The organism is Pontibacter burrus, from assembly GCF_010686685.1.
GTDB lineage: Bacteria > Bacteroidota > Bacteroidia > Cytophagales > Hymenobacteraceae > Pontibacter > Pontibacter burrus.
In genome coordinates this window covers 57,438-288,123 of record NZ_JAAGWD010000006.1, presented here as the reverse complement: position 1 = coordinate 288,123, position 230,686 = coordinate 57,438, and the positions used below count along the sequence as shown (strand labels likewise).

Genomic DNA, 230,686 nt, shown 5'->3' with positions numbered 1-230,686 from the left:
TTACAAAACTTACATCTAAGGTTCTCCTGTTCAGGTGGTCTGTCAGGCGGCCGGGTGTAGCAACCAGTAGCTGTGGCGGGTGCGCCAGCGAAGCACGTTCCTGCGAGAAAGAGTGTCCGCCGTAAAATGCGCTGATCTTCAGGTTAGTAATGCCTTTGGCGTATTGCTTCAGTTCCTGCCTTACCTGCACAGCCAGCTCGCGGGTTGGTACCAGAATCAGTGCCTGCACTTGTTGTAGCTCCGGTTTTATAGTTTGGAGCAACGGCAAGCCAAAAGCTGCTGTTTTTCCGCTTCCGGTTTCGGCATGACCTGCCACATCCTGCCCCTGCAACAGCAGCGGAATAGCGCTTTCCTGAATAGGAGTAGGAGTACTATAGTTTAGTTTCTGCAGGTTTTGCAGTAAGATCGGGGTCAGGTTAAGAGCCTTGAAAGTGGTTGCCATATAGGTAGTAAAAGCTATAAAGGTACGAAGCTGTTAACGGGAATGCTAACAGACGGGATAATCATGCCTAAAAGAAATGTGCTGACTTTTGTTGGTAAGGTAAAATGCGGTTATACTTAACTATAGTTTAATCTTTAGAGCGTGGTAGGTGCAGTGGGCGCTGTAGCTCGCCTGCCAGACAACAGGTAAGCCTGACGAAGCGAAAAGAAGTGCAGCATAAAAGCGAGTGGTACCAGCACTAGCGGCAGAAAAGAAACCGGAAATACTGTTACCAGGGTGTTGGCAGGCTCGTTCATGAAGGTGCGAAACGGAACAGGTGCCGACAGCAAAGCAATGGTAACGATGTTAATGAGCAATGCCAGCCCCAGCAGGTTCCAGGCTGTAGCTATGCCACGCAGGTTGAGGGCCTGCCCGAAGCAGATGTAGGCAACTATAGGCGCTGTTATGCCGGTCAGTACATCCCAGTTGCGGCCTTCAAAGGTCATTTGCACCGGCGTGAGCCCATCCAGGAATTGTAACCACAGAAAGATCTCTACCGGTACCCGGAAAACCTGCAAATAAAGGAGCCACGACGGAGGAATGGCAGCTATAAAGTTTCTGGTGCGGGAGCTGAACGTAAGCCATACGATGGTGAGGAGCGGTATCGGTAGAAAGAGCATCAGTTTAGGTGGCATAGAGGAGAAATCAGCCAGAAAGCCCGTTAGCGAGACAATACAAACCAGGCACAACCAACACAGCAAAGCAAGCGCAATAAAGCCAGTACGCTTGTTGGCAACAGCGGCAGGTGTGCCCAATCGTGCAAATGTTTTGCGTGTGCCCAACAGCACAAGTGCCATACAAAGTAAGGTAAGCACAATGTAGCCGGCTTGCACGAAAGGAAGGTAATTAGTTTCCATAGTTGTATCGGTAATGGTTTGATGAAGATGCTGCCCGCCAGTACTATATATCGTTTATCGCCAGCTTTAAACTGTTATAGTCTGGTAACTATTCTTCCAGTATAACTTTATAGTTCAGCCTTGTGCACCATCTTTGTGTAGAACTATTATTATACTGTTTTATACTGTAGTAAGTTGATTGACAGGCTTTGGTCGTACCACTTTTGCTAAAACTATAGTTGATTAGTAAGTACAAACAAATGCGTACATTCGCTTTCCTGCACAGATAATGAAAAAGCAAGCCGACAATACCTTACCTATACAAGACCTTTTATATCAAGGTCACATAGCTGTAATGCCGCTTGAAACGTTTATAAGCGAATTGTCTAATGTGCCGCATCGCCATGATGCTTACCAGCTGATTTTTGTACAGGAATCCAAAGGAGGCGACAACCAGATTGATTTCCGGCGCTATGAAATGATGGAGGGCAGGGTTTTCCTGATCGGGCCGGGACAGGCGCATCAGCGGCAATCGCGGCAGGAGCGGGGCGTACTGGTCTTCTTTTCGGAAGCGTTTTTGCAGACTACAGGCATTACGGCCCACGATGCGCTGGTGCTGTTCGGTGCTGTGTACCAGCATCCGTACCTCGACCTGAAACCGGAACTACAGCAAATTTTTCTGCAGCTTGCTTCGCTTATTTCGTTAGAGCTTCAGCAACCGGTGCCAAGCCATGCCATTCTTTCGCGTTACCTGTTCATTTTGCTGAACTACCTGCTGCGCGAGTGCCATGTACAGATCGCTAAGTTAACGCCTGCACGCCACAGCGAACGCCTCTTCAGGCTCAGCAGTTTGATAGAGGAGTATTACCTGGAGCATAAACCGGTTTCTTTTTACGCCGAATCCCTCGACATCACGCCAAAACACCTGAACAGCCTGTGCCGCCAGTACCTGCACACCACTGTAGCCGATATGCAGAATGCCCGCTTACTGCTCGAGAGCAAACGCCTGCTATACTTCAGCAGCCTCTCAGTGAAAGAGATCGCTTACCAGTTAGGGTTTGAAGATGATTCCTATTTTGTGCGGTTCTTCAGGCGCCTGACAGGTACTACACCACTTCAGTTCAGGGCGAGTGGTTCCAAAAGTACCATAGCTGAAGTTTAATGTACCGTGAATTTCGCCTGCCGCAACTATACCTTTGCAGGGTATAAAATGTATTGTTATGCAGGCAAATCAGAAAATAAAAGCGATTGGGATCGGGGTGCTGGCATCAGTTTTCTTTTGCTCTACTTACGTCATGAACAGCTTTATATCGGCAAGCAATGGCCACTGGGCCTGGACGGTTTCGCTTCGGTCCATTTTTATGCTTCTGATTCTGCTGGTCATTCTGCATTTCAAACAACAGCTTAAGCCTTTACTGTATATCCTGAAAAATCAGCCTGGTGTGTGGTTGTTCTGGGGAAGTATCTGGTTTGGGGTGGTGTATGTGTTGCTTACAGCTGCAGCAGAGCTTGGGCCGGGCTGGCTTATTGCCGGTGTGTTCCAGTTTACTATAGTTGCCGGCATTCTGTTGTCTCCCTTTCTGTATAAAGATGGCCGGGCAAAGATCCCGGTTCGCGCACTTCTGTTATCCATCCTGATTTTGGTCGGAATTGCACTGATGCAGTGGAGCCAGCGAAACGGTTCTTACACCGATGCTCAGCTCATAACCTGTATCGTACTTGTATTGCTTGCTGCTATCATTTGGCCGCTGGCAAACCGTAAGCTGATGCTTTTTATTGAAGATCATGATTACGACATAACTGCCATGCAACGGGTAGCAGGTACAGCAATCGGAGCGCTGCCTGCACTGCTTTTACTGATGGGCTATGGATATACAGAAGCCGGAATGCCCGGTGAACAGCAGTTGCTGGGTACCATTACCATCGCAGTCTGTTCGGGTGTAATTGGTTGCGTCCTGTTCTTCAAGGCCACCGACATGGTGCGCTCTGATAGCGCTGCGCTGGCTGCCGTAGAGGCAACACAATCCGTTGAGATCCTGTCTACCGTTGTGGGTGAAGTGCTGTTGCTTGGTATTGCCTGGCCAAATCTTTATGGTAACATCGGTATGCTCCTGATCATGGGCGGACTGATTTTGTATAGTATACCGGCACGGAAAAAAGTACTGAGCGCGGCCCGCTAAACTATACGTTGTTCTTTTCCCGGATCATGTTCAGGAAGCTTTCGCGGTAGGTTTCGCCAATCGGAATGGCCTTATCGCCGATATAAACGGTATTGCCATCCACCATGCTCACTTTGTCGATGGAGATAATGTAGGAGCGGTGCACGCGGTAAAAAGGCGGCTGCGGCAGTTGCCCGTTCAGTTCAGTGAGCGACTGATAAGTAACCAGGCGCTGGCCCGGCAGGTACATCGAGATATAGTTCTTCAGTCCTTCTACATACAGGATGTCGTTGTAGGCTACTTTCAGGAACTTGTTTTTGCTCTCACCTTTCACAAATATATAGTCCGGGGCTGGTGCGCCCGTTTGAACTATAAGCTCGGGGGCGGCTGGCATTACCACCGATTCCTGTTGTAAGATGCTTTTCGCTTTGGTAACCGCTTTCAGGAAACGGTCGAAGGGGATGGGTTTAAGCAGATAATCCACTACATCATGCTCATAGCCTTCCAGGGCAAATTCCGGGTAAGCTGTAGTTAGAATTACTTTGCATTTGCTGCCGCATATCTTCAGAAACTGGATGCCTGTAAGCTCCGGCATCTGGATATCCAGGAAAGCCAGGTCCGCTTTGCCATCCTGCACCCAGTTAATGGCTTCAATCGGGCTGGTTGTTTTGCCTGCCAGTTCTAGGAAAGGCACTTTGCTTATGTAATCAGCGATGATATTGGTAGCGTAGGCTTCGTCGTCAACAGCTATGCAGCGGATCATATTAAGTTTGTGAGTTTGGGGAGTTAGAAAGTTTGTAAGTTAGAAAGTTAAAAAGTTTTAACAAGGATTTACAATGTTTTTGGGTTGGCAGGATACAGTATGTGAAAATTATATCAGACTAAGTTTTCGATTTACTTGAGATATTAAAAATTTTACCTACCCCTAGCCCCTCCAGGGAGGGGAATTTAACTCACTTGTTGCTTGCGCGGATCTGTGATCCGTGACATGTTTCTAAAGTCGGATTTGCAATCGCACTGAGCGGGACGCCCAACTATAGTTCGACAGAATTTATATTTACAATTGCGATGATTCCCCTCCTCGGAGGGGTTATGGGTGGGTTTTCAGCATCAGAAGCAATCCTTTGGTCCTGCAAAGCCTGTGTCAAATCTGGTGCAGCTTCATTTTGGTTGTATAATGATGTGCATCTTCCTCTATTTTCAGGGAATACTGGTTGGGGTAAAGCAGCTCCAGGCGGCGGCGGATGTTTGGTAAACCTACGCCTGTTGTCTGGTCTTTCTGATTATGACTGATGCGGTTACTTACCTCGAATTGTACCTGCTGGTCCTGCACTTTTAAACAGATGTTTATGGGTGATGCGGGATCATCTACCACGCCATGCTTCAGGGCATTCTCTACAAACGGAATCAGTACAAGCGAAGGCACGCGCTGCCCGTTTACATGCCCCTGTATTTCAAAGTTCACATAAAACTTCTCATCAAACCGGAGGCGATAGATGTCGATGTAGTTCTGCAGGTAATCGATCTCTTTCTGTAACTCTATTTTGCCGTCCTGGCTTTCGTGCAGCATATAACGCATCAGGTCCGATAGTTTGATAATTGCATTCCCCAGTTTTTCGGACACAGGATAGGCCAGCGAGTAAATATAGTTGAGCGTGTTATATAAAAAGTGCGGGTTTACCTGCGTTTTCAGGAAGGCCAGTTCCGCCTGTGTTTTCTCCTGGCGCAGGCTGCGGTTTTCGCGTTCTTTCTGCAATGTAGATTCGAAAGCCCATACCACACCGCCCATAAAGATGCCGGGTAGCGACCAGTAGATGTTATCAAAGAAGTAGTAGCTGAAAGCTGTGCCATAGCTATAGTTGCTGAATCCGAAAACGATATCGTACAGGACTTCCTCTACCAGGTAGCGCAAACAGATATAAAGTATCATCACACCAATTATGCCCGGTGTTAAAACCAGCCAGTGGCGGTAGCGCATCCAGAGCGGAAACAACAGCAAATAACATACATAGAACTGCACCATGTACAGGAACAGCTGCGAAAGGGTTAGTAGGAGCACTTTGTAGTCCCACTGGTAAATAAAGTACCCCGACAGTGCATAGCCTATAAAGAGTGACCAGCCCAGCAGGTGCCACCCCATCTTTTTGTATTGCGGATTCATGTTTTAAAGCTATACATAAACAGGAACATTTTACACTTCTTTTATCCTAACCACCCGGTTTATAGTTCGAACTATAGCTTTCCTTATGCTAACCCAGTTTTGGCTGCCCTTCGGGATTAAGATAATGTTTGGAGGGGTTGGGATAGTTTAATTTATAAGGCGCAGTGCATGCTGCATCTTTGGTTCAACATTAACGCAAAACACCGAACCATGAAAAACTTTACCGCTCACGTTCTCTTCGCACTACTGTTTGCCGGATTAAACTTTATAGTTCTGAATGCACGCGCACAATCCGGGGTAACTATAAAAGGGTTGGTTACAAACGCATCAACCCAGGAACCACAAGGTTATAGTACAGTCGTGTTACTACAATTACCTGATTCAACCACAACAGGTACTAACATGACAGACGAAGCCGGTGCCTATAGTTTCGGAAATGTGAAGCCGGGAAAGTACATCGTAAAAGCGCTGATGGTTGGTTTTGCTCCGGCACAAAGTGCCGCCTTTGAGGTAAAGCAGCAAACAATTCAGGTACCAACTATACCAATGCTGGAGAAAGCCAATGCGTTGCAGGAAGTAGTGGTAAAAGGGCAGCGGCCAGCGCTGGAGCAGCTTGCAGACCGCCTGGTTCTGAATGTAGAGCAACTGAATACTACCGGAGATAATTCGCTGGAAGTGCTGAAGAAAGCGCCCGGTGTGCGCCTGGATAAGGACGACAACATTATTTTCAGGGGAAGCAGCAGCGTGAACGTGATGATCAATGGCAAAATGACTTACATGAGCGGAAGCGAGCTGCAGAGCTACCTGAAATCATTGCCAGCCTCGGCAGTGAGCAAAGTGGAGCTGATAGCAAATCCGCCAGCCTCTTTCGATGCTGCGGGCACAGCCGGTACCATCAACATTCAGCTTAAAAGAGACGAGACTTTGGGGATGAACGTAACGGCCAATATTGGTCTGGGCTATGGCAGATACGAGAAAGTGAATGGCGGTGTGAACCTGAACTATAACACCGGAAAGGTAAGCCTTTTCACCCGCTTCAGCACCGGCCACTATAATTCCTTTAACCTACTGACGCTTAAGCGCAACATCAACGACAGCCTGTATGTGCAGGAAAACTACTGGCACCCGGTAACCAAAACCTACAACCTGGCAGCCGGTGCCGATTACTTCATCAACAAAAAGCATACAGTAGGCATTATGGCAAAAGGCTATAGTTCCCCAGAAAACACGCTTACCACCAGCAATTCTGTAAACTATGACACCCAGGGCAAAGCATTTGGCAGCCTGGATATGCACAACCCGAAAGAGTCCGGCTCAGACAACTATAGCCTGAACCTGAACTATAAGTTTGATATAAGTGCAGGCCGCTCGCTGAGTTTTGATGCCGATTATGTACGCTTCAGCAGAGATGCGGATGAAAACTTTACCAACAACTTTTACAATGCAGCAGGTGAAGCAATTCAGGCCCCAACACAACTGCGCAGCTATACAGGCGCCGAGGCCAACATTAAATCCCTTAAAACAGATTATGTGCATTCGTTTGGAGAAGGCTACAAGGCAGAAGCAGGTTTAAAAGCGAGCTGGGTGCGCAACGACAGCGATATTAAGTTCGAGGAACAGCAGGAGCAGGGCTGGGTAGTGAATGAGAAGCGTACCAACAGCTTTGTGTACAACGAAACGATACAGGCAGCTTACCTGAGCCTGAGCAAAAAGTTCAGCGATAAACTGAGCATGAAAGCCGGCATCAGGGCGGAACGAACTACAGCAGACGGTTATTCATTAACAGCCAAAGTAGTAGACCAGGATTACGTGCAGTTCTTTCCAAGCCTGTTTGTAAGCTATAGTGCGAACGACAATAACCGGTTTTCTGCATCTTACAGTCGTCGCATCAGCCGTCCGTCTTATAGCAGCCTGAACCCATTCACATTTTTCTCAGACCCTTACACAGCCCTGGAAGGTAATCCGTTTCTGGAGGCCTCTTACTCTAACTCACTACAAGCCAGCTATACTTACAAAAATTTCCAGCTGCTGAGCATTAGCTACCTGGAGTCGAACAACTTTGTAACCAGTGTGATCGAGCAGAACGATGAGACAAAAGTAAGCATCAGCAGACCTGAAAACCTTAGCAAAGCTACCAACCTGAGCCTGAGCAGTGGCGGTTCGTTTCCCGTTACCAATTGGTGGAGTTCTGATCTGCAGCTGTCAGGTTCTTTTAACAGCGTGAAGACTCCGGTAAAAGGCAATGCTTATAACCAGGAGCAGTTTAGCTGGTCGGCCAGCACGGAGCAACATTTTACGCTGCCAAAGGCTTACAAAGTGCAGTTCTCAGGTTACTATAGTTCACCATCTGTACAGGGCTTGTACAACACGCAGGCTAACTACCAGTTCGACCTGGGTGTGAAGAAGTCGATCTGGAAAGACAAGGCAACTATAAGTTTAAAGCTGAGCGATATCTTAGACAGCAGCCGTTCCAGAGCAACGCTTAAATACAACAACGTGGATATGTACTGGCAAAATCAGTGGGAGAGCCGCCGCCTTAACCTGACTTTCAACTATAAATTCGGAAGCTCTAAAGTAAAAGCAGCCCGTAACCGCAGAACCGGAACAGCAGAGGAGGAGGGAAGACTTTAACAAAACGCTTTAGCTAAATTATCTATTGTATGCTATAGTTCGGCACGAGCAGCTTCGCTTGTGCCAAACTATAGTTGGTTTGTACAACTGGCAAGGTTAAACAGCCTTTCAACTATAGTTCATGTACCAGCCACAATATGCACAGAAAAGCAGCAACTGTTGGGCAAGCAAACTATAGCTCAGGTTCGGATAATATTTCCGGGGTTTGGTATAATTTTATTCTGTAGCTGAAAGTAAAGAAGCACCTTTGGTATATAAAAAAACAGAACCCAAACCGCTACTACTTATGATAACTACTTCTACACGCACTAGCTTACTAAGCAGACTTTCTATAGTTGCTCTCCTGAGCTTTTTAACCGCTTTCAATGTAAAAGCACAGCAAATTGAGATTCTTATAGTTGGCTCGGCACACGGTAATACCAATCCCGATGATTTTTACCGCCCGGTTATCGACAAACTGAAGAACTATAAACCTGACATGGTTTTCGGGGAATACCTGTCTCCTGAAGACCAAAGAGCAGCAATAGCAGCCGGTCATCTGTCATCCAAATCAATCAACAAGAAGATGGATTTTCTTCAAGGGCGTGATCCGAAGGGGGCAGCCAAGAAGGTAAATACAGCTAAGGCTTACGAAGCGCTAAATAAATTTGCCTATCATCATAAAACAAGAATGGAGCTGGCCCGCAGCCTTTACCTGAACCATGACCGCGGCAATGCAGAATACCAGTTCTGGGTGCTGGAGCAGCAAATGCAGAACAAGTTTGAAAAAAGCGAGCAGGCCTACTTCGAGAAGCTGTTTGGCGGCGCAGACACGCTGCGTAAAGTTGGGTTGATCCGGAAGAACAGCGAGTACCAGCGCATTTTCTTTCCGTTGGTATATGAGCTTGGCCACGACAGAATTTATGCAGCCGACTGCCAGAAATATGAAGCTGCCTGGAACGAGGCCACTAATAAAGCAATAGCTAAAAGAGACGCTATGAATGCTGCTGCCAAAGCTGATTCCACTTCAAAAGAAGCAGCCGCAGTAAAGGCCATCAATAAATACGTAGCCGAAGCATCTGAGCGCATGAAAGGGATAGATTACACCGACTATGTTTTCCTGAATTCAGCGCTTTATGCAGAATTAGATGAGCACGTGAATTTTCTGGGTGGTCCGCGTTTCTTTGCTGAGCCTGGGTTTATTACCGAAGAAGTAAAGCAGATGCTGTACTGGTGGGAGAAGCGAAATCAAGGTATCTGCGAGAACATCATTCGGCAGGCAAAAGAAAAAGGAGCGAGCAAAGTTATAGTTGCCGTTGGCTCATCGCACCGTAAAGGCATGGAAGAGATCTTCGCTAAAATGCCAGACGTAAAACTGGTAAATTATAATGATCTGCCATAGCAACTAGAGAACTATAGTTTGTAGCATGGCCGGAAGGTTCCCTTCCGGCCTTGTTGCTTTTCAGAGCCTCGCCTAACTATAGTTTTCACTCGCTGCTGCTTAACGCTGGAAAGATTACAGAATCTATAGTTGAATCTAAAGAGCAGCCTGACTATAAACTATAGTTGTCCAGCGTCTGATTTGCTATAACTCCCTTAAGGTATAAAAGCAAAAAAGCCTGCAGTAAGTACTGCAGGCTTTTCTATATTACTAGCTCTAATATGCTTAATTACGACCGCGCATTCCTGGTCCCCACTGACCGCGGTTGTTATTCTCTTCCGGTGCAGAGCCGCTCAGGAATTTGCGGATGTTATAAGAGAACGAAACCATAAAGAAGCGCTGCAGCACTGTTGACTGCATATCCTCGATGTAGTCAGTAGCTACGTTACGTTGCACGCTCACGTTCTGGCCCAACACGTCATTTACGCTGAAGCTGATCTCACCTTGCTGGTTCTTGAACAGCTTTTTGCTAAGGCTCATGTTCCAAAGTGTAAAGTTGTTGTCTACGCTGTTGTTAAGTCCGGAAGTAAACTGGTGTCTCAGCTCAGTACGGTAAACAAATCCTTTCCACATAGTCCAGTTATAACGCAGGTTCGTGTTCTGGGTGTAGTAGTTGTTATTGCTTTGCGCCAGCAGTGTATTCTGAACAATGTTGTAGTTGGAGTTGGTAGATACTGAGAAGTCAACTTTTTCGCTGATGTTGCTGCTCAGGTTCAGGCCCACACCCATGTTGGTTGTGTTGGCATAGTTTACTTCTTCATCCAGCTTACCAGGTCTGCGTTCATAACCCACCGAACCAAACACGTTGAAGTTCGAGCTTATGAAGTTGAGCGGCTGACCATAGTTTACGAACGAGCGCACGTTCCAGTAGCCATCCATGTTCTCGGGGCGCGACAAACGGGCACCTGGCTGTGGATCATATCCTTCAATAAAATCAGCCGGTATGTTACGGGTATACACACTGTTAGCTACATAGTTCTGCGTCATCGTTCCGAACATGCCAACAAAGAACACCTGGTTGGTTTCTGCATTAAAGTTACGGTAACGGATGTTGATGCGATTCTGATAATCCTGGTCCAGGTTAGGGTTACCAACGCGCAGTTGCAGCGGTCTTGAGATATCCAGTACATCCTGCAGGTCGGCCACAGAAGGCACATTGGTATTTGAACGGAAGTTGATGTTCAGGTTACGGGACTCAGTAAACTTGTATTCCAATTCTGCCGAAGGAAGTACAGAGTTAAAGTTACGCTTGATCGGGTAAACTTCCGGATATACGATGTTGCTGTTCAGGCTGGCGATCTGGTAACGCATGTTTGCCTGAAAACGGGTCTTGTCAGAACGGAACTGGTAGCTCGGACCAAATGTCTGCGACAGGTAATCGCTGCTGAACGTGTTGCTCAGCGGTGCGTTGGCAGCATCGGAATAGCGACCGGTTTCTTCTAGAAAGTCGTAAGTTCTTCTGTCAGAATCGTTGGTCTGGTTCGAGATGTTGTACTCCAGCTGCAGGCGTGAATTCTCGCCCAAGCGCTGTGAGTAATCCACGTTACCTTCCCATGTAAAGTTCTCCCGGTCCAGTTTTATAAACTGATCACGATTAATGTTTTCGTTCGGGTCAGCAAAGTTTTCGGTGTTCTCCAGCTGGTAAGTTTTATCGTTGCTGGTGGTATAGTTGGTCGTGAAGTTAGTCGTTAAAATACGACCGGTATTACCAAAACGGTGCGAATACAGGATGTTGTTTCTGAAGTTGATATTCTGACCCTTGTTTTGGTTGCTGGTAAGTGACTCTGTCAGGTTTTCAGCTCCGGCAGAACCGGCGTTATCAACTGTAAAGGCATTTATGTTTGTCAGCGCATCTGTGTTCTGAACCGAGATAGTTGGCGTTACCAACAGGCGGTTGTTCTCGTTTATGTTGTACTGCAGGCGCAGGTTAAAACGATGGCTGTCGTTAATGTCGTTGTCGGTGCTGTTCTCTACGTAAGCGGTATCCGTGTTAATGAAGTCACGGAAACGGTAGTAGCTGTTGTTCACATCGCGGTTAGAATACGTATAGTTACCGCTTACCTCTACTTTTTTGCCCAGCATATCGTTGAAGTTGATGCTGAACATGTTGGTGTTGCTGATACCGCTAGGGGAGCCGCCAAACGGACCTCTGCGGCCACGCATGCTGCCACCCGGCGTTTCACCAACCGAGAAATCGAACATGTTGATGTTGTTGCTAAGGCCTGTTACCGTTACGCGGCGGTCGCCATTATAGTAGTTTACACTGGCGCCCAGCATGTAGCGGTCGTCGGAGCCATATCCGGCAGTTACCTTACCTACATAGCCATGGCGGCGATCTCTTCTGGTTGTAAAGTTCAGTGTTTTTAAGCGGTTACCATCGTCAAATCCGCTGAAAGCAGCGCGGTCGCTCTGTCCGTCGAAAACCTGTACACTCTCGATCATATCGGCAGAAATGTTACGGATAGCGGTGTTCACGTCTTCGCCGGTGTAGCGCTTTCCGTCAATCATGATCTGTCTTACTTCTTCGCCTTGTGCCTGTATTTTACCATCCTGCACGGTTATGCCGGGCATTTTAGTTACCAGTTCTTCAGCGCTGGCATCAGGTGCGGTTTTAAAAGCTTTTGCATTAAACTGGGCGGTGTCGCCTTTCTGCTCGCCAAGTGGCGCACGACCAATTACCTGAATTTCGCCTATAGTAGCAGTAGCTTCTTCCAGCACAACCATACCCAGGGCAATGGACTTGCCTTCCATTTTAATTGGTCTGGAGTAAGGTTTAAAACCAAGGTAATTAACCCGAAGGGTGTAATCGCCAGCGGCAACGCGCTCGAAACGGAAGCGGCCTTCGGTATCGGTAATGGATGCAACGGTAGTAGAGGTTGCATTATTTACCAGCAGTACGCTGGCTCCTGGCAAAGCAGTTTTGTCCAGGTTGCTCTGGATAGATCCAGTAATAGATGCACTTTGAGCAAATGCTCCCACGATGGTAAACAAAAGGACCATCGTTAGTAAAACCTTTTTCATTCAGATGAGTTGGTAACGTGTTAGTGTGGGTTTTAGACACAACATTACCTCAATGGTTTAGTGCCTCCTGAAAAATAATTAGGAGTTCTATACAAATTGAAGTTACACCACTTGCTAAAAGGCAGGATTGACTTAATTTTAACAATTATTTAACGAATTGTTAAGGTTACTTTTTACGTGTAAGCGTATAAACCAGCGTAATTTAGTACCGCAGATTGCATCAGCATACGCTTCTGAAACAGCCGTACTGGTATTCCTTTTTAATTTTCCTATAGTTTTAACCGGCAGCCGCGCTGCATTTATCTTGAAAGAGTTTTTCAGACGCAGAATTATACAACCCATGCTTAACTTGCTGAAGCAGGGAATGTCGCCGCAAAAGCTGGCGGCAACGGTGGCTGTTGGCTCTGTGGTGGGTGTAATTCCGATGCTTGGCGCTACAACAGTTTTAGGTACCGCCATTGCCGCACGTTTCCGGTTAAATATTGCTGCTACCGTGCTGGTTAGCTACCTGATGCAGCCTTTCCAGATCCTGCTTGCATTGCCCTTCATAAAGCTGGGTATCAGTTGGTTCGGGTTGGATGAGCTGCAACTCACTTTCGATGAAATGACCGCCATGTTCCGCTCCGACTGGCTGAATGCTTTAAATAAATTATGGCAGGCAAACCTGGCTGGCATTTCGGCCTGGGCAATACTTGCTCTCCCAAGCGGCCTGGTTCTTTACTTTATTTTTCTGCCGGTTTTCAAAAGATTTCTACCACAAACAGTTGTAGCTGAAGCAAAAGGGTAGGGGGGATCTCACCCCAGCCCTCTCCTAAAAATAGGAGAGGGAGTTTTTGCTACTGCTATAGTTTAAGCTATAGTTCTATAGTTACAGTGATCCAACCACCCCCAACCCCTCCTTGTCTAAGGCGGGGAATTTCTACGGCCTTTGCTATAGTTTGGGCTATAGTTCTATTGTAGGAGTTTAAACACTCCTATAGTCCCCTCAAGGGGACACTTTCTGCTTTTACTATAGTTTTACTTATAGTTCTATAGTTTCATACCGAGCAGGCAGGCGTAGCCTGACCCGCGGAACTACTACCACGGAAAGGCAACAGAAATATAGCTGCTCAAACTAACTATAGTTTTAGCTATCGAGTGATCACAGTCTTTGGGTTGAGCGCCTTGTAGATTTCTGGTGCCGTCAGGCATTACGAGGCAGGAGCAAAAGAAATGTACACCGCGCGATGCCCGAAGACGGGGCCCCACGGCCGTGAGCGCACCAAAGCAACTATGGCAACAGTAGGCTGGTAGAGCTCCCAGGATAAGAAGCAGCTATGAAAGAGACTGCTTGTGGCAAGTGGCAACTATAGCCAGCTATAGGACAAATAAGATGTCTCGACTATCGCTCGACATGACAAAAGAGAACTATAGTTTGAGATAGATTTCTCACGTTATTCGAAAAGACAGGAGAGAAGCTATAGTGCAGTTAAATTTCTTAGCTTGGTTCGGGATGACCAATAAGTAAAGCCTGCTATAGTTTATTCTGTTAATGAACAAATAATTAGATCACAGTTATAAAGCAAAACGGTCAGTTTACTAGTAAACTGACCGTTTTGCTTTATAATATTCCTTCCTCTTAAGCACTCTCCAGAATCTGGAACAGCTCATCAAGCTTAGGAGTGAGAATAATCTCAGTACGACGGTTTTTCTGACGGGCCTCTTTCGTTTTAGCTTTATCTAATGGCACATAAAGCGAGCGGCCTGATGGCGTTACACGCTCAGGAGATACCCCTGCATCAGTAATAATACGGGTAATTTCAGTAGCGCGAAGCACACTCAGGTCCCAGTTATCCTGCATACCAACGGTACCACGGGCAATCGGAACATCGTCGGTGTGGCCTTCAACTACCACGTTTACATCCTGCTGCTCTTTCAGCACCTGTGCCAGTTTTTTCAGGGCATCTACACCTTTAGGGTCTACTTTAGTTGAGCCGGAGTTAAACAGCAACTGCTCTGCCAGCGATACATAAACTTTACCGTTGCGCACCTGCACAGTCAGGTCTTTGTCGTTGAAGCCGAGCAGGGCGTTGCTTACACGCGAGCGCAATTCACGCACCGCACGCTCTTTTTCATCCAGAATGCGCTGCAGTTCTGCCAGTTTCTGTTCACGGGCTTTCAGGTCGGCGTTCAGCTTATCGATCTGCGATTTGCTCATGTTCAGGTTCTCGCCCAGCGTTTTGCCCTCTTTCAGGGCCTGCTGCAAGCTGGCCTGGTACTCCGCTTTCTGGCGCTCCAGTTCGGCACGTTCCTGTTCCAGTTGCGCTTTTTGTTCTTCCAGCGATGCTTTCTGCTCTTCAAGCGTCATTTTATCTTTCTCAAGCGACGCTTTATCTACCTCAAGGGCATTCTTGCGGGCCATCAGGTCATCGTATTTCTTTTTTGAAACCACGCACGACGATAGCGACATACTGGCTGCCAATACAAATATGGAAGCACGAACAAAATTCTTTTTCATATATTCAAACTATAAATTGCCATAAGGTTGGTGAACAAATATAGTAAATTATAGATAGGATGAAGCGCCTGATCAGGCATTTACAAGGATTAAGTACATAAAAAAAGCACCGGTTGCCGGTGCTTTTTCATATTATTAGGTATAGTTTAATTATTCTGATTGCTCTTCAGCCTGTTCTTTCTGATTAAAGAAGCCTTTCGGGTCCGGCATCTTCTCAATCAGCTGCATCAGGTAAGTATAATCCATTGCCGTGATGTTAAGCTCACGTCCTTTGTGCAGCCAGGTCCAGGCTTCGGCGTACTTTTTATTATGGTACTCTACCTGCGACATGGCAAAGCAGGCAAAAGCGTTCTGCGCATCAGCAGCAAGCGCCTGTTGTGTGTAAGCAGTTGCCTGTTTTAGGGTTTTCTTTTTAGGGTTCTGATTGTAGATGGCCAGGTAGCAGTTTGCCAGGTCTGATAGCAACAGTGCGTTTTTAGGCTCGTAGCTGAGCGCTTTCTGGTAATATTCCACAGCCTCGGCAGGGTTGCCGCGCGCTACAGTAACCAGACCAAATGCCCAGTAGGTTTCGCTGTTATCCGGGTTAAGGAGCCAGGCCAGGTTAAAGCGGTGCATGGCCGTATCGATCTGGCCTTCGTTCAGGTATTGCCAGCCGCGCTCCATAAAGAACTTGCTCGCCTCGGGGCGGGTCGAGAAGCTGGCATCGCTACTTTTCAGGAATTTCTCATCGCTTTTCTGCTGTGCTTCTGTTTTAGCTATTTTGCCAAACATCGGAAGTACTTTTGCCGGGAGCGGGGTTGCCTCCTGCGCAAATGTAAATGCGACAGCAGTTAAGCAGACAACTATAGTTGCTAATATTCTTTTCATAAATCGGTTAGGTAATGTTGGAGCCACTTGCAACTCCTGCACTAAAGTAAAAATTTGCCGTCGGTTTAACAAAGAAATCCTTTTATCAGACTATAGTTTACTGCGGCAGATTCGGGTAAGTAAAATAATGTACGACAATTGACGGTATATTTGTGACAAGTTTCGTATATTTGAGTAAACTATAAATTATATGGCACACGCACTAACTTCGTTAAACTATAGCCTGATCGATGATCGGGATATTTTTATGCTCATCAGCACGGTGCGCGAAGGCATTAAGTATAGTTCTTTCCAGACTATAGCCGATAAGAGCCCGTTCAGCCTGAGCGAGTGGTCTAATTTTCTGCACCTGTCTGAGCGTACTTTTCAGCGCTACAAAAAGGAGAAACGCACTTTCGACCCGCTGCACTCTGAAAAAATACTGGAGATTACGCTGGTATATAATAAAGGAGTGGAAGTGTTTGGCGACCAAGCAAATTTTGATGCCTGGCTCGAAGCTAAGAATGTGGCCTTAGGAGGCATTAAACCTAAGGAATTGCTGGACAGCACATTTGGCATTGCGATGCTGCGAGATGAACTAACCCGAATAGAGCACGGCGTACTGGCATGATCGTTTACAGGCTGAGCCGTAGCAGGTTTGCGAAAGACTTATCGGGGAAAGGAGCGGAGCTGGCTGGTGGGCGCTGGAACAGCAAGGGAACTGCTATGCTTTACACTTCCGACTCTATTGCGCTTTGCACAGTAGAAGTTGCCGTGCACATGCCACTTGGTATTGTGCCGCTTGATTATCAGTTGATACAGCTTGAGCTGCCTGATGAAATCCCAATAGCAGAATTACCTGAATCAGAACTACCAGAAGACTGGCAGACTTTTCCGCATAGTAATGCTACACAGCTAATAGGAGATGCTTTTATACAGGAGCAGGAAACAATGGTCCTGAAAGTGCCATCGGCAGCGGTGCAGGGTACCTACAATTACCTGATCAACCCACGGCATCCGCAGTTTTCAAAACTAACTATAGTTGCAGTCACGCCTTTTGAGTTCGATAAGCGCTTGTTTGTGAAGTAGATGAAAATTGTAACTGGAGAAAGCTCCGGTCATCGAATTGGCTATAGTTTATAGTTAGTCAAAGCTAAAACCTAAAATGAAAACAGCACTGCTTTTATTCATGTTCCTCATCGCTAGTGGGCATGCTTATTCACAGAAAAGAGCTTACCTTGATGTGGACAGCGTTGTAACAGTTCAGGCCCAAGAACTTATTGAAAGTAAGAAAGCAATGCACGTTATTGTATACCAGAGTGGTTGTGTAGGCTGTGAGGTTTTAAGGGAAGTTGATTGTAATTGTGATGATGATGCAACCGCATACTTGATCTGGAAAGAAGATAGTGCGTATTTTAAGAAAAAAGTTGGCTGTTGCGTTAAAGATGAAATACTCCCTTTTGGCAATGCAGCTTTATATGAAAACTTAGTTAAAGACAGCACTTCTGTGTTCTCTTCCAAGTTTAAGTCCGACTATGTAGAAATTCATCACTCCTATAGGAAAATCATGCTCTTTTCTACGGGTGAAGAAAGAGAAGTCTACATGGAAGAGTTTTTATTTGCCAAGGACAACAAGTACAAGCAACTCAATCTAAAACAGGCCGCTAAAGCTTATTCAGATAAGCTCGAAAGCGAACTGTTTAAAAAGTAAGTAGGAGATGTGACGGGACTGAATGTTATAATCACGTTGTGTTACTTACTAAATAAGTTACTTCACAGATAATACGTAGTCCCCATCTCTGCTATAGTCACCGGCCACTTAAATTTGTCTTTTATTTTCATTCGCAGCGCTTCGCTGGCCTGTGCCTCACCATGGTTCAGGAATACCTGCATCGGGGCTTTTTTAAATCCTTCGAGCCACCACAGCAGATCGGCCTGATCGCCGTGCGCCGACATGGAACTGATCTGCTGTACTTCTGCATGCACCTTATAGTAGTTACCGTGAATCTTGATTTCATCGGCCCCGCTACGAAGCAGGCTGCCTCGCGTGCCAGGCGCCTGGAAACCAACCAGCAAAACCGTATTACGGGCATCACCCAGCAATCGCTCTAAATAATACAGTACCCTACCGCCGGTTACCATGCCGCTGCCTGCAATTACAATCTTAGGGCCATGCGTATCTAGCACGTGCTGTGTGTGCTCAAAATCACGGATAATATGCACATTCCGCATCATGGTTTCGGTTTCGGCGCGCGTAAGATTATGCCATTTGTGGTATGTCAGGTACAGGTCTGTCACGTCGATGCCCATGGGTGTATCCAGGTAAATGGGCAGGGCCGGAATGCTTTTCTCTTCTCGCAGGGTGTTCAATATCAAAAGTAATTCCTGGGCGCGCTCCACAGCAAAACTTGGTATTACCAGTGTTCCGCCTTTTGCATACGTATGTTCTACTACTTCCTGTAGCTGCTGGTATGGCGAAAGATCGGGGTGCAGGCGGTCTCCGTATGTTGACTCCATGATCACATAATCTGCTTCGCGCAGGCGCAGGGGAGGATCCATGAGCAAAGGCTGGCGCTGCCCGATATCTCCGGAAAAAACGAATGTGCGGCCCTGGCACTTCAGCTCAACTACAGCAGAGCCCAGTATATGTCCGCTGTTTCGGAAGCAGAATTTAAAATCTTCGTTCAGGATCACCCATTCGCCATAGTTGTGTGTCTCGAAAAGGGGCATTGTACGGGCTACATCATCTAAATTATACAAAGGCTTAGCCGGATGGTGAACAGAATAACCGCCGCGGTTTGCTTCAGCAGCATCTTCCATCTGGATGCGCGCGCTATCGTTAAGGATAATGTTGGTAATGTCGCGGGTGGGGTGAGTGCTGTGTATAGGTCCGGTGTAACCATTTTTTACAAATACAGGCAGGTAGCCGCAATGGTCCAGGTGGCCGTGCGTGAGTAGGATGGCATCGAGCTCATCAGGGTTTAGGGGTAATTTCTGCCAGTTAAGCAGACGGAGCTGTTTTAGCCCCTGAAACATACCACAATCGATGAGAACCTGGTGCCGGGCTGTTTTAAGTAGGATTTTAGAGCCTGTAACGGTACCGGCGCCTCCTAAAAAAGTTAGCTGAACAGGAGATGGTTCTGAAGTCATAAGCTGCGTTTTATAATGAAAGGCACACCTGCCGCCGCACATCCATTTCCCGCTGTGGCCATTGTACTACACAATATACTATAAATTAAAGGAAAATTGCTTTGGGAAGGCAGTATAATGAAAGATCATCTGTTACCTAAGTGGAAACAGATGATCTTTATAGGGCTCACTAAATATTAAAAGCTTTTGCCGCTGCCTGGTAAGTAGATCTGCAAGCCTATACTTAAGGATAGGCCGGTTGAGGAATCGTTGCTGACATCGATGTTGGCATTGCTGCGAATCAGGTTGAGCATACCTTCCAGGGCTACGTTTGATGCCACAAAGTGCGCATAGCCTGCACTCACACCATAAACAGCCGAGAAAATAGCATCGCCTTCGGCATCCTCGAAGGAACTGCCGGCAAAGCCAACCACAGCCTCACCAAACCAACGGTGCGTAGGCGCTGCGCCTTCCGGAAAATAATAACGCACAAAAGGAGTCAGGCCGTAACGGAAATCTTCGCCGCCATCGTAGGCAATAAAGCCTAACTGTACCTGAGCGCCAATTGCAGCATTATCAGAAATAAAGTAAGCAGCACGTGGGTTAACATCGAATGTAAAGGTTTCGGATTTAAAATTGTGTCCGATGTTAGCAATGCTGGCTCCAACAAGCCAGTTACCTTTTGCTACTGCTTCGCCGGCAACAGCTGCAGTAGTTTGCGGCCTAGTGATCATATCATCCTGGGCGGTGGCAAAAAAGGTAATAAAACAAAGCAGAAGTGTAAATAATAATTTCATAGTTTATGGTTTAAAGTAGTTCAAATTACGAGGGAGTTAGAGGCATGAATACCTTTATTATAAACGCCTGGCAGTAATCAGAGTTTAAACCTTAACTATGTTTACAGGTAGCTAACCTAAATATTGGTGCAATTTGGGTGACAGCTATAGTTTGCCTGCCCAAACTATAGCTGTTGAATAGGGTAGATCTATAGTTCCGTTGTTCTAGAGATCTATCGCGCGCAAATGCCTTTGTACGGGCACCACTGGCATACTTCCAGGTCCTTAGTCTTCCGGATTGGCTCATTTGGGTTCAGCATATTTTTAATAATGCCGGTCAGCAACTCCTCAGAAGCAACTATAAAGTCCTTTGGCTGGCCATCTTCGCTTACAAAATTAAACTCCGACGACAGCACATTCTCATCAATATTCCGGAACGAAATAATGCCTGACTTGGCCGCTATAGTTGCCGGATCTAGTTGTAGCTGGCTGCCAACTATAGTTTGCGGTGCATCGCGGAGCTGGCGCTGCAGGATGTACTGGTACAGCCATAGTTGGCGCGGCTTGTCAAAATCTTTTGTTTTGGATGAGGGAGCCCGCAGGTCGTCGGTTTTTACGCGTAGTTTGTTCTGCTCTACTTTTCCGGTTTTATAGTCTATCACGCGCACTTCATGGCCTGTCAGGTCAATACGGTCGGCTTTACCGGCTATAGTTACTTCCAGCAGTTCGTCGTCAATTTGAACCTGTAGTTTAGCTGTCAGTGAGTCTTCCAGGCGCAAAATATAAAGAGGCAGTTCATCTGAGTTCTTAAGTGTGTTCAGGTATTTCTGCAGCACTTCAATAGCAACCTGCAGCAACAGGTAATTCATGCCGCGCTCGGTGGTAGCGCCACGCGTGGTCTGGTCGAATGCCATTTTTACCTGCTTTGGCAGTTCCAGCAGCATCTGGTCGATGCTTTCGGCAACTATAGGCTGACCACTTTGTTCATAGGGTTTAAAGAAATCTTCCAGCACCTGGTGCACCACCGTACCAAACTGCGCCGAATCCACCTGTTCTTCCACTTCGTCCACTTCCTGCATTTTAGCTATGCGACTGAAGTAATATTTGAGCGAGCAGTTGATATAGGTGTTGAGGCTGGATGGGTAGAGGCCGCGCTGTAAATCACGCTTTATCTGCTCCAGCGTAGCCGTATCTTTTTCTATAACAATGTCTTCGTCATACGCCTTGGTATCTTTCTGCTCCACTACGGCCGTCAGGTCGCGGAACCTAATGTTGCGGTTGCGCAGCGCCAGGTCGTTTTGCAGCTGTAAGATAAAGCGGCTTTTCTCGCCAGAGCCATAGGTATCAGAAGGCAACACATACAGCAGGTTTACACGTTTGGCGCGTTGCAGTAAGCGGTAAAAATTATACGCCATTGCACCTTCGGTTTCGGCATAAGTTGGCAATCCAAACTCCTTCAATACATCGTAAGGCATCAGCGAATTATGCTTTTTAGGCGCTGGCAACGTGTTTTCATTTACAGACAGGATGATCAGGTTCTCAAAGTCCAGCGCACGCGTTTCCAGCATACCCATGATCTGCACATCCGAGATCGGCTCACCACTAAAAGGCAAGCGTTGCTGCGTAATCAGCTCGTACAAAAACTTCCGGAAGCTTCGCACCGATATCTTCTGCTCACGGCAATCGAAAATCGTGTCCAGTCTCTTAACTATAGTATAGAAGGTGTAGAGATATTCAGTTTCGATGGTGTTGTGACCGTGCGTGTACACCTGGCGTAGCAGCTCGATCAGGTCGTACATGGCCACTATAATGTCGTCGCAGTCGCGCCAGGTGCGGAACAGCGTCTCGAAGAGCGGGTGATGTTTGCCCAACTCCAGCAGTTCCTGCGCGGTTATCAGTACCTTGTTTTCCGAAACTATAGTATCCAGCACCTGCTGTATCAGCCCATGAAATTCAGCCTGGTCGGGTTGCTCGTTCAGGTATAGTTCGTAGCGACGGATGAACGGATGTGTGAGCAGTTTGCTAACCGACAAATGGTGGTACTGATATACTTTGTAGCCGGTGTCCTGTAGTTGCGTTACGCCAGTCAGGTGCACATCAAAAAGCAAATCTACGAGGTTGAACAGGGGAGTGCCCTTAAAGCTCAAACCCATGGTTACGTTATAGTTCGGCACATCATCCGGAATAGAATGCAGCACCGGCAGCAGCAGCGTTTCGTCAGGCATCACAATAGCCACTTGTGCGTGCTTGTCCTGCTCCCGGATTTCCTGCAACAGTTGCCCGGCCAGTTTGCCCTGCATGCTGGCGTTGGCCACACCTATCACGTTTATCTCTTTCTCATTCGTCAACAGCATGTTCTGTTGCCAGCGCCACTCGGGTAGTTTCCAGCCGTTTTTATACTTGCGCAAAAAGCTGCCAGCTCGGTTAGCGGTGTTCTCTTCCATGTAAAAATCATCGCTGTCGAACAGTACTTCGGCTTTGTTGTGGCGCAGCAGTGCTTTGATGATCTTCTCTTCGGATTTGGTCAGCGCATTCAGGCCGATAAAGATGAACTGGTGGCAGGTAGATTCCTGAGCTATAGAGTCGATTTCATTAGCTACTTTCCGGAAAGCCATGCCTGTATACGCCTGCTTGTTTTGGTGCAGGTGCTTCTGCAGGTTATGGTAGGTCTTTTCGATGTTCTCCCACAAGCTAAAATACTTGCGCATTGCCGGCGACATGGTCCAGCCCAGGTTGCGGGGCTCCCAGCGCTCCAGCGCCTTTGCTTCGCTCAGGTAGTCGAACAGTTTTCGGGTGTCTACTAAGTTCTGGTCTATCCTGCTGAAGTCGTCCAGCAAAGTGCCTGCCCAGGTTACAAACTGGTCAAAGTCCAGTTTCGGGTCCTGTTCGCGCATCAGGTCATATAGTTCGAGCTGCAGGTTAATCGGCTCCACTACATCCACCTTCGCCATTTTGCAGATAAAATCTTCCATCGACGACACTTCCGGCGACCAGATAGGCTCCGTAGCTGCCTGTGCCAGCGCATTTTTAAAGAAAAAACTCGCCCTGCGCGATGGCAGCACAATGCACAGCTCGCTGATGTGCTCTTTATACTTTTCGTAAATGTATTTCGCGGTTAGCTCCAGGAAAGTCTGCACTTGGTTTAATTTTGAATGACTGAATAATTGAATGCGTGAATGCTTAAGCAGTTTTCTCCGATTTAAAAATCAGGAAAGTAGCTGTGAACAAAGTGGTTCCTGCAAGTATGAGCAATAATATTGAACTTCGGTTAATGTCCTTTTCAAGCTTGTCAATTGATTTGTATTGGATGTCTTTCTGCTCTTTAGTTAAGCTTTTATTAGTTTCTACAAACCATCTACCATCTTTAACTTCGTATTTGTAGCTAACCTGAAGGTTAAACCAAAAGAATATAAATACAGGCACTAAAAGGTATAACCCAAATACAACGAAAGGCCTTCTTTTTACTTTCATCTAATGGGTCAGTGTATGCTTTCTGTATTTCCGCTTGCATCCAGCGGCATAAATGGGTTGTAGGCGATCTCCCATAGGTTATCATCCGGATCGGCAATGTAGCTGCTGTAGCCGCCCCAGAATACTTTTTCGGGTTGCTTGAGTACACGCACACCTTTGGCTTCCAGAGCTGCTACCAACTCATCGACTTCTTTTTCTGACCGGACATTATGCGCCAGTGAGAAGCCTCTGAAGCCTTTACCATCTGCAGATACGCCGGCATCATCTGCCAGCGATTCCTGCGGGAAAAGCGCCAGTTGTATGCCGTTCAACTGAAAGAAAAGAATACTCTCATTACTCGTTTCCTGTGGCTTCCAGCCAAAGGTATTAATGTAGAAGTCTTTTGACCGCTGCAGGTTTTTTACTCCTAAGGTTATGAGTGTAATGCGTTGTTCCATGATTTTACCTTCCCCTAACCCCTTCCTAAAAACAGGAAGGGGGACTGGTGCTATATTTTATAGTTGTACTTTCAGTTTGTTAATCTTTTAATTCTCCTTCTCCTGTTTTTAGGAGAGAGCTGGGGAGAGGTCAAAATGCCAACCCCAATTGAGCGGCTGGCTTATCGCCGTATTGCCATTCCTTTACTTCCTGCGTCTCGAAATAATAAAGCACGCACCTTACTTTTTTGTAGCCTAACTGCCGGAAACGCACAGCATAGTGATCCAGGCGGTTGCGGTGTTCGGGTTCTGGTTCTGGTTCTGGTGGAGGAGTCTTGAACTCTATTATAGTTACCGCTTCGCCATCAAATACAATACGGTCTGGTTTGTACAGGTAAGCACGGGCATCCAGCACTTCTTTCTCCTGCTCTATCGCTACTTTTTCTGAGAAATAAGGCGCTATTTTCGGGTGATTAACAACTTCGGTTAGCAGGCGTTGCAGTTCAGGTTTGTCGCGCTCGCTGATGATGCCTTCGTAGCCCATCTGGCGCAGTACCTGGTTTACTTCTGGAGCAAACGTGATACGGGACAACGCATAATGCAGCTTGCGGTTTACTTGGCGCTGACGTTGCTGCGTGGCAAAATCGAAAACGTTATTAGCGTGCTGTTTTATCTTCAGGCGCTGTTCCCAGTCGGTCGTTACCAGGTGCTTTAGCTCAAATGTATCTTCTTCTGAACTATAGTTGGTAGCTATGGCCGCTTTGCCTTTTGCTAGCTGATAGCAGAATTTGCCCGGCTCCCATAGTTCTTTTTCCCTCAGGTACTGGTACAGCAAATGGCTCACATTCTTTACCTGCCCATCCAGCTTCGGCATTTTATCTTCTATCAGCAGGTCTTTAGCGTTACCAATCAGGTATAGCCTGTCGATAGGGCGGGTGAGGGCCACGTAGAGCATGTTCAGGTTTTCGATAAAGGTCTTCTCTATCTCAGTTTTGTATTGCTCACCCAGCACGGTACTCTCCAGTTTAGAACCCACATTTACAGCCACGCTTCTCAGCTTCCCGGTATAAGTAACTTCTTCAGGCAGCTGACTCCACAGCAACGAACCACGCTTAGGCTCGGTGCTCCAGTCGGCATACGGAATGATGACGATAGGATAGGCCAGGCCTTTGGATTTGTGAATACTGGTAATGGTGATGGCATTTCGGTTTTTAGGCGTGTTGATGCTCAGCTTTTCCTTCTGCACATCCCAGTAAGCCAGGAAGTTGTTCAGGTTGTTGCTGTACTTCAAACTATACTCCAGCACCAAATCCAGGAAGCGGAAAATGTACTCACACTCGTTGTTATGGCCCAGCAAGTTAAAGATGCGTATCAGGCGCTCGGTCAGTTCATAAATTGATAAGTTACCAGTCGTCTTCTCATCCAAATCAAAGCCAAGCTCGCGAATGTAACTATAGAATACAGTTGCATCTGTATTGTTAGCTATTTCAGCAATCTGCTGCGTTACTTTCACATCCGGCACTTTCTCCAGCGCCACCAGGTGTATCAGGTACAGCGCTTCGGATTTCGCCAGCGCATCATTCGGTCGGTTGAATACACGGAACAGCGCAATTACCAGATTCACCACTTCGGCAAACTGTAGTGACAGCGAATCCTGGGAGATGATGTCGTAACGGAGCTCTTTCAGGAAGTTAGCGATGCGCTTGCTGTTCTGATTAGTGCGGCAAAGGATTGCCATGTCGCGGAGTTGGTAACCATCGGCTAAAGCATTCTCTACCAGGTGCTGCACCAGATTCAGCATGCTTTCGTCGTAGCTTATTCCCTGCTCGTGCGTGTACTTTGGGTACAGTTCGTTGGTGCGGCTGCAGGTGTCCAGCTTATACTTTGTATTGCTGTCGCCTTCGTAGGTAAACAGTACCTGTATGTGCCCGCCGGTGTTGTTCGGGTCCGGGATCTCCTGTGTAAAATCTTCGTCGTAAATAGACGTGAACATGCCGAAGCTGCCGTGGGCTTTACTTGCAAACGTGAAGATGTCGTTATTGAAGTTAATGATCTCGGCGCGGCTTCTATAGTTCTTTTTCAGGTTGGCCGGATGCAGCACTTCGTTGTTCAGCGTTTCGTAGCGTTCTTTTATAAGTTTGCCATGGCGGCGCTTTTCGTATAGTTTGGCTGTGTCTTTTTTATAAAGATGCAAAATCTGCTCCATCTCACCGCCGCGCCATCTATAGATCGCCTGCTTCGCATCGCCTACCACCATGCTAAAATGCCCCGAAGCCAGCGCATTTTCTACTAGTGGCAGCAGGTTGTTCCATTGCAGCACCGAGGTATCCTGAAACTCATCGATAAGGATGTGGTTATACTTTTCACCCAGTCGCTCATAAATAAACGGCACCGGCTCCTTGAGCACAATATCGACGATGCGCTTATTGAACTCCGAGATATGAACCGTGTTCTTATCACGTTTGATCTCCTGCAGGCATTTCTCCAGCTCGTTCAGCACCGATAGTTTGTACAGATGCGGAACAATAGCATTGAGTAAGGTATAGATGCCAGCATACTTTTCTTTGCGGTCTTCCAGTTCCAGGTAATATTCCGAAAGCTGATTTTTGATGCTGTCAATTTGATTAACTGTAAAGCTGTTCTTTTTAGCAGAGGCACTATACCAGCTATCGTTCTCCACGGTTTTGCGGGCGTTGCTGTTGCTATAGTTTAAATCTATAGTTTTAAGCCAGCGGTAGAAGTACCCATAAATGCCATTCTTGCCATAGGAGAGATCAGCCGCATCAATATTAGCCTGTTCTATAAGTGCCACGGCCTGGCTGGCAGGTTCAACTATAGCTTCTTCAATCTGCTTTTTTGTTTCGCGGAGCTCGCGCTGTACATCCCTGAAATCCTCTAAAGTTAGTTGTTGCAGGTCGGTAATAGCTTCATAAACCTGTTCGTTCAGCAAGTTGCGGGCAAAATCAGCAAGTTCTTCGGTTAGTTTGCTCCAACTGCGGCCTTCGCTGGCTTTTTCCAATATAAATTGCTCCAGCGTTTCGGTCAGCAAGTCGCCTTTCTCATTCTTTACCTTGTCCAGCAGCAGCGATACAGCTGTATTCAGCAGGGTGTTCGAATCCAGGTCTACTTCGAAGTTGTGGGGGATGTTCAGCTCGCGGGCAAAAGCCTGCACGATCTTGTTTACAAAACTGTCAATCGTACTTACACTGAAATCGGCATAGTTGTACAGTACCTGACGGAAAACCAAAGCAGCCCTTCTTCTTACTTCTTCCTTATCCAGCGTTGGGTCAGGGTAGTCCTGCTGTAGTTCCGCAGTTATCTCTTCCAGCAGATTTTCACTTTTAGCTTTTGCCTTCTCAGCTATAGTGTCGTCGTTAAAACCTCGCAAAGCACCTAAAATACGCTCCTTCATTTCGGCAGCGGCATCGTTGGTAAAGGTAATGGCCAGTATGCTTCTATAGTAGTCCGGGTTAGGGGAGTGCAGCGCCAGTTTCAGGTATTCTTTGGTAAGCGCATAGGTTTTGCCCGAGCCAGCAGAAGAAGAGTATATTTTAAAGACAGATGCCATCAGGTAAGGAATATAGCCAGCTTTAAAGTTACACATTTGCCGGTCTGTATGCCAGTGTTTGCAAGCTTGTAAATTGCTTAATGAGTTATCCTGCTGAAACTAAAAGGTATAAAACAAAACAGGCTACCCGAGCAGCAGGTAGCCTGTTTATATTTTTGGTTAAAGTAAATGTCTATGCAAATACAGGTTCTTCTATACGTTCTTCTACCGTTTTTGCAGGTATGGCGCTGCTGGCACATACATGGAACATAATGCGGGCCATAGATAGAACGTAATCTGTCATCAGGCAATGCTGCTGCTCCATGCTCATCAGCACTTTGCCGCCACCCAGGTTCAGCTTGCTCAGCTCCAGCACTTCGTCAAAGTTCTGGCGTAACATCTTAAGGGCTTTAAAAGAAAGTTCGTTGTAATACATTGGTATTACCTGGCAAACAGCATAGCTGCCTTTAGCACGCTCTGCTTTAATCATTTGGCACAGCGACTCAGTATCGATTCTGTCTAGGTCAGAAATGATTACGAAGAATACGCTTTTTTTGTCAGAAGTGGCTTTACGGGCCGGTACGCTGCCAACCAGCATGTTGCGGTTAACGGAGGTGCTGGTTGTAAAAGACTCGTCTTTTAGGATTTTGTTGTGGATTTTGAATGCCAGTGCACCAGAAGCAATCAGGTTAAAATCTCTGCCTTGAGTTGAAATTTTTGTAAAATGTAACATAAAATTGAGGGACTAAAGGGTTTAAGGTTTAGTTAATGATTTTCTTAATAAGTGTAGCGGCTGTAAAGCCGTAATAAACTCATTAGCTTCTGTTCAATAAGGCGGTAGGTACTGGTAGCGGTGGTAAATTCTATATAGAGCGGAGTAAGTATTTCTGTTCTACATAAGGGCGATTTATAGTTTTGGATCTCTTAAGTTTTGTATACTACGGGCAAGCGTTTAAAAATTTTAATGTTATAGTTAAATTACTGGTAAACAGACCCTGTTTTTGGGTGAATTGACCCTAATAACGGGTACAGGATTAAAAGGTTGTCGTAGTATTGTTTAAAAAGGTATAAAAAATAGTTAAATGTTTATATGTATACTGATAGTGTTTATTTCATGTTACACCATCAAGTATAGTATAATATCTATATGTTGATATAAACTATAGTTTAGTTGCTAAGTGCATGTTTTCAGGCTATTAGTATTTACGGTTAATTACTCGTACCTTTGCAGCCGTTTTGGAATCAGTCTGATTTACTGTTTAACTGGCACGGCTTCTATATTTGGTTAGGCTCACCTGGTTTATTTTAGTTTTCGACGCGTATAGGGATTAGTAAATTCCGGGCTGCATCCAGAAAAGGATAAAATCAGTAAACTAAAAGATGAACAAAATCAGATTTGACGAGCTTCCGCTTTCGCCGGAAGTACAAAAAGCTATTGCAGACATGGGCTTCGAAGAAGCCTCTCCAATCCAAACCGAAGCAATTCCTGTAATTTTAGAAGGCCGCGACATTATTGGTCAGGCGCAGACAGGTACAGGTAAAACCGCAGCTTTCGGTATACCAACAATTGAAAGCCTTGATGAAAACGACCGCAGTGTGCAGGCGTTGATTCTTTGCCCAACCCGCGAACTGGCTATTCAGGTAGCTGGTGAGATCCAGAAGTTAATAAAGTATAAGCCTAACCTTAGTCTTGTGCCCATATATGGCGGCCAGGCTTACGACCGCCAGCTGCGTGCGTTAAAGCAGGGCGTACAGATCGTGATCGGTACACCGGGCCGTGTAATGGACCACGTAGAGCGCGGTACTTTGAAGCTTGACAAGATTAAGAAGATTATTCTGGATGAAGCAGATGAGATGCTGGACATGGGTTTCCGTGATGACATCGAGTTTGTACTTAGCAAAATGCCGGAAGAACGCCAGACGATCTTCTTCTCGGCAACTATGTCTAAGCCTATCATGGACCTTACCAAGCGTTACCAGAACGATCCGGTAATCGTTAAAGTGGTTCATAAGGAGCTAACCGTTACCAACATTGACCAGGTATACTTTGAGGTGCGTAACAGCATGAAGCAGGAAGTGCTTTCGCGTGTGCTGGATATGTTTAACATGAAATCAGTAGTGATTTTCTGTAATACCAAGCGCATGGTAGACGAGCTGGTAACGAGCCTGCAAAGCCGTGGTTATTTAGCCGATGCCCTGCACGGTGACCTTAACCAGAACCAGCGCTCTAATGTGATGGGCAAGTTCCGTAATGCACAGCTTGAGATATTGGTAGCTACTGACGTAGCAGCACGTGGCCTGGACGTGGAGAACGTAGAGGCCGTATTTAACTACGATCTGCCGCAGGACGAAGAAGCTTACGTACACCGTATTGGCCGTACTGGTCGTGCAGGCAAGTCCGGTAAAGCCTTCTCGTTTGTATCAGGCCGTTCTGATATGTACAAGCTGAAGGATATTATGCGCTATACAAAAGCCAACATCCAACTTCAGCAGGTGCCAACTTATGAGGACGTGAACGAGCGCCGCTCTAACATGTTCCTTGAAAAAGTGCGCGAAGTACTGGAAAAAGGAAACCTGACTAAGCAGATTACGCTGATTGAGAGACTTGTAAACGAAGATTATACTTCGCTGGAAGTAGCTGCAGCGTTGCTTAAAATGACTCTGAAAGAAGCTAAAGTTAAAGAAGCTGGTAAAGAAGCTGAAAAGGGACTTGGTTTCTCGAAGGAAGGTTTCGACCGCCTGTTTATTACGATCGGTAAGAAAGACCGCGTACATCCGAAAGATCTGATCGACCTACTGGCAGCTAATGCAGATATTCCAGCCTCTAAAGTTGGTGATATCGACCTGTATGATAAGTTCAGCTTTGTGGAAGTCCCTTCTGAATATACAGCCAACATACTTGAGAAAGTAGGCCGTATTGAGGTGGATGGCCGCATGGTTGTAGTAGAGAAGTCTGATAAGAAAGGCACTAAAGAAGGTGAAGACCGCGGAGGCAGAAGCCGCTTCGGTGGTGGCGATCGCGACAGGGGCGGAGATCGTGGTGGCAGCCGTTTTGGTGGCCCACGTGGCGGCGACAGAGACCGTGACCGTGGTGGCGAAAGAAGAAGCTTTGGCGACCGCGATAGAGGCGGCGACCGTGGCAGCCGTTTCGGTGGCGACCGCGACCGTGGAGGTGAGAACCGTGGCTTCCGCAGAAAAAGATTCTAAACTATAGTAACCTTCGCCTATAACGGGCGTATATATACCCATACAGCTTTAGAAGCTTAAAAAACTTCATTAACTGTTTAGAATAAGCCGACTTGAAACGTCGGCTTATTTGTTTTATAGCCTGCCCGAAAAAGATTCAGATTATTTTCCGCAAACTATAACCTAACTGCAAACCCCGGCGTAAAAGGAGTATCATAAAAAGGTTGGAAGATTAACTAACTGTTTACGCAGTTAGATATGACAAAGGTGATATCAGACGGATATCACCTTTGTTGTTTTTATGCCTGTCTTGTTCCTCCTTCTAATTCCTCTCTTTTTTATTATATTAGTGTTATGCTATAGTGGCTTTGTAAATACTATGATAGTATATAACTCCGCATATAGTGCAGATAAGCGTATTTTGTGGTTTATACTATAGTTATGTCGCATTATAATTTATTAAATGAGCCAACTAAATTTCTTCTTCAGTAAAAAAGACATTCAGGAAAAGGTATTATCTATAATTGCCTCGCAAGAAGCTGAAGTATTTAAGGGTTATTTCTTCGATACAGAATTACCAGTACCAATTAGAAGTATAGAAGAACTTGGCGAATTTGATAGATTGGTACTTTGGTTGAGAAATGATTTCAAAGAGCCAAGGTGTTCAGTAAAAGGAAGGGGTGAAATAGAAGGCAAATATCTCTTTGACTATTTATACGACCCAATCATTGAAATTGACAACATTACAGTCTCTAACAATCTTATGGCACCTGGTCGCATATTTTATAAATCAGGCTGGATTAAGAATGAAGAGTTAAGAAAGAAACACAAAGATTGGGCTAATAAGATTTATAGACTCTTCGACAAAAGCACATTGAAGGTGAATAAAACTTGGAGAGTTTCAAAATCTGTTGAAGAATGGATAGATAAAGGGGGCGAAATCGAGTTAGGAAGGGGTGGAATGGTGCTTAATAAAGAAAAAAAAAGTGACATAACCACGTGTATACAATATGCTTCGGCTGATAGCCTTGCACAGAATATACACAAGTCCGTTATGTGGAATAAGGAATAAACTGAAATAAGGAATGAAAAAAGTATATAGCATACAGCATGGCAAAAGTGTAATATTCATGCCTCTACTGTTTCTTCTTATCTTACCTTTCATTCTCGGCTACTCAGCTTATGCTTATCCAGGTAATTTAGGGACAACATTGATCTTTAGTGGAATGCTGATGTTGCCCTATATACTACCCGAACTTTATCTTAACTATCAGTACTGGAAGAACGACTATAATCAAGTACTTACGATTGACCTATCAAAGAGGGAGGTAGAAATAACAAAAGGAGATACAACAGCACGATTTTCAGTAGAAGAAGTAGTGTCCTGTGATTTTATAAATGTTAGACCTGGGACGAGGATTTATAGAGACCACGCCTATTTAAGAATTAAAACTCTAGATGAAAATTATATTATTACACACCTGACAGTTCGCCCAGAGGTACTATTAGGTGAACTTAGGCTTTCCTTCAACGATTATGATGTTTTCTTTCCAAACTTGGACTACGAAAAGATTAGCTCTAAGCAAAAGGCAAAGAATCAAGCTTACTTTGAGGGAAAGAAACATGAGTTTCTAAAAAGGTATGACGCCCTTCAAGAAAGTGAGTTGGAAGAAATACTTAAAGACCGTGGAAGGTATGCAGATTATGCAGTAGAAGCAGCCTTTGAGATACTAAATAAGAGGAGAGTTAATTCAATTATCAAGGTGTAGCAGTAAAGCTCGCTGATGCTTTGCCTCTGCTACACGATGCTGTAGCAAAGATTCTATAAACAGAATAAACTTCATTATGAAAATGAGCTTTGTACTTTGCTTAATTTTTTTGGCAACATCTTGTCAGTCTGATATAACTGAAAAACAAAGTCTGGAAGCCTACAAAAAAGGAATAGAAGTACTTCAGCAAGCAAGAGGTAATCAAAAGGAAGTAACAGATAGGGCCTTAGTACACTTTAATAATGCTGTCACTATTGACCCTACAAACATGGAAGCTGCCCTTTGGAAGTCACAGATGGAATTTAAACTGGGAAAGTTTGAAAAAGCTCTTCTGACAGCAAACTCAGCTATTGAAAAATTGGAAGATGAGAGTCATCGATTGTTACCTAACTTCTATATGACGGCTGGCATGGCAGAAATCATGAACGGTAACCAGAGTTTAAGTCATGAGTATCTACAGAAGGCGTCTGAGATTTATGAACAAAGGATTGAGAAAGATAGAAATGATGTTGATGCTATTGGAAATAAATCGACTGCCTTATGCTACATGGGAAAGAAGAATGAAGCATTAGCTTTTTTAAACTCACTCTCTCTAAGTAAAGAAAATCAGGTGTTGTTAGAACAATTGAAAGCTGGTGTTGCTGAATTTGAAACAGGCAAAGCACTAAAAATGCTCGTTGTAAAAGAAGAGTAACCTCTGCTAATCCAGTTCAATCTTAACCCTCGTTACGCTTTGTGCTTCGGCTGCTAGAACCCTTTAGGCAGAATCAAATGAAAAACATTTTAATAATCGCCCTTCTAATAATTCAGACTTCTTGCGTTATGCAAGTTTTGGGTGAGAAATGGGATTACCGTAAATATCTTACCAAAGAAGAAAAGAACACTTTGAATAATGGGAATACCTTATTTAAAACTCACATTTCCTACAGGCCAAACGGACAAATTTACTGGACTGGACCATTAAAAGTTGAAAAAATTAATAAAGATTACAAATTCACTCATCAAGGAAATTGGAAACAATTTTATGACGATGGGGCGCTACTTGCAACAATTGAATATGATGATAAAGGACTAAATCAAGGAGCAAAAATCTATGAAATGGATGGTCAAATAGCTGTTGTAATCACGGAAAGAAAAGATAGTATACAAAATTCTCCTTATAGGTTTAGATGCATTAAGAATGGCTTCTATAATAATGGTCAGGTAATGCAAATTGAAAAATGGATTATTTTAAATAATAAGTCTTTGAAACATGGTCAATGGTTATATTTTGATGAGGATGGAAGCATTAGCAAGTCAATTAACTATGAAAGAGGCAAAGAAATAAAATAATGCCATTGCCTAACAGGCACAAAAATTAACTTTCAGCTGCGGCTTGGTCATTTTATGTACTAATCGTTAGCTGGTAATAAATCAAGTTTAAAAGTCATATCAGCAATATGCCTTATCAGATTATTTACTGTGTCACTACAATTCTTTTACTCATTTTACTCCAAGTGCAAGGAGCGCTTTAACCAAAACATTACAAAAAAAGGAGCCTTTCAGCTCCTTTCTATTTTTTTATAGTTTTACTACCATTACGCTTCGCCGCGAGCCTTGTCACGAAGGGCGCGGATGTGGTCGTGTGCGTGTTTTACATCTGTGTACTGCTGCTCTACGATCTGCTTCAGGTTACCTGGCAGCTCTTTTTCGCGAGCTTCTTCAAATGCTTTCACAGCGTAATCTTCGCCGCGCTCGCACTCTTCCAGAATACGTTTTCTGTCCTTAGAGCTTATTGCAGATTTAATATCAATCCAGATGCGGTGTACAGTGCCTTCCAGTGAGCTCGACTCATCGTCTGTGTGCCCCATTTTATGAAGCTCGGCCTGAAGCTCCGTGATCATGCTGTCGCGCTGTACGGCGTACTTCATGAATAGCTCTTTCAGGTCTTTGTCTTCCACATCCTGTGCGGCAGTTTTATATCCCTTTGCACCGTCCTTGCAACGTTCTATCAGGTGGTGTACAGTTGAGAATACTTCCTTGTTAATTTCCATAGTTTTAAAGTTTAGTTACTATATGCGGTATTACTCATATTGATAACTAAATGTTACTATGGTACAACTATAGTTTAACTGGCCATTGCCCTGCCAGCCAGGTAGCCAGTAGTCCAAGCAGCCTGGAAGTTGAAACCGCCGGTTATGCCATCTATATCCAGTACTTCGCCGGCAAAGTACAGTCCGGGATGCAAGCGGCTTTCCATTGTTTTCATGTTTACCTGTTGCAGGCCTATGCCGCCGCAGGTAACAAATTCCTCTTTAAAAGTGGTTTTGCCTTTCACATCAACCTGCATCCTGAGAAGTGCTTCCAGCAGCTTATTCGTGTTTTTGCCGGGCAGCTCAGCCCATTTCACGTCCGGGCTGATTTCGGCTAGTGTGGTCAGGGCTTTCCAGAGGCGTTGCGGCAGGCTGAAGAGCGGATTTGTAACAACTACTTTTTTGGGATGAGCCTGTCTATAGTTCTGTAGTTCAGCCCGCAGGCTTTCTTCGTTAAATTCCGGGACCCAGTTTAGGAGGGCAGTAAAACTATAGTTCAGGTCATGAAAAATACGGGCGCCCCAGGCCGATAACTTTAAAACGGCCGGACCACTATAGCCCCAGTGTGTTATAAGCAACGGGCCTTCGTATTCCAGTTTCTGGCCGGCAATGCGCACCTTTGCGTGTGGCACCGATACGCCCATCAGTTCTTTTAAAGGATTGCCCGGAACGTTAAACGTAAACAGCGAAGGCACCGGCTCCAGGATCGGGTGGCCCAGTTCGCGCAGCCAATCGTAGCCGCTGGCCTTAGGGTTACCGCCCGTGCACACCAGCACCCTGTCAGCCTGTAGCTGATTGCCATTAATCAGGTAAACTATAAAGTGAGCTATAGTTTGTGTAGGAGGAGCGATGCGGGTAACACCAACACCGGTTTTTATAGTTACGCCTGCTTTGCGGGCCTGCTGTAACAAACAATCAGCTATAGTTTGTGAACTGTCGGTGACCGGAAACATGCGGCCATCGGCTTCGGTTTTAAGTTTTACGCCGCGCTGCTCAAACCAGGTAACTGTTTCCTGGGAGCCAAAGCTTTTAAAGGCCTCCTTCAGCTGTTTGGCACCACGCGGGTAATGCTGTGAGAGCGGCCCTGGTGCAAAACAATGATGCGTTACATTGCAGCGTCCGCCACCCGATACCAGTACTTTTGACAGCAGTTTGGTTGTTTTTTCCAACAAAACCACTTCGGCATCTGGGTTGGCTTCAGCACATGTTATCGCCCCGAAAAAGCCGGCCGCACCACCGCCTATTACTGCAATTTTCATCTAGAATGGTTAAATTGTTAAATGGCTGAATTGTTGAGTTAAATGTTTGAGTTGTAAATACACCAACAATTTAACAATGCAACCATTTAACCATTTAAACACAAAGATACTAAAAGAACAGCATTGGGTCGGGGTGCTTGAATACGTAGGATAGTTCGTCCTTCAGTTTCTGGTTGCTGATGATCTTGAAGTGCGTTTCTTCCATTTCTTTGAATGTGGGAGGCTGCAGGCCCAGGGCAATTGCTGCGGCAGGGTAGAAGTCCTTTCGCATCGGGTGCTCATCGGAGCAGGCATTGTAAATGGTGCCCCATTTTTCCTGTTCCAGTATACGGTTCAGTATCGTGATGCAATCGTTGCGGTGGATCAGGTTTACAGGCGCATCGCCGTTGGGCACATCCTGCTTGCCTGCCATAAAACGGCCGGGGCTGCGGTCTTCGCCTACCAGTCCGGCAAAGCGAACTATAGTTGTAAGCCACTCCTCGCGCTCCATAAACATACGCTCTGCCTGCAGCAAACTATAGCCCGGATCTGTATCTTTTGTCAGCTGATCGTCTTCTTCAGTCACAATTTTGTTCAGATCGTTATACACTGATGTAGAGGAGGCAAACAAGACTTTGCGCACCGGCGTATCGAGCATCGCCTTTCGTAGCCTTTGCAGCTGATTCAGGTAAGAGCTGCCGCCATCGGAGCGCAGACGGGGCGGAATATTGATCAGCAGGACATCGGTTTCCAGGAAGTCGGAGAGGGTAGCTTCATCCAGCTCGTCGGACTGCAGATCTATAAGGTAAGGTTTTATGCCCTTTTGTGCCAGTAACCCCAGTTTTTGGGGAGAGGTGGTAGAGCCATTAACTTTCTTCCCCATACTCACCAATACTTCTGCTACCGGCAAACCCAGCCACCCGCAGCCTATGATGCTAATATTCGCTTTTTCGTGCATGTTTGATCATTTACAACCATAACAATATTACCGGCCTTCTGTTACTTTATCCGGCAGGCAAAGTTACACGCAAATGCACTACGATGTTCTTTTAATTGGTTCTGGTTTCGGTTCGCTTACTGCTGCCGCTCTGTTAAGTAAGCGTGGGCTAAAAGTTGGCGTGCTGGAGCAGGCGAAATACCCTGGCGGAAGTGCCACATCCTATAAACGCAAAGGCTATTGGTTCGAGACTGGTGCCACCACGCTGGTAGGTTTAGATGAGCATATGCCGCTGCGTTATCTTTTGGAAGAAACAGGAATACAACTGCCTGGTTTGCGAAAACTGGAGGTGCCTATGCAGGTGTATTTGCCAAACGGAACTATAGTTACGCGCTACCAGCACCTGGAGCAGTGGATTGCGGAAGCAGAGCGGATATTTGGCAAGCAAAGCCAGCGGGAGTTCTGGGACTATTGCTATCGAATCAGTAAGCAAGTATGGCAGGTGTCGTTGCAGCAGCGTAGTTTTCCTTTTTCTACAGCCAGCGATCTGTTACAGGCAGCACGGGCATTCCGGCCGGGACAGTTAATGCTTATTCCGGGTGCTTTTAAAACGATGGAAGACCTGTTGCGCCACTATAACCTGCACGATAATAAACTATTTATAGATTTTGTGAACGAGCAGCTGCTGATAACGGCGCAAAGCTACATGCAGGAGGTAAACGTGTTGTTTGGAGCAACCGCGCTCTGCTATACCCTGTACAGCAATTACTACCTGGATGGTGGACTGATAAACTTGGTGCAGCCAGTGATAGATTACTGCAAAAATAATGGCGCAACCATACACTATGGCCAGGAAGTGACAGGCATCTTACCTTCTGCCGATGGCTATGAAGTAACTACCAGTAAGGGCAGCTATAGTTGCCGGTTTATAGTTAGCGGCATACCACTGAACAATACGATTGCGCTTTACAAAGATGAAAAGCTCCACAACCGCCTGCAGAAATACATTTTCCCATCAGAGCAGTTAAACGGAGCGTTTACCATGAGCCTGGTCCTGAAAAAGCAAGCCCGCAACATATTGCACCACCAATTGCACCTGCCTGATGGCCTGCCCGTGATCAACAGCAAGAGCATCTTTATAAGCTTTAGCCATGATGCTGATAATAGCAGGGCACCGGAAGGAGAACAAGTAGCTAGCATCAGCACTCATATACCAGATCCTGCAGGTACTTATATTCATCAAAAGGAAAAAATAGAGCAGGCTATAGTTGCTGCCCTTGCTGAAGCGGACCTGGTACTTCCGCAGCAGATAATCAGTTGTCAATCTGCTACCCCGGGGGCCTGGCAGTTCTGGACCAAACGGGCATATGGGGCTGTGGGAGGTTACCCGCAGTACCGGCACATTAAACCCTGGCAAATGAAGGACGCCCGCCTGGACCACAAAGGCGCTTACCTGTGCGGCGACACCGTGTACCCAGGCCAGGGTATTGTTGGCGTCTGCCTGAGTGGTATCATTGCTGCAGAAAAGCTTATCCGGGATCAAAGGCTGTAACCTGATGTTATTTTAATATCTGGCTAAAGTTATAGTTTCATGCTGCTTTAAGGAATCAGAAGCTTACCTGTAAATTAAGTGTTGCACCATCGGTATGGAAACTCTAGTTTAATGTTATAACAGTGTTTTGCCTTGGTTATCAATTAACTAAAGTTTGTGGTGTTTAAAATGTAGACTATGGTATAAAAGAATGAATATCTTTCTATATACTAAAAATTTGATATTGGGTATAGCTTTATTTTATACAATTATCTTCAATTTTATAAGATTAATCAACCCTATATTAAACTACATGAAAAAATCTTTACACCGTTTACTGTATCTGGCGTTTGCAGGCCTGATGCTGGTGTCCTGTTCGAAGGACGAGATGCAACCCGAAGCCGGTTTGAAAGAACTGGAAGCTGTTTCCAGAGTAGCCAACGCCACAGCTACCAAAGATGGTAACCTGGCCATGGGCAACCCAAGCGGAGCCGGCACCAGCTACTCTAATTACCTGATCAACAAGGCACAGTACTCCATGTCCTACAACAGCTACCGGGGCACACCCAACTGGGTAAGCTGGCATCTAAGCGCTGCATGGCTGGGCAGCACCCCGCGGCAGGACGACTTTAGAGCAGACAACTCATTACCAACCGCTTTTTACCGCGTAACGCCCGCTGACTACACCGGCAGTGGTTTCGACCGTGGTCACAACACGCCATCAGCAGACCGTACGCTTACTGTAACTGATAATTCGGCTACCTTCCTGATGAGCAACATGATTCCGCAGGCGCCAACCAACAACCAGCAGACATGGGCTAACCTGGAGAACTATTGCCGTACGCTAGTAAACCAGGGCAACGAGCTGTACATTATCATGGGCCAGTACGGCATAGGTGGTACCGGCAGCGCAGGTTACAAAGAGACCCTGGCAGGTGGTAAACTAACGGTGCCAAACCGCATCTGGAAAGTGATCGTGGTATTGCCGGTTGGTACCGGCGATGTATCGAGAGTTACTTCCAGCACGCGCGTTATTGCCATTGATACACCAAACTCAACCTCTATCAGCAGCAGCTGGGGTACTTACCGCACTACCGTTGATGCCATCGAAGCGAAGACAGGTTACAATCTGCTTTCCAATGTGTCGAGCTCAGTACAAAGCGTTATAGAAGCCCGAGTGGATAACGGCCCGACCCAATAAACTATAACCTAAACCAGTTACAAGTAAAACAGCCCGGGTTATCCGGGCTGTTTTTATTTCAGGTTTCTACTACTACCGTGCGCAGACCGGCAATGTCGCCGTTGGGGAGCTGGCCCAGCAGGTAGGCCGTGATGCTTATTTCGTCGGCTTTGTAGACCTGCACATGTTGTAACAGGGCCTGCAACCTCTCCTGCAATTTTTTGTACCGTTCCGCTTCCTGTTTGCGGTCTTCGCCGTCTTCAGGGTACAGGCGAACCATGTTTCGGAAAAAGTGATCGAGCGGCTCCGTTTTTATCTCACTTCCGTTCGACTTTCCGGTCAGCTTGGCTACGGTGTCGGCGTTCAGGGGTAGGCCCTGCGTGTTTTCGAAGTAGTAGAACTCAAACGGGCTGTCTGTTTCGCTTCGCATCAGCAGGCCGTCGTATAGCGGCTTTAGCTCGTTCTGTAGTTGTTCCTGGTTCATAAGCAGGTTAAGGTTTAATTTGTCGTAACTATAAGCATTTGCCGTGATGGTTGCTTATATTTAGCAAACATCTACGTAGCAGCTAGTATACGAAGCTAATCTCACTTTAAACAAATAAAAGTATGAAGGCAGAACCAATGCTGAAAGAAGGTGCCCTGCAGGGCAAAACAATTATAGTTACAGGCGGTGGCACCGGGTTGGGTCGCTCCATGGTAAAATATTTTCTGGAGCTGGGCGCGAACATCGTGATCTGCAGCCGGAAGCTGGATGTGCTGGAGAAAACGGCGCAGGAATTGATGCAGGAAACCGGCGGTCAGGTACTCCCTATAGCCTGCGACGTGCGCAAATACAACGAGATAGAAGCCATGCTGCAGGCCACGCTGGAAAAGTTTGGCCGAGTAGATGTGCTGGTAAATAATGCAGCCGGTAACTTTGTGAGCCCAACAGAGCGCCTGAGCCATAAAGCATTTGATGTGATTACCGATATTGTATTGAAAGGAAGCTATAACTGTACGCTTGCGTTAGGCAAACACTGGATAGAGCAGAAGCAGCAGGCCACTATACTAAACATTGTAACTACCTATGCCTGGACCGGCTCTGGTTATGTGGTTCCTTCGGCCTGCGCTAAGGCTGGTGTACTGGCCATGACGCGCTCACTGGCATCGGAATGGGCAAAATATGGTATCCGGTCAAATGCCATTGCACCGGGGCCATTCCCGACAGAAGGTGCCTGGACACGCCTTTTCCCGAAACAACTGGCCGATAAACTGGACCCTGTAAAGCGTATCCCGGTAGGGCGATTTGGCGAGCACCAGGAACTGGCAAACCTGGCCGCTTACCTTGTATCGGATTACGCTTCGTTTGTGAACGGCGAAGTGGTAACTATAGATGGTGGCGAATGGCTGTACGGCGCCGGCGAGTTTAATGCTTTTGATATGATTCCGCAGGAAATGTGGGATGCCATGGAAAAGCAGATGCGCGGCAAAGGCCAGTAAGTAAACCATAACATAAAAGCAGTGGCTCCAAACCACTGCTTTTTTTGTTGCTGTCAAACTATAGCTATACTGTTTTAGTGTTCTGGTTAATGTCTTGAACAAGGTTCCTAACTTAATTTCACGCTTGCTGAGCAACTCCGGTATTAGCCCGTATCTTTGCAGTATATTTTAAACTATAGTTCAGGAGCATGACTTTTTTGTCGTTTGGTTTATCACAGGGGTTAGTAAAAGGTACGGAAGCAGCCGGGTTTACCACTCCGTTTCCTATTCAGGAGCAGGCTATTCCTGCTGTTCTGAAAGGTCAGGATGTGCTGGGTATTGCCCAGACCGGCTCCGGGAAAACGGCTGCATTTGCGTTGCCTGTTCTGGAGTTACTGCTCCGTAAAACCACAAGTCGTAACCGGTATGTGGCTGCACTGGTGCTGGTACCCACACGTGAGCTGGCCGTGCAGGTAGAAGAGACATTTCGTGCCCTCAGCGCTTATCTGCCACAGAAGCTAAAGACAATGGCCGTTTATGGCGGGGTATCCATAAACCCGCAAATGATGAAACTGAGCGGAACGGATGTACTTATTGCGACGCCTGGCAGGTTGCTTGATCTGGTAAACCATAATGCGGTAAAACTTTCGGAAGTTAAAATACTGGTGCTGGACGAGGCCGATAAGATGCTGAACCTGGGCTTTAAAGAAGAGATGGACCAGTTGTTTGCCCTGCTGCCCAAAAAGCGCCAGAATCTGTTGTTCTCAGCAACGCTTGGCGGCGATGTGGCAACTATAGTTGAAACGCAGCTGCACAATCCTGTAACCATACAGGTAGAAGCACAGGAAACCGTACCTGAAATGATTGAACAGGTGGCGTACCTGATTAGTCCGGAGAAGAAAGGTCCCTTTTTACGTTACCTGATAAAGCAGGAGAACATGCAGCAGGTGCTGGTTTTTGCATCGTCCATCCGGACGGCAGATAATATAGTAGGTAAGCTAAAGAAAAACGGAATAGAAGCTGCTGCTTTGCACGGAGACAAAAGCCAGGGCGCGCGTACCGAAGCCCTGAAACAATTTAAGGCCGGTAAACTGCGGGTTCTGGTAGCTACTGACCTGGCTTCGCGAGGCATCGATATACAGTTTTTGCCCTACGTTATAAACTATGAATTGCCACGCTCGCCGAAAGATTACATACACCGCATAGGCCGTACGGGCAGGGCAGAGGCTTCAGGCAAAGCTATCTCGCTTATAACACCCGAAGACCAGCATCACTTTAGAATTATCCAGAAGAAAATGGGCAGACAGGTAACTATAGTTCCGGCCGATGAGGTTGAACTAAAGGGAATGTAACTTACCAGGCTATTGCTCTATATTGATATACAAAAAAGCCCCACCTAAACTATAGGCGGGGCTTTTTTGTAACTATAAACTATAGTTTAGTTTACTTCTGCTGCTTCTTTTTCCTTCTTTTTGGCAGCTTTCTTGGCTGCTTTTTCAGCTTTGCGCTGCTCTTTTTTAGAAAGATTGGTAGCACCTGCTTTGCTGCGGCTATCTACCTGCGGAAGGCCAGATGTATCGTCTGTCACCAGTGTCATTTCCTGCACCAGGTGGCCGGCGCCGGCAAATTTATCAACTATAAACAGCATGTAACGGGCATCAACAGCAATGTTACGCACCTGATCCGGGTTATATGCGATGTCGCTCATAGTGCCTTCCCAGTTACGGTCGAAGTTAATACCGATCAGCTGACCATTGGCATTGATAACCGGCGAGCCTGAGTTACCACCCGTTGTATGGTTAGATGAAACAAAGCCTACCGGCATTTTGCCATTTACTCCGTAGCGTCCGTAATCCTTGTTTCTGTACAGCTCACGCAGTTTTTCAGGAATCACATAATCCTCTACTTCCGTCATGGCGGCTTTTTCCATTACACCTTCCAGGGTTGTAAAGTAGTCGTAAGAAACACCATCTACAGGTTTGTAAGGTTCTACTTTGCCATAAGCCACACGAAGCGTAGAGTTAGCATCCGGGTAGAACTTTTTGTCCTGTTGCATGGCACGCAGACCGTTCATGTACGATCTGTACAGCAGGTTCAGGTTATCGTTTACTGCATTATAAGTTGGCAGCACCTGCGTACGGTAATGCGTATCAATTGCGTTGGCAAGCACAAAGGCAGGATCTTTTTTCAGCGCATCTGTTTTACCTGCTTTTACATCGGCCAGCATCTTTTTAACACCTGCTTCAGATGCAAGGTTAGTTTTGCTGTAGATGTCGCTTGCCAGTTTCGTGAAATCGCCTTTGTTTTTATCGCCGGCAGTTTTTACCGCTTCCGGAAGCAGCTTTTTGTCCAGGTCGTTATAGTATAAGCCCATTAAAGCAACAAACACTTTCTGGTCGGTAGGGGCGTTGTAGTTTTTAAAGTAAACCGCAGCAGCACGCTCCAACTTGTCAGCCTCGGCATTTATCTCATTCTGCGATGCTTTGCTGTCGATCAGTTGCTGTAGTTTGGCAAAACCGGTTGCATAACGGATCAGCTCCACGCCGTTCGCCGCTTCCATAATATAATCGCGGGAAATGGTGATGCCATCCAGCGCTTTGTAGTTCTTTCCGAACTCTGCCATTAAGTTGCCATACTGCTGCTTACGTGCTGCATCGGCATTAACCCAGGTTATAAACTGGCGCTCCAGTTCTTTTTTCTTCTGTATGGTATTGGCTTTGCGCAGACCACGGTTCTCGCCCTGCCATTTTTTCCAGGCGTTGGCTATGCTGGCGTGTTTGGCTGCATACTGTATACGCACCGCATCCGAAGCTTTCATGTCCTCATCCAGCACGTTCAGCTTTGTAGTGCGAATTTTGATCTTCGCCGGGTTCGATACATTGTAGATTTCCTCGATGGCGTGTGAGGTCAGGTACTCGTTAGTACGGCCCGGGAAACCAAACACCATCGTAAAGTCATTCTCCTTTACACCGCTCAATGAGATTGGCAGGTGATGCTTCGGCTTATAAGGCTTGTTGTTAGGAGAGTACTCTGCCGGCTCGTTGTTAGGGCCGGCGTAAATACGGAATAAGGCAAAGTCTCCGGTATGGCGTGGCCACATCCAGTTATCTGTATCGCCACCAAACTTACCAATTGCTGATGGCGGTGCACCTACCAGGCGGATGTCCTTGAAGGTTTCGGTAACATACATGTAATACTCGTTGCCATAGAAAAACGGACGGATTACGGCGTCGTAATGCGAGCCGGCAGTAGTTTCCTGGCGTACTTTGGCAATATTTTTCTGGATGATGGCTTCGCGCTGAGCTTCGGTTTTAGCGTTCTCAGTTCCGGCTAAAATCTGCTTGGTCACATCTTCCATGCGCACGATAAAAGTGGCAGTCAGGCCCGGGTTAGGCAATTCCTGGCTTTTATCCATGGCCCAGAAGCCTTTGGTCAGGTAATCGTTTTCTACGGAGCTGTGCTGCTGTATCTGCCCGTAACCGCAGTGGTGGTTGGTCAGCAACAAGCCTTCCGGAGATATCATTTCGCCGGTACAGAACCCGCCAAAAGACACGATGGCATCTTTTAAGCTGGACTGGTTTACACTATAAATGTCGTCGGCAGTGAGCTTCATGCCCTTTTTCTGCATGTCAGACTCGTTTAGCTGTTTAAGGAGCATAGGCAGCCACATGCCTTCGTCGGGGCGGGCAGAGCTGATTCCGATACTCAGCATAGCAGCTGCTATAAAAGCATAAATGCGTTTACTGATCATGGATGAAAGTATAGTTGTTAAAATTTGACTGGCTGAAATTACTCTAAAATGCCTAAGGATGCAAAAGAGTTAGAGAGTTGAGGAGTTTGTGAGTTAGTGAGTTTGGGAGTTTGGGAGGGAGCATTGTCTGAATCAAGATTTACAGGATTTAAGGATTTTCATGATTAACAGCTATTGTTTATCCTTTTGCTGGCGCGGGTTTGTAACCCGTGTCTAACTATAGTGTTGAATCTCTTGACTCAACTGGCCCGGCAGGGACAGGTAAAAATAAAGTCGCTGGCTCTATTTCTATAGTTAGCAATTAACCCACCCTGCCCCTCCCAAGAGGGGAATCCTGCCTTTGCTATAGTTTTTTTAGAGTTCTATAGTTCCAGACCATGAACAGGCAGGCACAGCCTGCCCTTTGTAACTATAACTACGAAAAAGCCACAGAGCTATAGCTGTTAAGCTAAACTATAGTTTAGCTATCGAATTGATTTCAGTCTTTGGGTTGAGCGCCTCGAGAGGTTCCGGTGCCGTCAGGCATGGCGAGGCACGAGCCAAGTAAGCGAAAGCAGCGCGAAACGCAAAGACGAGGCCTCGCGGCCATGAGCCCACCAAAGCAACTATAAAGCAGTAGGTTGGTAGAGCTCCCAGGATAAACGGGAACTATGAAAGAAACTGCTTGTGTCGAGTTGTAACTATAGTCAACTATAGGGCAAATAAGATCCTTCACAGCTACGCTGGCTCTCTTCGACTCGCGTCTCAAGAATGCTCAGAATGACAAAACAGAACTATAGTTTGCGATAGATTTCTCATTGCATTCTTCGCTATGACAAAATACCTGTTACAAAACCCCCATATTCGGCTGTGGACTTCGATGCATCTCCCATTCTCTGAAATTCGTGATCTCTTTCTGAAAAGCATTTACAAACCAAGCCATCAAACTGATATCATCCAGTAAACCCAGCACCGGTATAAAATCCGGGATAACATCGATAGGTGTTACAAGATAAAGCAACACTCCTATACCAAGGAGAAGCGACCTGTTGGAAACCGAGCGGTAACTGCCGTTAGCATAAGCTTTAACCAGTCGTATAAACGTTTGCATCACGTCCTTTATCTGTGCAAAGCCGCTTTGTGTGCTGTTTGTATCTATCAGTTTATCGTAAGCAGAGGTAAGTAAGATGGCTAGTTTGGCTGGCCTGGCTAGTACTCCACCGGCCTTACCTACAAACTTCCGGAAGATGGCGTGTTGCGATAATCGAAGGCCTTTTTGTATTAAATCCTGTAACATAGTGTCAGAGTTATACTTGTAAATGCTATACCTTACGAATAATATGTTGTTTTAGCTGTTTAAATGCACTTTTAAAACACTTTTACCGATACTAAAATATTACCTCGCTGCCTATTGTTTTGCACCTCTTACTTGCCTTAAATTAGAGATAAATATCGGCTTATTGTATTAAGATAAAACCGTTTCTTTTTCTGCTAATTTTATGAAGCTTCTGCTCAAGATCTGTGCTGTATTGCTGGCCATACTGGCTGTTGGTGTGATCGGGGTCTCATACAAACTGCCCCGTGAAGCGGTAGTAAAGCAAAGTATTGTTATTAATGCTGCTCCTGAGAAAATATTTCCACTGCTGAATAACCCTACAGAATGGAAACGCTGGAGCGCATGGAACACTACCTACGACCCGACGCTGATCTATATGTATGGTGGACCATTGAGCGGGGAAGGGGCAAGGCAAAGCTGGAGTGGCGATAAAACAGGTACCTGGCAAATGGTTTTTACAACCAGCACAGCCCCCGACAGCCTGAGCTATGACCTCAAGCAGCAGGGACAAACTATAGTTACCAAAGGCGCTTTTACCCTACAAAAATATGAAAACGGCACAACGCTGGTTACCTGGCTACAGAAAACACCGCTGGAAGACAATATACTGGCGCTTTACAAAGGCGTGTGGTTTAATTATAAGACGCAGAACGAAGTGCAACAAGGCTTAAGTAACCTGAACGCGCTTATTACCGATACAAAACATAACACCGCTAAGAAATAGAACTATGGCACTCATCATTGAAAGACCGCAACAAACTGAATATCCGGAGTATTACCATACTTATATGCGGCAATTACCGGAACAGGGAGATCTTTTTTACCTGCTTGAACAGCAGGCGCTGGATCTGCGCTCTATGCTATTGCCCGTAACGGAGGAGCAGGCCCAGGTAGGGTATGCCGAAGGTAAATGGTCAATAAAAGAGCTTTTACAGCACATGATAGACTCTGAGCGGATATTTGCATACAGAGCTTTATGCATTGCGCGCGGCGAAGAGGCTCCACTACCGGGTTTCGATGAGAATACTTATGCTTATAACTCGATGGCAAACATTCGCTTGCTGAGGGATATGCTGGAGGAATATGAACTGGTGCGGAAATCAAACATCTACCTGTTTCGAAGTTTCACTGCTGATATGTTGAGTTATACCGGTAATGCAAATGGAAAGCCAATAACCGTACGTGCGCTCATACACATTGTAGCTGCTCACGAACGTCACCATATGGGCATTCTGAAAGAACGTTACCTGAAGCTGAAGGCTTAAATATGCTGGGACCACAAACTATAAAGCCGCTGTCAAAATTCAACAGCGGCTTTATAGTTTATAAAAGATAATTTCAGATTTCTGAATGCAATAGAGTATAAGCTAAATTCAAGTAGGATTGAGAGTCTACATCTCCCAAACTCCAAAACTCTCTAACTCCAAAACTATAGCAGTTCATTTGCCAGGTTGGCGAGCTCAGATCTTTCTCCTTTTAGTAATGTGATGTGCGCGTAAAGTGGGTGGTTCTTAGCACGATCTATCAGGTAAGATAAACCATTACTTTGAGAGTCGAGGTATGGCGTGTCGATCTGGTAGATATCTCCGGTAAAGATGATCTTGGTGTTTTCGCCGGCCCGTGAAATGATCGTTTTCACTTCGTGCGGAGTCAGGTTCTGTGCTTCGTCAACTATAAAAATAATATTCGAAAGGCTTCTGCCGCGAATGTAAGCCAGCGGTGTGATCATCAGTTTTTCCTGCTCCACCATGTCCTTTATTTTCTGATACTCCTTACTGGTCTCCGGGTATTGGTTCTGAATGTACTTCAGGTTATCCCAAAGCGGCTCCATATACGGGTTCAATTTCGACTTAATATCGCCGGGCAGATAACCGATGTCTTTATTACTGAGCGGAACAATTGGCCTTGCCAGGTAGATCTGTTTATAGTTGCGACGCTGCTCCAAAGCACTCGCCAGTGCCAGTAAGGTTTTACCAGTGCCAGCCACGCCCTGCACCGATACCAGTTTTATGTTCGGGTTCAGCAAGGCATGCAGGGCAAAAGCCTGTTCGGCATTGCGTGGCTTAACTCCGAAAGCGTTATGTTTATCAACGCGCTCCAGTACTTTATCAGCTGAATTATAGAACGATAAAACGGAGTTCTTAAAGCTTTTCAGTATGAAGAAGTGATTGTCCAGCGGGGGAGTAGGCAATATATTATCTGCCTCACAGACTCCTTTTTCATACAGTTCATTTATCAAATTGGCCGGTACATCTTCCAAAGTGTCGCTTCCGGTATAAAGACCAGCTACGTCCTGTATCTTTCCGGTTTCATAATCTTCCGAGATCAGGTTCAGGGCACGGGCTTTCAGGCGCAGGTTAATGTCTTTTGTTACCAGCACCACCTTGCGGTCCGGCTGTTCCTGTTGTATCTGGATGGCAGAATTCAGGATATGATGGTCGTTCTTATCCCCGAATACTTTAACAGCATCCAGGCTCACGCTCTGGTTCATCACTACCCTGAAACTGCCTTTGGTCTTGCCGTTCAATGGAATCCATTCCTGCAGTTTGTGCTCAGCTGACAGTTTATCGATAAAGCGGATAAACTCACGGGCCTCAAAGTTCTTGATATCGTTGCCTTTCTTGAAGTTATCAAGCTCTTCAAGCACAGTTATGGGTATGGCTACATCATGCTCCTGAAAGTTCTGGATGGCACTATGATCGTAGAGTATAACCGATGTATCGAGCACAAATACCTTACGCTCCGTGGCGCTTAGTGTTTTGCTACTGGCTTTTGGTGCACGTACGTGGCTGGTTTTAGAAGCAGGAGCGGTTTTAGCTGATTTCTCTTTTGCTGTTGATGCGTTTGCTTTTGGCATAAAAACTTGGTTAAGGGTGGAAACCAATTCTGCCTGTATTAGTGGCAGTATGCATAAGTTCAGGTTTAGAAATGGGAGGCGAACTTATAGTTTAGTGTACGTGAAAGCATGGCTGGCGGGGGTGTTTTTATAGGCTTTTTGCTATAGTTTGAAACTATAGTTTATGAAGTGTTACAGCACACATTTGCAGGTGCTTCAGAATGAAGAAGTTATTTATAACTAAATTCTTAGTTATACAGTAAAATAATTGTAATTTGTTCCGGCATCCTGTCACCTTAACCACTATATCTATGAACCGAATCTTATTTTTATCGCTATTTCTTGCAACGCTGCCCATGGCAGTTCAGGCGCAGATCGAGTCTATTACAGACTCTTCCAAACCAGTTAGAATTAAAAAGTGGTACCAGCCTTTCCGGACAAATGCTTTTGACAAGGAAGGTAATTATCATGGGCGCTGGAAAATCTATATCAACAACGACCAAGATCTGATCCGGAACGGGCGTTTCAGGCATGGCAAAGAAGCTGGTAAATGGCGTTACTATTACCCTGAGGGTGGTTTATACATGGTTGAGAAGTACAAGCGAGGCTCAGACAACATCCAGGTAAGGAAATACCATCAGAACGGGAAACTGGCTAAAGTAGGCACTGCCAAAATGATCAGCAATTCTGAAATGGCGCACTATTATTGGGAAGGAGAATGGCAGGTGTACGACGAGCAAGGCAACTATAGCCATACCGAAACCTACCTGAAAGGAAACCTGCTTGGCCGGAAAGATTAACCTGCAGTTCTAGCTAAGAGTATAGTAGTCTTCCTTTTCCTTGTCGTGCAGGCGCAGGTAGCCGTGTATTACCAGTTTAACCAGTATGCGGTATGCCCGGCGCTCTGACAGGTTAGCGGCCTTCATGTACTGTTTAAGGGTGATGCGCGGTTGCTTTTGCAGCATCTCCAGGGCTGCATTCTCGTGGCGGTCCAGTTGTAAGCTCTCGAACTGCGGTGCTTCGTGTTCCAGCACTTTGTTTACCATTTTACTGGTTTGCACGCTGGTGTCTTTTACACGCACATAACCGCGCCATTCGTCTTCTTTTATTTTGGCAAAATGCGGTTTGGTGGAGCTCTCAGCTATAGTTACCTTCAGCACAATGCGCCTTTCGGCTTCCAGTTCTTCAAAAGTCAGTGTTACCGGTGGGTTGCAGTAAAAATCTGCAGCCAATTGCAGCGTGTGCTTCTCTTCTTCGGGGTCTATACCCGTAACGGTGCCGTTGTCTTTTACACCGATCAGGATGGTGCCGCCGCGCGTGTTGGCAAACGATACCATGGTTCGGGCAATTTTCTCGGGCTGTGTTACGCGTTGCTTAAAATCTACCTGGTCGTTTTCGCCCTGCCAGATCAGGCGCTGGAGTTCGTCCATAGTTTCAACAAGAGTTAAAGGGCAGATGGGCAAAGTGTACTATACTTTACGCGAAAGGTTTGCCTTGGTAGCCATAAAAAAAGCGGACTTTAAGGCCCGCTTTTCTGTTTATATTACTTCTGCGCTTAGAAAGGCAGGTCATTATCAGCATCAGATGAATAGAACGTAGGAGCCTGAGCCGGAGCGGCTGCAGGGGCGTTACCAAAATTACCGCCGGCGTTTGCTGGTTCCAGTCTCCAGGCCTGCAGGTTGGTAAAGTAAAGCGTCTCACCGTTTTTCACGAAAGGCTTACCCGACAAGTTGAATGTAACTTTTACTTCCTGGCCTTTCTGGAACTGGTCTAGCAGGTTGCACTTGTCCTGAGTCAACTGGAACTTAGCGTACTGAGTATAAGAGCCATCCGGAATTTCAAGCACGAACTCGCGCTTTCTGAATTTATCACTTACCTGGTTTTCCGCGAAGATCTCGTGCAGTTTTCCTTGGATATCAAACGACATAATTTCTGTATTTTTATTAAATTAACTTAATTACAAAGATACGAAATTAGGGCATATCAAATGTGTTTTTATGCAGAACAAATGCACTTTTTTTGCAAACTGCAGCCACTCCCTGACCGTGCCCGTAAAGAACATTAAATTAATTACTATTACTTATACATGGCTCATTTTTCGATTGCAATACATGGTGGTGCCGGTACCATTACCCCGGCATCTATGACACCCGAACTGGAAGTAAAGTATAAAACTGCGCTGCGCGAAGCACTGGAAGTAGGGGCTGCCATACTAGCGCAGGGCGGATCTGCCCTGGATGCCGTGCAACACACGGTAGTTGCTCTGGAAGACACACCATTGTTTAATGCCGGAAGAGGATCTGTTTTTACCAAGCATGGCAAGCACGAAATGGATGCCGCTATTATGTGCGGAAAAACACTGCAGGCTGGTGCAGTTGCAGGTGTTTATAGTATCAAAAACCCCGTGAACCTCGCACGCGCCATTATCGAGAACTCAGACCATGTGTTTATGAGTGGCTATGGAGCCGAAGAGTTTGCCCGCAGGCAGAATATAGCTTTTGCCCCGGAAGAGTATTTTTTTGACGCTTTGCGCTACAAACAGTGGGGCGAGGTACGTGACTCAGATGTATTTATGCTGGACCATACTGCAGGAGATGAAAAATTTGGTACAGTAGGGGCGGTGGCCATGGACCTGCAGGGAAACCTTGCATCTGCAACCTCTACGGGCGGCATGACCAACAAGAACTATAACCGAATAGGTGACACGCCAGTGATAGGAGCGGGTACTTATGCAAACAACCATACCTGTGCTGTATCGTGCACGGGCCACGGCGAATATTTTTTAAGGGCGGTGGTTGCTTATGATGTTTCCTGCTTAATGGAATACAAGGGCCTGAGTCTGCAGGATGCCTGCGACACAGTAGTAAAAAAGAAGCTGGTACAACTCGGTGGCGAAGGTGGCCTTATAGCTGTAGACAACGAAGGCAACATTGCCATGCCCTTTAACTCAGAGGGTATGTACCGGGGCTGCATGAACAGCAGGTCGGAACCTTATATTGCTATTTACAAGGACAAGATGCCTGATAGTATGAGCAGCAAACTACAGCAGAAAGTTTAACGCTGCGTAACCTGCATCATCATTTGTTTCTGGGTTGCTTCGTCTTTAAAGAACTCTCTGGTGTCCATGTTGTAAACATTGCCTTTGGCAAGTACATGCATCATTACGTTTTCAATAGAGATGGGGCGTCCTACCGGTACATCGTGTACGTTGGTGTAGCCCACGCTATGGCCATCAACTATAACTACTAAGTTCGAGCCTATCGTTTCAATCAGGTCGCCTTCGGTAATCAGTACGCCGGTATCTTCGCCCAGGCCTATGCCTATCGTTTTTGGGTGTGTAACTACAGCTTCTATCAGCCTTCCAAAACGGCCACGCACAACAAAATGCGAGTCGATTATAACACCGTCTATCAAACCTAAGCCATGCGACATTTTTACAGAGCCGCGCAACAACGATTCGGGCGCGCTGCCTCCTTTGATCATGATCTGGGACATGGCCATAGCACCTGCACTGGTGCCGGCAATCACAAACTCCTCTTCCTGGTAACGTCTTTTCATTATATCCAGGAACTCTGTGCCGCCAAATATCTGGGTTAACCGCGACTGGTTGCCTCCACTCATCATAATGCCATCAGCGTTCCGCAGGCGTTCCACATACTCCGGCTTTAGCGCATCTTCTTCATTTTTTATGTGCATCAGCCGAACGTTCTCAGTACCCAGAATACTGAATGCGCTCAGGTAACGCTCGCCAACTTCTTCAGGAATAAGTGATGCAGTAGTAATAACTTCGATCTGAGGCTGCCTGGCCGGTATCTCCTGTAAAAATCTCTTTAAGATGCCCAACTCAAAAAAATCGAGGTAATATTTCTTTTTAGACTTTGGGTTAGGGTAAGTTCCTTTGTCTTCGTTTCCGCCAACTGCTATCAGCTTTCCTTTTGGTTTCTTCACAGGTAAAAGTTTATTCGGTTTATGGTACTTTAAATGACTAATTCTGCAGTCAGCAAGCTTGCCTGCTGCAGGTAACTATAAATCTAACAGTTTCTGAAATTTTTCGTTGCAAAACAGCTGCTAAATGTGCGCCTTTTCATAAAAGGAGACTATCCGGTATAAGATTCTTGAAAATTAGTATAATTATATATTTAGCCTTTTGTATGCTTTTAAAGCAGTGTTTTGTTTAAGAAAATTACAAATATAGCTTAACCCTTGCCTTGAGGGCACGTATAGTAAGTCCACAAGCCCGCTGTCGGGCAATGTAAGACGCTAAACCTTTCCAAGCTATGAAATTAAACAACTTAGAGGATCTGATGATCCATGAACTGAAGGACATTTACAGTGCCGAACACCAGATCACAAAGGCTTTGCCTAAAATGATCAAGGCCGCATCCTCAAACCAGCTGAAGGCTGCTTTTGAGGAACACCTGAAAGTGACCGAGCAGCAGATTAAACGTCTGGATGATGTATTTAAGATGTTAGGTAAGAAAGCCACCTCAGAGCACTGCAAAGCAATGGAAGGCATTATTAAGGAGTGCGAGTCGATGATGAGCGAACGTGCCGATGAAAGTGTAATGGATGCTGCCCTTATTGCCTGCGCACAGCGTGTAGAACATTATGAGATTGCAGCTTATGGCACAGTTTGTACGTATGCCAAGCAACTCGGCCTGAATGATGTAGTGAAGCAACTGGGTATAACACTGGATGAAGAAAAACAGACAGACCAGAAACTTTCCATGATTGCAGAGCAGGCTGTAAACCTGAAAGCTGAGCGCTAAAAAGTTTAAAAGCACAAACTCTGTCGTTTCGCCTGGCTCCCCAAGCAGGTAAGAAAGCTACAGAGTACACATAAAGAAGCCCAACCAATACGGTTGGGCTTCTCTTTTTATAGTTATAATTGCTATAGTTTATAGTTTCTATTTCAGCATTTCATCCAGCGTTACAGTAGAAACAGCGTGGTAATTCGGTCTTGCTTTGGCATAAATGGCCAGCGCTTTCTTTTTGCCTTCTGGTGTGGCAGCCAGCGCTTTGTAAATTGGTACCAGGAACTTACGACGGCCTACATTGGTCAGGAATGTTTCTAAAGCCTTGTCTGCCGTGGTATAGTTGTTCCGGATGGTATGGATGAACCAGGCAGCCAGCACTTCAGAGTTACCTGAGTTGGTCAGGTTAAAGGCTTTGTCCAGGTCCTGCAACTGCTGTTGGCTCATTTGCTCAGGCAACATGCGTATAAAGTGCAGCCACTCGTGGCTCGACCAATCCTTTGTGTTGAGTTGTGCGGCGGGTTTGCCATTTTTCCAGGCCTGGTAGCTTTCTTCTACTTTCGTAAAGCGCTCTGAGGTTGGTACTACATGATCCTGTGGCAAACCTGGCGAAAATACCCAACCTTCGATGTTTATCTTCTCAGCCAGTGCTTCGTCGCCTTTTATCAGCTCTGTTCTCAAAAACTCTAGAAACTTGTCTGTGTTGGTAGTCTGGAAGGCAAAAGTATTAAAGTACTTGTTCAGGAACGCATCAAACTTCTGACGACCAACGGCCTGCTCAATGTTCTGTAAAAAGAAATTGCCTTTCTCGTAAGCTATATCGGTTAGACCTTCATCCGGGTCACGGCCTTCCAGGTCAAGCTTCAGGCGGGTGTCCTCGCTTGTCTCGCCCAGTTCTTTCAGGGTATTCTGCAGATCCTGGTAGCCCAGCACATTCAGCATATCAGCATACGATTTGCCGTATAGTTCTTCCATAATGCGGCGCTCGAAGTATACGGTAAAGCCTTCGTTCAGCCAGAAATCATCCCAGGTAGCGTTGGTTACCAGGTTACCACTCCAGCTGTGCGCCAGTTCGTGCGCAATCAGGCTGGTAAGCGATCGGTCTTTAGCCAGCACAGTAGGCGTTACGAAAGTAAGGCGTGGGTTCTCCATGCCGCCAAACGGGAACGAAGGCGGAAGCACGAGCAGGTCGTAGCGGTCCCAACGGTATTTGCCGTATAGTTTCTCGGCGGCCACCAGCATTTTGTCCATCTCGGCAAACTCGTAAGCAGCAGCTTTTATAGTTGCCGGTTCAGCGTAGATACCCGTTTGCGCCCCAACTTTACTAAATACCAGGTCGCCAACCGAAAGCGCCATCAGGTAAGAGGGGATCGGTTGTTTCATTTCAAAGCTATAGTTGCCAGTAGCATTCTTCTCTATCGGGTTTTCAGCGCTCATAACGGCAAGCAACTCTTTAGGTACCTGTACTTTGGCGCTGTATGTGATGCGTATGCCCGGGCTGTCCTGAATCGGAATCCAGGTGCGGGCCAGGATAGCCTGCGACTGCGTGAACAGGAACGGGTGCTTTTTGCCGGCTGTCTGCTGTGGGTTCAGCCATTGCAGAGCCGCCGCATCCGGAGACGTTTTATAAACTATAGTTACACGCTTTGTTTCCGGTTTTATAGTTATGTGCAGGGGCTGGCCCAGGTATTTATCGCTCTCGCCCAGGCGGAAAGTGGTTTCTTCCTGTTTGTCGCCCAGGTATACTTTTTCAATCTGCAGGCCGCGTGTGTCAAAAATGATTTCGTTGCCTTTAGCCAGGTTCTCAATATCGTAGCTCGCGGTGCCGCTTAAGGTTTTTGTATCAAAATTAACAGCGATATCCAGGTCAAGGTGGCGGGCTACTGCTTTGGTAGGTTCGGCATAGCTGTGCACATCCTCTGAAATCTGGTTTTGTGCCTGTTGTGCTGTGGTCATAGTTTCGGTGTTGGTGTTGGTTTGTGTTGTGCATGCGGGCAGGCAAAGGCTTCCGGCCAATCCTAAACCCAATAAATACTGCTGATAAGGCTTCATACGTAAAGGTTAGATTCCTGTGTAAGTTAGTCATTTCCGGCTAACCTGAAAAACTGCCTTGAAACCCATCCTTGCCCTGCAAACCCATTCTATATCCAGCATTTTAACTCTGGTGCAAACTATAGTTTAGGCAATAACTTTTTAATTAAAGTTGGAGTACATAAAGCTAAATCATCTTATAACATGCAAATGCAGTGTTTTAAATTGTATTATAACATGATAGTTGTTGAACTATAGTTTAGAAACACTATAACGTTGCACCTAATCAAAGACACATGAACCCTTGTATTTATAAAAGAACAATTCTTAGCCTGGCTGCTTTGTTTATGCTGCTTGCCTTTACAGGCTGCAACAAGAACAAAAAAGACGATGGAGATAAAAAAATAGGTGATATACTTGGCATAAGTGCCCTTCCGCAAACCACAACCGATAGCCTTTTCATCAGAAACTATATCAGTGATAAAGCAGCCTTTAAGCAACATGCTGATCTGATGTACCTTTTCTATGGCGACCGAGACTATGAGCTCGCCTGGTTCCGGGACAATAAGATCGTACCCGAAGCTGAAAAGTTTCTGACAACTATAGACGACTCAAAGCGCGAGGGGCTCGATCCAAAGAAATACCAAATTGTGGATCTGAAAAACATGATCAAACGCTATGACGATATGCGTGGTCGTGATTCTGCCCGTTTAAAGCTGCAGGAAGAGATTGATGTGGCCTTAACAGCATCTTACTTTAACTATGCTTCAGACTTCTACCGCGGGCGGGTAAATCCGGCAGAGGTTGGCTCTATTGACTGGAACGTTAAGCGCAACAAAATAAAGCTTAATAAGGCCCTGCAAACAATACTACAGGAGCGGGAAAGCACTTATCCTTACTACGAATTTGAGGCTCTGCACAAAGGTTACACAGACCTGCGCGATGTGTTGCAAAGGTACCGTAAACTACAGGATGCAGGTGGCTGGCATAAAATAGAGCTTGCAAATAAGAAAATGCTGCAGAAAGGCGACACAGGCCAGGTTGTAATACAGCTGCGCAAACGCCTGAACCCGGAACAACCGCTCAACTTAAAGGATGCTAAAATGCGTGTTTTTGATGATGGGCTGGTGGCTCAGGTTAAAAAGTTTCAGTTGCTGCACGGTCTGGACCAAGACGGTAAAGTAGGAGGGAATACCCTGCGCATGATGAACGTATCAGTAGACGATCGCATTCAGCAGATCATGATGAACATGGAGCGCTGGCGCTGGATACCGAAGCGCCTGGTGCCTAAAAGCCTTGATCAGAAATATATCTGGGTAAATATCCCGGAATATAAACTATACATCTACGAGGACCCGGACAACGATCCGGAAGCTGAAAGAGAGTACAAAAAGGTGTACGAAATGCGCGTGATAGTTGGGAAAGAGCTGAACTCGACCCCTATTTTTAGCGATAAGATGGAATACGTGGTGCTAGCGCCTTACTGGAACGTGCCGAACAGCATTGTAGAAGGCGAAATTAAACCGGCCATGCTTCGGGATCCAGGCTACCTCGATCGTAATAACATGGAGATCGTGACTAAAGAGCGCAATCCAAAGCCAATTTCTGCTTCCGATATTGACTGGGCAAGCGTTACGCAGAAGAATTTCCAATACATGGTGCGCCAGCGACCGGGGGCAAAAAACTCGCTTGGCGATGTTAAATTCCTGTTCCCGAACGAGTATAATGTATACCTGCACGATACTCCTGCCGATGCTCTTTTCAGCCAGACAGAGCGAGGGTTCAGCCACGGCTGTGTTCGCCTTGAAAAACCCCTTGACCTTGCAAAATACGTACTTAAAGATATGCCGGAGTGGACGGATCAGCGCATAAATGAGACAATTGCTGGCGGCGAAGAAACCTGGATAACGCTACCTAAAAAGATACAGGTATACCTGGTGTATTTTACCAGCTGGGTGGATGACGAGGGAAATGTTCACTTCCGCGACGATATCTATGGGCACGACAAGAAACTGGCAAATGAGTTCTTCGGGTAAAATAGGTGCTGTATGAAACTATCCGGATTGATAGCGCTATTTGTTTCTGTCTTGGGTCTGACTTCCTGCAACACAGGTACACCCGATTCTGAGCCGCTAACTGAGCAAGCTATGACAGATACAGCAGCAACTATAGCAGTTGAGGCCGATACAACCTTACAGCCGGTAGTTGAGCTAACGCTGCGCGCTATTGGCAATAACCAGGAAGAAATACACTACGACCAGGATACACTGGTAGTTCCGGCGGATGCACTTGTTTCGTTAACGCTGATAAACGAAGGTACGGAACTGACCATGATTCATAACTTTGTGGTTACGGTAAAAGATAAGTATAAGGAAGTAGCCTTAGCAGGAGCAGAGGTAGCATCTCCGGGCAATTACATCCCAGACAGTGAACTTGTACTTACTGGAACACCGCTCGCTTTACCAGGGCAAACAGTACACCACGAGTTTAAAGCGCCGCCGCCAGGGGAGTATAGTTTCGTGTGCACGTATCCCGACCACTGGAAAAAGATGCGGGGTGTACTCATTGTGAAAGAAACAAGGTAAGCATTTAACATCAGAGCGAACGCCGCTACTCTTTATTGAGTAGCGGCGTTTTGCTTTTATGAGTGTCTGCGCCTTATCTTGATAAAATTATAGTCGATGTTTAGTTGGTTGAGTGTATAAGGTATTTGGTTGATATATGGAGCTTTTATTACATCTGTGGGTGTATACTTGGCAGTGAAGTATAGATGCGATAAACGTAGTTAAGCTATTACAAATTAGCTTTTTACCGATTTGTGGATAACTCGGTTTATCCACATAGGGGCATTTTCAGTGTGTCATTATGACATGGTGTGTAAATTTCTAATAAATATTGAGCATCACATAGTTAGCTTCTCCACCTGAACTATAATCTAGTTACTCTAAGTCAAATCATAACATTTGATACCCATAACCATTGAATTTACAAATGTATATACAAATGTAAATTACATAGTATTGATAAGGTTATCGACGATGTAACTGGTTGTAGATTAGGTATTAGTGGTGTTGTGTTTAAAGCGTTTTTATGTCGTTTATTACTGCTGTTTACTTCTCGAAGTTTGGTTAATTGGTATGGTTTATTACATTTGTAACTATAACAAACCCGCTAATATGGTAGACAGGATCAGGGAACTTATGGAGCATTTGGGGCAATCAAGCTCACAGTTTGCTGATAGAATTGAAGTGCCGCGTGCTGTACTCAGTCACATACTTAGTGGCCGAAACAAGCCCAGTCTGGATGTGATAATCAAGATATTAGCAAATAATGAAAAGGTAAGCCCTGATTGGCTGCTGCATGGAAAAGGCGAAATGCTAATTTCAGTAGCACCAAAACCGACCTGCGAGACAGAACCTATGGTTCCACGAAAATCCATCTCAGAAAAGCCGTCAGAAACTTTGGTTTCAGAGCTTGATGCAGAAAAAGTGCAAATAAATAATGCTTCTGATACGCCATTAAAAAACACAGCAGTATCGGAAAAGAAACTAAAGCAGGTGATTTTGGTTTACTCAGATAACACCTTTTCAGTATTATCGCCGGAAGCCGGAATAATTACCTGACAACTATAGTTTAGCCCGCTATTTTGTGATGGTAGGACATAGATGGCTTCCAGAGTTAAAATGAAATAAAGCGTGTTTCTGTGATTAATTAGTTGTGAATGTTATACATTTACAGCACTATTCAGAATTTATGATCAAGTTTTCAGCACCAGACTGTCAGAGCTGTCCGACCCGCAAGTACTCATTGCTTGGCACTTGCAAGGGCCATGAGTTAGAAGATGTAAGTGCCAGTAAGTCTTGCTTTACATTCAAAAAAGGGCAAGTGATTTTTCATGAAGGCACCCGCCCCTCCGGCTTGCATTGTGTGAGTTCCGGTAAGGTAAAGGTGTCTAAAATGGGTAGCGATGGCAAAGAGCAGATCGTACGTTTAGCTAAGCCAGGTGATGTGGTAGGGTATCGCGCCCTGATGGCAGACAGCAACTACTCTGCTTCGGCGATAGCCCTAGATGATGCCGTGGTGTGCTTTATACCAAAATCGCAGTTCCTGGAGCTGATCGCAACAAACAACGACTTTTCTAGTGGGCTAATGAGGCTGTTTTCTCGTGCGTTGGGGGAGGCGGAAGAGCGCGTTGTGCAGATGGCGTATAAACCGGTTCGTGAACGTCTGGCCGAAGCGCTATTGCTATTGCAGAAAACTTACCAGCAGCAAGATGGAGAGGATAAGTTTACAATCTCTATTTCCCGCGAAGACCTTGCATCTATAGTTGGTACGGCCAAAGAAACCACGATTCGCCTGCTGTCGGAGTTTAAAGATGAGCAGATTATCATGACCAAAGGCAGCAGCATCACGATCCTTGATTCGGATAAGTTATTTAAGATCTGTCACCTGTACGATTAAAGTACAGCTGAACTATAGTTTAAAACAAAAGGCAGGCCCAAGAGAGCCTGCCTTTTTTTGTTGTAGTATGTACAACATACCACTAAACACCTAATACTAAACTTATAAACTAAACACCTTTCACTTTTAAACTATAACTATAGCTGCATTTATAGTTGCCGAACTATAGTTGCGCCAGCTCTTTTTCTGCTGATCTACATTACAAATGTCTGCCATTTATAAACTATAGGCACTGACATCTATCAGCTTCAAAAATGACTGTTATCATCCTTTAGGGCTTGCGGCCCATCTACCTTTGCATCAAACCATAAAAAGGAAAATTGAGATGGAAGCCGCACTCCAAACCAATGTTCAGACCTGCTACCATTGCGGTGACTCCTGCGAGGACGAACCGATTGTAGCACATGATAAGTCGTTCTGCTGCGATGGCTGCAAAACGGTTTATGAGCTCTTAGAAGAGAATAATCTTTGCAATTACTATAACCTGGAAGAGAACCCGGGAATTACAGGCAAGAAGCCTGTGGCCGAAGCCCGATTCGCTTATCTGGACGACGCCGGCGTAGAAGCACAGCTGATCAGCTTCAAGAGCGATAACATCGCCAAGATCACGTTCTACATACCGCAAATGCACTGTAGCTCATGTATCTGGCTGCTTGAGAACCTATTCAAAATTAATCCTGGAATTTCTGAGTCTACAGTTAATTTCCTGCGAAAGGAAGTATCATTAACTTATTTCCCTCAGAAAACTACCTTGCGCGACGTGGTAACGCTGCTGGCACGCATTGGCTATGAGCCGGAAATTACTTTGGCTAACACCGATGGCAAGAAGACCAGCAAACCTAGCCGTACCATCATCTATAAACTGGGTATTGCGGGCTTTGCATTTGGTAACGTCATGTTGCTGGCCTTCCCGGATTACGTGGACTTTACACAGGGCTTGCAGCGCACGTTCGGCTCTTTCTTTGGTTACCTGAGCATTCTGTTGTCTATACCTGTATTCTTTTATAGTGCCCGTGGCTTTTTCACATCTGCCTGGGAGGGCATCAAGCAGCGCATGGTCAACATCGACCTGCCTATCTCTACGGGGTTACTGGCGCTCTTCTTTGTTTCCATCTTTGATATTTTAACAGGTCGCGGACCTGGCTATCTCGACTCGTTTACGGGGCTGGTATTTTTCATGCTAATTGGCAAGTATTTTCAGCAGCGCACCTTCGATAGTTTGTCTTTTGACCGCGACTATACCTCTTATTTTCCGGTTTCTATAACGGTGCTGAAAGAAGATGGCGAAGAGTCGTCAACAGCTGTACGAAACCTTAAAGTAGGTGATCGTATCCGTATTCGTAATCAGGAACTTATCCCAGCTGATGCGATGCTGATGCACGGCCGCGCTTTGATAGACTATAGTTTCGTTTCAGGTGAATCGGAGCCGGTTGAAAAAGTAGTAGGTGAGGTGATCTATGCTGGTGGCCGGCAGGTAGGCGAGAGCATCGAGCTGGAAGTGGTGAAGGAAGTATCGCAAGGTTACCTGACCCAACTATGGAACGATACGGTGTTCAACAAAAATGAGGAGCAGTACCTGCATACTTACTCAAACATTGCCGGTAAATGGTTTATTATAGTTACCATGATGGTGGCAGCCGGAGCCCTTATTTACTGGGTGCCGCGCGACATGGATATGGCCATGAGAGCCTTTACTTCTGTTCTGATCATCGCTTGCCCATGTGCGCTGTCGCTGGCTACACCATTTGTGCATGGGCATACCATGCGGGTATTTGGACGCAATAAGTTCTACCTCAAAAATACAGGCGTTGTAGAGCGCCTTGCCAAAATAGATACGGTTGTTTTTGACAAAACAGGTACACTCACCGAGCCAAGTGAGGCAGAGCTTACCTATACTGGTAAAGAACTTACCTCAGCCCAGAAACAAGCTGTATTGTCTGTGTTGCGCCACTCTACACACCCGCTCAGCCAGCGCATCAGCCTGGGCTTAAGTGGTAGCGCCTTACCAGTTACCGATTTTCAGGAGTTTACCGGAAAAGGGCTGGTAGGCGAAGTAAATGGCATGTTGGTTCGGGTTGGATCTGCATCATACCTGGGTGTTCCTGCCGAAAAGCAAAAGGATACACTCAAAACTACCGTGTATGTCTCAATTGATGGTGTGGTGTTGGGTTACTATACTTTCTACAACGTTTACCGCGATGGGCTACAGCAAGTGTTACAGGGGCTGGGAGATAAGAAAATAGCCGTTTTGTCTGGCGACAACGACCATGAGGAAGCACGCCTGAGAGAGCTGCTCGGCAAAGAAGCGGAGCTCAACTTCAATCAATCGCCGGTGCAGAAGCTGGAATACATACAACAGCTGAAAGCCCGGGAAAACCGCCAGGTGCTGATGGTAGGCGATGGCCTGAACGATGCAGGTGCCCTGAAGCAAAGTGATGCAGGTATTGCCCTGAGCAACAGCGTAACCAACTTCTCACCATCCTGCGACGCCATACTGGATGCAAGCGCTTTCGACAGGCTGAGCAACTTTCTCAACTTCTCCAAAACAACGATGACGCTGATCCTGATGACCTTTGCTGTGTCGCTGGTTTACAACGTGATTGGCTTAACGATGGCTGTAATGGGGCTGTTCACACCAATCGTGTCTGCTATCCTGATGCCGATCAGTACGCTTAGCGTGATGACATTCGCCACACTATCCGTGAAGTACGCCGCCAGAAAAGCCGGATTGTAATGTCTAATAATGAATGATGAATGAGTAGTGAATGATGTATAGTGGACGAATAAGGCTAAATGAAACAGGTTAGTCATTAATCATTACCTGCTATTCATTAAAGTCACTCTCTAACTTCTAAACTTTCTAACTGATATGTATATCATCTTTTTAATGATCGCAGTGAGTGTAACGGTAGCAGCAGCTTTCCTGGGAGCTTTCCTGTGGGCTGTGCGCTCCGGCCAGTACGACGACGACTATACGCCTGCGGTAAGAATGCTCTTCGATAACGAGGTACCTGCAAAAGATAATAAAAGCCCGAAAGAGGAAATAGCCACATAAGCGTCAGTGTGACATTTTAATGATGCTGATTATGAGAAGGATAAGAGCTGTTAAGCAGGGTTCTGAACTATAGTTTTGTTCACTCCTAAACACCTAAACGCATCCTTCTCTAACTCGCCTGGCTGATATCTATCATTTCCGGAACTGACTTAGGTCATCTTTTTCTGGCCTGCGCCTGCGGAAATTTGTACCCATAGTTCAAGGACTAAAAACAAATCAAACACATACAACACTTAAACCATCGGAGGACACCGCACATGTCAACTAATGTAGCTGAAGTCTTAGAAAATGCGCCCGATAGGATTGTGCCGAAAGGTACGGACCGGGGCGTGACCGACACGTTCTTTTATGACAATAAGATCGTTCGGGATTTTGGTATAGCCACTGTTTTCTGGGGCGTAGCCGGTATGCTGATAGGCGTAATTATCGCTTTTCAGTTGGCTAACCCTGACGTAAACATGGGCAACCAGTACACAACATTTGGTCGGGTAAGACCATTACACACCAATGCCGTGATTTTCGCGTTTGTGGGCAACGCCATTTTTATGGGTGTTTACTATTCGCTTCAGCGTCTTTGTAAGTCGCGCATGTTCTCTGACAAGCTCAGCAAGATACACTTCTGGGGCTGGCAGCTGATAATCGTAGCAGCAGTTATCACGCTTCCGCTGGGGATGACTTCATCTAAAGAATATGCTGAACTGGAGTGGCCTATCGATATAGCTATCACGCTGATATGGGTTGTGTTCGGATGGAATATGTTCGGAACTATAGCACGTCGTCGCGAGAAGCACATGTATGTAGCTATCTGGTTCTACATCGCTACTTTCCTTACAGTAGCAGTACTGCACATCGTAAACTCTTATGCATTGCCGGTTAACTTCTTCAAGAGCTACTCTGGTTATGCAGGTGTGCAGGATGCGCTGGTGCAGTGGTGGTATGGCCACAACGCGGTTGCGTTCTTCTTAACAACACCGTTCCTGGGCCTGATGTATTACTTCCTGCCAAAGGCTGCTAACCGTCCGGTTTATTCTTACCGCTTATCTATCATTCACTTCTGGTCCCTGATCTTTATTTACATCTGGGCTGGTCCGCACCACTTGCTTTACACTTCCTTACCTGACTGGGCTCAGTCGCTGGGTGTGGTATTCTCGGTAATGCTGATCGCTCCAAGCTGGGGTGGTATGATCAACGGTCTTTTAACACTGCGTGGTGCCTGGGATAAGGTTCGCGTTGAGCCGGTATTGAAGTTCATGGTGGTAGCTATTACAGCTTATGGTATGGCTACGTTCGAAGGCCCGATGCTGTCGCTTAAAAACGTAAACGCTATTGCCCACTTTACTGACTGGATCGTAGCACACGTGCACGTAGGTGCCTTAGGCTGGAACGGCTTCCTGACTTTTGCGATGCTTTACTGGTTGTTCCCACGTATCTATAAAACAGAACTATACTCTAAAAAGCTTGCTAATACGCACTTCTGGTTAGGTACACTGGGCATCCTTTTCTATGCTATCCCAATGTACTGGGCTGGCTTTACACAAGGCCTGATGTGGAAACAGTTCACTGCAGAAGGTACACTACAGTATTCTAACTTCCTGGAGACAGTGCTACAGATTGTGCCAATGTACTACCTGCGTGGTATCGGTGGTATACTTTACCTTGGTGGCGTGTTCCTGATGGTTTACAACCTGTATAAGACAGCGAAAGCTGGCAGCCTGGTTGCTAACGAGCGCACCGAAGCACCAGTGATTGTACCAACACAGAGCATGAACGCCGGTCACTGGCACTCATGGATCGAGAAACGCCCTACTCAAATGGCTATCTGGGCTACAGTAGCGATTCTGATAGGTGGTCTGGTAGAGTTCATCCCTGCTTTCGTGATCAAATCTAACGTGCCAACTATAGAAAGTGTGAAGCCTTATACATCGCTGGAGCTGCAGGGCCGTGACCTGTACATAAAAGAAGGTTGCGTTAACTGTCACACGCAGATGGTTCGGCCATTCAGGTCTGAGACAGAGCGCTACGGCGAGTACTCAAAAGCAGGTGAGTTTGTGTATGACCACAACTTCCTGTGGGGTTCTAAGCGTACCGGTCCGGATCTGCACAGAGTGGGAGGTAAGTACCCGCACAGCTGGCACTATCACCACATGCTTGATCCAACGTCAATGTCACCAGGCTCTATTATGCCGGCTTATCCATGGTTGTTTGAGCAGGAAATTGACCTGAGAACAACGCAGGCGAAACTGGAAACCCTGAAAAAACTGGGTGTTCCTTACGAAGATGAGTACATCGCCAATGCCAACGAAGAGCTGATGAAGCAGGCCAATGAAATTACCGGCCAGCTGGCTAAGGAAGGCATTGAGGTTAAACCAGAAGCTGAGATTGTGGCTCTGATTGCCTACCTGCAGCGCCTGGGTACTGATATTAAAGTGAAAGAAACACAGGAATAACCTGACATAAGACAGAGTGACAAAAGACGAAGGAGATAATACTCAGGTCTTTTGTCCTTTGTCCCAAAGTCAAAAAAATTCTAAGACAATGTATAAGAACGTTTTGCAAGCCATAGATGGCATCGAAATATATCCGCTGATCTCGTTTGGTATCTTCTTCCTGTTTTTCCTGGGCCTGATCGTGTATGTGGTCCTGATGGACAAAAAGTATGTATCCGCAATGAGCAGCTTCGCATGCGAAGAGGAAACAGAAGACACCACCTTTGAAAGAGCAATACAATGATCTCTCTGAAAAAAATATTCGGTAAAAGCAGTCTGGCGCTGGCGGCTGGTCTGCTGCTGATGGGAACACCGACTGTGCAGGCACAGGATGCTGTTGCCGGTAAAGTAATATTTGATGCAAACTGTGCTGTTTGCCATAGCATAGATGCTGATGTAGTTGGTCCTGCCCTGAAAAATGTGCACGAACGCCGCGGAGACGAGTGGCTGATGAAGTTTATTCAAAACTCACAGGAGCTTGTTCAATCCGGCGATAAAGATGCGATAGAAGTGTTCGAGAAGTTTAATAAAATGCCAATGCCGGCTTTTAAAACTTTGCTATCTGAAGACGATATAAAAAATGTAATCGCCTTTATTAAAGACGAAAGCACCAAGGCATCTGTAGCAGCAGTTGAAGTACCTGCTACCGACCAGGCTGCTGTGGCTGAAGCTGCTGCACCCGCTGAAGTAGCGTTCCTGGATCTGCCACCAGCCTTGCTATTTACTTTTGGTCTGGCAGCAGTAATTATATTGCTTACTCTCCTGGTACTGGTGCTGATGTTCCGCCTGTTCATCCCGATGCTGGGCGACTCGATCTATGATGAAGATTTCAGAACGTCTTTTGCGGGGCGTGTGCTGTTTCTGCTGCGTGGCGATGCTACTGTGGTAACAGGTAAAGCAAAAGACCACATCCATTCTAATCATGATTTCGATGGTATTCAGGAGTATGACAACGACCTGCCACCATGGTGGAAAGCGCTGTTCTATGTAACTATAGTTTTTGCGGTTGCTTATATGTTGCACTACCACGTGTTCGGAACTGGAGCATTACAGACAGAAGAATATGAACTGGAGATGCAGGAAGCTGCGCTGCTTGCTGCCAAAAATGCAGATGATCCGAATGCTGTAACTAACTACGAAGTCTTAACAGACGCTGCGGCATTGGAATCAGGAAAGTCTGTTTACCTCACAAACTGTGCGGCCTGCCACGGAGCAGAAGGCCAAGGAACAGTAGGACCTAACCTGACGGATGAGTACTGGCTGCATGGCGGCGATGTGAATGCAATCTTCAAGACGGTTAAATATGGTGTACCTTCAAAAGGGATGGTGCCTTGGCAAGGTAAGCTTACCAAAGACCAGATGCTGGAAGTATCAAGCTACATCCTGAGCCTGCAGGGTACAAATCCTGCTGATGCAAAAGAGCCTCAAGGCGAAAAGATGTAAGTAGAACACAACCTGTTATGATAAACCTGAATGAGCTGCCGGTACTGAACTATAGTACTGGTGGCTCTTTCTGTTTTAATGGCTCTTACCTATAGTTGATGACAATCACCTGAATACATGACCCAGGTCATCTTTTTAAAGCTGTTGATTGAGGAATTTTGCAACAGATAATTTGAATGATCGGTGAAGTTTCTGCTATTCATGCATTACAAATTCACTCATTCAAAATTCAGTTATTCATAATTAAATCAGGCAGGAATAATATCCGCACAAATTACCACTGCCATGGCAACAAAATCAAAACCAACCGATGAATTTCGGGACCACATCTCGACTGTAGATGCCGAGGGTAAACGCGTTTGGGTATACCCGAAAAAGCCGAAAGGCAAATTATATAACTACCGCAAATATGTAAGCTACCTGCTTTTAGCGCTTCTGTTTGCGGGGCCGTTTATTAAGATCAATGGTTTGCCGCTACTCATGCTGAATGTAGTTGAGCGCAAGTTCGTGATCTTTGGTGTGCTGTTCTGGCCACAGGATTTTTTTATTCTGGTGCTGGCTTTTCTGGCGCTGGTCATTTTTATTATTCTTTTTACAGTTGTTTACGGCCGTGTTTTCTGTGGTTGGATTTGCCCGCAAACCATCTTCCTGGAAATGGTTTTCCGGCGCATAGAATATGCTATAGAAGGCGATTACACAAAACAGCGCGCACTGGATAAGATGCCCTGGAATACCGAGAAGATCCTGAAGAAAGGTTCTAAAATCACCATTTTCCTCCTCATCTCTTTCCTTATCTCAAACCTGTTCCTGGCTTATGTGATCGGGGTTGATGAGTTGCAGAAGGTGATCACGGATGGACCACTGGAACATACAGCAGGCTTTGGTGCATTGCTTGTGTTTACAGGCGTCTTTTTCTGGGTATTTGCCTGGTTCCGGGAGCAGGTATGTACTATAGTTTGCCCATACGGACGACTGCAAGGTGTAATGCAGGATAAGAAAACGGTAGTGGTAGCCTACGACTATACGCGTGGGGAACCACGCGGCAAGCTTCGCAAGAATCAGGAGCGCACCGAAGGAGACTGTATTGATTGTAACCAGTGTGTGCAGGTTTGCCCAACCGGCATCGATATCCGAAACGGCGCACAGCAGCTGGAATGCATTAACTGTACCGCCTGTATTGATGCCTGCAACGACATCATGCGCATGATCGGTAAACCGGAAGGCCTGATTCGCTATGAATCGGAAGAGGCGCTCGAGACCAGTAAGAAATGGACCTTTTTTACACCTCGCGTGATGGGCTATACCGCAGTTTTGTTCCTGGTACTTATGGCACTGACAGCACTGCTCTTAACACGCGACGAAGCTGAAGCAACTATACTTCGCACACCAGGCCAGTTGTACCAGAAAAGTGAGAACGGGCATATCAAAAACCTGTATAACATCTCGGTCATTAATAAAACAAACCACGAAATGCCACTTACCCTTAAGCTAGTTGATAAAGAGGGAACTATAAAAGTAGTGGGCAAGGAGCTTACTCTTCCGGCACAGGGCATTGTAGAGGGCGTGTTCTTTACCGAGATTGCTCAGAAAGACCTGGATGGTATGAATTCCGAGATTGAGATTGGGGTGTATCATGGCGACGAACTGATTACGACAACAGATACCAAGTTTTTAGGCCCAGGAAAATAAGCCTCAGACTTAATAAAAAATATAAATAAAGAATTGACATGAAAACCGCACAAAAAAATAAATCATTTACGCTTTGGCCATATGCTATAGTTTTCTGTATGGTATGCTTTATGGCTTACATTGCCATGTTCGTGTACAAGGCCATGAACCAGGATGTAGACCTGGTAAGCAAGGACTATTATGAGCAGGAGATTAAGTATCAGGATCAGATTGAGCGCGTGCGCCGCACGCAGGCACTCGGAGATGTGATGCTAAACTATAGAGCAGAAGAAAAATCTATCTTACTGCAACTGCCTGCTACTTATCAAGGCATGAATGTTACAGGTACCGTAACACTGTTCCGTCCGTCTGACGACAAACTGGATAAGCAGATACCGCTACAGTTGGGCCGTGACCAAAGCCAGTTACTGGAAGTAGGAGACCTGGAGAGCGGCCTTTGGAAGGTGCGTGTTAAGTTTAGCGCAAACAACGAAGATTATTACACTGAGAAAACCATACAACTGAAGTAAGCATGATCTGGGCTGGTTTTCTTTTCGGGCTTTTAGGTAGTTTCCATTGTGTCGGGATGTGCGGCCCAATCGCGATGTCACTACCCTTTGTCGGGAGTTCCGGCTGGCAATATTATGCCGGCCGGCTCCTGTACAATGTTGGCAGAATTGTAACATACGCACTGCTTGGGGCACTGGCTGGCGCTTTTGGTGAGTCACTTCAACTGGCTGGATTGCAGCAGACAGTATCGATTATCTCTGGTGTGCTGATTCTGCTTTTACTTGTATTGCCTGCTGCTATAAAAGGTAAGTCGGCCAGTTTACTTGGTACCGATAAATTGATGACCTGGGTTAGAAAGAAACTGGGTTACTATTTTCAGAAAAACTCAACTGGCTCCCTGTTTATGGTTGGAGTACTGAACGGCTTGCTCCCTTGCGGCTTTGTATACATCGCCCTGGCCGGAGCTATCAGCGCGCCGGGTATAGAGGGTGCCATGCTGTACATGACACTTTTCGGGCTGGGCACTTTCCCGCTTATGTTCCTGGTTTCGCTATCAGGTAAGCTGATCAGCCTGAAAATGCGCAGTATGTTTAACAGAGCTGTACCTTATGTTGGAATGGTATTGGCTATGCTTTTTATAGTTCGAGGATTAGGCTTAGGTATCCCGTATCTAAGTCCAAAAGTCGTAGAAACTGCCAGTCACAAAACTGAAATGAGCTGTTGTACCAAGCCTGGCACGGTGGCAACTGCAGAATAGACTTCTTTTTTTATTAAGCAGCACTCAAAAGCTATAGTTGCACAACTATAGCTTTTGGCGTTTCTAAACTGACATAAGTCACCGGATCCGGTGACAGCGCTCAGTGTACACAAGCTTTACCCTATCTACATTTACATCATTCGAAAGGCATTGCTCAACTATAGTTATCTATAAGTTTGAGTTAGCTATAGTTTGGCTTCCATTGGTCTTAACAATAGTTACATTCTGTACGGAACTATAGTTAGCAGCATGCTAAACTTTACTATTATCATAAACCGGAAATCCCTTATAGTTTTAGCATAGTTTTAAACCGATCTTAATATGTTACTCCGAAGCATGATTGAAAATGGCCAGATACGAGGAGAGCTTCTGGATATAGCACCCGAAGCTTCCCTTTTTAAACCCGGCGAACCGAATAAAGGATTTTATTTTCTGGTCAAAGGAACTGCATCGGTAGTAAAGCAGGGGATGCCGGAACAACAGGTAGAGCCCGGTAAGCTACTCGGATTGCCCGACCTGATGCAGGAACATTATCATTATAAAGTATATTTTAAAGAAGCTGCTAAGGTTATTTTTATACAGAAAGATGAGATGTTGCAAGCTCTCCAGCTACATGCAGCCCTTAGGTTTTACCTGATGCAGCAGCTAAGCCAATATGCTACTGCTAAAATCGACGCTTACGAATAAGCTACTTATCACTAATGAAACAAAGAGCCACCTTTTAAGTGGCTCTCTTATTTTGTGCAGGAAAACTATAGTTCTATTTTATTTCCTTAGCAATCTCTTTGATTACAAGCTGTATGTGCTCATCTATGTAGTATACAAGGCTCTGAATTCCATCCGTATTTACCAGGTTTTTAGCATCTGATTCCACCTGACGCACTACCTGTTTTAACTGCTCTATTTTTAGTGTATCTATAGTTGACTTAAGCTTATGCGCTGTACTGCTTACCATTTGCCAGTCCTGTTGCTGAACTGCCTCTTGCAGCTCAGCTATAGTTTGCGGGGCTGTACTTATAAATAACTCGACTGTGCGGTTAATAAATGCCTGGTTCCCGCGAGACATTTTATGCAGCATCTCCAGGTTGTATAGGGGATCGGTTAGCTTTACTTCAACTGGTTTCACTTGTCTTGGACCTGATAGCGCCTTTAACTTATGAGGCAACAGGGTCATAAGCTTCTGATACAGTAACTCTTCATCAAAAGGTTTGGAAATATAGTCGTTCATGCCGGCGCTCAGGTATTTATCTGCATCGCCTTTCAGGGCATTGGCAGTAAGCGCTATAATCGGGATTGCCCCTTTCTGCGCATCCGGATTAGCACGGATTAGTTGTGTAGCATCAATTCCGCTCAGCTCCGGCATCTGTATATCCATCAGGATGATGTCATAAGTATTATCTAAGGCCATTTCTACAGCTTCGCGGCCATTACGAGCAACATCAACCTTGAATTTCCAGCCTTCCAGTATAGCCTGAGCCAGGAATATGTTGATCTCGTTATCTTCAGCAATTAACACGCGCAGCTTGTCCAGTGCCTCATAGTCTATAGTTGAGCCATTTGCATCCGGTAGTTCCTGCTCAGCAGCTTTCAAGTAGGTTATTGAGAAGCCGAAAGTGCTGCCTGTGCCAAGCTCACTTGTAACCCAGATGTTGCCATGCTGCATTTCAATCAGGCTTTTGCAGATGCTCAGGCCAAGGCCGCTTCCGCCATATTTGCGCGTAATGCTGGAGTAAGCCTGGGTAAAGCCATCAAAGATAAGGTTCAGCTTGTCTTGCGGAATTCCGATGCCGGTATCGGTAACGGTAATTTCTATAGTTAGCTCTTCTGCTGTTTCTTTTTTTACAATACAGCGGAGTGTAACACCACCCTCGTCTGTAAACTTAATAGCATTGTTAAGCAGGTTCAGTAATACTTGGTGCAGGCGGTAGGGGTCACCAACAAGAATCGGATGCGCCAGCTTAAGCGGTTCCAGTGTATAGGCAATCTCCTTTTCTTCAGCCTTATAGGTAAGAGTCTGGTATGCAGTTCGGATGATCTCTTCCAGGTTAAACGGTATCTGTTCCACCTCCATTTTGCCTGCTTCAATTTTAGCAATATCCAGAATATCATTTATCACAACAAGCAGGTTCTCAGCCGACTGACGAATGATTTTTAGGTAATTGCTCTGTGTGTCATTCAAGTCCGTTTTAAACAGCAGGCCAGCCATGCCTAGAATGCCGTTCATTGGTGTACGGATCTCATGGCTCATGTTAGCCAGGAAATTTTCTTTTACCCGGGCCGATTCTTCGGCTGCCTCTTTTGCTTTTTTCAGCTCCTTTTCAGCGTTCATCCGGTCTGTTATATCCTGTGCAATGCATATGATATAAGGTGCCATGCCCGGCTCCACTACTTTGGAATTCTGATAGTACAGGTAACGCTCTTCCTTATCTTTATCCAGGATACATAGTACACCATCCACAAGATTAGCATACTCAAACCGGGCAATGTATTTATGAAAGTTTCGTCGGTAAATAGGAGAGAAGAAGGTTTGCAGCTTTCTGCCTACAATTTGTTCCTCCGGATAGCCAAGCAAATTCATCAGGTACGGGTTAACAGAAAGCACTTCTCCGACCATTGTATGTGTACAGATAAAGGCCTGGCTATAGTTTATCAGGTCGCGGTATTTCTTCTCACTGTTTCTGAGCGCTTCTGCGTTTTTACGGCGTGTACTAATATCACGGGCCGATGACTGGATTCTGATCACATTTCCGTCTGCATCCAGTACAGGTTTTAGTTGTGTTTCTACCCACACAAAGCCTCCGTTCTTGTGGAGCACCCTGTGTTCTATAGTTACATATTTGGCACCTTGCTTAACCTGCTCCAAGGCATTGTAAAGCTTATGAATGTCCTCAGGATAGATGATGGCCTGTGGTAAGTTACCTACTACCTCGTCTGTGGTATAGCCCAGCATATCTTCCACACTTTTCGAGATATACTTGTAGCGGCCGTCCAACTCGTGCAGGCATATCACATCCTTTGAGTTTTCAGACAACAGGCGGTGCATTTCTTCGCTTTCTTCCAGCATTTTGCTGGCCTGTCGCTGGGCAGTTATGTCTGTTGAGATACCCAAAACATGTACTTCGCCATTACTGGTTATAAGCGGACGTTTTGTTGTTCTAAACCATACAACAGTGCCATCTGATTTTGTATATTTCTCTTCGGCGGTTATTTCACGCCTTTCTGTTATTACCTGCCTGTCTATAGTTGAAAAGTAAGTCGACTCAGCTGCATGTGGTATCAGCTCACTCTGGCAGCGATTCAGGATTTCAGTTTCAGACTTGCCCATAAGCTTTGCCAACTCCTGGTTAGCCAGCTTAAAATTACCTTTACCGTCTTTAACATAAATAAGGCTTGGGCTAAGGTCCATCACCTGCTTTATAAACTCGTTTTTCTCTTTAGCTTCCAAACTGGCATTGCGCTCCTCTGTTGTATCGCGGATAATGGCCAGTACTTCGTTGCTGTTATATTTAATAATACGGCCCTCGTAATACCGGATACCGGCTTCCAGCTCAAGGTTGTATTCTATACGCTCCGGCTGGCCATTCTGTATTACGTTAACTATAAGCTCTGAAATAGGCTGGCTTACCTCAGGCGGCATAATTTCGCAGATATGTTTCCCGATCACCTGGTTTTTAGGGATCAATAAATGCTCCTGCTCTACATTCATCATATCCAGGTAAATACCTTCTTTATTGATGATAAACATCAGGTCTGGAATAGCTGCCAATATAGCCCGGTTCTTACTTTCGCTCTGCGAAATTTCTTCCTGCGCTTTTTTGAGTTCAGTAATGTTCAGTCCATGCCCGATAATCATTTTCAGGTTACCATTCTGGTCCAGTACAGGATTTAGCTTGCGCAGAAAATACTTTTCTCCTCCTTCCGGAGATGTCAGTTTTTCTTCGAACTGAACAGGCCTCTTGCCAACTTTGGCTAGCTCAAGGTTCATTTCGCGGTTCATCAACCGCTCATGTGGCACGTTGCGGTAACGGGCGTATTCTATATTTGTTTTGCCGATAATGAACTTACGATGTTCAGGATCTGCGACAGCGACTGGGTTCACAAACGTATAGCGCAGATCAGCATCATAAACGGCAATATCGGAAGGCAGATTATTGAAAATAGATTCGTAAAAATCCTTCTGGGCTTTGAGTTCGTTAGCTTTGCTACGTAACTGGGTAACATCTTCTGCTGAGCCAATTACCTGTAAAACCTGGCCGTTATCTTTTCGCTTAAACACACTCTCGCGGCAGAGCAGGTTTTTCAGTTGTCCGTTCTTGTCTTTAACCAGGTACTCGACCTCTCTTATCTCGCCATCGGTTGCCTGAATAATATCATAGATATGGTGGTACATTTTAGGCAGCTCTTCCGGCACAATCAGCGACATCAACACGTGGCCACCCATTGCGGCTACATCAGACTCAGAATAGCCTAAAACAGTATTCAGGTGATCGTTAACATAAATGCAACGGTCCAGGTCAAGGTCGTAGATATAGATGATGTTTGGAATAGTACGGGCAATATTGCGTACAAAATTGCGACTTTCTCTCAGGGCCAGTTCTGCTTCACGACGTTCGGTAATGTTGCTGAAGTATATATTGGCGTAGCCCTTTGCCTCAAAAGGTACTATAAACAAGGTGTAGTGTTTACCAAGTATATTACTCTTCAGGCTTTGCGGTGTGCCAAACCTGCGGGTTCGTTCAGTTTTCTTTAAAAGCAGTTTGCTTAACAACCACCTGCGTTTTTTAGGTATAAGGTCCAGCAACTGTTCTCCGGAAGCATTGATGAAAAGTATATTACCTTCAAAATCCAGTCTAAAGATAGGATCGGGGAATTCCTGCTGAAATTCAGCAGCACTTACGCCTGCTGGGGTTGACTCCTGTAGATGATCCGCATGCTGTTTGAGTAGGTTCAGTTCCTGAGTTACTTCCTTTAGCTGCTTTTCAGCGGCATTACGGGCTTCCTTCTCTTGCTTCAGCTGCTGCTGCAGTAAAACCAACTCATCTACTGATTCCATTCGCACTAACTTTGATTGCAATAATGTGTATTATAAAAACTGAACTATAGGCTTTACAGATATAAAGCCTTGAAAAACAGAAGCAGAAAGTTTGTTTTATAGTTTGATAGGAGCGTGTAGAACTATAGTTTAAAGCTTCGTCTGAGCGCTTCGCATTATAAACTATAGTTACCAGCACCGTCCATTGTTCAGAACAGTATGTCTGTGAATAGGTTCAGCGGCAAAGATATTAATTTGTTCCGGCGAAAGCAGAAGAAGGATTATTTTATACGAAGCTCGTTGTTCTGGATCATACGGTAGATGGTGGATTTTCCAATATCAAGTTTATCAGCTACCAGCAGCACGTTATGATCATATTTGTCAAGAAAATACTGGATGATTTTAGTCGTATATGCCTTAAGCGAAAGTTCTTTTGCCAGCAGGTCTTTGTCGTTATTCGTTATAGAAAAGTTAATGTCGTGTTCCTGTACAACATCCTCGTCAGCCAGCACGATAGCTAGTTCCACTAATGCGCGCAATTCGCGTACGTTTCCCGGGAAGGAGTAGGATAGAAGCTTTTCCTGAGCAGCTGGTGATAAACTCTTGCGGGGCATACCGTTTTCTTTTGCAAAAGCATCCATAAAATGACGCGCCAGCACCAGAATGTCGCTACCACGTTCGCGGAGAGGTGGCAGGTTAATAGGCAAGCCAAGTAACCTATAGTACAGGTCTTCTCTAAAAGTACCTTTTCTAACTTCTTCAGCCAGGTTCTTATGTGTAGCAACTATAATCCGAACATCTACAGACACAACTGTATTGCCCCCAACACGGGTTATTTCTCTTTCCTGCAGCACACGTAACAACTTTGCCTGCAGGCTTATATCCAGTTCACCAATCTCGTCCAAGAAAATAGTGCCTTTATTGGCTTCCTCAAACTTACCTATGCGGCGTGCTGTGGCGCCGGTAAAAGCGCCTTTTTCGTGTCCAAAAAGTTCACTCTCGATTAGTTCGCGTGGTATGGCGGCAACGTTTACAGCTACGTAGGGCTGTTTTTTTCGAAGGCTGTTATAATGTATTGCCTTCGCAACCAGTTCCTTACCTGTGCCAGTTTCGCCGTTTATCGATACAGTAATGTTGTTTTTAACACCTTTGCCCATCAGACTGAATACCTTCTTAATGGCTGGGCTGTTACCGATTATAATATTACTGAAATCGTACTTCTGACTGATCTCTTCGCGCAGATAGTTGATCTCTTCACGAAGTGAGGCAGTTTCCCGTATTTTATTGATGGTGTTCCAGAGGCGTTCAGGCGTATCCTCATCTTTCACGATGTAGTCGTAAGCGCCTTGTTTGAGCAAGTTTACGGCTGTGGCAATATCCTCCTGACCGGAAATTATAATCACCTGCGTTTCAGGGGCACGCTCCTTTAGCATTTTGAGCACTTCGCCTCCGTTTTTATCAGGTAGAGAGTAGTCTACTGTAACGACATCGGGTTGCTCGTGCAGGTGAGCAAAAAAGTCTTTAGCAGAATGAAACTTCTTAAGTTCGTAGTCAGGGTTCAGAGACAGGTGGTACTCCAGCAACTCGCTGTACCAAACATCATCATCCAGAATGAAGATCTTAAAAGGGCTGTTCTTCATGTATCGCGCTCAAACGGGTAACTAACAATTTCAAAGTTACTACTAAAAAAGGTCAGCTGAAAATCCGAAATAGGGGCATTGCTATAGTTTAGGAATCAAAACTTACGGGTTAAAACTATAATAATAAAACAAGCTAGAACTATAGCCTAGCCTGTTTTATTAATTTTTAAAATACATCAATGTTTTCGTGGCGGGCCCGCATAAACATGAATACGCCATAACACACTAACCCTAAGGCGACTGCGCCTAATAAATAAGAGCCATAGGATGTGCCTTCTAAAAAAGCGAAAGCGCTTCCTGTTCCACCGGCCTCACCAGGATCAGACTGCAGGGCCGCCTGCAGAAAGAAATAACCAATAATGAGCCATACAAATCCCCTGGCTACATACCCAATTTTACCTGCCCTAATCATGGTATTCTCGACGTCATGTTTTAGGCTGGCGTTTTGTACGCGTTTCTTATACTTATCGGATAAGGCCAGGTAAATCTGGTAAAAGCCGGCTATAGCTGTACCTACTGCCAATATCCCGACAAGCCACTGGCCGAATGGTTGTTGCAGCAACTCGCGTGCTACAGTCTGGCGTGTGTCTCCGTTTCCGCTGCTTCCATTGCCAAGTACAAGGTTGGCTGCATAGTAGGCCAGTGCTGCATAAACAAGCCCGCTAAATGCATAGCGTAGTCTTTTGCCGATACCTTTGGCAGATTGGCTGGGATCTTTCAGCGCCTGTATGATTCTCCAGAGTGTGTAGCAAAACAATCCTAAGGCAATTAATGCGAGTAACACTTTGCCATAAGACTGCTCCAATATAAATTGAAAGACACCGGTCTTATCAGAGCGTTGCGCCGAGCTGCTCCCTAGTTCAAATGCAGCCATAAAGGCCAATATACCTACCAGGCAATAAACTATACCTTTGGCAGTAAGTCCGAATTTGGCCATCCGCCGAAGCCACTGCGACGGGGGTGCTGGTACATGTTGTGCTATATCCACGTGTTTCGAATAGTTGTTTTACACACCTACACGAATAAACAGCGGTTATAGTTATACTCTAATTTTATAAGCTTTTAAATCGTTTGAAAGCTTCTTCAGACAATCGCTCCCGGTGATCCGGGTGGGCAATCTCGATCAGAGCCTTTGCCCTCTGACGCAGGTTTTTGCCATACAGGTATGCTACACCATATTCAGTAACAACATAATGTACGTGTGCACGGGTAGTTACCACACCACCGCCTGGGTTAAGGAATGGCGTAATCCGTGAGATTCCCTTATTGGTAACAGAAGGAAGCGCAATGATCGGTTTGCCTTTTTCAGATAGAGCTGCTCCCCGCATAAAGTCCATCTGGCCGCCCACACCCGAAAACTGGTATGTGCCTATAGAATCTGATACTACCTGACCGGTAAGGTCAATTTCGATAGCGCTGTTAATGGCTGTAACTCTTGGGTTGGATTTGATGATTGTAACGTCGTTAACAAAGTCAGTTCCATACATCGTGATCAGTGGGTTATCATCAATGTAATCGTATAGCGCACGGTTTCCGGCTATAAAAGCGGTCGCAATCCGGCCTCGGTGTATTTTCTTATGCTCATTTGTGATCACGCCACGCTCAATTAAAGGCAAAACACCATTTGAGAACATTTCAGTATGAATTCCGAGTTCTTTGTGGTTGGTCAGGCTTCTGAGTACGGCGTCTGGAATAGCGCCAATACCCATTTGTATTGTGGCTTTATCTTCAATCAGTTCAGCTACATTTCTTCCGATTCTATCTTCAGTCTCGGTTATGCGCAAACTATAGTCTACTTCCGGAAGCGGCTCATTAACTTCCACCAGGGCATGAAAACGGCGGATATGGATCAGGGCATCGCCATGCGTACGCGGCATTTGCGGGTTAACCTGAGCAATAACATACTCTGCGCTTTCTACAGCCTGTCTGGCAATATCAACCGATACGCCCAGCGAGCAGTAGCCATGCCGGTCGGGTGGCGAAACGTGTACAATAGCTACGTTCAGCGGCATAATGCCTAACCTGAAAAGCTGCGGAATCTCACTTAAGAAAATAGGAACATAGTCGCCACGGCCGCTGTTTACTGCCTCTCTTACATTGGCAGAAACGAAAAGTGAGTTTATGTAAAAAGACTCTGCATAGCGAGCCTCAGCACATGGCATTTCGCCAAAAGTACTGATGCTAACCAGTTCTACATTACGAAGTTCATCGGCACGCTCAGCAAGCTTGCGGATCATGTACTGAGGGGTTGCAGCGCTGCCATGTATAAAAACTCTGTCGTTTGATTTAATAATGGATAATGCATCTTCTGCGGTAGTGTAAACTGGCTTATTATCTTTCATGAGTCTTCTATTTTTGAACAAACTATACTTTGATTTTCGGATGTATGTTTAGATTTGGTTGATACTGGCTTCCGATCGTTAACTAACCATGGCTTTTAATTACTGGTGCAAACAAACGGCTACTTCATAAATTTAAAAATGATAAGCATCATATAAAGGACAATATTAACTTTGGCCCATCTTTGCGAAGGCTCATAACTTATAAAGTGATTATATGCGTATGAGATTTAAATTGTAACTATGAGAAAGACTGTATCATTTTTATACCCCTACCTGATTCTGTTACTTTTAGTGTCAGGTGGCTGTGTCACCAGTTCGGTACCATCAGGGCCTAGAGCAGTTTTGGCTACGGGCGCCTTAACCGAAAACCTAAAGACATATGCCTGGTTTCAGGAGCAGCCTGTTGCGCCGGTGGCATTTGATGAGGGGTATCATTCATCGCTTGATCAGCATATCAGAACTGCCATTGAAACAGAACTCAATGAGAAAGGTTTTACGAGAGCAACTAACGGTAATCCTGATGTACTGCTCGCTTATGACGTAAGTGTATCGGTACCACTTGAGAAAGATGTGGCACAAAATTACCTGGAGGGGTTCGGCTATAGTTATGCTTATATGGCAGGCTACAGGTATGGCTATTTGCACAATAGGTTGCCGGGTTACCGCGCCGTAGACCTGTATAAAAGCGGAACCCTCATTATCGACCTGATTGATCCAAGTTCAAAAGAACTTATCTGGCGTGGCTGGACTGAAGGTGCAATAAGTAATTTTAAGGCAAACTATAAAACCGTGCACAAGGAAGTGGAAGCTGTGCTTGCTCCAGTCAGGGGGAGGTAATTTGCTGGGCTATAGTGTTAAGTACTGTTATAGTTTAAGCTAACCTTTAGCGTTCTCCTTGCCATTCAGCATAAAATTGCTCTAGGTATAATTCCATGTAACGATGGCGCTGTTCGGCTAACTGTTTAGCAGTCTGGGTATGCATACGGTCTTTTAGAAGCAGTAACTTCTCATAAAAGTGATTGATAGTGGGAGCAGTGCTTTTTTTATAAGCCTCAAACGAATTATGTAGTTCAGGACTGATTTCCGGATTATAAATTTCACGATTTTTATGTCCGCCATAGGCAAAAGTGCGCGCTATACCGATGGCCCCAATGGCATCCAGGCGGTCCGCATCCTGTACAATGCAACCTTCAATAGAACTCATTCTAGAAGATGTGCCGGCTCCCTTAAATGACAGTTCTTTTATTATAGTAGTGACATGCTCAATTATATCAGGATTCACCTGCAATTTAGTTAACCAGTCTTCTGCCATGCGGGGCCCGACAGTCTCATCACCGTTATGAAATTTATGGTCGCCCACATCGTGCAACAATGCAGCTAACTCAACTTTAAAAAGATCTGCTTGTTCGTTTAAAGCTATAGTTCGGGCGTTGTTCCATACTCTAAGGATGTGCCACCAATCATGACCGGAGCCTTCGCCGGTGAGCAAATTTTTAACGTAAGCTTCTGTTTTAGCTAGTATTACCTGTTGTGTAAGCATCTGCCAAAGCTCTAAAAATATTGCCTGAGCTACAAATTACATTTGGCAAAATCTGATTTATGCAGTAGACTTGAAGTATGAGCAATGAAAGTGACAACAGTATTCCAAAGACAATTATAGATCGTAATTATAGTTTACAGTTTGTAAAATATATTATAAAGTTTAGCCTGGTTGTAGGTATTGTGATGTCTACATCATTAACAGCGAATGCCCAGATACTCAACATTGAGCGCGCAAGGGTAGAACGCGATTCAGCAAATTATTTTACAGGCAAAGCAGGGTTTAACTTTTCGATGTTCAACCGTAATGCCGGAAAAGATAACCCGAATAATTTCCTTCAACTTACTTTTAACAGCGATTTAGCCTACATATCTGAAAAACATAGTTATCTGTTGCTTAACTACTATAACTACCTGCTTATTAACTACGATAATAAAGAACAGCGAAATACCGTAGCAAGTAACGGACATATTCATTTCAGAGCAAACCTTTTACGTCAGCGCCGGCTGTCTTACGAGCTGTTCACGCAGTTCCAGACCGATAAGGCACGTGGACTGGATTTAAGAACATTGGCAGGAGCAGGAGTGAGACTCGCCGTTTTCAGGCATGAGAATACCAGTTTATATTTTGGATCTGGTTTAATGCACGAACATGAGACATGGCAATCTCCTGAAACTGGAAACCAGATCAAATCCGACCTCGCTAAGCTGACAAACTATGTGAGTACCAGAGCTGTGTTGAATAGCAATGTAACTATAGAAGGTATAGTTTATTACCAGACTGGATATGACAGCGGCATAGAAGCTTTCCGGAATAGAGTGAGCGGCGACACAAACTTACTTTTTAAATTAAATAACGTACTTTCGTTCAGAACTGGTTTTAGCTGTACTTTCGAAGATAAGCCTATAGTTCCCGTAACCCGTTTTGTATATGCCATAACAAATGGCGTGCAGCTCAACTTTTAATACTTGTGCAATTTTTCATTTGATTTAATATAATTGAAAGAGAAATTATTCTTAATTTCACAAACAGATTTTGCCGAAGTGTGTTGTATCACTTCTACGAACCTTAACCAACTAGTGTAGAAGCACTTAAAATGCGAAACACCCTTTCTATAGTTTGTGTGCTGCTGGGCGTGCTGTTTTTTGCATCCTGTGTGCCACAAAAGAGATTATTACTTTTGCAGGACAAACCAGATGCGGAAGATCGGGCTGATGCTGATGCCTTATTAAAATCATTTGATTTACAGCGTCCTGTTTACACTTTAAAGCCCGGTGATGTACTCTCGTTAAAAGTACAGACCACTACGCCTGCTGAATATAATTTTCTAGGTGATGCTACTACGGCAACCACTACTACAGATCCTGTGCTGCAAGGCTATACACTGGATGCAGAGGGGAATATGCTAATTCCAATAGTTGGAAAAGTAAATCTGAACGGTTTAACCATGGCAGAGGCCCGAGTTAAAATAACAGAGGCGCTTACGCAATACCTAGCTGATCCGACAGTGAATTTAAGGCTGCTTACATTCCGTTATACAGTGTTGGGTGAAGTAGGCGGGCAAGGTCAGTTTACAACTTATCAGGATGATATTAATGTAATGGAAGCTATTGCTACAGCTGGTGGTTTTTCTCCTTATGCCAATCGTGGCAAAATAAAATTATTACGTTACGAAGCTGCTAAGGCAAAGCTTTATACATTTAGCCTGTTAGACGACAACACGATTGCACAGGCAAATTTCTACTTGCAGCCTAATGATATGATCGTGGTAGACCCGCTTCCGGCAAAGAATGTAAGGGAGAATTTACTGACCAATGTGAGTTTAACGCTGTCGGTTGTTTCTGCACTTACTTTAATTCTGACCCGTTTTTTATAAATCTGTAACTCTATTTTAACAAGAGTGAATCCTAACTCTATTCATCAACAGGACAGTCTCATAGATATTCAGTTCATACTGCAAAAACTAAGGCAGTACTGGTATTTATTTGTAATTTCTGTTCCGTTTGCTTTATTTATTGCATTCCTTGTAACAAGATATACAGCACCAGTTTATGAAGTTTCAGCAGCTGTGTTGGTAAAGGATCCTACAGATCTTTCAAATGCGCCTCTAAGTCTTCTTTACGGGGAGGAACCGTTTTCAAACACAAAAAATCTGAACAACGAATCTATTTTACTTAAATCTAAGGATCTTGTTAAGAAGACCCTTGAAAACTTAGAATTCGGGGTTTCCTATTTTGCAGAGGGCGACATCCGTTTTACGGAGGTATATAACTGGAGCCCGGTAAAGGTAGTTATAGACACCGCATCATCCAACCTGCCTTACGGCGTTCTGATTAAGTGTAATTTACTTGCGGGGAATAAAATTGAACTGAGTACTGATAACCCGGCCATCAATGCTTACTTCCAGGGCAAAACCTTTCAGTCCGGGCAGGCGATAGCTGGGGATGGGTTTAGGTTCTCTGTTACCCGCAAACAATCAGCAGAATCTTTCCCTTACGATCTCTTTTTTAGATTCAATAAAACTGAAGATCTTGTTAATCAGTATCGACGGAGTTTAAATATTACCCCTGTTAAAGAGACTTCCATTTTAGAGGTAGCTACCAGTAGCGAAGAACCTGCCAAAGCAGCCGACTTCCTGAACCAGCATGTTCAGACGTATATTCAGAACAGCTTACAGGAAAAGAATACAACTGCAATCAATACCATTAATTTTATCGATGCACAGCTCCAGGAAATCTCTGACTCTCTGTTCTTAGTTGAGAACAGGCTCGAACAGTTTAAAAAAGGTAATCCCGGTGTATCATTAAGTGTAGAGGGTTCCCAAGCCAGCGAACGAATCCAGGAACTGGAAAAGGAAAAAGCTGCGCTGTTGATCAACGCAAAATATTTTGATTACTTAAGGCAATATATCGCCGCAGGCGATGTGACAGAACGTATCGTTACACCTTCATCTTTTGGTGTAGGCGATCCTGTTTTGAATAATTTAATTGCACAATTAGTTGAGGTTCAACTCGAGCTGTCAGCTTTAAGCGATCAGAAAGGACAAAACCCTATCGTTACTACACAGATACAAGCAGCCCAAACACGGGCCAACGAATTGCTTCGTAGCATAGCCGAGAACTTGCGTAATCTCCAACGCGCTAATCAGATAGCGCAAACCGATATCAATAACCGTATTACACGGTTAGCAGGCAGCCTTCAACGATTACCTTCTGCAGAAAGACAGTTCATCAACCTGAACAGGATGTATGAGCTGAGTGAAGGACTTTATGTGTTTTTAATGCAGAAACGGGCAGAGGCCGGTATTTCTACGGCTGCTGCCACGGCCGATGCCAAGATGGTGAATGAGGCTGAAGTAAAAGGCGTAATTACCCCTAAACCAAGCCAAAATTACCTGATAGGCCTTTTTGCAGGGCTTCTATTACCGGTAGCATTCATTTTTCTGAAAGAGATTCTGAACACCAAAGTCACCTCTGTAGATGATATCCATAAATTAACCATGCTACCCATACTTGGTATGGTAGGCCATAATAAAAAAGGTACATCCAGCCTGATTGATCAGAGCCCGAAATCTGCGCTGGCCGAAGCTTTCCGTACAGTGCGTTCCAATCTACGCTTTATGATAAGCGGTGAAAGTGATAAGGGAAAGGTGTTTGTAATTACCTCATCTATCAGTGGGGAGGGCAAAACTTTTTCAGCAAAGAACCTAGCCTATATTTTCTCTATTTCCGGGGAGCGAACCCTGCTTATTAATGCGGACATGCGTAAACCGAATAATAATACGGACTATGGCGTGACTAGCAGGGTCGGGCTAAGTAATTATCTGGCCGGGTACGCCAGGGCGGAAGATGTTATTCACCAGACCATCCAGGAACATCTTTTCATTCTTCCATCCGGTGATATCCCTCCCAACCCTTCGGAACTGTTGCTTAATAAACGCATGGAGGAACTTTTAGGTAATTTACGGCAGGAGTACGATTATATCATTATCGATACCCCCCCAGTTGGTATATTATCAGATGGCCTTGAACTAATGCAGATCTCGGATGTTAACATTTTTATGGTGCGCCAGGACTATACCATGAAATCTTTCCTGAACAGTATTCAACAGCAATTTGAGACCGGAAAAATACAGAACACAGCCATCCTGTTTAACGATGTGGATTACCGTAAATTAAACTATGGGTACGGCTATGGCTATGGCTATGGGTATTACTCCGACGACCTGGAACAGCAGCCCTGGTATAAGCGTTTTAAGTTTTAAACAGCTTTTTCACCTATACCCTAATTCTGCGATATTCGTAATGGAGGTTGATTCTTGTTCAACCGGAACACAATTCTAATTATTAAACTATGATCACATCACCCTTTACTATGCACAAAGATTCTAAAATATATGTAGCCGGGCACCGCGGAATGGTTGGCTCTGCTATTTGCCGGAAGCTACAGGCCAACGGGTTCAACAACATTATTGCACGCACATCAGCTGAATTGGACCTGCGTAATCAGCAGGCTGTACTTGATTTCTTTGCTGCTGAAAAGCCGGATTACGTTTTCCTGGCTGCAGCTAGAGTAGGCGGCATACATGCCAACAACACCTACCGGGCAGACTTCCTGTACGATAACCTGATGATCGAAGCAAACATTATTCATGCAGCTTACCTGCAACAGGTTACCAAGTTGATGTTCCTGGGCTCGTCCTGTATCTACCCTAAGATGGCCCCGCAGCCTTTGAAAGAAGAGTATCTCTTAGCCGGCCCATTGGAGCCTACAAATGAACCCTATGCGATAGCGAAGATAGCTGGTATTAAATTGTGTGAAGCTTACCGCGACCAGTACGGCTGCAACTTTATCAGTGTAATGCCTACGAACCTGTATGGCTATAACGACAACTATGATCTGAACAACTCACACGTGTTGCCTGCCCTGATCCGCAAATTTCATGAGGCAAAGGAGAACGGAGCAGCAGAGGTAGTGGTTTGGGGTACCGGAAGCCCGAAGCGTGAGTTCCTGTTTGCAGACGACCTGGCAGACGCCTGCCTGTACCTGATGGAGCATTATAATGAGCGCGAACTGGTAAATATTGGAACAGGCGAGGATATCTCGATACGGGAACTGGCTCTGCTCGTAAAAGAAGTGACCGGTTTTAAAGGGGAACTGGTGTTTGACACCACCAAACCTGACGGCACTCCTCGCAAATTGATGGACGTGAGTAAGTTGCATAATACAGGCTACCGGCACAAAATAGAACTGCATGAGGGCATTGCCTTAGCGTATGCTGATTTTAAAGAGAAACATACCGCTAAGGCTCTTTCTTAAGCATAGAAAGTATAAGAAAACTAAAACTAAACTATAAAGTATAAGTATAGAGCATCTGAAATATAATTACCCCTATTTATAAAACAGCAAATAATGAAGACAGCCCTTATTACCGGAGTAACTGGCCAGGATGGCGCCTATTTAGCAGAATTACTTTTAAGCAAAGGCTATAAAGTACATGGCGTAAAGCGTAGAAGCTCTATGCTTAACACAGACCGTATAGACCACCTGTACCAAGACCCGCACGAGAAAAATATTAATTTTAAATTACACTACGGCGACCTGACGGACTCTACTAACATCATCCGTATCATCCAGGAAACGCAGCCCGATGAGATTTATAACCTGGCAGCCATGAGCCACGTGAAGGTAAGCTTTGATACGCCGGAATACACAGCCAATGCAGATGGATTGGGTACATTACGTATTCTGGAAGCAATCCGTATTCTTGGTTTGACGGAGAAAACAAAGATTTATCAGGCTTCTACTTCTGAGCTATATGGCTTGGTGCAGGCTGTGCCACAATCAGAGACTACACCATTCTACCCTCGTTCACCTTATGCCGTAGCAAAACTATATGCTTACTGGATCACGGTAAACTATAGAGAAGCTTATAACATGTTTGCCTGCAACGGTATCCTGTTCAACCATGAGTCTCCGCTGCGAGGAGAGACCTTTGTAACCCGTAAAATAACACGAGCTGCAGCTCGCATTGCCTTAGGCTTGCAGGATAAATTATACTTAGGTAACATGGATGCTAAACGTGACTGGGGACATGCCAAAGACTATGTAGAAGCTATGTGGCGCATTCTACAACAAGATACTCCAGAAGATTTTGTTATTGCCACCGGCGTAACTACTACTGTACGCGATTTCGTAAAAATGTCGTTTGCTGAAGTAGGTATAGAGATTGCTTTTAAAGGTGAAGGTGTGGAAGAAAAAGGTTATGTAGCAGCGTGCACTAACCCAGATTATCAGCTAGAGATAGGTAAAGAAATCGTGTGTGTAGATCCAAATTATTTCCGTCCTACCGAAGTTGAATTACTTATCGGGGATGCTACCAAGTCTAAAACAAAGCTTGGTTGGGAACCCAAGTACGATCTGTCTGCTCTTGTCAAAGATATGATGCAAGCTGACTTAGAACTCTTTAAGCGAGATACATATTTGCTAGAAGGTGGCCACAGAGTACTTAATTATCATGAATAAGGAGGATTTCATTATTTTATTTAATTAATTCTTAATTGAGATCGCTTATACCTCAAAAGGATTCACTAATTTTATAGTGCCTTTTGAGGTTTTTTTAATGAAACATCTTACTTACAATTCTTTAATGAAAGAAAAAGAAGAAGACTGGACCCTGGTCATTAAGCCCAGTTCCGGTCTTTTTGATTTGCAGCTTAGGGAAGTATGGCGCTACAGGGATCTGCTGCAAATGTTCGTGCGACGGGATTTTGTAGCTGTGTACAAACAAACTATACTCGGCCCGATCTGGTTCTTCCTGCAGCCGCTCTTTACTACTATTACCTTTACCATCGTGTTCGGTAATATAGCCGGCATCTCAACCGATGGGGTGCCACCGCTGCTGTTCTATATGGCCGGTATAGTAGGATGGAATTATTTTTCAGAATGCCTGACCACCACCTCGAATACTTTTATACAGAATGCTAACATTTTCGGGAAGGTGTACTTCCCGAGACTGATTATGCCGCTTTCAATAGTTGTCTCAAACTTGCTGAAGTTTGGCGTACAGTTTGTGCTGTTTCTGGTTTTGCTGGCCTATTATGTATTTGCTGGTTCCGGTGTACAACCTAACTGGGCAGTAGTGTTGGTGCCGTTTTTAGTGCTGTTGATGGCGGCTTTAGGGTTGGGTTTCGGGATGCTGATCTCGGCCATGACCACCAAGTACCGCGACATGAAGTTCCTGATTACATTCGGGGTGCAACTGGCAATGTATGCTTCTCCAGTGATTTACCCGATTTCCACGCTACCTGAGAAATATAAGCTTTACATTCTCGCAAACCCGATGTCAAGCATTATTGAGACTTTCCGGTATGCGTTTTTAGGAGAAGGTACGTTTAATTGGATGTATTTAGGCTATTCAACCCTGTTTGCAGCTGTTATACTTGTTCTGGGTATAGTAGTGTTTAATAAGGTGGAGAAGTCATTTATGGACACGGTGTAAGATGAGTGATGTAGTTATTAAGGTTGAGAATCTCTCAAAGCAGTATCGTTTAGGCGAGTTGGGTACGGGTACCCTGTCGCATGACCTGAACCGCTGGTGGCACAGAATACGTGGCAAGGAAGACCCTTACCTGAAGATTGGGGAAACTAACGACCGTAGCACCAAAGGAAACAGTGATTATGTATGGGCGCTTCGCGATATTAACTTTGAAGTGAAGCAGGGTGAGGTGTTGGGCATTATCGGGAAGAATGGTGCCGGTAAATCTACTTTACTGAAGCTACTCTCTCGCGTTACGGCTCCAACTACAGGGAGCATTAAGGCCAAAGGTCGCATAGCTTCGCTTCTTGAGGTCGGTACAGGTTTTCATGAGGAGCTTACTGGTCGTGAAAATATCTTCCTGAATGGCGCTATTCTGGGTATGACCAAGGCCGAAATTCGTGCTAAATTCGATGAAATAGTAGCTTTCTCAGGTACAGAGCGGTATATTGATACACCTGTTAAGCGGTACTCTTCTGGTATGCGGGTGCGTTTAGCCTTTGCTGTAGCGGCACATCTCGACCCTGAAATTCTGATCGTGGATGAGGTACTGGCTGTGGGAGATGCTGAATTTCAGAAGAAGGCGATCGGGAAGATGCAGGATATTAGTAAAGAGCAAGGCAGAACAGTATTATTCGTGAGCCATAATATGGCTACAATATCTAAACTATGCAAGTACGGACTAGTGCTAAAGAATGGTACAATTGATGTTGTGGGCCATGTCAATGATTGTGTTGAGAAATATTACTCATCGACTGGGGAGGTAAATTTGAAGGGAGAGTTGATCGTAAATAGGTCTGGTAATGGCAGGGTAAAGCTTAGAGCTATTAAAGTATATTCGAGTATTAGCGAACATATAGTTAGCATTGGTTCTGACTTAATAATAGAGTTAATTTTCGATAGCCTTATTAAGTATAACACAAATGATATTCGAATTGATTTAAGAATTGACAACCACATAGGTGTCAGAGTTGCCTGGTTAAGTACAGAACTTATGCCAATAACTATAAATTCAAATAGAATTAACTTTATTGTACCTAGCTGCCCACTCAACTTTGGCTTGTATTATATTACTACTTGTATATACATATTAGGAGATGTATCAGATTGGATACAAAACGCATATCAGTTTTCAGTTGCAGAAGGAAACTTTTATAGCTCGCTAAAACTACCTCCTAAAGAGCAGTCTGATTCTTTAGTAAATTTCAGAATAGAAAATAAATGAAAAATTATATCAAAGAGAAGTTGAAAACTATCTCTGGTTACAACTCTCTGGTGAACTATATATTAGCTATTTTAAGAGAACAAACACGGAATAAAGAAATTCTTGCTTTAGAGGCAATAAGGAATTTAAGCCCTAAAAATATTTATGCCCCAACCACTACTTGGAGTATGACAGCAGGTGCAATAAACCTGCTTTTAAATGATGTGGTCATTAATAATAGGAAGATGGTGGTTGAGTTTGGGCCAGGGATATCTACTTTCTATATAGCTAAATTAATAAAGAAGAATAATTTAGAAACAAAGTATATTTCAGTAGAATCTAATTATGAATGGTATAGGTTAATGCTGCGACAATTAGAGTTGGAGGAGATATCTAACTACGTATCTTTGGAGTATGTACCTCTTCTGGAGAGTCCATTTCAATTTAAAGAGCATAATACTTGGTACAATACTGAAATATTACATAAGCTAATTTTATCAGAAATTGATTTGGTTATTGTTGACGCTCCTCCAGGAATCAATAAGTATTCTAGATTCGGAGCAATACCTTTTATCAAGGATATGTTAGCAGACGATTACACTATTTTACTTGATGATACAAATAGAATAGAGGAAATGGAAATTGTGTTAGAATGGAAATCTTTACTCAAATGTCAGGTTCAACATTTTGATTATTTTTCTGTATTAAGATCAGGAGGCAACTTTGATGTAACCCCCTTTTCTCTGAGACACTTTTCAAAATAGAAGCCATTGTTAGAGTTTGATGTCTGAAAATAATCTTCCCCTTTTTTCTGTTCTTATAGCCAACTATAACAACGAAAAGTATCTTTTAGAAGCAGTTGAGTCTGTAAAGAAGCAAACATATAAAAAATGGGAAATCATTATTGTTGATGATGCTTCCACGGACAACTCATGCCAAATCTATGATCATCTCAAGAATAATGGCAAAATTAAAGTCTTTATTAATCATAAAAATAAAGGCTGCGGCTATACTAAGCATAGGTGTATAGTTGAAGCTAATGGTGAATTATGTGGATTTTTAGATCCAGATGATGTGCTTGACATACAAGCACTTGAAATAATGGTTCAGAATCACTATAAACAGCCGTTACATAGCATAATATACTCTACATATTATGAATGGAGTAGTGATATAGCAGATTTGAAATTATCTAAATCCGTTGGGTCAATTCCATCAAGTATGTCTCAATTGACATACTCGGGCCCCAGGATCTCGCATTTTGCTACTTTTAAAAGAAAGCTTTACTTTGAGACAAGTGGAATTCATACAAAGTTTAAGAGAGCAGTAGATCAAGACTTGTACTTGAAGTTAGAAGAGCTAGGCCCAACCTTATTTATCAATAAGGCGCTTTATTACTATAGACAACATGCCAATGGCATTTCGCAGGGTAAAAATATACAATTAGCGAGACAATATCACTTAATGGCCAAGTTTGATGCTTTTCACCGCAGAAAAAAGACGAACTTTAATAATCTTACTGTCTATGAGTACTTAAACTATAAAATTGAATATTTTAATTTAGATGCCAAACTAGGACAAAGCAGATTTAGAAGGGTAATTAGCTATTTGAGAGCCTTAATAACAAGAGTAGTAGCCAAGAACTATAGATGGATAAGCCATTTTTCTCAGTGATAATCCCTACGCATAATAGACCAACAGAGCTATTAAGAGCAGTAGGAACTGTAATTAATCAGACATATAAAAGCTTTGAAATTATTATAGTTAATGATGGTTCAACTGTAGATTACAGTGAGATAGAAGATCAGGTACAGAAGCACAGTTCTATAAAATACATCAAGCAGGAAAATAAGTATTTAGCGGGAGCAAGAAATACGGGGATAGAAAATGCCAATGGCAATTTCATATGTTTCCTTGATGATGATGACATTTACTACGAGCATCATTTAGCTGTATTATATAACTCAATTAAAAGAAACTTTTTTAAAGATGCCTTCTATCATACTCGCTGTTACTTAAACAGAAATGGTGTTAGAAGTAAATCATTACCCCGTACATATATAAATGGAAGTTCACTAAGTCACATACTTGATGATCCATTTCCTGTACATACTGTTTGTCTTCCTTCAAGCATATTGAAGTTCAATAAATTTAATGAAGATTTGAGGTATATGGAGGATCGCGACTTATGGATAAGATTATCTAAATTATTACCAGTAATCAAGATTAATAAATATACTGTAGAATATATTTTCCATGAGAATAATATGGTATCATGGAATCTAAAAAGTCAAATGGAGAAACTGAGAACCTTCAATTATTTTAATAAAACTTATAAAACATACCTGCCATCTAAATATCTGTTGACATCGCTTATAGATCTAAATTTAGCAGTTGCTGATTTATCAGTTCCAATCAATAAAAGAGCAGGTATAAAGTATATAATAGAAGCTATAAAATTGTCACCTGTTAGTGTGCTAAAGCGAAAATATTTTTATGCGATAATTAGAAGCTTATTTCTCTCATGAAAATTGCTGTAGTTTTGCCTTCCTCAGAACCATATTCACAACATCATGGAGGCGCATTAGCAAGATGGGTCCATGAAGTTTATCCTTTAATTGGTAGTGTACAAGTGGATGTATTTACCCCTTCATGGGATACAGATTTCTATCCATCTCTCAAAATCAGGAAAATAGGTTTCTCTACCATTAAATATAAGAGCAGGTTTAATATTATTAATAGAGTTTGTGAGTTTATTAATCACTACACTTATCCAGTTCAGATAGCTTTAAGAATAAAGCTTAATAAATATGATGCTATTCATATCCTTAATAGGTGCTACTATGTCGACATTTTAAAGAGAATTAACAAGGACGCTAAGGTTATATTGCATCTACAAAATGATAACTTAGAACAACTCCCAATAGAAGCAAGGTATAAAATTATTTCTAAAGTAGACTTACTCTTAAATTGTAGTAATTATTTAAGCAATAAGGCTATAATGATAAGTAATCTTAGTGATAGAAGAAAGATCAAGACGATTTACAATGGAGCAAATCAAAATAGATTTGCGTTAGTCCAAAATAAAAGCTTTAATGAGCAGAGTCCAAAAATCTTATTTGTAGGTAGATTGGTAAAAGAAAAAGGAGTGGACTTGCTGATAAGGGCATTCTTAGGGGTTCTAAATGCCATTCCTGGAGCTGAATTACATATTGTAGGATCCTTACACTTTGGAGATAACAGAGTAGATGAATTTATTAGTCATTTACAAGAGTTATCAATAAACCAGTCTAGTATTTTCTTTCATGGCTTTGTTCCCAATGATAAACTCCATACTTTCTATAGTTCTGCTAGTTTATTTGTTTGTCCATCTGTTTGGGAGGAGCCATTTGGAATGGTTATAGCTGAAGCAATGCTTTCTGGCGTTCCTGTGATAGCTTCCAACAGAGGGGGAATACCAGAAGTTTTGGGTGACTGCGGTGTAACAATCGATCCAGAAGATATAGGATGTTTCTCCAAGGCTATAGTAGCGCTGTTAACTGATAAAGGAGATTTAGAAAGATACTCAAAATTAGGAAGAGAAAGGATCTTAAGGACATTCACATGGGAAGTCATTGCTGAAAATATGATAAAGATTTTGGAAGAAAGCTTTAACGGAATTGCATCAAAATGAAAATAGGCTATTTCTCTCATACATCAATATCTCCTTCTGAAACCTTTATCTATGACTTATATGAGGGATTAGGGCGTAAGGGGTTAGACGTTATATATTATTGTGGGAAGATTGCAGATAGAAGTTCTTCTATAAACTCCATCGTATATACTGGTTATGCAGAAGAAGGGCTAAGCAACTCTTTCTTAGCTTATAAATTTGGTCAGATAGCAGGAGGGAATGGCTTTAAGTATAAAAACAAAGTACAACAACATTATGCTTATAAAGCCTTAAACAAGAGCTTAACACAAAGACCAGACGTTGCTTATGTAGATTATGCAACTTCTGCGGTCTTGCTAGTTGACTATTTTAAAGAACACAACATACCATTTATAGTACACGTCCATGGCTACGATGTTACTTCAGCTACTAACGATCCCGTATATTTATTAAAGCTTAAGCAGGTATTTACCGAGGCAAAGTATATAATTGCGGCTTCACATTATATCCGAAAACTCCTGGTTTTGCTAGGGTGTAATAATGAAAAAATAAGGGTTATTAGGTACGGTATTGATGTAAAAAGTATTTCGCCTCTGACATGGTCTGAAAGAAGGAAATCAGATCCAGGTATAATTTTTCTGGGGAGGCTAACCGCTAAGAAAAATCCTTTCGCTCTACTACAGGCTTTTAGGATTGTGAAGAACAAAGTGCCTAACAGCAGACTTACTATTGTAGGCGATGGTGAGTTAAAACAACAAGTACAGGAAAGGATAAAATCTTTAGACCTGCTTTCATCTGTGAATATGCTGGGCGTGTTAAATAGAGAGCAGAGTTTTCCAATCTTGAACCAGCATTGGGTATATGCACAGCACAGCGTAACTGCTAATTCAGGAGATCAAGAAGGCTTTGCCATTAGCCTTGCTGAAGCTGCCGCTCATGAGCTTCCTGTCGTTTCTACGTTGCACAATGGTATACCTGAGAATGTACTAGATGGGAAAACAGGATATCTGATAAAGGAGTTTGATTATGAGGGCATGGGTGACAGTATAATTGAACTTATTAAAAACCCTGACTTTGCTGAGAAGATGGGCAAGGCTGGGAGAAAACATATTGCTGAACTATGTGATCCGGAGAAGAGGATTGAACAAATCTCTCAGCTGCTGTATTCAGCTTTGCAAAATTAGTACGTTTCTGATGAAAAACATTCTGATCGTAGTTGGCACCCGACCAAACTTTATAAAAATTACCCGTTTTAAAGCTGTCGTTACGGCCAAGTATGCTGATGCTATAAACATCAAAATTGCCCATACCGGCCAGCATTTCGACCATAAAATGGCAGATGTTTTCTTTCAGCAGCTTAATATATATCCAGACTTCTTCTTAGATATTCCTGCTGCAAGTGCCAATACCCAAATGGGCGAAATCATGATCCGGCTGGAGAAGGTCATTTCTGATTTTAGACCTGATCTGATGCTGGTGGTGGGGGATGTGAACTCTACTTTTGCGGCAGCCCTTACAGGAAACAAACTAGGTATAAAAATTGCGCACTTGGAAAGCGGTCTCCGCAGCTTCGACCGAGAGATGCCGGAAGAGATAAACCGAATCCTGACGGATGAAATTTCTGATTTCTACTTTGTAACGGAAGCTAGCGGAGTTAAAAATCTTGAAATAGAAGGCAAGCCAAAAGAAGCTATTCACTTTGTTGGCAACACCATGATCGATACGTTGGTTGCTTTTGAGGATGAGATAAATAAGTCTACAATATTAGAGGACCTGGCGCTTCTACCAAGAAGCTATGTACTGATGACGATGCACAGGCCCTCTAATGTGGATGAGCCAGCAGGCCTCAACAAACTGGTACAGTTGCTTGACCGGCTTACTGTTGATTTGAAGGTTGTATTTCCTATACATCCCAGAACTGTGAAAAAATTAAAGGAATCTGATTTATACGCTTCAATCGAATCTAATTCAAATATCATAATTTTAGAGCCGCTTGATTACTTTTCGTTTCAGAAACTGATTGCCAACTGCTTTGCTGTAGTAACTGACAGTGGTGGAATACAAGAAGAAACAACTTTTAAGCAGGTACCCTGCTTTACGTTGAGAGCCAATACAGAAAGACCATCTACTATTGAGATTGGTAGCAATATACTATTGGATTTTGAAGTAGATGAGGTAATGAAAGCAGTTAACGACATTTCATCCGGTAATCATAAGAAGGGCAGTGTACCCCCACTTTGGGATGGTAAGTCAACAGAGCGGATTGTAGAAATCCTAAACACAGTTATTTAATGCTTTACGTTACGTTAGGGGATCAGCCTTCTGGTGTTTATGAGGGCCAGGTAATTGATGTTTGCCACTTTCTCAGCCATAATCTAAAGGCTAAAGTGCGTTTAGTAGCATTCATTTCGATCAGGGAATTTCGACTGAACAAGATGAAAATTAAGCGTAGTTATCCAGGTGCAATTGTTTTACCTATGTTCCCGAAGCTGCAAAACTGGCAGCTTAACGTATTTATGCTGGCGCTGGTCTGCCTTTTTACAGGAGAGCGTGTAGTCATTTGCCGGAATGTATTGGCAACTAACATCGCTTTATCCCTTAAAAAGATAGGGTTACTTAATAAGGTATGTTACGATGGCAGAGGTGCAATTGCGGCAGAATGGGAAGAGTACGAAGTAGTTGAAGAGGAATCACTTAAAGCTGGAATTGCTAAATATGAGAGAGCTGCCGTTCTGGCCTCGGACTATAGGATTGCTGTTTCCTCAAAGTTGGTATCTTACTGGGGTGAGCGTTATGAGTATGCTTCACAGGCGCATGCTGTCATCCCTTGTACCCTGAGTTCACATTTTGAGCTCGAGCTAAGAAGCGAAGAAGATATTGCTTTTTTCAGAAATGAACTGGGGTACCAGCAGGACGATATTGTACTTGTTTATTCGGGTTCAACAGCAGGGTGGCAATCATTTAATTTGCTGAAAAGTTTCTTACTACCTATACTTGATTCTTGCTTAAACATGAAGGTGATATTTCTTTCCAAGTCGGATGAAAATAATTTATTCTTGCAGGAGCAGTATCCTAAACAGGTTAGTATTAAGTGGGTTTCGCCGGGAGAAGTAAACAAGTATTTAGCAATCGCCGATTATGGTATTCTCATTCGGGAAAACACCGTAACCAATCAGGTTGCTTCCCCAACGAAGTTTGCAGAATATTTGATATCAGGGTTGGGTGTTATAATCTCACCTGAGCTTGGTGATTACACACAATTTGTTTTAAAGAATAGCTGTGGTATTGTGACTAATGGTGAAGTAGCATTAGACCTAAAAGTTTTAGCTTATAGCGACCGGGGCAGATCAAATGAATTGGCAAAGCAACACTTTCTAAAAAGCTCACCCAACAACCTGCAGCAGTATACACGGCTTATTCAAACCTTGGATAATTAAACCTGATGAGAATAGCCTTACTAACAGACGGAATCTACCCTTATGTGCTGGGTGGAATGCAAAAGCACTCGTATTACCTAGCAAAATACCTGGCTCAACAGAAAGTAGAAGTATTGCTATACCACACCGGTCCTGCAGAAGCAAATACAACTGAACTATCAGGCTTTACCAAAGATGAATTATCTTTCATCCATTCTGTTTACATTCCATTTCCTTCTGTTGGTAAATATCCCGGACACTATGTGCTGGAGTCGTATCTTTATGCTGCTACTATTTATCGGGATCTACTTAGACAGAACGATGTACACTTTATATATGCACAAGGCTTCACCGGGTGGAAGTTGGTTCACGCGAAAAAGAATGGGAGTAAACTGCCCCCAATAGGAATTAATTTTCATGGGGTTGAGATGTTCCAAAAGGCTCCTAACCTTAACGTCAGATTACAGCATTTGCTACTGCGCACACCTGTAAAATATAATTTGCGGCATGCTGATATTGTTTTTTCATTGGGAGGTAAATTAACAGCATTGCAGGAGGCAATTACGCTTAAACCAGTGCTTGAAATTCCGATAGGCATTGAAAGAAACTGGATCGGAGAGTTTGCTAGAGAAAATAGGCAAACCAGGAAGTTTATATTTATTGGAAGATACGAGCGAAGAAAAGGGATTGAGGAACTACAGCAAGTTCTGAAAGAATTGGATACAAACTATAGTTTTGAATTTATCTTTATAGGTCCCATTCCCGAAGAGAAGCAGCTAAGGAAAGATAATATAAAGTACCTCGGACTCATAAAGGAGGAGCAGGAAGTAAAGCATGTCCTTCGAGATGTGGATGTACTGGTTTGCCCCAGTTATTCGGAGGGCATGCCTACTGTAATTCTAGAAGCGATGGCCTCAGGGCTTGCTATTGTTGCAACTGATGTAGGAGCTGTCAGAACCATGGTATCAGAAGAAAATGGTTGGCTTATTCCTCCGGCAAATAAAAAGGCATTGAGGCAGGCTATAGTTGAAGCAATAGAGTTGGGTGCACAATCATTACATAAAAAAAAAGAGGCATCTTTGCAATTAGTAATCAAATCCTTTACATGGGATACTGTAATTAAGAAAACTATAGATGTAATGTCAAATTTGGTTACTTTTTAGATTTACTCGGACTCTATGAAAGTTGCTGCTTAGTCCTTTAGGTTGTACTCCAAAGAAAGCTTCCGCTGCTGCCATGCTCAGAACAATTTACACAGATGCTTTAGGCTATAACCAAGTTAGAAACTTTGTTAGCATCCCACATCGCGACTATGTTGTGAAGAAAAGACTAAACATTTTTAGATTGCCTAATGCTCTATATTTCAAGTATTATAATGCATCAAATAGCTTTTTCCTAAATAGCCACTACGAGCCTTTTAAAACAAAAGATATACATCATTTCTTTAACACAATTAGTTTTGGCAATACTCCTTGGGTAACAACTTTCGAAACATTGCTGCCCAGATGGGGACGTGTACCTGATTGGCTAGAGAGGAAGGGGATTGAACTACTTGCTGGAGGTAATTGCAAAAAGTTAATAGCAGTCTCTGAGTGTACAAAAAACATACAATCAAATTATCTGAACAAATTCCCCAAGTATAAAGAAACCATACTTGGCAAAACTATGGTACTTCACCCTCCTCAGGAATTGCTTATCAACTCCTATGAAGATAAGTTACTTAATGATGATTATATAACATTTACGATTATTGGAGCTGATTTCTTCAGAAAGGGTGGGAAGGAGATTCTAGCAGTCTTTGACAAACTATTATCAAAAGGATCGCCCATAAAGTTGAATATTGTATCCTCCTTACAGTATGGGGACTACGCTTCTGGAACTACTAAGAGTGATAAAGAAAATGCTCTGCAAATAATTGAAAAGCATCCGCGTTATATTTCCCTTTTTTCTAAACTATCTAATGATCAGGTATTGGAGTTACTTAAGAAGACACATATAGGGTTACTACCTACTTATGCAGATACCTATGGCTACTCTGTGTTAGAGGCTCAGGCAGCAGCCTGCCCTGTTATAACTACAAACATTAGAGCATTGCCAGAAATTAATAATGATAAGTGCGGGTGGGTAATTAATGTTCCTATAGATACTTTAGGAAATGGGAAACTTACTTCAGAGACAGATAGGAAGGTGTTTTCAAATATAATTGAGGAAGAGCTATATAATATTATTGACTCCATCTGTAATGATCCAGCTTTAATTAGGATAAAAGGGGAACATGCGCTCAGGCACATCACTGCTGATCATAATCCTTCAAAGAATGCTGATGCACTGAATAGATTATATCGTGAGATATGATTTGTGTAACTTGATAACAAAGGTATTAAATTGTAAGTAGGTAGTGAAAATTGCGATTCTAAGTTCTGGGCTTGAGCATAGGAAGGATAGAGGATATGAAAATGCCTCTAGAAACCTTTTTAATAATCTTATCTCAGAGACAAAAGAGAATCTAGAAGTTACTCTTTTTAAAGGCTCTGGTATTTCTGCTGCTAATGAAGTTGTGTTAGATGGCTTAATAGATCTTAGTTTATTACATAGATTAGGTTATAAACTGATAAATGATTTTTATGGGTTAGAATATGCTCAATTTGCACTTCAATTCCTGGTTTTCATCAACAGACATAATTTAAAATACAATACAGTTTATACTCAGGAGCCCCGAGTAGCCAAGACATTATACCAGCTAAGAAAATTATTGCCAGGTAATCCTGTTCTGGTATATGGGATGGGTATTAACTTGACTCCTGAACATTATATAAGGATGAGTGATAAAGTACACTTAGTCAACATTGAGCACTTTAAAGAAGCAAACAAAGCCTACCCATATGTTAATAAATTTTCTCTGATCCCTAATACCCTGCCAGAGAATAAGAAGTATTATGGCAGTTGTACTAAAGATGAGCTTAGAGAAAAGTATGGTATTAAAACACCCTTTGTGCTATTGAGCGTCGGGGCTATTAACGCAGGCGTAAAAAGGATGGATTATGTTGTAAGGGAGGCAGCAAAACTTGATAGCACCTGGACATTGGTCCTTTGTGGTAAAGTGCAGGATGATGATATCATTGCCTTGGGAAAGCGAATGTTAGGTGAAAGATTTATTAATTTTATGTTGTCTCCAGATGATATTGCTGAGGCATACGCCATAGCAGACCTCTTTGTACTTAGCTCATTAATTGAGGGCTTTGGCAACGTAACTATTGAGGCAATGCAAAACTCATTACCTGTACTATTGCATAAACGGGAGTTAAATAGATGGATCGTAGAAGATCCTGATCTACTTGTAGATATGACAAAAGAGGGGGCACTGTCAGATAGGATCAGGGAGAAAACATCGAACGAATGGCTAATTACTAAAGGAAGAGAACTTTATCTTTTATTCCAAATGAAGTATCAGTGGCGTGCGGTCAGAGAAATGTACTTCGATTTACTGGAGATTAAATAGTTATGTATTTAGTTCTTCGTAAGCAGCATTGAATATTATTAATAACTAATTATTTCTATATCCAATAACTTGCAAGTTAAAGTAGGGCATAAGGTAAATTTTTTACAAAGCGGGACAGCCTATAGTCATACAAACTATAAGCAGCTCTTTCTGTTACTACTTAGCTGGCTGGCTATTGGGGTTGCCTTAAATACATTAGCTATTCCTGTATTGTTGCTGTTCGCGTTTTACCTTCAAAATCAAGGGAGATACTTATACGTATTTACTCTGTTCTTTTTCACACTCATTCTTTCTGATAGCAGAATACGTGCCCTTTCCTTTTCACAGGATCTGAAAACGCTGTTGATGCCTTTGCTCCTGCTGCCCTTCATCTTTTTCCGTCGTGATACCCTTCCCTTAGATATCGGCAAGTCATTGCACAGGCTCCTTTTACCCTTTGCAATATTTGCTTTCTTCTGCATCATTTTTAGCCCGGTTCCTTTCACTGCTTTCCAGAAAACGTTTTCCTACTTGTTACTTTTCCTGATTGTGCCAGTGCTGTTCTATAGTTTGTACAGAGCGCATCAAACAGATTTCCTGAAAGCCATCGTTTACCTGGGCACTGCCGTGCTGCTAGCAGGTTACATCATGTACCTGGTTAATCCATCGCTGGTAATGTATGCAGGAGGGGGACGCTCGTCAGGTGCGTTAGGTAATCCAAATGGCCTCGGCATGTTCTGTTTCTTGTTCTTTATGCTATATTTTACCATAAAGCATTACTTCCCGGAGGTTACTTCTAAAAGAATGCACCTCATCATCTACCTGCTTATTTTTTCATCTCTTATCTGGAGCGGCTCCCGCGGGCAAACTATTGCCGTCATTGTATTCCTGGTTACTATGTTTTTATCTAAATGGAATAAAACGGCGGGCCTGCTGATTTCTGCTCTAATCGGAATTATGCTGGTAACTATAGATATTGATATTGTAGCCATTGCACACACCTTAGGGTTTGAGAACTATTTAAGAGTAGATACTCTGGAGGCTGGTGGGGGAAGGGTGGTGGCCCGTGAATTTGCCTGGGAACAAATACCTAAGAATTTCTGGATTGGCAGGGGATTTAGCTTCACAGAATGGATATACCACCAGCACTTCTGGGAACTCAGCATGCGGGGGCATGAAGGCAACGCGCACAATGCCTTCCTTACGGTGTGGCTGGATACCGGACTTATAGGGCTGGTCCTGTTTATAGTAGGGTGGGCAACATTGTTCCTGAAGGCAGCTAAAAACTCTTACCTGGCATTCCCTATTGCCTTTGCTGTTATTGCTTCCAACATGGTAGAGTCCTGGCTGGCGGCATCGCTAAACCCGTTTACCATACAGGTACTGATGTTGCTCACGCTGCTTATTTATATTGTAAAAGATGAACAGGCCGTTTTACCAGAGGCTGAACCTATTAGTGAGCCAAGGTTGCCTGTTTTCCAGCCACGTAGTAGCAAGCTATAGTTTCTAACCGGGTGAGAAGTGGCGAAATAACATACAAAATGAAGACTAAAGTCCTTTTTCTATATACCGAGCTTGCCGGGTATTTTCTGTCCTGCATTAGAGCGCTCACGGAGGAACATGCGGTAGAAGTGCATCTTGTGCGCTGGCCGGTAAACAGAGAGGCACCTTTTCAGTTTGCTATACCTGATGGAGTGCGGGTGTACGAAAAGCAGGTGTATAGCCGTGAGCAACTGGTCGAGCTAAGCCACACAATTAACCCTGCCTTTGTATTTTGCAGCGGCTGGATGGATAAGGAGTACCTGGCCGTGGTCCGGTCTTTTAAAAAACAGATACCAGTGCTGGTAGGGATGGACAACCATTGGCAGGGTACCCTTAAACAGCAACTAGCGCGCGTAGTGGCACCATTTACCTTACAACGACTTTTCACACATGCCTTTGTGGCTGGTGCTCCGCAAAAGGCGTATGCACTTAAACTGGGTTTTAAAGATCAGCATATTCTGCAAGGGTACTATTCTGCTGATGTGCCATATTTCCAGGCTATTTACAAGCAGGAAAATGCTGTAAAAGGGAGTGTGTTTCCGAAGCGTTTTATCTATGTAGGCCGTTATGTGCCGCAGAAAGGGATAACAGACTTGTGGCAGGCTTTCATCCAATTGCAGGAAGAGCAGCCGAATGAATGGGAACTCTGGTGCCTGGGAACAGGGCCTTTGGAAGCTACAGCTGCGAAGCACCCGAAGATCAGGCACATCGGTTTTGTGCAGCCTGCAGATTTGCCGCAGTTCATTAGCCAGACAGGTGTGTTTGTATTACCTTCGCATTTTGAGCCCTGGGGTGTAGTGGTACACGAGTTTGCAGCTGCCGGTTTCCCGTTGCTCTGCAGCAATGCCGTAGGGGCTGCCACAGCCTTTCTGAAGGAAGGAGTGAACGGCTATAATTTTAAGGCAGGAGATGTAGGTGCCTTAAAGTGTGCCATACAGCAAGTTGTGTCCTTGAGCGAACAGGAACTACAGCAAATGGGGGAAAAAAGTGCAGCATTTGCTTTGCAGAATACGCCATCTATTTGGGCGGAAAAGTTGATGGGGCTCCTGCAGCCGGAACCTGTCACGACTTCACAGCATCATCCGGACTTTTGAGAGGGTAATCATTAAAGCAGCTTATGCAAACAGGTTATATCTTGACGCCATAGCGGCTTTTTACTATGTATAGGAAAGAAGAAAGTTGTTTAATTTAATAACTTCGTTGCTCTTACTGCTCTTCCGGATTTGCAATCCGGAAGCAATTATTATAAGGATTTGTAATCCGATTTTAGTCTTTTACGTTGCCTATAGCTAGCCTGCGGGTAAGATCGGATTACAAATCCTAAGAGTAAGGTACTTTCGGATTGCAAATCTGAAAGAGCGATATGTAAATTATAAAGAGCAGTAAGTACCCTGGCACGCTACAAACTATAGTTAGGCTTCAGGCGCGGTTGAATTACAAATCCAACAGTATAGGTAGGTCATGGATTACAGACCTGCGCCAGCAAAAGGAGAATGAAGCATCCTTAGTATCAGGGAGAGCCGGAGTGGGCAGACTTACAGAAATGTAAAAACTACCCATTCCTAATTCATAATTTCTAATTCATAATTACTAAAAAAGGTGTGCGGAATTAGCGGCGTAATAGGGGTAGCAGCAACTGAGAGGGCTACCGGCATTCTGAATGTCATAAACGGGGCTATTGCGCACCGCGGGCCGGACGATTGCGGCAGTTGGGTAACGCCAGGCATAGCTCTGGGGCAACGCAGGCTTTCCATTATTGACCTGTCCTGCGCCGGGCACCAGCCCATGCACAGTGCCGATGGCAATCTTGTGCTGGTCTTTAACGGTGAGATCTACAACTATAGAGAGCTGCGTCAGGAACTATACGATTATCCTTACCAGACACAAACCGATACGGAAGTAATACTTGCTGCCTGGCAGAAATGGGGAACAGCATGCGTTCATCGCTTTAACGGCATGTTTGCCTTCGCAATTCATGACAAAGCACGCAACGAAGTATACCTGTTCCGCGACCGGCTGGGCATAAAGCCGCTATACTATTATCAAAGCGGGGAAGTAGTACTGTTCTGCTCTGAGGTCCGCGGGCTGCTTGCCAGCGGACTGTTGCCTCGCAAACTAAACAAGGCAGCACTGGCAGATTACCTGCGTTACCAGACGGTGCATGCCCCGGAAACAATGGTACTGGGGGTGCTCATGCTGCTGCCCGGTCATTATATGCATATCAAAGATGGCGGGGCAACTATTGCCGGCTATTGGGCTCCGGAAACAAACTATAGCAGACGTTCCGAAGGGAAGAGCTACACAGAAATAAAACAGGAGGTGTATACCCTGTTGCAGCGGGCCGTGGAGCGCAGGCTGGTGGCTGATGTGCCTTTCGGTGCTTTTCTCTCGGGAGGAATCGACTCCAGCGCTATTGTGGGCTTGATGAGCCGGGTTGCCTCGCAGCGCGTGAAAACCTTTTCTGTTACCTTCGAGGAAGAAGCCTTCAGCGAAGCCCGCTATGCAGCCGCTGTCGCTAAGAAATTCAATACCGACCACACGGAGATCAGGTTAACACCTGATAATTTCCTGGAACTGATACCCGCCGCGCTACAGGCCATGGACCACCCGAGCGGAGATGGACCCAATACCTATGTTGTATCCAAGGTCACCAAAGAGGCAGGCATCACGATGGCGCTCTCGGGGCTGGGCGGCGACGAACTGTTTGCCGGCTACGATGTGTTTAATCGGATGGCTGCTTTGCAGCAGTACCGGTGGGTTGCCAGGCTGCCGCTCGCAGTCCGGAGAGCTGCAGGATTCACGATCAGGAAGCTGAAGCCTTCTGTAGCCAGCACCAAGATAAGTGAGTTGCTCAACCTTTCTTCCTGGGATCTTAGTGGTGCTTACCCGATTACTCGGCAGTTTTACACGGATGAATTTTTACAGCAACTGACAGGACGCACATCGCTGGAGGAGAACCGGGTGCAGCAGCTTGTGCGGGAAAGCAATAACAGGCAGGTACAGCATGGAGTAAACATGCCGCTGCTGAGCCAGGTATCTGTAGCGGAAATAACGAGCTATATGCAGAATACCCTGCTGCGTGACACTGACCAGATGAGTATGGCGCATGCCCTTGAAGTCCGCGTCCCTTTCCTGGATTATGAGCTGGTGGAGTATGTGCTGGGAGTGCCTGACAGCTATAAATATCCGACCTCTCCTAAAAAGCTGCTGACTGATGCCTTGGGAGATCTGCTGCCGATGGATATCATTAACAGGCCGAAGATGGGCTTTATACTGCCCTGGCAGAACTGGCTGAGACAGGAGCTTTATACCTTTGCCGAACAACGTCTGAATAGCCTTGGCAAGCGTGGTATACTTGTGCCGCAGGAAGTGCAGCAACTATGGCAACGCTTCCTGGCAGGCGATCCGGCGGTTACCTGGGCCAGGGTATGGTATCTTGTTGTACTGGAAAACTGGTTAGAAGCACATGGTATCGAAGCCTAAAGTACTGGTTTTTGTAGACTGGTTTCTACCAGGTTACAAAGCTGGAGGGCCTATTAAGTCCGTTGCAAATATTGTACAAAGCCTCAGTAAGCACGTAGATTTCAGTATTATTACAAGCAATATTGATTTCGGAGAACCGGAGCCATATAAGCATATACAGGCAAACACCTGGCTGCAGCAGGATGGCTTTCGGGTAATGTACCTGGATGCGGCGCACCAGAAGTTACACGTATTTCGGAAGTTGCTGCAGGAAGAGAATTATCAAACCTTGTACTTTAACAGCCTTTTTTCTGTACCTTATACGCTGTTACCTTTACTTGCAAATAAACTGAATGGGGGGAACGCGGAGGTAGTGCTGGCACCCCGTGGTATGCTGGGACCAGGAGCATTAAACCTGAAGAAGAATAAGAAGCGGCTCTTTTTACTTGGAGCTAAGTCCGCCGGTCTTTTCCGGGGTATTACCTGGCATGCCTCAACTTCCGTGGAGGCTGAGGAAATCAGGGCTGTTTTTGGAGGAAGGGTTAAAGTCAAGGTTGCTACGAACATTGCTTCCGCTGGTACTGTCAGCACGGATAAGATCAAAACAGCAGAGAACACGGCTTTTTTCTTTTTATCCCGTATTTCTCCCAAGAAAAACCTGCTGGGAGCACTGGAGCTTTTAGCAGCATTACAGGTGCAGAGATCTGTAAACTTTACAATTCTTGGCCCTGTGGAAGATGAGAAGTACTGGCAGAAATGCCAAGAGGTGATAAGCAAGCTGCCCGAGAATATAGTAGTGCACTATGACGGAGCCATACCAAACCCCAAGCTACCAGAGGTTTTGAAGAGCTTCCATTTTATGCTGTTGCCTACCTATAGCGAGAACTACGGGCATGTTATTGTGGAGGCCTGGGCGAGTGGTTGCCCGGTTATTATTAGTGATCAGACCCCATGGCGCAACTTAGAGGAGGAACAGGTTGGCTGGGACCTTGCGTTGGATAACAAACAAGCCTTTATAGAAGTGCTAACGAAATGTGTGAGAATGGGCAATAATACTTACCAGGTACTAAGCAGCAACACCCAACGGTTTCTGCAACAACGAGTGATTACAGACGAAATCATACAACAGAACAAAGCGTTATTTGGAGTTTCGCATGACTGAAGAACAACAAGCTACTGTTGACCTGTCAAAATACAACAACGACTGGTACAACCCTGGTGCAGGCGGTATAAAGCGGCTGCTCTGGTTTGTGGTGAACGTGCTGTTCTTTATAAATCCCATAAACCCGCTTAGCTCCCTTAAAGTAGCATTGCTGCGCCTGTTCGGAGCCAACATAGGGAAGGGAGTGGTCATTAAGCCATCCGTAAACATCAAATACCCCTGGCTGCTGACGATAGGAAACCATGTATGGATAGGAGAGAACGTCTGGATCGATAATCTGTCGCAGGTAACTATAAAAGATAATGTTACCCTTTCGCAGGGTGCTATACTGCTTACCGGGAGCCACAACTATAAAAGACCTACTTTTGACCTGATAGTAGGGACAATAATACTGGAGGAGGGGTGTTGGATAGGAGCAAAGGCTATGGTTTGTCCGGCAATAACGTGTGGTTCGCATAGCGTGCTGGCTGCCGGCTCGGTGGCTACTACTGATCTCAAGCCCTACATGCTTTACCAGGGGAACCCTGCCATTCCAAAGCGAGAACGCCTGATACATTCATAGCTACGCGTAACAATCAATCCATTTAACAACCCAGCAGTTCAACCCTTGAAGATCTCCATCATCACCATCGTCTATAACAATCGTGAAACAATTGCCGATGCCATTGAATCGGTGCTGGGGCAGACGTACCCGGATGTGGAGTATATTATAGTTGACGGTCAGTCGACTGACGGGACAGTAGAAGTGATACAGCGCTATGGTAACAGGATCTCCAAGTTTATATCGGAGAGAGACAATGGCCTGTATGATGCCATCAATAAAGGAATAAGCCTGGCTACGGGTGAGGTTATTGGCCTGCTGCATTCGGATGATATTTTCTATTCAACGGAAAGTATCGCGCAGGTGGCCAGAGCCTTTCAGGATTACCATACTGATAGTGTTTACGCTGATCTGCTTTATGTGCAGAAAGCCAATATAGCTAAGGTTGTGCGCAACTGGGTGTCGGGAAACTATAAGCGTGAGAACTTCCTGTTGGGCTGGATGCCACCGCACCCTACTTTCTATGTAAAGCGTGAAGTATACGAGCGGCTTGGTTTATATAATACAAGCTTTAAAAGTGCTGCCGATTACGAACTTATGCTCCGCTACCTTTACAAGCACAATATATCAACCATTTACCTTCCAGAGGTTCTGGTGCGTATGCGGGTAGGGGGCAAGAGCAACGTAACATTAAAGAACCGTATCCGGGCAAACCAGGAAGATTACAGGGCCTGGCGCATCAATGGCTTAAATCCCCCATTCTATACCCGCTTTCTGAAGCCCTTGCGTAAACTTGTTCAGTTTATATAATCCAGGATTTCTAGGTCTTTGCTATGGTCGCCACTAACCATCCCTGTCTCACTACCTCTTCATCTGTTAGTTGGGATGGGAGATGAAGTTTTAGCTGTAGTTGGCTGAGTCTAAATTGAAAGAATTTCAGTGTGAGCAGGAACTGGCTATAGTTCTATAGGGCAGCTAATCGTATATGCCGGCAGAAGTTTGGCTTGCTCGCCAGGCTAAGTCACAGACACGACCTCATAAGAAGAGACGGGAATAATTCCCGAGCCGGAAGAGTACGATCACTACATAGCTTTACGGGCAAATATCTGATGCAACGGGCAAAGTAGCTAGGTTGTCAGTAGCTGGAGTGACAACAGGAGAGAAGTCCTGTTCATCCGTTCAATCCCGTAAATCCTGCGTAAAACAAAAGAGCCCTTGAAAACCAATTCAAGGGCTCTTTGCAAGAGCGGTCCGGACGGGACTCGAACCCGCGACCTCCGCCGTGACAGGGCGGCATTCTAACCAACTGAACTACCGGACCAATAATTTGAAATAGAAGAGCCTTTTGCTCTACTTGCGTTTACCGCAGATAATCTGCGGTCCGGACGGGACTCGAACCCGCGACCTCCGCCGTGACAGGGCGGCATTCTAACCAACTGAACTACCGGACCAACTTTGTTTTCCCTAACGCTGTTCGTTAAAGTGATGCAAATGTATAGCGTAATTTCGGATTCTGCAACACCTAAGCATATTTTTCGCACTATATTTTGATGTAAAAAACCTAATTTGCTGTAACACACTGCATTTATTTTAAAGTAGCAAGTATATTTTTATTCTTCGCTGCGTGAGTTTGGATAATTAGTTAAATTTGTACCGAATTATCAGCGATAAAAATATGCTTTTAGATTTCGAACAACCAATTGCCGCCTTAGAAGGAAAACTGCAAGAAATGAAAAAGCTGGCCAGCGAGAGCCAGGTAGACGTTTCGGAGGCGGTAAAGGCTCTGGAAGAAAAAATAAAGAACCTGAAAAAGGAGACGTATGCCAATCTTACCCGTTGGCAGCGCGTGCAACTTTCCCGCCATCCAGACAGACCCTATACACTTGATTATATTAATGGCATCACCGATAAGTTTGTTGAACTTCATGGTGACCGTACTGTAGGTGATGATAAAGCCATGGTAGGAGGTTTTGGTGAAATAGATGGCCGTAGCATCATGTTTATCGGTCAGCAGAAGGGCCGTAATACAAAGCAGCGCCAGCTACGTAACTTCGGTATGGCTAACCCAGAAGGCTATCGTAAGGCGCTTCGCCTGATGAAAATGGCTGAAAAGTTTGGTAGACCAATCGTAACGCTTATTGATACACCAGGTGCATTTCCGGGTTTGGAGGCTGAAGAGCGCGGGCAGGGAGAGGCAATTGCCCGTAACCTGAAAGAGATGTTCATGCTGAAGGTACCGGTTATCTGCATCATTATAGGCGAAGGTGCTTCGGGTGGTGCGTTGGGCATCGCCATAGGTGACAAAGTGATGATGCTGGAGAATACCTGGTACTCTGTTATCTCTCCTGAATCTTGCTCATCTATACTTTGGAGAAGCTGGAACTATAAAGAGCAGGCAGCAGAAGCCCTTAAGCTAACGGCTAAAGATATGCTGCAGCATAAGCTTATTGATGGCATAATAAAAGAGCCACTTGGCGGTGCGCACACAGAGCCGGATAAAATGATGAAAACCATGAAGCGCGAAATTATAAAGCTGCTCGATGAATTGGAGTCATTGGATACGGAAGAGCGCATCATGCAGCGTATCGAGAAATTCTCGGATATGGGAGTGGTGTTGGAGAGTTAAAAAGTTTAGAAGTTAGAAAGTTAAAGAGGTAATGGAGCTCCGGTTTTGTTACCTCTTTTTGTTTTGATATATTGGCCCAGTTGATTGTATAAGTTTAAGCAATCATAAAAAGATAGTCTCTTCATTTCAAACTATAGGTTTTATTCCACGTTTCTACCTTTCTAACTTCCCAACTTTTTAACTTTCTAACAATGAAGCTTCACGTTATTGATACAGGATTTTTTAAGCTGGATGGTGGTGCCATGTTCGGTGTTGTTCCTAAAACAATCTGGCAGCGCACCAACCCTGCAGACGAGAATAACCTTTGTGCCTGGGCTATGCGTTGCTTATTGATTGAAGATGGCGACCGCCTGATCCTGATCGATAACGGGATTGGAGACAAACAGGATGCCAGGTTCTTCAGCCATTATTACCTTCACGGGGAGGCTTCCCTGAAAAGCTCGCTGAAAAAAGCCGGATTTGCTCCAGAAGATGTTACTGATATGTTCCTGACACACCTGCACTTCGACCATTGTGGTGGCGGTGTTCAGTATAAAAACACAGAAGGTGCCCTGGAACTTGTTTTCCCGAACGCTACCTATTGGTCTAATGCTGACCATTGGAAGTGGGCAACAGAACCAAATCAACGTGAAAAAGCCTCTTTCCTGAAAGAAAACATATTGCCGATGCAGGAAAGCGGGCATCTGAAGTTTTTAGAACCTAATCAGGCTTCAGGTATCTCACAGTTTGATGAAGTGTTGTATATGAATGGGCATACCGATAAAATGATGTTACCAGTACTTAACTATAAAGGACACAAACTGGTATACATGGCCGATTTACTGCCATCTATCGGGCATATTCCGTTACCTTATGTAATGGGGTATGATACCAGGCCATTGCTGACACTGGATGAGAAAGCAGCTTTCATGAACAAGGCGGCAGATGAGAATTATATCCTCTTTTTTGAGCACGATGCAGTTAACGAATGCTGCACTGTACAGCACACCGAGAAAGGCGTGCGCCTGAAAGAAACATTCAGCCTTAGCGAATTGTAGCCTGTGAAGGTTGGCTTAGCATTATCGGGTGGGGGAGCGCGTGGAATTGCCCACTTGGGCGTCTTAAAAGCTTTTGATGAACTTGGCATAAAAGTATCCATATTTTCCGGAGTAAGTTCCGGGGCTATAGTTTCGGTGTTTTATGCGGCGGGCTATAGTCCTGTTGAGATTCTGAAGCTTATAAAAGAGCTGAGTATTTTTAAGATCATTCGCCCCGCAATTGGTGAGGCTGGTTTGCTGCATTTGGATGAAGTAGAGAAACTATACAATAAATACCTCGGCGCCCATATTACTTTTGAAGAACTTAAGATTCCGGTTATCATTAGTGCTACAGAAATGAACGAAGGGGTTACCGTTTATTTCTCTACCGGCGAAATTATCAAGCCACTGATAGCATCCTCTGCAGTGCCTATACTATACCACCCAATCTCTTATCAGGGTAAACTACTCAACGATGGAGGTTTACTGAATAACTTGCCCTTAGATCCGCTGCATCAGAACTGTGATATAAAGATTGGGGTACACGTTAACCCGATCAATCATCAGGCAAAAGTAACCACCCTCCGGAGCATAGTAGAACGCACAGCACACCTTGCTATCACTAACAACGTTAAAATGCGCCTGCACCTATGTGATTTCCTGATTGAGCCACCTGAATTGAAATATTACCGGCTTATGAGCTACCGTAAGGCCGACGAACTCTTTGATATAGGATATCGCTACACTTTGCACCTGGAAAGGCACTTAAAGCACTTACTTGGAAAGTAAACCTTATCGTGTTGTTCTATAGTTTTAAACCGCAACAATAGCTGATTATATAATTATAATATTAGTAGATCCTTATCTATAGTTTGTATTATATTAATTTGTAAAAATTATAGTTAAAATTCGAATCTTATTATTTATGCTTCGTAAAAGGGTATATCCATAAATCACCTTACATTTTATGAAGCAAGTTATACTGCTGGTACTTTTTCTGCTAATTACGGTTTTTGTATTTGCACAGGAGAATGAGAGTTTTATGTTCCGGGCTAAGGTAAAACATGGCTCTATATTACTTGGTGGATCAGCCAGCGGCTTTGCCTACAAAACATCTGATAACCTGCATAACACGACGGGTGTGAAGGAGGATGGGCTTAAAATACAGGCGAACCTGAATGCTAAAAACGGCTATTTTATCATGAACGATCTTGCCATTGGCCTGAATTTGAATCTCTACCATGAAAGCACAAAAATAACTTCTGATCCGGAGCAGGAGCCTTTCAGGAAGACTTATTTTCTGGGCGGCCCTTTTGTGCGCTATTACCTGATTAATGGTGTGTTTGGTGAGGCAGGTGTTGGTTTAGGTAAACATAGCTTCTCTGATGGCTTTCAGTCTAACCTGCTAGAAGGAACGCTATCGGTTGGGTATGCTTTCTTTTTCAACGAAAAGTTTTCCATTGAGCCAATGTTATCTTTCCGGTATTTCAGGCAGAGCAAGGACGATAAAGTTTATACCACCATGGGGCCATTGGTAGGTGTAGGCTTTCAGTCGTATTTATTGCGTAAGAGGGCGCACGTAATAAAAATTGGTTTGTAATTGCGCCGTAATGTGTGTATTTATACAGCTTGATTTTATTAAATAAGCTGTTGCAGCTATATTAGCAGCTGCATATCTGTACACACCCACATGTTTGGAAAACTTTTAGCAAAACTAATCTTTAAAGTTGCCGGCTGGAAACTGAATGGCAACCTGACTCCTGAGAATCGCCGCTGTGTAATGGTGGCTGCACCGCACACCAGTAACTGGGATTTTATTTACGCCCGTGCTGCATTTTACCTGATGGAAGCTCCGATCCGCTTCACTATTAAAAAAGAATTCATGGCTTTCCCATTCGGGCCATTGCTCAAGGCAATGGGAGCCCTGCCTATAGACCGTTCTAAAAATACCAGAATGGTTGATGCCATGGTGCGTATTTTCAATGAAACGCCGGGCGATATGTGTGTGCTGGTAACACCGGAAGGCACGCGTAAATACCAACCTCGCTGGCGCCGTGGCTTTTATTATGTTGCCTTAGGGGCAGGCGTACCTATAGTTTTAGGTTACCTGGATTATGCCAAGAAAGAAGCCGGTGTTGGCCCAACTATTTACCCTACTGGCGATATTGAAGCTGATCTGGAGAAGATCATGGCATTCTATCGTACGAAAACAGCCAAGTTTCCGGAGAACGGAGTGCGGTAAGTTAGAAAGTTGGGAAGTTAAAAAGTTAGAAAGTGAATATAGAAGAACTGCGTGCGCTGTGCCTGGCTTTACCGGGTGTAACAGAAGATATTAAGTGGGGGGCAGACCTTTGCTTTTTAGTTGGTGAAAAGATGTTCTGTGTAACCAGTATAGATCCGCCTCACTCGGTTTCGTTTAAAGTGACTGACGAAGAGTTTGATGGAATGGTAGCCAGGCCGGGTATTATTCCAGCACCTTATATGGCTCGTAACAAATGGGTGAATGTGCAGGAGTGGAGTGTTCTTACTGATGCTGAGTGGAATAATTATGTTAAGCAGAGCTATGGTTTAGTAAAAGCAAAATTGCCTAAGAAAACACAGAAAGAGATTGATGCTATAGTTTAGAACTATAGTTGCTTGCATTAAAAAGGCTCCCAAACTATAGTTCGGGAGCCTTTTTATTTTATAGTTTACCTATAGGTTAAGCGATCTGTCTCAAGTCTACCGGGATAACTCTGGAGATACCAGCTTCAATCATGGTGATACCATACATTACATCGGTTGAGGCCATGGTGCGTTTGTTGTGCGTTACAACTATAAACTGCGAGTCGTTGGAGAAAGTACGGATGATGTTGTTAAACTTGTCAATGTTAGCATCATCCAGCGGTGCATCCACTTCATCAAAGATACAGAACGGAGCAGGCTTCAGCAGGTAGATTGCAAACAACAGTGAAATGGCCGTCAGCGTTTTCTCCCCACCCGAAAGCTGGTTTATAGTTAACGGACGCTTGCCTTTTGGTTGCGCCATGATCTCGATGCGCGAATCCAACGGGTTACTTGGATCTGTAATGACCAGGTCGCAGTTGTCTTCGTCGGTAAACAGGCTGCGGAACACGCGTATAAAGTTGCTCTTGATCTGGTTAAACGACTCTAGGAATTTCTCCTTAGCTACCGTATCGATTTCGTTGATGGTATCGATTAGCGTGTTTTTAGCGTTAACCAGGTCGTTGCGTTGCTCTGTAATAAACTTGTTACGTTCTTCTATCTCCACATAAGCTTCTGCGGCCATAGCATTAACAGGGCCCATTTTATCTATCGCAGTGCGCAGCTCAGAAATATACTTACCCAAGTCTTCGGTAACCATTTCTATAGTTTCATCGGCTGGCAGTTGCAGGTCGGTGGTTTCGATGTTAAACTCCACTGCCAGACGCTCCTGCACCGACACCAGCTTGATTTTAGTATCATTCAGGGTTTGCTGCATGCGCATCAGGAGTTCATCTGCGTTCTGGCGTTTGCGCTGCAGTTCGCGGATCATTTTGTCTTTCTCATCCAACTCCCCACGCAGGCTGAAGTATTTCTTTTCTATTTCCTCCAGTTCGTAGCCAAACTCCCGGCGGGCTTCAATCATCTGTTCAACTATAGCTTCGTTCTCCTCTATAAATGAGTTGGCTATCGTTATTTCATCCTCAGCCTTCGCCATTTCCTGCTTCAGGTTTTCGATGCGCTCCTGGTTTGTTTCAACCGTTTTCTGCTTATAACTGATCTCCTGTTGTAAGCTCGCAAAGCGGTTTTTGAGATGGTGAAACTGGATATTCTCCTGGTTATACATGCCGTTTATCACGGTAATCTGTTCCTGCTGGCGGTTCAGTTGCGATGTATAAACGGCCAGCTCTTCTTCCAGGCGCTTCAGTTCCAGTTGGTCTGTTTCAGCCACAGGCGACATTTCTAAAGCAAGTTTGCTGAGTTCGCTTTTGCGCTGTAGTAACTCTTCCTTCTTTTGGGTATAGTTATGGCGGTTCTGCTGGTGTTGCTCGTGCCGGATGCGGATCGTTAATAATTCCTGTTGTTGCTTGGCAACTTCACGTTCCAGTTCTTTTATACGGTCCTTCTGTGACTCACCCTTATAGTTTAATAGAATTTGCTGCTGGGTATTAACGCGGCTTTGCAGCAGGTCCGTTTGTTTCTCAAGCTCTGCAACCTCAACTGCTAAATCTTCCAGGTTCTTTTTGCGGCCTAAACGGTTTCCGTCCAGCACGCCAACCGAACCACCGGTTAAGCTCAACGGCTTTTTAATGGCTGAGCCGTCTTTCAGCAGTATAGTTTTATAGTCGATATCGTACAGGTCAACTTCATCGCTGATGTATACATTGTTGAGCATGTACTTCAACAGGTCGCTATATTTCTTGTCGGCTTTTACTACCTCATATGCAGCCTTCAGTTCGCCTTCCGTAAAGGTGGCTGTTGGCTCCAATTCTTCAATCTCTGAAAGAATGATAAAGTTTGCGCGGCCTTTATTCTGGCTCTTTAGCAGCTTCACAGCATGCAAGGCATCCTGCAGCTCATCCACTACAAAGAAGTTCATGTAAGGCTCCAGGTAGCTCTCTACAAGCCCTTTATACTCAGGTTCACAAACTATAATATCCGAAAGGAGAGGAGCAGGCTTTTGCCAGTCGCCGGACTGCGCAAGAAACTTGATCGCCTCTGGAAAGCCCTCCATGTTCTCAACAAGCGATTTGGTCAGCTGATACTGGTTTTGCTTGGCATCTCGGGTACGGTTCAGGTTTACAAGCTGCTCTTTTAGGGCCTCTATTTCCTGCTCCGTTTTCTCAATGTTTTGCAGCAGTATTTCTTCTTTTGCTTGCAGGTTTACCAGTTCAGTAGTTGTATTTTCTAAAAGCTCCTGCGCTTCCTGTAATTGTTCTGCCAGTAGTTGCGCATCTTCATCGGCAGTAAGCTGTTGCTGTTCCATGCGCTCCAGGTCAGCAACTATGGATTGTATCTGCACATTGCTTATCTCCAGTTGCTTGTGGTGCTGGAAAACAGCGTTCTGCTTGTCGCGGTGCTGCAGGCTCAGGTCTTGGAAAGAATCCTGTAATGCTTGCTTCTGTTCGTTTGCCTCTTGCAGCTGCTCTCTTAGCGCCTGAACCTGCTCTTCGGCAGTACCAAACTGCTCCTGCACAGCTTCCAGTTCTTCACGTAGCTCCACTATACTGTCCTGTATATGTTCTACGTTCGATGCATCCTGGCTTATCTGTTGGCGAAGCTGCGTGATGCGCTCTTTCAGGTAGGTGCTTCTTTCCGCTTTTAATTTAATATCGTTTTCCAGCTGGCGCAGTTTAGCAGTCTGCACCTGCATGGTTTTCTGCATTTCGCCGAGCTGTTCCTGCGTGCGATTCAGTTCTTCTTTCTGATCGGCAATGGCGTCTTCTGCTTCAGTTACAGCAACAACATATTCCTCTTTCAGGGTAGTTTCGCGCTGCACATCCTGCTCCAGACGCTCCATGGTTTGCTGGTACTGGCTTATATTGCGACGGGCAAACTCCAGGCTATGCTTCTTATAGTCTTCCTTTAACTGAAAGTACTTTATCGCCTGTTTGGCCTGGCGCTCCAGCGTTTTCATGTTCTTGCCGATCTCGAACAACACGTCTTCAACGCGTTCCAGGTCGGCGTCAGTTTCTTCCAGTTTTTTCAGCGTCTGTTTTTTACGGACACGGAATTTGGAAATACCGGCAGCTTCTTCAAACAGCAGGCGGCGCGAGTTTTCCTTATCGTTCAGGATCTCGTCCACCATCTTCAACTCTATGATCGCATAGCTATCTGAGCCGATACCAGTATCTAGGAAGAGTTCATTGATATCTTTCAGGCGGCAGGGAACACCGTTCAGCATGTATTCGCTATCGCCGGAGCGGTGGTAGCGGCGTGTAACAGTTACCTGGGAGTATTCAGTAGGCAGAATGCCTTTGTTGTTATCAAAGGTGATGGAAACTTCGGCCATCTGCACCGGTTTGCGTGTTTTGGAGCCGTTGAATATCACGTTCTCCATTTTATCGGAGCGCAGGTTACGGGTTTTCTGCTCACCCAATACCCAACGAATGGCATCTACTACGTTAGATTTACCGCAGCCGTTAGGGCCCACAATTCCTGTTATTCCTTCATCGAAGTTGATGACCACGCGGTCGCCAAAACTCTTAAAGCCTTTAATTTCTAATCTTGATACTTGCATCCGCTAAAAGCCGAAAATCTGAATTCCAATCTCAAAAATAAGACTATTTCTCGTATGTAAGACAGAGTATGTGCGGATTAAACTATAGATTTTATGATTTCTATCGTTTACTAAACTATAGGTTTAGTAGAGGAGGATTTATACTATAAAATTGCTATATTTGATTACACTACGAACAGATGGAAGATTTCAAGGTCATATTTTATATACTGCTGGCAATCGGCTATTTCATTTTTAACTTCTACAGAAAGAATTTTAAAGAAGATAACAGCCAGCCAAAGAAGTTTAGGGATGAAAATGCGCCGCCTGTGCAGCGCCCGCAGCAACGACCACCTGTGCCGGTTACATCTTTCGAAGACATTCTCCGTGAACTACAGCCTAAAATGGAGCAGGCTAAATCCGTAACCAAAACTATAGTTGAACCCAAGCGACCTGTGCCTATACCAGAGCCGGTTTACAAAGTAAGCAAGTATGAACACAGCCGTCCGGAAGCTGTATCGCTTGAGAGAACTGTAAAGAAACGCCCGGATATTGCCAACCACGATTCTTTTGGAGCCTATAGTATAAAGCCAACCACTACACTCCGCCGATTTGACCCTTCCATTCTTCGCAATCCGCAAACGGCAAGAGATGCATTTATTCTATCCGAAATCTTTAACAGGAGATATTAATTGTTGATTGTTAAATTGTTGATTGCTACAATGAGTAATCAGGATGTCTAAAATTGTTCAACAAGATTCTACTCACTCAAACACTCATTCAATCAACATTGAATTATTGCAGTCCGCTACCTTGGGTCAGGGCAAACGTTAGGATGTTAGCACCCATTTGTAAGGCTTCGCGGCGTTTGTTTTCCGGGTCGTTGTGTACTTCTGCATCTTCCCAGCCGTTCCCTAAATCGGTTTCGTAACTATAGAAACATATTAAACGCCCTTGGTGTATGATGCCAAAGCCCTGTGGCGGTTTGTTATCATGCTCGTGTATCTTGGGAAGGCCGTTCTTGAAAGTATACTTCTGCTTATAAATCGGATGGTCGAAGGGGAGTTCAACAAACTCATATTCGGGAAATACCTTTTTCATTTCTTTCCGGATGTATTTGTCCAGGCCATAGTTATCGTCTATGTGCAGGAAGCCGCCACTTACCAGATAGTTACGCAGGTTCTGTGCTTCAGCATCTGAGAAAACTACATTTCCATGGCCTGTCATATGCACAAAGGGATACGTGAACAGTTCCGGGCTGCCAACTTCTACTACATCCTCATCGGGCTTTATGTTCATGTTCAGGTTCTGATTGCAAAACTTGATCAGGTTGGGCAGGGAGGTTTTATTGGCATACCAGTCGCCACCGCCATTATATTTTAATTTGGCAATTTTTAAACTATAGCGCTGCGCCATGGCAGGCATAGCAAGTAAAACTATAAGCAGCAGGAGCAGGGTTCGTTTCATAAACTATAGTTGTAGTATATCAGTCTAACGCTGAATAGATTTCGTGTAGTACCTGTAACGTATGGCAAGCCACTAGCGCTGCCGTTTCGGTGCGCAATCGGCTATCGCCAAGCGTAACCGGCCGGATGCCTGCCTTATAAGCTGCCTGAATTTCTGCTTCAGAAAAATCCCCCTCTGGTCCGATCATAATGCAATGGGGTTTATTTACCTGAAAGTAATGCTTAATAGACTTAGTTGCATCTTCTTCTAAATGAGCAATAAATGTATGTTGAGGTTGGGCTTTGGAAATGAATTTATGGAACGGGGCCAGGTCATGCAATAGCGGTAAATAACCCTTTTGTGACTGCTTCATAGCGCTTATCGCGATCTTCTCCAGTCTGTCAAGCCGCAGCTGCCTGCGCTCTGAATGTTCGCATAGCAGGAAGGTAATTTCACTCACGCCAATTTCAACGGCCTTCTCTACAAACCACTCCATGCGGTCCAGGTTCTTTGTAGGGGCTACAGCTATATGCGAGACATAAGGCAGCTTCCCGTACTCGATCTGCTTATCTATAACCTGCAGCTGGCATTTTTTCTGGTTAGCATCCTGGATTACGGCCGTATATAGCCCGCCCACACCATCTATCAAATAAACGGTATCGCCCTGTTGCAGGCGTAGTACACGTGTGCAGTGTTTCGACTCTTCCTCGCTAAGGGTGTAAAATTCTGAGCTGATATCGGGTGTATAAAACAGGTGCACGTTTCTTTAATTATGAATTAGTAATGATGAATTATGAGTTGAGTTCTCTGCTGACCTTCTTCCAGCATCCTAACTATAGTTACGAAACTATAAAATTTATGCTGATGCCGATGTAAAAATATGAAAGCCCCGCTACTTAAGGCAACGGGGCTTTCAGGAGGTAATTTTATAGTTCTTAGTTAGTTGCCACAGCTACCTGTGGTGCTCCGGCTAAAATATCATCATTCGCATACTCAGCGTATTTGCTGAAGTTTTTCACGAACTTAGAAGCCAGGTCACTTGCTTTGGCATCGTACTCTTCCTTGTTAGCCCAGGTGTTACGTGGGTTCAGGATCTCAGCAGGTACGTTAGGGCAGCTATCCGGCATTTCTACACCAAAAATAGGGTGCTTGGTAAAGCTTACATCATTCAGCTCGCCGTTCAGGGCAGCTGTGATCATGGCACGGGTGTAAGGCAGCTTCATGCGCGAACCAACACCGTAAGGACCACCTGTCCAGCCTGTGTTAACCAGCCATACATTTACGTTGTTTTCTTCCATTTTCTTACCAAGCATCTCCGCATATTTAGTTGGGTGCAGTGGCAGGAAAGCGGCGCCGAAGCAGGCAGAGAACGTAGTTTGTGGTTCTGTAATACCAACCTCAGTACCGGCAACTTTAGCTGTGTAACCAGAAATGAAGTGGTACATGGCCTGGCTTGCGTTAAGTTTAGAGATTGGAGGCAGCACACCAAAGGCATCTGCAGTTAGGAAGAAGATGTTTTTCGGAATATCAGCTCTCGACGGCTCAATGGCGTTATCGATGTGGTTGATAGGGTAGGCAGTACGTGTATTCTCTGTTACAGCGCTGTTTGTATAGTCTACTGTGCGGGTGCCTTCAGCAAAACGCGTGTTCTCAACTATAGCTCCGAATTTAATGGCATCCCAGATCTGTGGTTCTTTCTCTCTTGTCAGGTCGATTACTTTCGCGTAGCAACCACCCTCAAAGTTGAATACGGAGTCGGCAGCCCAGCCGTGCTCGTCATCACCGATCAGGCCGCGGTTAGGGTCAGCAGAAAGGGTTGTTTTACCAGTACCGGACAGGCCGAAGAAAATAGCAGTGTCGCCGTCTTTACCTACGTTGGCAGAGCAGTGCATCGACAGGGTGTTCTTTTCGTGTGGCAGGATATAGTTCAGCACACCAAAAATGCCCTTCTTCATTTCGCCGGCATAGCCTGTACCACCGATCAGGATCATGTTCTTGGTGAAGTTGATGATGGCGAAGTTAGCCTGGCGGGTGCCGTCCACTTCCGGATCGGCCTGAAACTCAGGGGCACAGATAATCGTAAACTCAGGGTTGTGATTTGCCAACTCTTCTTCGGTCAGGCGCAGGAACATGTTGTTACAGAATAAGTTCTGCCACGCCTGTGTGTTAACGATGCGCAGATTCAGACGGTATTCCGGGTGAGCACCTGCGTAAGCGTCACGTACATACAGTTTTTTGTCTTTCAGGAAATCGACCATTTTAGCTTGTAGCTGGTCAAATTTCTCCGGATCAAAAGCAATGTTAATGTCTCCCCACCAAACAGAGTTTTCTGTTTTAGCGTCTTTTACTACGAAGCGGTCTTTAGGAGAACGGCCGGTAAATTTGCCGGTATCACACATTAAAGCGCCGGTGTCAGTCAGGTAACCTTCGCCATTTTTAACGGCTTCTTCTACCAGCTCAGCCGGGCTCAGGTTCCATAGCACTTCCTTCGCTTCCTTAATACCTAAGCTGTCTAAACCTACTGCATTAGATTTATGTCCAGATTCTTTCATTTGAATTTTTTGGGTTAATTGAAATAAGGTGGTGTTTTGCTTATAAAGGTACAAAAATATCAAAAATTATATATCTACATAAGTGTTACGATATTTATATCTGCGCGGTGCACCCGACACACTATAAAACGAAAATATTTTGCTGTTTGTCGCTAATCTAATATATTTACCTTCTTTGTAAGTAAGCTTATCTATTGTTAACTAAACAATCAACTAATCTAACTCTATGTCTGTTAACCTTCAACCTACCGATGCTGCGGTGGATAAAGAGAATCTAAAACATCCTAAAGGGCTGTACCTGTTGTTCTTTACAGAGCTATGGGAACGCTTCAGCTACTACGGTATGCGCGGCCTTTTGATGCTATATCTGACAAAAACTGCCTTGGAAGGCGGTTTGGGGTACAGTGTAGCCGACGCAGCATTAATTTACGGGTACTTTACCGGTTTCGTATATTTTACGCCTATCATAGGTGGTTGGTTGGCCGATAAATACCTGGGGCACCGCAAAGCCATTTTAATAGGGGGGGTGCTGATGGCACTTGGCCAGTTCAGCTTGTTCTCTACGCCTTATGTAGGCATGGTAGAGATGACGTACCTAGGCCTGTTCCTCCTTATCATTGGTAACGGTTTCTTTAAGCCAAATATTTCATCTATAGTTGGTAACCTGTATGCGCAAGGCGACCCACGCCGCGATTCAGCGTTCACCATCTTTTACATGGGTATCAACATCGGTGCCTTTTTCGCGCCGTTAGTGTGCGGTTTCCTTGCCGAAGACTACTTCGCAACAAAGGCTGTAGTTAATGGTGTAGAGACAGTAACAAACTATGGTTTCCAGTACGGCTTCCTGGCTGCCGGTATCGGTATGGTGATCGGTCAGGTTGTGTTTAACGCGTTAGCTCCTAAATTACTTGGTGACTTGGGCTTAAAACCTGTTAAAGCAGAAAACGATGCCTCTGGTAAGCCGGTTAAAAAAGACAAGCTAACAAAAGAGGAGATCGATCGCGTTTCGGTTATCTTCATCATTTCTATCTTTGTTATCTTCTTCTGGGCTGGTTTTGAGCAGGCCGGTAGCTCGTTAACGGTTTACACCGACAAATACATCGACCGTGAAGTATTCGGTTACCTTATCCCGACTTCGTGGTTCCAGTCTGTTAACCCATTGTTTATAGTTATGTTTGCTCCTCTTACTGCGCAGATTTGGTTATACCTGGGTAAACGTGGCAAAGACCTGAGCATCCCTACTAAGATGGGTCTGGGTATGATTCTATTGGGTGTTGGTTTCTTCTTTATGGTAGGTGCTGTTATGCAGCGCGGAGGCGTAGAGGACGATACAATAAAAGCAAGCATTATGTGGTTGCTGGCAACTTACTTCTTCCACACTATCGGTGAGCTTTGTCTTTCTCCTATCGGTCTGTCGATGGTGACACGTTTAGCGCCTGTTACGCTGGTATCGATGCTGATGGGTGTTTGGTTCCTGGCGCCGTTTGTGGCTCAGATCGCCGGTGGTTACATTGCCTCATATGTAGAAGAGCTTGGTGCCTTAACCATTTTCTCTGCAATCGGTGGCTTTGTTATCTTAGCAGGTTTGATCCTGATCGCACTTACCAAAAAGCTGATGTACATGATGCACGGCCGCGGCTAACCATTCATAAATATTTTATAGAAGGGCCCTGCTATTAGTTAGCAGGGCCTTTTTTATGTGACTAATTTCCTTCTGTTGGAGCTTCATAACACAGGCCGTTTACTCCTTGTATGCACCGCTCTTGTCTGGCAATACTTCAATTTTAAATTTAGTCTATAGCCTAATTTTTACTTTTCATTAATGTTTTCTTTTTCCCGAAAGTGTCAGCAGTTACTGCTTGTGCTTTCTAGTACAGTACTTTTCCTGCCAGAGTACTGCCGAATCGCCGGACCTGTTTTTCCGGAACCTCAAACTATAGTTTACAAAATTCAGAAAGGCAAACATAGTGCTGTCGCGCCATTTGTTATCCGATCAACCAATACTTTAAAATTTGAAGAGACCTTTAATGGCAGTGCTGTTTATCAGACAAGAAATCTGGCAAATCTGGCCGATATTAATAAGCTTTATGGCATTGCTGACTGTGGTACAGAGCACCATAATAACAGTGCACGCTTTGGCTAGCGTTGGTACAACAATAAACTGGAGATCCATGCCTATACCTATCTGGACAAAGAAAGGAGGTCTGAACTGTTAGGAGTGGTAGAGTTAAACAAAACCTATAGTTACGGAATCAGGATGGAGGAGAGCACCTATATCTTTACGCTTGGCGATAAGAGTGTAACGCTACCAAGGGGTTGCAGCAGGCCTGCTGTTGGCTATCAACTATATCCCTATTTTGGCGGAGATGAAACAGCACCACATAATATAACTATAGCCATTAAGGAGTTAGGAGTTAAAAAGTTAGAAAAGTGTAAGTTATAAAGTTGAAAGCATGAACTGTAACTCTACGACCTTTGACTAAGCTATAGTTCAACTTAATTCTAACTTCTTACATCCTATATCATAATTCTTTAGTAAAGAAAAAGCCCCTGCAGCAAATGCTACAAGGGCTCTTCTATTTTATACTATGGGATGTCGGATTACATCATGCCGCCCATACCGCCCATGCCACCTGGCATAGCTGGAGCAGCGCCCTCTTCAGCAGGCTCTTCAGAAACTACACACTCTGTAGTTAACAGAAGACCAGCGATAGAAGCAGCGTTCTCTAAAGCAAGACGGGTAACCTTAGTTGGGTCGATGATACCGGCTGCAAACATGTTCTCATATTTGTCGTCGCGGGCGTTGTAGCCATAGTCAGCTTTACCTTCGCGAACAGCCTGTACCACAACTGAACCTTCGCCACCAGCGTTAGAAACGATTGTTCTAAGCGGAGCTTCCAGAGCAGTTTTAATGATGCTTACACCAGTCTGCTCATCAGCGTTGTAAACGTCGATGTTATTCAGGGCATCCAGCGCACGGATCAGGGCAACGCCACCACCAGCTACGATACCTTCTTCAACAGCAGCTCTTGTAGCGTGCAGCGCATCATCTACGCGGTCTTTCTTCTCTTTCATCTCAACTTCTGTAGAAGCACCGATGTAAAGGATAGCCACACCTCCAGAAAGCTTCGCTAAACGCTCCTGAAGTTTCTCTCTGTCGTAATCAGATGTAGTTGATTCCATCTGAGACTTGATTTGGTTGATACGAGCAGTGATATCATCTTTAGAACCAGCACCATTTACGAGTGTAGTGTTGTCTTTGTCGATGATCACTTTTTCTGCTTTACCAAGATACTCGATAGAAGCGTTCTCCAGTTTGTAGCCGCGCTCTTCAGAGATAACCGTACCACCAGTCAGGATAGCGATATCTTCCAGCATAGCTTTTCTTCTGTCGCCAAAGCCAGGAGCTTTAACAGCAGCAATTTTCAGAGAACCACGCAGTTTGTTAACTACCAGTGTAGCAAGTGCTTCACCGTCAACATCCTCAGCAATGATTACAAGGCCTTTACCAGTCTGAACCACCTGCTCCAGTACAGGAAGCAGTTCTTTCATAGTAGAAACTTTCTTGTCGTAGATCAGGATGTATGGGTTGTCGAAGTCCGCTTCCATCTTCTCCGCGTTCGTTACGAAGTATGGAGACAGGTAACCGCGGTCAAACTGCATACCTTCTACAGTCTTCACCTCAGTTTCAGTACCTTTTGCTTCTTCAACCGTGATAACGCCATCTTTACCAACTTTATCCATCGCATCGGCAATCATTTTACCGATTTCTGAGTCGTTGTTAGCAGAGATAGTACCTACCTGAGCAATTTCAGATGAGTTCTCGATCTTTTTAGACTGTGAGCGCAGGTTCTCAACTACAGCGTTAACAGCCTTGTCGATACCACGCTTCAGGTCCATTGGATTAGCACCAGCTGCTACGTTCTTAATACCGGCAGTGTAAATAGCCTGTGCCAGTACAGTAGCTGTAGTAGTACCATCACCCGCCTGGTCAGCAGTTTTAGAAGCAACTTCTTTTACCAGTTGTGCACCCATGTTTTCGATCGCGTCTTTCAGTTCGATCTCTTTCGCTACTGAAACGCCGTCTTTTGTGATAGTTGGGGCACCAAATTTCTTGTCAATGATTACGTTGCGGCCTTTAGGACCTAAAGTAACTTTTACAGCATTCGCCAGTTTGTCTACACCGGCTTTAATTTTGCCACGTGCATCGGCATCAAATGTGATGTTCTTAGCCATAGTTTATATGATCTGATTAAGTTTAAAGATTGGTTGAGATTAAAGTACTGCCAGAATATCAGACTCGCGCATGATCAGGTAATCGCCACCGTCTACTGAGATTTCAGTACCTGCATATTTGCCATACAACACTTGGTCACCTACTTTAACCTGTGGCTTCATAAGGGTACCTTGCTCAGATACTTTACCTTCGCCAACGGCTACTACCTCACCACGCTGTGGTTTTTCTTTAGCAGTATCCGGAATAATGATACCAGACTTGGTCTTTTCTTCGGCTGCAGCAGGAGCTACAATTACTCTGTCTGCTAATGGTTTAATGCTGATTGACATAGTTTGTTAATGTTATTTAGTTTTATGGTTTATAGTTTAAAATTATAACCGCATGTGTTCTATCATTTCCTGTGCCAAGCCTCTTTTTAGCTCATTTCAAGCCAATTTTTCAGTATAAGCACCTGTCAGGCCTGACAAATCTGTCATTTTATGACATACCCGGGAACTTTTTAAGATAGAAGCAGAGCAAGGGTGGCAGCTATAGGAAACAAAAAAGCCAACCTGATTCAGGTTGGCTTACTTGATATATGCTGTTATGGTTTTGCTTATTGGTTATTAGCAGTGTCGATCATGGTTGGGATCTCTGCAGCATCCGGAATAGCAGCTGTTGTATCAGAGATAGCTGGCGCAGCAGGGGCTCCTGGCAATGCAGACTGACGCGCACGCTGTTCGTTCACGCTTGATCCTACAGATGTTTCGTTAGCAGAGCCAACTAACATGTGTGTACCCAATGTTAATACCACCAGGGCAATTGCAAAACCCCAGGTTAATTTCTCTAATAGGTCACCAGTACGTTTTACACCCATAAGCTGGCTGGTGCTGCCTCCGAACTGGCTTGAAAGTCCGCCTCCTTTAGGGTTTTGTGCTAGCACAACCAGAATTAGCAACACGCAAATGAAAACGATAATACTGATAAGGGCGATGTACATCTTAGTTTATGTTTTGTAATTTTTCTATCTGTTCAGCAAAGTAACTCTTTTTTTCCGGATTTTTCAAAATGAGTTGCTCATATATTTTAATGGCCTTTTTAACTTTACCCTGTTTTATAAAGATATTTGCCAGGTTCTCAGAGGCCATTCCTTTCTTTATCTTAGAACTCTTCAGTGATAAATCCTCCTGAGGTTCGGGGTTAAGCTTCAGGTTAGCCATTGTTTTAAGGCGGGGATTCAGCTTCAGGAACTGGTCTATGATATTGAGCTGCTCGCTCAGGTAATTTGTTGCAGGCTGAACAGCTTTCTCCAGTTCATGGGTCTTGTTATATTCCAGGATCATCTCCGGATGGAAGGCAATCGGTTTTGGCCTGGTGTATTCATTTTTAAGTTGTAACACCTCGCCTAAACGACTAGAGCCCATCCAATAGCCTAGGGCATCTTCGGCATACATCCTGTCAATTTCACTGAAGTTATAGTTTACAACAGCTTCTTCGGGGTTGGTGGATGTAACTATAGTTGATGTTTCTTCTTCAACAAAGGCTGCAGATGGAGTCTCAGTAACTATAGTTTCCAACTCTTCCTGCTCCAGAACTATCGTTTCGGGTAATTCTGAGTTTACTGTTGTTAATGCTTCTTCAGTTTCATGCAGATTCGCTTCAGTACTGACTACTTGTTCTGTAACGGCTGGTTCTGTGTCCGGCTTTTGGGCAAGCAAATCTGTAAAAGAAGAACTCAGGCTGCTTATAGTTAGCAGGTCTGCTAACTCAGAGTCTGATGTGGGCTGTGGTTGCGGCCATACCGAGTCTGCAGGCTCAAAACTGCTTGAAACCTCATCAGAAAGTGCCTCTATCGCTACTTCCTCATTTATTTCAGAAACTATAGTTGCATCTTGCTCATCAGCTGTTCCCTGGATTGGTTCAACTATAGCTTCCTGTTCAGTTATAGTTTCAAATTCAGCATCCGTTGTGTCCTGAGTTACCTCAACTATAGGTTCTGATTCTGTTAGAGTTTCAACCGTTTCAACATCTGCTTCTGAAGATACTGCTATAGTTGCCGATGTTGGTTCTTCTATTGTTTCGGTTTTTGCCTCAGGTTCCGGGGTAACTATAGTTTGATCTGTTTGTGACGTAACTATAGTTTGCTGCTCAGCAACTGCGGCTTCATCAAAAACAGGAGCAAGGGTGGCTGAAGTATAAATAATGCGTTTTAAAAGCTGCCTGTCTGTGGCATAAGAGGCTGCTCGGCGCAGGCGCTGCGTCGAAAGCATGCTTCCCTTGTCGTAAGCAGATTTAGCGAGCAACAGATGCGCGGTCTGGCAGTAGGGGAAAGCATTTGCCACTTTCTCCAATTCAGCCGTTTGCTGGTCCGTAATGCCCGACGCTTTCTGTATCAGTTCAAGAAAAGCTGATTTATTCATTAGGGTGTACTGTGCTTGTAGTTTGATGCTTACCAGTTGGCTACGGTTCTGTTAAATACCTGTGATACCAATTGCTCCGACATCCGCTCAATTTCGGCGGCTGTTAGCTGCGTTACGTCACGGTCTTCCGGGAAATCCTGCGAAATGGTAAACAGCTGATCGAAGTTTTCGTCCGGATTAACGGTATTGGTGAAGCGCACTTGTATGCCAAGCGTAAGTCTGTTCAGGGTAGCACGGTCTATTTCGCCCTCACGCTGAATAGCGGCAGGGGTAACAGTAAAGCTCACAATCTGACCTTCGAGTTGCAGGTCGCCTTCCTGTTGCAGCATGGTAAGGTTTGTGTTGCGGCGGTAGTAGTTCTTGAAGTTATTTGTGATCAACTGCGTCAGGTTGGCCGGACCTTCACCGGTCGGGTTCTCAAAGTTCTGGATAGAGATTGACTTGATATCCGATGAAATGGTAGTCCCGGTGAAAGAATAAACTCCACAACCGCTCAATAGCAGTATGATCAGCAGCAAAGGTAACGTATATAGTTTCGCCAGGTTAGTCTTCAATTTCATACTGTTTCAGTTTTCTGTACAGTGTTCTTTCTGATATTCCCAGGTCCTGGGCTGCATACTTGCGCTTGTTGTTATGTTTCTTGAGCGCCTTTACAATCAATTCTTTCTCCTTATCTTCTAAAGATAGGCTTTCTTCAGCAGTTTCATGCTGAATATCTTCTATTTTTTGGTCCTCGTACTCTTCCGGCGGCATCTGCTTCATGGGCAGGTAAAAACCTTCTGATGGCTCCTTTGGCTGGTACGGTCTGCTCTCGTAATGCCCGATGTTTTCAAACAGGTGACCGTGCTCTTTCAGCAGGTCGTTTTCTGCAGGCTGGTGTGCCAGCATTTCAAAAACCAGCTTTTTCAGATCCGACACATCACGCCGCATATCAAATAACACTTTGTATAGGATATCCCGTTCCGAAAACGCCTGGTCAGATGATTTCTCAGCATTTAGCAGGGCCGGAACATGACTGGCCTGCTCACGAGGCAGGTATCTTTTCAATGTTTCAGCATCAATTTCGCGGTCATATTCCAGCACCGAGATCTGCTCCACTATATTCTTTAACTGACGGATGTTGCCCGGCCAGCGGAAATCCAGCAGCACCGGAATGGCATCCGGAGTAAGCGAAACCGACTTCACTCTGTATTTCTCTGCAAAGTCGCTGGCAAATTTACGGAACAGCAGGTACACATCATCAGCGCGGTCGCGCAGGGGAGGCACTGTGATCGGAACAGTATTCAGTCTATAGTACAGGTCTTCGCGGAACCGGCCTTTTTCTACTGCATTCAGCAGGTTTACGTTAGTTGCGGCCACTACACGCACATCGGTTTTCTGTACTTTAGATGACCCTACTTTTATAAATTCGCCGTTTTCGAGCACGCGCAACAAACGGGCCTGCGTACCAAGTGGCATTTCGCCTATCTCATCCAGGAAAATGGTACCTCCATCAGTTACTTCAAAATAACCTTTTCGGGTATCATGGGCACCAGTAAATGAGCCTTTTTCGTGGCCAAACAACTCCGAATCTATAGTTCCTTCCGGTATAGCGCCACAGTTGATGGCAATAAACTGGCCATGCTTGCGCGGGCTCAGCTGGTGTATGATTTTCGAAAATGATTCTTTACCACTACCGCTTTCACCGGTTATCAGCACAGTCATGTCGGTAGGGGCAACCTGCACGGCCACCTGTATGGCATAGTTCAGTAAGGGTGAGTTACCAATTATGCCGAATCGTTGCTTTATGCTTTGTATATCGATATTGCGCATGTTTTTGAGATTTGAAGATTAGATAATTTGGAAGTTTGAAGGTGAATCATGCGAAGATTATCATTATCAAATCTTCACATTCCCAAATCTCCAAATCTAATCTACCGCTTCGCCGAACAGGGTGCCTACGCTACAGTCTGTAACCAGCACATTTACGTAGTCGCCTTTTTTGTAGTGCTTCTTATCGAAGATCACTACTTTGTTCTGGTCGTTGCGGCCACTCAATTGCTCTTCTGATTTCTTGGAAGGACCTTCTACCAGCACTTTATGCACCTTACCAATGTCGCGTTTGTTGCGGGCAAGGGATGTTTCGCGCTGCTTGTTGATTATCTCATCCAGGCGGCGCTTCTTCACTTCAAGTGGAATATCATCTTCCAGTTTGCGGGCAGCCAACGTGCCCGGGCGCTCAGAATAGAAGAACATGTAGGAGTAATCATACTGTACATAATCCATCAGGCTAAGCGTATCCTGGTGCTCTTCTTCTGTTTCAGTGCAGAAACCGGCGATCATATCTGATGAAATACCGCAGTCTTCACCAAGAATAGCACGAATAGCATCAACACGGTTTATGTACCACTCACGGTCGTAAGTGCGGTTCATCAGTTCCAACACGCGCGAGTTACCGCTTTGGGCTGGCAGGTGTATGTATTTGCAGATGTTATCGTACTTTTTAATCGTGTAAAGCACTTCGTCTGTAATATCTTTCGGGTGTGACGTAGAGAAACGTACACGCAGATCAGGCGAAACCAAAGCTACTTTTTCCAGTAATTGAGCAAAGTTCACACTTTCAGAGCCATCTTCAGAAGCCCATTTGTATGAGTCCACATTCTGGCCAAGTAAAGTTACTTCTTTATAGCCTTGTGCCACCAGCGCTTCCGCTTCACGAACTATAGAGTGTGCATCTCTGGAGCGCTCACGGCCACGTGTAAACGGCACAACACAGAAAGAACACATGTTGTCGCAGCCACGCATGATCGAGATAAAGGCACTTACTCCATTGCTGTTCAAACGAATAGGGTTGATGTCGGCGTAAGTCTCTTCACGCGAAAGCAATACGTTAACTGCTTTCTGACCACCATCTACTTCATTAATCAGGTTTGGCAGGTCGCGGTATGCGTCCGGACCAACTACCAGGTCTACAATTTTTTCTTCTTCCAGCAACGATTTCTTTAGTCGCTCAGCCATGCAGCCCAGCACACCGATCATCATGGAAGGTTTTTTCTTTTTATAGTAGTTTATTTGGCCCAAACGGTTACGTACGGTCTGTTCGGCCTTTTCACGGATAGAACAGGTGTTCAGAAATACCAGGTCAGCTTGATCGATTTCTGAAGTGGTATCAAAGCCCTGTTCAAACATAATGGATGAAACGATCTCGCTATCTGAGAAATTCATGGCGCAGCCATAGCTCTCGATGTATAGTTTGCGGGTGCGACCTGTATTGGTATCTTTTGAAATATGCGTATCGCAGGATGGGGCAGCGGCTGCCTGCTCAGGCGTACGGTTATCTATAAAATCTAAATCAAGGATTGGCTTCATGCTAATAAAACGCTTAGAGCTGCAAATATACTACATTCCATTTTAAAACCGTGACAGAATGGCAGAGCTATTTTTGAATTATGAATTATGAATGCTGAATTATGAGTAAGAATGAAGTAAAGATAAAGCTATAGTTGTAGTGATCAGATGATTATGAACCCTGTTTAACCACAATTCATAATTTCTAATTCATAATTCATAATTGGAAGCGCAATAACAGTCTTAGCTTAGAACCTTCAGCATGGCCTGCGCTTTCAGCAGACATTCTTCGTATTCGCGTTCCGGGTCAGAGTCGTAGGTAATGGCGCTGCCTACCATAAAGCTCAGGTATTGTTTTGTGGCATTATACTGCAGGCTTCTTATCACCACGTTAAAATCGCAGTCCTGTTCGGGCGTAATATAACCGAAAGCACCGGAGTAGAGACCTCTTTTGGTCGCTTCCAGTTCTTCAATAAGCTGCATAGCGCTAATCTTGGGTGCTCCGGTCATGCTACCCATCGGGAAAGCGCCAAGTAACACATCTACCAAGTCATTATCAGGTTTTATCGTTCCGGTTATAGTTGAGATCATCTGCCAGACCTGTTTGAAGCCATAGATACCAAACATTTCCTCTACTTTCACTGTGCCGGTAGCGCAGGAGCGGCTCAGATCGTTCCGCACCAGGTCCACGATCATCATGTTTTCGGCCAGTTCCTTTTCATCGTTACGCAGTTGGTGGCGTAGTTGCTCGTCTTCTTCAGCCGTTTTACCACGTTTTATAGTCCCTTTTATAGGCTGCGAAACTATAGTTGTGCCTGTCTTTTTCAGGAACCGCTCCGGCGACGCACAAAGCAGGTAGTTATCATTTAACTTCAAATAGCCTGAGAAAGGAGTGGGCGAAGCCTCCGCCAAAGCCAGGTAGAGCGGCAAAGGTTGGATGGTTGCGTTATCAGCATAAAACTCCATGCAATAGTTGAGTTCATAAACATCGCCTTCCAGAATATGCTGTTTTACCTTTTCTACCTGCTGTACATATGCATCTTTAGCTACCCGCTGCTGCACAGCTATAGTTCCGGGTTTAGCAGGTTTAGCGGCTCGTGTAGCAAGTATATCCTGAATTATAGTTTTGCCGTAAGATTTAGGTAATAATATAGTTATGGCTTTGTTATTAAAGTTGATAACGAAGTCGGGTACAAAAAAACAGATCGGAGGGAAGCTTAACTCATCCTGGTTTTGGCTGGTCAGTTTCTCTACGTCGTTTTTGAGATCGTAACCCAAATAGCCACACAACATCTGGCCCTGATTCAACTTCTGGCGCAGGCTTCCAAAGGGGTTCTTCGGATCTATAGTTAATGGCCTTCCATTTGAAACAGCCAAAATATGACGAAAACCCTGATGCGGATATGGGAGTTGGTGATCATAGTAGTAAGCAACAAGCGGAAACGTATCGGCCCAGGCTAGTGCTTTTAGGCGAAACTCTTCTGCTGTAACAGGTAAGTCGGTATAGTTTATTTCTATAGTTGGCATGCGTTTACGGAAGCGTTGTAAGAGCTAACTTTGCCTTGGCCTGAATGCTGTTTCTGTAAGCATAGTTGCTATAGTTCAAAGCTTTCTGATAGCTGGCTCTTGCTTTATCGTATTGTTTTTGTTGCTGGTAAATATAGCCGCTTTGCAGGGCCGCGTGCGGGGCAAAATATAAAGATTCGTCTCCGCTGGCAACTATAGCTGCATCGTAATATTTTATGGCCTGTTCCGGCTGCCCCATGCCCTGGTAAATACGGCCTTTGCGGTAAAAGTATTCTGCCTTAACCGGTACCGGTGTTTCTGGTGTAATTTCCAATCTTGAGGCTTCCTGCAACGCTTTCTCAAAATACCCGCCATCAGAATGCAGTCTTGCCGCTAACAGAAAACGATTGGGCTGCTCATTACGGCTCACAAAGTTCTCCGCATACTTGTCTTCTTCGGTCAGTGCACTGCCCACCTGCCTTACCTGCTGGTAATGCCACTTTGCCTGCGGATGATGGTTGCTAAGCCAGTAAGCAAGGTAGAGTTTAAAATTTGCTGCTTTCAGGTAATGAATGCCTTTGTGTTGCTGAAGAAAATACCGGTTTTCTCTAATGGAGGCCTCATAATCACCACGATAAAGGTAAAGATCAGCGGCCATGTGGTGCATGTACAGAAACGAACTATAGGCAGAGCCGGAAGGTCGGTCGCGGTATATTTGCAGCGCTTTGTCACCCATTTTGGCCTTTTTATGCAGCACCACTGCTACAAAGTTAAATAGGAGGTTATCAGGCTGCTCGCTGGTTAAAGCTGTTAATTGCTTTAGGGTAGATCTGGCATTATCTTCATCCAGTAGTTGCAGCAACAGGGCGTTTAGCAGAATGGCTTCGTTTCGAAACGGATTTGGCTTATTGGCTGCCAGTTGCAGATTGGCAAGTCCGGTTTCGGTGTTACCGCCTAAACCGATTATATTCAGGAACCATTTATACTGATCCGGAACAGAGCCCAGCAGTACCTGCATAACACCCAGTGTTTTGCGGTTAGGGATAAAATCGGGGTACTTCTCGGCGTTTTGCTGAAATTGTTGGTAGGCTTTTCTAAAATCCCATGCTGCCCCCACACGACTACCAAAAAGCAGTTGGCTCATGGCAAGTTGTGCCCTTATTTCTGCTTTTGCATAGTCTACCCAAACCGATTTCTCTTTCAATTTATCAAGGGCCGCCAGGCGTTCCTTTTGATTTTCTATCAGCTCCGGAACTTCTGCCTGGTTTTGTTCCGTGCAGATCTGGATGAAATCGGTATAGTTGGCAAGCAGGTGGGCTACTGCATTTTTATCGTTCTGTTTTAGCTCCTGCTGAACTATAGTTCTCCCTGCAGTAAGTTTGAGTTTAAGCGATTCTGAATACGCTTTTTGCAGGGGTGCATTAAGGTACGAACTGGCAAAGAGGGGCAGGGGCAGACAAAACAGGGCCAGCCACAAAAAAAAAGGATGGGGTTTAGCCATCCTTTTTATGATACTATGCAGGCGATCTACGCGCAAAGTCTTTGATTAGAATACACGCAGCTCAACACCAGCCAAGATACGGCCGCAGTGCTCGCAAACGATAACTTTCTTCTGAGCTGCAATATCAGCCTGGCGCTGCGGAGGAACAGTGTTAAAGCAACCACCGCAAGCATCGCGCTTAACCTGCACTACTGCAAGGCCATTGCGTACGTTTTTGCGGATACGGTTGTAAGCAGAAAGCAAACGTTCTTCAATATCATGAGAAGCTACTTCTCTTTCCTGCGTTAACTTGCCTTCTTCTTCCTCGCTTTCAGAAACGATCTGATCAAGCTCGTGCTTTTTGTTGTCCAGGTCCTTTCTGCGCTCTTCCAGGCGGTTCTTGGTGCCTTCGATCTCAGCAATTTTCTGCTCGATCTGATAGTGTGCTTCTCTGATCTTTTTCTCAGCAACCTGAATTTCCAGTTTTTGCAGTTCTATCTCTTTCGTGATAGCATCGTACTCGCGGTTGTTGCGAACGTTCTGCTGTTGGTCTTCATACTTGTTGATCAGGGACTCTGAATCTTTGATTGATTGCTTGCGCTGTGCGATAGAATCGTTCAGGGCTGCAACTTCATCATCAAACTTACGAACACGTACCTCATAGCCTTCTATTTCATCTTCCAGGTCACGAACCTCTTCAGGTAAGTCTCCTCTAACGCGTCTAATTTCATCAAGCTGCGAATCGATGCTCTGAAGCTTAAGCAGTGCTTCTAATTTACTGGCTACCGTACTTTCCATGTATTAAAAAGTGTATCTGATAGGGTTTGTGTTTACATTTGATAAATAGACTGCAAAATTAGGAAAGTTTTTTGATATCGTATCATAAAAAATCTCCTTTGTAAATACTTCGCTTTCATAATGGCCTATATCGGCAATCATCAGGCGGTCTTCAGCATCAAAAAATTCATGATATTTTACGTCACCGGTTACAAAAGCGTCTGCTCCTGAGCGGATAGCATCTTTTATCAGAAAACTGCCGGCACCACCACAAACCGCAACTTTTTTTACCGGCTTATCACCTATAGTTGTATAACGCAGGCCCTGCAGGTTCATTTTTTCTTTCAGATAAGCTAAAAATTGTTCTTCTGACAAGCTTTCTTTCAGCTCGCCTACCATGCCTATGCCAACTTCCTGGTTCTGGTTTTCGAGCTCCGTCAGGTAATGTGCTACTTCCTCGTAAGGGTGAGCAGCCAACAATGCATTCATAACTTTTTGCTTCAGATAGGCCGGGAATACAACCTCAATGCGGTTTTCCTGCACCTGTTCTGGCTTGCCTTTTTCTCCAATAGTTGGGTCGGCATTTTCGGATGGTGTAAAGCGGCCTGTACCTGTCACCTGAAAACTACAGTTACTGTATTCGCCAATTTGTCCGGCTCCGGCTTTATGTATAGCATTTAAAACCTTGTCTGTATCATCAACCGGAACAAAAAACACGAGTTGCATAAGCGTATGTGGCTTGCTGCTCAGCATCTTCACGTTCTGTAGCTCTAGTTTTTCCGCAATTTTGGCATTCACGCCGTTATGTACGCTATCAAGGTTGGTGTGTGAGGCGTAGATAGCTATGTTGTTACGGATTGCTTTTATAATGGTGCGCTCTACATAGCTTTTGCCTGTAAGCGACTTAATTCCTTTAAAGATAACTGGATGATGGGCAACAACCATGTTACATCCCTTTTCTATAGCTTCGGCCAGAACAGCCTCGGTGCAGTCCAGCGACAGGAGTACACCGGTTACTTCGTCATCAGGGTTTCCGGTCTGCAGGCCGGCATTATCGTAGCTTTCCTGGTAGGCCAGGGGCGCATATTGTTCCAGCACCTTTACAATATCTTTGATCTGTGGCATCGTTAATCGGGTATAATTTATAGTGCCTTACGTAAGGAGGTTAAAATTAATTTTAAATTTGCTTCCGATACAAACTTACATGGATAAACTGAAACTGTTGCTCTGGCCATTTGCTACGTTGTACGGCGGCATTACGTCGTTGCGAAATACAGCTTATAATAAAGGCTGGCTGGCTTCGCGTAAGTTTGACCTTCCTGTAATTGCAGTTGGTAATTTAACGGTAGGCGGAACCGGTAAAACCCCGCATGTGGAGTACCTGCTTCGCCTGCTCCGCAACTATACGGTTGCCGCACTTAGCCGTGGTTATAAACGCCAGACCTCGGGCTTTATCTTGGCTGACGAAAAAGCTACTGCTGCAACTATAGGTGACGAGCCTTATCAGTATCATCGCGATTTTCCAGATGTGCAGGTCGCTGTTTGCGAGAAGCGGGTAGAGGGTGTGGCCCGGCTGCTGGAGTTAGATCGCCCGCCAGAAGTGATTGTGCTGGACGATGCCATGCAACACCGTGCCATACAGCCTTCATTTAACCTGATGCTTACCGACTATAACCGCTTATTTTACAAGGATCGTATTTTACCATCCGGTTTGTTGCGCGAATCCAGGAAAGGGGCCAGGCGTGCCGATGCTATTCTGGTTACAAAATGCCCGCTAACGCTGCAGCCTCCCGAAATGAAGCATATTGCCTCCATGATCCGGAAATATAGCAGACGTAATGCGCCTATTTTTTTTACCGGCTTCCGGTACGCTAATTTTGTGCCCTTCGGAAACTCCGAGCAAGTTCATAAGCACATTATATTGCTGACCGGCATCGCCAACGCCAAGCCATTGAAGTCTTATCTGGATAAGCATAATTTTAGTATCCGGCACCACCTGGAATACGCAGATCACTATAGTTATACTATTGAGGATCTGGAAAAGGTAAAGCACCAGTGGCAGAAACATGCGTCTGATACCATTATTCTCACCACACGTAAAGATGCAGTAAAGCTGATGGATAAAGCATTACAAACTATAGTTAGTGAGCTGCCAATTTTTTATATACCTATAGAGGTTTGTTTCCTGGAAGGTGGCGATACATTTAATGAGCTTATCCTGCAGCATGTCAGGAGTTATTACAAACTATAAACCTGTGTGGCTATAGCTAGCTGTATGTTGGATAAAAAAACTAATTTTGCTCCTGTGAGACAAAAAAGCATATCTATATTCCTGTTTTTTCTACTGTTCTTGATCGTAACCGAATCTTTCGGTCAGGTAAGGCAGCGTCAGCCCACCCGTTCGGGCACCAGGCCGGGACAGGAACGCCAGCAAAATAACCCGCAACAACGCCAGCAGGGGCAATTACCAAATGCAACTCCGCAGGACTCGCTACGACGGGGCAGACCCGGCGCTATTCTTGATGATACTACCCAAAACCTGTACGGGCCAAAAACTACTTTACAGCTTTTCGAAAGGGATGTGCTGGAAGGGCGCTACCGCGAGCAGCGGGTAGATACTGCCATCCATAACATGCACAACCAGCGCTACTGGTTTCAGGATACGGCTTTTTACCAGCACCTCGGTAACGTAGGTACTGCGTCGCAGCCTTTGCTGTTTTATATGCCTACGCGCATTGGCGTGCGTCTAGGCAAGAATGCCTTCGATCGCTATGCTTATGATCCGCAAAAGATAAATTATTTCGATACCCGGTCGCCTTATTCGCATTTGTATTATGTGCAGGGACAGCGGGGGGAAACTATATTTGAGGGGATATATGCACGCAACATTACCCAGAACTTTAATTTTGGCGTTGCTTACCAGATCATTTCAGCGGATAAACAGATCGGTTCTACCGATTTATACGACGATGGCTTGATTGATAACCAGGCAATAAAAGTTTTCAGCCATTATAAGTCCAAGAATCAGAAATATGAGCTATTCGCTAACTATACACACTTAAACCATGAACAGATAGAGAGCGGTGGTGTGCGGCCTGATCCGGATGATACGACAGATAGCCTTTTCCGATACGAGAATGACCTGGTATTCCTGAATCAGGCAAGTACGCAGGAAATGCGCCACAACTATCACCTGTTGCACATGTTCAGGCTCATTAACGATAACCTGAAAATTTACCACCGCATGGACTGGAGAAGCCAGCGCACCAATTACCAGGACGACCTTATTCCTTTTGCTGGTGATAGCAGTCTTCTTTTCTACCCGCGCACGCTGTATAGTAACAGGTTTACAGATGACGAGACCAACTTCCGCGAGTTCGAAAATGAATTCGGCTTTACCGGAAGATCCAGTATTTCCTACTTTAAAGCTTATGCCAAGCTCCGTAACAGCAAACTGAACTATAGCGCAGTAAAGACTGTAACAATGGATTCATCTGCCATTGGTGGCTTAGTTACAGGTGTCGATGCAATTAATCAGGTATTGCTAGGTGGGGAGTTCCAGCTTAATTACCAGGATAAATACCTGCTTTATGGCGAAGGTGAATATCAACTGACGGATAACTATAGATTCCTTGCGTCTGCCCGGTTTAAGGGGCTGGAGTTATCTCAGACTCGTTTACGTCAGTCGCCTACATTGATACAGCAGCGCATTATCAGCAACCACTTTAACTGGGACAACGACTTTGATGCAATTATAACTACCAGAAGTCAGGCCATATTACGCCACCAGTTTGGTAAGAGAATGCATCTTCGCCTGATGGGTGCATATACCCATATTGACCGCTACGTAACATATGGTTTTAATGCCGAGCCAATTCAGCTTAATGGCAATCAGCAATTGCTTGAAGCACAGTTGGCACAGCACCTGCGTTTTGGCGGCTTCCATCTCGAAAACTTCCTGCACTATACCAATGCTGAAAAAGCACAGTATATCCGCATTCCGGAGTGGCTTGTAAATTCTAAACTATACTTCCAGGGGTTCTTATTCAAGAAAGCGTTGTTCAGCCAAATTGGCTTGGAGATGACGCTTCCTTCGGCTTATCAGCCGGATGCATACATGCCGGTAACACAGCAGTTTTACCTGCAGAATGACCTTACTACAAAGAACTATCCGGTTTTTGATGTATTCCTGAATGCCGATATTAAAACAGTAAATGTTTTCCTGAAAATGGCACACGTGAACTATGGCATCTGGGAGCCGGGCTACTTCGAAACACCAGGTTATCCTGGCCTGCGCCGCAGCTTTACCTTCGGTCTGAAGTGGATGTTCTTTGATTAAAAGGCTAGTTGAATATGCCTTATTGTTAAATTATTGACTTTTTATTCTGTATGTCTGCTACAAATCAGCCTACTAAAACTATACTTCGCCTGCAGTTGCCAACCGACCCGCGCTGGGTTAACATTGCTGAAAAGAATATTGAGGATATACTGGTTGACCATGCCTATTGCGAACAGAAAGCAGCTACCTCTGCCATTTCGCTTATAGTTAAGTACCCGGACAAAACGCGCCTGGTAGAGGAAATGACTGACCTGGTAGCAGAGGAGTGGAGCCATTTTGAGCGTGTGCTGGAGCAGTTAAAAAAGCGTGGCTACGGGCTGGGGCGCAACCGACCAGATGAGTATGTGGTGGAACTTTCCAAACACATCCGTAAAGGCAATAAACGTGAGCGTCAATTAATGGATCATTTACTAGTAAATGCACTGATCGAAGCCCGTAGTTGTGAGCGGTTTAAACTTTTATGGAAGAATATTCAGGACGAAGAGCTGCAAAAGTTTTACTATGAGCTAATGGTTTCTGAGGCCGGTCACTATGTGAGCTTTGTAAAGCTGGCAAAAGAATACATGCCTGCCGAAGAAGTGGATGCTCGCCTGAATGAACTGCTAGCCATAGAAGCTGACATCATCCGCAACCTGGAGCCCCGACCTGACAGGATGCATTAAAAAGGAGCTTTCCTGAAAATAGCAGCTACCAGCTTGTTTGAATGAATTTAGAAGAGAATATAAAGTCATTGCATATTCTGAGGGGGCTGGCAGCGCTTATAGTTGTTATCTTCCATGCCAAATTCATTTTATGGTCCGGCGGAACCTTGTATATTGAAGAAGTAGGCATAGATGGCCTGGACGGTTATTTGGCATTCGGGCTTGATATGCTAAGCTCTGCCGGCAAACAATGCGTTATTTTCTTTTTTATACTTTCTGCTTTTGTTATCAGCTATTCTTTTGAGCGAAACAACTATAGCCTAAGTAGTTTTTATAAGATCAGGTCTCTTAGGATTTACATTCCCTTCCTTTTTTCATTAGTTCTGTCCATAGGAAGTTTACTTTTAGCCTATCAGTTTAACAGCAAAATATTCTATGTTGAGGGCAGAGAGTACAATGAATCTATAAAGATTGCGCTGGAAGATCTGTCACTTGTCACAGTTCTCAAGACTTTGTTTTTCATTCCGAATAAGACCTATGCCGGAGCAAATTTTGCATACTGGTCATTACTTCACGAGGCTATCTTCTATCTGTTATTTCCTGTATACCATAGGTTGAAGAACCATATCCTGTTAGGGTTATTCGTTATATTCCTCACTTGCAGTTATTTCTTCCAGTTTTCTATAGTTTACTTTCAGATATTCTTTCTTTGCGGAATATTTACTTACCGGTATTTCAAGCATTATGGTGTTGCGCCCTTAATTACAAACCAGAAAGTATTCCTCTGTACCTTACTTTTGTTATTTGCTTTACAAAATGTGTTTATTCTAAAATCGAATATTTACCTGGCTGATGCCTTTGCTATAGTTTTAAGCTTTACGTTAATCAACTACACCCTTTACTTTATAGCAAAGGCTCCTAAAGCGCTTGCTCTACTGGGTAAAATCAGTTATACCTTATACCTGAATCACCTTTCCGTGCTCTTGCTATTTTATGTATGCATCGCATCTTATTTAAATGAGTACATCTTTTATGACAGAGTATATTATTATATTGGAACTGTACTGGCAGTCCTGGTATCAATAATTCTTTATTACCTGGCTGAACAACCTTCTCTTCGTTTAATAGAGAGGTTAAGAAAACATAGATCAGATGCGCTACATAAACCTGAACTTTCTAAACCAGCAGCTCGAGCATCTTAAAGCGGATTTTCAGGCTCAGCAGCCTTTTCGGTACCTTGTTGTTGAGTGCTTTCTGAATGCTGAGGCTGCCGAAGAGCTGCTGCAGGCATATCCGAAAACTACGGATGGTGTATGGGATAACACAACGTATATAGATCAGAGTAACAAATTCCAGAAACGGGTTTTTGCTGAGGGCGATATCTTTAAAGATGTATTCCAGGAGCTTAACTCAGCGCATTTTCTGGAGTGGTTGCAGGAACTAACAGGTATTGAACAACCTCTGATTGCCGACGACTCACTATTTGGCGGTGGACTGCATCAGTCAACAAACGGGGCCTTCCTGAATGTACACGTAGATTATAATGTACATCCGGTTACCAAGTACCACAGGCGGTTGAATGTGCTTGTTTACCTGAATAAAGACTGGGAGGAAAAGTATGGCGGGCATCTCGAACTATGGGACCTTACCCAAAAAGAACCGAGGTTAATGCACAAGATTTCGCCGGCATTTAACCGCTGCGTAATTTTTGAAACGAACGAAATCTCTTTTCACGGACATCCTCAGAAACTACATGTACCTGACAGAATAACACGCAAATCGCTGGCGACTTATTACTATACCACTTCACGCCCTGCAATTGAAACAGCGCCGGAACATAATACCATTTTTGTGAATACAGAAGGAGTTACGGGGCAGCTGAAGCGCTTCAAGTCCGGGATAAAAGCGGCCCTTGAAAGAATAAACAGGCAGATAGGCTGACTCAAACTATAGTTTAGGTTTTCTGCTTTTTCTTCTTGGCTGCCGGGAATAATATGTTATTCAGTATCAGTCTGTAACCTGGTGAGTTAGGATGCAGAGCCAGGTCGGTGGGGTCTTCGCCAACCAGGTGCTGGTAATCTTCCGGGTCGTGTCCACCATAAAAGGTCCAGGTGCCTTTCCCGAAGGTGCCATGCATGTAACGTATCTCACCCAGTTCTTTATTTTCGCCCATTACAACTACTTCCGGTTTCACCAGGCTTTTTCTGAAAGCGGTGGTCTGGCCCATAAAGCCTTTTATAGTTTTTGCATGATTCTGCGAGAGCATCGTCGGAATAGGGTCCCATTTAGCTGAGAAAGTAAAAAGCTGGAAATAATCGTTGGCTTCAGTTACCGGGCGCTCCTGTGGCTGCATATCAATGTTGGAGTACTCATATTCCAGCGGGTTTCTTACCAGTTGAAAATCGCGGAAGGCGAATGTTTTTCCGAAGTCCAGCTTTTGTTGTGCATTCGGATCGGCGCCGTCTCCGTCGTACATCGCTTCTATAAAATCGACTCCATCGGCGGCCAGGGCAATGTCATAGGTATCGGTGGCAGAACACATGGCGAACAGAAACCCGCCTCCGGCACAAAAGTCCCTGATTTTGGTAACAACAGCCATTTTCAATTGCGATACTTTTTTGAACCCATGCCGTGCTGCAGATTCTTCTGACTCCTGTTGCTGTTGCTGATACCATGGATAATGACGGTAGCTGGCATAGAACTTACCATACTGGCCCGTAAAATCTTCGTGATGGAGGTGTAGCCAGTCATATTTAGGCAGATCTCCACGCATGATCTCGTCATCATACACCACATCATAAGGAATTTCGGCATATGTAAGAACCAGGGTCACGGCATCGTCCCAGGGCATTTTTGATTTTGGAGAGTAAACAGCGATTTTAGGTACCTTCTCCAGCTTCATAATATCCATGTTAGCTTCCGGATCAGCTATCTGGCTCAGAATAGAGTTGTACTGGGCTTCAGAAATTACTTGATACGATACGCCTCTCACGATCAATTCATTTTCCAGTTGCGGGGCATGTGTGAATGCGAAACTCCCATCACGGTAGTTTAATAACCAATCAACTGGCACATCCTTGGACAAGACCCAATAAGCAGCGCCATATGATTTTAGGTGATCTTTCTGAGATTCATCCATGGGGATGACCACTGTACTGGCCAACACCTGAAGCTGAACTATAAGCACGCCAACTATAGCAAAGAAAATCCTTAAAATCATGGAGTCTGCCGTTAAATTCCTACTAAAAGTATAAATTACGAATCTTTTTTAAATAAAAGCAGCTAACTTAGTTGCTGCCTGTTGTTAGCTATAACGAGAAAAACCACAAAACCGCACAACCTGAACTATGAACCTGATCGAAAATATACTGGAAGGCCTGCGTGCTATACAAGGTAACTTACTGCGCACCGTTCTTACAGGGCTTATTATTTCGTTTGGTATTATGTCGTTGGTAGGTATTCTTACGGCTGTAGATGGTATAAAACACTCGCTCGACCAGACTTTTTCTGCACTTGGGGCAAATGCTTTTGATATACAGCGCAAAGGTGCCAATAACCGCGGCAACCAGGGCGGACGTGCACAAAAAGTATATCCGGTTATTACCTACGAGCAGGCGCAGAAGTACAAAGACCTTATGTCTGATAAGGCAAAAGTTAGCTTATCAGCTTATGTTTCCGGCGCCACCGTGGTAAAAAGCCAGACTGATAAAACGAACCCAAACATTAACATAGTTGCCGGCGACGAGAATTACCTGCAGGCACAGAACCTGAACTTGGCTGATGGCCGTGATTTCTCGAATTTTGAGCAGGAGAACGGCGTGAATGTGGCGATAATCGGCAGCGAAGTGAAGAACAATATCTTCAAAAACACAAACCCGATCGGACAGTATGTTACGTTCCTGGGCCGCAGATTTAAAGTAATTGGCATGTTGGAAGAGCGGGGCAGCTCTATGGGAGGCAATGCAGGCGACAGAACGATTGTTATTCCACTTGCAACCGGCCGCCAGATACCAATAACTGGAAACGGTACTCTAAACTATGCCATAAAGACGGTGATCCCGAAACCTGATGAGCTGAATTATGTGATGGGTGAGGCCACCGGTGTAATGCGCGCCGTGAGGCAGGATAACCTGGGACAGGAAGAATCATTTGAGATCAGGCGCAGCGACTCCCTGCTGCAGAGCTTAAACGAAATCTCAGGCTACCTGAAGGTCGGTGGTTTTGTGATCGGCTTTATTACCCTCCTGGGTGCATCTGTAGGTTTGATGAACATCATGCTGGTTTCAGTGAATGAGCGGACCCGTGAGATCGGGGTTCGAAAAGCGCTTGGTGCTACTTCGCATCAGATTCGCCAGCAATTCCTGATCGAGTCGATCGTGATTTGTTTATTAGGTGGGTTAACGGGCGTATTTCTTGGTATCCTGATGGGGAATGGTATCTCAGCGCTTATTGGAGATGGCGGCTTTATAGTTCCGTGGGTTTGGGTATTTGTGGGGCTTTCGATCTGTATTATAGTTGGTGTTATTTCCGGTTCATATCCAGCTTATCGTGCGTCAAAACTGGATCCAATAGAGGCCCTCCGGTACGAGTAAGATCATTAATTAGATAGACTTGCTCTGGTTTAAAGGGTTTCATAATCAGCTCCATAAGCACGAAGAAGTTTTTGTCAAGAACTGAGTATTTGAAATGATCTTTTAAACTATAGCTTAGCAAACTATAAACTATAGGTCTTATAACAAGGCAAACAAAAAGGCGGGAAATCCCGCCTTTTTCGCTTTATGCCTTAAGAGAGCTTATTTCTTTTTCTCTTCTGTTTTAGCTTCTGCTTTCGGAGCTTCTTTTTCCTTTGCGTATGCTTCGTTCAAACCTTTCAGCACTTCCTGGGTAATATCCAGTGTAGAGTCACTGTACAGGATGGCGCTGTTGCCACGTGAATAAGAAAGCACCATTTTATAGCCTTTATCTTTGCTATACTGCTCCAGGTAAGCTTCTACCTTATCGTAGATTTTTTTCTGCTCTTCTGATTCTTGTGTCATCAAACGGTTGCTTTCAGACTGGTTCAGGTTAGCAATTTCCTGCTGCTTACGCGCCAGGCGCTGCTCTGTAACGGCACGCTGATCCTGCGACATAGTAGCTGCACGCTGCTGATACTGGCCAACTTCTCTTTCAAAAGCAGTTGCTTTGGTTTTCAGGTCGCTTTCTGCCTTAGTTGCCTGAGCCTGAAGACGTGTACGCACATCTTTAAACAGTTCGTAGTTAGCAAGCAGTGTATCAGCATTTACATAAACTACATCGCCAATCTTTTCTGATGCTTCGCTTGTAGTTGTAGTGGCAGCGCCATCATTTTTAGCAGGTTCCTGCTGGCATGCTGCCAGGGATACCGTGGCTACAGATAAGCCAAGGGCAAGCTTTGTTAATTTCACAGGTTGGTTAATTAAGTTAAAAAGGTTGTTAGTTGGTAAATATAATTAATGTTTTAAAACTTCGGTATAAGTTTCTTCTGCTTCCATTAAACCAGTGGCATTAATTCCGGTAAGGCGTACATGCTTTAGCTCGTTTACCAGCACTGGGTCATACTTGGCTGCAACCCGCACATAGTTCTCTGTCCAGCCTTCCATGACGCCATCCTTCACATCATCTTCGAAAAGCACTGTAAACTCGCGCCCTGTATTCTGCTCGTAAAAGAAACGCTTTTTCTTTTCTGACAGAATGCGGAGCATATCGGCACGGCGGTTACGTTCTTTTATAGTTACCTTGCCCGGCATTTCAGGAGCCAGCGTGTTTTCGCGCTCCGAGTATGGGAAAACATGCAGGTAACTTACATCCAGGCCATTTATAAAATTATAGGTTTCCAGGAAGTCTTCCTCCGTTTCGCCCGGGAAGCCAACTATAACATCCACGCCAATGCAGCAATGCGGCATCAGTTCTTTTATTTTGGCAACACGGTCAGCGTATAGTTCGCGCTGGTAACGGCGGCGCATTAGCTTCAAAATTTTGTTAGAACCGGATTGCAACGGAATATGGAAATGCGGCATGAAGCGGTTGCTCTGGCTCACAAACTCAATGATCTCGTCCTTAAGTAAGTTTGGTTCTATAGATGAAATCCTGAAGCGCTCAATACCTTCTACTTTATCCAGCTCTTTTACCAGATCATAGAAAGTTTCTACGCGCTTGCCGTCCTGCAGTCCGAAGTCGCCGGTATTTACGCCTGTCAGCACAATTTCCTTCACATCAGATTCTGCAATCTCATTGGCAGAGCGCACCACATTCTCTATCGTATCGGAGCGGCTGTTACCGCGGGCTAACGGAATGGTGCAGAACGAGCAGGAGTAATCGCAGCCATCCTGTACTTTCAGGAACGTGCGGGTACGGTCGCCGAAAGAGTAGGAGTTATGGAACGTGTTAGCCTCTGAAATAGGACTCGCGTGAACTTCAGCTTTCTCCTTTTTCGTAAAACCCTCCAGAATATCTACCAACTGAAATTTCTCGGCAGCACCTAATACGGCATCCACTCCCGGAATTTCAGCAATTTCTTTCGGTTTAAGCTGGGCATAGCACCCTAGTATCGTTATAAAAGCGTTAGGCGAGTGCTTCTGGGCTTCCTTCACAATTTTCCTGCACTTTTTATCCGCGTTATCGGTAACAGAGCAGGTATTTATCACATAAATATCAGGCGTATCCGTAAACTCTACCTTCTCAAAACCACGCTCCTGGAAAATTCTACCAATGGTGCTGGTTTCTGAGTAGTTGAGTTTACAACCTAATGTATAAAAAGCTACCTTTTTCATAATCAATCGCAAAGGTACAAAATATAGTTTTGAATGTAAGAATGAGTGTTTGTGTGAATTTGGTGAGCAAGCTTTTCAGAGCAACACGCTTAACTATAGTTGTAAATTGCTTCTATAGTTCCCAAACCACTCTTTCAGAATTATTTAGTAAGAAAATCGGCGAATGAGTATTGCAGGTAGGCTTTACCCATTTCGAGCTGCTCGTCTGTTACACCTTCATCGCGGGTTATCACTCTTTTAGATGCATTGTCGAAAGTCACTTCGCCGGCCGGGGTAATGTATCCAAAGCCATCCTGAAAAACATAGAAAGCAAATGGGTTTTGGGTAGGAGCGAGTAAGTTCCGGCTCCAAACATAGTCCTGTTTATATGGTATATGTAGCTGTGCCAGCAAAGTAGCAGCAATATCAGTTTGTGAGCCCAGTGCATTTATTCGCTCGTTCTGTACGGCCATGGCACCACCTGTCAGTATCAACGGTATTTTGAATTTAGATGGCGCATGGTTCGGATCTTCGGCAGGAAGCGGGTGACCGTGATCTGCAACTATAACTACCAGTGTGTTTTGCCACCAGGACTGTTTCTTAGCTTCCTTCACAAAACGGCCCAGCGCCCAGTCCGTGTAGTACACGCTATTTCTGAACTTATTCGGCACATCATTCCCTGCAAACTTAGGCTCAATCGGAATTTCAAAAGGCTCGTGACTGCTCAAGGTATAAACGGTACTGAAAAACGGCTCTTTTTCTTCGTTAAGATCCTGCAGTACCCTGTCGAACAGCACATGGTCGTGTGCGCCCCATTTGCTGTTATAGCTCTCTGCAGGGAAAGCATACTTATCTATCAGCTTATCGTAGCCGCCATTCACGAAATAAGATTTCAGGTTGGCAAACTCCAGCTCACCGCCATAAAAGAAACTCGTCTTGTACCCCAGCGCTTCAAACGTGCGACTTAGTTGCGGAAGTTTTTCAGATTTTTTAGGGACTTTAACGATAGATGTGGCTGGCTGCACCGGATAACCGCTTAAGATCGCTACCATGCCCTTCTGGCTTCGGTCGCCGCTGGCATAAAAGTTTGTAAACGTTACGCCTTGAGCTGCCAGCTTGTCCAGGTTAGGGGTAATTCCTTTTTCACCGCCTAAATGACCAACCAGTTTAGCAGTATAGCTTTCCAGAATGATGAAAAGAACATTGGGCTTACCCGGCTTTACCACCTGATGCTGTGCTGAGTCCGGAGCTACAGATCCGTATAGTTGCTGTACTTTCTGTTCTGCCGAATCGGCTGGCAGGTACAAATATGGGTTCTCACTAGTCTCGCCATATTTCAGCATAGAGTGCATCAGATTCCACGACATATTCAGGCTGGCGTGATTGGTAAATGGTCTGTCGGAGAAGTAGGCAATGCTCTGGTTTATCGGGATTTGCTGTATGCCCCCACGCATCGGCAAAATAAGCAGGGCAATCATAAAGAAAGCAAGTCCGGCAGCTAGCCAGCTGAAATGCAGTGTTCTGAATTTAGTAAGATCAAAAAATAGCTTGTAAACAAGCACAAATACGCCCGTTAAGGCCAGGGCTACAAAGGAAAGCAGGAAGAGTGGAGCAGATCCAGCTGATGCAGCCATTTCAGCAGGCGTGTTCAGATACTGCAGGGGAGTTGCATCAATCCGGAAGCCCCAGTAAGAATATAGCTCCAGGTCGGCAGCGAGTATCACAGACAAAATTCCCAGCAACACAAAAGTATACCAGCGAATAATGCCCGCAGCCGGAAAGCGTTTCCATAAATAGCCTACAAAAGCAAGTATAAAGGGAATAGCGCTCAGGTAAGACGCAAAAGATAAATCAAGCTTAGAGCCATACCAGAAAGTACCAGCCAGTTCGGCTATAGTTAGCTCTGCGCTGTTATCGGCATGGTATAATAAAAATGCCGCCCTGGAAACTATAAAAAAGAAAACCCAGAACAGGAAATATAAGGGCTGAAAGTAAAGGTCTTTTTTCACGGTGCAAAGATAAGCAGTTAGCTGCCCGTTTCTAACAAAAATTATCTATTGTAGATTCCGTAGGAAAAAATCAATGGAGGGTGTTATAAACTATAGGGTTTATTGAAGAAAGTGGAGTGTTTTCAAACACATCCCTACTTAATTATAGGGGTGATCTAGAAAATGTATATAAATTTTCAAAACACCCCTTAAAAAAATAGGGTGCTTTAGTTGTGCATAAAATTTTTCTCCTAATTTTGTGACATCAAACATCACCCAACCCAAAAACCCAATGGCAACACTTCGTTTTAAAGCACTTGAGCTGGTAAGCCAGCGCAAACCCTGTGAAGTAAATCTTCCTTCCCACATCATTTCTGATTATTTCGGAGAAAACGTCTTCAGCATGCAGGCAATGCGCGCAACGCTTTCATCGGAGTACTATAAAAAACTGGCCAGAACAATTGAAGCAGGCGAACAGGTAGATCGTAACCTGGCTGATGCAGTAGCCGCAGCCATGAAAACCTGGGCCATGAGCAAGGGTGCAACACACTATACGCACTGGTTTCAGCCACTTAATGGTGCTACAGCCGAAAAACATGACTCTTTCTTTGATCTTACGCCTGATGGAGAAGCTATTGAAAGTTTCAGAGGAAGCGCGCTGGTACAGCAGGAACCTGATGCATCGTCTTTCCCAAGCGGTGGTATCCGTAATACGTTTGAGGCACGTGGCTATAGTGCCTGGGACCCTTCTTCACCTGCCTTCCTGATCGAGAACGCTGGTGCTAAAACGCTGTGTATCCCAACTATATTTGTTTCTTACACAGGCGAAGCCCTGGATTATAAAACACCTTTGTTAAAATCACTGAACCTGCTGAGCAATGCTGCATTGCCGGTTTGCCAGTATTTTGATAAGGACGTAACCAAAGTAAATACTACGCTGGGTATAGAGCAGGAGTACTTCCTGGTGGACCGCTCGCTTTACGAAGCCCGCCCTGACATGGTGGTTACCGGCCGTACCTTATTTGGGCACGCCCCGGCAAAAGGCCAGCAGTTGGAAGATCATTACTTCGGGGCTATCCCGAGCCGTGTGCATGCATTTATGGTTGATTTTGAGAAATCTGCCTGGAAGCTGGGTATACCACTGCGCACCCGCCACAATGAAGTTGCTCCTAACCAATTTGAGTGCGCCCCAACTTACGAAGACGCCAACCTTGCCGTAGACCACAACCAGTTGCTAATGGATATCATGGGCCGTGTTGCGGAACGTCATAACTTTAAAGTTTTACTTCACGAAAAACCATATAAAGGCGTAAACGGCAGCGGTAAGCACAACAACTGGGCACTTAGCACCAATACAGGCGTTAACCTGCTGAGCCCGGGCAAAAAGCCGAAAGAGAACCTGCAGTTCCTTACTTTCTTCATTAACACGGTAATGGCCGTGCATAAACATGCCGACCTGCTTCGTGCAAGTATAGCTTCGGCCAGCAACGACCACCGCCTGGGTGCTAATGAAGCGCCGCCAGCTATTATGTCGGTGTTTGTTGGGCAGCAGCTATCTGCGGTTTTAGATGAACTGGAGCGTACCTCTAAAGTACCAATGGAAAAAGGCGACAACATGTACCTGAAACTGGGTATCGACCGCATTCCAGAAGTACTTCGTGACAACACAGACCGTAACCGCACATCACCATTTGCCTTTACCGGTAATAAATTCGAATTCCGTGCGGTAGGTTCTTCAGCCAACAGTTCTTCATCCATGACGGTACTAAACACGATCGTTGCCGATCAGCTGATCGAGTTCCGCACAGAGGTAGATGCACTGATTGAGAAAGGAATGAAGAAAGAGCTGGCCATTATTCAGGTGCTGCGCGAGTATGTGGTTGCATCAAAGGCTATCCGTTTTGAAGGAAATGGTTACTCCAGCGAGTGGGAAGAAGAAGCAGCACGCCGTGGTTTGTCTAATATCAAGTCGACACCGTTAGCGCTGGATGTATATCACCGTCCGGAAGTAATTGAGCTTTTTGCCCGCCACGGTATTTTTACGGCAATAGAACTGGAGGCACGCCACGAGATTCTCCTGGAAGATTACATCAAGAAAATTCAGATCGAATCGCGTGTAATGGGCGATGTGGCCATGAACCACGTTATCCCGACAGCAATCGCATATCAAAATAAACTGATCCAGAACATTCGCGGCTTAAAAGAACTTGGGCTTGAGGATGAGTACATTGAGACTACCCTGGAGAGTATCAAGCGTATTTCCCGTCATATATCCCTCATTCAGCGCAATGTGGTGGACATGATTAAAACCCGTAAAGTAGCTAATAAACTGGAAGATGTGCGCGATAAAGCGATCATGTACCGCGAAGAGGTTTTCACCTATTTCGATGTTATCCGCAATAGTGTAGATAAGCTGGAACTGATGGTTGATGATGAGGATTGGCCTTTAGTGAAGTATCGTGAACTGATGTTCCGTAACTAATAATATTGAGTTTTATCTTGGAAAGGGGCGTCTGTAAGGACGTCCTTTTTTATTTAAATGCTATAGTTGATGTTGTTTCAGGAATTATAGATTATTTGCTGTCATGTCGAGCGATAGTCAAGGCATCTTATATGACCTTTTCTGAATTGTCATTTCGAACAACGTGAGAAATCTATCTCAGATTATAGTTGAAGCAACCATTCTATAGTTACCACTACCTGTTACCTGACACAAGCAGTTCGTGCTAAAGTTACTACTGATCCTGAGAGCTTTACTTACCTATCATTTCAATCCCGTTTTGGTGCGCTCACGGCCGCGAGGCCCCGTCTTTGGGCATCGCGCGGTGTACATTTCCTTTGCTCGTGCCTCACAATGCCTGGCGCCACCAGAAATCTACAAGGCGCTCAACCCAAAGACTGAAATCAATCGATAGCTAATCTATAGTTTAATTGATCAACTATAGCTCGTAGCTTTTCCATGGTAGTAGTTCCGTGGGGCAGGCTGCGCCTGCCTGCTCGTGGTCGGTAACTATAGAATGTTCATACAAACTATAGCAGTAGCAGAATTCCCCTCTTGGGAGGGGCAGGGGTGGGTTAAAAAAGAAACTATAGAACTATAAATCTACTATAGCAAAGTCTATAAAGCTCCCCGCCTTAGACAAGGAGGGGTTAGGGGTGGTTGGACTTACAGCAACTATAAAACTATAGTATGAGCCTTTGTGGTTTGCCCACAAGATCCTTTCAGGATGACAAACAAGAATAGCGGAAAGTAATCATAAATTGAAGGGTTCGGTTACTCTTCTGTTATTTCCTTAAACTTATCCAGCACCACATCGCTAAGTTTGGCGAGAATAAGCGGGAGAATAATAATGGACATACTCACAGCTAGCACTTTACCGATCCGTAGTTGAAGCATAAGGTTATCAGCAATATGGTTCTGGAGCTCGTGATGCAAAGCGCGTCCACTTGAGGTCATTGGCTTTCCTTCCAGCACATCCAGCACAGCCTCGAAATTGCCTTTCTGGAGCTGGCGTTTCAGATAGCCCAAAACCGAATCTTTGGTAATGAGAATGGCATGGCTGAGTTGCTCGTGCCGCACTTTTCCCCACTGCAGCAACTCCTTGAGCTGACGCTGGGTGTTGCCAGGTATAAACGCGCCCATATGTATCATGATTTTACTCCATATATACATGTATACGTATTTTTAAAACTATGGCGTTTATAGTTGTCCCGAATAAAAGCTAATTTTACGTGAAGTACCCTTTGAACAAAGCAGACGCAACTTTAGTTAAGAGATAGATGAATTGCGAGATCGACCAGATGAACAAGAATTATTGCCCGAGCCTGACGGAATACAAGCGCCGTAAAACACGCGTTGTTAATATTGGGGGCGTTCCGATGGGTGGCGATTACCCGATCAGGGTACAGTCGATGACCACCGTGGACACGATGGATACTATAGGCTCTGTGGAGCAGTGTATCCGCATGATCGAGGCGGGTTGCGAATATATCCGGATTACGGCGCCAAGCATTAAGGAAGCTGAAAACCTGAAGCATATTAAGGAAGAACTGCGCAGGCGTGGCTATAGTGTACCCCTTGTTGCGGACATCCATTTTACCCCTAACGCCGCTGAAGTTGCTGCCCGTATAGTTGAGAAAGTGCGTGTGAACCCGGGTAACTATGCTGACAAGAAGAAGTTCGAGTTAATTGAATATAATGACGAAACCTATCAGGCGGAGCTAAACCGTATTCGTGACCGCTTTGTGCCGCTGGTACGCATCTGTAAAGAGCACGGAACTGCCATGCGCATTGGTACGAACCACGGCTCGCTTTCGGATAGAATTTTGAGCCGCTATGGCGATACACCGCTGGGCATGGTGGAAAGTGCGCTGGAGTTTATCCGGATCTGTGAAGCGGAAGGGTACTATGACCTGGTGATCTCAATGAAGGCATCGAACACGCAGGTAATGGTGCAGGCTTATCGATTGTTGGTGCAGAAACTTGATGAAGAAGAATTGCAGCCATACCCACTGCACTTGGGCGTAACCGAAGCCGGCGAAGCAGAAGATGGTCGCATTAAATCAGCTGTAGGTATTGGTACATTGCTGGAAGATGGCCTTGGCGATACTGTTCGAGTTTCGTTAACAGAGGCTCCTGAAGCAGAAGCACCGGTAGCGAAAGCGCTGATCGACCGCTATACAAACCGAGCAGAGCAAGCTGACCCGATAAAACCTATCTGTAATGTTCCGATTGATCCGTTCCAGTACCACCGCAGGGAAACGATAGAAACTGAAAACCTGGGCGGGCAGAACGTACCGCGTGTAATTGCAGACCTGAGCAGATTAACTGATGTACAGTACGCCGACCTGAAATGTGTGGGCCACTTGTACTCGATGCTGCTCGATAAGTTTAACATGAACGATCTGGGTGCTGATTACATTTACACCGGCGATAACCCGATCAACTTTATGTTGCCAAATGGACTGAAGGAGATCGTAAACTATAGTTCGTGGCTTAAGTCAGAGAGAAGCGAGCACAAGCATCCGCTGTTATCAGCAGAACAATACCTGGCCAATACAGCGCGCGACCATAAGCTCAATTTTATACTTGCAACTATAAGCGAGCTTACATCTCAGCTGCTGGATCAACTTAAAACAGATGGCACTGCCGTTCTGGTGTTGCAAACCTCTAATGCCCACGCCATGCCGGAACTGCGTAAATGTTTTTTCAGGCTAATGAACAATGGCGTACAGGTGCCGTGCATTATCAAGCGTGCTTACGGTGAGTTGACATCCGATGAGATCCAACTATACGCCTCTACAGATGTAGGTGGTTTGCTGATTGACGGCCTGGGTGATGGCGTTATGCTAAGCACTGAACTGTTACCAGAGCAAGAGAAATCCGAGTGGCTGCAAATGATAGATTCGCTGAATAAGCTTAGCTTTGGTATACTGCAGGCTGCACGTACGCGTATGAGTAAAACAGAGTACATCAGCTGCCCGAGTTGCGGCCGTACACTATTCGACCTGCAGGAAACTACTGCCATGATCCGCAAACGCACCGACCACCTGAAAGGAGTGAAGATTGGTATAATGGGTTGTATTGTGAACGGACCAGGCGAGATGGCCGATGCAGACTATGGATACGTTGGGGTTGGGAAAGATAAAATTGCCTTGTACCGCGGACAGACGGTCATCAAAAAGTCAGTGCCTGCCGATAGGGCAGTAGATGAACTGATCGAGCTGATACGGGAAGACAACCGCTGGACTGAGCCTGTTATACTGGAGGACTAAAACAACAAACTATAGCTAATTAGAAATTATAAAGGCTGGAAAGCAAACTATAGTTTCTGCTAATTGATCAATGCTAACTGTTAACTGAAAATATATGAAGGGATTATTTGATTTCACGGAAGTAGCCACCTACTTTTTTCGTAAAAAAGACCCGAACCGCAAAACCAACTTCAATATCCGGACGATGCACACCATCAATAAAATATCGATTCTGATGTTTCTGGCTGGTATAATTTACTTTATCATCACGCATATTTAATTTACTGTTCAGATAAATTTTTAAGGAGAACATACTTGTTCTCCTTTTTTATTACATTGTAACCCGCTTTACAAATTTAAAACCAGGCAAATGCACATAGAAGCTTTCAGGGAATACTGCCTAACCAAACAGGCCACCACCGAAGAACTGCCTTTTGATGAAGATACGCTGGTATTTAAAGTAGCCGGCAAGATGTACGCACTGTGCAGTATTTCTGAATTTGAGAACGGCATTGCCCTTAAATGTGATCCGGAAAAAGCAGTGGCTTTGCGTGAGCAATACCCGCAGGTAAAGCCGGGCTATCACATGAACAAGCAACACTGGAATACGGTACTTCCCGAAGCTGGTTTGCATGATGCTTTGCTGCAACAAATGATTGATGAATCGTATGCGCTTGTAGTTGCTAAACTGCCTTTAAAAGTCAGGCGGGAGCATAATCTATAGTACAGGGTAAAAACTATAACATAAGCTGTTGTACAACGTAAAGCGGCGTATCAGATAGAAACTAAAAACATTTTATTGCAGTTGGTAGGGGGAATGCGGTTGCTGGTCGTAAATTTTGGTACGTTCATCTGGTAGTTTGCTGTTTTTTAATTATCATTACATCACACCTTAGATCTATTTATGCATTTTGAAAATGAAGTTGGGGTTAAGATCCGTAACGAATGGCAGAAAGCAAGTCTTAACCTGTTATACACGTGTGGATTCCTTTTTAACGGCTACGAGAGCTTCTTCAAACGCTATGGCCTTACCACACAGCAATATAATGCGCTTCGGATTTTAAGGGACAACTACCCAAGTCCACTGTCTACTTCTGGTCTGCGCGACAAAATGCTCGATAAGATGTCGGATACATCCAGATTGGTAAGCCGTCTGAATGCCAAAGGGTTTGTTGATGTAAAGCAAAATCCGCACGACAAGCGCCTGGTTAATATTGTACTCTCTGAGAAAGGGCACCGGCTTATGGCTTCCATTGAGCCGGAACTTGATTTGCTTGATAGCCTGATGCATAGTCTGAGCGAGGAAGAAGCAAAACAATTGAGTGAACTACTTAATCGTGTCCGTGCCTCCATTAAAACGGCTTCTAAGCGGATTCGTGCGGCAACACCTGCAGAAACAAACTAAACTAACCTATACTATAGCAAAAGGGTGGTAGTGGAAACAGGCCCCCTTTTTTGTTGCTCAAAAGATAGTTGCCTGAAATGCAAAAGCCGCCAGGATGGGTTGCTGGCGGCTTTTAAAAAGTTAGTTGGTAAAATGGAGTTCTCTTATACTACCACGTTGATAATTTTGTTAGGTACTATAATAACTTTCTTTGGTGCTTTTCCATCAAAAAACTTCGTTACCTGCTCATCCGCTAGTACAGCTTTCTCCATGTCTTCGCGTGCAGCATCCAGCGCAAATGTCATCTTGGCACGGGTCTTACCGTTTACTGATACCGGGTACTCAAACGTGTTCTCTACCAGGTACTCTTCCTTAAACTCAGGGAAGGCTGCGTAACTGATACTTTCGCTGTGCCCCAGTTTTTTCCAGATCTCTTCGGTAATGTGTGGCGCGTAAGACGATAACAGAATCGTTAACGGCTCCAGAATGGCACGCTTGTTCGACTTCAGCTGGCTTAGCTCATTCACACAGATCATGAACGTAGGAACCGACGTGTTGAACGAGAAACGCTCGATGTCATCTTCTACTTTTTTGATCGTTTTGTGCAGCAGTTTGAGTTCTTCGGCGGTTGGTTGCTCATCGCTAACTATAAAATTACCGTCTTTGTCGTGGAAGAGCTTCCAGTATTTCTTCAGGAACTTGTGCACGCCGTCCATGCCGTTGGTATTCCATGGCTTGAACTGCTCCAGAGGCCCCAGGAACATCTCGTACATACGCAGCGTGTCGGCACCCATTCTCTCCACCAGGTCATCTGGGTTCACCACGTTGTACTTCGACTTCGACATTTTCTCGATCTCGACGCCTACATTATATTTGTTATCTTCCAGCACAAATTCTGCATCGGCATTCTCTGGTCTCCAGGCTTTGAAAGCTTCCAGGTCCAGCACATCGTTCTCTACAATGTTAACGTCTACGTGCAGCTGGGTTGTCTCATACTGATCTTTCAGGCCATAAGAAACATACTTGTTAGTTCCATTGATGCGATACACGAAATTTGATCGGCCCTGAATCATGCCCTGGTTGATGAGCTTCTTGAAAGGCTCTTCTTCTACCACTAAGCCCAGGTCGAACATAAATTTGTTCCAGAAGCGGGAGTAGAGCAGGTGACCGGTTGCGTGCTCTGAACCACCAATGTAAAGGTCTACATTGCGCCAGTAGTCGATCTTATTCTTAGCTGCAAACTCGCTGTTGTTTTGCGGGTCCATGTAGCGGTACCAGTACCAGCTGCTTCCCGCCCAACCCGGCATAGTGCTCAGCTCATACTCATACTGATTATCGTACTTCCAGTCCACGGCGCGGCCAAGTGGCGGTTCACCGGTTTCAGTTGGCAGGTAAGCATCAATTTTAGGTAACTCCAGTGGCAACTCTTCGTCTTTCAGTAAGTGCGGAATACAATCTTTAAAGTAAACCGGCACCGGCTCGCCCCAGTAACGCTGACGGCTGAACACAGCATCACGCATACGGTACTGCACGCGGCCTTTACCAACGCCCAGTTCTTCAGCTTTAGCAATACCAGCTTTTATGGCATCTTTCACATTTAATCCGTTCATGAAACCGGAGTTGATGATTTTACCTTCTTTAGCTGCATAGGCTTCTTCTGCTAAGTTACCACCAGCAACCACTTCTTTTATAGGCAAGTTAAAGTGCTTGGCAAATGCATAGTCACGCGAGTCGTGACCCGGAACGGCCATTACGGCACCCGTACCATAACCTGCCAGCACATAATCGGCAATCCAGATCGGCACGCGCTCTTCTGAAATCGGGTTAATAGCATAGGCACCGGTAAACACACCGCTTACGGTTTTAACGTCCGTCATACGTTCGCGCTCCGAACGGTTTTTGGCTACGTTTACATAGTCTTCAACTATAGCACGCTGCTCGTCTGTGGTGATCTGCGCAACCAGGTCATGCTCTGGTGCAAGCACTACAAACGAAGCCCCGAAAATGGTATCAATACGGGTTGTGAATACTTTAATATGACCGTGGCCTTCAATGGCAAAATCCAGCTCGGCACCAACTGATTTACCAATCCAGTTACGCTGCATTTCTTTTACCGGCTCCGGCCAGTCAATTTCTTCCAGGCCTTGCAGTAAGCGCTCGGCATAGGCTGTGATACGCATCATCCACTGGCGCATTTTCTTGCGCTCCACCGGGTAACCGCCACGCTCCGATACACCTCCAACAACTTCGTCGTTTGCCAGTACCGTTCCCAGCGCAGGACACCAGTTTACAACTGCTTCAGCAACGTAAGTCAGTCTGTATTTTAAAAGCATTTCGGCCTGCTGCTGATTATTCATGGCATTCCACTCTGCGGCAGTAAAAGCAGGAGTGTCTTCGTCACAGGCAGCGTTTATATTGGCGTTACCGTTGGCTTCAAACTCTGCTATCAGCTTATCAATCGTTTCAGCTTTGTTTGAGCTATAGTTGTAGTAGCTGTTGAACAGCTGCATAAAGATCCACTGCGTCCACTTATAGTAGCTCGGATCGGAGGTACGCACTTCGCGTTCCCAGTCAAAAGAAAAACCAATGTTTTTCAGCTGCTCTACGTAGCGCGCAATGTTCTGCTCGGTAGTAATAGCTGGGTGCTGACCAGTTTGTATCGCGTATTGCTCGGCTGGCAAACCAAATGAGTCGAAACCCATCGGATGCAGCACGTTAAATCCTTTCAGGCGCTTATAACGGCTCACTATATCAGAAGCAATGTAACCAAGCGGGTGACCAACGTGCAGGCCGGCGCCAGACGGATACGGGAACATATCCAGGGCGTAGTACTTTGGTTTATCGTTGCTTTCGTTGGCTTTAAACGTCTGGTTCTCTTCCCAGTAACGCTGCCATTTTTTCTCAATCTGATTGAAATTATACTCTGACATAGTTTATCGTGTATTCGCTTTAATCTTTCCTAAACCGCTAAGTTAATTGTTAATTGTCAATTGTTGGATTGTTAAATGGCTAAATTGTTGGATGGTTTACTAGTTAAATGTTTAAATGGCTGAAGGTTAAATGGCTATTTGGGCTCCAAACTATATTCAGCCATCAACAATTTAACAATTCAACAATCAATAGTAACTTTGCAGCTTTACTATTGAACTATAGAAATGGAAAAATACGATCTGCTGGATGTGCCGCACCTGATCTATGTAATGGACCCAATGTGTTCGTGGTGCTACGGTTTTGCGCCGGTATTTCATCGCATAAAACAGGAGCAGGAAGGCAAACTGAATTTTAAACTGGTGCTGGGCGGATTGCGGGCCAATACAGAGCCGATGGATGCCGAGAATATTGCCAAAACAAAACAGCACTGGCAGGACGTGGAGCAGGTAACCAACCAGCCTTTCAACTATAGTTTCTTCGACAGAACGGATTTTATCTATAACACCGAGCCTGCCTGTCGCGCGGTTATTACCGTGCGTTACCTGAAACCGGAAGCAGAGCTGGAGATGGCTGAGAAAGTACAGACCGCTTTTTATGCCGGTAACAATGATGTAACCAACCCAACTGTGCTGGCCGAAATAGCAAGTACGTTTGGAATTGAAGAGGATGCTTTTCTGGAGAAGTTCAGCTCAGAAGACATGCTTGCCAAAAGCCAGCAGGATTTTGTGATTGCGCGCCATTTGCAGGCAGTAGCTTTCCCAAGCGTATATATCCTGAATGGCCATGAAGTAAATTTGCTGAGCCGTGGCTACCGCACCTACGAAGCTATGAGCAAACTGATCGAGAACGCTCTAGAGCAGATCAATAAACAGTTTAAATAAACTATAGTTTACCGATTAAAGCTCCTATGCGTATGGCTACATAAGGTGAAGCAATATACCTTATGAAAGCACATCGTAACAGCACCGGCTTATGTCAGGTTACCGGGAAACATCTGCCCATGCAGCAACTGGTCACAGGCACAGGCATACGCAAAAACATTCTGGACCTTATCAAGGCAGATCATCCTGATTTTGATGAGAAGGGTTTGATTTCTGTGACTGTTCTAAACCAGTACCGCAATAAGTACTTAGAAAACATGCTCACGAAAGAGCTGGGCGAACTGTCGGAACTGGAAAAAGAGGTGATCCAGAGCATAAACGAACATGAAGTCCTGTCTTCTAACATCGAAACAGAGCTAACTGATAAACTGACATTAGGAGAGCGGGTATCAGATAAGATTGCTGCATTTGGCGGCAGCTGGACGTTTATTCTGATCTTCTTTTCTTTCCTTTTCCTTTGGATGGCTGTTAATGTATATTTTGTAGCCACCCGGCCATTCGATCCTTATCCTTTTATTCTCTTAAACCTGATACTTTCCTGCCTGGCAGCTATACAGGCGCCTATTATTATGATGAGCCAGAACCGGAAAGAGGCAAAAGACCGGCAGCGCTCGGAATATGATTACCAGGTAAACCTGAAAGCGGAACTGGAGATACGGTTGCTGCACGAAAAAATAGATCACCTGATCATCAACCAGAACCAGCGCCTGATAGAGATACAACAAATACAGGTAGACCTGCTGGAAGATATTATGGCCCGGTTTAAGCGCTGATGCTATAGTTGAGCTATAGTTGTTTTAAGCGGGTCGGTGCCATTCCAGCTGCCTTCGGTTCTGGTAACTATAAAGCGGGCAAACAACTCTTCGGAGTACCAGTTTTCAGATCGGGTTCTTTTGATCACTTCCTGGTGTTTGGGGTTGCGGTAAGCGTAATTCTTCATAGCCTCCGCCGATTCCCAGATGCTAAACGTAGCCTGACGAACTAACGGCAATTCTCCTAAGCCAATCGAGCAGATCAGGCCTGCGGCATCATCCAGCGCCTTACTTGACTGCGGCACAAACCGCCAGAAATTAGGCAGGGCCCGTAGGTTAATACTTGCCCGTGTTAGCACCGCTATAGGGCCGGAACAATTCTTTTCTGAAACTATAGGCGAAAAAGGTTCCTGTTTGTCCCATTGTCCGTGGCTTTGCATGGGTTGCATATAGCAGGTCCAGCTTTCAAAGGTGTGCTCTCTGTATTCCTGCATCAGACCAGAATTATTGAAAAAATCCTCAGCAGCAAATTCACTTTCCCAGGTACAAATGAGTCCGTATCGGTAAAAGTTTGGTTTTATACTGAAGCCTCTGCCGCGTCCGCTGCCCAATAACTTATAAAACAGCAAACCGGGTATTTTTGCCAGCTCAGAACCAGATGTACCCATTTGTGCCAGTCCCCAACGCATGTGGCCTTTTTTTATGCCAAACAAAGTGAGCGTGGTGAGTCGGGGAGAAGAAGCTATAGTTGGCTGCAAAGGAATATAGTTGTTTGTGCCTGGTGACTAAATGTAAGTAAGGTAATAAATGCGAAATGAAACGCAAAAAAACACCTGCCAAACGGGAGTAAGGCAGGTGTTGCTTTCAAGCTATAGGTATTCTTTTATACTTACAGGTTGATCTTTTTGTTTTCACCCGGGTCGGCACGCTCGCCGGTAATGGCAGCTTTTACCACACCATATAAATGTACCATGGCGCTGCTCGGTGAGTCCCAGTATTCGGCTTTGTCTATCGTCACTTTAATTAAACCGATGTTTGGATCTTCTTTTCCTTCTGGAAACCAGGCTTTCAGCGCCGGATTCCATAATTCGTCTATCTTAGCCTTGTCTCTGCTTACAACTGCTCTGCCCGACACCGAAACGTATAACTGATCGTCGGGCTTGGCATAGCTCAGGTTCACATGTGCGTCTTTCTGCAGTTCGTGTGTTTTTTCGGATTCGTATCCAGTAAAGAACCAGATCACGCCATCCTCTTTTATCTGCATGTTGCGCATCGGCCGGCTTCGCAGGCTGCCCTCATCATCGGCAGTGGTCATCATGGCCGTATCAATATTTTTGATCTTATCTATCAGTTTCTGTAAGTCGGTTTTCTGGTCGTTGCTCATAGTTTTATGTTTGTTGTAATTGTGTTTTGCTTACGCGCCTTAAATACAAAGGGTTTATAGCCTATAGTTTATACCTTTAGAACAAAGCGCAGTATAAGTTGTTTGAAGTACAATATTAATTTCTATTGATTTGAATTATCTCGCCCATTTATACTTGTCCGGTAACAACGAAGAACTGATGCTCGGTAACTTTATTGCAGATGCTGTTAAAGGGAAACAGGCTGCCAACTATAGTTCCGGTATTGCGCGCGGCATTTACCTGCACCGGTTTATCGACAGCTTCACCGACACGCACCCCATTGTTGCCGAAACCAAAGCCCGCCTCAGAGAAAAATATAAAAAATATGCCCCGGTTGTAGCAGACCTGTTTTACGACCATTTTCTGGCCACAAGTTTTGAGCAATATGCCAACGAAACGCTAGAAAGTTACACCGACCGGACCTATAGTTTGATAAACAGCTATCTGCCAGCCTTGCCGGCTAAAGTGCAGCACTTTTTCCCGTATATGAAGGAGCAGAACTGGTTGCTCGGTTATGCAGAAATTGAAGGGATCAGCCGTGCCTTAACTGGCCTTAGCAGACGCACCAGTTTCGAGTCGAACATGGAAACGGCAGGAGAGGAGCTCGCCTTAAACTATAGTTTGTACCAGCAGGATTTCGAAGCCTTTTTCCCGGAGTTAGTAATTTATGTAGAAGGGGTGAAAACCGAGTTATTGAAGCGTTAAAGCTTTAGTACTATAGTTGCTGCAGGTCGAACCAACACTAACCACTCAGCGCTACTTTTGAACTCCCGTTCTCTGTAGTCGAAAGAGGGAAGTTTTCTGATAGTGCTCTAGTTTGAGCTGTAGTTCTATAGTTGCCAATCAACCCACCCCTGCCCCTCCCGAGAGGGGAATTTTGCTGTTGCTATAGTTCTATAGTCACAATCCACGAACAGGCAGGCGCCGCCTGCCCCACGAAACTACTACCACGGAAAAGCGATGCAACTACAGCTGTTCATTAAACTATAGATTAGCTATTGATTGATTTCAGTCTTTGGGTTGAGCGCCTTGTAGATTTCTGGTGCCGCAAGGCATTGCGACGTAGGAGCAAAAGGAATGTACACCGCGCGATGCCCAAAGACGAGGCCTCGCGGCCGTGAGCGCACCAAAGCAACTATAAAACGATAGGCTGGTAGAGCTCCCAGGATAAAAAGAAACTATAGTACGAACTGCTTGTGTCCAATGCCAATTATAGCCTACTATAGAATAATAGCTTCAACTATAGTTTGAAATAGATTCCTCACTGTATTCGAAATGAAAATAATGTAATGGACACATAAGATCCTTCACAACTATACTGGCTCTCTTCGACTCTCGTCTCAAGAATACTCAGGATGACAAATCGAAGAAATATAAACAAAAAAGCAGCATAAGAATTACCTATGCTGCTTTAGGAACGAATGTTCAGATACTATTAATGATGGTGATGGCCGCCCGGACCATGCACGTGACCATGATCTAACTCTTCTTTCGTAGCCTCACGTACCTGCGAAACTTTTCCTTTAAAGTATAGCTCCTTACCAGAAAGCGGGTGGTTAAAATCCATTGTTACGGCAGAGTCAGACACTTTAGCTACACGGCCTTGTAACTGATTACCTTCACTATCGGTCATGGGTATAAAGTTGCCTACTTCCAACATGTTATCCGGAACAGCACCTTCTACTTCAAACACATTCTTAGGCAGTTCCACAACAGCGTTTTCGTCAAATTCGCCGTAGCCTTCTTCAGCATCCAGCTTAAACTCGAAGTTGTCGCCTTCGCTCAGGCCGTTCAGGTTATCTTCAAACTGATCTGGCAAACCACTCATGCCGAAGATAAAGGCCATTGGCTGCTCTTCATTGGCAACTTCTACCAGGCTCTGCTCACCATTTTCGTTCTGTATTCTCAGTTCATAGGTGAGTGTTACCACCTTATTTTTTTCTATTTTCATATGTTTATGTGTTTGGTGCCGACAAGGTAAGTATTTATACTTGCAATTGTAGCGTTCGGTTCAATTTATCGGTTATGGCAGGCACTAAGTAAGCTCCCAGGCGCTACGGTAGGCATTTATGCGCTCGGTGTACTTCAGGAAAGCTTCGTAAAACGGATGATGCGAAAGCGTGGCGCTGTCGCCAACTATAACCAGTTTCTTTTTAGCACGGGTCATGCCTACGTTCATGCGCCTGATATCACTCAGGAAACCGATCTCACCGATTTCGTTGCTGCGCACCATGCTGATATAGATAATGTCGCGTTCCTGCCCTTGGAAACTGTCTACCGTACCAATTGATAGCTCACGTTTCTGGTATAGTTCGTGCAGTTGCGGCATGTGCTCGACGCGGTCCTGCAGGTAATTGATCTGAGCACGATACGGCGCAATTACACCAATCTTAAGCGGGGCCACTTCTTCGTCCTGCTCGTAATCTTTCAGCAGCAATTGCAGGTGGTTCAGTAACAGATCTGCCTCTTCGGGGTTCGCTGAGCTTTGTGCTTCCGGATTTACCACTTCGTTGTAGCCACAGCCGGCAGTGTCAACAAATTCAACGGCCATGCCGGGTTTAAAAAAGGTATCGTAGCCATGCAGGTCGCTGCTGTGTACGCTTTCGTGCGCCATTAGCTCGCCATTGTAAAATTGCTCGTTCGAGAACTGCATGATGTGGTGGTGCATACGGTACTGCGTTTTCAGCATCACCGAAACATTAGCCTGACGCTCGATACATTTCTCGAATAAAGTCTTGCCCAACCCTTTCTGCTCGGCCAGGTAAGACTTTACAGTTGGCGGCAACTGGCAATGGTCGCCGGCTAATACAACCTTGTTGGCGCGAGAAATAGGAACCCAGCATGCCGGCTCCAATGCCTGGGCAGCTTCGTCTATAAAAACAGTGTCATAAGTCAGGTGGCGGATAGCCTTATTGGCAGCTCCTACCAGCGTACAGGTAATTACCTGCACATTCTCCAGCAAGTCTTCGGTGATGTAATGTTCAATGTTATCGGCTTCATCCAGCAGGCGGTTGCTTTCCGCTTTGTATAGTTGGCGCTGCAAGCGCTCCTCGTGTCCGAACTTGCGTTTATACTGGAAGGCCATACGCTTATACTCCTCAGCCGTTTTACGCACGGTTTTCAGATCCTTATAAGCCTTATGATCCATAATTTGTGCATCCAGGGTGTGCTCCAGCAGCACATCCGACACGCGCGACGGATTACCTATCCGGATCACATTAACGCCTTCATTGGCCAGCTTTTCAGTCAGTAAATCTACAGCCGTGTTGGATGGCGCAGTAACCAGCAGGCGCTTCTGCGTTTTAAGCGTATGCAGAATGGCCTGCACCAGCGTAGTAGTTTTACCGGTGCCCGGAGGACCATGTATAATCGCTACATCTTTGGCCTGCGCTATTTTGCGTACTGCTTCGTTCTGCGAGTCGTTAAGGGAAGGTATCTCATCGAATTTTACGTCTGTAAACGTGGGTTCTTTTATGCCTAACAGAATGTCGCGCAGCTCAGCCAGTCGGGATTTATGCGCTTCGATCACCTTTTTCATGGCGATCTCCATCTCGCGGTAGCTCATTTCGTCAAAGGTCAGGTCGATGCCCAGTTTACCCTCATCTACCCAATCCGGCAGGTCTTCTTTGTTAGTGGCCAGCAGAATTTTGTTGCGTCGAAGGCCAACTATAACCCCGTTCAGGCTCTGACGTTCGCCGCTGTTGCTGAACAAGGCTGCCGCTTTACCCGTCTGGAAAAGGTGCAGCTCGTCGCGGCCCGAAGTACGTTCCAGTTCAATAACAACTTTATTTCCAAACCCGATCTCTTCTTTTGAAATGACCACCGGGTACCAGCAGAAACCCATTTCCTTTCGCTCCTGTATAGTACTCTTCAGTGCCTTAATCTTGTATTGCTGGCGGTCTTCTTCCTGCTCTATTTTTAGCAGGTGCTGTACCTGCAGTAATTCTTCAAAAATATCTCTCATCTACATCAAAAATAAGGGCTGGAATTACACGCCAGCCCTTGCATTATTTAGCTCTTCTATATACGTGCACTTGCCATAGGGCAAGGAAAGTATAACATAAAATTTATAGCTTTTAATTCCGTTTTTATACCTGATTTGCTGTTTTTCGGCGCGGCGCTTTTGCTTTAGCCTTTGCTTTGGTATTGTTTAACCGAACCTGCAGAATAATGGCATAAAGCAGCAGGATAGTAGAAACTACGGCCAGTACTGTAATCACTTTATCCTTTCCATAACGCTTTGTTTCGGCTTCCTGTAACTGCACCTGATGTTCGGCTATAGTTCGTTCACGCTTCTTGATCTGCCGCTCCAGAGCCGTTATCTGGTCTTGTAAACCTTTGATGCGGGCATTAATCTGGCGCTGATCTACTACGGTTTGCTTGCCTGCGCGTTGTGTCTGGGCGGTAGTAACTGCAATCTTCTTTATACTGGCTTCTTTTACGGCTCCTATCAGCTCAGAATCTTTTTTGATGATTTCCTTTAATGTATCGATGATACTGAGCAGGTCTTTTTTGGATTTATTGCCCCAGAAGTTGCTGTTCTGCTGGTTTAGGAACTGGTATTCGAGTACCAGCTGCTCGCGCTCACTCATGAGGCGCGAAATCTTATCTTCCTGTGCTTTTGTTTTATCCTGATCAGTAGGTTGCTGCGCCCGCACGTTAACAAAAATGGTACATAGCAGAACCACCAGCGTTATCAATCTTTTCTTCATCATAAGTTTACTTGCCATGCTACTAACACGCAAATAAATAAATGATATTGGATAAAGCCCGAAATATTTTTGCTATTTGAGACAGGAGCTTGCAAAAGGTTGCTGATAGTGATGAACATCATTTTGTAATTTGCGGAGCTCTATTAATTTTGCTGATATAAAAAGAAGAAACATCTGTCACAGCCTATGAAAAAGATAGTACTTGTTTTAGCGATTGCCGGCTTTATAGGTGCCGGTACTACTACTGCTGTTGCCTGCGAGGGCGGCAAGTGTAAAATGGAACATGCTGATAAAGCAAAGAAAGGCAAGAAAGGTAAAAAGTCCGCAGAAAGCTGCCAGATGGCTACTGCTGCAACCGACAACAAGGAAGCAAAGCCTGCCTGCTGCATGAAGAAAGATGCCTCAAAAGCCGAAATCAGCAAAGAGACCAAATCAAAAGATTAAGAAACTATAACTTTTAGCCAACCCGGAAAGCCTTTTGCCTGTAAGCAGAAGGTTTTTTGTTTTATCAGCCTTTGATACCCTCAATTTAACACTTAACTTTCAACTCCTAACTCTGAACTATAGCCTATACAATGAAGCAGTATTTAGACCTGATGCAGCACATCTTAGATAATGGTGTGAAGAAAGAAGACAGAACCGGAACAGGTACACTGAGCGTGTTCGGCTACCAAATGCGCTTTAACCTGGCCGATGGATTTCCGCTGGTTACCACTAAGAAAGTACACCTTAAGTCTATCATACACGAGTTGCTCTGGTTTCTGAAAGGCGAGACCAATATTGCTTATTTGAAAGAGAATGGCGTGAGCATCTGGGATGAATGGGCTGATGAAAATGGCAACCTCGGTCCGGTGTACGGCTCGCAATGGCGCAGTTGGCCAACCCCAGACGGCCGCCACATCGACCAGATCACGCAGGTAGTAAATCAGCTGAAGAATAACCCTGACTCCAGAAGAATTATAGTGAGCGCCTGGAATGTAGCTGAGATCGAAAACATGAAGCTGCCGCCTTGCCACGCGTTTTATCAGTTTTATGTAGCCGAAGGCAAACTGAGTTGCCAGCTTTACCAGCGCTCTGCCGATGTTTTCTTGGGTGTGCCGTTCAATATTGCATCGTATGCGTTACTGGTGCTGATGATGGCGCAGGTAACAGGCCTGGAGCCCGGCGAATTTATCTGGACAGGCGGCGACACGCATCTTTACACCAACCACCTGGAGCAGGCACAACTACAGCTTACCCGCGAACCACGCCAGCTGCCAACTATGGTCATCAACCCGGATGTAAAAGATATCTTCGACTTTAAATTTGAAGACTTTGAGTTGGTAAACTATAACCCGCACCCGGGTATTAAAGCGCCGGTTGCGGTGTAGGTAGTCTGGCTTTAAAAACTATAGTTATAGTGCAGATAAGCAGGAGTAGGTACTTCTGATATTCAATTTGGTATAGCATATTAATATCAATCAAGGATGAGATATGTAATTTCACTTAGCTTTTTATTGCTCTATAGCTGCTCAAGTTCTAATGATCCAAATGAAGTTCAAGCACCTAATGTAGTTGCGGAAGCCAACATAGATATGTTTGCACATATTGATTCAAGCTTTTGGGATTTTGCTGTCAATTTTGGTTTTAATAAAGATTTGCAGAAACAAAGAATAAAGTTTCCATTAGAGTATGAGGAATTTGGAGTATCATCTCTAATAGATTCCAGTAGGTGGAAACATGAAAGACTCTTTGTTGATTTAGAGGCTATAACTGAAATTTCTAATGGATTGAGGGAAAATAAAAGAACTACAGAAAAAGTCTTTACGTGGATAGATACCAAGACATCAGTAAGTAAAAATTATTACTTTAAGAAACGGAGAGGAAAGTGGTATTTAGATAAAATTTCTTCAGTACAAGAAAACGCATTGGATAATGAAGAAGATTTTAACTCCTTTCTGAGAGAATTTTGTAAAGATTCTGTATTCCAAAAGCAGAGAATCAAGTTTCCTCTCGATATGACTACTTTAGATAATGATTATAACGATAAGAGAGAGTTTATAAAATCTGATCAGTGGAGATATACTAGCTTTTATTATGGGTGTGATAGTATTTCTACCACATTTGATGATTTCAACCGTTCTTTCAAAAATACGAATATCAGAGTTTTAATAATTCATGGTATTGAAAATGGGATCAATGCTCAATTTACATTTGAGAAAGATTCTGGCAAGTGGGTAATGACGAAGTTTGAAGATCATTCAACCTAAAAGGAAAAATAACAAGCTATAGCCCTGCGCTGCCTAAACCATCGCTTCGCTTTGAGCTTAGGAAATACAACCACGTTACAGTTTCAATCATAGAAACTCATGAAGAACTTTATTCTCAATAATTATCAATGCTATCTCCCAAACATTACACCTCAATTCTAGTTTAAATGCTTGAACTATACCTACTAAAACTATGAGAATAAGATCATTTTTAACACTGCTGCTTCTGCTGCCATTTATGAACTTAAATGCCCAGAACAAACAGTCTGCTAAGCATGCTACCGACATGATCAAAACTGATCAGGGGCAGCTGAAGATACAACCTATTACTCACGGATCGCTGGTGCTGAGCTGGAACGGGAAAAACATTTACGTAGACCCATATGGCGGTGCTGAAGGCTATAAAACCATGCCCAAAGCCGACCTGGTTTTAATTACCGACATACACGGTGACCACTTGGATGTAAAAACGCTGGATGCGTTAGATTTGAAAGGCGCTAAATTTGTGGTACCGCAAGCAGTTGCTGATCAGTTGCCAGAGAAATACAAAGCACAGGCAATCGTTATCGGCAACGGCGAGACTACTAACCAGGCAGGTGTTGCGATCGAGGCCATCCCAATGTACAACTTACCTGAAACGGCAGATTCACGGCACCCTAAAGGCAGGGGAAATGGCTATGTTTTAACCATGGGTGGTAAGCGTATTTACCTTTCCGGCGATACGGAAGACATACCGGAGATGCGTGCCTTAAAAAATATTGATGTTGCTTTTGTGTGCATGAACCTGCCTTACACAATGGACATCAACCAGGCTGCCAGTGCAGTTTTGGAGTTCAAGCCAAAGGTAGTATACCCGTACCATTTCCGCGGAACAGAGGGATTAGCAGATGTGGAAGCCTTCAAGAAAATGGTAAACGAGAAGGATAAAAATATTGAAGTAAGGCTTAGAAACTGGTACCCAAATCAGCAGCAGAAGAAATAATTACAAACTATGGTTTAAGAAGGGCTCAGGTACTAAACCTGAGCTTTTTTATTACCCTAAAACTGAAGTGCCTCACGCAGTTGCTGTATAAAGTCTTCATCTATCCTTACAGAGGTACCATTTATAGTTGCTATACTTCGGATGCCTGTTACATTACAACTAAAAATAGCATCTGCTTTTAGTAAACTGGCCACATCAAAATACACTTCTTTCGTTTTAATACCTGTTTGTTTTGCCCACCGTAATACATTCTGCCCTACAATGCCCTGCACACAGCCTGTATCTAAAGCGGGCGTGAAAAGCACATTATTCTTCAGCCAGAAAATATTGGAGGATATAAGTTCCGAGACCTGCTGTTGGCGGTTTAGCAAAATCATATCGTCAAAGCCTTTTTCCTTTTTCTCGATTCCAGCCATTACATATAGTAATGCATTAGGACCTTTAAAAAAGGAGAAGGGGCTATAGTTGGTGGTTATAGTTTCGCAGGTGCCGATGTGCAGGGGAGTTGTAGTAGCCTGAGTGGCCGGAACTATAGTTGCCAGCCAGTCAGCCTGATCTGTTTCGGGCGTGTAAAGTCCGCCGCCGCCTCGCCAAAGTTTAAGCTTAAGCCGGCCATAGTTTGCTGCATTATTTTGCTTAGCCAATTCAAGCAATTGCGTTTCTAGCTCACCTGAAACAATAGTTTGGGGCAACGCCAATTTCAGAGCCTTTGCAGCAGCCTGCATGCGAGCCACATGGTCATTCCAGAAACGCAGCTTTTCATCCGCAACTATAGCCGTCTCAAAAAAGCCATCATTAAACTGAAAAGCCCGGTTGGTTAGTGTCAAACGTAATTCGGCTTCGGGAATAAGCTGGCTGTTGTAGAGCAGCATTCGGTTTAGTTAAGAGTTAAGAGTTTAAAGTTAAGCGTTTTTGATTGTTGGTTGTTAATTGATGAACGTTGAAAAACCGCATAAACCACTCTTTTAGACTTCCGAGTCCGGAAGCCATCTGCATGGGTCATCCTTTTCCCCGTTACTGGTTTACGCAGGCAAGGATGTCCGAAACAGCAATATCAAATTAACAACGATTAACTAATCACCTGATCAAGCCAAACCGTTTACCCGGCATTGCTTTCACCATTCCTTTAAACTCCAGCGTTAACAGTACCGAGGCCAGCATGCTTACCGGAATCTGGGTCTTCCAGCTGATGTTGTCCATGTGCTCGTCCTGGGCCTGGATGAGTAGGTTTAGCACTTTTAATTCGTCAGGTGTAAAGTCTTCCGGTGAGAAAACCTGGTTTTTAAATTTTCTTGCCCTGATTTCATCTTCCAGGTCCCAGTTCAACAGTTCTACCAGATCCTGCACTGAAGTATAAATAGCTGCTTTATGGTTTTTAATAAGATGATTCGGTCCTTCAGAAACCGGGGAAGTTACATTGCCGGGTACAGCCATCACTTCTTTATCGTAGCCATGTGCCAGGTCAGCAGTGATGAGTGTTCCGCTTTTAATTGTTGCCTCTACAACTATAGTACAGTCGCTCATGCCGGCAATAATACGGTTACGTGCCGGGAAACGCGGTGCATCGGGTTTAGTGCCGAAGATATTCTCTGTCAGTAAGCCACCTTGAGTTAGCATGCGCTCAGCGTATTTGCGGTGCACAGCCGGATAAACAATATCAGGTCCGCTAGCCATAACGCCAATAGTTGGCAAACCTGCCTGTAGTGCTGCTCTATGCGAAACGATATCTACGCCATACGCCAGCCCGCTAACTATAAGCACATTGTAAGGAGCCAAATCAGCAACAATCTTTTCCGTTACAGCCTGCCCATAGTTGCTGACTTGCCGGGTACCAACTATAGAAATAATACGTCGCTGGTTCAGATTACCGTTTCCGCGGAAGTATAAAAGGGTAGGAGCGTCGGCGATCTGTTTCAGCCGGTCGGGGTATTTTGGCGAAGTATAGAACAACAACTGTACGTCGTATTCTTCTGCTTTTTTTAGCAGTTCTTCGGCCTGCAGTAAAGCTTGTTTTGTACCTTGAGTAATGTTTTTATAAGCAGTCGGACCAATCCCCGGAATCTTCTGCAGCTTGCCTGGCGGCGCATGAAATACCGCATGCGGAGAGCCACAGTAACTTACCAGCTGGCGCGTTAGCTGCGGCCCGATACCGGGAATCTGGGTTATAGCAACTTCGTAGAGGTTCTGGTTATCTCCCATAGTTAGAGAGATTACGAAGCAACTACGCTTTGGTGTTCAATTGATTTTTGATGCCCACCAAAAACTCACGCACTTTTTCCAGCGAGTCGATGATCTCCATCTTGTCCTTGGTCTGCACAGGCTTGTTTTTTAGTACATCTTTAGCACCCTGTATGGTATAGCCGCGCTCTTTAACCAAATGGTACACCGTGCGCAGCGTTTCAATGTCTTTCTGGGCAAACTGGCGGTTCCCTTTCTTGTTTTTCTTAGGGCGCAACTGCTCAAATTCGGTCTCCCAGAAGCGAATGAGCGACGGAGCAACATCGAACATAGCAGCTACCTCACCAATGGTGTAATACTGCTTCTCTATTTCTTTTTCTTTATAAGGCATAAGGCTAGGGCTAAACTATAGTTTGTGCACAGTTAATTTTACTTCGGATGTTACCGTTTACAGCTAAAATATGCTACTTTTGCTTGTAATTGGCTAACCAGAACGCGAAAATCAGTCGTGCTTCTGAAAGGCAAAAATTCTATATTTTTTGTTCTTAAACAACAAGTATAGCAGATAGTATCTAAAGGCTTAATAATCATAGATGAACTCAGCTGAGATAAGACAAAAGTTCCTGGATTTCTTCGCTTCCAAGCAGCACCAGATCGTGCCATCGGCACCGATCGTGGTTAAAGACGACCCAACCCTGATGTTTATCAACTCGGGAATGGCCCCTTTCAAAGACTACTTTTTGGGCAACAAGCCTGCGCCATATAAGCGCATCGCCGACACCCAGAAATGCCTTCGCGTGAGCGGCAAGCACAACGACCTGGAAGAAGTAGGTTACGATACCTACCACCACACTATGTTCGAGATGCTGGGCAACTGGTCGTTTGGTGATTACTTTAAGAAGGATGCACTGGAATGGTCGTGGGAACTGCTTACCGAAGTATACAAGCTGCCAAAAGACAGGCTGTACGTTTCGGTTTTCCAGGGCGATGATAAAGACAACCTACCAATGGACCAGGATGCCTTTAACATCTGGAAGTCAATGATCGCGGAAGATCGCATTTTGATGGGTAATAAAAAGGACAACTTCTGGGAGATGGGCGATACCGGTCCGTGCGGCCCGTGCTCGGAGATACACGTCGACTTGCGTACCGATGAAGAACGCGCGCAGGTGGATGGTAAATCGCTTGTAAATAATGATCATCCGCAGGTAGTAGAGATCTGGAATAACGTATTCATGGAGTTCAACCGTCTGGCGGATGGCTCACTGGTAAAACTGCCTGCACAGCACGTAGATACCGGTATGGGCTTCGAGCGTTTGTGCATGGCTATCCAGGGCAAGCGTTCCAACTATGATACCGACGTATTCCAGCCACTGATCCAGTTTGTGGCAAAACAAGCCGGTGTAATTTATGGCGAAGATGAGAAAACAGACATCGCTATCCGCGTAATTTCTGACCACATCCGTGCTATTGCTTTTACTATAGCCGACGGCCAGTTGCCATCAAATAACAAAGCTGGTTATGTTATCCGTCGTATTCTGCGCCGTGCAGTGCGTTATGGTTTCACTTTCCTAGATTTCAAGAAGCCGTTCCTGTACAAACTGGCAGCCGTACTAGCCGACCAGATGGAAACTGTTTTCCCGGAGCTAAAGCAGCAACTAAGCTTTGTGCAGCGCGTGATTGAAGAAGAAGAGAACGCTTTCCTGCGTACGCTGGAGAACGGTCTGAAGCGTCTGGATGCACTGGAGTCTAGATTTAAAGAGAACAATAATACCATCGATGGCAAAACAGCCTTCGAACTATATGATACCTTCGGTTTCCCGCTGGACCTGACTGCCCTGATTGCCCGTGAAAAAGGCTTTACAGTTGACGAAGCTGGTTTTAGCGTAGAGATGGAGCAGCAAAAGAACCGTTCGCGTAACGCATCCGCTTCGGAGCAAAGCGACTGGGTTATAGTTCATCCTGATGTAACGACTGAATTTGTAGGCTACGACTGCAATGTTTCGGACTCCCATATCGTGCGTTACCGCCAGGTTAAGACCAAGAATAAAAGCGAATATCATATCGTGCTTGATAAAACTCCTTTCTATGCAGAAAGTGGTGGCCAGGTTGGCGATACCGGTTATCTGATTTCAGATGCTGAGCAGATCGAAGTTCTGGACACGAAAAAAGAGAACGATCTTATCCTGCATATCACGACTAAGTTGCCGCAAAACATCGAAGCTGCCTTCCGTAGTGAGATCGATTTTGAGCGTCGTAACTATATCCGTAAGAACCACTCTGCTACGCACTTACTGCATGCCGCTTTACGTAAAGTTTTAGGTGAGCACGTGCAGCAGAAAGGCTCTTTGGTAAATGAAAAAGTACTGCGTTTCGACTTCTCGCATTTCTCTAAAGTAGAAGATGCTGAGTTAAGAGAGATTGAACATATCGTGAATGAGCGTGTGCGCCAGAGCATTCCATTGGAAGAGCAGCGTAACGTGCCAATTGCCGAAGCCAAAGAAATGGGAGCAACTGCCCTGTTTGGTGAAAAGTATGGCGAATTTGTTCGCGTGATTGCTTTCGACCGTGAGCATTCGGTAGAGCTTTGCGGTGGGACGCACGTGTACAATACCGGCGAGATCGGTTACTTTAAAATAGTATCTGAAAGCTCGGTCGCAGCCGGAGTGCGTCGTATTGAAGCCGTTACTGCTAAAATAGCCGAAGACTTTGTACAGGCGCAGTTAGATGAGTTGACTGCGGTTCGTGAAGTGCTGAATACCCAAAGCAATGTATCAGGTGCGGTGCAGAAACTTCAGGACGAGAACAAAGCGCTGCAGAAACAACTGGAGCAATTTGAGCTGAAGCAACTTAGCGGCCTGAAAGATACGCTGGCCCAAAAAGCACAGCAATTAAACGGTGTTAGCCTAGTAGCTGAGCAGGTAGAAGTTAGCAACGCAGATCACCTGAAAAAGCTTGCCTTTGATATGCGTCAGGTTGTAGATAACCTTATATTAGTATTGGCTGCTGAAATTGACGGCAAACCACAGATCGCGGTAATGCTATCTGATAACCTTGTTGCTGAAAAGAACCTGAATGCCAGCCAGATGGTACGCGAACTTGCCAAAGAAATTAAAGGCGGCGGCGGTGGACAGCCATTCTATGCAACTGCTGGCGGTAAAGACGCTTCAGGCTTACAGGCCGTGCCAGGCAAAGCAGTAGAACTTGTAAAGAACTTAATGAATAGTTAATAATGATTAATTAATAATGACTTTCGCATGATGAGAAACTATAGTTATTGCTCATTATTCATTCGTCATTAATCATTAAAACCATGGAAGAATCAATCAGAAATAAATACCAGGCGATCATCGGTCTGGAAGTACACGCGCAGTTGCTGACAGAGAGCAAGGCTTATAGTTCTGACTCAACGGAGTACGGTATGCTGCCCAATACCAACTTAAGCGCTATCACGCTTGGTCACCCGGGTACATTGCCACGCATCAATAAAACGGTGGTAGAGATGGCTGTTAAAATGGGCCTGGCTACGAACTGTAACATTACGCGCTACAACATTTACGCCCGTAAAAACTACTTCTATCCCGATCTTCCCAAAGGCTACCAGATCACACAGGATAAAACACCTGTTTGTACGGCTGGCCATGTTATCGTGAAGGATGCCGATGGTAACGACAAGCAGATCGGTATCACGCGTATTCACATGGAAGAAGATGCGGGTAAGTCGATGCACTTAGCGGGTGAAACTGAAACGCTGGTAGACTTTAATCGTGCCGGTGTGCCGTTGATCGAGATCGTATCGGAGCCAGACATCCGTGATTCTGTAGAGGCCTATAACTACCTGACCGAAATCAAGCGCCTGGTGAAGTACCTGGATATTTGCGATGGTAACATGGAAGAAGGCTCGCTTCGCTGCGATGCCAATATTTCGGTGATGCTGAAGGATTCTCCGCTGTGGGGTACGAAGGTAGAAGTGAAGAACATGAACTCCTTCCGTAACGTGCAGCGCGCTATCGAGCACGAGATTGAGCGTCAGATCATGGTGCTTGAAAATGGTGGTACTGTAGACGGTGAAACCAGAAATTTCGATGCGAACACGGGCACAACTACAGCCATGCGCTCTAAGGAAACGCTGAACGATTACCGTTACTTCCCGGAGCCGGATTTACCGCCGCTGGTAATTGAGCAGGAGTGGTTGGATCGTATTAAAGAAATGATGCCAAGCCTGCCGCAGGAACTATATAAGCGTTTTACCGAAGAGTACGGCCTGCCAGAATACGACGCCAACGTATTGACCGATGCCAAGGAAGTAGCTTTATACTTTGCAGAATTGTGTAAGTATACCACCAACTATAAAGCAGCTTCTAACTGGGTGATGGGTCCGGTAAAATCGTACCTGAACGAGCTGCAACTGCACATGAAGGATTTCCCGCTCCAGCCGCACAGCATCGCTGAGTTGATTGCCCTGGTTGATGAGAACAAGGTAAGCCATTCGGTAGCTTCTAAGCAGATTTTCCCTTACATGCTGGAGAACCCTGGCGTGCCTGCACATCAGGTAGCTGAAGAGCAAAACCTGCTCCAGAATTCTGACGCAAGCGCCCTCGAAGACATTATTGCTGAAGTACTGGCTGGTAATCCGCAAAAGGTTGCCGAGTACAAAGAAGGAAAGAAGAGCCTGATTGGAATGTTCATGGGTGAGATCATGAAACAGACAAAAGGCAAGGCAGACCCTAAACTAGCAAACAAGTTGCTGGCTGAGCGGTTAAATGCATAGCAAATCGTTACCGTACCTCGAACAGGTGAATCTGGAAAATTTGTTTGAGGTACAGTTAACGTAAATTAATTAAACATACGGATATGAAAATTACCAAGTATCTGGCTTTTGCTTCGGCAGTGGTGCTGCTTGCAGGTTGCCAGAACAACAAATCTTCTTCTGAAAACGGAGATGGGTTTACTGTACAGGGCAAGCTGAGCAATGCTACAACTGGTGCTGATATTTACCTGTTTGAGCTGGAGAACCAACAGTTTGTACCGCGCGATACAGTAGCGATAGGAGAGAACGGTAGCTTTACTTTTGACGGCACAGTAAGCGAACCATCTTTTTACCGTGTTACGCTTGATCAGCGCGACGGCGTAGTGCTGGTACTGGAAAAGGGGGCTAAGATTAAACTTGAAGCCGATGCCAAAGATCTGAATGGGACTTCTAAAATTGAAGGATCGGAAGACTCTAAACTTTTCCAGGAACTGAACAAGCTGGTAAACGAAACGCAGCTAAAGAAAATGGAGCTGCAGCAGCAGTTTGTGCAGGCCAGCAACGAAGGCAGAACTGAAGATGCCAAAGCCATTGAAGCTGAGTTTAATTCACAGCAACAGGTTATCCGTAATTTTCTGGCCAAGCATCCTTCATCCATAGTTTCTGCTTTTGGTACGCTAACGCTGATTGACCCGACCGGAGATTTTGCTTTTGCAGATAGCATGGCAACGCTTTACAATCAGCACATCCCTAACTCTAAATACACAAAAGAGCTTAGAAATCGCCTGAATGAATCACGCAGTACGGCTGTTGGCCAGGTTGCTCCGGAAATTACTCTTCCGACACCTGATGGCGGTACAGCTTCCCTATCCTCCCTGCGTGGCAAATATGTGCTGATCGATTTCTGGGCAAGCTGGTGCGGACCATGCCGTAAAGAGAACCCGAACGTGGTGCGCATGTACAACATATACAAAGACAAAGGATTTGAAATTTTTGGCGTATCGCTGGATCAGAACCGTGAAAAATGGCTGAAAGCGATAGCCGACGACAAACTGACCTGGCCACACGTATCCGACCTGAAAGGCTGGGAAAGTGCAGCCGCAGGTTTATACAACATCACAGCTATTCCGCAAACACTTCTATTAGATAAAGAAGGTCGTATCATCGCTAAAAACCTGCGTGGTAAGGATCTTGAAAATAAGTTGGCAGAAGTGCTGAATTAAACTATAGATTGTAGTTGTAAAAAAGCCTTTCCAAGTAAATGGAAAGGCTTTTTTATTTTCGGAAACCTAAGGTTAATGCTAGGAACTATAGTTACCTGGTAAACACTTTTTGCAGCGCTCCCCAAAGCAGTTTTTTCTTTTCTACATCGTGCTCCAGATCTGCAAGGGCATGAGAGAAAACGATTGGCACATTACCGAGCAACACGGGATTGTACAGCGTAAATTTCTCGTGTGGCAGGTTGGAGTCTACCCGACTGGCAAAGCTTAGGATGTAGTTAACTGTAAGGGTTTGTTGTAGCTCTTCGAACACAGCAATAGCTCCCGAAACATTGTTCACGTAGGCCACATCAGTTGGCTGTAAACCAATAGCTGCTAATATCTTGTTCAGGAACTCCAGCTGCGGCAGTTTTCTGAATTCCGTATCCGGTATAGTAACAAGCACAGCCACACCTTTACGGTTCTCACTAATCATGCTAAATTTAGCCGGTTGTGCTGGTGATTCCTGTTTCGGGAGTTTTGGAAGGGCAGGAGTAGACTTGGCTTTCGGAGCAGCTTCAACTATAGTTTCTGGTTGCTCATGAACTATAGGAGCTGCAGTTTCAGCTTCAGTAACTATAGTTGCAGGCACATCGTTTTCTACCAGAAATAATGTTTCCGGTAAAAAGTTCTTCAAAAACTCGTTGCTAAGTTCTTCTGCCTGTAAGCCTGCCATATTATCCGCTTTTATACGCCTTCTTTAATATCGAAAATGGATTTCAGTTCATTTGCTTCACTTGGCTTCATACGGCCAGCCAACACCAGACGCAACTGACGGCGGCGAAGTGCGCCATCGTATAGTTTAATCTCTTCTTCTGTTTCTGGCACCGCCTCCGGCACATCTATCGCCTTGCCTGACTGATCTACTGCAACAAAAGTAAAGAAGGCCTGGTTCGACATAAACTTCTTGCCACTCGGAATGTCTTCGGCATACACTACAATGTGCACTTCCATAGAGGAACTGAATGCACGCGTAACTTTAGCTTCCAGGGTTACAACATTGCCCAGTTTGATGCTTTCCTTAAACGAAACATTGTCTACGGATGCTGTAACTACAATGCGGTTGGAGTGTTTCTGAGCTGCAATGGCCGATACGATGTCCATCCAATGCATCATTTTACCACCCATCAGGTTATTCAGGGTATTGGTGTCGTTTGGCAACACCAGTTCGGTCATGATCACATAAGATTCGCTAACTTTTTTCTGTTTACGCATTACGTTTGCTTGTTTAGTGCTGCAAAGATACGCCCAAACACTTAAACCTTAAAATATAGTTTGCGAGCCCGAAAATCACTCAAATTTTGTAGCATAGCCACTTTTCTCCAAAAATGCCTGGTGGTCTTTAATATCCAGTATTTCTTTAATGGCTTGTTTCTTATCTTCAGAGTTGTTGTAATACGCTTCGCATATCTTGTAACCCATATAATAACCAAGATCACCGGGTTTATCCGTACTCTTCAGTCCATTATATAGCCAGTTGCTGATATCGGTGCCAAGCATTTCGTTTCTGAAGGCCAGCTATAGTTCACGTTCTCTGGGGTTGGCATAAGCATGTATATGCTTGTTGATGTTACTGCGTGTAACTAACTCCCCAATAAAATCAGCGGCGCCTTCTGTTATACTTTTCTTCAAAAGTGTTTCTTCCTGTTCGGGATATCCTTTCTGCAGTATATGCACGATTTCGTGAAAGACAACTATATCGATCTGCTCTATTGGCCGAAGAACCGAAAGGAGCCAGGGGCTTAGTTCATTTTTCGGGGTCTCGGGATAGAAGCCGAACATATCTACCCCTATAACCGGATCCTGGTGAATGGTGCCAGCCGAATTTAAGGCTCCAATTACAAAGTACACTTTAGGAATATAAGCATCCGGGTATAGTTTAAGCAGTCGCTTGTAATGACGGTTCATTCGTGGTACTACAGCCTGTAGTTTTGGAGTATGGTGCTGTAAATAACTATAGTAGGATTTGTGCTTGCTTATAGTTTGCTGCAGGTAGCGGGCATTTTGGATCCGCCCTTTCATAAACTGCCCGACTCCGGCAGTTCCTTTGCTTATGTACTCGTCGTGTATAATCCGGATAGAGTCTTCGGTAGACTTAGCTGTTCTAAATTTGTCAAAGGCATTCCAGAACAGGTCTACATCAGTTGCGATAACTTCAAACTTATGCTGCGCCAGGCAGCTAAGGGTACTCAAAGAGAGTACCAAAATGGTAAGTGTCTTTTTCATAGTAGTAGCAGATATGATCGAAAGACACAAACGCGGGCCGCAGGTTGCACTAGCCCCTATAAGGTTAGATAAAATTAATTAGTACCTGCGCTCCAGCCCTCGCGGCCCAGTAAGGGCACAAACTTAAAGTCGGCAAACTCTTCGCGTTCAAATTGCTCTTCGGATACGCGCGTGATACGGAGCATTTTCTGGCTGTTTTCGTCTCCTACAGGTATCACCAGAATACCACCGACATTCAGCTGCTTTAACAAACTGCGGGGCACAACCGGGGCGCCGGCTGTAACTATAATTTTATCGAAAGGGGCATGAAATGGCAGACCTTCGGAGCCGTCGCCATGGAAAGTATGAGGCTTTAATCCGTACTTGGCAAAGAACCTGCGCGCTTTATCGTAAAGTGGCTTGTTGTATTCTATTGTATAAACGTTGGGCGTAATCTGTAGTAACACGCAGCATTGGTAACCGGAGCCAGTACCAATTTCCAGCACCTTGTCATTGGGCTTCAACCTGAGCAGTTCTGTTTGGAAAGCTACGGTATAAGGTTGCGAAATTGTTTGCCCTTCACCGATCGGGAAAGCTTTGTCCTGATAAGCTTGTTCTACAAAGGCTTTCTCGAAAAAGAAATGACGCGGAACAGCTTCTATAGCCGCCAGTACACGCTCATCGCGGATACCTTTCTGGCGAAGTTGCTGCACCAGTGCGCGTCGCATTCCTTTATGTTTATACAAATCAGCTTCCATGCTCAGTTATACTATAGTTATATCTACTGCCGGCAGGCAATTCGGGTTCGTATTCGCGAAAATAAGCAAAATGCCGGTTAGCGGACTATAAAAAGCGTGTTAAACCTGTTTTACTTTTCGGTGTGGTATCAGAAACACGTATCTTTGGGTAACAAAACACACGAAAATGTTTACCGGAATTATAGAAACTTTAGGCAGGGTAGAAGCTATCAGAGAGGAAGACACAAACAAGCACTTCGTACTTTCATCGGCTTTTACTAACGAGCTGCAAATAGATCAGAGTGTGTCGCATAATGGCGTATGTCTTACGGTAGTAGCTCTTGAGGGAGAAAGCTACACTGTAACTGCTATTGATGAAACGCTGAAGAAAACCAACCTGAACAGTTTAAAGGTTGGTGATGTCGTAAATCTGGAGCGTTGCATGCAGGCAAATGGCCGCTTCGACGGACATGTAGTGCAGGGCCACGTTGATCAGACAGGCATTTGCGAAAGTGTAACCGATGAGAATGGCAGCTGGATCTTTACATTCTCTTATGATGCCAGCACTGGGAACGTAACGGTAGAGAAAGGCTCTATTTGTGTGAATGGCATTAGTTTAACAGTAGTTAACTCGCAGGCAGACCGCTTTTCTGTAGCTATTATCCCTTATACTTTCGAGCATACAAACCTACACAGTGTAAAACCCGGCGATACAGTTAATCTGGAGTTTGATATCATAGGCAAGTACGTTGCACGACTACTGAACAAATAATTAACTGAACCGGGATAAAAAAAGATTATGATTAACAAAAAAGAGACGCAATTCAAGCGTCTCTTTTTTCTGGTATGCGATGAGTTAATTTCTGGTTAGGTTGTCGCTGACCCCGAACCAACTATACTTTCGGATTACAATATCATAGCCAAGCGCGCAAAGATAGGCAGCAAAACTACCAACTATAGCACCACCAATTATATCGCCGGGGAAGTGCACTCCCAGGTAAATCCGACTATAGGAAACTATAACTGCCCAGGCTACGAGTATAAATTTAAAGATAGCATAGCGGTCGGAGAGGACCAGGTTAAAGAATACAGCAAAACCAAATGAATTAGCTGCATGCGACGACATAAACCCGAACTTACCTCCACACCCTGCAACAAGGTTTATTGTTTCGGATAAGGTGGGATCGTGACAAGGGCGTAGGCGCGCAAAGTAAGGTTTAAATATTCCGGATGTGATGCTGTCGGCCAAAGCTATAGTTAACACAGCGAGCAGTAGCATCGGAATGCTCTTACGCTTATACTTCCAGATCACATAACTAATAAGCCCCAGGTAAAACGGCACCCACACATATTTATCCGATGCAAACACCATAATCGGGTCCCAGAAAGGAGACTGCAGGTTGTTAAGGTATACAAAGAGCTCCCTGTCCAGCTCTACAAGCTTTTCCAGCATGGGTTAAAGTACGTTTATCCAGTCGATGTCCTTCTTCAGGTAGTGCTGCGTTTGTTCTTCAGCGCTGCCTGGTTCGGGTTTGTGGTTATATACCCACGAAGCAAGTTCTGGCAAGCTCATTAGAATTGACTCTATTCTGCCGCCTGTCATCAGGCCAAACTTGGTACCTCGGTCATACACCAGGTTAAACTCCACATAGCGGCCCCGGCGAATCAGCTGCCACTTTTTCTGCTCCTCGTTGTAAGGAAGGTCACGGTTTTGGTTTATGATGGAGGTATAAAAAGGAGCAAAAGCATAAGCCACGTCCTTTACGAAATCGAAGCGCTGCTGCAACGTAAATTCATCATTTGCCATCAACCTGTCAAAGAAAATGCCACCTACGCCGCGTGTTTCGTTGCGGTGTACATTAAAGAAATAATCGTCGGCCCACTTTTTAAACTCAGCGTAATAGCTTGGGTGGTGTTTATCGCAGACCGCTTTCATCTGCTCATGAAACTCTTTGGCTTGCTTCAGATCCAGGTAAATAGGCGTGAGGTCTATGCCACCACCAAACCAGGCCTTCCCGTCGCCAGCTTCAAAGTAGCGCACGTTCATATGCGTGATTGGAACCATCGGGTTGTGCGGGTGCATCACTACCGAAACGCCGGTTGCAAAGAAGTTGGGATCGGGCATTTCCAGCATTTTCAGAAACTGAGGCGATAGTTGCCCACCAACGGCAGAAAAGTTTACGCCTCCTTTTTCCAGCACATTGCCATGCTCTATAATGCGTGTAATACCGCCGCCATGCTCAGCATGCTGCCATTCATCTTTCTGAAAAGTGGCGCCGCCATCGCATACTTCCAGGTCGCGTACCAGGTCCAGCTGAAACTGGCGCATAAAAGCTTCTACTTCGTCTCTGAACATCTTTTTGTATGACTATAGATTTTTTGACAAAAGACAAAGTACTTCAGTATGAGGCCACTTTATCAAATTCAAACTATAATTTAACCTTTGGTAAAAACTTAGGACAACAGCAAAAAGTCCAACTATAAAGCACAGGAATATTTACTTCTGATTTTCAAAGCCATTTGTCCTTTGTCTTATATCCTTTATCAAAGTAAGCGCAAAATTACTTAAATAAGCCGGTTTTACAGAACGATATAGATATTTTACAAACAGGTTTGATTTTAGTATCTTCGGGCAAGATCAAAGTATATTCTATGTCTAAAGATACATTGGAGGATTTCAGGGTTGATGTAGCCGTCCTGAAGAAAGCCTACCGCCTGATGCTTACTGCCAAAACCATGGCAGACACTTATGAAGAAAACAAAGCGATTTGCAGTAAATATGTGCATAGTACCTCTCGCGGGCATGAGGCAATTCAGCTAGCGGCAGCTTTCCAGCTAAAGCCTTACGACTACGCTGCACTCTATTACCGCGACGACTCCATGTTGTTAGGGATAGGCATGCAGCCCTATGAACTGATGCTACAGCTGATGGCAAAAGCCGATGATCCGTTCTCAGGCGGCCGTACTTACTATGGACATCCATCACTCAGACGCGAAGGTTTCCCAACTATACCGCATCAAAGTTCAGCCACCGGCATGCAGGCTATACCCGCTACAGGTATGGCTCATGGTATCTGTTACCTCGAGGGACAAGGTTTATTGAAAGGTGAAGAGAGACCGGTTGTGCTTTGCTCGCTGGGCGATGGCTCGGTAACAGAGGGTGAAGTAGCTGAAGCTTTCCAGATGGCTGTATTAAAAGGTTTGCCAATCGTTTACCTGGTGCAGGACAACGACTGGGGAATATCTGCTACCGGCAAGGAAATGCGTGCTATGGATGCCTATGAGTATGCCGCTGGTTTCAAAGGAATGGAGCGTCTGCGCGTAAATGGCTCCGATTTCGCTGAGTCTTATGAAGGCATGCGCATTGCTTTTGAATATGCACGCGAAGTACGTAAACCGATATTGGTGCATGCTAAAGTGCCACTTTTAGGTCACCATACTTCTGGTGTGCGCCGTGAGTGGTATCGTGGCGATAACCTGCAGGAGCATGCAGTAAATGACCCGATTCCAAGGTTAAAGCAAACACTCCTGAACCTGGATGTAAGCGAAGAAGAAATTGAAGCGCTGGAGCAGGACGCACTGCGTACTGTTGCCAACGATTACCAGCGTGCATTGGATGCCCCGGTTCCCGATCCATCTACATTCGATCAGCATGAGTTTGCCCCAACCCCGGTAACTGAAGAAAAAGGAGAGCGCGCACCGGCTAGTGCTGAGAAAGCCATTATGGTGGATGCTGCCTTACATGCCGTTGATGATATTCTGAGGACTTACCCGGAAGCCTTATTCTATGGACAGGATGTTGGCGGTGAACTGGGTGGTGTATTCCGTGAGGCTGCGCTACTGGCTAAGAAATACGGTGACGCACGTGTTTTCAATACCCCAATACAAGAAGCCTATATAGTTGGTTCTACAGCAGGTATGTCGGCTGTTGGCGCAAAAGCTATAGTTGAGATTCAGTTCGCAGACTATATATGGCCAGGTATGAACCAGTTGGTGGAGGAACTTTCAAAAAGCTGCTACCTGTCGATGGGTAAATTCCCGATACAATCTGTAATTCGTGTACCGATTGGTGCTTATGGTGGCGGTGGCCCTTACCATTCCGGCAGTATCGAGTCTACTCTGCTAACTATACGCGGCATTAAGGTAGTTTATCCAAGCAATGCGGCCGACATGAAAGGTTTGATGAAAGCTGCCTTCCTGGACCCGAACCCGGTTATTATGCTGGAGCACAAAGGACTATACTGGTCTAAAGTACCAGGTACTGAAGATGCCAAAACCGTTGAACCTGACGAGAACTATATCCTACCGTTGGGTAAAGCCAATGTGGTACAGTATGCCTCAGATGAACAGGTAAAGCTTGGCAACAGCATGACCGTTATCACCTATGGCATGGGTGTGTACTGGGCTAAAACTGCCTCCAGGCAATTCCCGGGCAGCATTGAAATACTTGACCTACGCACATTAAACCCACTGGATTTTGATGCAGTTGTTGCTTCGGTTAAGCGCCATGGCAAAGCACTGGTATTAACCGAAGAGCCACTGATGAACTCTTTTGCAGAATCTTTGGCTGGTCGTATCTCTAAAGTATGCTTCCAGCAGTTGGATGCACCTGTTTATACAATGGGTGCTGCTAACCTGCCTGCCATTCCGCTCAATGTGGATCTGGAGAAAATGATGCTGCCAAACCCTGATAAAGTGGCATCAACTATAGAAGAGTTACTGAACTACTAACTATAGTTTGTAAACCATAAAAAGAAAGCCCCGCCAACTATAGCGGGGCTTTTTTATTACCAATTGTCTTAGAATGGATAACCGATACCAATATTCAGGTTGCTTTGTGTGCTTCTTGTAAAGAAGTCTGAGAAGCGGAAATCGCCGAGAACAAACTTTTTACCGTTAATGCCTCCCGGATCATAAACTTTGGTAGCAAAATCGAAACGAAGCACCAGAACCGTCAGATCGAAGCGCAAGCCAAAGCCTGTGCCTACCGCTAACTCTTTGTAAAAGGTATCGAAACGGAAAGATGCACCCGGGCGTGTAGGATCCTGCTCAATGGCCCAAACGTTACCGGCATCCACAAACAAGGCACCATTCAGAAAGCTGAAAATGTTAAAGCGATACTCTGTGCTGGCTTCAATAAGGATTTCGCCCGGTTGCTCTGCTTCAAAATCTCGTACACCGGTTTCGTCTACCAACGCTGCAAAAGAACCAGGACCCAGGCGGCGTGATTGCCATGCACGTACACTGGATGCTCCGCCTGCAAAAAAGTATTTATCATACGGTAATACCTCAGATTTAAAAATAGGAGTGGCAACCCCTGTATTTATCCTGTACACAAAAAAGCGCTTGTTGCCCAGCGGTATATATCGCCTGTAGTCGGGGTTAATGCGGGCAAACTGGAATGTTCTAAGATCACCTAACCGAACATTTAAGCCAAGCTCCTGTGAAAGACCACCTACCTCAACAAGCCCTCTAAAATAGCGCGCGTTCCTGGATTGTGTAAAGTCGTTGGTATTGTAGATCATGCTAAACGACATCGACGATATAAAAGCGCTGTTGAAGCTTTCGATGAGCGAGCGGCTTCCCTGGCTATAGCGCTCAAGGTTACGCTTAAATTCATCAGAAATAGTATCTACTTGTACCACATTGAGGTTTACAGGCGAGAAAATATACTGCAAGGTCGGGGCCTGAAGCGGCGAACGTGATTTTTGCCAGATATAATCCAGCGATAGTTCGTATGCAGAGCGTTTGTACTCCTGGCGATCTACGTTGGTGTAACCGGTATAAATTCGGGTACGTGGGCTGTATTTTGTAAGCAGGTTACGGCCTCCCGGTACCATTATAGTTGGAAAGGTCAATGCCATGTCGCCACCAAACTCTTTGATCATAACTGTTTCAGCCTGATCTGTTAAGCTGATTTGACCTTCAAAACCGCCTCGTATCCCCAAATCCAGGTTCTCTGCTCCGCCAAACACGTTGCGCATACGAAGCCTGATACTCGCAAACGGGCCCGGTGTACGTTCGGTATAGTTTAAACCCAGCTCTGTAGTCTCCTGAAAGCGCTTGGAAGGCAATGCATTTATATAGGCATTTAACCTGTATGTGCTATCGGTAGGGCTGCCTATTTTATTATACAGAATGTTGTTGAACTGAAACACATCCAGGTCGGCAAGCTGGCGCTGTGTAGTGGCCGTTCTGAGCTGGCTGTAAGGCTGTCCCGGGTAAATATCTACCTTTTTATCGAGTATCCTTGTCGAATATTTGTGGTTATAGGATACATAGTTCACGTCGTTATACCTGATCGTATCGCGCGGAATACCAAAGCGGTCTACATCAGTTTTAAAGTATACATTATTGATTGTGTAAACCTGGTGTTTGCCGCCTGTTTCAGGATTTCGGATAATGGTCGTAACATCAGCAGCATTCGGAAGTACACCCAGCGTATCGATTTCAAACTCGATGTAGGCACGGGCAAAATCATAGTAGCCGTTATTTCGGACCAGTTCGTAAAGGCGGGTGCGCTCCTCTGTTAACCGGTCCTCGTTATAAATATCGTTTAACTTTAAAAGCGAACGTCCTGCCGTAGCCTGTACCAACGCGTAAATAGCAGTATCAGGAATGGTATATGTAAAGGAACTATAGCGGTAGGGCTGTTTCTCGTTTATAGTTAATGTAACATACACCAGTTTTCCTTTCTCATTCTTATCAAAAGATATCTGGTGGTTAAAATATCCGCGGGCATTCAGGAAGACCGAAATCTGATCTACGGTACGACGCATAAGCGTAGAGTCGTATATGGCAGGCGGTTCGCCCAGCTGCATCAGAAAGTTTCCGTTCTCTTTTTTCTCGCGCAGTCGGGCAACACGGTCCGTATATTTTTTCCGGATTTTGCGGATTCTTACTGTGTCACTGCCGGCTTCCTGTACCTTCTCGCGCCATTTGTTTTGCTGCTTCCGTATGCGCTCGTCAATCTTGGGCGGGTCGTAAAACTTCTTACCTACATTGTAAACCCACAGGTAAGGAGTAGAGCCCAGAAACATGCGGTTCGGTTTCTGCTGATACAGATTCTCGACTGATGCTCTCTCAACATTCTTTAAACCAACAGGTTTGATACTCACCAACAGCTTTTCGTCCTCGCCCAGATCTTTGGTAGGAATGCACCCGGCCGAAAACAAAATTGTAATTAACAGGCCGAATATGTAAAATCGTGGCTTCAAACGTTTCACAGATATGTTATCAAAAGCAGTTATTAAGTATATAAACTCGTTGCAAGTAAAAAAATACCGCAACCAACACCAAGCCTTTGTGGTGGAGGGAGCAAAAAGTGTTATCGAATTACTGCAATCTGACTTTGAACTGCAGCATGTTTTTGTTACTGAAAGCTTTGAGCAGGAAAACCGCCGGCAGCTTAAAGATATAGATTACCAGGTAGTAACAGAAACCGATCTTGTAAAAGCCGGCACCTATGCCAGTAATAACGCTGCACTAGCCGTAGCCTATATGCGGAGGCTGCCCGAGTTGCAGGTAAACCTCGACGAACTTGTTATTGCCCTCGATGATATCCGTGATCCCGGAAACCTGGGCACCATTATCCGGATTGCAGACTGGTACGGTATCAAAAAGATTATTTGCTCCGAAACCTGCGCTGATTTTTATAACCCGAAAGTGATTGCAGCTACTATGGGCTCTTTTACACGCCTACAGGTGCATTATATTAACCTGGAAGAGTGGCTGAAAACGCTGAACCCAACACACCAGATTTACGGAGCATCCTTAGCAGGAGAGAACATCCACCAGATGAAGTTGCAACCAAAGGGCATTGTGGTAATGGGCAATGAAGCAAACGGCATCAGGGCAGAAGTAGCAGCGCAGATAAATCAGCTCATCAAGATTCCGGCATTCGGCAATGCCGAGTCTCTGAACGTGGCTACTGCTACTGCCATCATCATCGATAATTTCAGACGCTGGAAATAAGGCAAAAAAAGAGCCCTGTTCGCAGGGCTCTTTTCCAAACACAATCAATTCACAAACTGACATTTTAGTTAAGCAGACGCAGACCAAAGCTGATCACGTTTACCTGTGGTCCACGGTTCTCCTTAAACATGTCGTTCATGTTATACTTCACAAACAGGGTAAGGTTGTTGTAACCGATCACGCCGGTAGCTCCGTACTGGAAATCGGTCAGGTTAAAGCTGCCACGGTCTTTGTCTTTTATGGTGTTGCCATCGCGCTCATACTTTAGCTTGCTGTGGCTGCCCAGGCGGTAACCTGCAAAACCACCTGCACCAATGTGGAAGCCGTCTTTGCCATTAGCACGCTTAAACTTCAGCATCGGCATAAGTGGTATGTTCACGCTTGAAGTAGCCAGTTTCGATTTCTCGTAGCTAATATCTTCTATTTTAGTGAACACTGTCTCATCATCGATGTCCTGAATGATCACATTTTTATCGAACATATAGTTGTTGAAAGCGAACTCCAATCCAGATACGATGTAGAAGGGGCTCTTTTTGCCACCGATCTGCGAGATCAAGTGTGAGTTTAAGCTGATGTAACGTGAGCCCATCGGTTTCAGATCAGGCACGAACTGGCTATTTTCATTATCGATGAAGTTGTTCAGGCCAAGGTCGATGTCAAAGTTATAGCGGGTTGCTTTATAGTTCTCTACGTGCTTGTACTTCACGGTATCCTTGTCCTGCGTATTGATATCAACTTTCGTGTTATCGCCGTCTTCTTCGATGTTCACATCAATTTTGAAATCTTTGTTGATGCGGATCTCATGGCGCTCCCGTTTTACGTTGCCTTTGGCATCTGTTTCCTGCACAGTTACAGTTACTTTTTCTGTAGTGTTCGCATTGCCATCCTTGGTATCGAATGTAACGGTCATCTGCTTCGGTTTGCCGTCCTGGCCTGCTGCGCCTTCTAGCTGCTCTGCCTGCTTCACGTATTTGTTCAGTTCACGCATCAGCGAGTCTAGGCTATAGTTCTGGAAGGCCTCCAGCTGTTTCATGTTCTGTAGTTGCAGGATCATTTTGGCGCCATTGGCCATCTTTATCACGATGGTATCCTGGGTTCCGGCTCTGTCGGCAACGGTAAGGCCGCCTTTGGCAGACACACCGGTAGCTGCGGCCATGAAGATGGCCATTACAAGTAGTACGATTCGTTTCATGGTTTTAAGGGGTTATAGATTGATCACTTTTGAGATTTTCTGCTTACCGATTCTGGTTTCAAGCGCAATTCTGTCGGCATTCAGGCCAACTTCTTCGAGGTTAACTTTCTCCCCGTTCGATAGATTTTTCACCTGTTTAAAGATGTTTTTGGCAAGTTTCTGCTTACGCTGGAAAGAGGTGGACTCTTCCGGTGCTTCTTCCGCAGCTGCATAGGCAACATCATCCTGGTTTACCGTGCGCTTGATAATGATCTGAACCGGCTCTGCGCTGCCTGCCGATGCAAAACTGGCAGGTGTATGCGTTGTTACGGTTGGCACTTCAACGGTAGTTGCAGGTTTTGGTGTTTGCTGCGCCAGCATAGCAGCAGGCTGTTTTACATTTTCTTCCATCTTAACCCAGCGTTCCGTCTTTTTAGCATTCCTGGTTACCGGCTTTTTAGTAACAACAGCTTTTGGCTCAGCAGCTATAGTTGGTTCCGGGGTAACAACCGGTTCTGCTATCGTTTCATCCGGGGTTGTGGCTGCAGCTATAGTTTGTTCCGGTATCGTTTCCGTTTCAGGCGCTATAGTTGGCTGGTCGGCTTGTTTAATTACATCCACCTGTGCTATTGTCTGGTCGGATATTGCTTGTGGCTGGTTAAATTTCAATACCACACCAACGGCCAACAGCAGGGTAATGGCAGCGGCAATGCTATAGTATATAAAGCCAAACCTGCTCTTCTGCTCATGCTGTGGCTCCGGCTGGGCTTGTGGCATTTCTTCCTGAATGCGGTCCTGCAGGCGGTTCCAGAGGTCGGCAGGTGGTGTGGGTGCCATTCTGCCCAGGCGCTGGTTAAATAATTTGTCTATTTCTTCGGGTTCCATATTCTGTCTCCTTTCTTAGCTGGCGATGGCTTCGTGGCCTGTCAGTCGTTTTTGTAACATTGCGCGTGCCTTGCTCAACTGCGATTTAGATGTTCCTTCAGTTATGTTCAGCATATCAGCGATCTCTTTATGCGAGTAACCTTCTATGGCATATAAGTTAAATACGGCTCTGTAACCGGCAGGCAGAGTGTGCAATAATCCAAGCAATTCTCCTTCGTTCAGGTCGTGGTCTGCACCACCGGCATCTGCAATCTGCGTGTAGCCATCTTCAATGGCCAGGTGCAGAGGCTCTTTCTTCCGTAAAAAACCCAGTGCTTCGTTTACCATAATGCGTCTGATCCAACCTTCAAAACTGCCTTTAGCCTCAAACCGGTCTATGTTCTGGTAAATTTTCATAAACCCGTTTAGTAAAGCTTCTTCGGCATCCATGTCGTTTTTAAGGTAGCGCAAACAAACCCCGTACATGGGCGATGCATAACGTTCATAAAGCACCTTCTGTGCTTTACTATCAGCCCGCTGGCATCCTGCTATTAATTCTGGCTCTGTCACGCTGGGTAAAAGTTTAACTTATATTCTGTGCTCGTTTTGTAAGGTTTCTCAGCAATTTTGCTGCGCTTCTGAACCTAAGATGTAAGGTTAAGACCAGAGGTTGCCTGAGGGTTTATAAATTTCTTCTTTTTTTTAGAATTAGCCTTATCGCCAACTATAAATAATTGATTATCAACTATAAAAATTTATGAATTATGAATTCATTTTCGTGAGCAACTAAACTATAGTTTGAATTGCAACAGGGAATTGCAGGGATAGGACTAACTTATAAGGAGAGGGGAAGTAGGAATGCTTTAAAACACCAAAGGCTCCCCATATGGAGAGCCCTTGATTTTATGAAAATATAATTTTCAACTTTTAGCCATACATAATAACGGAGACCCGGATGTAAGGTTACAGAAATTGAAAAAAATTGTGCAATTTTTCAAAATATTTTCTGACTATGGGTTTACAGGCGCTGAAACCACATTTTCCAGCACTGCCCATACGTTAGCTGCTAAAATTTTCTGCCCTTCTATAGTTGGGTGAATGCCATCGGCCTGGTTAAGCTCCGGTATTCCGCCAACACCTTCCAGTAAAAAAGGGATCAGGTGTACGTTTTCTTCTTTGGACAGCCTTGTAAACACTTCACTAAAATCACGGGTGTATTTCTGGCCCATGCTGGGAGGGAGCTGCATGCCTGCCAAAATAATCTCCACGTTCGGATTTTTTTCACGCACCTTCTCCATGATTGTTTTCAGGTTATTATAGGTGCTTTCCGTGTCAATGCCACGCAGGCCGTCGTTGGCGCCCAGTTCCAGCACAAACACATCTACCGGCTTTTTCAGCAACCAGTCGATCCTGCTCTTGCCACCAGCTGAGGTTTCGCCGCTCACACCCGCATTTACAACCTTGTAAGGAAGTCCCAGCGAGTCAATACGCTCCTGTATCAGCGCAGGGAAAGCCTGAGAGGGTTCCAATCCATAACCTGCAGTTAAGCTGTTGCCAAAGAAAAGGATTGTTTTGGTTTCTTCTTTTTTAGGGTTTTCCGCTACCGTAGTGCCACCATCCGCATTTTCACCCTGTCGTGCATCCGTACGGTCGGTTGTATCAGGTTGGCTGCAGCCAAGCATTACTATGCTTAGTATCAGTGTACAGATCGATTTATAATTTAGCTTCACGTTTTAATCTATTTGGTTTAATTTTATACCTTACTCGTTATAACAGATAACGAACTTAACCAGTTATTACGTTTTAGCCAAACATCAGATCTTTTGCCTGCGTTTTTCTCAGGTATACACCTTTTAATCTAACTACAGTGTCTACTATACTTGATATACAAAATCTAACCAAAACCTACGACTCCGGCGACCGTCACCTTACTGTGCTGCACGAAGTTAATTTTGCTCTTCAGGCCGGCGACACCTGTTCTATAGTTGGTCCATCGGGTAGCGGCAAAACCACTTTACTTGGTCTGTGCGCTGGCCTAGACAGAGCCTCTTCCGGATCGGTTATTCTAAATGGTGTTAAACTGGATAACATGAGTGAGGACGAGCGTGCACAGGTGCGGAACATGTACGTAGGCTTTGTCTTCCAGAACTTTCAGCTGATTCCTACCTTAACTGCCCTGGAAAATGTAATGGTGCCCCTGGAACTGCGCGGAGAGCGTAATGTACAGCGCCAGGCACAGGAATTACTGGCAAGAGTAGGCCTGGCAGAACGCGGCGACCATTACCCGACCCAGTTATCCGGAGGTGAGCAGCAGCGCGTAAGTATAGCAAGAGCTTTCTCAAACAGGCCCACCATCCTTTTTGCCGATGAGCCAACCGGTAACCTGGACGAAGAAACAGGCACACGCGTAGAACAATTGCTTTTCGACCTGAACAAAGAAGCCGGAACAACGCTGGTTCTGGTAACCCACGACCTGGAACTTGCCGAAAAAACCAACCGCATCATCCGAATCAAAGGCGGCCACATTGTATCCGACGAAGTAACAGCGTTAATAAAGAATCAGGAATTATAATTCAGATGGAAAAAATGAGCATCAACGATAGTTTGTAAGTCTGTCCTTTCACTTTCTAACTTTCTAACTTCCACAATTTCTAACTTCATTAACTCTCTAACTCCCAAACTATAAGGCTTGTGTCTGATAACTATATACACCTTCCGGAAAAACCAAAGCTGAACCTACGCTGGTTACTGCTGATGGCATGGCGCGATAGCCGGCGCAACAGAGGCAAGCTGGCATTATTCATTTCGTCTATAGTTTTGGGTATTGCAGCACTAGTAGCTATAAACTCCTTTAGCGATAATTTAAGTATTGATATTGAAAGGCAGGCCAAATCCCTGATCGGGGCAGACCTGGTGATGGCCGGGAATAAACCACCGGAAGGAGAAATCGCTACTTTAATAGATTCAATCGGAGGAGAGCGGTCTGATGAGGTGCGCTTCGTATCCATGGTCTATTTCCAGGCATCGCAGGGGACAAGACTGGTGCAGGTGCGGGCTCTGGAAGGCGGTTTCCCATACTATGGCGCTATCGAGACGGAGCCTGCAGAAGCCAGTCGTAGTTTCAGGAAGGGTGGACGCCGTGCACTGGTAGATCAAACCTTGCTGTTGCAGTTCAACACCAAACCCGGCGATTCCATCCGGGTTGGAACTATGACCTTCGAGATTGCCGGGGCATTGCACAAAATTCCCGGGCAATCTGCGGTTACAGCAACTATAGCACCGGCGGTTTATATACCAAGAGAATATCTGGAGCAAACTGGTCTGTTACAGAAAGGTAGCCGCATTAGCTACTACTATTACTTTAAGTTACCAGCCAACACCGATGCCGACAAACTGGTAAAGAAACTGGAGCCACGGCTGGATGAAGAAGGCATCAATTTCGACACGGTAAAGAGCCGACAGGAGAGTACAGGCCGCGCCTATAGTGACCTGGCTAGCTTCCTGGCACTGGTTGGCTTTGTAGCATTGCTTCTGGGTTGTGTGGGCGTTGCAAGTGCCGTTCACGTTTACATCCGCGAGAAACTGGCAACTATAGGTGTGCTGCGCTGTATCGGCGTAAGCGGCAAACAAGCCTTCTTGATCTACCTTTTCCAGGTGCTGGTCATGGGTTTTATAGGCGCAACTATAGGAGCGTTGCTGGGTAGCCTGATCCAACTATACCTGCCACAGCTCTTTAAAGCTTTTCTGCCGGTAGAGGTAACGGTGGCTGTATCGTGGGGTGCCATTGCTGAAGGAATTGGTATTGGCGTGCTGGTTTCAGTGCTGTTTGCGCTTTTGCCGCTGCTCAGTATCCGCAATGTTTCGCCTATCATTACGCTTCGGTCCAGTGTCGAGCATCTCACCAATCAGAAAGATCCGCTTCGCCTGGCAGTCTATAGTTTGATTCTGGTTTTTGTGCTGCTGTTTGCTTACTTCCAGTTGGGTAACTGGCTGCGTGCACTGGGCTTTACAGGGGGCGTAGTGGTCGGCTTTATAGTTCTGGCCCTGATTGCACGCGGCATGATGTGGCTGGTAAAAAGGTTCTTCCCTGTAAACTGGGGCTATGTGTGGCGCCAAAGCCTGGCAAACCTGTACCGGCCTAATAACCAAACGCTCTTACTTACAGTTTCTGTCGGACTAGGGGCTGCACTGATTGCTACATTAGTTCTGATGCAACGCTTGCTGGTATCGGAAGTAGCTATTTCGGGCAGCGAGCATCAGCCGAACCTGGTGTTGTTTGATATACAGAATGCGCAGAAAGAAGGCGTGGTAGAACTTACCAAAGCCGAAGGACTGCCGGTGCAACAACTGGTGCCTGTGGTAACTATGCGCCTGGAAGAGATAAATGGCCTTACGGCTGCTGATGTCCGCAAAGACACCACGTTAGGTATTCCGGACTGGGCTTTTACCCGCGAGTACCGCGTTACTTATCGTGATACTTTGATCGATTCTGAAAGTGAAGTTGAAGGGAAATGGACAGGTACTGTGAACCCGGATACAGAAGTTATACCAATCTCATTAGAAGATAGATATGCTGAACGGCTTAAAGCTAAGCTTGGCGACACGCTGGTGTTTAACGTGCAAGGCGCTTTGATGAAAACAAGAGTAGCCCACCTGCGTGAGATCGACTGGAACCGGGTACAGAGTAACTTCCTGGTGCTCTTCCCGAAGGGTGTACTGGAAGAAGCGCCCCAGTTCCATATCCTGATGACGCGCACCCAATCAGACCAGCAGTCGGCGCAGTTTCAGCGTACACTGGTGCAACAATTCCCGAACGTTTCAGCCATTGACCTTGACCTGATACTGCAGACGCTGGACGAAATACTGAGTAAGATCTCGTTCGTTATCAGGTTTATGGCCCTGTTCAGCATCACAACCGGTTTACTTGTGCTCATAGGGTCGGTAAACATCAGCAAGTTTCAGCGCATACAGGAGAGCGTGTTGTTGCGTACGTTAGGCGCCAGCCGGAAGCAGATCTTAACTATAACTGCTTTCGAATACCTGCTGCTTGGCGCTCTTGCATCCGGAACCGGCGTTATACTGGCTGTTTTTGCAAGCTGGGCACTGGCTGTATTCAGCTTTGAGGTAAACTTTGTACCTGAACTCTGGCCATTGCTACCCGTGTTCCTAGGTATCACATTCCTGACTGTAGTAATTGGTATTGTAAACAGCCGTGGCATTTTAAGCAGGCCGCCGCTGGAGGTACTTCGCCGGGAGGTTTAACTCCCGGTATTTTCTTAGTTGAACGTATTTCAGAGTTGGTCTCCGAAGCAACTTTCTATAGTTTGAGAAGTAAACCTATAGTTTGGACTTTGTCTCACATCAAACTGAAGTATAAAACAACTATGATAACAATGGAAGGAAACAAGCAGAAAACGGTGCTTATCACGGGCGCATCAAATGGTTTCGGGATGGAGTTTGCGAAGCTGTTTGCCAAAGATGGTTACAACTTGGTACTGGTGGCACGTAGTGTGGAACGTTTGCGTGAACTAGGCTATAGTTTGCAGGATGAACATCAATTGCAGCAGGTTTGTATTGTGCAGTCAGACTTATCGCGCAGGGAGGCACCGCAGGAAATCTATGACCAGCTGAAGCAACAAGGTGTACAGGTAGATGTGCTGGTAAACAATGCTGGCGTAGGCGTACATGGCTTTTTTCATGAAACGGAACTGGACCGTGAACTGGATCTGATTCAGCTTAATATTACCAGCCTGGTACACCTCACAAAGCTATTCCTGAAAGATATGGTTTCCCGAAACGAAGGTAAGATTCTGAACCTCGCGTCTATAGTTTCCTTTATGCCGTCGCCCCTGATGGCGGTCTATGCTGCATCCAAAGCTTTTGTGCTATCCTTTAGCGAGGCGCTGCAAAACGAAGTAAAAGACAAGAACATAACTATAACCGCCTTGTGTCCTGGTGCCAGCGATACCTATTTCTTTAAACGTGCAGATGCGGAGAATTCACGTGCTGCCAACGGACCGCTTTCGTCGCCGGAAGATGTGGCCAAAGATGGTTACGATGCTTTAATGAAAGGAGAAACCCGCGTTGTGTCTGGTGTATTGAACAAAGTACAAGCCGGCATAAGCAATGTGTTGCCAGATAGCGCTTTGGCATCAACAATGCGTTTTCAGATGGAGGAGAAGCAAGATGGAACGGATAACAGGATACCGGAAAGCAGGCTCTAAAGGATATAAAACAAAAAAGGGATCTTTTGCAGATCCCTTTTCTATGTTAAGCATAGACAACTAATGCCATCTGCTCAAACTACACTTCTTTATACGGCCTGTTGTTTCGGCAGGTTATACAAAAGATGAAAAATTTTTAATAGGTACTGCTCGCAAGCATTACAAGCGTGCAATGGTGCAGCGTTTCAATGCCGTTATCTTCAGCCAGCTTCTCCAGTTCGTGGTTTTCTGTACCTGGGTTAAAGATGATGCGTTTCGGCTTTAGACCGATAATATAGTCGTACCAAACCGGTTGATTCTGCGGGCCAACGTAAAGCGTTACGGTATCAACGCCATCTATCGTCTGGGTTTTATCTGTAATGATCGGGAGACCTTCTACTGATGCTTTTTTAATACCTACCGGCACTACTTCATGCCCGTGCTGCTTCAGCCGGTGAATGGCTTTATAGGCATAGCGGGCAGGGTTATCAGATGCTCCCAATACCACTGTCTTTTTCATGGTTGTTGCATTTAGTAAAACAAGTTGTCTGCTTAGTTTACAGTTTAGCCTGCTGTTTTGTTATATCCAGAGCAGAACAAACTATAGCACACGCTTTACTTTAGCCGCAATTTTCTCCGCGCAGCGTTCACCATCCATTGCCGCCGATACAATTCCACCAGCGTAGCCGGCTCCCTCAGCGCAAGGGTACAGGTTCCTGATCTGCACATGCTCCAGGGTTTCACGGTCTCTTGGGATGCGTATCGGCGAAGATGTACGGCTCTCCACACCAACTATCTGTGCATTATTGGTCAGATAGCCGCGCATTTTGCTGCCAAATGCTTTAAATCCTTCGCGCAGGCGATACGCCATGTCATCGGAGAACAGCTCGTTCATGTCTACAGAAGCCAGGCCGGGCTGGTACGATGTATCGAGGAGGGTGCTGCTTACTTTGCCTTGCGTAAAGTCCTGAAGCAGTTGGGCAGGAGCCACCTGTGTTCCTCCAGCCATCTGGCAGGCCTTCTGTTCCAGCGCCTTCTGCATGTGCAAGCCAGCCAGCGGGCCATACTTGTCCAGTTCCATGTCTTCCAGTTCTATAGCCAACACTATACCGGAGTTTGCATATTTGGAGTCGCGGCGGCTCGGCGACATACCATTTACTACTACCTCGCCGGGTGCAGTAGCCGATGGAACTATAAAACCACCAGGGCACATACAAAACGAGAAAATACCGCGCTGTCTGTTCTTATAGTAGGTTTGCTGCACCAGGGCATAGGATGAGGCCGGCAGATAAGCGCCACGGTCCTCACACTTATATTGTATACTGTCGATCAGGCTTTGCTGGTGCTCTACCCGCACACCCATGGCAAACGGCTTGGCTTCAATGGTAATGCCGGATTGGTGAAGCTTCTCAAATATATCGCGGGCACTATGGCCGGTAGCCAGTATAACAGCTTCGCCAGTATATTCCTGCCCATCCTGTGTAACTACGCCTTTCATTTCATGGCGCTCAACTATAAAGTCTGTTACGCGCTTATCAAACAATACTTCACCACCTGCCTCACGAATGCTTTCACGGAGGGCTGCAATAATTTTAGGCAGTTTGTTTGTACCGATGTGCGGGTGAGCATCAAATAAAATATCGGGAGTGGCGCCGTGCTGCACAAAAATCTGCAGGATACGCATCAGGTCGCCACGCTTTTTAGAGCGGGTGTATAGTTTACCATCCGAGTAAGTGCCAGCGCCGCCTTCTCCGAAACAGTAATTTGAATCGGGGTTTACAATGTGCTCTTTGTTAATGGCAGCCAGGTCGCGTCGGCGGCTTTGTACATCTTTGCCACGCTCTAAAACGATAGGTTTCAGGCCAAGCTCGATGCAGCGCAGGGCAGCAAATAAACCAGCGGGACCAGCACCTACTATAATCACTTGTTTCTCTTTCGAAACATCGTTATAGTGGTAAACAGGAGAGATGACATCAGTTGTTGGGGTATCTAAGTATAAATCAGCTTTTACGCGAACCAGCACCTGGCGGCCACGGGCATCTATAGAGCGCTTAATGCGGTGCAGGTATTTTACTTCTTCGGGGCGAAGATGCGCACTTTTCAGGAGCTCGTGTTCCAGTTGCTGGGCATCGAACGCTACTTCAGGAGCCAGTACTAGCTCCAGTTCTTTCTTCCTCATAAATAACAGGTAAGGTAGTTAGCCTTAAACTTTTAAATTAATTGTTAAATAGCTGAAATGCTAAATGGTTAAATCAGCTATAGTTTGATGATAACAACGCAAAAGTACTGCAAATTCAATTCGAAATAAAAAAGACCTCACAGAGTTTTTCAAATCTGCGAGGCCTTCTATAGTTGTTAAATGTAATCTTTATAGTAAAAGAGAACTATAGTCAAGCGAATTTACTCTTTTCCCAAATTAACAATTCATCAGTTTAACCATTCAACAATTAAATATCGCCATTCAATACTCTGTCTACCCAGCCTTTGCCCCATTCTTCGGTTTCCTGTTCGTTCCATAGTTCAGGGTAGAAAATGCGCTTCTGGAATTTTGGAGGCAGATATTTCATCCAGTTAGTTCCGCCAGTAGCAGCAATTACATCCGGGTCGCGCTGTAGGTAGCGTACGGCAGATTTATAGTGCATCAGTGGCCAGTTCACGTTAATATTGCTGTCCATGTCGCGCATCTGCTTCTTTAGCTTTTCGTTCTGCTGTTGCTCTTCCGGCAGGCGCTTGTAAACACTCCACACATTTTTATGCTCGTAGGCTTTGGCGAACTCTATTAACTGCTGGGTATACTTCTCTTCGAAACGGATCAGGGTAAGTGTTTTAGCTCCGGAGGCAACTTCGGTAGCGCCTTCTTTCCAGTAAATGCAGCCGATCATTTCTTCCTGCGTGCTCTGCAAACCAAGCACAGACCGCTTATCTTTTGCTACCAGGTTTCGCAGGTCTGTAGAGGCAATCTCGATCATGCGGTACTGCGCCGACTGAAAACCACTGGCAGGCATCAGCGCCATCCTAAACTGCAGGAATTGCTTCGGGTCCATGCCATCTACCATCACATCAAACGAGTTGATCAGGTTGTCGAAATAGCGGTTGATACGCTTCAAGCGTTTCATTAGAGTTTCAGCCGTAATTTCTTTATCTTCACCAATTTGTCTGTATTCTTCCAGGCAAAGCTTAAAGTATAGCTCTGTTATCTGGTGATACATGATAAAAATCTTTTCGTCCGGAATATTGGTGCGCGGGTTCTGCAGACTCAGCAGCGTATCCAGGTGAATGTAGTCCCAGTAATTCAGGAAATCGGTGTGGTAAAGTCCTTCCAGGTAAGCGGCCAGGTCCTGACCAAGTGGCACGTACTTTTCCTCAAGGCGTTTTAACTGCTCCAGCACCTCGGGTTTAAAGCTATGGTCCATAGTTGGTGATTTTAGAGTTGAGCTTTGTGGCTGCAAAGTAAACATTTTAGGCTGGCAGCGCATCAGAAATCTTAAATATTATACCCGATACTTACTGTTCAGGTGGTGCTACGACGTAAAATAAACTATAGCTTAAATAGATAAAAGTGAGAGATTAGTCAGGCAAATGGCTGAATTGGTAGAAATAAAGCTAATTTATGCTATAGTTGCTGTAATAGTGGGAGTTTATTTATAAATTTGGTTTTTACGATATTTTTAATTCCGATTACCTGTTATGGCCGAAAAGAGCAGTGTTTTTGATATGATTGGTCCCGTAATGATCGGTCCTTCCAGTTCGCATACAGCTGGTGTGGTACGCATTGCAAGAGCCGCAATCCGTATTTTGGGTGCAGCTCCTGAAGAAGCAATTATTACCTTCTATAACTCGTTTGCCCGCACTTACGAAGGCCACGGAAGCGACCGCGCTATAGTTGCCGGCCTGCTTGATTTTAAAACTGACGATAAACGCATAAAAGAAGCTTTTGATCATGCCAAAGAGCGTGGTCTGAAGTATACCTTTAAATCGGTTGGGAATGCTTCTACCATGCACCCGAATACGATAAAGCTGAACCTGAAAGCGAAAGACCGCGAAGTGGAAGTGATCGGGCAGAGCCGTGGGGGTGGCGTTATCCAGATTGTGGAAGTAGATGGTTTTACAGCTAGTTTTTCTGCTAACCTGCATACTCTGATCATAGATGCCGATGATGTGAAAGGAAGTATCGCATTTATCGCATCAGTAATTGCCCACGACGATTGTAACATAGCCACCATGAGCGTTTCGCGCAAAGGCAAGAACGAAATGGCACGCCAGTTCATTGAGATGGACTCCGGCATAAAACCAATAACCCTGGAATATTTAAAGCAACTGAGCTGGGTGAAGCATGTGGTCTACATCCCGAACATAGATCTGTAACCGCCCTTTATATCTGAACTATGAAGAAACCGATTAACCTATTGCTGACCCTTGCCCTGGGCTCAGTGCTGGTTGCAAGCCCTGTGCTGGCACAAGATAACCCCGGTCAGTCAGGCTGGACCCTGAGAGAGGCCATAGAATATGCACAGAAAAACAACCTGCAGGTAAAGCAGCGCCGTGTAGGCCGCGACATGTCCGCCATTGATCTTAAACAAGCCAGAATGGACCGCTTGCCAAGCTTAAACGCTAGCGGAAGCTATAGTTTCAACACCGGTTCGTATCAGAACCCTGTAGACTTCAGCCTGATCACGGAGAATTCGCAGACTTCCAATTTTCAGGCTAATACATCCATGCCGCTGTTCATGGGTTTCCAGCAAACTAACCTGATCAAGCAATACGACCTGGAATTACAGGCCAGCGAGTTTGATGTACAGGCTATCCAGAACGACATCACGCTTCAGATCATCACTTCTTATTTAAATGTGCTGTTTTCTGAAGAATTAATAAAAACGGCAGAATTACAGCGTACCACTACTCAACAGCAATTAGACAGAACCCGCCTTTTGTATATAGCAGGTAGTGTAGCCGAAATTGCTGTGCTGGACCTGGAATCGCAGCTGGCTACCGATGAGCTGGATATTATAACGGCTCAAAACCAACGTGATATTTCAAGGCTTTCGCTGATACAGCTCCTTAACCTGGAAAATGAGCAGGCTCAGAACTTCAGTATAGCCATACCAGATGTGCCGGAACCAGACGAAGCACCGGCATTGGTAGACCCTAATACGGTTTATGATGTAGCAGCCATGACACAGCCAGGAGTAAAAGCGGCAGACCTGCGCATGCAAAGTGCCGACAAAGCATTGGCTGTAGCTCGTGGCGCTTACTACCCACGCATCAGCATTGGGGCCGGTCTTAACACAAGGTATTTAAGAGGCGGACAACGTGGTATCGGTCGTAGAACCGTGTCGGGCGTGGAGCAGCAAACCTTTTATTTAGATGAAACCGGTACACAGCAGCAGGTGTTCTTTGTTCCATTTTCGTTTGAGCAGACCATCTACCAGGACCGCAACATGCTGGAGCAGTTCCAGGATAACGTGAACAAAAACGCTTTCATCTCTGCTTCGTTCCCGATCTTTAATGGCTTTCTGGCAAGAAACAACGTGCAACGCGCAAAGCTGGGCCAGCTAAAGGCTCGCCTGAATGCCGATGTAGAGCGTAACCGCCTGCGCCAAACTATAGAGCAGGCTTATGTAGATGCTCTGGCAGCACAGCGCAAATATGCCGCAGCCAAAACGCAGGTAACCGCTCTTGAAAAGAACTACAAAAACGCTGAGCTTCGCCTGAACAGCGGTGTGATCAATACAGTGGATTTTTATGTGATTACCACCAATTACCGCAGGGCGCAATCAAGTTTAATTCAGGCTAAATACGAATACACCTTTAAACTCAAAGTATTGGACTTTTACCAGGGTAAAGAAATCACCTTATAGAAACTATGGCAGCTAAAAAATCAAAGCGACTACTACCGGTATTGATCGGGGTTTTACTCTTACTTATCATTTTTATTTTAATAGCTAAAAAAGCCGGATGGATCGGTAAAGAAGATGGAGTTGAAGTAGTACTGGCTGAAGCTAAAAAATCTGAAATAGTTGAAAAAGTCAGCGCATCGGGTAAAATACAGCCTGAAACAGAAGTAAAGATCAGTCCGGACGTATCGGGCGAGATCATAGAACTGAACGTGGAAGAGGGTGACTCGGTGGTGAAAGGTCAGTTGCTGCTCCGTATCCGTCCTGATAACTACCAGTCTTTCGTGGATGCCCAGGAAGCAGCTGTAAATTCATCCAGAGCAAATCTGTCGCAGACAAGAGCAAGGCTGGCACAGGCCGAGGCAAACCAGGTGCAGATAAGACAGTCTTACGAGCGCAATAAAAAACTATACGAGCAGAAGGTAATCTCTCAATCTGAATATGAGCAAAGCCGCGCCAGCTACAATGCCGGTTTGCAGGAAATTGAGTCGTTGAAGCAGAGTGTGCGTGCAGCTGAGTTCGGTGTACAGAATGCACAGGCCTCGCTTAAAGATGCCCGCGAGAACCTGAACAAAACCACGATTTATGCTCCGGTAAGCGGTACCGTATCGAAACTGAACGTAGAGCGCGGCGAGCGTGTGGTAGGTACATCGCAGATGGCCGGTACCGAAATTATGCGTATTGCCAACCTGAACAACATGGAAGTGCGCGTAAACGTGAACGAGAATGATATTATCCGCGTTGGCCTGGGCGACTCGGTTATAGTTGAAGTGGACTCTTATGCTACCCGCGACGAGAAGTTTAAGGGCATTGTAACAGCAATTGCCAATACAGCTAAAGATGCAGTAACGCTGGAAGCGGTAACTGAATTTGAAGTTCGCATCCGCTTGCTGAACGAATCTTACAACCACCTGAGCGAGAAGAATCCGCGTCCTTTCCGTCCGGGCATGACTGCTTCGGTAGATATTATAACAGAACGTAAGAGCAATGCATTGTCTGTTCCGCTTTCGGCAGTTACCACACGTGCCGAAGAGCAGAAGAAGGAAAATAACGAAGCTAACATGTCGACGCAGCAGAACAGCGAGGAGCAAGCCAAACGTACTGCTCCTAAAGTAGAAGAGATCGTATTTGTGTATGATGCGGCTACTAATACTGTAAAAGCGCAGAAGGTAAAAACCGGCATCAGCGATTTCGATAACATCGAGATTGTAAGCGGTATCAAGGAAGGACAGAAAATTGTATCCGGCCCATTCAGAGCAGTTTCTAAAACCCTGAAAGACGGAAACAAAGTAATAGTGAAAGACGAAAAATCGATCACTAAAAACGCTCCTGAAAAAGAGGACGAAGAAGAGTAACGAAATAAAGTAGACTTGGAAAAAATAGCCGTTATAGGAGGGGGCAGCTGGGCAACTGCACTGGTAAAGATCCTCTCCGAAAACAAATCGCAGGTAAACTGGTGGATGCGCAACAAGAACGATGTGCAGCACCTTTTAAACTATAAACATAACCCCCGCTACCTGAGCGGTGTGCAGTTCGACCTGAACTATGTAAAACCAGACTCAGATCTGCAGGCAGTGGTTGCTGCCTCAGACTGGGTGATACTTGCCGTGCCTGCTGCCTTTGTGCAGGAGGCGCTGGCAGAACTACCGAAAAATGCGCTGCAGCAAAAAGTGGTGGTTTCTGCCATAAAAGGCATGATCCCGTCCCAGAATATCCTGATCACGGATTATGTGGAGCAACAATTTGGTGTACCAAGCTCGCACCACCTGATTATTGCAGGCCCTTGCCACGCCGAAGAAGTAGCTCTGGAAAAACAATCTTACCTGACGATTGGCTCTCATGACCTGGAGAAAGCTGAACGCTTCTGCGAGCTGCTGCGCAACCGTTATGTAAAAGCAAACCCGCTTAAAGACCTGGATGGCGTGGAATATTGCGCTGTAATGAAAAACATTATTGCCCTGGCCTGTGGTATTGCCCGCGGACTGAACTATGGCGATAACTTTCAAGCGGTGCTGGTTTCTAATGCCATGTTCGAGATAGAGCGCTTCCTGGATGCCATTATGCCGCAGCACCGTGCCCTTACTGGCTCTGCATACCTCGGCGACCTGCTTGTAACTGCCTACTCTCAATTCAGCCGTAACCGTACTTTTGGCAACATGATAGGTCGGGGTTACTCGGTAAAATCGGCACAGGTAGAAATGAACATGGTAGCTGAGGGTTATTATGCTGTGAAAAGCATCTACGAGCTCAACAAAAAACTGCAGGTAGATATGCCAATTACCAATGCAGTGTACCTGATCCTGTACGAGCGTATTTCGCCGGGAGTGGAGTTTGAAATACTGAAGGAGAAGCTGAAGTAGTAACTATAGTTATAGTGCAGATAAGCGTAGGTTGTGGTATATACTGAAGTTAGCCAAAACTTGGAAGTAATCGAGTAAAGGATGAGTTTAAAAAAATGCAGTTATTCCCAATGAACTACCATGCAAGTAATATGAAAAAAGCATTTGTTATTCCTTGCCTATCTGTTTTGATTACATGCTGCACTGGACACACAAAGCTATGTGAAGAGCCGAGAGAAGTATATGAATACAGAGTTACGAACATCACTGGTTCCAATATTATAAGTGAAAATGAGCTTCGAAGTGATTGGAAAGAATTTGTAGAAAGGGATACTAACTGCCCTACGAGAATTGACTATGATTTAACGAATGATGGGCATAAGGATTTTATCTGTATGCTAAAGGATAGTACAGGAATGCCTTATTTGGTAGCGTTTAATAACTATAAGACTCCCAATATAAGTTTTCAAGTTATAGATGGAGTAGCAGACTACGGCAACTATGGTATTGGGAATATCATCTATTTAAATAAAGACACAGGCGGATTTTACTCCTTTAAATTAGAGTCGTCTAAAGCTTATATATATTGGAAAGACAATAAATATTTGATTGAGTATAATGATTAACTCTATAAGAAATCAGGAGCTTCTACCACTTTAATGCATAATTAAAATAATAAATCTTAAAATAGAAAAGCTTTGGCTAACAAGGCACATGAGCAAAGCTTCAGCTACGCCTTGCTCACCTCATGTACAAGACCGTTATGCTGTTATGGAAAAGTAAATGAAGAGCATGAACAGATTGAAAAAAGAACAGTCTTTGAACGAATATTTTTTCAGAATAAACAGAGCCATTGATTATATCAAATCCAATCTCGACGCAGATTTATCACTTGATAAACTGGCAGAGATTTCAAACTTCTCAAAATTTCACTTCCATCGCATTTTCAAGGCCTTAACAGGCACGACATTAAATAACTTTATCAAAACCGCCCGGGTAGAAAGGGCCATGTTTTACCTGAATAATAACCCTTCTACCCCTATTTCTGATATTGCTTATCAAAGCGGCTTTGCTACTGAAACCTCCTTCTATAGGAGCTTTAAAGAAGTACATGGCATCACTGCGACTGAGTTTAGAGACAGCCACCAAAAAGTAAATAGCAAGAATTGTAAGCAAGACAGCAACATAGGTAATCTCGAAAATGAAGCACAACAGTACCTTGCCTCCAAAATTTATAACCTAAAAACTATAAGTATGGACAAACGCAAAGCTATTGAAGTAGAAGTTAAAGAATTACCCGAATTGCATGTGGTGTATGTAAGAAATCTCAAAATCCACCTGCATGATAGCGAAACATTTGGGAAAATGTTCGAAGCACTAATAAGGTGGGCAGCTCCAAGGGGGCTGGTCAATTTCCCTGAAACCAAAGCGTTGACGGTTTATAGAAGTAATCCTAACCTGGATGGTATGATACAGGCGGATGTTTGCCTGACAGTTCCGGAAGAGATTGAAGGTGAAGGTATCGTTGGGAAGACTACCTTATCTGGTGGTATGTATGCGGTCGTGCATAAAGAAGCCACGATGGCCGAATGTTTTTCAACATGGGACTACATTTTTGAGGAATGGTTTCCTGCTAATGGATATCAACCAGATAATAGAAATTTTTACATAAACCACTTGAATGAGGCTGAGAAACATCCACAAAAGCTGCATATATTTGATATGTGCATACCAGTAAAACCATTATAACCACGACAGCTAACAAGGTATAAAAAGGAGCAGCTGTAACATGTAAAGCTGGCTTTACTCCTATTTCAACTCAATAATAGGTTTAAACGGTCATACAGGTAAAACTGCCCTTTTTATACAAGCCGTTGCAGACAGAAGAAAACAGAACTATTATCAGTATGAACAAAGCGAAGGAGAAGAGTGAACAAAGTAAAACGTGGGAGAATGCTATAGTTGTTACTTACTTCATAGTCCTTTATTATGGACTCCGGTTAGCTCTAGAAAACTTCCTGTTCGAAGATACGCTGCCGCTTGCACTTACGATGTTGCTTGGCTTTATTTCTGCAATCCTTACAACATTAGTGGCCCTTATAGTTAAGGGCAAAGAACTTAAAGTAAAAGCCATTGGTGTTGTTGTACTATTGATTTTAATGGTAATCACCAATCTGCTAGTTGCCTGACAGCAACTTACGAGCGTCTCATTATACAAGGGGAAGCTCCCTGTTTAAATCTATAGTTATGAAAATATTAAAGTATGGCTGGCTGCTTTTAGCGGTAATTTGTATTGCAGATCTCATTTATTCAGTTTACAAACCAGAGGAGATCTATAGTGTGATGCTCTGGGAAACGAATATCTGGGTTTACAGGCTTTACAAACTTGCTCTTGCGTTGTTTCTTGCAAAACCATTTTTCGACAGAAAATGGCAGAAAAGCTGGATTCCTGTGCCAGGTAAAAGCTGTTGCAAACTATAGTCATTGTTGCGACTAAGGTATTAGTTACGAAAAGCACCTGCATAACAGCAGGTGCTTTTTAGTTTAAACTATAATTATACAGCGCGCCTGCAGAGCATCCAACTTAACTTTTTGCAGCATAGCTATAGTTGGTATTTACAGTTTCTTATAACTACTATAGTTTGTGCTCTCAGGTATCTAAAACTGGTGTTTTTACGCAGATTGGCTGCAAAAATATTTATGCAAACCGTTGTATAAAGTAGATGAAAAATTGCATACTTTTCGGCCGTTTTTAATCTCACCACACCACTTTTATGAAGAAAATTTTACTCCTTTCCTTTTTAGGGCTTGGCTGCTTTTCTAGTGCCATCGCTCAAAATTCTACACCTCCTGTAACCACTTCTGATGTGCAGGAAGTAAAGTCTGATTATAAGCCTGTTAGGTTCCTGTTTGGCGGCGCTTTCGAGTTCGGAGGCGACGAAGTAGCTAAGGTTTATTTTACAAACGGCCAGGACCAGTCGGTTAGGGCAGGTCAGGGCGTTTCGATAGCGATTGGAGCCGAATACCAGTTTAAAAATGTAGAACAACTACTGCTCCGGGCAACTATAGGCTATAAGTACGTAACTACCCAGGCCGATAATGCGCACATCAGGCTTACCCGCGTTCCGATGCATTTTACTGCGAACTGGATGGCAACCGAAAAACTGAGATTCGGGGCTGGCATTGTGACTCACCGGGCAATTAATTTTAATGCGGATGGCATCGGCGATAATATTTCGATCAAGCCTGCTACCGGAACCGTTTTTGAAGTGGCCTACAGTGGCATTGGTTTATCCTATACAGCTATGAAGTATAAAGACCAGACTAACTTCTCTTACTCAGCAAATGCCATTGGTGTAACGATCACTGGTGTATTGCCTCGTCGTAACTAAAAAGAACCTTACCCCTCAGGAATTCCCATGATACAGGTAGTATGCGCTATTATAGAACACAAAGGCACTGTGCTGATAACCCAACGCAGCAGCAAAATGGCGCAACCGCTGTTATGGGAATTCCCTGGTGGCAAGGTAGAAGATGGCGAGTCGGAAACTGATGCCCTGGTGCGCGAGATACAGGAAGAGCTTAACCTGCTTATAGTTCCTCACAAACGCCTTGTTCCGGTAACACACACCTATAGTTCCAGCACAATTGAACTGATTCCGTATACCTGTAGTTTGCAATCGGGGAATATTTTGCTGGCAGAACACCAGGCCTATAGTTGGGCAACTATAGATACGCTGCTAAACTTTAGTTGGTGCCCTGCCGATATTCCCATAGTTGAAGAATATTTACAACTGAAAAGAATGCAACTATAGAACTGCTTTTCTGGGAATCACTAAATTTGCACATGATAAAACTCCCGATAACCTTCGAGTCTCGCATGCAGCGGCTGTTAGGTGAAAACTTCCAAAACTTCCAACAGGCGCTGCAGCAAACACCCCCAGTAAGCATCCGGGTAAACCGGAACAAATTTCAGCATAACATAGCCTTGCCCCAGGTTCCCTGGACCACATCCGGTTACTATTTAACCGAACGCCCCGCCTTTACCCTCGACCCACTTTTACACGCCGGCACTTATTACGTACAGGAAGCCAGTTCCATGTTTCTGGAGCATGCCCTGCAACAAACTATAGACCTTAATCAGCCGCTTCAGGTACTGGACCTCTGCGGTGCCCCCGGCGGTAAATCCACACACCTGGCCAGCCTTATATCTCCCGACAGCCTGCTTGTATCCAATGAAGTTATTAAAAGTCGCGCTACCATTCTGGCCGAAAATATAGCCAAGTGGGGTTCCGTAAATGTGCTGGTAACCAATAACGACCCACGCGATTTCAGCAGACTAACTGACTTTTTTGATGTAATGGTAGTTGATGCTCCCTGCAGCGGCGAAGGCATGTTCCGCAAAGATCCGCAAGCTATAGGAGAGTGGTCGGAAGAAAACGTGCAGCTTTGCGCGCGTCGCCAGCAACGTATACTGTCTGATGTTTGGGGAGCCCTGAAACCGGGTGGCGTGCTTATTTACAGTACATGCACTTGGAACGAAGCCGAAAATGAAGAGAATATGGCCTGGCTGGCAAAGCAGGAGAATGCCCAACCAGTAACTATAAATTATGAAGACTGTTGGGGAATCAAGCGCTCAGCATTACACGGCGTAGAAGGTTATCGTTTTTACCCCCATGCTGTGCAGGGCGAGGGCTTCTTTTTAGCTGTTATGCGCAAGTCCGGCGAAGCAGAAGAAACAAACTATAGTTCGGGTAAGAAAAAGAAATACAAACTACAGGAAGCCGGCAAAAAAGAAAAAGCACTGGTACAGAACTGGCTCCAGAATCCGGACGATTTTGCCTGGGTGCAGCATAACGAAACCATCTTTACTGTACCCGAAAACTTATTTGAAGCAGCCGATGAGGTATATCAGAAACTATACGTGGTATATGGCGGCACACAGGTAGCCGAAGTAGCCGGTAAAAAAGTGAAGCCTTTACAGCCGCTGGCCCTTTCACAGCATCTTAACCAGGAAGCTTTTCAGACGCAGGAGCTTACACTTGAACAGGCGATTCGTTATCTGCGCAAAGAGGATATTTGCCTGGGCACGCACGGCACCGACTGGGTTTTACTCCACTACAGAAACCGTCCACTTGGCTGGGCAAAACAGATCGGCAACCGCATCAATAATTATTATCCAAAAGAGTGGCGCATCCGAATGGATCTACCAGCCGAATTACCCGGAAATTCTGTACTACAATAACCGATAGATGTCATCTAAACGAACTGGGAGATCTATTTAGAATTTGAGATTGCTCATTACCTTCGGGATGACATATGGAATAAAAAAGAGCCGATGCAGTCTATAGTTGCGCCGGCTCTTTTATTTATAGTTTGGTAGACTCTCTAAACTTCAAACTTCCAAACTTGCTAACTATAGCTTACTCTACAGATAGCACCAGGCCTTTCAGGTATTCGCCTTCGGGGTGGAAAATGGAAATCGGGTGATCGGCAGGCTGGGAGAGGTGGTGCATCACCCTTATTTTTCGGCCGGCCTCAATAGCAGCTGCCATTATGGTATTATTGAACAAGTACTTGTCAACTACCTGCGAGCACGAGAAAGTAAACAGAATACCACCTGGTTTAATTTTCTTCATTGCTTCGGCATTCAGGCGTTTGTAGCCCATAACCGCGTTATGTCGTACTTTCTGGCTTTTGGCAAAAGCAGGAGGGTCCAGTACGATCACATCATACAGGTTTTCTTTTCCTTTCAGGAAATCAAAAGTATCTAATGCAAACGCTTCGTGGCGGTCAGGCGCATTGCTCAAATCGCCGTTCTTTATCGTTAAGTCGATGGCTTTCTTAGAAACATCTACCGAGTGCACCGATTCGGCGCCAGCATTTAAAGCGTAAACAGAAAAGCCTCCAGTATAGCAGAAAGTATTCAGTACTGACTTGTCTTTTACATAACGCGCCAGCAGGTCACGATTTTCACGCTGGTCAATAAAGAATCCGGTTTTCTGGCCGCTTTCCCAATCTATAAAAAACTTATTCCCGTTTTCGGTAACTACTAAGCCACCTTCCGATTCTCCGAACAAATACCCGTTTACAGCATCCGGCACCGACTTCTGTGGCAGCGATTCGGCGCTTTTATCGTACACAGCACGAAGTTTAGAGCCGTATATTTCCTGTAGCGCCTGGCTCACATACTCACGCACGTTATACATACCCAGCGTATGCGTCTGCACTACGGCGGTATCTTTATATACATCTACTATAAGACCCGGTACGCCATCACCTTCGGCATAAATCAGGCGGTATACATCGGTATAAGGATTATCTGTCAGGCCAAGGCGCTGGCGGTAATCGTAGGCCTGTTGCACTTTGCTTTTCCAGAAACTATAGTTTGGCTCTACCTGCTCAAAAGAGAAAATACGCACGGCTATAGAGCCCAGCGCATAATGGCCCATACCCAGAAACTCGCGCTTGCTGGAGTACACTTCTACAATTTCGCCTTCTTCAGGCTCTCCGTCGGCTTTGCGAATTGCCCCGGAGAAGACCCACGGGTGCATGCGTTGAAGTGAATGTTCCTTACCCGGCGCTAAATATAATTTTATAAAAGACATTGAATTACTGCTGGTTATTGACTGGTGTTTATTACTATTCGTCATTCAAAAAGTATAAACAACCTGCAAAAGTAATAATTCAAGTTTTTATAGTTGTTATGGAAAAGAAAAAAACCGGTCAGGAATTTACAGCCAGGTAACCAAGCTTAACCAGGTGCTGGTATAGTTTCTGAACGGGTAAGCCCACCACGTTAAAGTAAGAACCTTCAATCCGTTCAATGCCAATCTTCCCGATCCACTCCTGTATGCCGTAAGCGCCGGCTTTGTCGAAGGGTTTATAGTTGTTGATGTAGTAATTGATCTCCTGATCGGTTAACTCTTTGAAAAAGACCGTGGTGGTGTCATAAAAAATGGTTTTCTGCTCGCGGCTCAGGATGCAAACCCCTGTAATTACCTGGTGGCTGGTACCAGAAAGTGAACGGAGCATTTGGTAAGCTTCTGTAGCATCAGTTGGTTTGTTCAGCACCTTGTCACCTAGGCAAACAATCGTATCTGCCGTAATCAGCAATTGGTCCTGCAGGGCATCTTTGTACTGGTCGGCTTTATGCGAAGCCAGGTAAGTAGCTATTTCTTCACGCTTCAGTTCTGCCGGAAAGTCTTCGTGTACTTCCTTTACAAATACTTCGAAGCTTAGTCCCAGGCCGGCCAGTAATTCTTTGCGCCGCGGCGAGTTAGAGGCAAGCAGCAGGGGCCGTGATAAATTCATCTTCTTTGATCGAGCTAAATAAAAATCCGCAGATAACTTTCGGGTAAAAGAACGTAGACTTTTGTGGCATAATGGCACCACTATAGCATACACGTTTTACCTGCTCCATGCTTACATCATTGGTAATAAGCGCCAGCCTGGCCGAACCGGTATCCACCTGCCGTATACAAGTAGTAAAATTACGTTCATAGCTCAGGCCGCTATAATTACGCTGCACTTCCGGGTCAATTCCCAATACCTGCTGGAAAACAAAATAATGCATCACGGTCAGGTCCAGGTCCTTTACTTCCTGCGGTACGTCCCAATCAATCAGGTGGTGCACCTCCGGCTTTAGACGGATCTTGAAGGCGTTTCCGGAAAGGTATAATCCGAAGGCCCATTTTTTGCCAACTATAACCTCGTTCAGCTCTACGGGGTCTTCTTTCGGTATGATGGTAAAATATGCACTCAGCCTATCCAGAAATTCCTCGTCGGATATGCTGATATTCTGCAGTACCCGGTGGGTTGGCAGGATTCGCAGGTCATCGGCTTCGGTATTAGTCAGGTACATCAGGTGGTAATTGTAGGCTTCAAAACCTGTATGTGCCGGATTCTGCGCCATCATGCGTTTGCGGTATTCCAGGGAGCCTTCATAGCGGTGATGCCCGTCTGCTAGAAGCACCTGCTTTTCGCGCAGCACATCCATAAATAGCTGTATCACGTCGCGGTCGTGAATTACAGCCAGTACATCGCGTACGCCCTGGTAATCTTCAGTCTCATATATCGGCGACTTTATACTCTCGTCCATGTAGCGCTCCAGAATAAATTCAGGGTCGGTATAAAGGCCGTGCGTTGCGCTGCTGTTTAGCTGTGTTTTGGCCAGCAGGTCGATGCGGTCGTTAACGGCGCTTGGTATGGTGTTCTCGTGGCGGAGCAAAACGCGCTCGTGCCAATCATAAGCTTTAATATGGCAGATAAAACCTTTGCGGCAATATTCCCTGTCGGCGCCGGCCAGTTTAAAGTACTGGTAATACACATAAATGCCTGGCAAGGGATCCTGTTGAATAACGCCTTTTTCTTTCCATTGCTCCAGCAGGTAAGCAGCTTCATCCGCTGGTTGCTCGCCACGCGGTACAGATAAGTGAATGCTGTTATAAGGATTGCGGTACAGGGCCTCACGCTGTTTCGCAGAAACCACATCGAATAGAGGAGACGTAAGCTCTTCTATATTATGGTTCAGGAAATGGCTGTAGCGCCAGGCTTTTAAGGGTAATATCTCTGCCATTTTGTAGGGTAGGTCGTATTAATTTCAGGTAGTTGATAGCACCTAACGCATTAAGGCGCCAAACGTTTTAGCTCCCAGGCTGCGCCCTGCTTTTCAAACACGATGCGATCGTGCAGGCGATTCGGACGGCCTTGCCAGAACTCGATATAATCCGGCTGCAAACTATAGCCGCCCCAGTGCGGCGGACGCGGAATTTCTGCCGTTTCAGCAAACTCTAAACTATAGGCAGCATCGGCTTTCTCCAGTACTTCGCGGCTGCTGATGGACTGGCTCTGTGGCGATGCCCAGGCCCCAATTTGGCTCCCTTTGGGACGGCTCTTAAAATAAGCATCCGATACAGCAGGCTCTACTTTCTGTATGCTGCCTTCTATGCGCACCTGTCGTTCCAGCTCCGGCCAGAAAAACGTAAGCGCAGCAAAAGGGTTATCATGCATGTTACTGCCTTTGCGGCTGCTATAGTTGGTAAAGAACACAAAACCATTTGCGGTAACATCTTTCAGCAATACAACTCTGGCCGAAGGCCTGCCGGCTGCGGTTGCCGTAGAAAGAACCATCGCGGTTGGCTCCACCACTTCGGCAGCAAGCGCTTCCTCCATCCATATTCTGAACTGTAGAATAGGGTCCTGCGCTACAGAATCTTCCGTGAGCGACTTCAGTGCATAGTTTTTCCGGATGGCGGCTATATTAGGTAACAAAGACATAAAGCAAGATCGTTTTGCTCAAAATTAGGAAAATATCTGCTGTGTTCTATAACTTATAGTTTATAACACTACCTTAGTTGGTATACCGTCGCATAGCTTGATACCACAGCGCATAGTTTGCGTAAGAATGAACAAAACAACGTTAAATCAGTATCGGGTATAGAACAACAGAACAGAACGCGATTTGATTATACAGATGATGGAAGAAGAAAAGGCAGCTAAGATACAGAGTGGTAGCATACTAATTTCAGAACCTTTTTTGGGTGATCCCAATTTTGAGCGTTCTGTAATTCTGCTTTGCAACCACGACGAAGGTGAAGGCACTTTCGGTTTGGTACTTAATCGCCTGTCTAACCTTAAGCTTTCTGATGTAGTTGATATTTATAACGACGATTTTGATGTAACGCTTGGTATTGGTGGCCCTGTTCAGTACAATACTTTACACTATATCCATCGTTTGCCAAACCTGGCACAGGCCGTGAAATTAGGCGAAGAGCTGTATTGGGGTGGAGATTTTGAGATGCTGCGCACCATGATCGGGGCCGGAATAGTGACTTCTGCCGATATCCGCTTTTTTCTGGGCTACTCCGGCTGGACACCCGGACAATTACAGGAAGAGATTGACAAAAATGTTTGGATAGTAAATAACAATGCTGTGAATAAATTGTTTAATTTAGAGGCAGATACTCTCTGGCGAAGCATCCTACGCCAGATGGGGGGCAAGTATAAGGTGCTATCAAACTATCCGGTAGACCCTCGCCTGAACTAATGTTGGTACATTGTAAACGTAATCCTTAAAATGACTACAGAAAACAAGGATCTGGACACCACCGGAGCTGAGGCTAATAAGCCTGAGAATTTAAATGCAGCAAACGAGCAGAACGAACAACCTGATTCGCTGCAACCTAAAAATGAAGATCAGCAGGAACCAGCTGCACCTGAGCAACCCGAAAAGGCTGCAGAAAGTGTAGTGCCTAAAGAAGATCAGCCGGGAATAAGCCCTGACCTGAGTTCTGAGGAGGAAGCAAAAACAACGGAACAGCACACCGGAGTAATGGCAGATGCTCTGGCGGAAACTATAGATGAGCCAACCCAGGATGCTACTGAAGCCCAAACTACAGCTGCTACACCAGCCCCGGAAACCAGCCACATCGATCACCACGATGAAGAAGAGCTGGAGGAGGAAGATCATACCGACTACACATTATTGACAATAGATGAGCTGCGTAACCACCTTACGGCAGTTCTGAAACGCGGCGATGCCCGAAAAAAACACCGGACTATAAATGAACTCCAGCGCCTGTACGACCAACGCTTTCAGGCTGAAAAAGCCGAGGCATTGGACCGTTTTAAACAGGAAGGCGGCACTGATGAAGATTTTGATTATCATGCTTCGCTGGAGCACCAGGAACTTGAGAAACTGCTTACTGCATACCGCGAGGCACGTTTTCAGGAGCGCCAGCAGTTGGAAGAACAGCGCCATCGTAACCTGGAGCGCAAACAGGAATTATTGGGTCGCCTACGCGAGCTGGTAGAATCGGCAGAAACAAAAAGCAGTGCTGATGAATTGAAGAAACTACAGGCTGAATGGAAAAGCATTGGTCCTGTGCCCGCAGGAGAGGCGCAGCAACTATGGGATTCTTATCACGCACTCCTCGATATTTTCTATAATAACCGCAGCATCTTTTATGAACTGAAAGAACTGGACCGTAAGCGTAACCTGGATGCCAAACTACAGCTTATAGATAGAGCAGAAGCCCTGCAGCAGGAGCAGTCCATTAACAAGGCACTGGAAGAACTGCGCCACCTGCACGAAGAGTGGAAGAACATTGGCCCGGTGCCTAACGACCAGCGCGACCCGATCTGGGAACGTTTTATTCAGGCATCTGAGAAAGTTCATACGCGCCGCAAACTATACCAGGAAGAGCGCCGCGTAACGGAAATGCAAAACCTGGAGAAAAAGCGTGCATTATTAGAACGCCTGCAGCAATATCAGAACTTTAATACCGACCGCATAAACGAGTGGCGCGACAAAACTGACGAAATTCAGAAACTGAAGGAAGAGTGGGATGCAGCCGGCCTGGTACCAAAAGAGTACGCCGAAGAAATTAACAAAAACTTCTGGGGTAACTATAAAGCCTTTTTCCAACATAAGAATCAGTTCTTTAAAGGACTTGATGAGCAGAAAATGCAAAACCTGCGCCTGAAGACAGAACTATGCGAACAGGCTGAGGCCCTGAAAGACAGCAACGATTGGAACTCGACCAAAGAAAAACTGATTCAGTTGCAGAAGAAATGGAAAACTATAGGTCGCGTTCCTGATAAATATTCTGATAAGATCTGGCAACGCTTCCGTAGTGCCTGCAACGAGTTCTTTGACCGTAAGCAAGCGCAAGAGCAGCAACGCAGCTCTGAGATAGAGAAACTATCTGCTGAGAAAATGGAGCTGACCAGCCGCATTTCTGATAAGCTTTCTCAGCCAACTGCTACCAGTAGCATGGAAGAGTATGAGCAGTTCGTGAATGAATGGCGCGCCCTGGATCAGCACAATCAGCGAACCAGCCCGAAAGTGGAGGAGAAATTTATCTCTTTGATGGAGAAGTACCTGGAGCGCGTACCTGGCCTAGATCTGGAAGAACGTAATGAGCGAATCGTTAAACTACAGGTAGAAAGGCTGAAAAGCAGTCCGGATGCTTCCCAGAAACTCTACCAGAAAGAGCAAACGATCCGCAGGGAGATTTCGCAACTGCAGAACGACATCCAGACGCTGCGCACCAACATCGAGTTTTTTGCACGTTCTAAAAACGCCGACAAATTACGCGAGGAGTATGAAGGCAGAATAGCAGATGCACAACAGCGCATCGATCAGCTGAATCGCCAGTTACAGGCCTTCAGAGGCTAATTTTTTATACCTGAATGTCAAACCATTAGGTGGGTGTACTAAAAAAAGTTGCAACGGGTATTTGCAGATTTAAAAATAGACTATACCTTTGCATCGCTTTAGAACACTAAGGCAGACCAGAGTAAGCCTCCATAGCTCAGCTGGTAGAGCAACTGACTTGTAATCAGTAGGTCGTTGGTTCGATTCCGACTGGGGGCTCATTCAAAAAAGCACATGTTTGTACTGCATGTGCTTTTTAATTCAAACATAAGTACAAGCCTCCATAGCTCAGCTGGTAGAGCAACTGACTTGTAATCAGTAGGTCGTTGGTTCGATTCCGACTGGGGGCTCTTAAAAAACATAAATGGCCTTTAGGTGTTAAACCTGAAGGCTTTTTTGTTTTTATTCCATCCTCAAGTCACTTATGATTTATCAGGTTAAATCGTTTATTTTGAGTCCTGGTCACAAGCTCACCCACATATGCAATTGATTGAAGTAAACACGCCTGCGCTTGAAAAGGAATTCCTGCAGGTGCAAATCGATCTTTATAAAAAAGACAAGAACTATATCCGCCCCTTAGATAAAGATGTACTTGGCGTTTTTGATCCTAAAAAAAACAAACTATTGCGGGGTGGTGAGGCTGTCCGCTGGGTACTGAAAGACAACACTGGTAAACTGATTGGCCGTGTAGCTGCTTTCATTAACCCTAAAACATCAAAAGGGGGCGACCAGCCAACAGGCGGCATGGGCTTTTTTGATTGCATTGATGACCAGCACGCAGCCAACATGCTTTTTGATGCCTGCAAAAACTGGCTGCAGGAACGCGGCATGGAAGCAATGGACGGCCCTATTAATTTTGGTGACCGCGACAAATGGTGGGGTCTGCTGATAGATGGTTTTTATCCGCCAACCTATGGCATGCACTATAACTATCCGTATTATCAGCAGCTGTTCGAAAACTATGGCTTTGGCTTATACTTTAAGCAGTATACCTACTACCGCATGGTAGACGATCCGCTTCCGCAGAAGTACCACGAAAAAGCGCAGCGCATCCTGGCCGATACAAACTATAGATTTGAACACTTGAACCTGAAAGAACTGCCAAAGTATACCGAAGATTTCAGGGTCGTTTATAACAAAGGCTGGGCGAAACACGAAGGTGTAAAGCCAATGACCGAGGCGCAGGCTGCCACCATTATGCGTACCCTTAGACCCGTAATTGATGAGCGCCTGATGTGGTTTGCCTACTATGCAGACGAGCCGGTGGGTTTCTTTATAGCCATTCCGGAACTGAACATGCTGTTCAAGCACGTAAACGGCCAGATGAACCTATGGGGCAAACTGAAGTTTCTATACTATAAATGGCGCGGAGCCTGCACTACCATGTACGGTATTGTGTTCGGCATAACCCCGGAGCACCAGAGCAAAGGCGTAGAAGCAGCCCTGGTAGTAGAAGCTGGTAAAGTGGTGCAAAGTAACCCGAGCATGCCATACGTAGACCTGCAGATGAACTGGATTGGTGACTTTAACCCGAAAATGATGCACCTGGTAGAGCAGATTGGTGGCCGTATTTATAAAACGCACGCTACCTACCGCTACCTCTTCGACAGAACAAAAGAGTTTAAGCGCATGCCGATTATCGGGGCCAAGAAAAAAGACTAAGTATTTTACAGCAGAACGATAGATAGCAGGCTGATCTGGTAAATGCCGGTTCAGCCTGTTTTGTTATAAGTCTTAACTCTCAAAACAACTATAGTTGATACCTGTTAAGCAGTAGCTTAAAACAGCACGTTGTAAACTTTGTTTGATACTTTACAGCCCAATGCAACTGTAGTCTTATATACACAATGGATTCACTTACACAGATAGTTTTAGGAGCAGCGGTTGGCGAAGTGGTTGCCGGTAAAAAGTTAGGGAACAAAGCCTTGCTTTGGGGGGCAATAGCGGGCACAATACCAGACCTGGATGTACTTGCAAGCCCGCTACTGGATATGGTAGGAGAGCTAAGCTTTCATCGGTCTGTAACCCATTCGTTTCTGTTTGCCATTGTAATGTCGCCCATACTTGGGAAACTTTTAGGTAGGCTATACAAAAACGAACAGGCAACCTGGAAGGAGTGGAGCTGGCTCTTTTTCTGGGGATTTGTTACGCACGCTTTACTGGATAGCTGCACCACGTGGGGCACCCAATTATTCTGGCCTTTCAGTAACTATGGCGTGGCGTTTTACAACATTTTTGTAATTGATCCGCTCTATACGGTGCCTTTCCTGATTTGCGTGTTAGTGGTAGCATTTTATAACAGAAATAACCCCAAAAGACGATACTGGAACTATGCAGGTTTAACTATCAGTTCTGCTTATTTGCTTTTTTCTTTCGGAGCCAAAGCCGCAGCCAACCAGGTATTCGAGCAAAACCTGGAAGAGCAGAACATCAGCTATAGTTCATACATCAGCAAGCCAACGCCTATGAATACCATCTTCTGGTCGGTAACTGCTGAAGCGCAAAATGGCTTTTACCATAGCTTTTACTCTTTACTGGATTCAAGTAAGCGTCTGAACTATACGTTTGAACCCCAGAATAAACAGCTACTGGAGCCTTACCGGGGTAATGAACGTTTAGAAAGATTGCTGGAGATAACAAAAGGCTATTACACCGTTCAACCTGCAGAGCAAGGAATTCTGATAAATGACCTTCGGTTCGGGAAGTTTGATGACTGGCGTGTTGAAGGAGGGGCTTATGTGTTTGTATACCATGTGTGGCCCAACCCGGACGGAAGCCTGAACTTTGAAGAAGTGAACAACCGCCCTAAAATAGATAAGAATTACCTGGCAGATTATTGGGAACGGATCAAAGGAATTTAAATAAAAAAGAGCAGGTCTGAGCCTGCTCTTTCTTTTAACTATAGACTTTCGTAATAGGCAAGCACTTTCACCCAGCCTTCTTCCGAGGACACGTTTACCTGCTCATTTTTGATAAAGGCCTCTACCTGTTTCGACTTATCATTCACAAGCTGTAACAGCGATTTCTTGTTGAGCTTTACCTTTTCTGGCTCGCCACCATTTTTCACCAGATAGTAATCCTGTTTTTTCACAAACTCATCATACCTGCGATCGGCATTATAAGCCCCGGTGTAGTCAGCTTTGCGGTGTGTAATCTCCGGAACTATAAATAACCTGATAGCTGAGCCCTCGAACAGAACCGGAGTTAACTTTGCACTTCCTGCTTTACCTGCATTAAACTTAACAAAACTTAATGTATTATTACTGGCAGGGTCTGTTAATACAAGCTTATCAACTTTATCGGCTGGAAGCATAAATTCATTGCCCTGTTTGTTTCTATATAGTACCTGGTTGTCATAAACATTGTACATTGCTTCCAGGTCACTGTATGTGGCTCCACCTATAACTATTTCGGCTTTCTGTGGTGAATCGAAGTAAAAAGGAGATCCTTTAACTCCTTCGTGCGGGTTACTAAAGGCTAAAGTTGTTTTAGCACCAACAGTTGTATTCTTAACATGCGTTGATTTAAATGAGCCAGGGATTTCAACGGCAGCCTGCCCGAAACAAGCAGCTGCACCGAACAGCAGTGGCATTAGTGCAAGGAGTTTCTTCATGATATCAGTTTGTTTTAAGTTTGAATATAGTCAAATGCAAATATTAAGCCAATTATTTTAAATTTTATCAATTTATGATGCAAAACAGATTGTCGCTTACTGGCTATAGAGCTATAGCTACAGGTGGGTATAAAGGAATTGGTGAGACAACTGTAAAGAATTGCATGCGCTAAGGGTAGAGGAGCTTGCTGTAGCCCTAAACCCTGAAGTTCTGACGCAGCTTGCTCAGGGTGTACCGCAACAGGTACATACGCTTTTTGCAGATGTAAGCACTGCAGACGGACGTACTCACCTTTATGACTGGGTTCGGTAAAACTGGGGTTACTTGGATACACTTGTAAAAACGTAGGCACCAACATCCGCAAACCAACCGCCGACTACAGTGCTGATGAGTACGATTTCATCATGAACACAAACCTGCGTTCTGCATTTGAGCTTGCTGGTTTGTTTTACCCTTTACTAGCAAAATCAGGTCGTTCAAATATTGTGCATGTAACCTCAGTAGCCGGGCTTACGCCTCTGCGGACCGGTAGTATTTATGGCATGACCAAAACGACACTTACGCAGCTTACCCAAAATTACTGGGAAAGGATAAAGGGGGATTTAAAACAAGAGGAGCAGGTTAAGGCTTACTCCTCTTGTTTTAACTATAAATTATTTAAACTATAGATTCTCGTAATATGCAAGTACTTTCACCCAGCCTTCTTCTGAGGCTATGTTTACCTGCTCATCTTTTATAAATGTTTGTACCTGTTTCGATTTATCATTCACGAGTTGTAACAGCGTTTTCTTGTTGAGTTTTATCTTTTCTGGCTCGCCACCATTTTTCACCAAATAGTAATCATGTTTTTTCTCAAACGACTCATACCTGCGATCAGCATTATAAGCTCCTGTATAATCTGGTTTACGATATGACACATCCGGAACTATAAATAACTTGTGCGATGCACCATTAAACAAAAGGGCACTTAACTTTTCTTTTTTAGTTTTACCTACATTAAATTTTATAAATGTTAAAGTATTATTACTTGAAGGGTCTGTTAAAACAAGCTTATCAACGTTATCGGCGGAAAGCATAAATTCATCGCCTAGTTGGGTTCTATATATAACTTGGTTGTCATAAACATTATACATCGCTTCCAGGTAACTGTAAGTATTTCCACCTATTGTTATTTCTGCTTTATGAGCTGAATCAAAAAAGAATGGTGAGCCTTTAACTCCCACATGCGGATGACTTAAGACTACTGTTGTCTCCGCCCCAATAGTTTTGTTCTTAATACGGTCCATTTTATATGAACCGGGTATTTCAAAAGCTGAAGCAGGTGTTTCGAGAGCTTCTTGACCGAAGCATATTACAGATCCAAATAAGAGCGGTAAAAGAGTGATAATTTTTTTCATGATATTAGTTTGTTTTTAAGGTTGAATATAGACTTAAGTAAATATAACATTTAAAATAAAAAATTCATCTTTTTATGATACAAAACAGATGGTCGCTTGCAGGCTTCAGAGCTATAGTTACAGGGGGCTCTAAAGGGATCGGAGAAGCAACGGTAAAAGAGCTGACTGATATGGGAGCTGAAGTGTTGGCAGTAGCACGCAATCCTGAAGTACTGCAACAGCTTGCTGAGAGCTTTCCAAAGCAACTGCACACGCTGGTTGCAGATGTAAGCACCCCGGATGGACGTACAGACCTTTATGCATGGGTGCAGCAAAACTGGGGTTCTCTGGATATACTCGTAAACAACGTTGGCACCAACATCCGCAAACCAACCGCAGACTATAGTTCTGATGAATACGATTTCATCATGAACACAAACTTACGCTCAGCATATGAGTTGAACCGCCTGTTTTATCCTTTACTGGCTAAATCAGGAAAGGGAAGCATTGTGCATGTAACTTCTGTGGCAGGATTAACACATGTGCGTACTGGCAGCATCTATGGCATGACCAAAGCAGCGCTGACACAGCTCACACGCAACCTTGCCGCAGAATGGGCTTCGGATGGGATACGGGTAAATGCAGTTGCCCCCTGGTACATACGAACACCACTAGCCGAAACAGTGCTGAAAAATGAAGCATTTTATAACAACGTGATCGGCAGAACACCGGCCAGAAAAATAGGAGAACCCGAAGATGTGGCTGCTGCTGTGGCTTTTCTCTGCATGCCTGCAGCCAACTATATTACAGGACAAACTATAGCTGTAGACGGAGGTTTTACAATTAACGGATTTCATCCGCAATAAATAGCATTTTTAAGCCTCTGAAAGGTGTAAAACTATAGTTTAAATGCTGGTTATTCTGCGTAAAAATGTGTAAATTTGTATGTTTAGGATAAGAGGCGCGGCAAGAAAACCGTTGTTCTCTAAAACCCAACAAAATGACACTACACCGTATCTTTCCGCGCTTACTCATCTTCCTGTTTTCTGTGTCCTTTTTCTCTTGCCGGCCAGCCTGCCCAATTGAGCAGTGCCATATACGCATGGTGCACCCGCACGGTGAGGGAGAGTACAGGGGTGTTCCGATCTGGAAAAAACAGAACCTGAAATATGGGGAAAAACTGCCAAGACAGAAGACAAAGCAGGTGAAGAACGAAAAGGACAAGAGCAAAAATAAGAATTAGCTTATATAGCCTAACCGCTATTTTTGCTAAATTGCCAGAATATACCGTTTGTAACTAAAACTAATTTTTATACTTCGAAACATGAATGAAGGCGAAAGAATAATACCAATCAACATTGAAGACGAAATGCGCGGCGCGTATATCGACTATTCAATGTCTGTTATCATTTCGAGAGCCTTACCCGATGTTCGTGATGGCCTGAAACCAGTGCACCGCCGTGTACTGTATGGTATGTCTGAACTGGGGGTATCGTATAATAAACCATATAAAAAGTCTGCCAGGATAGTAGGAGAGGTGCTTGGTAAATACCACCCGCACGGCGACTCTTCTGTATACGACACGATGGTGCGTATGGCACAGGAGTGGTCGTTGCGCTACCCGCTGGTAGATGGCCAGGGTAACTATGGCTCCATTGACGGTGACTCGCCGGCTGCCATGCGTTACACCGAAGCCCGTTTAAAGCGTATCGCTGATGAGTTGTTGGGTGACCTGGACAAGAACACAGTTGACTTTGTTCCGAACTTCGATGACTCCCTGAAAGAGCCAAGCGTAATGCCGGCTAAATTCCCGAACCTGCTGGTAAACGGAACATCGGGTATTGCAGTAGGTATGGCCACAAACATGGCACCGCATAACCTTACCGAAGTTATCAATGGGATCAACGCATACATCGATAACCGTGATATTACCATTGCCGAGCTAATGCAGTACATTACCGCGCCGGATTTCCCGACCGGAGGTATTATACATGGCTACGATGGCGTTAAATCTGCTTTCGAAACCGGTCGTGGCCGTGTACTGATGCGTGCCCGCGCTAACTTTGAGACCACACCGTCGGGTAAGGAACAGATTATTGTAACAGAGATCCCTTACATGGTGAACAAGGCAACGCTGATTGAAAAAACAGCAGCCCTTGTTAACGAGAAGAAAATAGAAGGCATAGCCGACCTGCGCGATGAATCTGACCGTGATGGTCTTCGTATTGTGTATGACCTGAAACGGGATGCTATACCGAATGTGGTATTGAACAACCTGTACAAGTACACGGCGCTGCAGTCTTCGTTTGGTGTAAACAACGTGGCCCTGGTAAAAGGTCGCCCGATGACGCTGAACCTGAAAGAACTGATCCACCATTTTGTGGAGCACCGTCATGAGGTAGTTGTACGCAGAACGCAGTTCGAACTCGATGAAGCCAGAAAACGCGCGCACATCCTGGAAGGCTTGTTGATTGCCCTGGATAACCTGGATGAAGTAATCAACCTGATCCGTTCATCAAGAGATCCTGAGATTGCCCGTAATGGCTTGATGGAGCGCTTCAGCTTAACCGAAATACAGGCCCGTGCAATACTTGATATGCGTCTGCAGCGCCTTACAGGTTTGGAGCGCGACAAAATACAGGCAGAGTACCAGGAAATTATGCAACTGATCGATTACCTGACCTCTGTACTGAACGATGAAGACCTGCGTATGCAGATCATTAAAGACGAACTGGCTGAAATCAAAGAGCGTTATGGCGATACACGTCGTACAACTATAGAAGCCAGCACAGGAGATATCTCTTATGAGGATATGATCCCGGAAGAGAACATGGTGATTACGATTTCGCACGAAGGGTACATTAAGCGTACATCGCTTAACGAGTACCGTAGCCAGAGCCGTGGTGGAATCGGATCCAGAGGGGTTGCAGCATCTAAGGAAAGCGACTTTACAGAGCACCTGTTCATTGCAAGCACGCATAATCACATGCTGTTCTTTACAGAATTTGGCCGTGTGTTCTGGCTTAAAGTATACGAGATTCCGGAAGGTAGCAAAACGTCAAAAGGCCGTGCTATCCAGAACCTGATACAAATAGAGCGCGAAGATAAAGTACGTGCTGTACTGAATGTGCACGATCTTAAGAATCAGGACTTTGTACTTAATCACAACCTGGTTTTCTGTACAGAGCAAGGTACGATCAAGAAAACGGTACTAGAAGCTTATTCACGCCCAAGAACAAACGGTATCAACGCCATAACTATAAACGAAGGCGACCGTTTGCTGGATGTGCAGTTAACTACAGGCAACAGCGAAATTATAATTGCGCTGGAGTCGGGGAGGGCAATCCGCTTTAATGAATCGCAGGTGCGTCCAATGGGCCGTAATGCAGCTGGTGTGCGCGGCGTAACCTTGGCCGGACCAGATGACAAAGTAGTTGGTATGGTTTGTGTAGAAAGTCCGGAAACAGAGCTACTGGTTGTATCAGAGAACGGATTTGGTAAACGATCTTTATTAGAAGAATACCGTATTACGAACCGCGGCGGTAAAGGTGTTAAAACCCTGAATGTAACCGACAAAACAGGTAAACTGGTTGCTATTAAAGGCGTAACAGATACAGATGACCTGATGATCATTAACCGTTCCGGTATTACAATCAGGCTAAAAGTAGCAGATATCAGGGTAATTGGCCGCGCAACACAAGGCGTGCGACTGATTAAGCTGAACGAGGGCGACCAAATCTCATCTGTAGCGAAAGTAGAGATGGAGAATGAAGAAGAGCTTGAAGAGGTAGTAATGCAGCAGTCAGAACTTGATCCGGAGGAAACACTTCAGCCTGATACCATGATCGACCCTGAGCAGACTGAAGAAGCCTAATAAGTTGATTAACATGAATTTATTTATAGTTAGTAAACGTTAAATTACAAACACAAACCTTCATAAACGAGCATGAAAAAAGTACTCTTAACCGCACTGGCTGCTGCTACTATTTCAGTAGCAAGCGCTCAGAACTCGGCTGTGAACAGTGCCATCCTTAACCACAAGAATGGTACATTAGATAAAGCACAGACTGAGATTGACAAAGCCATCGCGAACGATAAAACAAAGGATAAAGCTAAAACATGGTTTACCCGTGGTATGGTTTATCAGGACATGATTGGCCACCCGGTATATGGTAAATTAGCTACTGATAAAACTCCTGAAATTGTGCTGGAGGCTTATAACAAAACTATACAGCTGGATGGTAAAGACGGACAGTATGGCAAGCAAGTGCCAGAGCGTATGGAGATGCTTTATGCTCAGGTACTGAACCAGGCCATAGAAGCTCACAACGCGCAGGATTGGGACAAGGCCATTGCTAACTATGAGTTAACCCTTAAAGTTAAGCCAGGCGATACAACTGCTTTAAAATATGGTACTTATGCAGCTATTAACAAGCAGGATTATGGCAAGGCGATTAACTTTACAGACAAGTTAATTGCTTCTGGCAATGCGGATGAAGATGCATACAAAACTAAGATCCAATTATTGCAGGAAACAGAAGCTTCTGATGAGCAGGTAATGACTGCACTTGCCGAAGCCCTGAAAGCCTATCCGAACAGTGTATTCCTGATGCAGGAAGAACTGCGCTACTACCTGAAAAATAACCGTGCTGATGAGGCAATGGTTAAACTGGAGAAAGCCATTGAAAAGGATCCAAACAATGCCAGCCTTTATGCTGTATTAGGTAACCTGCAGGAGAAAAAAGGTGATCTGGATGCTGCTTATAAGAGCTATCAGAAAGCCATTGAAGTAGATCCAAAAAACTTTGATGCTTACTTTAACCTTGCGGTTTTAGAGTATAACAAAGGTACTGAAGTAAATAACAGAGCTGCTAAAATGGACTACGCAACATACCAGAAGCGTGGTAAAGCCTTAGAAGCGCAGGCTAAGAAGCATTTCGAAGCATCTTTACCATACTTTGAAAAAGCTCACCAGATACAGCCGGAAGACCAGGCAACTATTAGAAACCTGTTGGCAGTTTATACAAGACTGAAGCGTACAGCTGATGCTGAGCGTATGAATCAGAAACTGAAATAAGTTTTAACGCTACTACAGAAAAGGAAGCTCAAAAGGCTTCCTTTTTTTATTATTCTGAATTGGTTAGGAGTGTAATCTAGACTATAGTTTTAACCCATGAATATGAGTTGCTAAACATACTACTTAACATAATATAAATTATAAGACTGATTTATACGATCTAAAATAAGTGTCACTGATAATATACTTTATGTTAAATAGACAGAGAAATTTACGGAACAGCAACTACAAACCAACATCTGTCAGTTTCATACTTATGACAACATAATTACATGTTTACATCTTCTTTGTCTTTCATTTATTTATCGATAAACCGTTTGTCGTGCTCTAGAATGCTTTTGTCGGACTGTTTGTGGTTGAGTGCTTAAACTTACTTATGTTTAACTATACAACTATAAACTAAGCTATCTACTTTATGAAATGTCCGAATTGCAACGAAACCCTGCTGATGAGCGATAAAAATGGTGTTGAGATCGATTACTGTCCAAGTTGCCGTGGTATTTGGCTTGATCGCGGTGAATTAGAGAAAATTATAGAGCGCTCAGGCGACCATTATTCTAAACGCGAAAACTATGATGCTGATTACAAGCGTTATGGTTACGATAAATATGGCCGTGAGAAAAAGCATCCGCACAAGAAAAAGGAATCATTCCTGAGCGATCTGTTTGATTTCTAACATGAAAAAACAATAAAAAAGCCTGAGCAAACATACTGCCCAGGCTTTTTTCGTAAGTATTTCTTAAACTATAGTTCGGACTACTTCTATCTTGTCTCCTGGCTTTATTAAAGCGTAATCATCTCTGCCTTCTCCGCGTAGCCAACCAACTATAGCCAGTGCTATGGCAACCGCAATTGCAATGATAAGTGCCGGTAAAAACCCATCTAGTTTGAAGTTACCTACCAGTTTATCAACCAATTTTAGCATCAGTGCTGTAACGATAAGCCCTACAATCGCTTCGAGCAGGAAAAACGTTACCAGGTTTAATAAGCCTCCCAATATCCAGCCTATGGTAGCCGTGAATATTGCGGTCAGAAAAGCAACCCAAAGTGCTGTCCCAAAGCTTTTTACATGCACGCTCGACATGGCATACGACATGATCAGAATAACAGCGGCTGTAACTATAAGGTTAATAATAAAGTCAATCATAGTCTTATTGTTTTATCATAATATGTTCCTATCATCATATTACGCAATTAAAGACTAAAACGATTAAACCAGCTTCTATTTCCGGTATGCAGGTTTTAATTTGCCGGCATATGCTTTTTCAAACTTCTGTACTTTTGGTTTTGCCACGCGTAGCACGTAAATGTCGCCAGGGTTTAGTGCATAATAATCCTGATGATAAGCTTCTGCGGGCCAGAATTTGCGGAACGGCTCTACCTGTGTTACTATTTTATTTTTATACTTTCCGGAAGCATTTAACTTCTTTATCTGCTCATCTATCATTTTTTTCTCGGCTGGTGTACGATAAAAAATAGCCGAGCGATACTGCTTCCCAACATCTGGCCCCTGCCTGTTAAGCGTAGTCGGATCATGTGTCGCGAAAAATATTTCTACTAACTCGGCATAGCTTATTTGGTCCGGGTGGTAATATACCTGTACACCTTCGGCATGCCCGGTTCTTCCATTACTTACCTGCTCGTAAGTCGGGTGTTCCTCCTTCCCTCCTACATACCCTGAAATGACAGCCTCTACTCCTACTAATCGCTCAAAATACGCTTCAGTACACCAGAAACATCCGCCTGCAAAGGTAGCTTTAGCCAGACCAGCTGTATCAGGTACTGCTTGTGCATTGTTTTGCTGCAATACTTCAGTTCCAGTTGTAGTATCCGGCTGCGAGCAGCCGCCAAGCAAAAAGATAAGTGGAAAAAGGATGAAATGGTAAACAGACATGGCCTGACTAGTTTTAGATTTTAGAAATCAGAGAGTTTAATAACTACAGTACTACAATATTTTACGGTTCTGTAATAGAACAGGCTAAATAATGCAGTGTTTATAGTTAGCTTAGAAATTACCACAGGTCTCTTCACAACTATAACTTAAGTTCAGCCATAAGCAACTCCTAAACTCACAAACCCTCGAACTCTTAAACTTTAGTGCAGACTGTGTTTACGGTCGGATATTACTTTCTCAAAATCCCATTCTACACGCTCTTTAAAAGCATGAATGCGTACCTGGCAATCCGCTTTGCTGCAGATGTGGCACGAAGCTTCGATGCATGGATCTGTATGTATGAAAAGTTCGATAGCAGGGTCGATTTTGTCGCGGATAAGGGCTCCGACTGCTTCCACCTCGTCATGCGCTTCCAGTACGTTCAGGTACCAGGGCACCGTAAGATGACAGTCAATGTGAAGCGTTGATCCGTATTTAATTACCCGCAGGTTATGAATATCGATCCAGTTTTCGCGGCGGTTTTCATTGAGCACTTTAACGATACGTCTCAACAGTTCATAGTCGGCTTCATCCATAATGCCCGCAACCGAAGAGCGCACAATTTTGTATCCGGTATAGCAGATCAGGCCACCGAAAACTATAGCTACCACGCTGTCGAGCCATACCATTCCTGTAAAGTAGATCAGCACCAACCCGATCAGAATACCGGCTGTGGAATAAGCATCGGTTTTCAGGTGTTTGCCACCGGCAGTTAAAATCAGGGAATTGATTTGCTGCCCACGGCGCACCGTAAAATACCCGACCGCATAGTTTACAAACCCGCTTATGGCAGTAAGTAAAATACCCACGTCCAGTTTGGAAAGCGCCTGTGGCTCAAAAATGTTGTAGACCGATTTAAAAATGATCACGCTGCCGGCCACCAGTATCAGGGAGCCTTCGAAGGTGGCTGCGATAAACTCTATCTTACCATGCCCATATGGGTGGTTTTCGTCGCGGGGGCGCGCTGACAGGACCAAACTATAGAGTGAAAACCCTCCGGCCACCACGTTTATAATGGATTCCAGGGCATCTGTTAAGATCGCGTTTGAGTTTGTCAGAAAATAGGCGACAAACTTTGCGACCAGAAGCACTACGCCTACCAGTACAACAAAAATCTGTATCCTGATATTATCGCGAAGCCGGGTTGCGTTTGGGAGCATCTGTTGGAAAGCTGCTGATTACAGGCACAAAGATACGAAAAATACCTGCCTCCCGGTCATTTAGCAGGACTGGAAAAGATTTAAACGCTAATTATAGTTTACAGCAGGTCGCTTAAATCCAGCCAGTTAGGATTCATAGATTCGATCAGGCGCATGTTGTCGTTCTGGCTGCTTTCTCTGATGTGTTTTTCGCGGGCGAGTGCCATCGCTTCCATGTTATAGTGCTCATAGTATACAAGCTTGCGTGGTCTGGTTTCCCGTTGCTGATTGTTTTGCATGTACTGATGCAGGTCTCCGGCTGTGCCAATCTGCAGATTGTTTCCCGGCTCACCGCCAAAAATGTATACAAAGTAGTGGTTGTTATTGTCTTGCATAGCAATTATATTTATGTATAGCTATACGTAGGATATACTGCTACGTTCCTAATAAAGGTGCTATACTATGAACGAAAAAGCTGCCTCAGACAATACTCGAAAAAATTATAAATTTGCTTAATTATAAATCAGGCTTATCCATCAGCCATTGCCAGGCCTCCAGTACATCATAAAAAGTCTGTATCTCAACTTTCGAGCTTAAACTTATAATCTCATCAATACCGATTTGCGTGTAAAAAGCTGGTGAATAAACCCATGCAAAATAGCGTATGCCAAGTGCATTCATTTCCGGGAACCAAACCTTGCCTACCCATTCTATAGCACCAGGATAATGCCCTGTAACACGCGTGTTATTATTCAGAATTTTGCTGAACTTATGCTCTTTTAAGGTATCCAGTATCGTTGTGCAACCTAGCCTTGCTCTGCCTGCATCAAGCACGCCAGACCAGTCAGCGAACAGAATCTGCTCATTTGAACATCTGTATAGTTTCAGGAAATCGGCTGTTGCCGGAGTTGAAAGATGCTCATGTTGCAGAATGTGTTCCATGTAGTTATTGCACAGGTTTTCTTATAAAGTCAATACTAAGATTTATCTTAATAAGATACAATTTTGCAACACTAATTCTAATTCATTTTTGCAACGCGGGTAAGCTAAATTTAAATACAGGGTATGTCCGTATTCAAGTATCT

The 230,686-nt window shown here is 44.9% G+C and carries 199 protein-coding genes, 4 tRNA genes and 1 pseudogene (1 of these 204 running past the window's edge); 118 read left to right on the top strand and 86 right to left on the bottom strand.

Translation table 11 applies throughout. The features are described from left to right. Together GXP69_RS14795 and GXP69_RS14790 are read right to left on the bottom strand one after the other, a co-directional pair. A protein-coding gene (locus GXP69_RS14795) for a DEAD/DEAH box helicase (RefSeq protein ID WP_163915852.1) crosses the window boundary here: on the bottom strand, window positions 1-442 show its 5' end (the start). Its footprint begins 941 nt before the window's first position; only the first 442 of its 1,383 coding nucleotides appear in the window; the start codon lies at window positions 440-442; its stop codon lies off the left edge, out of view. A 134-nt stretch (window positions 443-576) separates the two neighbouring features. Beyond that, window positions 577-1,338, bottom strand: coding sequence for a hypothetical protein (locus GXP69_RS14790; protein ID WP_163915851.1), 762 nt, complete (start codon window positions 1,336-1,338; stop codon window positions 577-579). A 268-nt stretch (window positions 1,339-1,606) separates the two neighbouring features. Between GXP69_RS14790 and GXP69_RS14785 the strand changes: the two genes are divergently transcribed. Together GXP69_RS14785 and GXP69_RS14780 are read left to right on the top strand one after the other, a co-directional pair. Beyond that, window positions 1,607-2,479 (top strand): AraC family transcriptional regulator, encoded by an 873-nt coding sequence (locus tag GXP69_RS14785; RefSeq protein ID WP_163915850.1) that lies wholly within the window; start codon window positions 1,607-1,609, stop codon window positions 2,477-2,479. Window positions 2,480-2,537: 58 nt separating this feature from the next. Further along, the gene (locus tag GXP69_RS14780) at window positions 2,538-3,497 is read left to right on the top strand and encodes a DMT family transporter (RefSeq protein ID WP_163915849.1); all 960 of its coding nucleotides are present in this window, start codon (window positions 2,538-2,540) and stop codon (window positions 3,495-3,497) included. Window position 3,498: 1 nt separating this feature from the next. On the opposite strand, the gene GXP69_RS14775 is transcribed toward GXP69_RS14780, so the two are convergent. Next, window positions 3,499-4,239 carry a LytR/AlgR family response regulator transcription factor gene (locus GXP69_RS14775; RefSeq protein ID WP_163915848.1) on the bottom strand — a complete coding sequence of 247 codons (741 nt, stop codon included), beginning with the start codon at window positions 4,237-4,239 and terminating at the stop codon, window positions 3,499-3,501. 381 nt (window positions 4,240-4,620) lie between these two features. Continuing rightward, complete coding sequence (locus tag GXP69_RS14770; protein ID WP_163915847.1) at window positions 4,621-5,637, bottom strand: sensor histidine kinase; 1,017 nt, start codon at window positions 5,635-5,637, stop codon at window positions 4,621-4,623. A gap of 210 nt (window positions 5,638-5,847) precedes the next feature. Here GXP69_RS14770 and GXP69_RS14765 point away from each other — a divergent pair, with 210 nt between their 5' ends. Together GXP69_RS14765 and GXP69_RS14760 are read left to right on the top strand one after the other, a co-directional pair. Next, window positions 5,848-8,268: an outer membrane beta-barrel family protein gene (locus tag GXP69_RS14765; RefSeq protein WP_163915846.1), complete on the top strand. Its 2,421-nt coding sequence runs from the start codon at window positions 5,848-5,850 to the stop codon at window positions 8,266-8,268. A 286-nt stretch (window positions 8,269-8,554) separates the two neighbouring features. Then, the gene (locus GXP69_RS14760) at window positions 8,555-9,649 is read left to right on the top strand and encodes a DUF5694 domain-containing protein (RefSeq protein ID WP_163915845.1); all 1,095 of its coding nucleotides are present in this window, start codon (window positions 8,555-8,557) and stop codon (window positions 9,647-9,649) included. Between the two features lie 264 nt (window positions 9,650-9,913). Here the strand turns inward: GXP69_RS14760 and GXP69_RS14755 are convergent, their stop codons facing one another. Further along, window positions 9,914-12,709: an outer membrane beta-barrel protein gene (locus GXP69_RS14755; RefSeq protein ID WP_163915844.1), complete on the bottom strand. Its 2,796-nt coding sequence runs from the start codon at window positions 12,707-12,709 to the stop codon at window positions 9,914-9,916. A gap of 304 nt (window positions 12,710-13,013) precedes the next feature. On the opposite strand from GXP69_RS14755, the gene GXP69_RS14750 reads away from it, so the two are divergent. Continuing rightward, window positions 13,014-13,496 (top strand): DUF2062 domain-containing protein, encoded by a 483-nt coding sequence (locus GXP69_RS14750; RefSeq protein ID WP_262887445.1) that lies wholly within the window; start codon window positions 13,014-13,016, stop codon window positions 13,494-13,496. 831 nt (window positions 13,497-14,327) lie between these two features. Here GXP69_RS14750 and GXP69_RS14745 read toward each other — a convergent pair. Together GXP69_RS14745 and GXP69_RS14740 are read right to left on the bottom strand one after the other, a co-directional pair. Next, window positions 14,328-15,206: an OmpA family protein gene (locus tag GXP69_RS14745; protein WP_163915842.1), complete on the bottom strand. Its 879-nt coding sequence runs from the start codon at window positions 15,204-15,206 to the stop codon at window positions 14,328-14,330. A 150-nt stretch (window positions 15,207-15,356) separates the two neighbouring features. After that, window positions 15,357-16,073 (bottom strand): tetratricopeptide repeat protein, encoded by a 717-nt coding sequence (locus tag GXP69_RS14740; RefSeq protein ID WP_163915841.1) that lies wholly within the window; start codon window positions 16,071-16,073, stop codon window positions 15,357-15,359. A 190-nt stretch (window positions 16,074-16,263) separates the two neighbouring features. Here GXP69_RS14740 and parS point away from each other — a divergent pair, with 190 nt between their 5' ends. The 3 genes from parS (at window position 16,264) to GXP69_RS14725 (ending at window position 17,763) form a co-directional block, all read left to right on the top strand. After that, complete coding sequence (parS, locus tag GXP69_RS14735) at window positions 16,264-16,683, top strand: type II RES/Xre toxin-antitoxin system antitoxin (protein ID WP_163915840.1); 420 nt, start codon at window positions 16,264-16,266, stop codon at window positions 16,681-16,683. Then, complete coding sequence (locus GXP69_RS14730; protein WP_163915839.1) at window positions 16,680-17,141, top strand: RES family NAD+ phosphorylase; 462 nt, start codon at window positions 16,680-16,682, stop codon at window positions 17,139-17,141. Before parS ends, GXP69_RS14730 begins: the two co-directional genes overlap by 4 nt. A gap of 76 nt (window positions 17,142-17,217) precedes the next feature. Beyond that, entirely contained in the window at window positions 17,218-17,763 is a 546-nt protein-coding gene (locus GXP69_RS14725; RefSeq protein WP_163915838.1) for a hypothetical protein, read from the top strand. A 62-nt stretch (window positions 17,764-17,825) separates the two neighbouring features. On the opposite strand, the gene GXP69_RS14720 is transcribed toward GXP69_RS14725, so the two are convergent. The 7 genes from GXP69_RS14720 to GXP69_RS14690 form a co-directional block, all read right to left on the bottom strand. Continuing rightward, on the bottom strand, window positions 17,826-19,202 hold the full coding sequence (locus GXP69_RS14720) for an MBL fold metallo-hydrolase RNA specificity domain-containing protein (RefSeq protein ID WP_163915837.1): 1,377 nt from the start codon (window positions 19,200-19,202) through the stop codon (window positions 17,826-17,828). Window positions 19,203-19,378: 176 nt separating this feature from the next. Then, window positions 19,379-19,978 carry a hypothetical protein gene (locus GXP69_RS14715; protein ID WP_163915836.1) on the bottom strand — a complete coding sequence of 200 codons (600 nt, stop codon included), beginning with the start codon at window positions 19,976-19,978 and terminating at the stop codon, window positions 19,379-19,381. 212 nt (window positions 19,979-20,190) lie between these two features. Continuing rightward, window positions 20,191-23,094 carry a PD-(D/E)XK nuclease family protein gene (locus GXP69_RS14710; protein WP_163915835.1) on the bottom strand — a complete coding sequence of 968 codons (2,904 nt, stop codon included), beginning with the start codon at window positions 23,092-23,094 and terminating at the stop codon, window positions 20,191-20,193. 43 nt (window positions 23,095-23,137) lie between these two features. Further along, window positions 23,138-23,428, bottom strand: a complete 291-nt coding sequence (locus tag GXP69_RS14705) for a hypothetical protein (protein ID WP_163915834.1) — start codon at window positions 23,426-23,428, stop codon at window positions 23,138-23,140. An 8-nt stretch (window positions 23,429-23,436) separates the two neighbouring features. Continuing rightward, entirely contained in the window at window positions 23,437-23,865 is a 429-nt protein-coding gene (locus GXP69_RS14700) for a VOC family protein (protein WP_163915833.1), read from the bottom strand. A 130-nt stretch (window positions 23,866-23,995) separates the two neighbouring features. Beyond that, window positions 23,996-27,448, bottom strand: a complete 3,453-nt coding sequence (locus GXP69_RS14695) for a UvrD-helicase domain-containing protein (RefSeq protein ID WP_163915832.1) — start codon at window positions 27,446-27,448, stop codon at window positions 23,996-23,998. Between the two features lie 136 nt (window positions 27,449-27,584). Beyond that, entirely contained in the window at window positions 27,585-28,124 is a 540-nt protein-coding gene (locus tag GXP69_RS14690; RefSeq protein WP_163915831.1) for a hypothetical protein, read from the bottom strand. A 647-nt stretch (window positions 28,125-28,771) separates the two neighbouring features. On the opposite strand from GXP69_RS14690, the gene GXP69_RS14685 reads away from it, so the two are divergent. The 5 genes from GXP69_RS14685 to GXP69_RS14665 all read left to right on the top strand — a co-directional run bounded on the left by GXP69_RS14685 (window position 28,772) and on the right by GXP69_RS14665 (window position 33,678). Continuing rightward, the gene (locus GXP69_RS14685) at window positions 28,772-30,598 is read left to right on the top strand and encodes a DEAD/DEAH box helicase (protein ID WP_163915830.1); all 1,827 of its coding nucleotides are present in this window, start codon (window positions 28,772-28,774) and stop codon (window positions 30,596-30,598) included. Window positions 30,599-31,040: 442 nt separating this feature from the next. Further along, window positions 31,041-31,649, top strand: a complete 609-nt coding sequence (locus GXP69_RS14680) for a hypothetical protein (protein WP_163915829.1) — start codon at window positions 31,041-31,043, stop codon at window positions 31,647-31,649. A gap of 13 nt (window positions 31,650-31,662) precedes the next feature. Next, window positions 31,663-32,346, top strand: a complete 684-nt coding sequence (locus GXP69_RS14675) for a hypothetical protein (RefSeq protein ID WP_163915828.1) — start codon at window positions 31,663-31,665, stop codon at window positions 32,344-32,346. 76 nt (window positions 32,347-32,422) lie between these two features. Next, a complete protein-coding gene (locus tag GXP69_RS14670; protein WP_163915827.1) occupies window positions 32,423-33,040 on the top strand; it encodes a hypothetical protein in 618 nt (205 codons plus the stop codon). Between the two features lie 77 nt (window positions 33,041-33,117). Next, entirely contained in the window at window positions 33,118-33,678 is a 561-nt protein-coding gene (locus tag GXP69_RS14665) for a toxin-antitoxin system YwqK family antitoxin (protein WP_163915826.1), read from the top strand. Window positions 33,679-33,923: 245 nt separating this feature from the next. Here the strand turns inward: GXP69_RS14665 and GXP69_RS14660 are convergent, their stop codons facing one another. The 3 genes from GXP69_RS14660 to GXP69_RS14650 all read right to left on the bottom strand — a co-directional run bounded on the left by GXP69_RS14660 (window position 33,924) and on the right by GXP69_RS14650 (window position 36,614). Next, window positions 33,924-34,379 carry a ferritin-like domain-containing protein gene (locus GXP69_RS14660; protein ID WP_163915825.1) on the bottom strand — a complete coding sequence of 152 codons (456 nt, stop codon included), beginning with the start codon at window positions 34,377-34,379 and terminating at the stop codon, window positions 33,924-33,926. 74 nt (window positions 34,380-34,453) lie between these two features. Then, window positions 34,454-35,677 carry a BaiN/RdsA family NAD(P)/FAD-dependent oxidoreductase gene (locus tag GXP69_RS14655; RefSeq protein WP_163915824.1) on the bottom strand — a complete coding sequence of 408 codons (1,224 nt, stop codon included), beginning with the start codon at window positions 35,675-35,677 and terminating at the stop codon, window positions 34,454-34,456. 109 nt (window positions 35,678-35,786) lie between these two features. Further along, window positions 35,787-36,614, bottom strand: a complete 828-nt coding sequence (locus tag GXP69_RS14650) for an SDR family oxidoreductase (RefSeq protein ID WP_163915823.1) — start codon at window positions 36,612-36,614, stop codon at window positions 35,787-35,789. Window positions 36,615-36,687: 73 nt separating this feature from the next. Between GXP69_RS14650 and GXP69_RS14645 the strand changes: the two genes are divergently transcribed. Then, window positions 36,688-38,145 (top strand): phytoene desaturase family protein, encoded by a 1,458-nt coding sequence (locus tag GXP69_RS14645; protein ID WP_163915822.1) that lies wholly within the window; start codon window positions 36,688-36,690, stop codon window positions 38,143-38,145. Between the two features lie 292 nt (window positions 38,146-38,437). Next, entirely contained in the window at window positions 38,438-39,325 is an 888-nt protein-coding gene (locus tag GXP69_RS14640) for a DNA/RNA non-specific endonuclease (RefSeq protein WP_163915821.1), read from the top strand. Between the two features lie 58 nt (window positions 39,326-39,383). Here the strand turns inward: GXP69_RS14640 and GXP69_RS14635 are convergent, their stop codons facing one another. Continuing rightward, entirely contained in the window at window positions 39,384-39,788 is a 405-nt protein-coding gene (locus tag GXP69_RS14635; RefSeq protein WP_163915820.1) for a nuclease A inhibitor family protein, read from the bottom strand. A 122-nt stretch (window positions 39,789-39,910) separates the two neighbouring features. Here GXP69_RS14635 and GXP69_RS14630 point away from each other — a divergent pair, with 122 nt between their 5' ends. Both GXP69_RS14630 and GXP69_RS14625 read left to right on the top strand, forming a co-directional pair. Then, entirely contained in the window at window positions 39,911-40,783 is an 873-nt protein-coding gene (locus GXP69_RS14630) for an SDR family oxidoreductase (RefSeq protein WP_163915819.1), read from the top strand. Between the two features lie 188 nt (window positions 40,784-40,971). Then, on the top strand, window positions 40,972-42,114 hold the full coding sequence (locus GXP69_RS14625) for a DEAD/DEAH box helicase (RefSeq protein ID WP_163915818.1): 1,143 nt from the start codon (window positions 40,972-40,974) through the stop codon (window positions 42,112-42,114). Between the two features lie 86 nt (window positions 42,115-42,200). Here the strand turns inward: GXP69_RS14625 and GXP69_RS14620 are convergent, their stop codons facing one another. Next, window positions 42,201-44,513, bottom strand: coding sequence for a S46 family peptidase (locus tag GXP69_RS14620; RefSeq protein WP_163915817.1), 2,313 nt, complete (start codon window positions 44,511-44,513; stop codon window positions 42,201-42,203). Window positions 44,514-45,339: 826 nt separating this feature from the next. Then, window positions 45,340-45,789: a YkvA family protein gene (locus GXP69_RS14615; RefSeq protein WP_163915816.1), complete on the bottom strand. Its 450-nt coding sequence runs from the start codon at window positions 45,787-45,789 to the stop codon at window positions 45,340-45,342. Between the two features lie 202 nt (window positions 45,790-45,991). Between GXP69_RS14615 and GXP69_RS14610 the strand changes: the two genes are divergently transcribed. Both GXP69_RS14610 and GXP69_RS14605 read left to right on the top strand, forming a co-directional pair. Continuing rightward, window positions 45,992-46,552 carry an SRPBCC family protein gene (locus GXP69_RS14610; RefSeq protein WP_163915815.1) on the top strand — a complete coding sequence of 187 codons (561 nt, stop codon included), beginning with the start codon at window positions 45,992-45,994 and terminating at the stop codon, window positions 46,550-46,552. Between the two features lie 4 nt (window positions 46,553-46,556). Then, window positions 46,557-47,093, top strand: a complete 537-nt coding sequence (locus GXP69_RS14605) for a DinB family protein (RefSeq protein ID WP_163915814.1) — start codon at window positions 46,557-46,559, stop codon at window positions 47,091-47,093. A 164-nt stretch (window positions 47,094-47,257) separates the two neighbouring features. Here the strand turns inward: GXP69_RS14605 and GXP69_RS14600 are convergent, their stop codons facing one another. Beyond that, a complete protein-coding gene (locus GXP69_RS14600; protein ID WP_163915813.1) occupies window positions 47,258-48,685 on the bottom strand; it encodes a PhoH family protein in 1,428 nt (475 codons plus the stop codon). Between the two features lie 290 nt (window positions 48,686-48,975). On the opposite strand from GXP69_RS14600, the gene GXP69_RS14595 reads away from it, so the two are divergent. Then, on the top strand, window positions 48,976-49,464 hold the full coding sequence (locus GXP69_RS14595; protein WP_204282046.1) for a toxin-antitoxin system YwqK family antitoxin: 489 nt from the start codon (window positions 48,976-48,978) through the stop codon (window positions 49,462-49,464). 9 nt (window positions 49,465-49,473) lie between these two features. On the opposite strand, the gene GXP69_RS14590 is transcribed toward GXP69_RS14595, so the two are convergent. Together GXP69_RS14590 and GXP69_RS14585 are read right to left on the bottom strand one after the other, a co-directional pair. After that, window positions 49,474-50,094 carry an AlbA family DNA-binding domain-containing protein gene (locus GXP69_RS14590; protein ID WP_163915812.1) on the bottom strand — a complete coding sequence of 207 codons (621 nt, stop codon included), beginning with the start codon at window positions 50,092-50,094 and terminating at the stop codon, window positions 49,474-49,476. Window positions 50,095-50,219: 125 nt separating this feature from the next. Further along, window positions 50,220-50,591, bottom strand: a complete 372-nt coding sequence (locus GXP69_RS14585) for a DUF3127 domain-containing protein (RefSeq protein WP_163915811.1) — start codon at window positions 50,589-50,591, stop codon at window positions 50,220-50,222. Between the two features lie 159 nt (window positions 50,592-50,750). Between GXP69_RS14585 and GXP69_RS14580 the strand changes: the two genes are divergently transcribed. Beyond that, window positions 50,751-51,722 (top strand): isoaspartyl peptidase/L-asparaginase family protein, encoded by a 972-nt coding sequence (locus tag GXP69_RS14580; RefSeq protein ID WP_163915810.1) that lies wholly within the window; start codon window positions 50,751-50,753, stop codon window positions 51,720-51,722. Here the strand turns inward: GXP69_RS14580 and GXP69_RS14575 are convergent. Then, window positions 51,719-52,612, bottom strand: a complete 894-nt coding sequence (locus GXP69_RS14575) for a cyanophycinase (RefSeq protein WP_163915809.1) — start codon at window positions 52,610-52,612, stop codon at window positions 51,719-51,721. The genes GXP69_RS14580 and GXP69_RS14575 overlap by 4 nt on opposite strands. A 329-nt stretch (window positions 52,613-52,941) precedes the next feature. On the opposite strand from GXP69_RS14575, the gene GXP69_RS14570 reads away from it, so the two are divergent. Beyond that, the gene (locus GXP69_RS14570; protein WP_163915808.1) at window positions 52,942-53,433 is read left to right on the top strand and encodes a YciE/YciF ferroxidase family protein; all 492 of its coding nucleotides are present in this window, start codon (window positions 52,942-52,944) and stop codon (window positions 53,431-53,433) included. A 138-nt stretch (window positions 53,434-53,571) separates the two neighbouring features. Here GXP69_RS14570 and GXP69_RS14565 read toward each other — a convergent pair whose 3' ends face one another. Next, complete coding sequence (locus GXP69_RS14565; RefSeq protein ID WP_235925736.1) at window positions 53,572-55,470, bottom strand: M1 family metallopeptidase; 1,899 nt, start codon at window positions 55,468-55,470, stop codon at window positions 53,572-53,574. A 275-nt stretch (window positions 55,471-55,745) separates the two neighbouring features. Between GXP69_RS14565 and GXP69_RS14560 the strand changes: the two genes are divergently transcribed. The 13 genes from GXP69_RS14560 to GXP69_RS14500 all read left to right on the top strand — a co-directional run bounded on the left by GXP69_RS14560 (window position 55,746) and on the right by GXP69_RS14500 (window position 70,516). Beyond that, the gene (locus GXP69_RS14560; RefSeq protein ID WP_163915807.1) at window positions 55,746-57,485 is read left to right on the top strand and encodes a L,D-transpeptidase family protein; all 1,740 of its coding nucleotides are present in this window, start codon (window positions 55,746-55,748) and stop codon (window positions 57,483-57,485) included. 111 nt (window positions 57,486-57,596) lie between these two features. Then, a complete protein-coding gene (locus tag GXP69_RS14555) occupies window positions 57,597-58,034 on the top strand; it encodes a plastocyanin/azurin family copper-binding protein (RefSeq protein ID WP_163915806.1) in 438 nt (145 codons plus the stop codon). 591 nt (window positions 58,035-58,625) lie between these two features. After that, on the top strand, window positions 58,626-59,072 hold the full coding sequence (locus GXP69_RS14550) for a helix-turn-helix domain-containing protein (protein WP_163915805.1): 447 nt from the start codon (window positions 58,626-58,628) through the stop codon (window positions 59,070-59,072). Window positions 59,073-59,202: 130 nt separating this feature from the next. After that, a complete protein-coding gene (locus GXP69_RS14545; protein ID WP_163915804.1) occupies window positions 59,203-59,910 on the top strand; it encodes a Crp/Fnr family transcriptional regulator in 708 nt (235 codons plus the stop codon). A 325-nt stretch (window positions 59,911-60,235) separates the two neighbouring features. Beyond that, window positions 60,236-62,644, top strand: coding sequence for a heavy metal translocating P-type ATPase (locus tag GXP69_RS14540; RefSeq protein WP_163915803.1), 2,409 nt, complete (start codon window positions 60,236-60,238; stop codon window positions 62,642-62,644). A 135-nt stretch (window positions 62,645-62,779) separates the two neighbouring features. Beyond that, window positions 62,780-62,965, top strand: coding sequence for a cbb3-type cytochrome oxidase assembly protein CcoS (gene ccoS, locus GXP69_RS14535; protein ID WP_163915802.1), 186 nt, complete (start codon window positions 62,780-62,782; stop codon window positions 62,963-62,965). A 257-nt stretch (window positions 62,966-63,222) separates the two neighbouring features. Beyond that, window positions 63,223-65,412, top strand: a complete 2,190-nt coding sequence (ccoN, locus tag GXP69_RS14530; RefSeq protein ID WP_163915801.1) for a cytochrome-c oxidase, cbb3-type subunit I — start codon at window positions 63,223-63,225, stop codon at window positions 65,410-65,412. Between the two features lie 88 nt (window positions 65,413-65,500). Beyond that, window positions 65,501-65,695: a hypothetical protein gene (locus GXP69_RS14525; RefSeq protein ID WP_163915800.1), complete on the top strand. Its 195-nt coding sequence runs from the start codon at window positions 65,501-65,503 to the stop codon at window positions 65,693-65,695. Next, window positions 65,692-66,894 (top strand): c-type cytochrome, encoded by a 1,203-nt coding sequence (locus GXP69_RS14520; protein ID WP_163915799.1) that lies wholly within the window; start codon window positions 65,692-65,694, stop codon window positions 66,892-66,894. Before GXP69_RS14525 ends, GXP69_RS14520 begins: the two co-directional genes overlap by 4 nt. A 285-nt stretch (window positions 66,895-67,179) precedes the next feature. Then, a complete protein-coding gene (gene ccoG, locus GXP69_RS14515; protein ID WP_163915798.1) occupies window positions 67,180-68,583 on the top strand; it encodes a cytochrome c oxidase accessory protein CcoG in 1,404 nt (467 codons plus the stop codon). Window positions 68,584-68,621: 38 nt separating this feature from the next. Continuing rightward, a complete protein-coding gene (locus tag GXP69_RS14510; RefSeq protein WP_163915797.1) occupies window positions 68,622-69,092 on the top strand; it encodes a FixH family protein in 471 nt (156 codons plus the stop codon). Window positions 69,093-69,094: 2 nt separating this feature from the next. Continuing rightward, entirely contained in the window at window positions 69,095-69,829 is a 735-nt protein-coding gene (locus GXP69_RS14505; protein WP_163915796.1) for a sulfite exporter TauE/SafE family protein, read from the top strand. Window positions 69,830-70,150: 321 nt separating this feature from the next. After that, window positions 70,151-70,516 (top strand): cyclic nucleotide-binding domain-containing protein, encoded by a 366-nt coding sequence (locus GXP69_RS14500; RefSeq protein ID WP_163915795.1) that lies wholly within the window; start codon window positions 70,151-70,153, stop codon window positions 70,514-70,516. Window positions 70,517-70,589: 73 nt separating this feature from the next. Here the strand turns inward: GXP69_RS14500 and GXP69_RS14495 are convergent, their stop codons facing one another. From GXP69_RS14495 to GXP69_RS14480, 4 genes are all read right to left on the bottom strand, one after another. Continuing rightward, window positions 70,590-74,882, bottom strand: coding sequence for a PAS domain S-box protein (locus tag GXP69_RS14495; RefSeq protein WP_163915794.1), 4,293 nt, complete (start codon window positions 74,880-74,882; stop codon window positions 70,590-70,592). 260 nt (window positions 74,883-75,142) lie between these two features. Further along, a complete protein-coding gene (locus GXP69_RS14490) occupies window positions 75,143-76,501 on the bottom strand; it encodes a sigma-54-dependent transcriptional regulator (protein WP_163915793.1) in 1,359 nt (452 codons plus the stop codon). A 166-nt stretch (window positions 76,502-76,667) separates the two neighbouring features. Continuing rightward, window positions 76,668-77,489 (bottom strand): DUF1206 domain-containing protein, encoded by an 822-nt coding sequence (locus GXP69_RS14485; RefSeq protein WP_317164599.1) that lies wholly within the window; start codon window positions 77,487-77,489, stop codon window positions 76,668-76,670. 64 nt (window positions 77,490-77,553) lie between these two features. Further along, window positions 77,554-78,843 carry an acetyl-CoA hydrolase/transferase family protein gene (locus GXP69_RS14480; protein WP_163915792.1) on the bottom strand — a complete coding sequence of 430 codons (1,290 nt, stop codon included), beginning with the start codon at window positions 78,841-78,843 and terminating at the stop codon, window positions 77,554-77,556. 240 nt (window positions 78,844-79,083) lie between these two features. Between GXP69_RS14480 and GXP69_RS14475 the strand changes: the two genes are divergently transcribed. Further along, window positions 79,084-79,680 (top strand): DUF4136 domain-containing protein, encoded by a 597-nt coding sequence (locus GXP69_RS14475; protein ID WP_163915791.1) that lies wholly within the window; start codon window positions 79,084-79,086, stop codon window positions 79,678-79,680. Between the two features lie 46 nt (window positions 79,681-79,726). On the opposite strand, the gene GXP69_RS14470 is transcribed toward GXP69_RS14475, so the two are convergent. Continuing rightward, entirely contained in the window at window positions 79,727-80,383 is a 657-nt protein-coding gene (locus GXP69_RS14470; RefSeq protein ID WP_163915790.1) for an HD domain-containing protein, read from the bottom strand. Window positions 80,384-80,460: 77 nt separating this feature from the next. Here GXP69_RS14470 and GXP69_RS14465 point away from each other — a divergent pair, with 77 nt between their 5' ends. The 23 genes from GXP69_RS14465 to GXP69_RS14355 all read left to right on the top strand — a co-directional run bounded on the left by GXP69_RS14465 (window position 80,461) and on the right by GXP69_RS14355 (window position 107,187). After that, the gene (locus GXP69_RS14465; RefSeq protein WP_163915789.1) at window positions 80,461-81,348 is read left to right on the top strand and encodes a DUF481 domain-containing protein; all 888 of its coding nucleotides are present in this window, start codon (window positions 80,461-80,463) and stop codon (window positions 81,346-81,348) included. A 131-nt stretch (window positions 81,349-81,479) separates the two neighbouring features. After that, window positions 81,480-82,259, top strand: coding sequence for a polysaccharide biosynthesis/export family protein (locus GXP69_RS14460; protein ID WP_163915788.1), 780 nt, complete (start codon window positions 81,480-81,482; stop codon window positions 82,257-82,259). Window positions 82,260-82,283: 24 nt separating this feature from the next. Next, the gene (locus tag GXP69_RS19320; protein ID WP_163915787.1) at window positions 82,284-84,647 is read left to right on the top strand and encodes a GumC family protein; all 2,364 of its coding nucleotides are present in this window, start codon (window positions 82,284-82,286) and stop codon (window positions 84,645-84,647) included. A gap of 110 nt (window positions 84,648-84,757) precedes the next feature. Then, window positions 84,758-85,702, top strand: coding sequence for a GDP-L-fucose synthase (gene fcl / locus GXP69_RS14450; protein WP_163915933.1), 945 nt, complete (start codon window positions 84,758-84,760; stop codon window positions 85,700-85,702). A 93-nt stretch (window positions 85,703-85,795) separates the two neighbouring features. Further along, entirely contained in the window at window positions 85,796-86,908 is a 1,113-nt protein-coding gene (gene gmd, locus GXP69_RS14445) for a GDP-mannose 4,6-dehydratase (protein WP_163915786.1), read from the top strand. 124 nt (window positions 86,909-87,032) lie between these two features. Continuing rightward, entirely contained in the window at window positions 87,033-87,884 is an 852-nt protein-coding gene (locus tag GXP69_RS14440; RefSeq protein WP_163915785.1) for an ABC transporter permease, read from the top strand. 1 nt (window position 87,885) lies between these two features. Next, on the top strand, window positions 87,886-89,145 hold the full coding sequence (locus tag GXP69_RS14435) for an ABC transporter ATP-binding protein (RefSeq protein WP_163915784.1): 1,260 nt from the start codon (window positions 87,886-87,888) through the stop codon (window positions 89,143-89,145). Beyond that, window positions 89,142-89,888, top strand: a complete 747-nt coding sequence (locus tag GXP69_RS14430; protein WP_163915783.1) for a class I SAM-dependent methyltransferase — start codon at window positions 89,142-89,144, stop codon at window positions 89,886-89,888. Before GXP69_RS14435 ends, GXP69_RS14430 begins: the two co-directional genes overlap by 4 nt. A gap of 19 nt (window positions 89,889-89,907) precedes the next feature. Then, window positions 89,908-90,798, top strand: coding sequence for a glycosyltransferase family 2 protein (locus tag GXP69_RS14425; protein ID WP_163915782.1), 891 nt, complete (start codon window positions 89,908-89,910; stop codon window positions 90,796-90,798). Beyond that, the gene (locus GXP69_RS14420; protein ID WP_163915781.1) at window positions 90,774-91,652 is read left to right on the top strand and encodes a glycosyltransferase family 2 protein; all 879 of its coding nucleotides are present in this window, start codon (window positions 90,774-90,776) and stop codon (window positions 91,650-91,652) included. Before GXP69_RS14425 ends, GXP69_RS14420 begins: the two co-directional genes overlap by 25 nt. Continuing rightward, window positions 91,649-92,797, top strand: a complete 1,149-nt coding sequence (locus GXP69_RS14415; RefSeq protein ID WP_163915780.1) for a glycosyltransferase family 4 protein — start codon at window positions 91,649-91,651, stop codon at window positions 92,795-92,797. The genes GXP69_RS14420 and GXP69_RS14415 overlap by 4 nt, the downstream gene beginning before the upstream one ends. After that, the gene (locus tag GXP69_RS14410; protein ID WP_163915779.1) at window positions 92,794-93,960 is read left to right on the top strand and encodes a glycosyltransferase family 4 protein; all 1,167 of its coding nucleotides are present in this window, start codon (window positions 92,794-92,796) and stop codon (window positions 93,958-93,960) included. The genes GXP69_RS14415 and GXP69_RS14410 overlap by 4 nt, the downstream gene beginning before the upstream one ends. 10 nt (window positions 93,961-93,970) lie before the next feature. Continuing rightward, the gene (gene wecB, locus GXP69_RS14405; RefSeq protein WP_163915778.1) at window positions 93,971-95,068 is read left to right on the top strand and encodes a non-hydrolyzing UDP-N-acetylglucosamine 2-epimerase; all 1,098 of its coding nucleotides are present in this window, start codon (window positions 93,971-93,973) and stop codon (window positions 95,066-95,068) included. Next, complete coding sequence (locus GXP69_RS14400) at window positions 95,068-96,213, top strand: glycosyltransferase family protein (protein ID WP_163915777.1); 1,146 nt, start codon at window positions 95,068-95,070, stop codon at window positions 96,211-96,213. Before wecB ends, GXP69_RS14400 begins: the two co-directional genes overlap by 1 nt. Window positions 96,214-96,218: 5 nt before the next feature. After that, entirely contained in the window at window positions 96,219-97,355 is a 1,137-nt protein-coding gene (locus GXP69_RS14395; protein ID WP_163915776.1) for a glycosyltransferase family 4 protein, read from the top strand. Between the two features lie 73 nt (window positions 97,356-97,428). Next, entirely contained in the window at window positions 97,429-98,547 is a 1,119-nt protein-coding gene (locus GXP69_RS14390) for a glycosyltransferase family 4 protein (RefSeq protein WP_163915775.1), read from the top strand. Window positions 98,548-98,590: 43 nt separating this feature from the next. Next, on the top strand, window positions 98,591-99,691 hold the full coding sequence (locus GXP69_RS19315) for a glycosyltransferase family 4 protein (RefSeq protein ID WP_163915774.1): 1,101 nt from the start codon (window positions 98,591-98,593) through the stop codon (window positions 99,689-99,691). A gap of 345 nt (window positions 99,692-100,036) precedes the next feature. Continuing rightward, the gene (locus GXP69_RS14380; RefSeq protein ID WP_204282045.1) at window positions 100,037-101,173 is read left to right on the top strand and encodes an O-antigen ligase family protein; all 1,137 of its coding nucleotides are present in this window, start codon (window positions 100,037-100,039) and stop codon (window positions 101,171-101,173) included. 38 nt (window positions 101,174-101,211) lie between these two features. Next, on the top strand, window positions 101,212-102,306 hold the full coding sequence (locus GXP69_RS14375) for a glycosyltransferase family 4 protein (RefSeq protein ID WP_163915772.1): 1,095 nt from the start codon (window positions 101,212-101,214) through the stop codon (window positions 102,304-102,306). A 505-nt stretch (window positions 102,307-102,811) separates the two neighbouring features. Then, window positions 102,812-104,695, top strand: a complete 1,884-nt coding sequence (gene asnB / locus GXP69_RS14370; RefSeq protein WP_163915771.1) for an asparagine synthase (glutamine-hydrolyzing) — start codon at window positions 102,812-102,814, stop codon at window positions 104,693-104,695. After that, entirely contained in the window at window positions 104,679-105,836 is a 1,158-nt protein-coding gene (locus GXP69_RS14365) for a glycosyltransferase (protein ID WP_163915770.1), read from the top strand. Before asnB ends, GXP69_RS14365 begins: the two co-directional genes overlap by 17 nt. Next, window positions 105,829-106,398 carry a putative colanic acid biosynthesis acetyltransferase gene (locus tag GXP69_RS14360; protein ID WP_163915769.1) on the top strand — a complete coding sequence of 190 codons (570 nt, stop codon included), beginning with the start codon at window positions 105,829-105,831 and terminating at the stop codon, window positions 106,396-106,398. The genes GXP69_RS14365 and GXP69_RS14360 overlap by 8 nt, the downstream gene beginning before the upstream one ends. 45 nt (window positions 106,399-106,443) lie before the next feature. Beyond that, window positions 106,444-107,187 carry a glycosyltransferase family 2 protein gene (locus GXP69_RS14355; RefSeq protein ID WP_163915768.1) on the top strand — a complete coding sequence of 248 codons (744 nt, stop codon included), beginning with the start codon at window positions 106,444-106,446 and terminating at the stop codon, window positions 107,185-107,187. A gap of 437 nt (window positions 107,188-107,624) precedes the next feature. Here the strand turns inward: GXP69_RS14355 and GXP69_RS14350 are convergent. Further along, window positions 107,625-107,698, bottom strand: a tRNA-Asp gene (locus tag GXP69_RS14350). 56 nt (window positions 107,699-107,754) lie between these two features. Further along, window positions 107,755-107,828, bottom strand: a tRNA-Asp gene (locus GXP69_RS14345). A gap of 224 nt (window positions 107,829-108,052) precedes the next feature. On the opposite strand from GXP69_RS14345, the gene GXP69_RS14340 reads away from it, so the two are divergent. The 6 genes from GXP69_RS14340 (at window position 108,053) to GXP69_RS14315 (ending at window position 112,644) form a co-directional block, all read left to right on the top strand. Next, window positions 108,053-109,003 carry an acetyl-CoA carboxylase carboxyltransferase subunit alpha gene (locus tag GXP69_RS14340; RefSeq protein WP_163915767.1) on the top strand — a complete coding sequence of 317 codons (951 nt, stop codon included), beginning with the start codon at window positions 108,053-108,055 and terminating at the stop codon, window positions 109,001-109,003. Between the two features lie 191 nt (window positions 109,004-109,194). Continuing rightward, the gene (locus tag GXP69_RS14335; RefSeq protein ID WP_163915766.1) at window positions 109,195-110,040 is read left to right on the top strand and encodes an MBL fold metallo-hydrolase; all 846 of its coding nucleotides are present in this window, start codon (window positions 109,195-109,197) and stop codon (window positions 110,038-110,040) included. Window positions 110,041-110,043: 3 nt separating this feature from the next. Beyond that, window positions 110,044-110,808, top strand: coding sequence for a patatin-like phospholipase family protein (locus GXP69_RS14330; protein WP_163915765.1), 765 nt, complete (start codon window positions 110,044-110,046; stop codon window positions 110,806-110,808). 178 nt (window positions 110,809-110,986) lie between these two features. Further along, window positions 110,987-111,619: an autotransporter outer membrane beta-barrel domain-containing protein gene (locus GXP69_RS14325; protein WP_163915764.1), complete on the top strand. Its 633-nt coding sequence runs from the start codon at window positions 110,987-110,989 to the stop codon at window positions 111,617-111,619. A 90-nt stretch (window positions 111,620-111,709) separates the two neighbouring features. Next, complete coding sequence (locus GXP69_RS14320) at window positions 111,710-112,261, top strand: 1-acyl-sn-glycerol-3-phosphate acyltransferase (RefSeq protein WP_163915763.1); 552 nt, start codon at window positions 111,710-111,712, stop codon at window positions 112,259-112,261. A gap of 32 nt (window positions 112,262-112,293) precedes the next feature. Next, a complete protein-coding gene (locus tag GXP69_RS14315) occupies window positions 112,294-112,644 on the top strand; it encodes an MmcQ/YjbR family DNA-binding protein (protein WP_163915762.1) in 351 nt (116 codons plus the stop codon). Window positions 112,645-112,720: 76 nt separating this feature from the next. Here GXP69_RS14315 and smc read toward each other — a convergent pair whose 3' ends face one another. Then, window positions 112,721-116,242, bottom strand: coding sequence for a chromosome segregation protein SMC (smc, locus tag GXP69_RS14310; protein ID WP_163915761.1), 3,522 nt, complete (start codon window positions 116,240-116,242; stop codon window positions 112,721-112,723). Window positions 116,243-116,421: 179 nt separating this feature from the next. Between smc and GXP69_RS14305 the strand changes: the two genes are divergently transcribed. Further along, window positions 116,422-116,913 (top strand): hypothetical protein, encoded by a 492-nt coding sequence (locus GXP69_RS14305; RefSeq protein ID WP_163915760.1) that lies wholly within the window; start codon window positions 116,422-116,424, stop codon window positions 116,911-116,913. 103 nt (window positions 116,914-117,016) lie between these two features. Here GXP69_RS14305 and GXP69_RS14300 read toward each other — a convergent pair whose 3' ends face one another. The 3 genes from GXP69_RS14300 to pckA all read right to left on the bottom strand — a co-directional run bounded on the left by GXP69_RS14300 (window position 117,017) and on the right by pckA (window position 120,219). Next, on the bottom strand, window positions 117,017-117,688 hold the full coding sequence (locus GXP69_RS14300; protein ID WP_163915759.1) for a DUF4159 domain-containing protein: 672 nt from the start codon (window positions 117,686-117,688) through the stop codon (window positions 117,017-117,019). Window positions 117,689-117,707: 19 nt separating this feature from the next. Continuing rightward, window positions 117,708-118,427, bottom strand: coding sequence for a 16S rRNA (uracil(1498)-N(3))-methyltransferase (locus GXP69_RS14295; protein ID WP_163915758.1), 720 nt, complete (start codon window positions 118,425-118,427; stop codon window positions 117,708-117,710). 175 nt (window positions 118,428-118,602) lie between these two features. Further along, window positions 118,603-120,219, bottom strand: a complete 1,617-nt coding sequence (gene pckA, locus GXP69_RS14290; RefSeq protein WP_163915757.1) for a phosphoenolpyruvate carboxykinase (ATP) — start codon at window positions 120,217-120,219, stop codon at window positions 118,603-118,605. A 226-nt stretch (window positions 120,220-120,445) separates the two neighbouring features. Between pckA and GXP69_RS14285 the strand changes: the two genes are divergently transcribed. Then, entirely contained in the window at window positions 120,446-121,861 is a 1,416-nt protein-coding gene (locus GXP69_RS14285; protein WP_163915756.1) for a peptide MFS transporter, read from the top strand. A 180-nt stretch (window positions 121,862-122,041) separates the two neighbouring features. Then, window positions 122,042-122,362, top strand: coding sequence for a hypothetical protein (locus GXP69_RS14280; protein ID WP_163915755.1), 321 nt, complete (start codon window positions 122,042-122,044; stop codon window positions 122,360-122,362). Between the two features lie 458 nt (window positions 122,363-122,820). Here the strand turns inward: GXP69_RS14280 and groL are convergent, their stop codons facing one another. The 11 genes from groL to GXP69_RS14225 form a co-directional block, all read right to left on the bottom strand. Further along, window positions 122,821-124,455: a chaperonin GroEL gene (gene groL, locus GXP69_RS14275; protein WP_163915754.1), complete on the bottom strand. Its 1,635-nt coding sequence runs from the start codon at window positions 124,453-124,455 to the stop codon at window positions 122,821-122,823. 39 nt (window positions 124,456-124,494) lie between these two features. Then, window positions 124,495-124,785 (bottom strand): co-chaperone GroES, encoded by a 291-nt coding sequence (groES, locus tag GXP69_RS14270; RefSeq protein ID WP_204282044.1) that lies wholly within the window; start codon window positions 124,783-124,785, stop codon window positions 124,495-124,497. A 266-nt stretch (window positions 124,786-125,051) separates the two neighbouring features. Then, window positions 125,052-125,435: a preprotein translocase subunit SecG gene (secG, locus tag GXP69_RS14265; protein WP_163915753.1), complete on the bottom strand. Its 384-nt coding sequence runs from the start codon at window positions 125,433-125,435 to the stop codon at window positions 125,052-125,054. A 1-nt stretch (window position 125,436) separates the two neighbouring features. After that, window positions 125,437-126,855 carry a tetratricopeptide repeat protein gene (locus GXP69_RS14260; protein WP_163915752.1) on the bottom strand — a complete coding sequence of 473 codons (1,419 nt, stop codon included), beginning with the start codon at window positions 126,853-126,855 and terminating at the stop codon, window positions 125,437-125,439. Window positions 126,856-126,884: 29 nt separating this feature from the next. After that, complete coding sequence (gene lptE, locus GXP69_RS14255; protein ID WP_163915751.1) at window positions 126,885-127,415, bottom strand: LPS assembly lipoprotein LptE; 531 nt, start codon at window positions 127,413-127,415, stop codon at window positions 126,885-126,887. Next, the gene (locus GXP69_RS14250) at window positions 127,399-128,667 is read right to left on the bottom strand and encodes a sigma-54 interaction domain-containing protein (RefSeq protein ID WP_163915750.1); all 1,269 of its coding nucleotides are present in this window, start codon (window positions 128,665-128,667) and stop codon (window positions 127,399-127,401) included. Before GXP69_RS14250 ends, lptE begins: the two co-directional genes overlap by 17 nt. Window positions 128,668-128,763: 96 nt before the next feature. Further along, a complete protein-coding gene (gene miaB, locus GXP69_RS14245; protein ID WP_163915749.1) occupies window positions 128,764-130,203 on the bottom strand; it encodes a tRNA (N6-isopentenyl adenosine(37)-C2)-methylthiotransferase MiaB in 1,440 nt (479 codons plus the stop codon). A gap of 222 nt (window positions 130,204-130,425) precedes the next feature. After that, window positions 130,426-131,709, bottom strand: coding sequence for an anthranilate synthase component I family protein (locus GXP69_RS14240; protein WP_163915748.1), 1,284 nt, complete (start codon window positions 131,707-131,709; stop codon window positions 130,426-130,428). Window positions 131,710-131,713: 4 nt separating this feature from the next. After that, window positions 131,714-133,189, bottom strand: a complete 1,476-nt coding sequence (locus GXP69_RS14235) for a tetratricopeptide repeat protein (protein WP_163915747.1) — start codon at window positions 133,187-133,189, stop codon at window positions 131,714-131,716. 45 nt (window positions 133,190-133,234) lie between these two features. Further along, window positions 133,235-133,966, bottom strand: a complete 732-nt coding sequence (locus GXP69_RS14230) for a zinc ribbon domain-containing protein (protein WP_163915746.1) — start codon at window positions 133,964-133,966, stop codon at window positions 133,235-133,237. A gap of 3 nt (window positions 133,967-133,969) precedes the next feature. Then, on the bottom strand, window positions 133,970-135,070 hold the full coding sequence (locus tag GXP69_RS14225) for a Nif3-like dinuclear metal center hexameric protein (RefSeq protein WP_163915745.1): 1,101 nt from the start codon (window positions 135,068-135,070) through the stop codon (window positions 133,970-133,972). A gap of 79 nt (window positions 135,071-135,149) precedes the next feature. On the opposite strand from GXP69_RS14225, the gene lpxK reads away from it, so the two are divergent. The 5 genes from lpxK (at window position 135,150) to GXP69_RS14200 (ending at window position 140,866) form a co-directional block, all read left to right on the top strand. Continuing rightward, complete coding sequence (lpxK, locus tag GXP69_RS14220) at window positions 135,150-136,196, top strand: tetraacyldisaccharide 4'-kinase (RefSeq protein WP_163915744.1); 1,047 nt, start codon at window positions 135,150-135,152, stop codon at window positions 136,194-136,196. A 99-nt stretch (window positions 136,197-136,295) separates the two neighbouring features. Continuing rightward, the gene (locus tag GXP69_RS14215; RefSeq protein WP_163915743.1) at window positions 136,296-138,284 is read left to right on the top strand and encodes a putative porin; all 1,989 of its coding nucleotides are present in this window, start codon (window positions 136,296-136,298) and stop codon (window positions 138,282-138,284) included. Window positions 138,285-138,334: 50 nt separating this feature from the next. Then, entirely contained in the window at window positions 138,335-138,946 is a 612-nt protein-coding gene (gene miaE, locus GXP69_RS14210; RefSeq protein WP_204282043.1) for a tRNA-(ms[2]io[6]A)-hydroxylase, read from the top strand. Between the two features lie 41 nt (window positions 138,947-138,987). Beyond that, window positions 138,988-140,127, top strand: a complete 1,140-nt coding sequence (locus tag GXP69_RS14205) for an acyltransferase family protein (RefSeq protein ID WP_163915742.1) — start codon at window positions 138,988-138,990, stop codon at window positions 140,125-140,127. Then, the gene (locus tag GXP69_RS14200; protein WP_163915741.1) at window positions 140,078-140,866 is read left to right on the top strand and encodes a 2OG-Fe(II) oxygenase; all 789 of its coding nucleotides are present in this window, start codon (window positions 140,078-140,080) and stop codon (window positions 140,864-140,866) included. Before GXP69_RS14205 ends, GXP69_RS14200 begins: the two co-directional genes overlap by 50 nt. Before the next feature lie 13 nt (window positions 140,867-140,879). Here GXP69_RS14200 and GXP69_RS14195 read toward each other — a convergent pair whose 3' ends face one another. After that, window positions 140,880-142,145, bottom strand: coding sequence for an asparagine synthetase B (locus tag GXP69_RS14195; RefSeq protein WP_163915740.1), 1,266 nt, complete (start codon window positions 142,143-142,145; stop codon window positions 140,880-140,882). Between the two features lie 127 nt (window positions 142,146-142,272). On the opposite strand from GXP69_RS14195, the gene GXP69_RS14190 reads away from it, so the two are divergent. Continuing rightward, window positions 142,273-143,517, top strand: coding sequence for an ABC transporter permease (locus tag GXP69_RS14190; protein ID WP_163915739.1), 1,245 nt, complete (start codon window positions 142,273-142,275; stop codon window positions 143,515-143,517). Window positions 143,518-143,718: 201 nt separating this feature from the next. Here the strand turns inward: GXP69_RS14190 and GXP69_RS14185 are convergent, their stop codons facing one another. The 3 genes from GXP69_RS14185 to GXP69_RS19310 form a co-directional block, all read right to left on the bottom strand. After that, the gene (locus GXP69_RS14185) at window positions 143,719-144,348 is read right to left on the bottom strand and encodes an OmpH family outer membrane protein (RefSeq protein WP_204282042.1); all 630 of its coding nucleotides are present in this window, start codon (window positions 144,346-144,348) and stop codon (window positions 143,719-143,721) included. 45 nt (window positions 144,349-144,393) lie between these two features. Further along, window positions 144,394-145,713 (bottom strand): tRNA (N(6)-L-threonylcarbamoyladenosine(37)-C(2))-methylthiotransferase MtaB, encoded by a 1,320-nt coding sequence (mtaB, locus tag GXP69_RS14180; protein ID WP_163915738.1) that lies wholly within the window; start codon window positions 145,711-145,713, stop codon window positions 144,394-144,396. A 140-nt stretch (window positions 145,714-145,853) separates the two neighbouring features. Next, the gene (locus GXP69_RS19310; protein WP_163915737.1) at window positions 145,854-147,701 is read right to left on the bottom strand and encodes an LTA synthase family protein; all 1,848 of its coding nucleotides are present in this window, start codon (window positions 147,699-147,701) and stop codon (window positions 145,854-145,856) included. Between the two features lie 271 nt (window positions 147,702-147,972). Between GXP69_RS19310 and GXP69_RS14170 the strand changes: the two genes are divergently transcribed. Beyond that, window positions 147,973-150,162, top strand: coding sequence for a glutamine synthetase III family protein (locus tag GXP69_RS14170; RefSeq protein ID WP_163915736.1), 2,190 nt, complete (start codon window positions 147,973-147,975; stop codon window positions 150,160-150,162). Between the two features lie 792 nt (window positions 150,163-150,954). Here the strand turns inward: GXP69_RS14170 and GXP69_RS14165 are convergent. Then, entirely contained in the window at window positions 150,955-151,332 is a 378-nt protein-coding gene (locus tag GXP69_RS14165; RefSeq protein ID WP_163915735.1) for a hypothetical protein, read from the bottom strand. A 149-nt stretch (window positions 151,333-151,481) separates the two neighbouring features. On the opposite strand from GXP69_RS14165, the gene ispG reads away from it, so the two are divergent. From ispG to GXP69_RS14150, 4 genes are all read left to right on the top strand, one after another. Continuing rightward, complete coding sequence (ispG, locus tag GXP69_RS14160) at window positions 151,482-153,455, top strand: (E)-4-hydroxy-3-methylbut-2-enyl-diphosphate synthase (RefSeq protein ID WP_163915929.1); 1,974 nt, start codon at window positions 151,482-151,484, stop codon at window positions 153,453-153,455. Between the two features lie 94 nt (window positions 153,456-153,549). Beyond that, window positions 153,550-153,714, top strand: coding sequence for a DUF6728 family protein (locus tag GXP69_RS18980; protein ID WP_204282041.1), 165 nt, complete (start codon window positions 153,550-153,552; stop codon window positions 153,712-153,714). A 90-nt stretch (window positions 153,715-153,804) separates the two neighbouring features. Beyond that, window positions 153,805-154,158 (top strand): MmcQ/YjbR family DNA-binding protein, encoded by a 354-nt coding sequence (locus tag GXP69_RS14155; RefSeq protein ID WP_163915734.1) that lies wholly within the window; start codon window positions 153,805-153,807, stop codon window positions 154,156-154,158. A gap of 180 nt (window positions 154,159-154,338) precedes the next feature. Continuing rightward, window positions 154,339-154,839, top strand: a complete 501-nt coding sequence (locus GXP69_RS14150) for a MarR family winged helix-turn-helix transcriptional regulator (protein WP_163915733.1) — start codon at window positions 154,339-154,341, stop codon at window positions 154,837-154,839. Between the two features lie 143 nt (window positions 154,840-154,982). Here the strand turns inward: GXP69_RS14150 and leuS are convergent, their stop codons facing one another. Further along, window positions 154,983-157,748 carry a leucine--tRNA ligase gene (gene leuS, locus GXP69_RS14145; RefSeq protein WP_163915732.1) on the bottom strand — a complete coding sequence of 922 codons (2,766 nt, stop codon included), beginning with the start codon at window positions 157,746-157,748 and terminating at the stop codon, window positions 154,983-154,985. A 225-nt stretch (window positions 157,749-157,973) separates the two neighbouring features. Between leuS and GXP69_RS14140 the strand changes: the two genes are divergently transcribed. Together GXP69_RS14140 and GXP69_RS14135 are read left to right on the top strand one after the other, a co-directional pair. Next, window positions 157,974-158,630, top strand: a complete 657-nt coding sequence (locus GXP69_RS14140) for a DsbA family protein (protein WP_163915731.1) — start codon at window positions 157,974-157,976, stop codon at window positions 158,628-158,630. 62 nt (window positions 158,631-158,692) lie between these two features. Continuing rightward, window positions 158,693-159,403 (top strand): DUF1003 domain-containing protein, encoded by a 711-nt coding sequence (locus GXP69_RS14135; protein ID WP_163915730.1) that lies wholly within the window; start codon window positions 158,693-158,695, stop codon window positions 159,401-159,403. Window positions 159,404-159,405: 2 nt separating this feature from the next. On the opposite strand, the gene GXP69_RS14130 is transcribed toward GXP69_RS14135, so the two are convergent. Together GXP69_RS14130 and GXP69_RS14125 are read right to left on the bottom strand one after the other, a co-directional pair. Continuing rightward, complete coding sequence (locus GXP69_RS14130) at window positions 159,406-160,140, bottom strand: spheroidene monooxygenase (RefSeq protein ID WP_163915729.1); 735 nt, start codon at window positions 160,138-160,140, stop codon at window positions 159,406-159,408. A gap of 131 nt (window positions 160,141-160,271) precedes the next feature. After that, a complete protein-coding gene (locus GXP69_RS14125) occupies window positions 160,272-160,766 on the bottom strand; it encodes a pyridoxamine 5'-phosphate oxidase family protein (protein WP_163915728.1) in 495 nt (164 codons plus the stop codon). A gap of 130 nt (window positions 160,767-160,896) precedes the next feature. Here GXP69_RS14125 and GXP69_RS14120 point away from each other — a divergent pair, with 130 nt between their 5' ends. Then, window positions 160,897-161,490, top strand: a complete 594-nt coding sequence (locus GXP69_RS14120) for an acyl carrier protein phosphodiesterase (RefSeq protein WP_163915727.1) — start codon at window positions 160,897-160,899, stop codon at window positions 161,488-161,490. A 730-nt stretch (window positions 161,491-162,220) separates the two neighbouring features. On the opposite strand, the gene GXP69_RS14115 is transcribed toward GXP69_RS14120, so the two are convergent. The 3 genes from GXP69_RS14115 to GXP69_RS14105 all read right to left on the bottom strand — a co-directional run bounded on the left by GXP69_RS14115 (window position 162,221) and on the right by GXP69_RS14105 (window position 165,500). Continuing rightward, a complete protein-coding gene (locus GXP69_RS14115) occupies window positions 162,221-162,736 on the bottom strand; it encodes an FKBP-type peptidyl-prolyl cis-trans isomerase (RefSeq protein ID WP_163915726.1) in 516 nt (171 codons plus the stop codon). An 84-nt stretch (window positions 162,737-162,820) separates the two neighbouring features. Further along, the gene (locus GXP69_RS14110) at window positions 162,821-164,749 is read right to left on the bottom strand and encodes an AAA domain-containing protein (protein ID WP_163915725.1); all 1,929 of its coding nucleotides are present in this window, start codon (window positions 164,747-164,749) and stop codon (window positions 162,821-162,823) included. Window positions 164,750-164,873: 124 nt separating this feature from the next. Continuing rightward, window positions 164,874-165,500: a hypothetical protein gene (locus GXP69_RS14105; protein ID WP_235925734.1), complete on the bottom strand. Its 627-nt coding sequence runs from the start codon at window positions 165,498-165,500 to the stop codon at window positions 164,874-164,876. Between the two features lie 183 nt (window positions 165,501-165,683). Between GXP69_RS14105 and GXP69_RS14100 the strand changes: the two genes are divergently transcribed. From GXP69_RS14100 to GXP69_RS14085, 4 genes are all read left to right on the top strand, one after another. Next, window positions 165,684-165,941: a hypothetical protein gene (locus tag GXP69_RS14100; RefSeq protein WP_163915723.1), complete on the top strand. Its 258-nt coding sequence runs from the start codon at window positions 165,684-165,686 to the stop codon at window positions 165,939-165,941. A gap of 131 nt (window positions 165,942-166,072) precedes the next feature. Beyond that, window positions 166,073-166,867 (top strand): thymidylate synthase, encoded by a 795-nt coding sequence (locus GXP69_RS14095; protein WP_163915722.1) that lies wholly within the window; start codon window positions 166,073-166,075, stop codon window positions 166,865-166,867. A gap of 96 nt (window positions 166,868-166,963) precedes the next feature. Next, window positions 166,964-167,746 (top strand): DUF4348 domain-containing protein, encoded by a 783-nt coding sequence (locus GXP69_RS14090; protein ID WP_163915721.1) that lies wholly within the window; start codon window positions 166,964-166,966, stop codon window positions 167,744-167,746. Window positions 167,747-167,939: 193 nt separating this feature from the next. Continuing rightward, window positions 167,940-168,728, top strand: coding sequence for an MBL fold metallo-hydrolase (locus tag GXP69_RS14085; protein ID WP_163915720.1), 789 nt, complete (start codon window positions 167,940-167,942; stop codon window positions 168,726-168,728). 56 nt (window positions 168,729-168,784) lie between these two features. Here GXP69_RS14085 and GXP69_RS14080 read toward each other — a convergent pair whose 3' ends face one another. The 3 genes from GXP69_RS14080 to GXP69_RS14070 all read right to left on the bottom strand — a co-directional run bounded on the left by GXP69_RS14080 (window position 168,785) and on the right by GXP69_RS14070 (window position 171,297). After that, window positions 168,785-169,600, bottom strand: coding sequence for an aminotransferase class IV (locus GXP69_RS14080; protein WP_163915719.1), 816 nt, complete (start codon window positions 169,598-169,600; stop codon window positions 168,785-168,787). Window positions 169,601-169,805: 205 nt separating this feature from the next. After that, the gene (dprA, locus tag GXP69_RS14075; RefSeq protein WP_163915718.1) at window positions 169,806-170,927 is read right to left on the bottom strand and encodes a DNA-processing protein DprA; all 1,122 of its coding nucleotides are present in this window, start codon (window positions 170,925-170,927) and stop codon (window positions 169,806-169,808) included. 22 nt (window positions 170,928-170,949) lie between these two features. Next, window positions 170,950-171,297, bottom strand: coding sequence for a MerR family transcriptional regulator (locus GXP69_RS14070; protein ID WP_163915717.1), 348 nt, complete (start codon window positions 171,295-171,297; stop codon window positions 170,950-170,952). Between the two features lie 202 nt (window positions 171,298-171,499). Here GXP69_RS14070 and alaS point away from each other — a divergent pair, with 202 nt between their 5' ends. The 3 genes from alaS (at window position 171,500) to GXP69_RS14055 (ending at window position 176,879) form a co-directional block, all read left to right on the top strand. After that, the gene (gene alaS, locus GXP69_RS14065; RefSeq protein ID WP_163915716.1) at window positions 171,500-174,136 is read left to right on the top strand and encodes an alanine--tRNA ligase; all 2,637 of its coding nucleotides are present in this window, start codon (window positions 171,500-171,502) and stop codon (window positions 174,134-174,136) included. Window positions 174,137-174,219: 83 nt separating this feature from the next. Further along, window positions 174,220-175,677 carry an Asp-tRNA(Asn)/Glu-tRNA(Gln) amidotransferase subunit GatB gene (gene gatB / locus GXP69_RS14060; protein ID WP_163915715.1) on the top strand — a complete coding sequence of 486 codons (1,458 nt, stop codon included), beginning with the start codon at window positions 174,220-174,222 and terminating at the stop codon, window positions 175,675-175,677. Window positions 175,678-175,760: 83 nt separating this feature from the next. Beyond that, window positions 175,761-176,879, top strand: coding sequence for a TlpA disulfide reductase family protein (locus tag GXP69_RS14055; RefSeq protein WP_163915714.1), 1,119 nt, complete (start codon window positions 175,761-175,763; stop codon window positions 176,877-176,879). A 91-nt stretch (window positions 176,880-176,970) separates the two neighbouring features. On the opposite strand, the gene GXP69_RS14050 is transcribed toward GXP69_RS14055, so the two are convergent. From GXP69_RS14050 to GXP69_RS14030, 4 genes and pseudogenes are all read right to left on the bottom strand, one after another. Next, entirely contained in the window at window positions 176,971-177,591 is a 621-nt protein-coding gene (locus GXP69_RS14050) for a hypothetical protein (protein WP_163915713.1), read from the bottom strand. Window positions 177,592-177,602: 11 nt separating this feature from the next. Next, window positions 177,603-178,130, bottom strand: a complete 528-nt coding sequence (locus GXP69_RS14045) for an acyl-CoA thioesterase (RefSeq protein WP_163915712.1) — start codon at window positions 178,128-178,130, stop codon at window positions 177,603-177,605. Window positions 178,131-178,205: 75 nt separating this feature from the next. Further along, window positions 178,206-179,141: pseudogene (locus GXP69_RS14035) on the bottom strand (gliding motility protein GldB-related protein). Window positions 179,142-179,215: 74 nt separating this feature from the next. Beyond that, a complete protein-coding gene (locus GXP69_RS14030) occupies window positions 179,216-179,878 on the bottom strand; it encodes a protein-L-isoaspartate(D-aspartate) O-methyltransferase (RefSeq protein ID WP_163915709.1) in 663 nt (220 codons plus the stop codon). A gap of 166 nt (window positions 179,879-180,044) precedes the next feature. On the opposite strand from GXP69_RS14030, the gene GXP69_RS14025 reads away from it, so the two are divergent. Continuing rightward, window positions 180,045-180,629 carry a riboflavin synthase gene (locus GXP69_RS14025; protein WP_163915708.1) on the top strand — a complete coding sequence of 195 codons (585 nt, stop codon included), beginning with the start codon at window positions 180,045-180,047 and terminating at the stop codon, window positions 180,627-180,629. Window positions 180,630-180,713: 84 nt separating this feature from the next. Here the strand turns inward: GXP69_RS14025 and GXP69_RS14020 are convergent, their stop codons facing one another. Together GXP69_RS14020 and hemF are read right to left on the bottom strand one after the other, a co-directional pair. Next, window positions 180,714-181,310, bottom strand: coding sequence for a phosphatase PAP2 family protein (locus GXP69_RS14020; RefSeq protein WP_163915707.1), 597 nt, complete (start codon window positions 181,308-181,310; stop codon window positions 180,714-180,716). Window positions 181,311-181,313: 3 nt separating this feature from the next. Continuing rightward, the gene (hemF, locus tag GXP69_RS14015) at window positions 181,314-182,213 is read right to left on the bottom strand and encodes an oxygen-dependent coproporphyrinogen oxidase (RefSeq protein WP_163915706.1); all 900 of its coding nucleotides are present in this window, start codon (window positions 182,211-182,213) and stop codon (window positions 181,314-181,316) included. Between the two features lie 296 nt (window positions 182,214-182,509). On the opposite strand from hemF, the gene GXP69_RS14010 reads away from it, so the two are divergent. After that, window positions 182,510-184,588: an alpha-ketoacid dehydrogenase subunit alpha/beta gene (locus tag GXP69_RS14010; protein ID WP_163915705.1), complete on the top strand. Its 2,079-nt coding sequence runs from the start codon at window positions 182,510-182,512 to the stop codon at window positions 184,586-184,588. 68 nt (window positions 184,589-184,656) lie between these two features. Here the strand turns inward: GXP69_RS14010 and tamL are convergent, their stop codons facing one another. Then, entirely contained in the window at window positions 184,657-187,083 is a 2,427-nt protein-coding gene (gene tamL / locus GXP69_RS14005; protein ID WP_317164598.1) for a translocation and assembly module lipoprotein TamL, read from the bottom strand. 4 nt (window positions 187,084-187,087) lie between these two features. Between tamL and GXP69_RS14000 the strand changes: the two genes are divergently transcribed. Continuing rightward, window positions 187,088-187,831 (top strand): TrmH family RNA methyltransferase, encoded by a 744-nt coding sequence (locus tag GXP69_RS14000; protein ID WP_163915704.1) that lies wholly within the window; start codon window positions 187,088-187,090, stop codon window positions 187,829-187,831. A gap of 64 nt (window positions 187,832-187,895) precedes the next feature. Here the strand turns inward: GXP69_RS14000 and GXP69_RS13995 are convergent, their stop codons facing one another. From GXP69_RS13995 to GXP69_RS13980, 4 genes are all read right to left on the bottom strand, one after another. Next, window positions 187,896-189,023: an outer membrane beta-barrel protein gene (locus GXP69_RS13995; protein ID WP_163915703.1), complete on the bottom strand. Its 1,128-nt coding sequence runs from the start codon at window positions 189,021-189,023 to the stop codon at window positions 187,896-187,898. A 12-nt stretch (window positions 189,024-189,035) separates the two neighbouring features. After that, window positions 189,036-189,887, bottom strand: coding sequence for a ribonuclease E domain-containing protein (locus GXP69_RS13990; protein WP_163915702.1), 852 nt, complete (start codon window positions 189,885-189,887; stop codon window positions 189,036-189,038). 15 nt (window positions 189,888-189,902) lie between these two features. Beyond that, window positions 189,903-190,436: an RNA polymerase sigma factor gene (locus GXP69_RS13985; protein ID WP_163915701.1), complete on the bottom strand. Its 534-nt coding sequence runs from the start codon at window positions 190,434-190,436 to the stop codon at window positions 189,903-189,905. 440 nt (window positions 190,437-190,876) lie between these two features. After that, on the bottom strand, window positions 190,877-191,596 hold the full coding sequence (locus GXP69_RS13980; protein WP_317164596.1) for an arylesterase: 720 nt from the start codon (window positions 191,594-191,596) through the stop codon (window positions 190,877-190,879). Window positions 191,597-191,733: 137 nt separating this feature from the next. Between GXP69_RS13980 and GXP69_RS13975 the strand changes: the two genes are divergently transcribed. The 3 genes from GXP69_RS13975 to GXP69_RS13965 all read left to right on the top strand — a co-directional run bounded on the left by GXP69_RS13975 (window position 191,734) and on the right by GXP69_RS13965 (window position 196,090). Beyond that, window positions 191,734-192,438, top strand: a complete 705-nt coding sequence (locus tag GXP69_RS13975; protein ID WP_163915700.1) for an ABC transporter ATP-binding protein — start codon at window positions 191,734-191,736, stop codon at window positions 192,436-192,438. A gap of 119 nt (window positions 192,439-192,557) precedes the next feature. Then, on the top strand, window positions 192,558-195,128 hold the full coding sequence (locus GXP69_RS13970; RefSeq protein ID WP_317164595.1) for an ABC transporter permease: 2,571 nt from the start codon (window positions 192,558-192,560) through the stop codon (window positions 195,126-195,128). A 122-nt stretch (window positions 195,129-195,250) separates the two neighbouring features. After that, entirely contained in the window at window positions 195,251-196,090 is an 840-nt protein-coding gene (locus GXP69_RS13965; protein WP_235925731.1) for an SDR family NAD(P)-dependent oxidoreductase, read from the top strand. 136 nt (window positions 196,091-196,226) lie between these two features. On the opposite strand, the gene GXP69_RS13960 is transcribed toward GXP69_RS13965, so the two are convergent. From GXP69_RS13960 to GXP69_RS13950, 3 genes are all read right to left on the bottom strand, one after another. Next, window positions 196,227-196,589 carry a CoA-binding protein gene (locus GXP69_RS13960; RefSeq protein WP_163915699.1) on the bottom strand — a complete coding sequence of 121 codons (363 nt, stop codon included), beginning with the start codon at window positions 196,587-196,589 and terminating at the stop codon, window positions 196,227-196,229. An 81-nt stretch (window positions 196,590-196,670) separates the two neighbouring features. After that, window positions 196,671-198,248: an NAD(P)/FAD-dependent oxidoreductase gene (locus GXP69_RS13955; RefSeq protein WP_163915698.1), complete on the bottom strand. Its 1,578-nt coding sequence runs from the start codon at window positions 198,246-198,248 to the stop codon at window positions 196,671-196,673. Window positions 198,249-198,516: 268 nt separating this feature from the next. Further along, window positions 198,517-199,482, bottom strand: coding sequence for a tryptophan 2,3-dioxygenase family protein (locus tag GXP69_RS13950; protein ID WP_163915697.1), 966 nt, complete (start codon window positions 199,480-199,482; stop codon window positions 198,517-198,519). 274 nt (window positions 199,483-199,756) lie between these two features. On the opposite strand from GXP69_RS13950, the gene sdaAB reads away from it, so the two are divergent. The 11 genes from sdaAB (at window position 199,757) to GXP69_RS13895 (ending at window position 209,547) form a co-directional block, all read left to right on the top strand. Continuing rightward, on the top strand, window positions 199,757-200,434 hold the full coding sequence (gene sdaAB, locus GXP69_RS13945) for an L-serine ammonia-lyase, iron-sulfur-dependent subunit beta (RefSeq protein WP_163915696.1): 678 nt from the start codon (window positions 199,757-199,759) through the stop codon (window positions 200,432-200,434). 20 nt (window positions 200,435-200,454) lie between these two features. Then, entirely contained in the window at window positions 200,455-201,927 is a 1,473-nt protein-coding gene (locus GXP69_RS13940; protein ID WP_163915695.1) for a TolC family protein, read from the top strand. A 5-nt stretch (window positions 201,928-201,932) separates the two neighbouring features. Further along, window positions 201,933-203,318, top strand: coding sequence for an efflux RND transporter periplasmic adaptor subunit (locus GXP69_RS13935; protein ID WP_163915694.1), 1,386 nt, complete (start codon window positions 201,933-201,935; stop codon window positions 203,316-203,318). A 15-nt stretch (window positions 203,319-203,333) separates the two neighbouring features. Further along, window positions 203,334-204,323: an NAD(P)H-dependent glycerol-3-phosphate dehydrogenase gene (locus GXP69_RS13930; RefSeq protein ID WP_163915693.1), complete on the top strand. Its 990-nt coding sequence runs from the start codon at window positions 203,334-203,336 to the stop codon at window positions 204,321-204,323. A 131-nt stretch (window positions 204,324-204,454) separates the two neighbouring features. Further along, window positions 204,455-204,928: a hypothetical protein gene (locus GXP69_RS13925; RefSeq protein ID WP_163915692.1), complete on the top strand. Its 474-nt coding sequence runs from the start codon at window positions 204,455-204,457 to the stop codon at window positions 204,926-204,928. Between the two features lie 166 nt (window positions 204,929-205,094). After that, window positions 205,095-206,051: an AraC family transcriptional regulator gene (locus GXP69_RS13920; RefSeq protein WP_163915691.1), complete on the top strand. Its 957-nt coding sequence runs from the start codon at window positions 205,095-205,097 to the stop codon at window positions 206,049-206,051. Between the two features lie 158 nt (window positions 206,052-206,209). Continuing rightward, complete coding sequence (locus GXP69_RS13915; RefSeq protein ID WP_163915690.1) at window positions 206,210-206,491, top strand: hypothetical protein; 282 nt, start codon at window positions 206,210-206,212, stop codon at window positions 206,489-206,491. A 58-nt stretch (window positions 206,492-206,549) separates the two neighbouring features. Then, window positions 206,550-206,783: a hypothetical protein gene (locus GXP69_RS13910; RefSeq protein ID WP_163915689.1), complete on the top strand. Its 234-nt coding sequence runs from the start codon at window positions 206,550-206,552 to the stop codon at window positions 206,781-206,783. Window positions 206,784-207,076: 293 nt separating this feature from the next. Continuing rightward, entirely contained in the window at window positions 207,077-207,694 is a 618-nt protein-coding gene (locus tag GXP69_RS13905) for a hypothetical protein (protein ID WP_204282040.1), read from the top strand. Window positions 207,695-207,721: 27 nt separating this feature from the next. After that, the gene (locus tag GXP69_RS13900; protein WP_163915688.1) at window positions 207,722-208,117 is read left to right on the top strand and encodes a (deoxy)nucleoside triphosphate pyrophosphohydrolase; all 396 of its coding nucleotides are present in this window, start codon (window positions 207,722-207,724) and stop codon (window positions 208,115-208,117) included. A gap of 32 nt (window positions 208,118-208,149) precedes the next feature. Continuing rightward, window positions 208,150-209,547 (top strand): methyltransferase RsmF C-terminal domain-like protein, encoded by a 1,398-nt coding sequence (locus GXP69_RS13895; RefSeq protein WP_204282039.1) that lies wholly within the window; start codon window positions 208,150-208,152, stop codon window positions 209,545-209,547. Between the two features lie 178 nt (window positions 209,548-209,725). Here the strand turns inward: GXP69_RS13895 and GXP69_RS13890 are convergent, their stop codons facing one another. From GXP69_RS13890 to pdxH, 4 genes are all read right to left on the bottom strand, one after another. Then, entirely contained in the window at window positions 209,726-210,910 is a 1,185-nt protein-coding gene (locus tag GXP69_RS13890; RefSeq protein WP_163915687.1) for a class I SAM-dependent rRNA methyltransferase, read from the bottom strand. A 118-nt stretch (window positions 210,911-211,028) separates the two neighbouring features. Continuing rightward, window positions 211,029-211,616, bottom strand: a complete 588-nt coding sequence (locus tag GXP69_RS13885) for a Maf family nucleotide pyrophosphatase (RefSeq protein ID WP_163915686.1) — start codon at window positions 211,614-211,616, stop codon at window positions 211,029-211,031. Then, window positions 211,582-212,880 (bottom strand): DUF1015 domain-containing protein, encoded by a 1,299-nt coding sequence (locus GXP69_RS13880; protein WP_163915685.1) that lies wholly within the window; start codon window positions 212,878-212,880, stop codon window positions 211,582-211,584. The genes GXP69_RS13885 and GXP69_RS13880 overlap by 35 nt, the downstream gene beginning before the upstream one ends. Window positions 212,881-212,930: 50 nt before the next feature. After that, complete coding sequence (gene pdxH / locus GXP69_RS13875; RefSeq protein ID WP_163915684.1) at window positions 212,931-213,581, bottom strand: pyridoxamine 5'-phosphate oxidase; 651 nt, start codon at window positions 213,579-213,581, stop codon at window positions 212,931-212,933. Window positions 213,582-213,777: 196 nt separating this feature from the next. Between pdxH and GXP69_RS13870 the strand changes: the two genes are divergently transcribed. The 6 genes from GXP69_RS13870 (at window position 213,778) to GXP69_RS13845 (ending at window position 219,323) form a co-directional block, all read left to right on the top strand. Continuing rightward, window positions 213,778-214,350, top strand: a complete 573-nt coding sequence (locus GXP69_RS13870; protein WP_317164594.1) for a YqgE/AlgH family protein — start codon at window positions 213,778-213,780, stop codon at window positions 214,348-214,350. A 30-nt stretch (window positions 214,351-214,380) separates the two neighbouring features. Beyond that, entirely contained in the window at window positions 214,381-216,483 is a 2,103-nt protein-coding gene (locus tag GXP69_RS13865; protein WP_163915683.1) for a DUF349 domain-containing protein, read from the top strand. 125 nt (window positions 216,484-216,608) lie between these two features. Then, window positions 216,609-216,681 (top strand) — tRNA-Thr (locus GXP69_RS13860). Window positions 216,682-216,739: 58 nt separating this feature from the next. After that, window positions 216,740-216,812 (top strand) — tRNA-Thr (locus GXP69_RS13855). A 130-nt stretch (window positions 216,813-216,942) separates the two neighbouring features. Then, entirely contained in the window at window positions 216,943-218,124 is a 1,182-nt protein-coding gene (locus GXP69_RS13850) for a hypothetical protein (protein WP_163915682.1), read from the top strand. Between the two features lie 185 nt (window positions 218,125-218,309). Next, complete coding sequence (locus tag GXP69_RS13845; RefSeq protein WP_163915681.1) at window positions 218,310-219,323, top strand: metal-dependent hydrolase; 1,014 nt, start codon at window positions 218,310-218,312, stop codon at window positions 219,321-219,323. Between the two features lie 38 nt (window positions 219,324-219,361). On the opposite strand, the gene GXP69_RS13840 is transcribed toward GXP69_RS13845, so the two are convergent. Further along, window positions 219,362-220,075, bottom strand: a complete 714-nt coding sequence (locus GXP69_RS13840) for a hypothetical protein (protein ID WP_163915680.1) — start codon at window positions 220,073-220,075, stop codon at window positions 219,362-219,364. Window positions 220,076-220,375: 300 nt separating this feature from the next. Between GXP69_RS13840 and GXP69_RS19370 the strand changes: the two genes are divergently transcribed. Next, window positions 220,376-220,744 (top strand): SDR family NAD(P)-dependent oxidoreductase, encoded by a 369-nt coding sequence (locus tag GXP69_RS19370; RefSeq protein WP_163915921.1) that lies wholly within the window; start codon window positions 220,376-220,378, stop codon window positions 220,742-220,744. Here GXP69_RS19370 and GXP69_RS13830 read toward each other — a convergent pair. After that, complete coding sequence (locus tag GXP69_RS13830) at window positions 220,739-221,473, bottom strand: hypothetical protein (protein WP_163915679.1); 735 nt, start codon at window positions 221,471-221,473, stop codon at window positions 220,739-220,741. The two genes, GXP69_RS19370 and GXP69_RS13830, sit on opposite strands and share 6 nt — an antisense overlap. Window positions 221,474-221,547: 74 nt before the next feature. Here GXP69_RS13830 and GXP69_RS13825 point away from each other — a divergent pair, with 74 nt between their 5' ends. The 5 genes from GXP69_RS13825 (at window position 221,548) to GXP69_RS13805 (ending at window position 227,205) form a co-directional block, all read left to right on the top strand. Continuing rightward, window positions 221,548-222,318, top strand: coding sequence for an SDR family oxidoreductase (locus GXP69_RS13825; protein ID WP_163915678.1), 771 nt, complete (start codon window positions 221,548-221,550; stop codon window positions 222,316-222,318). 134 nt (window positions 222,319-222,452) lie between these two features. After that, the gene (locus tag GXP69_RS13820) at window positions 222,453-222,695 is read left to right on the top strand and encodes a hypothetical protein (RefSeq protein WP_163915677.1); all 243 of its coding nucleotides are present in this window, start codon (window positions 222,453-222,455) and stop codon (window positions 222,693-222,695) included. 81 nt (window positions 222,696-222,776) lie between these two features. Then, window positions 222,777-225,326, top strand: coding sequence for a DNA gyrase subunit A (gyrA, locus tag GXP69_RS13815; RefSeq protein WP_163915676.1), 2,550 nt, complete (start codon window positions 222,777-222,779; stop codon window positions 225,324-225,326). A 72-nt stretch (window positions 225,327-225,398) separates the two neighbouring features. Then, window positions 225,399-226,529 (top strand): tetratricopeptide repeat protein, encoded by a 1,131-nt coding sequence (locus GXP69_RS13810; protein ID WP_163915675.1) that lies wholly within the window; start codon window positions 225,399-225,401, stop codon window positions 226,527-226,529. A 415-nt stretch (window positions 226,530-226,944) separates the two neighbouring features. Beyond that, window positions 226,945-227,205 (top strand): TFIIB-type zinc ribbon-containing protein, encoded by a 261-nt coding sequence (locus GXP69_RS13805; RefSeq protein ID WP_163915674.1) that lies wholly within the window; start codon window positions 226,945-226,947, stop codon window positions 227,203-227,205. A gap of 63 nt (window positions 227,206-227,268) precedes the next feature. On the opposite strand, the gene GXP69_RS13800 is transcribed toward GXP69_RS13805, so the two are convergent. The 5 genes from GXP69_RS13800 to GXP69_RS13780 all read right to left on the bottom strand — a co-directional run bounded on the left by GXP69_RS13800 (window position 227,269) and on the right by GXP69_RS13780 (window position 230,543). Next, window positions 227,269-227,676 (bottom strand): phage holin family protein, encoded by a 408-nt coding sequence (locus GXP69_RS13800; RefSeq protein ID WP_204282038.1) that lies wholly within the window; start codon window positions 227,674-227,676, stop codon window positions 227,269-227,271. Window positions 227,677-227,751: 75 nt separating this feature from the next. Continuing rightward, entirely contained in the window at window positions 227,752-228,423 is a 672-nt protein-coding gene (gene msrA, locus GXP69_RS13795) for a peptide-methionine (S)-S-oxide reductase MsrA (RefSeq protein WP_163915673.1), read from the bottom strand. Between the two features lie 200 nt (window positions 228,424-228,623). Further along, window positions 228,624-229,622: a cation diffusion facilitator family transporter gene (locus tag GXP69_RS13790; protein ID WP_163915672.1), complete on the bottom strand. Its 999-nt coding sequence runs from the start codon at window positions 229,620-229,622 to the stop codon at window positions 228,624-228,626. Between the two features lie 98 nt (window positions 229,623-229,720). After that, complete coding sequence (locus GXP69_RS13785; protein ID WP_163915671.1) at window positions 229,721-229,996, bottom strand: GIY-YIG nuclease family protein; 276 nt, start codon at window positions 229,994-229,996, stop codon at window positions 229,721-229,723. A 121-nt stretch (window positions 229,997-230,117) separates the two neighbouring features. Continuing rightward, a complete protein-coding gene (locus GXP69_RS13780; protein ID WP_163915670.1) occupies window positions 230,118-230,543 on the bottom strand; it encodes a hypothetical protein in 426 nt (141 codons plus the stop codon). Window positions 230,544-230,686 lie beyond the last annotated feature (143 nt).

Bases quoted from the DNA above. Each gene is read 5' to 3' on its own strand.
- GXP69_RS18980 (WP_204282041.1), top strand. From the start codon at position 153,550: ATGAAGGGATTATTTGATTTCACGGAAGTAGCCACCTACTTTTTTCGT.
- GXP69_RS13940 (WP_163915695.1), top strand. From the start codon at position 200,455: ATGAAGAAACCGATTAACCTATTGCTGACCCTTGCCCTGGGCTCAGTG.
- GXP69_RS14400 (WP_163915777.1), top strand. From the start codon at position 95,068: ATGCTTTACGTTACGTTAGGGGATCAGCCTTCTGGTGTTTATGAGGGC.
- GXP69_RS14380 (WP_204282045.1), top strand. From the start codon at position 100,037: ATGCCTTTGCTCCTGCTGCCCTTCATCTTTTTCCGTCGTGATACCCTT.
- GXP69_RS14690 (WP_163915831.1), bottom strand. From the start codon at position 28,124: ATGTTACATTTTACAAAAATTTCAACTCAAGGCAGAGATTTTAACCTG.
- GXP69_RS14755 (WP_163915844.1), bottom strand. From the start codon at position 12,709: ATGAAAAAGGTTTTACTAACGATGGTCCTTTTGTTTACCATCGTGGGA.
- GXP69_RS14650 (WP_163915823.1), bottom strand. From the start codon at position 36,614: ATGCACGAAAAAGCGAATATTAGCATCATAGGCTGCGGGTGGCTGGGT.
- GXP69_RS13820 (WP_163915677.1), top strand. From the start codon at position 222,453: ATGACACTACACCGTATCTTTCCGCGCTTACTCATCTTCCTGTTTTCT.
- GXP69_RS14390 (WP_163915775.1), top strand. From the start codon at position 97,429: ATGCTCAGAACAATTTACACAGATGCTTTAGGCTATAACCAAGTTAGA.
- GXP69_RS13840 (WP_163915680.1), bottom strand. From the start codon at position 220,075: ATGAAGAAACTCCTTGCACTAATGCCACTGCTGTTCGGTGCAGCTGCT.
- GXP69_RS14240 (WP_163915748.1), bottom strand. From the start codon at position 131,709: ATGCCAACTATAGAAATAAACTATACCGACTTACCTGTTACAGCAGAA.
- GXP69_RS14010 (WP_163915705.1), top strand. From the start codon at position 182,510: ATGTCTAAAGATACATTGGAGGATTTCAGGGTTGATGTAGCCGTCCTG.
- GXP69_RS13885 (WP_163915686.1), bottom strand. From the start codon at position 211,616: ATGAATTTATCACGGCCCCTGCTGCTTGCCTCTAACTCGCCGCGGCGC.
- GXP69_RS14720 (WP_163915837.1), bottom strand. From the start codon at position 19,202: ATGACTTCAGAACCATCTCCTGTTCAGCTAACTTTTTTAGGAGGCGCC.
- pckA (WP_163915757.1), bottom strand. From the start codon at position 120,219: ATGAAAGAATCTGGACATAAATCTAATGCAGTAGGTTTAGACAGCTTA.
- GXP69_RS13850 (WP_163915682.1), top strand. From the start codon at position 216,943: ATGCAATTGATTGAAGTAAACACGCCTGCGCTTGAAAAGGAATTCCTG.
- GXP69_RS14155 (WP_163915734.1), top strand. From the start codon at position 153,805: ATGCACATAGAAGCTTTCAGGGAATACTGCCTAACCAAACAGGCCACC.
- GXP69_RS14135 (WP_163915730.1), top strand. From the start codon at position 158,693: ATGAAAGCACATCGTAACAGCACCGGCTTATGTCAGGTTACCGGGAAA.
- GXP69_RS14125 (WP_163915728.1), bottom strand. From the start codon at position 160,766: ATGAGCAACGACCAGAAAACCGACTTACAGAAACTGATAGATAAGATC.
- GXP69_RS13785 (WP_163915671.1), bottom strand. From the start codon at position 229,996: ATGCAAGACAATAACAACCACTACTTTGTATACATTTTTGGCGGTGAG.
- GXP69_RS14765 (WP_163915846.1), top strand. From the start codon at position 5,848: ATGAAAAACTTTACCGCTCACGTTCTCTTCGCACTACTGTTTGCCGGA.
- GXP69_RS13880 (WP_163915685.1), bottom strand. From the start codon at position 212,880: ATGGCAGAGATATTACCCTTAAAAGCCTGGCGCTACAGCCATTTCCTG.
- GXP69_RS14260 (WP_163915752.1), bottom strand. From the start codon at position 126,855: ATGAATAAATCAGCTTTTCTTGAACTGATACAGAAAGCGTCGGGCATT.
- GXP69_RS14165 (WP_163915735.1), bottom strand. From the start codon at position 151,332: ATGATACATATGGGCGCGTTTATACCTGGCAACACCCAGCGTCAGCTC.
- GXP69_RS14540 (WP_163915803.1), top strand. From the start codon at position 60,236: ATGGAAGCCGCACTCCAAACCAATGTTCAGACCTGCTACCATTGCGGT.
- GXP69_RS14080 (WP_163915719.1), bottom strand. From the start codon at position 169,600: ATGCTGCTCTACAACAGCCAGCTTATTCCCGAAGCCGAATTACGTTTG.
- parS (WP_163915840.1), top strand. From the start codon at position 16,264: ATGGCACACGCACTAACTTCGTTAAACTATAGCCTGATCGATGATCGG.
- GXP69_RS14055 (WP_163915714.1), top strand. From the start codon at position 175,761: ATGAAAATTACCAAGTATCTGGCTTTTGCTTCGGCAGTGGTGCTGCTT.
- GXP69_RS14280 (WP_163915755.1), top strand. From the start codon at position 122,042: ATGTTTTCTTTTTCCCGAAAGTGTCAGCAGTTACTGCTTGTGCTTTCT.
- GXP69_RS14605 (WP_163915814.1), top strand. From the start codon at position 46,557: ATGGCACTCATCATTGAAAGACCGCAACAAACTGAATATCCGGAGTAT.
- GXP69_RS14305 (WP_163915760.1), top strand. From the start codon at position 116,422: ATGGAAGATTTCAAGGTCATATTTTATATACTGCTGGCAATCGGCTAT.
- GXP69_RS14150 (WP_163915733.1), top strand. From the start codon at position 154,339: ATGCATTTTGAAAATGAAGTTGGGGTTAAGATCCGTAACGAATGGCAG.
- GXP69_RS14070 (WP_163915717.1), bottom strand. From the start codon at position 171,297: ATGCCTTATAAAGAAAAAGAAATAGAGAAGCAGTATTACACCATTGGT.
- GXP69_RS14235 (WP_163915747.1), bottom strand. From the start codon at position 133,189: ATGGCTAAACCCCATCCTTTTTTTTTGTGGCTGGCCCTGTTTTGTCTG.
- GXP69_RS13865 (WP_163915683.1), top strand. From the start codon at position 214,381: ATGACTACAGAAAACAAGGATCTGGACACCACCGGAGCTGAGGCTAAT.
- GXP69_RS14340 (WP_163915767.1), top strand. From the start codon at position 108,053: ATGCTTTTAGATTTCGAACAACCAATTGCCGCCTTAGAAGGAAAACTG.
- GXP69_RS14395 (WP_163915776.1), top strand. From the start codon at position 96,219: ATGAGAATAGCCTTACTAACAGACGGAATCTACCCTTATGTGCTGGGT.
- GXP69_RS13810 (WP_163915675.1), top strand. From the start codon at position 225,399: ATGAAAAAAGTACTCTTAACCGCACTGGCTGCTGCTACTATTTCAGTA.
- GXP69_RS13800 (WP_204282038.1), bottom strand. From the start codon at position 227,676: ATGATTGACTTTATTATTAACCTTATAGTTACAGCCGCTGTTATTCTG.
- GXP69_RS14200 (WP_163915741.1), top strand. From the start codon at position 140,078: ATGCGCTACATAAACCTGAACTTTCTAAACCAGCAGCTCGAGCATCTT.
- GXP69_RS14025 (WP_163915708.1), top strand. From the start codon at position 180,045: ATGTTTACCGGAATTATAGAAACTTTAGGCAGGGTAGAAGCTATCAGA.
- GXP69_RS14715 (WP_163915836.1), bottom strand. From the start codon at position 19,978: ATGAAATTATTATTTACACTTCTGCTTTGTTTTATTACCTTTTTTGCC.
- GXP69_RS14000 (WP_163915704.1), top strand. From the start codon at position 187,088: ATGTTATCAAAAGCAGTTATTAAGTATATAAACTCGTTGCAAGTAAAA.
- GXP69_RS14610 (WP_163915815.1), top strand. From the start codon at position 45,992: ATGAAGCTTCTGCTCAAGATCTGTGCTGTATTGCTGGCCATACTGGCT.
- GXP69_RS14090 (WP_163915721.1), top strand. From the start codon at position 166,964: ATGAGATATGTAATTTCACTTAGCTTTTTATTGCTCTATAGCTGCTCA.
- GXP69_RS13830 (WP_163915679.1), bottom strand. From the start codon at position 221,473: ATGAAAAAAATTATCACTCTTTTACCGCTCTTATTTGGATCTGTAATA.
- GXP69_RS14095 (WP_163915722.1), top strand. From the start codon at position 166,073: ATGAAGCAGTATTTAGACCTGATGCAGCACATCTTAGATAATGGTGTG.
- GXP69_RS14740 (WP_163915841.1), bottom strand. From the start codon at position 16,073: ATGAAAAGAATATTAGCAACTATAGTTGTCTGCTTAACTGCTGTCGCA.
- GXP69_RS13925 (WP_163915692.1), top strand. From the start codon at position 204,455: ATGAAAAAAGCATTTGTTATTCCTTGCCTATCTGTTTTGATTACATGC.
- GXP69_RS14770 (WP_163915847.1), bottom strand. From the start codon at position 5,637: ATGAATCCGCAATACAAAAAGATGGGGTGGCACCTGCTGGGCTGGTCA.
- wecB (WP_163915778.1), top strand. From the start codon at position 93,971: ATGAAAAACATTCTGATCGTAGTTGGCACCCGACCAAACTTTATAAAA.
- GXP69_RS14560 (WP_163915807.1), top strand. From the start codon at position 55,746: ATGAACCCTTGTATTTATAAAAGAACAATTCTTAGCCTGGCTGCTTTG.
- GXP69_RS14505 (WP_163915796.1), top strand. From the start codon at position 69,095: ATGATCTGGGCTGGTTTTCTTTTCGGGCTTTTAGGTAGTTTCCATTGT.
- GXP69_RS14460 (WP_163915788.1), top strand. From the start codon at position 81,480: ATGCGAAACACCCTTTCTATAGTTTGTGTGCTGCTGGGCGTGCTGTTT.
- smc (WP_163915761.1), bottom strand. From the start codon at position 116,242: ATGCAAGTATCAAGATTAGAAATTAAAGGCTTTAAGAGTTTTGGCGAC.
- GXP69_RS13915 (WP_163915690.1), top strand. From the start codon at position 206,210: ATGAACAAAGCGAAGGAGAAGAGTGAACAAAGTAAAACGTGGGAGAAT.
- GXP69_RS14695 (WP_163915832.1), bottom strand. From the start codon at position 27,448: ATGTGTAACTTTAAAGCTGGCTATATTCCTTACCTGATGGCATCTGTC.
- GXP69_RS14760 (WP_163915845.1), top strand. From the start codon at position 8,555: ATGATAACTACTTCTACACGCACTAGCTTACTAAGCAGACTTTCTATA.
- ccoN (WP_163915801.1), top strand. From the start codon at position 63,223: ATGTCAACTAATGTAGCTGAAGTCTTAGAAAATGCGCCCGATAGGATT.
- GXP69_RS13995 (WP_163915703.1), bottom strand. From the start codon at position 189,023: ATGAAACGAATCGTACTACTTGTAATGGCCATCTTCATGGCCGCAGCT.
- groL (WP_163915754.1), bottom strand. From the start codon at position 124,455: ATGGCTAAGAACATCACATTTGATGCCGATGCACGTGGCAAAATTAAA.
- GXP69_RS13825 (WP_163915678.1), top strand. From the start codon at position 221,548: ATGATACAAAACAGATGGTCGCTTGCAGGCTTCAGAGCTATAGTTACA.
- GXP69_RS14230 (WP_163915746.1), bottom strand. From the start codon at position 133,966: ATGGAAAGTACGGTAGCCAGTAAATTAGAAGCACTGCTTAAGCTTCAG.
- GXP69_RS14600 (WP_163915813.1), bottom strand. From the start codon at position 48,685: ATGCCAAAAGCAAACGCATCAACAGCAAAAGAGAAATCAGCTAAAACC.
- GXP69_RS13780 (WP_163915670.1), bottom strand. From the start codon at position 230,543: ATGGAACACATTCTGCAACATGAGCATCTTTCAACTCCGGCAACAGCC.
- GXP69_RS14250 (WP_163915750.1), bottom strand. From the start codon at position 128,667: ATGCGCAATATCGATATACAAAGCATAAAGCAACGATTCGGCATAATT.
- dprA (WP_163915718.1), bottom strand. From the start codon at position 170,927: ATGGGAGATAACCAGAACCTCTACGAAGTTGCTATAACCCAGATTCCC.
- GXP69_RS14635 (WP_163915820.1), bottom strand. From the start codon at position 39,788: ATGAACCAGGAACAACTACAGAACGAGCTAAAGCCGCTATACGACGGC.
- gatB (WP_163915715.1), top strand. From the start codon at position 174,220: ATGGAAGAATCAATCAGAAATAAATACCAGGCGATCATCGGTCTGGAA.
- lptE (WP_163915751.1), bottom strand. From the start codon at position 127,415: ATGAAATTGAAGACTAACCTGGCGAAACTATATACGTTACCTTTGCTG.
- miaB (WP_163915749.1), bottom strand. From the start codon at position 130,203: ATGAAGCCAATCCTTGATTTAGATTTTATAGATAACCGTACGCCTGAG.
- GXP69_RS14110 (WP_163915725.1), bottom strand. From the start codon at position 164,749: ATGAGAGATATTTTTGAAGAATTACTGCAGGTACAGCACCTGCTAAAA.
- GXP69_RS14570 (WP_163915808.1), top strand. From the start codon at position 52,942: ATGAAATTAAACAACTTAGAGGATCTGATGATCCATGAACTGAAGGAC.
- GXP69_RS14285 (WP_163915756.1), top strand. From the start codon at position 120,446: ATGTCTGTTAACCTTCAACCTACCGATGCTGCGGTGGATAAAGAGAAT.
- GXP69_RS14190 (WP_163915739.1), top strand. From the start codon at position 142,273: ATGAACCTGATCGAAAATATACTGGAAGGCCTGCGTGCTATACAAGGT.
- ccoG (WP_163915798.1), top strand. From the start codon at position 67,180: ATGGCAACAAAATCAAAACCAACCGATGAATTTCGGGACCACATCTCG.
- GXP69_RS14170 (WP_163915736.1), top strand. From the start codon at position 147,973: ATGGCAACACTTCGTTTTAAAGCACTTGAGCTGGTAAGCCAGCGCAAA.
- GXP69_RS14705 (WP_163915834.1), bottom strand. From the start codon at position 23,428: ATGAAAGTAAAAAGAAGGCCTTTCGTTGTATTTGGGTTATACCTTTTA.
- GXP69_RS13965 (WP_235925731.1), top strand. From the start codon at position 195,251: ATGATAACAATGGAAGGAAACAAGCAGAAAACGGTGCTTATCACGGGC.
- sdaAB (WP_163915696.1), top strand. From the start codon at position 199,757: ATGGCCGAAAAGAGCAGTGTTTTTGATATGATTGGTCCCGTAATGATC.
- GXP69_RS14435 (WP_163915784.1), top strand. From the start codon at position 87,886: ATGAGTGATGTAGTTATTAAGGTTGAGAATCTCTCAAAGCAGTATCGT.
- GXP69_RS13895 (WP_204282039.1), top strand. From the start codon at position 208,150: ATGATAAAACTCCCGATAACCTTCGAGTCTCGCATGCAGCGGCTGTTA.
- ccoS (WP_163915802.1), top strand. From the start codon at position 62,780: ATGTATATCATCTTTTTAATGATCGCAGTGAGTGTAACGGTAGCAGCA.
- GXP69_RS14115 (WP_163915726.1), bottom strand. From the start codon at position 162,736: ATGAAAATAGAAAAAAATAAGGTGGTAACACTCACCTATGAACTGAGA.
- GXP69_RS14665 (WP_163915826.1), top strand. From the start codon at position 33,118: ATGAAAAACATTTTAATAATCGCCCTTCTAATAATTCAGACTTCTTGC.
- GXP69_RS14425 (WP_163915782.1), top strand. From the start codon at position 89,908: ATGTCTGAAAATAATCTTCCCCTTTTTTCTGTTCTTATAGCCAACTAT.
- GXP69_RS14410 (WP_163915779.1), top strand. From the start codon at position 92,794: ATGAAAATAGGCTATTTCTCTCATACATCAATATCTCCTTCTGAAACC.
- GXP69_RS14550 (WP_163915805.1), top strand. From the start codon at position 58,626: ATGGTAGACAGGATCAGGGAACTTATGGAGCATTTGGGGCAATCAAGC.
- pdxH (WP_163915684.1), bottom strand. From the start codon at position 213,581: ATGTCTTTGTTACCTAATATAGCCGCCATCCGGAAAAACTATGCACTG.
- GXP69_RS14440 (WP_163915785.1), top strand. From the start codon at position 87,033: ATGAAAGAAAAAGAAGAAGACTGGACCCTGGTCATTAAGCCCAGTTCC.
- GXP69_RS14640 (WP_163915821.1), top strand. From the start codon at position 38,438: ATGAAAAAATCTTTACACCGTTTACTGTATCTGGCGTTTGCAGGCCTG.
- GXP69_RS14100 (WP_163915723.1), top strand. From the start codon at position 165,684: ATGAAAAAGATAGTACTTGTTTTAGCGATTGCCGGCTTTATAGGTGCC.
- GXP69_RS13870 (WP_317164594.1), top strand. From the start codon at position 213,778: ATGATGGAAGAAGAAAAGGCAGCTAAGATACAGAGTGGTAGCATACTA.
- miaE (WP_204282043.1), top strand. From the start codon at position 138,335: ATGTCTGCTACAAATCAGCCTACTAAAACTATACTTCGCCTGCAGTTG.
- GXP69_RS14140 (WP_163915731.1), top strand. From the start codon at position 157,974: ATGGAAAAATACGATCTGCTGGATGTGCCGCACCTGATCTATGTAATG.
- GXP69_RS14680 (WP_163915829.1), top strand. From the start codon at position 31,041: ATGAGCCAACTAAATTTCTTCTTCAGTAAAAAAGACATTCAGGAAAAG.
- GXP69_RS14085 (WP_163915720.1), top strand. From the start codon at position 167,940: ATGAGAATAAGATCATTTTTAACACTGCTGCTTCTGCTGCCATTTATG.
- GXP69_RS14045 (WP_163915712.1), bottom strand. From the start codon at position 178,130: ATGCGTAAACAGAAAAAAGTTAGCGAATCTTATGTGATCATGACCGAA.
- GXP69_RS14495 (WP_163915794.1), bottom strand. From the start codon at position 74,882: ATGGAATCAGTAGATGAGTTGGTTTTACTGCAGCAGCAGCTGAAGCAA.
- GXP69_RS13920 (WP_163915691.1), top strand. From the start codon at position 205,095: ATGAACAGATTGAAAAAAGAACAGTCTTTGAACGAATATTTTTTCAGA.
- GXP69_RS14365 (WP_163915770.1), top strand. From the start codon at position 104,679: ATGGTATCGAAGCCTAAAGTACTGGTTTTTGTAGACTGGTTTCTACCA.
- GXP69_RS14195 (WP_163915740.1), bottom strand. From the start codon at position 142,145: ATGATTTTAAGGATTTTCTTTGCTATAGTTGGCGTGCTTATAGTTCAG.
- GXP69_RS14500 (WP_163915795.1), top strand. From the start codon at position 70,151: ATGTTACTCCGAAGCATGATTGAAAATGGCCAGATACGAGGAGAGCTT.
- GXP69_RS13905 (WP_204282040.1), top strand. From the start codon at position 207,077: ATGAAGAAAATTTTACTCCTTTCCTTTTTAGGGCTTGGCTGCTTTTCT.
- GXP69_RS14470 (WP_163915790.1), bottom strand. From the start codon at position 80,383: ATGCTTACACAACAGGTAATACTAGCTAAAACAGAAGCTTACGTTAAA.
- GXP69_RS14580 (WP_163915810.1), top strand. From the start codon at position 50,751: ATGGCTCATTTTTCGATTGCAATACATGGTGGTGCCGGTACCATTACC.
- GXP69_RS14415 (WP_163915780.1), top strand. From the start codon at position 91,649: ATGAAAATTGCTGTAGTTTTGCCTTCCTCAGAACCATATTCACAACAT.
- GXP69_RS14420 (WP_163915781.1), top strand. From the start codon at position 90,774: ATGGATAAGCCATTTTTCTCAGTGATAATCCCTACGCATAATAGACCA.
- GXP69_RS14670 (WP_163915827.1), top strand. From the start codon at position 32,423: ATGAAAATGAGCTTTGTACTTTGCTTAATTTTTTTGGCAACATCTTGT.
- GXP69_RS14745 (WP_163915842.1), bottom strand. From the start codon at position 15,206: ATGAAAAAGAATTTTGTTCGTGCTTCCATATTTGTATTGGCAGCCAGT.
- alaS (WP_163915716.1), top strand. From the start codon at position 171,500: ATGAACTCAGCTGAGATAAGACAAAAGTTCCTGGATTTCTTCGCTTCC.
- GXP69_RS13790 (WP_163915672.1), bottom strand. From the start codon at position 229,622: ATGCTCCCAAACGCAACCCGGCTTCGCGATAATATCAGGATACAGATT.
- GXP69_RS14565 (WP_235925736.1), bottom strand. From the start codon at position 55,470: ATGAAGCCTTATCAGCAGTATTTATTGGGTTTAGGATTGGCCGGAAGC.
- GXP69_RS14655 (WP_163915824.1), bottom strand. From the start codon at position 35,677: ATGAAAATTGCAGTAATAGGCGGTGGTGCGGCCGGCTTTTTCGGGGCG.
- GXP69_RS14105 (WP_235925734.1), bottom strand. From the start codon at position 165,500: ATGATGAAGAAAAGATTGATAACGCTGGTGGTTCTGCTATGTACCATT.
- GXP69_RS14525 (WP_163915800.1), top strand. From the start codon at position 65,501: ATGTATAAGAACGTTTTGCAAGCCATAGATGGCATCGAAATATATCCG.
- GXP69_RS13960 (WP_163915699.1), bottom strand. From the start codon at position 196,589: ATGAAAAAGACAGTGGTATTGGGAGCATCTGATAACCCTGCCCGCTAT.
- GXP69_RS14775 (WP_163915848.1), bottom strand. From the start codon at position 4,239: ATGATCCGCTGCATAGCTGTTGACGACGAAGCCTACGCTACCAATATC.
- GXP69_RS14545 (WP_163915804.1), top strand. From the start codon at position 59,203: ATGATCAAGTTTTCAGCACCAGACTGTCAGAGCTGTCCGACCCGCAAG.
- msrA (WP_163915673.1), bottom strand. From the start codon at position 228,423: ATGTCTGTTTACCATTTCATCCTTTTTCCACTTATCTTTTTGCTTGGC.
- secG (WP_163915753.1), bottom strand. From the start codon at position 125,435: ATGTACATCGCCCTTATCAGTATTATCGTTTTCATTTGCGTGTTGCTA.
- GXP69_RS14625 (WP_163915818.1), top strand. From the start codon at position 40,972: ATGACTTTTTTGTCGTTTGGTTTATCACAGGGGTTAGTAAAAGGTACG.
- GXP69_RS14020 (WP_163915707.1), bottom strand. From the start codon at position 181,310: ATGCTGGAAAAGCTTGTAGAGCTGGACAGGGAGCTCTTTGTATACCTT.
- GXP69_RS14480 (WP_163915792.1), bottom strand. From the start codon at position 78,843: ATGAAAGATAATAAGCCAGTTTACACTACCGCAGAAGATGCATTATCC.
- GXP69_RS14675 (WP_163915828.1), top strand. From the start codon at position 31,663: ATGAAAAAAGTATATAGCATACAGCATGGCAAAAGTGTAATATTCATG.
- GXP69_RS14790 (WP_163915851.1), bottom strand. From the start codon at position 1,338: ATGGAAACTAATTACCTTCCTTTCGTGCAAGCCGGCTACATTGTGCTT.
- GXP69_RS14300 (WP_163915759.1), bottom strand. From the start codon at position 117,688: ATGAAACGAACCCTGCTCCTGCTGCTTATAGTTTTACTTGCTATGCCT.
- fcl (WP_163915933.1), top strand. From the start codon at position 84,758: ATGCACAAAGATTCTAAAATATATGTAGCCGGGCACCGCGGAATGGTT.
- GXP69_RS13910 (WP_163915689.1), top strand. From the start codon at position 206,550: ATGAAAATATTAAAGTATGGCTGGCTGCTTTTAGCGGTAATTTGTATT.
- GXP69_RS14685 (WP_163915830.1), top strand. From the start codon at position 28,772: ATGAACAAAATCAGATTTGACGAGCTTCCGCTTTCGCCGGAAGTACAA.
- GXP69_RS13805 (WP_163915674.1), top strand. From the start codon at position 226,945: ATGAAATGTCCGAATTGCAACGAAACCCTGCTGATGAGCGATAAAAAT.
- GXP69_RS14555 (WP_163915806.1), top strand. From the start codon at position 57,597: ATGACAGATACAGCAGCAACTATAGCAGTTGAGGCCGATACAACCTTA.
- GXP69_RS13955 (WP_163915698.1), bottom strand. From the start codon at position 198,248: ATGAGGAAGAAAGAACTGGAGCTAGTACTGGCTCCTGAAGTAGCGTTC.
- GXP69_RS14780 (WP_163915849.1), top strand. From the start codon at position 2,538: ATGCAGGCAAATCAGAAAATAAAAGCGATTGGGATCGGGGTGCTGGCA.
- GXP69_RS14620 (WP_163915817.1), bottom strand. From the start codon at position 44,513: ATGATCAGTAAACGCATTTATGCTTTTATAGCAGCTGCTATGCTGAGT.
- GXP69_RS14430 (WP_163915783.1), top strand. From the start codon at position 89,142: ATGAAAAATTATATCAAAGAGAAGTTGAAAACTATCTCTGGTTACAAC.
- GXP69_RS14615 (WP_163915816.1), bottom strand. From the start codon at position 45,789: ATGTTACAGGATTTAATACAAAAAGGCCTTCGATTATCGCAACACGCC.
- hemF (WP_163915706.1), bottom strand. From the start codon at position 182,213: ATGTTCAGAGACGAAGTAGAAGCTTTTATGCGCCAGTTTCAGCTGGAC.
- GXP69_RS14660 (WP_163915825.1), bottom strand. From the start codon at position 34,379: ATGGAAATTAACAAGGAAGTATTCTCAACTGTACACCACCTGATAGAA.
- GXP69_RS14050 (WP_163915713.1), bottom strand. From the start codon at position 177,591: ATGGCAGGCTTACAGGCAGAAGAACTTAGCAACGAGTTTTTGAAGAAC.
- ispG (WP_163915929.1), top strand. From the start codon at position 151,482: ATGAACAAGAATTATTGCCCGAGCCTGACGGAATACAAGCGCCGTAAA.
- GXP69_RS14465 (WP_163915789.1), top strand. From the start codon at position 80,461: ATGAGCAATGAAAGTGACAACAGTATTCCAAAGACAATTATAGATCGT.
- GXP69_RS14645 (WP_163915822.1), top strand. From the start codon at position 36,688: ATGCACTACGATGTTCTTTTAATTGGTTCTGGTTTCGGTTCGCTTACT.
- GXP69_RS14360 (WP_163915769.1), top strand. From the start codon at position 105,829: ATGACTGAAGAACAACAAGCTACTGTTGACCTGTCAAAATACAACAAC.
- GXP69_RS13890 (WP_163915687.1), bottom strand. From the start codon at position 210,910: ATGTCTTTTATAAAATTATATTTAGCGCCGGGTAAGGAACATTCACTT.
- GXP69_RS14785 (WP_163915850.1), top strand. From the start codon at position 1,607: ATGAAAAAGCAAGCCGACAATACCTTACCTATACAAGACCTTTTATAT.
- GXP69_RS14520 (WP_163915799.1), top strand. From the start codon at position 65,692: ATGATCTCTCTGAAAAAAATATTCGGTAAAAGCAGTCTGGCGCTGGCG.
- GXP69_RS14700 (WP_163915833.1), bottom strand. From the start codon at position 23,865: ATGGAACAACGCATTACACTCATAACCTTAGGAGTAAAAAACCTGCAG.
- GXP69_RS14325 (WP_163915764.1), top strand. From the start codon at position 110,987: ATGAAGCAAGTTATACTGCTGGTACTTTTTCTGCTAATTACGGTTTTT.
- GXP69_RS14030 (WP_163915709.1), bottom strand. From the start codon at position 179,878: ATGGAAGCTGATTTGTATAAACATAAAGGAATGCGACGCGCACTGGTG.
- lpxK (WP_163915744.1), top strand. From the start codon at position 135,150: ATGGATAAACTGAAACTGTTGCTCTGGCCATTTGCTACGTTGTACGGC.
- GXP69_RS14375 (WP_163915772.1), top strand. From the start codon at position 101,212: ATGAAGACTAAAGTCCTTTTTCTATATACCGAGCTTGCCGGGTATTTT.
- GXP69_RS14475 (WP_163915791.1), top strand. From the start codon at position 79,084: ATGAGAAAGACTGTATCATTTTTATACCCCTACCTGATTCTGTTACTT.
- GXP69_RS14510 (WP_163915797.1), top strand. From the start codon at position 68,622: ATGAAAACCGCACAAAAAAATAAATCATTTACGCTTTGGCCATATGCT.
- GXP69_RS14490 (WP_163915793.1), bottom strand. From the start codon at position 76,501: ATGAAGAACAGCCCTTTTAAGATCTTCATTCTGGATGATGATGTTTGG.
- GXP69_RS13900 (WP_163915688.1), top strand. From the start codon at position 207,722: ATGATACAGGTAGTATGCGCTATTATAGAACACAAAGGCACTGTGCTG.
- mtaB (WP_163915738.1), bottom strand. From the start codon at position 145,713: ATGAAAAAGGTAGCTTTTTATACATTAGGTTGTAAACTCAACTACTCA.
- groES (WP_204282044.1), bottom strand. From the start codon at position 124,785: ATGTCAATCAGCATTAAACCATTAGCAGACAGAGTAATTGTAGCTCCT.
- GXP69_RS14725 (WP_163915838.1), top strand. From the start codon at position 17,218: ATGAAAACAGCACTGCTTTTATTCATGTTCCTCATCGCTAGTGGGCAT.
- GXP69_RS13950 (WP_163915697.1), bottom strand. From the start codon at position 199,482: ATGGACCATAGCTTTAAACCCGAGGTGCTGGAGCAGTTAAAACGCCTT.
- leuS (WP_163915732.1), bottom strand. From the start codon at position 157,748: ATGTCAGAGTATAATTTCAATCAGATTGAGAAAAAATGGCAGCGTTAC.
- GXP69_RS14595 (WP_204282046.1), top strand. From the start codon at position 48,976: ATGAACCGAATCTTATTTTTATCGCTATTTCTTGCAACGCTGCCCATG.
- GXP69_RS14630 (WP_163915819.1), top strand. From the start codon at position 39,911: ATGAAGGCAGAACCAATGCTGAAAGAAGGTGCCCTGCAGGGCAAAACA.
- GXP69_RS14225 (WP_163915745.1), bottom strand. From the start codon at position 135,070: ATGCCACAGATCAAAGATATTGTAAAGGTGCTGGAACAATATGCGCCC.
- GXP69_RS14320 (WP_163915763.1), top strand. From the start codon at position 111,710: ATGTTTGGAAAACTTTTAGCAAAACTAATCTTTAAAGTTGCCGGCTGG.
- GXP69_RS13845 (WP_163915681.1), top strand. From the start codon at position 218,310: ATGGATTCACTTACACAGATAGTTTTAGGAGCAGCGGTTGGCGAAGTG.
- GXP69_RS14335 (WP_163915766.1), top strand. From the start codon at position 109,195: ATGAAGCTTCACGTTATTGATACAGGATTTTTTAAGCTGGATGGTGGT.
- gmd (WP_163915786.1), top strand. From the start codon at position 85,796: ATGAAGACAGCCCTTATTACCGGAGTAACTGGCCAGGATGGCGCCTAT.
- GXP69_RS14730 (WP_163915839.1), top strand. From the start codon at position 16,680: ATGATCGTTTACAGGCTGAGCCGTAGCAGGTTTGCGAAAGACTTATCG.
- GXP69_RS14585 (WP_163915811.1), bottom strand. From the start codon at position 50,591: ATGTCGTTTGATATCCAAGGAAAACTGCACGAGATCTTCGCGGAAAAC.
- GXP69_RS13990 (WP_163915702.1), bottom strand. From the start codon at position 189,887: ATGGAACCCGAAGAAATAGACAAATTATTTAACCAGCGCCTGGGCAGA.
- gyrA (WP_163915676.1), top strand. From the start codon at position 222,777: ATGAATGAAGGCGAAAGAATAATACCAATCAACATTGAAGACGAAATG.
- GXP69_RS14590 (WP_163915812.1), bottom strand. From the start codon at position 50,094: ATGGACGAACTCCAGCGCCTGATCTGGCAGGGCGAAAACGACCAGGTA.
- GXP69_RS13935 (WP_163915694.1), top strand. From the start codon at position 201,933: ATGGCAGCTAAAAAATCAAAGCGACTACTACCGGTATTGATCGGGGTT.
- GXP69_RS14205 (WP_163915742.1), top strand. From the start codon at position 138,988: ATGAATTTAGAAGAGAATATAAAGTCATTGCATATTCTGAGGGGGCTG.